The sequence below is a fragment of the Paenibacillus sp. 1_12 genome, from assembly GCF_900114475.1.
Taxonomy (GTDB): domain Bacteria; phylum Bacillota; class Bacilli; order Paenibacillales; family NBRC-103111; genus Paenibacillus_S.
Map to the genome: position 1 here is coordinate 1 of NZ_FOTE01000003.1, position 230686 is coordinate 230686.

Sequence of the window (230686 nt, forward strand, 5' to 3'; positions counted from 1 at the left end):
ACCTCCCTTTCACGGAGGTAACAGGGGTTCGAGTCCCCTACGGGTCACCAAAGCAAGGGCGCTTAGCTCAGCTGGGAGAGCATCTGCCTTACAAGCAGAGGGTCGGCGGTTCGATCCCGTCAGCGCCCACCATATTTTTTATAGAATGACGCGGGGTGGAGCAGCCCGGTAGCTCGTCGGGCTCATAACCCGAAGGCCGCAGGTTCAAATCCTGCCCCCGCAACTTAAATTTTTCGAAGAGTACTTGCCTTCGAAACAATGTGGAGCCGTGGTGTAGTGGCCCAACATGCCTGCCTGTCACGCAGGAGATCGCGGGTTCGAATCCCGTCGGCTCCGCCACTAATCATTTCCTGTAAGGGAACATGATAACTGCAATAAAAGGCTCGGTAGCTCAGTCGGTAGAGCAGAGGACTGAAAATCCTCGTGTCGGCGGTTCGATTCCGTCCCGAGCCACCATTTTTACTTCTTGCCGTTGTAGCTCAACTGGTAGAGCAACTGACTTGTAATCAGTAGGTTGGGGGTTCAAGTCCTCTCGACGGCACCAGTACTTTTATATTAAAGCATGATCATTGCTTTAAGGATGTACTGACAATTGAATATGGAGGATTAGTGAAGTGGCTAAACACGGCAGACTGTAAATCTGCTCTCTCTGAGTTCGGTGGTTCGAATCCATCATCCTCCACCATTTTTATAGGGGCATAGTTTAAAGGTAGAACAAAGGTCTCCAAAACCTTTGGTGTGGGTTCAATTCCTGCTGCCCCTGCCAATCTTACAACTGTGGCGGTCGTGGCGAAGGGGTTAACGCACTGGTCTGTGGCTCCAGCATTCGTGGGTTCAAGTCCCATCGATCGCCCCATTATTTTTTTGTAATGGGGATTAGCCAAGCGGTAAGGCAACGGACTTTGACTCCGTCATCCCTAGGTTCGAATCCTAGATCCCCAGTATTATTAATTATGCGGAAGTGGCTCAGCGGTAGAGCATCGCCTTGCCAAGGCGAGGGTCGCGGGTTCGATTCCCGTCTTCCGCTCCATAATGCATTATTGGCGCCATAGCCAAGTGGTAAGGCAGAGCTCTGCAAAAGCTCTACCCCCAGTTCGAGTCTGGGTGGCGCCTCCATTTTTGAAACACTCGCCGGAGTGGCGGAATCGGCAGACGCACAGGACTTAAAATCCTGCGGTAGGTGACTACCGTACCAGTTCAAGTCTGGTCTTCGGCATACTAGTCTTATCAAGGGTTGTAAGCTAAGCCTTTGGTAAGACAAACCTTCAAATTAGGAAATCCTGTGTGTTTAAATTAGGTACACAGGATTCACGTATAAACCTCTTTACATTATCTGATTTAGTCGGATACTGTAAGGAGGTTTTTTCATTGGTTATGCATTTAATAAAGGTAATAGCTAGCTGCACTAGCAACCAAGGAAAAAGCATTTTAAACCAGCGACTTATAGCAATCGCCTGGTATATTTACGTGTCTTTTGAAGAGGGCGTATTTTCCGATAATTCATTGAATGGCATAGAGAAATTGGAGTGGGAGAAATCTTGCTCTTATGTTTTATATATAAAGGATTTACCAATAAAATGTTGAATTTTGTAAGAAGATAAAAGTCTGATTTTATAAGAAAAGTGGATTAATCATGAGATATAGCAATATCCTTGAAACAATTAGAAAAAATCCATCCAAACATAATTTTGAAGGATTATCAGAGGCCGGACTAAAAAGAGAAATAGTAGAAGGTATTCCTGAAGATTATATTGATTTTTTAAAAGAAGTTGGATATGGAACTGTTAACGACACATATTTTAGTTTCTACGGCGGTTTAGTTGAAGTAGAGAAAACTATGGCGATCTCTATGAAGAGGATTCACATCTTGAACTAAAGGATATTTTATTGTTTGGTGATAATTGTAGTGGAGATGCACTTGGATTTTTAACCACAGATAATTGGTCTATTGTTGAAATATGGCATGATGATGATTTATCAATAAATCTGAGGGATGAAAAAACTTTTGAAGAATTTGTTATCAGCATGTTTGAAAAATTTCCATAAATCATAGAAAAGAGGAAATTTAAATGGAAAAATGGGAGTATACGATAATTAAATTTGGTACAGAAGGTTATATGGGTGGAATAGTTGATATTGCATATTTTGAAAATAAGCTGAACATAATGGGAGAAGATGGGTGGGAATTAGTATCAGTTGTTAGTGCAAATCAACACCATGGAGCCTCAAGGGAGATTGTGAGTGTGTTGAAGAGAAAGAAGCAAACTTAAGGTCAATTTTAAATGGAGATGGATTAGTGAAGTTAAATACGAAACAAAGATTACTGCTTGCTTTGTATACTGAATATCAAACCTTTGTGTACTTAAAGTAATAGCTGTAGTAGTATACAGAACTCAAAGCGATGAAAAAACTCCTTTTCAACACTTGTACTCAATAAGTGTGCAATGGGAGTTTTTTAATGGCCAGATTATGAAAATTAGGAGTGTTGCAACCGATTAGTCTATCCAAGTCAGTAGTATTGCACCTAAGAACAGCATAAAGAATCTCAAAATGGTGATATGCATTCTACCACATTGTCATGAGCATACTTATACCCTCTAAACAGAATAACTACATGTGCTAATTCAAATGAAAAATAAATAAACAATGATGATATTGCATTTTGACCCTCACAACTTTATAATTAGGGAACAAATGTTCTCATATAGGAGTGGTGAAATGAACGTGAACAACCTTATGCCCAATGCAAATGTCCTTCATGACTCAGCATACATGATCTTACCTGAACACCATATAACGTTGTCAGAGCACCATAATAATCTCATTAAGAGGATTCGGCCAGAAAATGATAAACATGCATTAGATTCACTTATACGAACTTTAGCAGTGGCAATGTTTACTGAGAGGGAAACCGTTGTTACTGTTTGGAGCGATTACGAAGATCAGATGTTCAGAGGTAAGATAACGAAGCTGGATAAAGTACATAAAACGATTAGAATAGAAAATGAAGAAGAATACGCTTGGGTTCCAATTGAAGATGTGACTAACATGGAGATTGTAATTGATGCACTTTAGGAGTTCGTGGTTGGTCAAAGTATAGTCATTGACTATTCGGCAAGGAGAGCAAGATTTTATAAAAGAGATTTACAAGGGAACATTTGTACGCTAATATTAAATTGGATTAATAATCCACTATTGGGAGATGATGAAATGTCTGATCAACATGAAGAATTCAATTCACAAGTTATTAATGGAAAAACAGTGCTTAAGGCTGGAAATGCTGACATTTCGGGTTCCCAATTCATTTGTATCAAATCAGAAAAACTTTATTTTGAAAATGTTACTCTAGCAGGTACAAAGATAACGGACGCTAACCTTAGTGATCTTGAAATTAATGGTGCACAAATTGGGGGTGCGTACATCCACAACATTGGTATGCCGCCGCAAGGTCACCCTGCTTTTATCCTAAATGAAAAACAACGGGCGGTTAGATTTGAAAATTGTGATCTAAACCATAGCACAATTACCAACTGTGATTTGTCTAATGTTGAGATAAATGATTGTAATATATCTGGATTAAAAATTAACGGTATCTTGGTTGAGCAGTTGTTAACTAAATATGCAGAAAGTATGTAATCATCTTAGCTATGGTTATCAAATAGAAGCACCACCAATCGTTACGAGCGTTTGGATAGGTGCTTTTGTTGTTATCCAATCTTTTTGAAAGAGCAATTCATTTAACCATTTAAAGGGGATATAGTATGTATAATGATACAGCCTTATTGATTATAGACGTTCAAGCTGGGATGTTCTCCGAATCTCCACCTGTTCATCAAGGTGAATTACTTATAAGTACAATAAATAAACTTATAAGAAAAGCAAGAGATGCTGATATTCAAATAGTTTATGTTCAGCATAATGAATCCAAAGGTAAACTACTCGAACATGGTGCAAAAGGGTGGGAAATTCATCCTGAAATTGCTCCATCCGAACAAGATGTTAAAATTCAAAAATACACACCTGATTCATTTCATAATACGAATCTTCAAGCTGAACTAGATTTACGAGAAATAAAAAAGCTATATATTACTGGAATCCAATCAGAAGTGTGTGTGGATACCACTTGTAGACGTGCATTTAGTTTGGGATATGAAGTAACGCTTATTAAAGATGCGCATAGTACATGGGATACCAATATTTTAAATGCAGTGCAAATAATTGAACACCATAATAGTGTTTTGACATGGTTTGCAAAATTAACAAATTCATCGGATATTCACTGGCTAGCTAAATAAAACAAGGATTGTATATAACAAACGAGCAGTTATCCAGAATATTAAGAAAAATAATGAGCGAAACAGGTCCTTGGAGAGATTGGGAAATGCTGGGGGTCAGGTTGAAGAAGGTGAAATCGCTTTGTTTAAATGAAGAGCATCATCCATTTTATATTGAGTTTTGACTATGTTATTCCGAAAATGGAGGACGAAAGTTTATACCGAGAAGGGCTACTAAGTGGCAGCCTTTCTCTCGGCAGGCAGCATAGATGAATAACATTCGAAAACAAACAAGTCCAGAATGTATGCGAATATTTCCAGAAAATAACGTCATTGTGTTTAACATAAAAGGAGGCTTTAAATTATTGAAAAAACTAGTATGGGTTGTTCCATTCGTCGGGTTGTATGTTGTTTATGAAGGAATTGTAGTCTTGTTAACCCAGGGTCGTGGGGAATCCATATATGAACTCGGAATGCTTATACCCGCCACGACTCCCTCACTTATGACACACGGTTCTATATTTGTTCTTGCAGGTATAGCTCTAATTTGTGCTCCTTTTATATTAAGAAAACTTGGATCAATATAGCGGCTTCATTGAACTAACAGAAAACGCTAGTCCAATACAATTGAGTAAAACCTCCCAGTAGTTGCAAACCTAGATTTATAGGATGAATGGGAGGTTTAAATATGAATTTGAATGAATTCAGATCGATTAAGCAAGCAGTCTAGGGTATCGTATACGATGTATACGTTCTCTGTTTCGCTTTGCATACGAAGAGTGGTAGATGCGTTTTCATGACCGATAAGTCACGTACTTCCCGATGACTTGGGATTACTGCCAATCTTTAGGATTAACGACCAATTGGACCGAAAATGGTGTGTTTGAGATTCAAAACCCAGGAACTGAAATGACAGAAATAAAACAGGACCTATCCGGTAATAACCTTAGCAGCGGTAGCTTCTCAGCTTTATTTCCTTCTTATCCCACTAAGGTAAACGGAGAAATCATAGACAACAGTGCTGAGGGCTGCCCCATATTGAATTTCAGGGACATTACTTACTTTCCGATGACATGGCGTTATGCCCATGATGCTTTTAACTTGACTATTAAATTTTCCACGGGGGGCGGTCTCGATATCCGAAAAGAGGGGGCTCCGATGACCCACCGACCTGGAAAATATTGAACTATATAAAATGAACAAAAGAAACACACAGCCCGAGCGGAGAAAGCGGACCCTTCTGGAGAAACGAAGTGTTCGCCTTTGCAGACGGATTCTTACCCCTATGGGGGCTAAGAATCGAAAGAATCTGGCTGCAACAGCGATTGGAAGAGGGGTCTGCTTTCGCAGCGCCTCTCTGCTGTCATGATGTTTAGTTCATCTTATATAGTAGTCTATCCTAAGCCATACCATATAAAAGCGGTAGTTTTAAAACTTAATTTTCTTGTTATAGGCTGCCGATGCATGCATAAAATTGCTTAGCCTACAGCTTATTTGGGATCAATAATTGCGGCCTAAAACTCATTATTATCTCTGTACAGCGACGCATCAAACGTTCCCAATGAGTCGTGAGTATAGGATGTAATCGACGGCAGCCGGTTCGAACCCGCCCGTACTGAGAGCGGCGTTGACCTGACCGCGGTGGTATTGGCCGTGTAGGGCGACATGCGTCAAGATGTCCCGCGCGGTCGTCTCGAACGGTATTCCTGCCTGGCTGCGATACGCGATAGGATCGTTCAGCCGATCTTCAGGAAGGGCGTCTAGCCAAGCCCGGAAGCCGCTTCCGTTTGCCTCGATCAGCTCGGCACAGGCGGCAGGATCCGCGTTATCTGCCCATAGTACGAGAGCCTCGCTGCTCTCGCCGTGCAGTCGGGTCAGCCAGATGCGTTCTGCTAGGAGCAAGTGCAGGAACAGTGCTGTTGCCTTGCCGGCTTCTTCCTCCGTAGCGGCCCGCAGCGCCTCCAGCAGCCGGCGGTTCGCCCAATCCATGTGCGCGAATAAGTTTTGAATCGTTTGCATAACGTTTCGACCTCCATCGTCCCAAGGATTCTTATCTCGTTCCATTCCATCGTATCACGCACGAGCTTGATGAAACAATTAGTATCCCAAGAAGCTCTTACGCACTGCAAAGCAGCAAGAATACAAGGGGTACTTCAGTACGTACTTATTCAAATTTTAGCGGTAGTCTCCATGGGCCTTTGATCAAGTAGTGGGGTTCGGCCAGTGAAAATCGAAGCAACGTTTCACCAGGCTTCGTTTCAAGCTGGAGCGTCTTCATCACGGCAGACGTCTTATTGACGTTCTCCCAACTGAACGAATTATTAAATTTCGAACCTGGATAACGAATCAAAAAGTATTGCAATCCCCTCGGCTTCGACGGATCAAATTGTATGTCGACGTCAAGGATGACGGTTGTGTCGCTAGTACGCTTGATGCGGGTAAAGCGGACAGGGAAGCCACTGACTTCAGCCGGAACCTCTATGGTACGTTCAACGCCAACATCCGGGAGAAGTATAGAGACTTCTTTGGAGATTGCTTCCCGGTCGGATACTTCGATGAAGGGAACGACAACCGTATATGGTAGCACCCCGCCTATGGGCGTTTCGTGAAATCGAAAATCGGACGGATACGTCAGTGTCTCGGACTTGACCAGTTCCGCTTTCGTGCCATCCGCGTCCTCGACGTACAAGCCAGTATCTTCCACAAGTGGGGATACACCGTAGGATTGAACGGTAAGGCTTTGTTGAGGAAGCTTAGAGATAAGTTGAACGCGGACGATTCCATCATCGACTCTAGTTGGGAATGCTGTAATCCTTACGTCCTGTTGTTCGGAGCTTGAGCCGAGATGCTCGAGGTCGTCAGCCGTTTTCGGCAGATCTAGCTTTAATGGACCAATGGTTGTACCGTTGATGTATAAAGTGATCGTATCGGAGACAGGCACATGTGTGCCTCTTGTAGGAATATAATTGCCGTACCAGTCTCCAGAAGAGGCTAGCGTAGAATAAGTGAATGTGTATTTCCGACCGCTAATTTCCGCTTTGAATTCCTTTACCGCTGCCGTCTGTTCGCCGCGCAGCGTAATCGTTGCGAAGTTCGACTCCAATGCGATGCCGTCGACGGTCAGCCTTCCGACACCGATCTCCTGCACGTAAGGCTTCTCCAGCACGTACGTCAGTTGTGTAAGATCGCCTTCACGTACCATGCCAAAGCCGGGGAGGAATCTTAGAACCTTGTTCAGTTCAGCCTGCACTGAAGGTGTGGAGCCTACCTCAACCGCAACAAGTAGAAAGGCGATTACGGCTGCCACGACGGCAATGCGTCGGCGTCGGGACGAATGGACAGTGGGCAATGGGGATGTATCAACCTTTTCAAGCTGTAACTTTGAGATCGTGCGAGCCTTAATACGTTGGATTGAGGCGGCTTCCCTCTCGGTTAAAGGTTGGGATGTGTACGCGGACGATCCAATCAGTTCCAATTCTGCTTTTTCCGCGTCGAGTTGGTCGATCAACTCAAAAATGATCTTTTCTTCATCTTCCATTATTTATCCCCCGTTTCTCAGCATCGGTCAGCCCAAGTGCCTGCTTAAGCGCTGTACGGCACCGATAGAGTCGGCTTTCAATCGCTTTCTTAGTGAGGCCGAACATCGCCGCCAGCTCGTCTAGGCTTTCGTAATAAAAATACCTGCGCCAAAACAAACTGCGGTCCGGCTCGCTCATCCTTCGAACAAAGGTGATTATCTCCCGAGTCGATTCTTGAGAAAGTGCATGCTGCTCGGTGGAACACTGACTTTGTATCGCTTCCACGTCTCGCAGCATTATTATTTCGTCACCGTGACGTAGAAGTTTACGTCGCAGGTCCAGTGCCTTGTACTTGGATAGCACGAGCAGCCAAGTCCGAAATGAGGCACGACTTTCCTCGTATTTTTCAATGTTGTGCCACGCCGCCAAAAAAACGTCGCTCACGCACTCTTCCGCATCCTCCGCGCTACCAGCACCGGATAGCACGCGTTTAACGAGCGTCTGAATGCTCGGACCAAAGGCATCGATTGCTTCCTCTAACGCCTGCTTGTCGCGACTTATGAATCGTTTTGCCCATGTGTGGTTCTCATTATTAAACATTATACGAACCTCCGGCGTTGTTCTACTGATTACTACGTCGTGTTGTAAGTGGTTCACTCACGGGGAGCGGATAATTTTTCGAAATTTCTTTGTAACCTTTCAGCCGCTCTACAAAATAAGTGAAATATGGTTTTAACGCATAGCAGTAAGTCTTTACTAATATATTAGATAATTTATACTAAACTTAAAAGCTTTAGCTTGTTTTTCTATTAAACAAAAAATAGAGAATATTAGATCATCTAATACGCAAAATCATACACTGGAGAACGAGAACAAAGAATTACGTGAAGATATGAAAAAGGCTTATGCGCAGATTTGCGAAAGATTGTAGTTGCACTCCCTTGAGCTTGCGGGTAGTTATGCGTAGTAAACATGATTTAAGGCTTTTATAAATATAACTCGCTTAAGCAAAAATATGGTAATATTGAGATAAATTTTAACTCTTTAAGATGAACCAAAGAAACACACAGCCCGAGTGGAGTAAGAGGACCCTTCTGGAGAAACGAAGTGTTCGCCTTTGCAGACGGATTCTTACCCCTATGGGGCTAAGAATCGAAAGAATCTGGCTGCACAGCGATTGGAAGAGGGGTCTGCTTTCGCAGCGACTCTTTGCTGGCATGATGTTTAGTGCATCTTATATAGGAAGAAATCAGATTCAAGAAAAGAGGTGCTGTGGTTGCTGCAAACGGTTTCAGGTCTAATTACTGCGCAGGAAGCGGGACGAATTTTGGAACATGAGCATGTGCTCGTAGGGTTTGTGGAAGACGGGAAACTTGAGCCGGGGATGTATAATCGTGACGAGGTGGTCAAGTCCATCCTCCCGTTTCTGTTGAAGTTGGTGGAAGCCGGATGCGGCACCATGGTGGACTGTGCACCGGAGTACTTAGGCCGGGACCCTTACATCCTGCGGCGGTTATCGGAGCTTGCCGGAATCCATCTGATCACGAATACCGGATTTTACAAGAAGCCATATCTGCCTTCCTTCGTTTATGAGATTTCAGAACGAGACCTAGCAAATATATGGACGCGGGAAGCGCGGGATGGCATAGGGGAGAGCGGTGTGTATCCGGGTTTTATCAAAATCGCTCTTAACGACGGGACGGCAATCGATGATACGCAGATGAAGATCCTACTTGCTGCTATGCGAACCTCTCTGGAAACCGGTCTGCCGATTCAGTGTCATACGATAGGCCCTAACGTCGCCTTGCACGCTTACGAGGTCATGAAACGAGCGCATTTCGACCAGGATCGATTCATTTGGGTGCACGCGCAAACATTTAAAGACACTGAGGTTTACGTACGGCTGGCGGAGGCAGGCGGTTGGATTTCCGTCGACTCCATTCTGACGGGGACTTATGAGGAGCATGTGGATTTGTTGGGTCAGTTACTCGATTGTGGCGTGGGAGACCGCCTTCTGTTGTCTCAGGATACCGGTTGGTACAATGTAGGACAGCACCATGGTGGTAACTTGCGTCCTTATCATCACTTGTTCACAGACTTCTTCCCTGCCGCAGCGGCTGGTGGTCTTGATCCGCATTGGTTGGAGCAATGCGTTACGAGCCATGCCTTTCAAGCTATGAGCAAACGAGCCTAACACAAATAAAAGGTATCTACCACTTGCGCATGTTAGAGCATCAATCGTTTCTATTATCCTTTCAGGCTGGGGGAACGGTTCTCTTTCCGTTAAACCACCACTAAGGAAAACTTGATATCCATAGTAAAAACAAGCTCTTTGAATACCATCTCAAAGGGCTTGTTTTTTGTTAAGCGACATTCGGTGTGCGGCGGGTCAACGCCCAAAATAAAAGGGCCAAAGCACTGACGGCGGCACCAAACAGGCACACTCCATTCCAACCTGCGTATGAGTAGATATGGGTTGAAGCGACGGATCCGGTGGCACTGCCGATGGAATAAAATATCATGTAACCGGCAGTGAGGCGGCTTCGTGCCTCTGGTCGCACGTTAAAGATCAAACTCTGGTTCGTGACATGTACAGCCTGCACCGCCAGGTCAAGAAGGACAATGCCAATGATCAAAGCTGGCAGCGAGTGCTCGGTATAACTGATTGGCAACCAAGAGACCAACAATAGAGCCAGCGCAGTGCCGGTGGTCCGCTGTCCTAAACCTCGATCAGCGAGCCGCCCTGCCCGAGCTGCCGCTAACGCTCCAGCAACTCCAGCGAGACCAAACGCCCCAATAGCAGTATGCGAAAGAGACAGCGGAGGCGAGCTGAGAGGTAGTACCAATGAAGTCCATAATGTACTAAACGCAGTAAAAATCAACAGAGCTAGTACGGCGCGGATACGTAGGATTCTTTCTTGCGCAAATAAAGCGAGCACCGAACCAAGCAACTGAGGATAAGATAATGATGTTCTATCCTGTTCGTTATGTGGCAGTTCTCGGAACAATGCGCTAGCCATGATGAGCATTAACGCTGCAGAGACGAGATAGACCGAACGCCAACCAGCAAGATCGGTTAAGACACCAGCGACTGTTCTTGCAAGTAGAATGCCGATTACCACTCCGCTTGTGACCAAGCCGACTATACGTCCGCGTTCAGCTGGGGCAGCCAATGTAGATGCGAATGCTACGAGCACCTGCGTCACTACGGCAAGTAGTCCGACCATAGCTAAGCCCGCGAACAGCACAGTGATGGTGGGAGCGATGCCAACCACAATCAGAGCCACTACGGACAATAGCATCTGACCGACGATAAGCCAACGTCGATTCATCAGATCTCCGAGCGGTACCAGTAGAAATAGTCCTAACGCATAACAAATCTGAGTAATGGTAATGACAATCCCAACGGATGAATGGGTGATACCGAACTCACTCGCCAGAGCGTCGAGCAGCGGCTGCGCATAATAAATATTGGCGACAGCCAGCCCGCATGCAATTGCAAACAATAGTGGCATGTAGCGTGACATAGAAGATTTGGGTATAGATTCCAATGGGAGGAATGCTTCTTTTACCGTTTTCACGTCTGCTTCGCAATCATCGACAATGACTGCCGTGTTCCCTTTAAGTTTTTTCATTTTGGACACCCCCATATTCCTTTATATTAGATTCTTACCAAACAGCATATTGTACTGAACGGTATGAAATGATTTTAGATTAATTTAACTCGTTCAAACGTTAGTTGTCAAGATACGATAAATAAAAGATGTTCGTCGAGGTATAAGGGATGTGTACCATCAACTTTCCAGGAGAGGGGTCTTTGGTTTATAAAAAATATTCGATAATTGACAACAACTCCTCCAAATCATAAAATCATATTATACTGATCGATATGAAAAGAGGGGTAGTTATGGTTCGACTTCGGGAATTTGATGAGGAAAAGGCATTAGACGCAGCTATGCAATTATTTTGGGAGAAGGGATACGAAGCTACCTCTTTAAGTAATTTAACATCCAAAATGGGCATTCAGAGGCCAAGTATATACTCAGCCTTTGGAGATAAAAAACAACTGTTCGAAGCCGCACTGCGTAAATATACGGCATCCCACGCTTCCTATGTTCGAGCAAAGCTTCAAAACCATTCGTCTGTGAGAGAAGCGTTTCGTTCCTATTTTGAAGGTTTGGTGGAAGAGGAATATGAAGGAGGACCCAACCGGGGATGTTTTTGCATCAATACGATGGTAGAAGTTGCACCTCATGATGAGAAATTCGAAATCCTTACAAGGGAACATCAGATGTATCTTTCAGTAGTATTTCAAGAAACAATTGAACGAGGGATACAATCAGGTGAGCTTAAAAACAGTATAAGTGCAAAAGTTTTAGCACAGACATTAGTCGTGTCGTTAATCGGTCTTACCGTGGTGATGAAATCACGTCCTGAACGATCTTTTGTTGACAACTCTGTTTCGGTCATACTTTCATTGTTTAATACATCCAAACCAAGGGAGCAAAACGATGAATAAACACACATCGGGACTTCAACACAACCCTGCATTTGCTGAAAAGAAAGTTACCTGGCTGGAACTATTTTATGATCTGCTTTTTGTAGCTGCAGTTTCGAAAGCGAGTCATGTCTTGTTACATGTCGAATTGGGTTCAATTCCAATTGAATACTTATCCAAATTCATCCTTATCTTTGTTCCGATCTGGTGGGCATGGGTTGGGCAATCTCTCTTTGTAAATCGATTTGGACAAGACACTTTATCACATCGAATATTTTTGATTGTACAATTATTTTTTGTATTAATAATGACGGCCAGTCTATCGGTTAATTTTGATCAATATTATGTTCCATTCTTAATAGGCTATGTTGGTTTAAGAGCTATGACCGCCATTCAATATCTTTCGGTACATAAAGAAGAAGCTGATAGAAAGATAACTGCCCGTTATTTGGGGAGTCGTTTTTGGATTGGATTGGTGATATCTGCTTTATCACTTTTCTTTGACTCTTGGATTCGATATGCAGTTTTGTATGCGGGAATTGCTGTAGACATAGTGCTCCCATTAATCGGTCGGAAATACTTGATGAAAAGCCCTATAAATACTCATCATTTATTAGAACGCTTCTCGCTGTTTACACTCATTCTTCTTGGAGAATCAGTCGTCAGTATACTTGCAGTATTGCAGTCCAGCTACTGGACGTGGCAATCTATTTTATTTGCCTCAATAACTTTTTTATTAATTATTGCTATGTGGTGGCAATATTTTGATAATGTTGAAAAGAAAGTGGATAAGACCATAGAGACCGCTGGGCAAACAATCATTTATGGCCATTTATTCATTTATTTATCCTTGTGTATGATTGCAGCCTCGATTCAATTGCTATTTTTAGAACAATTAAATTATATATTCATGTTAAGCTTTATATTTGGATCTATACTGCTCTACTTCTTCTCAACTACATTGGTTTTCCATAAATATAGACACTTACATCAACGATTGGGGATATTTCATTTAGCGTTATTATTAGGTATATTAGGAATTTTTCTCACAATAGATTTGTTTTTCCTTGTACCCAATTATTTGATCATTGGAGAAATGATGTTGTTTTTTGTTGTATACGCTAAAATAACGACTTGAGCTGGGGGCTGAATATTTGACACAATGGAACGTACCCACATAACTCGATATTAACCTAGAGGCAGCCGGGTATTGTGGCTGTTTTTTTCATTAAAACTCTGGGCAGATTAGGGTAAACGGACGATCAACAAAATGAAGATTCGGCGTAATTGGCAAGTGGAATGTCGCCTTCTGCTAGTTACAGCACGACATTGGGGAGGTACTATAAGTGTAGTCCCATCAGTAAAAGCAGAACACCCAATCACAATCAATCTAATGAAAATGTAAGTAGCTAAAGGAGGCCCATATGTATGAAGTCTCATACCTCTGACCGTATTAAAATCTCGTCAGGATTTTGGGCAGGATTACGTCAAATAGGGATTGCCCCCCACGAGGTAGCTCGCAAAGCGCAACTGCCGCTCACCATTATTACTGAACCAGTGGTCACCAACGCCCAATACTTCGCGATCTGGCAGGCTTATTCCGATCTCATTGGTGACACTGCCCAAGGAATCATCAAGCTTGCGACCATCTTTGAAACAGCGAAGTACCCACCTACCGTCTTAGCGACTTACCATGCTCGTGACTACAGGGATGCTCTAAACCGAATGGCTCGGTACAAACAACTGTGTCCCCCCGAAAGCTTAAGTATCACCGAGGAAGGCGAGAACTGTACAATTGAACTGGAATGGCTGTATACCGAGCAACCCGGTCCGCCGATGCTGGTTGGTATCACACTGGCATGTCTTCTGGAGCTTGGGCGCCGGGGCACAGGTCAACCTTTAACGGCGCGGTTCGTTGAATTTACGGACTCAATGGGCGATATACAGACCCTTGAAGCATACTTCGGCTGCCGTATCCAGGTTGGTGCCAAATGTAACCGGTTGACGCTGCATCGAAGAGATCTGGACCGGCCCTTTATCTCGTACAACGAAGAGCTGCTGGAGATCCTGACTCCCGTTCTGGACCGATCGTTGGATGAACAGCAGCGCAGCTGCTCAATTACGGAGAAGGTGAAATGGATCATGAAACGTAGCCTCACAGGAGGTCGTCCCGACATTCAGGCTGTCGCGAAGGAGTTGGGTATGAGTGATCGTACCTTGCAGCGCCGGCTAACTGACGAAAATACGAGCTTCAAGCATCTATTGACACAAGCTAGACATGAGCAGGCACGAGAGTACTTGGCAGACCCCTCGCTCGATATTAAAGAAGTGGCTTTCTTGATAGGATATGAAGACCAGAACTCGTTCTACCGCGCCTTCCGTCTTTGGGAAGGTGATACTCCTTCAAATTGGCGTACTGAACATTTAGGTAAAGAGAGCTAGTATGTACTGAGTTTTATCATATGGCGTGTTAAACAAGAACTTTGGCGCAATATGCTAGTTACTTAACCATCCAGACAAGGTAATATAATCACTATCCGGAGCACAAGACTGATGTGAAAATGACTACTAATCAGCTTTCCGTGAATAACAAACGAATGAAAGGGGGGAGTTTAAAGAGAAGCTGATCCTGAAATCGTTTTGAAGAAAATTGAAATCATTAAGATGTTAAAGATGACAAATTGACTTTGTCTTGAAAGTAATTTAGAAGGAGAAATGTATTATGGATATGGGATTAAACAATAAAACAGCTTTAGTTACAGGATCAACGAAAGGTATAGGTAAGGCGATTGCTATTGAACTTGCTAAAGAAGGTGTTAATGTATTAATTAATGGGCGGAATTATGAAGAAGTAGAACGAATTGTAAATGAAATGAAGTCAGATTTCCCGGCTACCTCTCCTCAAAATGCTACAGCCGATATTGTGGATATTGGGCAAAGAGAAGCTTTATTTGAAAAATACCCGAATATTGATATTTTAGTTAACAATATGGGTATATATGAGATTATGCGATATGAGGACGTTGACGATGACATATGGGAAAAGTACTTCCGTACAAATGTTCTTGCTGCAAATGGATTATCTAAATTTTATTTACCTAAAATGTTGAAAAATGATTTTGGCCGTATTATCTTTATTGCAAGTGAAGAAGCAATTATGCCTTCAGGACAAATGCCTCAGTATTGTATGACAAAATCAATGCTATTATCATTATCAAAAAGCTTATCTAAATTAACCATAGGAACAGAAGTTACAGTCAATACAATCATGCCAGGACCAACACTCTCTGAAAATGTGTATCAAATAATTGATGGTATTTATCCTAATGAAGATATGACTTTTTCAGAAAAAGAGAAAGAATTTATGACTACAAACCTACCTCAATCCGAAATACAGCGATTTATCAAGCCAAGTGAAATAGGTAGATTAACTACATTTGTATGTAGTCCTTATGCATCCGCATTTAAAGGTTCTCCAATCCGTATGGATGGGGGAATGGTACCTACTATTTATTAAATATATTTTGAGTGCGAGGCTGCCGTGTAACAACGACGTCCTCGCTCTTCAACTTTTTACGCCTAATTTAGTGAAGCAGGCATGAGCACTGAAAGGAGAGTCATTACCTTGGAAATTGGGAACCTCGTAACGCTCGTAGTTTCGATTATTACGCTGAGTAATATCATTTTAGCAGGTGTCGTAGTGTTCTTTGAAAGAAGAGATATTGGATCGACTTGGGCTTGGCTAATGGTATTGTTTTTTATTCCGCTCCTTGGTTTCTTCGTTTACATATTTTTTGGTCGGCAATTAAAACAAGATAATTTTTATCATCTTACTTTCGAGGAACGTGCTTACCTCCAATCTACGGTTGACGAACAGATGATGAGTACTGAACAGCAATGGCATGTCATAACCAAATATTCAGATTTGCTGAAAATGAATCTAAGATCATCTAACGCACTCGTTTCGACAGACAATGATATTGTTATTTTTATAGATGGAAAAGTAAAGTTCGACTCCTTGTTTCAGGATATTCGGAATGCGAAAAAAGAAATTAACGTTCAATATTACATTTTTCAGCCGGATGCATTAGGAGGGCAATTCAGGGATGAGTTAATTAAAAAAGCGAAGGAAGGCGTAATAGTTCGGGTTCTTTATGATGACATCGGATCGAGACGAATTACGCGTTCATTTTTTAACGAACTCCTATCATATGGGGGAGAAGTAGAAGCATTTTATCCTTCCTTCTTTAGATTGGTTAATTTCCGCATCAATAATAGAAATCACAGGAAACTTTGCATTATTGACGGGGAGATTTCTTATATCGGAGGTTTTAATGTAGGAGATGAATATTTAGGATTGGATAAAAAAATGGGCTACTGGCGAGATACGCATTTACGAATCACGGGAGGAGCCGTCGATCAAATTCAATCCCGGTTTATTTTAGATTGGAATAAGGCCGCAAATCGAAAAAACATGAACCCAGATAAGTTTTTCTTCCGATCAGAAAAGCACAATGGAAATAGCGCTGTACAGATTATTACAAGCGGACCTAATTCGCGAACGGAACACCTTAAAAATATGTATCTGAGATTAATGATGACAGCCCAAAAAAGCATCTATATACAAACTCCTTATTTCATCCCGGATTCCAGTTTTATGGATGCATGCAAGATGGCTCTCTTATCTGGCGTGGATGTTCGGATCATGATTCCGAACAAGCCGGACCACCTGTTTGTTTATTCGGCTACCTTGGCCCATGTCGGTGAATTACTGCCTTATGGTGTCAAAATCCTGCAATATGAGAAAGGCTTTATGCATGCGAAGACGATTGTAGTCGATCAAGAGGTGGCGTCTGTAGGAACAGCGAATATCGACACGCGCAGTTTTCGCTTAAACTTCGAAGTGAATGCGCTCGTGTATGACGAGAATGTCGCGAAACAGCTTCATGATTTGTTTTTGCAAGACAGTGAGGTGTGTTCGGAACTGACGATCGAACGGTATGAATCACGCAAAAATATGTCCAAGCTTAAAGAAGCTGTGGCTAGACTGCTATCCCCTATTCTTTGAGTGTTGGATCTGCCGGCATGAGACGACTTGCACAGCAGCCGCAGTCTAAGGGATATAACGGCAGAGCAAACACGAACTAAACAATCTATTCTGACGAGTTGCTGGTCATCCCGTCTTCCTAAAAAATGCGTCAAAGGCCCGCTTTTGCGGGCTTTTGCTGTTGTAAACTTGTGCAAATCCTCATGAAAGAGTTTTAGGGCTCCACATTATTTTGGTATTAAATGGTTCACTGCGAAACATCAGAGGACGTTTGGTGACTGTCGTTTGCTCGCAGCCGCTTTTTTTTGTTTATGGAACAGTTTATTTACGGTGTGTATAACAGCATATAGTTAAATGAGAATGCAGATGAAACTTTGGGAAATAATACGTACGGGTTATGAAAATATATGTAAACGAAATGAGTGAGTGTTCATGAGCATGAAAGATATGAAGCCACCAAAAAAATCCGTTCTCTATTACTATGGAATCACCCTTTTGCTCATTTTACTGATTAACTCCTTCGTTATGCCCGCTATTTACAACTATTCCGTAAAGGAAGTTGATTATGGCACGTTCTTACGAATGGTGAAGGATGGTCAAGTTAAGAAAGTGGATATACAAAATAACGTAATCGTCTTTACTCCGATCAATACGACTGAGGCAAAGATGTATAAGACAGGAGCTATTGAGGACTCGAAGCTCGTAGACCGATTATACGAAGGGAACGTTGCCTTTTCTCGTGTTATCCCCAGAGAAACGTCGCCGATTTTAAACTTCTTTCTGACTTGGATTCTCCCGTTTCTCATCTTTCTTTTGGTAGGGCAATGGCTCATGAAGAAGCTGGCCAATCGGCTCCCGGGCGGAGGTAATCCCATGTCCTTCGGCAAGAGTAACGTCAAGGTGTACATGGAATCACTAACCGGGGTTACTTTCGCAAACGTTGCGGGGCAGGATGAGGCGAAGGAGGCGTTGCAGGAAATTGTCGACTTCTTGCATAACCCAAAGAAATACACGGAGATAGGCGCGAGTATTCCTAAAGGTGCTTTGCTAGTTGGCCCTCCAGGGACAGGGAAAACGCTGCTGGCCAAAGCGGTGGCAGGGGAATCGAAGGTTCCCTTTTTTTCCATATCAGGTTCCGAGTTTGTGGAAATGTTCGTCGGCATGGGTGCAGCGCGGGTGAGGGATTTGTTTAAACAAGCACAGGATAAAGCCCCTTGTATCGTCTTTATTGATGAAATTGATGCCATTGGGAAAAGCCGTAATTCCGGAATCGCAGGAGGAAATGATGAGAGAGAGCAAACCTTAAACCAGTTATTAACCGAGATGGATGGATTCGATGCCGATAAAGGTGTAGTTATTCTAGCGGCGAGCAACCGCCCGGAGACGCTGGATAAGGCACTGCTTAGGCCGGGAAGATTCGATCGTAGAGTACCGGTGGAGCTTCCGGATTTGGTCGGCAGAGAAGCTATCTTAAAGGTGCACGCCCAAAAGGTGAAATTGGAAAATGACATTGACTTTCATGTGATTGCCAGGGCAACTTCGGGGGCTTCTGGAGCCGATTTGGCCAATATCGTCAACGAGGCTGCTCTGCGGGCCGTTAAATTCGGCCGTACTCAGGTTACGCAGAACGATTTGGAAGAATGCGTAGAGGTTGTCATTGCCGGCTATCAGCGGAAGAATGCTCTCATTTCTATGAAGGATAAACTGACCATTGCTTATCATGAGGTGGGGCATGCATTGGTAGCAGCAATGCAACATCATTCCGCGCCCGTGCATAAGATCACGATTATTCCGAGAACTTCCGGCGCTCTTGGTTACACGATGCAGGTGGACGAGCAGGAGACTATCTTAATGTCCAAAGAGCAAGCTCTGGACAAAATCACAACCTTTATGGGGGGACGTGCCGCGGAAGAGATCATCTTCCAGCGAATTACATCGGGTGCTTCCAACGACATCGAGCAAGCCACAAAGATAGCCAGATCGATGGTGACCCGATTCGGCATGAGCGAAGCGTTCGATATGATGGCGCTGGAAACTGTCAACAATCCTTACTTGGGAGGCGACACTTCATTGTTGGTATCCATCGAGACTGCCTCCAAAATCGATGAAGAGGTATTGAAAATCATCAAAACTAGCCATAAGACTGCTCTGCGGATATTGGAGGAAAACAAAGAAAAGTTACATGAAATCACTAAATATTTAATGGAAAAGGAAACCATTTCAGGAGAGGAATTTATGGGGATTTTAAATCGGAAACAGCCGGTGGTCGATTAAGAATTCAATGATAAGCAACAAATGTGGAAAGGGGAAAGCATCTCAACAGGGGGAGGTAAGTACGGTATATCCCCCTATCAAAACCTGTAAACATTCAGGCAATATATGGAGGGAAACTTATCATGGTATACGATTTATTTCGGAAGTACTGGAGACCAGCGGTGGACGTTTGTGCACTTCTGTTCGTCATGTATCTATTTGTTTTAAGTTTTTCTTATCTCTACCACATCGCAACACCAGTCATTTTCAGTTTAATCATCTATTGGATGGTTCAGCCTGCCATACGTTTCTTAGAACGAAGGGGGCTAAACAGGCCAAGTTCTGTAGCCTTTTCCATGGTTGGATTTGTTTTAATCCTAGTAATCCTTCTTGGTATGATCGGTATCGTTTGCTCGGTGCAGCTGAGTCATCTCATCAGTAAATTGCCAACGTATGATGTAATGATTCGACACGAGGTGGTAGATAAGGTTCAGGTGAAAATTCAGGCACTATCACCGGAGGAATTGGTAAAAGTTAAGGAATACATAGCTACAGGTACGGAAAAAGCAATTGAAGTGGTAAAGGTTATTTTGCAACATCTTGTTACTTTTACAACGTCTATTTCAAAGTTTGTAATTCATATTATAGTTGCGATTATCCTTGCCTACTTCCTTGCATTAGAAAGTAAGATGTGGAGTGAGTTATATAAAAAGAAAACGCCTGATCAATTTAAAAATGTCCTGCAGTTTCTTAATGACAACGTAATTTCAGGTTTTGGTAAATACATTGTAGCGATGCTCCAAATCGCCGGATTCTCGTTTGTGATCATTTGGGTTTGTTTGTTGGTTCTGTCCTTGTTTTACCCATTACAAAATATATTCGTGCTGTCCCTCCTTGCTGGTTTCTCCAGTATCTTACCGATATTAGGAGCGGGGTTTGTTTTCCTTCCGTGGATCGCCATACTGTTGTTAAGCGGGCATATCACAATCGCTTTATGGATCGCGGGTGTGTTCTTATTGTCGGTGATACTTAAGCATGTTATTGAACCCAAAATATTGGGGGATACATTGGGTGTATCTGGATTTACAATGCTCGCTTCGCTTATTATAGCAATCGAAGCATTTGGTGTTGTTGGTGTTATTCTGGCACCTTTATTTATCATCCTGATTAAGGCACTTTACCAGAAGGGGATTCTTGGGAAACTTCTCAGACAACCTGCGGATTCGTAAAATTTTTTCTTAAACCATAAATTGAGCATCTGCAAGTTGTGTTGTAAAAATTAACGGTGCAGGTGAGTGCAGCAATCAGTGGATAGTTTAAATAAAAATGAATTATCCCTATTTCTATTCGGTCAGCCCTTTATAATGGGAGTTACATATTCCTAATTAAAGGGAGCTAAAGAATGAATCCTTTTTTAGAATTGAGTGACCGAAATTCTTGGGGGCCTGGTTCATTTGAAATGGCATTATCGCTTGTCGAAGCCTTAAAAATCTGTGCAGGTATGAGGGTGCTAGAGATCGGCGGCGGGTCAGGACAAATAGCTGCAACAATTGCAAAGTATTGGAATGTTAATGTTGTTACACTTGAACCTTGGACTGACGGCATAGAGATACAAAAAAACGCGATAGCCTTAGGAGTAAATCATCAGGTTCTCGGGATGAAGCTCAAAGCTCAAGAAATGCCCTTTGCAAGTGGTACATTCGATGCCGTAATAAGCATAGGTTCATTTGAAATGATCGGTGATGAACGACCCGCAGCCTTGAAGGAGATCATACGTGTCGCTAAACCAAATGCTTATATAGGCATAGCAGAACCGATGTGCCAGCCTGAACCCATGCCTATAGATATGGTTGTAATTGACGAACAGTACAACTTGGGCTTTCGACGTTGCTTTCGAAGTTTAGAATGGAATTGTGAACTCTTCCGCCAACAGGGACTATCTGTTGTCCAGTGCAGTTATTTCCCATCTGCACGAGATTGGTGGATCGTTTATCGAGACCAGAAACGTATATCAGAGGCTGAACAACAGTTAATTACATTAGATAAGCGCGGTTGGATTTCGTTAGGTATGGTAGTTGGTCAAAAACGATCTGACGAGGATGGTTAAAGTCTAGCTTTCCTGCTGAAGGGAACGTTTAGTGAAAAATAATTCGACAAAAATCTGCCAGTGGAAAGCGCGGCAGATTTTTTGTTGTGCAGAAGAGCTTCACAAATTTTATTAAATTCATAATTATTGTAAGAAAACCGATAAATAAACAATAACAATTTAAAGAAGGAGTATTTTTTAATGAATATGAAAAAACGATTATCTACAATGTTAGCTCTAGTTATTTTTATTAGCATGTTCCTAATTCATTCTCAATCCGTTTTAGCAGAACCATCAAATGAAACAATCAGATCAACAGACCAAGACGGACATGGGGCAGCTTCTGCAGTTAAAAACGTAGTTAAGGCAGGTTATGTTAGCAGTTATTCTGACGGCACTTTCGAGCCGGATGCCTTCATAACGGAAGAAGAGTTTTTATCCATGGTTGTACGAGCGGTTAATCTCCCGATCAGTACACAACCACCCGATGCGTCGAGGTTTCTTCCTTACTACGATGCAGCTAAGAAAAACGGAATCTATTATGATGATTACCGAAGCGATTGGTCAAGTCCCATTATTCGCGGAGATGCTGCCCAAACCTTGGTCAGAGCAACCCAAGCCGTTGAAAAAAACCGAATACTTGCCAGGGAACGATCTCAGCAGGAAGTTTTGAGGATGAAACCTGATGAGTTACAAACTCTTCAGAACCTTCCGCACTTTAGAGGTCAAGCTATTGGGAATATAAATGATGTTAAGGAGGTTCCCCAGTTAATAAAAGAACTGCAAATGTATTGGAATGATTTAATTGCGAAGTTCAAAGCCAATAAAACGGAAGGAACCTACTGCATTGTCAAGCTGGATAAGTCTCAAACCTGCTACTTACATTCCGATGCTGTTCACGGACAGGCTGTTGCGAAGTACATAGAGTTTTTACAAGCTATTGTTCTGGAAGTCGATGAAGCTGAAAAGAAGTACACTTACGATAAAATAGTGTTTGAAGCAACTAAGCGTGGCTTGCTTACCGGGGTAGATGAGGAAGGTGAGCTTGCCCTTAGCTCTCCTCTGACCCACGAACAAGCAGTGGTAGGTATTGATCGAATGCTCGCATTCAATCAAGGAGAAATTCTTCCTGCTGATAAGCATGCGATGTCGAGAGCTGAAGTCTTATGGCATGGGACAAATGTATTTACGATGTGGCCTAGATATTTTCCCGAAAAGTTTATAGACTCATTTGATATCCATAAAGGAAAGTGGGATGCGGCAGACGGAATATATCATGAACAATTATTGGAGTTTATCGTTGTAGATGTAGAGGACTCTCATGATCCATTCAGGTCTGAAACCGAAGGGATGCTGTTCGATCGGAAGGTTTACGATTCAAACGAGAATCGATATAAATTTCAAAAAATATCAGCTCCACTTCAATCTTATATTTCCTATTCAAGAGTAAAACAAGAACTAACGGATACTTATCCATGGATGTATAGCTCTGATGGAGGTAAGGCGCATATCAGTATCAGCCCCATTGATGAAAGTGGTAAAACGAATGAAGGTATCGTGTTTAACAAGTCGGATAGCTATATCCCACAGGAAAGCGATGATCACATCGTATATAGCAAAATTCAAAACGGACAAAATGAACAGGATCTTAATCTTAAAAGAGGTTATAACCCATCCAAAACGGTTCTTCAAACTGGAGAAACTTATTACTGGGTTGCCGGCCAATTGCATCCTAAGGGTGACATGAGCGCAGGCATTATATCCTATATTACCTATACTCCAAACGGCTACTATCGGCAACAAATCGATGGAAAGAACGGTGGGAATGCGAGTGTATCATTAATAAGTGCTAAACCTAACTTTGAGGTGCATAACGAGAGGTAAATTGAACTAGCCTTGCAAAATAAACACCAAGAAACGGCGGTCGGCTACTATCGACTGCCGTTTTCTTAACTAACGGTTACGGGGTGGCAAAAGTATCTTTTATAAGTTAATATCTTACTATGCTTTGAATAAAGGAGAATTTTCAACGTTGAGTACGCAAAACATAGCAACCGGTATCTTATCTGCGTTGATGGCCTGTACCGGCGGAGCCATACTTCTTATCAAATGTGCGGACATTGCGGGATTTAGCCGTGCTGAGCTTATTTCTTGGTTCTTCATTGTTTATTTTATAGGCGGCATTTTAAACATAGTGCTGTCAATGAAATTCAAAATCCCCTTTGCCGGAGCGCACTCGATAACAGCTGTTGCCTTCTTAAGCTCGGCTATAGCACATTTTTCATTTAACGAGTTGGCCGGAAGCTTCATTATGGCTGGTGTACTTATTACCGTATTCGGGCTATCGGGAGTATTCAATAAAGTACTTGAATTCATTCCCAAACCCATGATTGATGCCATGCTGGCGGGTCTCGTTCTCAATTATGTTGTTAACATCGTGCCTGCCTTTAAGAATGCTCCTCTTGTAGGGGGAATGGCAATCTTAGGATTTTTTATCGCACCCCGAATTTCTAAATCGATTCCTCCTTTATTGGGGGTACTTATTTTTGGGATCTTAGGACTTTTCATTGGATACGACTTTCCGGTTGTTCAAAAGGTTGACTTCAGCTTGCCCCAATTGATCATGCCATCATTCACATGGAACGGTTTAATATCCATAGCGGTACCTGTGGCCGTTTTAGTACTAAGCAATGATATAGCTGTCGCATTAGCTGCCTTGAAAAAAAACGGTTTTGATCCGCCAGTCAATAAAACGCTTGTTTATTCTGGGATAGGAACAGTATTTGTTGGTTTTTTTGGTGGACACGCAGTGAACATTGGTGGGATGATGACAGCGCTTTGCAGCAGCGAAGAAGCGGGGCCTAAGGAAAGCCGCATAGTAGCAGCTCTAGTTTCTGGCGGAATCGTGGCATTATTCGGGGTATTTGCGTGGAAAGTGATCGCGATTATTGAGCTGCTCCCGGCATCCTTTATTACGTTGTTATCTGGCTTTGCCCTTCTAGGCGTGCTGTTAAACAGTCTGCGTTCTGCATTTTCGGAACCGTCTTACCGATTCTCGATGCTGTTTGTTTTTGTTATCGCGATCGCTAACGTTAGTTTTCTAGGCATTTCAGCTCCTGTTTGGTCTTTGCTGGTAGGCGTCATTTCTGCAAAGTTGTTAGGAGAAAATAAGCAAATCGCCAAAATGTCGTAAGATGATCAGATTTGAACGAGTGGTCAAGCTGTGATTTGCAGAAAAATAAAAAGGAGCGTTGCCATGAAAATAAATGGCACGCCCCTTTGTTATTGGAGGTCAGGATACCTCGCAAGATGGTTGAATTAGTAAAAGGTTTTTATCGGTTCTCCCGCTTTAAGATAAATGGCATTTATGAGTTCCGTTGTCGTTCTAGCCGAATCTCCATCGATAAATGGTAGGTGATCCTCTTCGATCGCCTGAACAAAATCGGTTGCCAATTTTTCAAACAATGATTCGTTCAATGATTCGTTTTCTGCAAAAACAGGCAGATCGATACCCGGGACATCGAAAGCAAGGATTCCACTATAATTCGCTAATATTGTTCCGTTTGTACCGGAAATAATTTCAATCCATTCCTTTTTTAAGCCTGCACATGCGGTAGAGGCTTGGATCATGCCAATGGCGCCGTTCTGATACTGTACGATCGCGTAACCATGATCCTCAGTCTTAATCTCGTGGTAAACCTGGAACATTTTCGAATCAATGACGTCTTTGTAACCCCCGCAAAACCATAAAGCAAGGTCGATGATGTGACTTCCTTGCTGAATGAAGGATCCCCCTCCATCAAGCTCTTTTGTACCATGCCAAGAATCGTGATAGTATTCCTTAGGCCTAAAATACTTAAGTGACAAATCTACAACAGTGATCCGGCCCAACTTCCCGGAATCGATGATATCCTTGATAAACTGCAAGTGACTTGCGAATCTACGCATGTAGGAAACGGCTAGCTTTACACCGTGTTCTTTGCAGCTTGCAATCATTTCCTGTTGTTTCTCCGTTGAAATATGCAGCGGTTTTTCACAAAGACAGTGGAGCCCCAATCGAGAAGCCTCCATCACGTTCTCATAATGTACTCCGTTTGGGGTACAAATTATAGCAGCCGTTGCTTCCGCATCTTTCGCTACCTCGTTCAGCTGCGTGCCGAAAAAAGGGATACTGAACTCGCTGGCAAATGCTTCAACCTTCTCTGCATCGCGACCAACCACTCCGACAATTTTTGCGTTTTAGACTTTGGAGAACGCTTTGAGATACGATTTGCTAATCCCTCCATGACCGATTAAAATCATCCGTTGTTTTTGCATGTTATGTACCTCCATTAATTGGGCATTTTACGTTGTTAAGAATCAGTGGTTTGCCCCAGTACACCCTAATTTCTACTCATTCTAACTAAAGAGCGGGTGGAGAGTCAATCATTCTTAAACCTGTGAGACTCACACGACGGCTTCGCTACTTCTAATACCGCAACTAAAGGACGTCACATCCAAGGGGAGGATGACTTAAATGGTTATGTATTGTTTTTCGATTCTACATCTTGTATAATAAAAAACAAGTTGTAGAAACGAAAAAAGGAGGAGTGCTGCTATGCAAATTACCAAGGCGGAAATGGAGATTATGCAAGTCGTATGGGAGAGGGGAGAAAGGATGACGACCAAGGAAATTGCGGAAAAATTGCCTGACAAAAAAATCACTACGCTGCTCACCCTCGCTGGCAGACTGATTGACAAAGGCGCTCTGGATTCCATCAAGCTGGGGCGTTCCCACGCTCATGAATATTGGGCGGCCATAAGCGAAAAGGAATATCAAAAATTGCAGACGCAGAGCTTCGTACGCTCCATTCATAACGGCTCCGCCAAAAGCCTGATCAGTGCCTTATTCAAGGATGAGAATCTCACTAAAAGAGATATCGACGAGCTCCGTGAATTTATTAACCGGGAGGCCGATTCTCATGATTAAATGGCTGCTTATGACCTCCCTTACCGGCAGTATTGCAAGTCTATGTCTCATTCTGTTTAAAACAAAGCTTGCTGCAAAATGCGGCGGCCGTTGGTATTATTACGTCTGTCTGTCGGCCTTGTTACTGTTTATCGTGCCGCTCAGTATCAAGGTGCCTGCCCTTATTCCTCAGTCCCTGATTCCTGGCACAAGTGCAGTTTCATTTACCGGAAATACGGCAACAGCCATAGAAACGAAAGCCATGGAACTGCCTGTACGTTCCAGCGAAGGGGTCCCGACTGATCCTTTTAATTTTCCAGTTATATCCTCAGAAACTTGGATCCTGGGAATCTGGGTCAGCGGTTTTGTCATCATGCTGTGCTTGAACTTCTTCAATTACTTTCGATTTAAACGCAAGGCGCTTCAAGGTACCAGCATCGACAAAGTGGGAAGCCTGAATGTGCTGGCCAGCCCTAACGTGCATTCACCAATGTTAATCGGGTTTGTTAAGCCCCAAATTGTATTTCCCAATACGAATATGAGTACGGCGGATTACCAGCTGGCGTTAAGGCATGAATTGATTCACCACAAGCAAAAAGACGCCTGGCTTAAACTTTTTGCTGTGATCGTGAACTGCCTGCACTGGTTTAACCCAGTTTCTTATCTGGCCCTGGCCAATGTAAGCGAAGCCTGCGAATACGCTGTGGATGAAACCCTATCCAAAATGATGCAGCCCATGGACAAGAAGCGCTATAGCGAAATGATTTTGCATTTTGCTTCCCAAGCGTCTCCTGCCTTCAATAGTGGCCTGGCTCAACCTAAAAAGCAGTTATACAGAAGATTTAAGCTGATTATGAATCGGAGTAAAGGAAAAGGACAGGCATTCTCCGGGATCGTGATCGCCGTCATGATAGCAGCCGTATCCCTTTTCTCATCATCTGTGGTGTTTGCGACAGCGTCTCAACCGATTACGGAGTACAGCGGAGGCATTAAGACCTATTACAATGTAAACGATACGTTAGAAGGAAATGTACAATCCACGCTGGGAAAAACCAAAATGGGCATTTTTACAACAGATCTATATATCGATGAAAATGGTTTGAAGCTGGATTCCTTTAACCGCACAGAGCCTTACTATAAGGTAGGTGTCCTATGGAAGGACAAAGACGACTCATCCGTTGCCGAGATGACCACAAAAACATTTTACATACAGGATCGGACCGTAACTGTCGCTTTCGCTGACAAGGCAGCAGCCTATAAAGAGGATAGTGTCATTAAAAAAATGATTGCGAACCAAATTTCTTTTGAATTGAAGTACTCCAACAAGAGATACCAATATGATCATGCTGCATTTATTGACGAGGTTATCCAGCGCGGAGTCTATGTGATTTATGAAATCTTCACCCCAAAAGAATTTACATTCAATCTGTCCAAAACAAAAAACGGCGATATGACCGGCTACAAACAGCTAACCGCCTATGACAAGAAGGCTAAAAATACGGATATTTTCAATAATAGCTTGAAGTTACCGAGCTCTGTAAGTGACGAAAATGCTGACGGTACTCAGGGTGTTCAGCTCGGAAAAGCCTTTGTCATAAAAAGTGGAGAAACCTTAGCCCTCGATGTCAAAGAAACGACGGACATTTCGCCAACGATTAGCTTGGCTGTCATCGAAGATGCAACAGGTAATGTGGTGTACTGGAATCCTGCAGCTCGAAGCGGTATTCGATCTATCTTTACGCCAGGGGAAAGTAACGTGAACCGCTCTTTCAAAATAGTGGCAAGCGGAGAAGAGGAAGATAGGGTGAAAGTCGAAATTTTCACTTATACAGAGGCCCTCTAGAGCAGTCTGATGATACTAAATAAGGGTTAACGATCTAAATGAAACTGGAGCTGATACAATTGTTCAAATCAAAATGGAAGTATAGCGCGCTCAGTTTGCTTTGTGTGCTAGCGATCGGAAATACAGCTTATGCTGAAAGGGAATTCTTTTGGTCGGATGCAGTGCCTTTGCAATCATGTTTCCAAAACAGAGATGGCATTCCTAATAAAATGGGTATAGAGAAAGATGGCAAGAAGATTGAAATAGAACTTCCTTCGTGTGAGGAAGTGAAGAAGAACCAGGTCTTAGTCCTTGTGAACGGGAGATATCTGCATGTCGAAGACAGTGGAGGAGTACCATTTATCGAGAACGGGCGAACCATGGTTCCATTACGAGCCATTGCGGACGTTTTCCAGTTTGAAGTGGGTTGGGAACAAAGCCAAGAGAAGATTACGCTGACAAAGGATGGTAAGAGTATCATCATGCATATCGGTAAGCCTGATATTTTAGTTGATGGTGAAAAGGTGAAATTGGAGGAAGTGGTACCTATGATAAAAAACAATGTGACATTTTTACCCGTACGACAGCTTGCGGAAATACTGGGTATTCAAGTTGACTGGGATGGAAGTACAAGGACCGCAACGTTTAACTAAGGAATCGTTTCTCATACTAATTGTGTCAGTTACACCATATTCGGTCCAGTATTTCTCTAAACGTTTTTATAGCATAGCGTCAAGATTGTTGCCGTCCTCTTTCGCATCAGGTTCTGCCAACACAAAAGCCTCCCCTAAAGGTCCGCTTAATCCCCAGAACCTCCTCCCATGCCTAGCTCAGGCTGCCATTCTTTCTGGGAGTAACAGCGCCCTGCGTAATCTTTGGTTCCACCTGCAGTTTTCACGATATACAGTCGATGCAGGATGTTGAAGAAAGTGAGAGTGAAAATATGAATATTAGAGTAGCAAGTGAATTAGACTACCCGGATTTAAGACTTATATATCTAGAATCTCGTCGTAAAAGTTTTCATTGGGCAGATACAGAAGAAATGACTTTAGAAGACTTTGATAAGCATACTGTAGGAGAGTATATACTTTTAGCAGAGGAAGATACTCATATCCTTGGATTTGCTTCTTTGTACCTGCCAGATGATTTTATACATCATTTATTTGTTCACCCTGATTTCTCAGGTAAGGGTGTTGGTAGTCAATTGGTTAATGCCTCCATAGAAAAAATGAATAAACCAGTAAGATTGAAATGTGTATCCGAAAATCAAAAAGCGATGAAGTTTTATGAGAATAATGGTTGGAAGAAAGTTGTTGAAGAAGGTAAACCAGAAGAAAAATATTGGGTTATGGTATATGAATAAGGTTTTTTCTGAAAAACTATAAAAGATGAACCAAACATTCGGAAAGCAGGGAGACGCTGCGAAAGCAGACCCTTCTTCCAATCGCTGTTGCAGCCAGATTCTTTGGATTCTTAGCCCTAAAGGGGTAAGAATCCGTCTGCAAAGGCGAACACTTTGTTTCTCCAGAAGGGTCCGCTTTCTCCGCTCGGGCTGTGTGTTTCTTTGGTTCATCTTATATAGTAGTGTATATTCAGTTTAAAAAATTATTGTATTCTATGCATTGTAATCAGTATCCTAAAAATTCTTCCTTACCCTAGCGTGATAAAAAAGCTTATTTCTCTATCACGATCGCGGATAAGTCGTTGATCCGGGAGAATACAACACAGATGTACAATGAGCCGGGCAAGGCGGTCTTTCTGAACGCCTACAACAATAAAACCGATATCGTCCTCTGTTTTTTTTCGGAGAAGGAGATCCCTTACGACTACCGAAACGAAGAACAGCAGCGGAATATAATTTTGAATCAGTTTTCCGGACTAGGCTGGAGAACGCCGGAATTGCTGGGAGAAGTGAAGAACTCGAAAATTTTTTACTTTGACAAGCTGTGCCAAATGAAAATGCCGTCGTGGACAAAAGGCAGGGTAGCGCTAGTCGGTGATGCTGGATACTGCGCCTCTCCGGCTGCTGGCATGGGTGGATCACTGGCAATAGATTGGGCGGCCGCCTTGGCTGATGCTTTCCAAAAAAGCCATGGCAATTTTGAACTTGCGTTCCAAGAATGCAAACTAAAGTTAAGCTAACGGGAGACGAGAGAATATTTGTTTTATGAAAGGAGATATGCTTATGGGTATAGCATATAGGTTAGGATACGTAGCTATGGTGATATGGTTATTCTATGTGCTTTATGCCATACAACACGTGGATGCATGGAACGATGACGGTAGGGCTGCAATCGGTATTTTTATTGGTTTTGTCGGATTGATTGTATTCCCCGTCTATTTTGTTCTTGTTTATCTTTTTGGAAAAGTAGTACGGGCGGGGAAACATCGCTAAGCTAAAGGAACGCTAGCACAACAATAAGCAATAAAGATTAAACCCTCACAATTCTAGCAAAGCTAGAGATAACTTATAATTGGGAGGGTTTTTATTATTTTTATTATGACATTGAAGGATTTATGGATGCTGTATGAAGCTGCGAAGAGTTCTGTCTAACTATCGTTGCTGATGTATCAAAATAAATAATTAAGCTAAAATTAAGATACTGTTTTCTCTTGGGTAAGTTGAACATTTATTAATGCAGGGGAGCATCAGGAGCGTATCTGTTTACTTACAAGGAGAGTGTGATAGATGAAAAAAATGGTGTAAAAGATTATTGAAGACGGTTATTTTCGGATTGCTGGCTATTCTTGTACTTCTGGGATCAGGCGCGGTCTATGAAAAGGTGAGAGCCGGGAAGGATCTGAAATCTTACACCCCTAGCGGCAAGTTGTACAATGTGAATGGGGAAAACATGCATGTATACGTCGGAGGTCAAGGGGATGTAACAGTTGTATTCGCTTCTGGATGGGGCACGGCCAACCCGTATGTTGATTTTTTCCCGCTGTATGAGAAGCTCGCGCCACATGTTAAATTCACAGTTTATGACCGGTTCGGTTATGGGTACAGTGATACGACGGACAAGAAGCGTGACATCGATACAATAACGAACGAAATTCACGAAGTGTTGCAGGCGTCCGACCAAAAGCCGCCTTACCTGTTAGTGGCTCATTTCGCTAGGATCACTCGAAACACTCCGGTTTGCCCAGAAATACCCGGACGAGGTAAAGGGCATCGTGATGCTGGATAGTGGAAGTCCGGAATATTACTACGATTTTGCTGAGACGCCAGTAAGGGGTGGCTTAATGAATCAGTTGCTCATCAAAACATGCGTGCTTCGGATGCTTTTTCACTCTGAGAGTGTTATCGAAAGCTCACGCTCAATTCGCAATGGCTTGAAGTTCGTGCCGGATGAACTGAAGAAAACTGACCTGGTAGCCACACTGCTTAAACTTAAAAATGCCAATATAGATGACGAGCTCCGTCAATCCAAGACAAATGCGAAAATCGTTTTGGATGACAAAAAGCCCTTCCCTTTCCCGCTTACCGTGTTGACATCGGATTATTTAGGGATTAAAAATGACGTTTGGAACCAATAAGAAGAGGAATTTACTTCCTGGTCCTTGCAAGCGAAGCAATCGTTGGTTAAGGATACCGAGCATTATATTCATCAATATCGCCCTGATCTTGTTGCAGATGAAATATTGGCCTTGGCCAAACGGTAGACTTTCTGACCGTAACCATACATCAAAGAGCCTTATCGATAAAGAATATATTCTCAGACGTTCTTAGTCCCTACAGCGTAATACGCAAATAATGCTGCGTCAAAACAAGTTGTTGAAATGCTAGAAACAGAGATTGGAGAAGAAAAATCTAAGATTTGGTAGAGAGTGCTTATTAGAGGAAGTTCTAGCATCAAATATTTATTGACATATAGTTCTTTCCTTCAACAAAACCAAGACTTTCATACATCGGTTTAGCCATATCAGACGAATGTAGCAGGATTTTTCTAATTCCTTGTGTCTTCAAATCGTCAATTGCTTCACTAACAAGTTTGGAACCTATACCTTGACGACGGTAATTTGGGATTGTGAAAACATTAGTCATGTATGCAACCAATCCAGAAGGATTTTCAAATCGAGGTGCAAATCGACATAAGCAAAAACATACTGTTGATACAACTACTCCGTCATCATCAGCAACCCATACAACGAGTGACTTGTCTGATAGTGAGGAATCAAAGTAGTCTCTAAATGTTTCATCCATACTACTGTTGTCCTCATGACATAGTAATATCTTACGAAATATAATTAACTGCGGTATATCGGTTGTAATAGCTTTTCGAAACAGCACGATTGACTTCCTTCCTGTTCAAAAAATAAATTTCTAAATACTAACTACTAGCTGAATTATTGCTAGGGTCTTTATTCTTTTTAGTGAGGGCTTTTATAAACCTTTTGTTGTCCACGGCAATTACCCTCTGCTTAGAGAAAAGTATATATGCTTAATCGCTTACTTACCTTTCTTTACACTATACATATCGAACAGCTTTAATTGTACCATAAATTTACATCATTTGTTTTCGTATTGCTTTACATTTCATCCATAGTCGGTCGGTGGAAGTGCTTACGGCAAATGTGAATATGACATGCCCATAGATGATGTAACTCCGCCCCCACCCTAACTTTAGAACATCACCAGAACGCCTATAAAAGCCCTCTAAGCCGTGTTTCAATTCTACACGAATTTCGTAAGAATGATGTAGAGATCACATTCGGCTATATAACCAGTACCAATGATGGAATCATTATTATGAATGGCTTCAGCTTTGATTATGGAAACAGCTGCGGATGGAACGAGCGTTCAGAAGCTGGATCTCCCTGAGCACATTTTGGATCAAGCTGCGGAACAGCTGAAGGACTCCGCTAAGGCAATCATTATTATTAAAATGGCAGATACGAAACGGTCTGTGCAAGTACAGCTCTCCGGGGCATCCATCGCAGCTATAGCGAGCGCGCTCCCCAGCGCCGATATCGAAGTCGAGCTGAGCGGCTCCAGCTTGCAGCTGAAAGCGAGCGTAATTGACCTTGGAGGCATAGCCAAACGCCTCGGTGTGGCCGTTTCTGAAGATCGTTACGACTATGGAACGAGTAAGCGATTCTGTGCAAACGGAGCTGGAGCGGCTTGCCACAAGCGCGCGGTTCCGTGTGGCAGGCAGCGCCGTTGACTTTCATGTGAGAGTCGAGGCAGCGAGCGGCCAATTTGTTGACATACGAGATCTCGGCGGATCGGTTTGAGCCGACAGCGCGGATTACACGTGAGCAGATGGCGGTTATGATCGCCAGATCGTTTGCTTTTGTTTCCGTTAAATTAAATTTGCCGGGGAACAGCCAGTCACTTGCCGCGTTCGCCGATCGCGAATCGATCTCTTCCTGGGCGCAGTCTGCAGTCGCCGGATCGGTGGAGGCGGGAATTATCGCCGGTATGGACGGCGGACGTTTCGAGCCGCAGCAGTTTGCAACCCGGGCCCAAGCCGCAACGATACTGAAGAGATTGCTGCAAAAGGTAGATTTTATCGAGTAATCCGGCTTTGCAGAAGCTGCGCAAATGGAGAAGGCAGCAGGCTGAGGAGGAAGGCAAGTCGCCGGTCATCGTTGCTTTAAACAAGCTGCTGCGTTTGATCAGCGCTTTCGCTCCGCAGTCTGTCGGCGAAATGTCGATCAATTTGTATACAGATTGACAATTTAATAATGAATTAAAAATAAACACATCGCATCGTCAAAACAGACGACGCGATGTGTTTATTTTTGTCGGGAATAGGATAAGGTTCTTGTTGTCATTTATTTATATTAGATGTCGGACGACACAAATATTGTCCGTTTTTTAATGCATATGAAATAACTGCGTAGACTAAAAAGTGGTAAACGCTATTAAACTAACGTTCAGGATAATTACATATTGACCATAAAATGGAACCTGTTACAATTACATATATGATGCATTTGTAATATATTACGAACTAAAGATTAACTATATAGGAGGAATATTATGGAGGATTTAGTCGTAAAAAAGGGCAATATATTATTAAATTCAAGAAAAAACACTCTTGATAATGAAGGGGTTTTAGAACAAAATAAAAAGTTTTGGGATAATACTGCTGACAAATGGGTCGGTGTAACTGCACTCCCAAAACTCGGATGCTTGATACCATCCGAAGAAGATTTACATTTGTTTAGTGATGTGTCTGGTAAAAAAGTTCTTGAAATTGGTTGTGGAAGTGGGCACTCTCTTAAATATCATGGTGACCATAATGCATCAGAACTTTGGGGACTTGATATGTCAACACAGCAAATTGAAAATGCAACCAGTTATTTAAAAGATTGTGGATATGAAGCACATTTATTCAATAGTCCCATGGAAGAGAATCCAGGTTTACCAAAAGGGTTATTTTGATATTGTTTATTCAATATATGCAATTGGCTGGACTACCGATTTACAAAAAACATTTAATTTAATCGCATCCTATTTAAAAAAAGATGGTATCTTTATATTTAGCTGGGATCACCCTGTTATGAGATGTATGGAAATTGAAGAAGATAATCTTGTAGTTAAAAGCTCTTATTACGATGAAAATCTTTTTACGTTTGAAAAATACGGCTTTGATGTTTCACTCAGCAAAAGGAAAATTTCAACGTATATTAACGCTTTATCTAAAGCTGGATTTTTTATTGAGGAAATGATAGAAGAAACTGATAAACAAACTCTTGAAAGTGAGAGTAAAGTTGAACAGAAATATCATTCTGCTTTCATTGCGAAAATGTTTCCTCTGTCCTTCGTGTTTAAAGCAAGAAAACTTTAATTGGTAATTAATGAGTAATTTGCGGTTATATAAACTGCAATCTTTATATTATACGCAGCAGTGGCTTTTAAAGGATTGCCTGTGGGTTGAGAAAATTGAAGTAAAACTGCGTCAATGACATTCTACGGTAGATTGGACAAGCTCTCTGTAAATAATGTGACATAGAATGCTGTTGGAAACCCTATTCGAAACAAAGAAACAAATTCAAAGTTTAAATCATGCTCATCAAAATGCAGATATTATGTTGGGACAACCTAAAGCTACGTTTCCTGATTTCAGAATAATAGGCATTGCTAATGAGGGTAAGCAGTCCTTCTCCGTAACTGTTTGGAATGGAGGGATGATTGAAATTAACATTACGTATTATACTCTGACTGAAGAAGGAAAAAACATTATTATGACGCTATTAAAGCATGCGGGAGCGAGTTAATTTGTAAAAAAGCTAAACTAACGAAGAACGCTAGCACAACAATAAGCAATAAAGATTAAACCCTCATAGTTCTAGCAATGCTAGAGATAACTTATACTTGAGAGGGTTTTTATTATGACATTGAAGGATTTATGGATGCTGTATGAAGCTGACAAACGTATTCTGGGATTCAGCACGCATACAATGAAAGCATACTTTCTACAACTAAAGATGTTGGTTGAGGAGGATGCTATTCATCTTAAGATTACCTGTCGATCTCACCGTGAGCATGCTCTGTTGGTATTTCTATACTGCACGGGCCGCCGCGTTGGAGAAGTGCAGAAAATAAACATTGAAGACGAACTGGGTATACTTGGGCATGAAAAAGCTGCACTACACAGATTTATGTGCAGCTGCGCGAAGAGCGTAGGAGAGAATTATATCGCCGTTATTTTTAGGGAAATTCATTTGTTACTTCTCAAGTAATGGGCAGTTATGTGTGAAACTGATCACATACAGAAAGGTATAATGGTTAGTGTGGATTGTGTAAGAATGGGGGATAACATATTGAAGGACTCGTATGAATGCCTCACCGAAAAATTGAAGCTTCCTGAATTGAAATCTCAAGACTAAATTAACGAACCTCTTGCACCTTACGTAACGTCATGTTTTATACTAAATACACCGGTAAATAGCTAGCGCCAAAGAAAGGAGTGGGTCATGCAGCAGCATTGGAAAGTGGGGGCTCTTGCCAATATGACCGGACTTACAGTCCGCACCCTGCGGTTTTACGATCAGATCGGCTTATTTTCACCGTCAGGGCATTCCGATACCGGTCATCGGTTGTATAACGAAGCCGACATCAAACGGCTGCAACAAATCTTGTCTCTAAAAGATTTGGGCTTATCTCTTGAAGAAATGAAGTCGGTACTTAAAGGGCATACGTATAGCCCGTCTGATATCGTGGATATTCAGATTGAAAGGGTCCGGAAAAATATAAAAACCCAACAGAAGCTTTTGGCTGAACTCGAACGCGTGGCCGAGCGAATGAGCCATCAGGATCCGCTTTCAATTGACGCATTTATTTCATTACTGGAAACGATGAAGGTAAGCCACGAAAAGTATATCATTGAACATCGCTTGAATTGGGAACTTCGTTTCGATATGCTTGGCGATTTTCTAAACGATAATTTGACATGAGATCTCAATGGGGAGGATTTACTTATGAAACAGCGATATACGACTCATTCTACATTCCAAATTGAGCGCATTTACCGTGCCGCTCCGGAACGCGTATTTGCCGCATGGTCGGACCGAAGCGCCAAAGCTCGCTGGTTCCAGCCTGCCGATGAATTCGATTTTCGCATTGGCGGACGTGAATTGAGCCGGGGGGGCCCTCCAGGCGGACCTGTCTATACATTTGAGGCCTATTACCAGGAAATCGTGCCCAATGAACGTTTAGTATACACGTATAGTCTGGACCAAGGAGAAATCCGGATATCGGTTTCCATCGCAACTATTGAATTTATGCCGACTAGCGATGGCGTCAAATTGATATTTACAGAGCAAGGAACATTTTTCGACGGTTACGATACGCCGGAACAACGCGAGCATGGAACTAAGGAAATGCTGGACCTTCTCGCAAAATCTCTTGGAGAAAGCAACGCAGCTACCTTCGAACTTGTGTCTCGTCGGAAGTTCGGTGCTCCTCGGAATTTGGTATACCGGGCTTGGACGGAGCCGGAACTTCTCGCGCAGTGGTGGGGACCTAACGGTTTCACGAATACTTTCCACACTTTCGATTTAAGACCCGGAGGCTTCTGGGAATTTACGATGCATAGCCCTGACGGAGCCGACTTTCCGAACCGAAATGTATTCCTTGAAGTCGGGCCCGAGAGTATTGTGCTGCGACACGAATCCAGACCTCACTTTATCCTGACTTTCACATTCGAGGACGTTGATGGTGGGACAGAGATTACTTTCAAGCAGACTTTCGAAACAGAGGAAGAATACAACAAGCTCAAGCCCATTTGCGAAGAAGCGAATGAACAGAATTTAGACAGGCTCGGATCGCTCTTGAACAGGCTTTAACGAATAGGTTTGACAAACGTCAAATAATTCAGTTGCTCATACCCATATGCAGCTCAAACGTTAATTAGAATAATGCGTGAAAAAGCTACGTGGAAACGATAGTGTGATGAAGATGATAGGAGCTGTCGCCGTAGCGATTTGCTCCTATTTTTGTAGTAACGGGGAGGATAGTGTAATCATTTCACGAATAACTATTTAAGTATAAATTACTAAATTAGTAAAAAAAGGTATATTAAATTATTGCAATTCTCGCTTTACGACGAATTTATGGATAGGCAAACTACATTATTAAAGTAAGATGATGGATTATGATGATGAAGAAAAATAAATTTTACGCATATTGAAGGGTGGAAATAATGATGGGTTACATTCAAAATATAAGGAAAAAGATTGGTCATGATAGGCTGATTGCCGTTGGGGCTGGAGTTTTTGTTTACAAAGACGGTAAGGTCCTATTGCAAAAACGAAGAGACAATTTATGTTGGGCATTGCATGGCGGTGTGGTCGAAATAGGCGAGGTTGTTGAAAATGCTGCAAAACGCGAATTACTTGAGGAAACCGGACTGATTGCCGGTAAACTTGAACTTTTAGGTGTTTTCTCGGGTGATAATAGGATGTATACATATCCAAACGGTGATGAAGTATATATAATCGGTATCATTTATATATGTCGAGACTTTGCAGGAGAATTATTACCTAAAACAGACGAAACGGTAGAACTTAAATGGTTCGATATTGACGATTTACCAAAAGAAATAAGCCCACTCAACGTAGTGCCCATGCAAGCTTTTGTAGATTATATAAAGCGTACAAACCCTTAAGGTAAAAAATATTTTCAAAAAAAAGACATCCCAATAAACCAGGGAATTATGAAACATAGCAGGCTAAATACGCTATACATCATAACAAAAGGTAGGTACAAAATGAGAAAATTAATTATAGGATTTATAATCGGATTAATTGTGTCTTTAAGTACTGTAGCTTATGGTTCAAGTCCCATTCAAGATTTCTTGTCTTCAGCAAATTTTAATTTTAACGGTAAACCTACAACACTCAGTAATGAATACTCTGTAATAAACTATAACGGCCATGTGTATGTTCCAATTCGTTTTGTTGCTGAAAATTTAGCGGCTATAGAAATTAATTACGATGATGAAACGAAGACAATCAGTGTTGAACAATCTAGTATAAAGTTTGATGAATATATTAATGCACCTATTCCGTTTGTTGCCTATGAAAAAAAATCAATGGAAATGTATGGATGCAAGATATTCCATTACTTCAAGGTAGTGCTTGCTGGAAAAAATGCATTGAATCAATTAAACCAGTACCTGAATTTGTGAAACAAATAGAATATCCCCCTGTCATTGTTAATCAGGAATCAACTGTTATAGTTAAATATCCAAATGGCTTAGAACCTTCAAAGATTGAAAGCTCAATAGTCACAGGTGAAGGGTACAAGATGGTTGATTTCAAAAGCATTAATATTGAGAATAATCGCCTATCATTACCACAAGAACCTGGAAAGTATTCTATACTAATGCAATCGGCATGGAAAACGGGTACGACTTCCTACATTTTTGTGGTAGAAGTTAAATAATTATCAAAGTGTGTGGAAATTCGACGAAACTGTTTAATCTTGTTTAAAAAGCATTTCACACCATGATGCTGGACTCAACGGGATTTGTTAATCATTAAGCTAACGAGCAGTTATGGTCAATTCATACAACTTTATTAAATCCATATCCTCCATATTTATTAACCATACCAATGTATATAGCCTATCACCTTTAATACCTATGATTCTGGTATTGCTTTGTATTGGAAATGTATAATCGGCTTTTTCAAATGGCTTATTCAATGAATCATCTTTACCTTTATAGGGAACGTAATAAATTTTATAACCATTAATTGTATCTAAATATTTTATTTGTAAAGAAAATAATTCTAATTTTGAGTATTCATGATGAGATCTGAAATCTTTGATTAATCGTTCATCATGATCGTCTATATTGTTATATCTATCTACATAATCAAAATTAACATCAGTAATAGGTAAAGAAAACAGGGTTATAACTAATAATTGTAGTGCGATCTCTTTGATCATGATAAACCTCCTATACATATTTTTAATTATAAACCAATATATGTAATGATATTAAACTATTTTATGCTGACAATATAGTATTCGTGAAGAAGAGATTGGGGCTACGTGGCTATATGTTGGAGGAACTACAAGGTTAGGATTATGGCTTCCACGAGAGTGTAATCAGAACCAATTCATTGAAAATAGTAAGGTTGGAGTTGAACATTAGGAAACCTATCCCATTAATTTTCCCTAATATCTTCTAATTATAGGTCTTTTATAGTATAATGTTTTTTTGTTGTCGAATTAGTCATACACGTGGAGTAGGACTAAGGTTGGCAAAACATCATACATAGAGATAAGGAGACCTACTTATGCAACAAAGATCAATAAGCAGTAAGATCAGTACGATGCTAGTCTTTGCATTACTGTTATACGCTTTTATGCCCGTTTTAGCTTTTGGAGCGGCAGCAGCACAGTTTAAGGACATTGCAGGTTCGTATGCACAGAAAGAGATTCAAGAATTGGTTGATGCAGGCATCATTTCCGGCTACGAGGATAATACGTTCCAGCCACAAAGTGCGATGACTCGCGCCGAGCTTGCCAAAATCATCGTATTGTCAATGGGCTTACAGGAGAGTCCTGAAAAGGCATCGACATTCCTAGATGTTGATACGAAAAGCTGGTACCGTGGTTATGTTGGAGCATTAGTGAATTCTGGCATTACCCAAGGGACTTCCGATACGGCATTTTCGCCAAACGCAAAAGTGACTCGCGAAGAGCTGGTTGTCTTTTTTGTGCGTGCTTTTGGTTTGGAAGAAGCGGCCAAAAAACTTGCTCCAACTACGAAGCTGACGGATATGTCGATCGTTTCTGATTGGGCAAAAGCGCATGTTTCGTTGGCATTCCAAATGGGCTTTGTCCAAGGCATCGAGGGGAATGACGGAACGCTGAGGTTCAGCCCGAAGGAAAACGCTGAGCGTCAAGCGTTGGCACGTCTGGCTTACGAATTTAAAACTGAAAAGTCCAAGTACCTAGATAAGGCGAAGGAGCTTGCCGGAGCAGTGGACAAACAGTCCGAACAAACTCCTGACACGGAAGATGCTGCCCCTAAAACGGATGCGGGTTCCAACGGAGGTAGTTCCGGAACATCTTCATCGCAGAAGCAAGACACCAGCCAATATTTCGCAGTTAGTTCGGTTCGCTCATTGGATAATACCACGGTACAAGTGACTTTGGACAAAATGGTCATTAATCCCGTTTTTGTCCGTACGTTTAGTGCAGATGGTGATTTAACCGTTTCAAAACAAGAGGTTAAGATTGGAACATCGGAGGTCATACTGACGACAAGTGCTCAAAAAGCCGGTCAGTTGTACAATTTGAGTTACAATGGCGCAGTTACTGACAAGACCTTTGAAGGTACTGCAACTACATTGACGAAAGTGGAAGCAAAGGAATATGTGGAGGACTACCAACTGGTGCAAGAAGGTACATATGGCACCGAGAACGTTGCGGGTATTCCAGATGGGGCCCAACCCAAAACAGCTACATTTAAGGGGAATCTGCTTATTGCTGGCCCTGGGATTACGCTGAAAAATACAACGATTGAGGGAGATCTGATTATCGGGGCTGCTGTCGGCGAGGGAGACGTTACTCTTCAAAACGTCGAAATCAAGGGAGCAACCATTGTTCGCGGTGGGGGATTAAACAGTATCCACTTGAACGACACAATTATGGTTAGCATCATCGTGGACAAGCGCAGCGGTGCGGTCCGTTTGGTGGCTCAAGGAAACACGGTTGTAAGTGGGGAAGTGACTCTGCAATCTTCTGTAAGTTTGCAATCTCCAACTACAGGAAACGCTGTGTTCGGCAGAATTAACATTGCTTCCAGTATGCCTAGCAATTCCACAGTGCGATTAGAAGGCGTATTTGAAACGGTTGATGTTATCGCAACGAATATTGCTATTTCCATTCCATCCGGAAGCGTGCAGAACTTGACACTTAGACAGGAAGCATTCGGAACGGCACTAGATTTAGGGAATTCGACAGTGGGTTATTTGGATGTTCAATCCATGCCTTCTCTTATTTCCGGTTTTGGCATCATTTTAAATGCAAATTATGGATTGCAAAATGTACCATCGGAAATTGTTGCCGTGAATACAACTGGTTTCGAGCCAACGATTGTACCCCCAACAGGAACGCCGAGACTATATTTTGGAAACTTGACGAATGGTTCACTGCAACTGAGATTTAACCAAGAGGTAACCAATTTAACGTCCGAGGATTTTGTTGTCAGCGCCACGCTTAATAATCAACCGTTTACGTTAGAACAGCTGATATTCAACAGCGCCGAAAACACATTTGCGTTCACACCCCTAGATGCAGGGCAACATCACGGTAAGGAATTAATGGTGAATGTTGAACCGGCGGCATCTACAAGCAAATTTGAACGAACCACCTCAGCTAAAGTGGTTATCACAGGTTTTGAAGGTAACATTATTGATGTGAATAATAATCCGGTTGCTGGAGTTACGATTCAATTCAGACGTGGCATCGGAAGCACGATTGGCACAATATTGAAAACAGTTGTTACCGACAATAATGGTCATTACCAGGTAACCCTGCCATCGGGTACGTATACCGGTGAAATTACTGCGCCTGGTTTCATTACGACTTATCTGGTAGGAGTTGCTGCTGATAATACGTATAACAGGAATGAAAATGCAACAGCTATTCGTATTCCTGGAGAAAACGAGACCCGTATTGTATTAGTATGGGGAGCCAGCCCACGAGATTTGGACTCTCACTTGGTAGGACCGCAGCCAGATGGGGTAGGCCAGTTCCATACTTGGTATGGTGGAAAGACTTATTACTATAATAACACCCTTTTTGATGACCTGGATCTTGATGATGTATCTTCTTATGGACCTGAGACAACAACAATTCGCCAAGATGTATATGGCACTTATCGCTTTTATGTTCATAATTTTTCAGGCGACAGCGCACTTAGTCAATCCGGTGCGGTTGTAAAAGTATTCCGTGGAAGCAACCCGGAGCCAGTTCGCACGTACAATTTGCCGGCAGGAAATGGATCCGAGAGATACTGGGCTACTTTTGAAATGACAATTTCACCAGATGGCACAACTTATCAAGAAATAGGACAACTAGTTAACACCGAAGCACAAGCAAGGGGCGACGAAAGCCTGAATACTGCCACGCTTAGCTCAAGTGTATATAATGTTAACAATGCGAATAACCTTATCTCCAACGTTCCGGAAGGTACTCCGGTAGCTGACTTTAAGTCAAAGCTAAGTGCTCCTTCCAGAGTTACATTTAATGTATATGAAATCGATGGCTTGACTATTAAGGAAGGCAACGTTACAAATACAGATAAGGTCATAGTTACTGCAGCGAACGGAATTACCAAGAAACGTTATTCCATTTCGACAGTGGGCTCATCAGAGAACATCCCTGCAACAGTGACTGGCTTGACGTATGATTCCATTAAGGCAACAGGCATTCAATTGAAATGGAACGCTAATACTGGAAACAATACCGTCGGTTATGCCGTATACCGCAACGGAAGTGAAGTGGGAAGGTCGATCGATGCATCTTATACCGATACGGGACTGATTGCCGGAACTTCCTATATCTACACCGTTAAAGCTTATGACGCTGCTAACCGTTATTCCCAAGAGTCAGCTGAGCTGCGGGTAACTACACCAATCCAACTGATTGTAAAAGAATTGCGTGCTTCAGCTGACGCCAACGTATCTGCTAACGTGTATGGTCCATTTGTTAGAGAAAACGCTACTCAAAAATTCATAGTAACAGGCGATGTTCCAAGTACGGATTATCTTGTTGTGAAATTTAGCAATGAATTGGGTCAGAATCTAAATGGATTGTTAACACTCAATAATGGTTTGACTATCGATGGTTTTGCAGGTGGAACGGTACAAGCATCGGTATATCAGAATGTGTACGTCGTTTTTAAATTCTCCGCGGGCTTGCCATCTGCAGGAACCGAGCTTTCGCTTTACCTTAAAGGACTGCAGTATACTGAATCAAATCATATAGTTGATGTTGAACCTGTGCTTCTTCTAGTTAGACGAGAAGAGGAAATTCAATAGAAGCTTTGGAGCCAATCTATAGATTGGCTCCATTTTTATCACACACAGGCTCACTGCTCATTAAGTTCATGATTTGGCTTAATCCCTGTCATTCCCGTTATAAAGATAAAATAGCGGTTTCAATTTCTCCTTCAGTATCTGCAAGTAACTCCAGTGTTTCGGCTAAATAGTTCCATTTTTTACCAACAGCCAAAGATTGACATTTACCAAATAATTGAGCTTGGTTATTTTTTAATGTGGTTAGTTGTGTATGTCTGCCATTAAAGAAGGTTGAAAAATCAAGTGCTCGTCTCGCCCCTACGGGAAAGGCAAAGTGTATTAAATGCCCGATTTCTCCATTGTCAATAATTCCATTTCTGATGCGTTCAGCCTTTAACCGAATTGCATTTCTCCCCACAGGTTTATCTTCCTTAAAGGCATATTTCTTCTGTTCCTCATAATTCACTTTGAATAGTTCAACCGCATTATTATATAATTCATCTTTTGTTGGATTCGATATTCGTTGAGGCGATACCCAAGACCGGTAAGAACCACTACTCCAAGTTATTTTCTCTGCTTTCCACGCTAATTCTAACTGTTCTAGAGAGAGCCAGACATAAGGAAATCCTGCTGGATCATGCAACAGTATTTCCTTCTCGTTAATATCTAATGCTAATATATAATGGTCACAACCACCCAAATTACGATAATTTGGATTGTAATTCAGATGCCCCATATCCAAGGGTCCCAACATGACTGGAGAAATTAAAAGGTCTGTTTTTAACTCCTCTATTGGAATTTGTTCCGATTCCTTACTTACTTTCTCTATGACATTAAACCCTAAAATCTCAAACGCATGACAAACGCCTCGATCTGGACTGCTTGTACAAGTATCGAAAAAGATCATGTTATTTCGCTCAAGGAAAGCACCTAACGCAAATCCAGTAATAACTTCAATTAAAGAAGGAGAAATATACTCCCCGATTGTTGAAAGCAGCATTGATGCGGAATTTGCATAGCAATACGCGCCATTCCCATGGTATATAGTCATTCAATCACTCCCTTTTCATTACGACTAATACTGGTCCAACCAGTTTTTATAAAGTAGTTATTGAAGCGTGAGGCCAATGGACAAAGTGCTTCTGTAAAACTATATAAGATGAACCAAACATCCGGACAGCAGGTAGATGCTGCAAAAGCGAACACTTTGTTTCTCCAGAAGGGTCCGCTTTCTCCGCTTGGGCTGTATGTTTCTTTGGTTCATCTTATATAGAGTTTAACAATGTTAGCATTTGTTGAAGAATGCCCTTGCTAATGGTCATAATATTTTTACGGGAATATACAAATCGATTTGTGTTTTTTCATTGTCAATGCCTAAAAATCGTTCATCGTACCTTTCGAAGTCGATTCCTTGTATGGGCTCAAGACCATGAATGGGCAACCACCTGCTGTAGATAAGTTCCATTGTTTCCCCGATCCGGTTTAGATTGCCGAAGTGTGTGAACACGGCATAATGTTGTGATGGTAGAGTGAATGCGATCATCCCCTGCGGAACGAATGTCCCGTCCGTTCTAAAACCAGCGATATAAGTGAAATCTCCATTCAAATCTGGATTACAAATACCGTAAGAAACTTCGGGTTGCAAACTGATGCATTGAACCTCGTGCTCCCGCCTTATGAATCGGTCCCACATTTGTGGAATGCCACCGTCACTACTTTTGCTATTCCATTCCATTCCTACAACAATAAAAGAGTCCTTTTTTTCTATCTTTGGTTCGATGATCAATCCTCCCGTATTAGAAATATGCTCAACCATATGTTGAACCGCAGCCAGGTGTTTCTGTTGGCGTGTAATTTCATCCTGAATGCTCTCTGCATGCTCTAAGAGTATAATCTTCACTTTCTCAGCATCATTGAGTGTGCCGTTCAATTTGAGCTGACGTATTACCTCAATGCCGAGCCCCATTGAGCGAAGTAACAGAATTCGACGCAGTTCAGGTAGTTGCGCAGATGCGTAGTAACGATAAAGGTTATCGTCATCTACTCTTTCCGGCGTAAATAAGCCAACGGCGTCATAGTGCCGTATCGTTTTAGCGGACACGTTAAAAATACGTGCCAGTTGTCCAACAGTTAACATTGTGGATACCCCCTTTACTTGGATCTGATTTCATCTTATAAGATTACCGTAAGGGAAAGGTCAAGACCTACCGTAATCTTTTTCAACGGTTTCTGTTAAGCTGAGGTTGAGTGGGAATAAAGTATTAGACTAGCGATTGATTACTCAACTTGTATGAATTCCCACTCCACGAACCAAAATAAAGCGGAAAAATATAGAAGTGCTCAGGAGGCTATGTGTTTGTATTTCTACAAAGAAGACTTAATCAACATAATAGTTCCCGATAAGCCTGACCCTGCGGCAGCGAGAGTGATTCAGGAGATACTTGGCGGACATTACGGCGAAATGCATACCATGATGTAATACTTTTTTCAGAGTAATAATTTTCGCTGAAAAGAAACGCAGTTTCGTGATTTAATCCGCGGCGTGTTCCTTGAAGAGCTTGCACACGTGGAACTTGTTCAACGCACGATCAATCAACTACTGACAGGTTCCGGTGAAGAACATGCTGGCAACGCAGGAACCGATACCGCCCCGCTCGATGAAGCGGTAAAGCATGCGAATCCACACCACTTCATTATTGGCGCCCAGAGCTCACTCCCAGTGGATGCTGCGGGTAGCCCGCGGATGGGTAACTATGTATACAATCATGGCAACTTAATAAGCGATTTGCTCGATAATCTTGTGCTGGAATCCACCGGTGTACTTCAGAAGTCCCGGATATATGAGATGAGTTCCAACAAAACGTTCCGTGAAACACTCGGGTTCCTAATCGTTCGCGATAACGCTCATCAGAACGCATTTGCGAAGGCGCTGGAAACGCTCGGTGTTAATTGGGGCAAGCTGTTCCCTGTACCGAATTACGATATTAACAAGTACCCCGAATGCCGCAAATATGCGGAGAAGGGCTTCCACAATGCCCAATTTAATTTCCGTTTGGACAACACGCGGATCGGAGAGATCTACAGTGGACAATCACCGAGCAGAAACGGAGGCAGTTTGGAGGTCGTTCAATCGCCTGAAGGATTCCCTCTCCCGTATCTTGCCGGAATTGCCTAATGAGCATAGCCCCGGATTATATGATCTGAATGCTTAAGCTGCTCCCCCTAACCGAAGTTTGTCCAGGTCAGGGGGGATGTTTTAGTCAGATGTGGTTCTAAGCAGCAGCTAATAAACGTGATGGTCATTCCGCTAACTCCACAACATTATGATATAGTCAAAAATTTCAGTATTTGCGGATTTGTATTGTGTGATTTTATTCTTGATCGTTTCAAACCCCTTCGTATGGATATCTTTGCAAATAATAAGGAGTTTTATAATTTTCAAGTGAGCCTATTCATAATGTTCAGAGCTACCTGCCAAGTATACGACGATATAAGAACACCCTACCATAGCTGTCGGCAAGCGTGAAGGAGTTTCCTATTTAATCCAATTAATGCCTTCATTCCCATAAGGTTTGAGGGCTTTGTTGTGTCAATGGTGCTGTGTATATGCATTAACCTCGGATGTAACAATCTTGTTGAAAGTGACATATATAACTGTATAGCAGTATCTTAGGGGGATTGTTATGATATATCATTGCCCTATATGTGGTAAATGGTGTGAAAATTACAGTCAGGATTACAGGAATCAGATGGAAATGTATAGAGTAAAGGAACTGACAATTATCGACGAATGGAATGCAGTCCCCATCCCTCCCGCACCTGAGCTAAAATCAGTCACGATTGACCCGGAAACCAGTGCGCTACTAATCTTAGACATGGAGACCACAATATGTAAAAACCCTCGTTGTACAGCCTCCATCTCTAAAATTAGTAAGATATTGAATAAGGCCCGAGAAATGGGCATGCTTGTGATCTATAGCCTTACACATGCGGGAAGTCCCTCTGATATTGCCTTGCAGATAGCCCCATCACCAAGTGATCCTGTTGTGAAATCAAACGTTGATAAGTTCTACAGAACCAATTTAGAAAAAATATTGCAAGAACATGGGATTAAAACTGTTCTTATTACTGGCTATGCCGCCAATGGCGCAGTCCTTCACACAGCCACTAGCGCTGCTTTCCGGGGATATGATGTTATTATTCCAGTTGACGGCATGTCCGCTGTTGTTCCTTATGCCGAACAGTACACAGCGTGGCATATGATTAACAGTCCAGGAACCCGAAACCGGGCAACTCTTACAAAAGTAGACCTGATAAACTTTTTACCATTAGAAACTTCCTACCGGCACGGAATTATGAACATACACCGCAACAAACAACATAAGAAAGTACAAGGGCTGTCTCAAAAGGTCAATAGATCTTGAGGGATCAGCCTCTCTTTTTATATGGATTTTATTGTAAAATAGATAAGAACCCGTTAACTTCTTTCTTAAGTTGATGAACGGAGGGGTCTATTGAGCCCTATGATACCCTTCACAAGGTTTTAATATTCCTTTACAGGAATATTCTTTGTATGGTATATTGTTTTCATCAGGTAAGTATAAACTCCAATTACTAACGAAGGACGCGTACAATTACAGCAAGAGAACGGATGATGACCATGAATGCTAACGTCATGAGTGCTTTGGCAGAAACTAACCGCATGCAGATTGTTGAGCTTTTACGCGAACGTCCGCTCACAGTAGGGGAGATCGCCGAACGGTTGCAACTGCGCCAGCCTCAAGCATCCAAGCATTTGCGTGTTTTAAGTGAGGCTGGGATTGTGGAGGCCCAGGTGGACGCGAATCGTCGGATCTACAGGCTACGGCCGGAACCTTTCCAGGAGCTGGATGATTGGTTGGAGAGCTACCGCTTTATCTGGGAGGAGCGGTTCGACCGCCTGGATGACTATTTGCAGAAGCTGCAGAGCAAGGAAATTCGGAAAGAGCAGCAGGACTAAGCTTGGGATAATGGATGAGTTGTATGAACGCTGTGACAGGACTATTTTGATCAAGTGATGAAATTGAGGAGGAAGTTAAAAATGACAAATCAAATGGTATCCAAGGTAGGGGAAAAGGTGCTTATTCTGGAGCGTGAATTCAATGCTCCTCGCGAGCTAGTGTTTCAGGCGTTCTCTCAGGCGGAGCATCTAAAGCATTGGTGGGGTCCGAGAGGCTGGACGCTTCCGGTATGTAACGTTGATTTCCGTGTCGGTGGTGTTTGGCATTATTGCATGAAATGCGAGGACAGGAATCAGGGCGAGTTCTACGGCATGGAAGCGTGGGGAAAGGGGATATACAGCGAGATCCAGGTGCCGGAGAAAATTGTGTATACGGACTATTTCTCCGATTCGGAGGGCAATATTGCGGAAACGATGCCGGTCACGATCTGCACGCTGACGTTCATCGAGGTCGAAGGCGGAACCAAAGTCATCAACACCGCCGAATATGCAACCGCTGAAGGCTTGAAGCAGGTGCTGGATATGGGCATGCTGCAGGGCATCACAGATACCTGGAACAGACTGGTTGAGCATCTGGAGTCGATCCAGAAGAGCAGTTAAAGGGAGAGAATCTGGCGGAAACGCGAAGCTGCATGCATTAAGAACAGTGAATAAGGTCATTCCTCTTAGTGGGATTGATCTTTTTTTGATTATTTCCTAGGTGAGTGTGTTTTCCACTTTCTTAGACCCACAATTTTCATCCTCGATAATTTTATTCCAAGAGCATAAAAAAGCGATAGGGCAGAATACTTCAGTTCCAATAGAAAAGGGAGGTCTCTATTGAACTCCCTAATTCAATTTTACCACAATGATGAAAAAACTATAAGGCTTGATTTACCAATAATTTCCTATATGATTTAGTTATTAACTTATGGGAGATGATCCATTGCAGTCTCTAGAATCTAAGGTTCATAATTACTTCTCTTTTTTGGAAATGAACGATGAATACAGTGGAAGTGTATTGATCGCTAAGGAAGGAAAAATTATTATTAACCGTGGATATGGATTTGCGAATCGAGAGCACCAAGTAGCCAATACAACGGAGACCAAGTACAGAATTGGTTCGATAACAAAACAGTTTACAGCAATGGCAATCACAATACTTCAGGAACAAGGGATACTGAAGGTGGAAGACAATATCTCAAAGTTTATACCCTCATTTCCCAAAGGTGCACAGATTTCTTTACACGAATTGTTGACTCATTCGTCGGGCATTCCGAATATTACCCGACTCCCGAACATTAAAGAGATAATGAGGCATCCAACGACGATAGAAATTACAGTAAGTTTAATAATGGACTTCGAACTTGAATTTGATCCAGGTTCTAAATTCCAATATAGTAATTCAGGTTACATTCTATTGGCCTTCATTATTGAAAAAACAACAGGGCTATCTTTCGAGGACTTTTTAAATCGACATATTTTTGAACCATTAGGTATGACTAATTCTGGTTGTGATAACTTCAAAGAAATAATATTTAACAGGGCACAAGGTTATGAATATGATAATAAAATTGTTAATGCGGACTATGTTGATATGAGCTTTCCGACAGGAGGTGGAAATCTTTATTCTACAACCGGTGATTTATTTAAGTGGGACCAGTCGTTATATACGGAGAAACTAGTAACTAATAAAAGCCTTCAAGCAATTTTTACTCCACATGGTTTTGGCTATGGTTACGGTTGGTTTATAAGTAGCGATAATAATCGCAATAGAATTCATCATGGTGGTGGTATCGTTGGTTTTAAAAACGAGATAAACCGGTACATTGATGAAGGAGTTACAATAATAATCTTGAACAACTTATCAACTACAAATGTAGATAAGATAAGTAACGATCTGGCATCGATGGTCTTCCAGTAAGTAATAATTCTCATTAGCTATGACTAACGGGAAACTTTAGCTCAATAAACATCAGGAGAAGGCTGCTGGCATAGATCGGCAACTGCGTTGTGCTAATGGGCATTTTATCTCAATTTACTAAAAGAGGAAAGATGAGGAAATCTAAGATTTGTAGAGATAAACAGAGTTATTATTTTCTGAAAATCCTGAATTTAGGCATTGTAATGAGGATGTGTAAATCTATGCAAAATAGCGAACAGGTGTTTTTGAGGTTTGTAAAATAAGATATTATATTTTACGATAGGTAACATTCGAAACCAAGAAATAAGGAGGATGTTTAAGAGTGGTGAGTTTATGACAAAAAGGCAATGGGTCACAAAATTTATGTTGATGAACAAGTGGGTATTTTTATGTGGGTTCATCGTCACTACATTAATGACGTTGATCAATTTGATTTATCCGTTCCTCAACGCGAAAATTATCAATATCGCTTTTTATGATAAAGACATGACCGCCTTTTTGAATTTGTGCTTTATCTATGCCGGCATACTCTTTTTCAATCAGTTTGTCGTTGCGACGTTAAACAATCTCATTCAGTCACAGTTGATGACGGGTTTTGTCTTTGATATACGGCGGGCTCTTTTTAAAAAGATATTACATAAAAAAGGGAAAGACCTCTCTGAGATGTACAGCGGTGATATGATCAGCCGAATGAACAAAGACACCACGGATATTATGAAACTCATATTCACGAGCGGCCTTTGGGGATATTCCAACTTTTTGCATATAATATTCGCTGTCTGCTTCATGTTTTACTATAATATACTTTTGGGAGCGTTTACAGTCGTTCTGGTTCCCGTCGTGTTCTTTACCTCGAAACATTTCAAGAAAAAATCGCAAATTGTCAACAAAGATATTTCAAAGGAACAGGGCAAACTATCATCTTACTTGTTTGAAATCGCGAAAAATTTGCAGGAGATAAAAATCCTTAACGCATGTAAAAAAGTAACGAGGTTTTATTTAAGAAAAACGACATCCATCAATAAAATGAACGTGGAAAGCGGAAGAATCGACGTGACGACAGAAAGGGTTAATTCGTTCATCACTCTTATCGCGCAACTGGTGATATTTATGACCTGCGCCTATTTCATTGTTAAAGGCCAAATGCAGCTCGGCGTTTTTGTAGCCGCAGTAAGCTATTTCAATATGGCTGTGAACTACTTTAGCGTCATAAACGGCAAAATTGTTGATGTCGGGAAGCAAAACGTCTCATTACAACGTGTAGTGGATATTTTAAATGAAAATGAAGAAGATTACAAAGAAAGCCACCCTCCGAAACATATAAAGGAGGGTACGATTGAATTTAACAATGTCACATTTGGGTACACCGAAGATAAGCATGTTCTGAACGGATTCAATCTCCGTGTTGATGCAGGAAGCACAATTGGCATTGTCGGAAAGAGCGGCGCAGGTAAAACATCGATGGCGAACCTACTCTACAATTTATATAACGTTGACGGCGGCGAGCTTCTGATCGATGGAATGAATGTCAATGAATATAACCTACATAGCTTGCGGAGCCAAGTGGGTATTGTCCATCAGGAGACAATCCTTTACGATCATACCCTACGTTACAATCTTTCATTTACGAACAATAAGGATCATGATGACGCATTGATGGAAGCGCTTAAGAAAGCCGCTCTTTATGATGTTTTCCTGACACTTCCTAACGGACTGGACACGCTGCTTGGAACTGACGGGCAAGAATTATCCGGCGGGCAGAAGCAGCGTCTGGCTATCGCCAGGATACTAGTCAAGAATCCCAAGATTTTGATCTTCGACGAAGCCACATCATTCCTTGACAGCCAGAACGAAGCGCTTATTCGGAACATGATGAGGGATATGTCGAAAGATCGGACGCTTCTTATAATCGCCCACCGTTTTTCCACCATCAAAAACTGTGATAAAATCGCGGTTTTAGCGGACGGCGTTGTCGCAGGTTTTGATACTCACGACGTACTGATTACAAGCAATGAAACGTATATAGATTTATTCCACGAACAGTACATAGGAGATGAAGCGTATGAACCGGTTGGAAACCTTTAAGGCATTAACTCGGGATATAGATGGCATTAACAAGCCGTTGATTGCGCTTTGCTTTTTCAAGGTGTGGAACTTAATATTCGGGCTTATCCCTTTGTTCTTGTACTCGTTTTTGGTGAATCGAGTTTTAGTAGATAAAAATATGAACGAGCTTTGGCCTGTCATTATCGGTTATCTGGCTGTTTTCCTGTTCGCGACAATAGGGATCACAGTCAGTAAGAGGTTTTCAAACCGGTTAATACTGAAATATGACCTGAGAATAAAGAATAAATTGCTGAAAAAGTATACCAGCCTTGATCATGATGTATATAGCAAATATAGCATTGGCGACGTTAAGAGTCGGATTGAAAGCGATTCCACTGTTGCCGAGAATTTTTTTACGACCCATATATTAGATTTTATTTATGGCGTCGTTTACGCTGTTGCGCTGGCAGTTATTTTGCTATGTTACGACTGGCGGATCGCGCTTCTCAGTTTTATTTTTGTTCCGATATCTTTTTTAACGGTTAATTTTGTGGGAGGAAAATCGAAGAAAGCCAAAGAGGAACTATGGAAACTGCAAACCAAATATGAAACCTTTTTACACTCGAATATTCAAAACTGGAAAGATGTCAAGATCAACAACCTTGAGGACGCGCAACTGGATGAATTAAACGGACACTATAAGAAGATAAGGCCTATTTGGTTTCGTAGCCAGCTCTATTGGCATCTAGGGATTAGCTATTCGTTCTTCACGAAAAACTTCATTACCCAGTTGTTTATCTATTTTATTGGCGGATTATTCGTAATTAATGGTTACTCGCAAGTCGGTGTGCTGCTCGTTTTTATCAGCTTTTACGGGCAGTTTTTTGGGAATATAGAAAACATTAGTAATTCCATAATAAACTTCAAGAATGATTCGGTGAATATCGAAAAAATTGTCGAGATACTGAATTTAGAAGTAGTTAAGAGACCCTATAAAAAAATTGACGGAACAGATATTCATGTTGAAAATTTGAAATTTACATATGAGGGAAACGATTCATTTGCTCTTGACGGTATTTCGTTCTCCGTGAGTAAGGGTGAACATCTGGCAATCGTCGGAAAAAGCGGCAGCGGCAAGTCTACCATCGCTAGACTGTTGACAGGGCAGATTAAACCCCAAGGTGGTACTGTACGCATTGGGGGCATTGATATATACACTGTGAACAGCGTAAGTGTGTCAGAAAAAGTTAGTATAGTTGTGCAGGAACCCGTTCTTTTCAATATGACGATCAGAGAAAACCTATTGCTGGCAAAGGCCGATGCAACCGATGCGGAATTGATAGAGTGCTGCCACAGAGCGAGTATTTATGACTTCATTGAAACATTGCAGAATAAATTGGATACGATAATAGGAGAAAAAGGTGTAAAACTTTCAGGAGGTCAGAAACAGCGCTTATCTATTGCCCGTGCTTTTTTACAGGACAGGGACATCATCATTTTTGACGAAAGTACAAGCGCTCTTGACAACGAAAATGAGAATGACATAATTTCAGAACTCAAGAGCCTTTCATCGGGGAAAACCATGATTTCCATCGCTCACCGTTTATCTACTATTTTGAACTGCGACAAGGTGATGGTTTTAAAAGATGGCGTGATGGTAGCTTTTGATACCCATGAAAACCTGCGTAACAGAAACGAAACCTATCATTTGCTTTTCCAAAATCAGTATATAGCAGGTGGAAATGTTGTTGTAAAAAATACGGAGGATTTAGAACCTTTAGTCGTGGGCAGTTGATAAAGCATGTACAATACTTTGCCAATGAGATGTGAAGTGAACCGATACCAGCTAATAGGCTGTCAATTTTCTCCGATTTCGGCTAAAATTGTTGCCGCAAGTTTAGTGCGAATGCCGGGGATCGATTGGATCAAATCATACTCCAATAATTCTTGAGCCAAATCCTCTATGAACTGATCAAGTTTCGATAGATGGTCTTGGTATTGAAGAAGTAAATTAATAAGTAGTTCCAGAGAGATTAAATGACTTGGGAAAGCTGTCTCCTTAAAGGGATTACGCTCTGCTGCAGCCATTAACTTTTGTGCCTTTTCTATCGTCCAGCAGTTGGGATTAACATATCCCGCAAGATTCTGAATGTGCGTCATAACGTCTTTCTCGGATATCGCTAGACGTTGGATATAGAGCCAGGAAACGAGGGGAAAAAACACGCCATGATACTCCGGGAACACTTGATCTAACACCGCTTGGAATTGTAACTTTGCTTGAACGCACATATGGGTTAGAGACTCGTGTTGCCTTGTCAGGTAACGCAAATTCATTAGATATTGACCTCGTTTTTTGTAAGGCTCCAGTTCTTCTTTCTAGAACATTTCCCCCAACTGGTATGCATCAGCGGCATCCATTTTTACCTTGCGTAAATTAGCCTTTTTCGCTTGGTGTGAAAGTAAGGGATTAATGACGATATGCACAAACTGATGCTCATCCAAGAATTGAACAACTGGACTATGATAATGACCCGTTGCCTCTAATACGACTGCCGCACGTTTCCCAGTAAAAGATTCTAAATCTTGGGCATAACGAAGAAAAGACGCAAGTCCATCAAGATCATGATTAAAACGAAAAATCTTTCCATAGGGCGTTCCTCTGTCTGCAAAAGCTTGCGCGTGACTTTCCCCTTTGGACACATCCAAACCAATGACAGGGTTCACATCATCACTCCCATTATACTTTTCACCGGCAACCCCTAACCTTCTTGTCGTCCACATGTTCGCTTGTGATTCGGGATCATGGTCCCAACCAGCCTAATCATGGTTTAACAAGTAGGGGGGATGAACTGTATAGCTCTCGGGATCCACCTCCCACGGGCAGAAACGTTCGATCCCCGGCTACCGCTATCTTACGTCCACACAAAAATAAGGTCTACCAGAAAGATCTGGTGACCTCATAATACGAACGGGGAGTTTGTCGGAACAATACAGAAAGGAAATTTCTCCGATATATCGAATCAATAACAATCATGGTTCAGGAGCAGTTAAAATCAAAATTAAATTGCTTATGAGTTGATTTGTCACGGTGAATTATTTCAACTTCTTGATGAATTCATCAAGATCGATAGTTAAAGTGGTTGGTCTGTAAGGAAGCTGCTGAAGGACCAGATTACCGGAATAAATTGCTTTCCTATCCGCTTGATATAACGACATGGTATAAGTGTCATATTCCGCCGGATACTGATCGGCTGCTTGCAGACGGATGTGTTGCATTCGTTCGGAAATAGCCTGAATGATGTCAAGTTCTTGAATAATGATAGGCTTCCCCTCTTTAAGCTTTAATTCGATTTTATCGATGTGGGTCAAATCAAGATCTAGTATTATACTTAAAGGGATACCTTCTTCGCCTGGTTTTGCATCTTCAACGATTGTGATTTCATAGGCGATGGTTTGTCCGGGATAGCTCAATAAAGTGAATTTCGCTTTCCAAACCTCTACGGTCTGGCCAATCCTAAGGTCATCCATGCTCAGTTGAAGTTCCTGCCCATATCTATGGATATTGGAATCGTCGGGGAGACTGATCCAATATGCTTTAGGAGTAGGATGTTCTTTACCGGACCATTTATCATAATTGACAAAAAGCGCGCGTTTACCTGTATTATCGATAGACATGATTTTTCCGACAAGATCAGCCTTGTCAGAAAGGGTAAACGTCGTAATCGAAAGGGGAAAATAACCTCCAAGTGATTGGAATACAGCGTTTTTAAGGGCTTCGACCTCTTCGTCGTTTAATTTCTCGCGGTGCCGGTAAAGTCTTCGGACTTCAAGCCTGGCGACATCGTTTTCGGTATGCATCGAAACAGGTTCGATAGAGAATCTGGATAAGAGAGGCTCTAGCTCACGGCTGGAACGAAATTTTTCTTGGTAGAATGCAGCTGAAGGGGTAAGGGCTGCCGTTGAGTGTTGATTCTCGTAATGCTCAATTGTTTTAGTCGGGGCAATCCATTTTTCCCCTAAATAGGTTAATATACGATACCATGATTGGCAGTGATCTGATTCCGGCTGGGTACCCTCAGGGACTCCTTCGTTGCAAATGAAGAGCTGGCCAAGCGTCGTTACCGTCTGGGGGGAAAGTTGGCCTCCGTTACTTTCATCATCCGCAGGAAAATCGTATAGGTCCTCCATACCCATAAACGTGACTTCCATATGGACTGGGTAATATTTCTCTTTTACGACCGCAGATCCGCTTCGCAACCATTTATCGCCATACCACGTCTTTACGAGATACCAGGACCCATCTGATGGATTCGTTGAATCCTGCTCACTTCCGCCTGTTTCAGTTACTTGAAGCGATTGGAATGCTGATATGACACCAGCTGGCTTGCTGTCAGTGGACTGTTCGTCATAAACAGGTGTATCGACTAGCAATGTAAGCTTTCCCGGCTGTTCATTCCATCTCCCGCTTGCTTGAGCCTCTGAAGTGTACAACGTGTATATGGTTAAAGCAGCAATAAACATTCCCCAAATAACTGAGTATGAACGCTTGAATGCTTTTGTTGTTGGCATAATTACCACCCCTTTCCATATGTTAGACACAAAATAGAGCAAAAAGTTGTTCGTAAGGAAAAGATTAGAGACGGATGCCTCAGCCGTCGTTGGGGCACTGGTAGTCAGCGTATCTGTATAGCAAAATGATTTAAGGAAGCATCCGAATGAGAAGTTATCTGGCGATATAACTAAACTGACGTGGAACGCTAGTACAACAATACATAATTAAGATTAAACCTTCCCGATTCTAGCAATGCTAGAGTTAACTTAAAATTAGGAGGGTTTTTATTTATGACATTGAAGGATTTATGGATACTCTATGAAGCTGACAAACGCATTTTGGGATTCAGCACGCATACCAATGAAAGCATACTCTCTGCAACTAAAGATGTTAGTTCGTGAACTGGGTGATCTGGAGTTTGAGGCAGTCACTTTAAACTTGCTTAAAGACTACTTGGCTAGGGTATCGGAGCGGTTAAAACCTAACAGTTTAGGCCATAGAATTCGATTTGTACGCTACCTTTTTCGTTTTGCATTTGAAGAAGGGCATATAACAAGGAATCCTTCTCTCAAGCTGAGGGAGCCAAAGATGGACAAACGTATTCCGAAGTTTCTAATTGAGGAGGATGTTATTCATCTTAAGATTACCTGTCGATCTCACCGTGATCACACTCTATTGGAATTTCTATACTGCGCGGGCTGCCGCGTTGGAGAAGTTCAGAAAATAAATATTGAAGACATCAACTGGGAGAACTGTTCAGCTATTGTGAATGGTAAGGGTTCTAAACAAAGGGAGGTTTATTTTACTACTGAGTGTAGGGTTTGGTTAAAGAGATATTAAAGATACCTGTAAGGCATTGTTTGTCACAGAAACGAATCCTATCCGACGATTGATGATTCCAACGATACGTTGGTCTTTAAAAAAGCTAGCACAACGAGGGAAAATTACTGCCAATGTATATCCTCATCGATTCCGTCACACCTATGCTTGTCAATTGCTAGATAACGGTGCTCCACTAGAATTTATTCAGGGTATGCTTGGACATGAAAAAGCATCTACTACACAGATATATGCGCAGCTGCGAGGAGAGCGTAGGAGAGAATTATACGGTCGATATTTTTAGTGATATTACTACTCAAGTAGAGGGCAGGATAGGTAAAGGTAAAATTATACAAATACCAAACTGAAAATGTATAATTAGAGAAAAATGGAGGATAAAACATGGCACTTATATTTGAAACAAATCGTTTATTGCTTCGTACTTTTGAGTTATCTGATTCAAAAATGGTTCAACAATTAGCTGGCAACGAAGAAGTAGCTAGCACAACATTATCAATTCCTCATCCATACCCAGATGGGGCAGCGGAACAATGGATTGAGAATGTACGTCAATCCTTCGAAAAAGGGGATAGTTATGCTTTTGCGATGATTAAAAAGGAAGATGGATCATTGATTGGTAATATGAGCATGGGAGTATCTCAAAAGCATAAACGTGCTGAACTTGCTTATTGGGTAGGTCAATCATTTTGGGGGCAAGGATTTGCATCAGAAGCTGCTCGTAGGATCGTTCAATTTGGGTTTGAAGATTTAGATTTAAATCGCATTTTTGCCGCTGCAATGACAAAAAATCCTGGGTCATATAAAGTAATGAGAAAAATCGGTATGAAAGAAGAAGGGACTTTCTCTCAGCATGTTTTGAAGTGGGGAATCTATGAAGATTTAGTATTTTACGGAATGGTTAAATCAGATTATTTAAAAGGTGGCTCATTGATCTAACGGGTTACTTTAGCTCAATAAACATCAGGAGAAGGCTGCCGACAGCAATGGATCGGTATGTATGATATTCCTAATAATCGGACTGATTAAGCCAAAAGCAGTTATTTATTAATGGTTACTTTCTTCATCTCGCCGTTTACGCTCGTTACAGCAAGCTTCAGCTCCTGCACTTGCCCGCCAGCGGGCCTATTGGATATAATGCAAATTAATAGGTTCTACCTACCAAACTACCAGATGAATTAAGTATTTCAAAGCTTCAATTTTCCATTGACTATAATGGATTATATGTTAATATAATATGAAAACGCTTTCTAAAAGGAGGTTGTCATATGAAACTAAAAAGAAGTCTGGCACTAATATTAGTACTGGTGCTGATCGTATCGCTTATACAAGTTCCCGTATTTGCTGGTACGGACGCACTAAGCGGACATCCGCAACCGAATATCACCATTTCTGGTGGCAACACCTTTGTCAAAGGAGGCTCCTTCTCCTTTGGCGTAACCAGTGATATGGGTGGTTCTTTGACCGTATCAGTCAGCGGTTTAGCCGGCATGGCGGTGGAATCACAGCCGATAACGGCTAATTCCGAATTCACAGTCAATGTCCCAGCAATGCCGAATGTTTCCACGTCTGAAATCGCAGTAATAGTTCGGCCGGACAATCCATTGGATGTTGACCTAGAAAAGGCTGCTGTTACAGGCATGAAGATATTTACTGTGACTGCAAGAAGTGGTGGAGTGGCAAGTAGATTATTCAGCCTTGCTGCTACTCAAACGGTGGCTTCACCAGTAAAATGGACAAGTAAGGTTTTTGGCCAAGGTGTTGAGAATTCTGGTGAAAATGCAGGTAGTGTTACTAACTCTGTTTACAATCCCAATAATACTCTTACAACTGATCAAAATACTGGTAATATTACACTTTCCTCATTGATTGACAAAGGCAAGATTCAAGGAGCATCGGATGGTATTAATTATTACTATACGACGGTAGACAGCTCTAAAAATTTCCGTATCTCAGCAATTATGAACGTTAGCGCAATAAGCTTGCATGCTCAGAGTGCAGCAGGCTTAATGATACGTGACGCATTTGGGGCTAGTGCTACACCACCTTATGATGGTGCATCAAAGATGTTGATGGGTGGATGGCTCCAATCCAGTACTACAGGTTCAGAATCCGGAGATGCGAATTTAGCTAATCCGACTGTTTACAGGGCTAATAATAATACCTCACTTACAAAACCGTCAAACCCACAAACCATTAATATGAAAACAGGGGTAGATTATAGGGTTGAGATTGTTAAGGTTGGCAATAGCTATACTGTTTATGTTTCTTCCGGAAATAAAAAGGATTCAGTAACAATGGTTTCTACTTCTACTATAGGCCTCCCAAATAGTTCAGGAAAGGACCTATATGTGGGAGCATTTACTTCTCGTACTGCAACAGCAACATTTAAAGGCCTTACATTTGAGGAACTGACCGATTCAACAACTCCTGCGAGTCTTACTATTACACCTCCTGCAGCAGCATCTTTCTTTCAGAATACAACACCTGACTGGTCAGATATGGTGGTTAATTACAACACGGTTTCAGGTGCAACAAACTTGCAAGCACCTTCTACTGACTACTTTATCTCCGGATATGATAATCTTGCTGTAGGCACAGTAAGTGCAACAGTTTATTATCGTGGGGTATCTGCAATATTACCTTATACAGTTAAATATGACTATAGTGTCAACATGTATGTTTCCATTCCACCTCTGAAAAATACTTATGCTGTTGGAGAGGCATTTGATAGAACCGGACTTGAAATAAGGTCCAATAATGCCTCAGGTATGCAGCCAGTAATGAACGAAGGTACGGCGCAAGGAAATTACACTTTAAACGTACCTGCCTTCGATACACCTGGAAAGAAAACAATCACTGCTACAAGAAGTGGGGTTAATACCGGTGGTGTTAATCCGTTGACGGTAACCTTTGATGTGGAAGTTAAGGATATTACCGTAAATAGTCTAGAGATTTCTCAACCACCATTAAAAACTTCTTATTATGTAGGTGATACATCATTTGACGCTTCAGGCACTGCAGCTGCAACTAAAAAGCTCCTCTCAGGTATTATTGTCAAAGCGGTTTTATCTGATGGTACAAAGAAAATAATGCCTATGGATAATGGAAATGGGGCTGGCTATACTGTCAATTATACTACCCTAAGTACAGACTTTGTAAAGAATGCCGGCACAAGCAAAGTAACTATATACTATGCAGGAAAGAGCATTGATATAGGCTTCGATATAATCAAAGTTGCTAATTCAAAGCTTGTTGCTACTACATATCCTAAAACAACCTACAAAATTGGTGATACTATAGATCTCACCGGCATGGTTGTTAAAGCGCAAAATAACGATGGCACCTACGGCTCGGTGCTTGCAGCCGGAACCGACTACACTACTGTTACAACGGCGGTAGATATGAGTAAAGCAGGCCTGTACAATATCACTCTTCAGGGAATTGGTTCAAATGAAGGGTTAACTGGTACTGTACCGGTTTCTGTGAGGGTGGTGCAGGATTATACAACCGGCTGGAAGCAGGTTACATTCGGTCAGTCCGCTAGTAAGGGACCTAATAACGTGTATACTGTAACTCCGGCAGCTAGTTACGGAACCGTTTCACCTGGTACTACTATAGATCTTGAAACTAAAAACGGCGCAGGTAAGGTCGCTGACGGACATGACGGTATAAATTATTATTATCAAAGACTAAGTAAGGATGATAATTTTAAGCTGACCGCGGATGTAAAAGTTATAACCTTCAGTAATCCGGACGGAGTAACTGCCATTTATGGTCAGGAAGCCTTTGGACTTATGGCACGTGACCGAATTGCAACAGATGGCGATACAAGCGTTTGGTCGTCTTCCATGTTTATGGGCGGTGCGAGGGGCAATACTTCCTGGAATGCTTTCTACCGTGACAATCGGACGGAATATATCGAAGGAGCTACTGCTACTAACCAGAGCATGCCTAATACATCCACTACCGGCACTATTAGTCCGTTTGATAGATTAGGGAAGACAGGTACTGGTATAATTAATACATCTACTATTACTATTGAGCGTAAGAATAATAACTGGTCTGCAACCATTAAACAAGGTACGAATGTGAAGACCTACTCAATTAACAACGACATCCCGCTGGACTATTATGATTCGGATTACATTTATGTTGGATTCTTTACAGCACGTAACGCTCATATACAGTTCTCCAACACAGAATTATCAGTAACATCATCAGCAGCTGATATACCAGGTCCGATTATCGCTCAGGCAGCTGTTACTCCTGCGATAACAGTTCGCTCGGCTGCCAGTACTACATCCTCAGACTATAACTTGGTTTATACCTCCACTGCGGAAGGTACAGCTAATATTTATTTGAACAGTAACCTCGTTGCGTCACAGGAAGTTAAGACTAATGTTCCAATGACTCAGCCGGTGAAACTAGGTGGTGTAGGTTCTACAAATGGTATTATTGTAGAGTTCTTCCCAAGTACTTCTAAACAATATTCTAGTTATGACAGAATCGTTTCACCAATTCCGGTATCTGTAGTACAGGGCTTTGACACGCTTTATGTCTCACCTGCAGGGGGAGGAAATGGGCAGACCTCAGCAGCGCCTACTACTTTTACAGATGCGGTATCAAAGCTGGCCCCAGGCGGGACAATTTACCTTTTGTCGGGTAATTACGGTGGGTTAACTCTCCCGCGTTACAATGACGGTACAGCGAAGGCCTATAAAAAGGTTATAGGACAGGCTGGAGTTAAAGCTACATCTCTCGCTGTCCAGGCAAACTTCTGGCACGTGAAAAACTTTGAAGTCGCAGGTGGAAGTGTATCTATCAGCGGTAATGACAATATTATTGAAATGATTAGTCAGCACGGCTCAACAAATGCAGGTATACAGATTTCACGTGGAGATGCAGCCACACAGCCTTCACTGGCATATTGGCCTTCACGCAATGTTATTTTAAACTGTGAAGCATATGACAACAGGGATGCAGCCGAAAACGATGCTGACGGGTTTGCTGCCAAGCTGACCAGCGGAATCAATAACAGATTTATTGGAGATGTAGCGCATCATAATATTGACGACGGATGGGACTTATATGCTAAGAGTGTTCCCATAGGTCCCTCTATTTTGGACTACTGTATTGCCTATGCTAACGGGCATACCTTATCGTACCCAAATACAGTCGGGGGAGATGGAAACGGATTCAAGCTTGGTGGTGAAGGCGTTCCGGTCGCACACTCTATTTCTAACTCAATAGCTTTTGGAAATAAAAGTGCGGGCTTCACATCCAACTCAAATCCGACGTTGATTGCAACAAATAACGTATCCTTCGACAATATGGGAGCTAATATTAACTTTGTAAGCTATAGTAATGTCCCAGTACGCGGATATGTCGTAAATGGTTTCTACTCATATCGCAAGGACACTGCTTCTACTGTAACTACGAATGATGTTATTGAGTCAATGAAAGATTCTGCTATTGTAAAAACCGATGGCAGAAAGCAGTATACAAACAATCCCCATTCAATATATTTATGGGATGGAACTACGAAAACATCAACAAACGATATAGGCCGTAAAGTTACAGATAATTTCTTTGTTAACTTAACAATGCCAGTTGGTTATCAGACAGCGGCACCGTTAGTGTTTGAAAGAGATAAAAAAGTGACGAATGAGGTTCCGTCGGGAACTTATTCATCAAATCTACTATTTGGGGATTTCTTAAAGCTTACTTCTCTTGCTAAAGACCATACACACGTAGGTGATGTCACATTTGATGCCAATGGTGGTGCCTTTGACGATAGTACAATAGAAGGCAAATCCCTTCCGGCGTATTATGATGAAGCTAGGGGTAATGCTTTTGTAACCCAGACATTGCCTGTTGTGAGTAGACCTGGTTATGCTCTTGCAGGATGGTCTACAAGTCCAGATGGATTAGGAACTCAGTTTACAAGTAGTACACCAGTTAGCAGCAGTGGTCTGGTGGCTTATGCGAACTGGAAAGATACAACTGCACCGGTTGTACCACCACAAGGTCAAGCTCCTACAGCTCCATCGGGACTTACCGCAACTGCAACCCCAGGGATTAATCAGGCTAGCTTAACGTGGAATGCAGTAACTGGAGCGACTGGATATAATGTATATCGAACCGCAAGAAGTGACGGGAATTTCGAATTAATCGCTTCTAAAATCAGTAATTTAAATTTCTTGGATACAGGCGTTTTTAACGGGTTGATCTATTATTATGCTGTTACTGCTGATAATGCGTATGGAGAGAGTGCGAAATCCGTTCAGGTAAGTGTAACGCTTCTATACAACAATAAGTCGAGTGGAAGCACTGGGGGGGGCACGACGACAACACCTGCGACGCCTACAGTACCAACGCCACCGACAGAAACGACGCCAACAGAAGCAGCACCATCGAAACCATCGACGAATCCTAGCACACAGCCGTCTTCTGAAGGTAAAAAATTCACCGATGTGAGCACAAATTATTCATGGGCAAAAGAAGCGATTGAGTTACTGGCTTCAAAGGGGATCATTCAAGGCACATCTGACACCACCTTTGATCCGGATAAAAAAATAACAAGAGGTGATTTTATCACCCTGTTGGTTAGAGCGCTTGATATGAAAGCTGAGTTTAGCTCTAATTTCACCGATGTGAGCAGTAGTGATTATTATTACCAGCCTCTAGGTATTGCTAAACAACTTGGTATTACCACTGGAGTAGGGGATAACCTCTTTAATCCAAAACAAGAAATCTCCAGGCAAGACATGATGGTACTGTGTGCAAGAGCGCTTCAATTATTAGAGAAGCTCAAGCTTACAGGAAATATCTCGGATCTTGCCAGCTATAGCGATAAAGGATCGGTTGCTTCTTACGCTGAAGAAGGTGTGGCTTCCATGGTGCATCAAGGGATTGTAGAAGGAAATGGAGCTGGCCTCAATCCTCTCGGAAATGCTACAAGAGCGGAAACAGCGGTAATCATCTTTAGAATCCTTAAGAAATTGTAAAAAATAAAGTTATAAAATGTAATATTTGTTATGAATAGGTGTTTCAATGGTTTTGGAGGCTGTCCCGCAAGGTTGGAAGGACCTGGTGCAGCCTCTTTGTCTATTTATATATGGGTATGCCCAGTGATTAAAATGAATATCAAGATAGTTAACTTCTTTTTGTTTCGTTAATTTTAAGCCACGAACCAACATCGCCGCTGCCTCTGCTCTCGTAATGGATTTATCCGGCATGAAGCTGTAATTGTTATAACCGTCAATCACCTTTTGTTGGGTTGCGAGACAAATGCTACGCAAAAGGCCTCATGGCTTTAAACTCACGTTTATTAAACCATTTCGTTAAGATCCAGACGGCTATCAGCAGGAATGAAAACGATTAAAAAGGATGGTATGGAACTTTTTCACTTGAGACAGACGTCGGAGATGTATGGCTACAGCATAGAATGGAACAGCAAGGAAAGTTCAGTAACCTTGGTTTACATGGGTAAAATGGATGGAAATATGATGAAAGATGACATGATGATGAAAGACGACGAGATGATGGAAGACAACATGATGGAAAGTGGCATGAAGCCAGCGGGAGAAACGATTAAATTATGGATTGGATCGAAAAAAATTATGGTAAACGGAAAGCAAGTTAACCTGAATATCGCTCCTATTATTGACGATGGTAGCACTTATGTGGTTGAGACGTTGATCACTCAATATATGAAGCCGGCTTGGGCGATGAAATGATTTGGGCTGAGTAGGGCAATTATCTTTAAAGTATGATTGAGTCAATTGTATTTTTCGGGATTTGGGGTGGGTCTGATTGAATGAACGAGTACTGGTCGCTGATGCCGATACGAATATTACAGATGTTTGTCGCAGGTATCTGGAACGAGAAGGCTACCCTCGTATGACCACTAGAGACGGCTTGGAGGCATTAGAGCTATGGCGCAGTCAAACTTCGAATTTGATTTGCTAGACCTGATGATGCCGCATATGGATGGTTGGCAAGTGTGCAACGAGAATCGTCAATCCGAGGACATCCAGATTATCATGCTGACTGCGCGCGGTGAGGAGCAAGATCGTCTGATCGGACTGATGATGGGCGCATATGATTATTTGATTAAGTCCTTCAGTCCAAGAAGCGTGCCGCGGCGCAGCGTATCGCTTGTGAAATTGGGTATCACACCTTAATCACCCTACACGCGGCTGCCGGCATGGATCGGCGGCCGCGTTGTGCTAGCTGGCAGGATAGTTCAGTTATAAGCGTACTCAACTGAAGGGTGCGTAAGCCTTTTAGCGGCAGGCGCAGGAGCTGTTATAGGGTATAACTGGCCGGTATATTTTGGGTTTAAAGGAGGCAAGGGAGCACTTACAGCAGTGGCTGTGCTGTTTATGGTTGACTGGGTTATGGCCCTTTTATGCCTTGGCTTTTTTGTGATAATAGTAGTTTTACCCGATATGTTTCTTTAGGCACAATATGTGCTACAATGCTTTTTGCGGCTATTTCATTTATTCCTTTTTTTGGTAATACCTTATATGTTTATACATTTGTGTGCCTAATGGCGTTTATGGTTACTTTCAGGCATATGGAAAATATACAAAGACTGCTTTCAGGAACAGAAAATAAACTTATTTTTTCATTTTTTGGCGGAGTTGAGTATGTCGTCAAAATATAAAAATTTGGAATTAGTTAACTAAGAAAACATGAGCATTTAAGAGAAAAGTGATTCTCCATAGAGGCAGATTAATGGAATTAGTCCGTAAAGTTATTTGCTGCTAATGAAATGAGGGAAAACAGCGTAACCTTTGAACATAATAATTAAAAGTTGGGGAATAAGCTTTCTAATTGCAATCGTTGCATCGTTGACTATTAGAACATTTGTCGCAGAAGCTATGATTGTTCCGACTGGTTCGATGCTTCCAACCATTCAAATTAATGACCGATTAATTGTTGAGAAAATAATATGGATGGATGATTATCAGTTTGGTGATATTGTTGTATTTTATCCACCTATAACCGAGAAGGTTAATGAAAGGTATGTAAAAAGACTCATAGGAACTCCTGGTGATGTGATTGAAATTAAGAACGGGGCACTGATTCGTAATGGTGTAAAAGTATCCGAAACTTACTTAAACGAGCCAATTCGGTATGAATTTGGTCCGATTACTGTCCCCGAAAACAAATACTTTTTTTTAGGCGACAACCGTAATGATAGTTTCGACTCTCATTCGTGGACTACCCCTTTCGTGGATAAAGAAAGGTTGATAGGGAAGGTAGTTTTAAAAATTCCAACTCATTTAATTGATAAGAGGGATTTAAGGTAAGCTTTTTACTATCTTAGCTTCGCTCCGCTAACTGGGAACTATATTGTAGGAACTTGCTACGTGGCAGCTCCTCTTGTCCATCGAAGTATCGGACAGGATAATGTATAAGTAAAGCAAATACACAAATGTTTACCAATAAGAACTAACGTTCTATAATGTATGTATCTTAAATTACAATTATAGAAGGGGGAAAACTAAATGATAAAAAGAATTCCAACTAAATTTAGCTATTCCAAAGCAGTAGTAGCAGGAGATTATGTGTTTATTGGTTTACATTGAGGTTTTGGAGAAAGTTTCACGCAACAAATACATAGTACCTTTTTAGGATTAAAAGAAACTCTTCTGAAATGCGATATTTCATTAGATAAGCTCGTTAAGGTGAATGTGTACCTTAAATACATTGCGGACTTACCAGAAATGGAAAAAGTGTTTTTAGATTACTTTGATGAAGATAAATGTCCGGCTAGAATGACCACAACAACAGAGTTTATCGACTCCGATTGCCTTATTATGATTGATGGTATAGCATATAGCGCTTGAACTATCGGGTAAGGAGAGTTCAATGAAAATACATGAGAGGGCTGCCGACGATTATTGTTTGGCAGCCTTCTCAGCGAACGGGCAGGATTGTTCCAATATGTGTTGAAAAACATGTAATAATACATTTATAGAAGAGGTGCCTCGATTAAAATATATCGAAGTAGGTATAAGTAATACCTGTTGACGAACAAATGATTCGTTTGTTACAATGTCCCCATCAAAAGGGAAAAGGATGAGTACGATGGTTCGTCGTTTGAAACGGTTTAAGAATGTTGCTACTGCATCAAGCTTCTAAGTAAAAAAAGACTTATCTTACTTAGAAGCGAGGGAAAAGAATGAAACAACATCGGTTCAACCACTGGTCTGAAATTAAGTATCTAAAGGATATTGTCACCAACCCAATGATTGAAGTAGGGGAATACTCCTACTACTCTGGTTATTACGATAGTCATGATTTTGAAGATGGGTGCGTTAGATACCTTTGGGGAGATGAAAAATCAAGAAAGTTATTTAACCCCATCGAAGACCATGGTTGGCTTTTAGATAAATTGATTATAGGAAATTACGTATGCATTGCAAGTGGTGTAATTATTTTAATGGGTGGAAATCACAATCATCATCCTGAATGGATTACCGTGTATCCGTTTTTGGAGCAAATTGAAACTTCTTACGAACCAAAAGGAGATACAATCATCGAAAGTGATGCCTGGATTGGTATGAATGCAATGATTATGCCCGGTGTGAAAATAGGTGAAGGTGCCATTGTTGCGGCTGGATCGGTTGTCGTAAAAGATGTCCCACCATATACGATAGTAGGCGGCAACCCTGCTAAAGAGATAAAGAAACGCTTTCCAGACAAAGAAATCGAAAAGCTAAAGGAAATGCGTTGGTTCGATTGGGAACGTGAGAAAATTGAACGAGCCAGTCATATCTTCTCAAGTTCTTCTATTAATCAATTATATGACTTTTATCAAAGGGAAATAAAACCATATGACCACTTCTTTTAATAAAAACGACTCGAATGCACGGATGACACGGAACAAGTGAAGTAATAAAAACAATTTAAGCTTTTAATGACTATGCTGATCTTATTCCTCTTCGCACAGAATGATTGATGTACAGCTTGGCGTTCAATAAGTGAATTATGGATTAATCTAATCACAATATTATTCAACTAACGAAGAACGATAGTTCAATAAAAGAGAAGTCAAAAGAAGCCACTCCATTTTTCGGAGTGGCTTTGTGTTTATTTGTTGAAGTAAATCTTATGTTTAAATTGTACTTTGTGCTTAAATACTATACGGTGAACCGTATCACAAATAGTGGAAAAGCGGAAAGCAGAGGTCTTGATCAGATTACTTTAATCTTATAATAACCTTCCCTTTAGCCCTTCCTGTTTCTAAATATTCAACGGCTTTTTGTGTGTCTTCAAAATCATAAATTTTATCAATTACAGGCTTTATTTTATTAAGTTCAATAAGTTGTTTAATATATTCTAATTGGGTTCCGCTGGGTTTCATAAAAAGAAAATGATAGTCTACGTTATGCTTTTTCTCTAGTGCAGTAATCTTTCTGCTCACAATGGATAATATCATTGTTTTTAATATTCCAAAATTTTCTTCTCTACCAAATTTGGCGTTGGGTAAAGCCGAAATTGATACAATTTTGCCGTGTGGTTTGAGTATTTTAAAGGATTTCTCTAATGCTTCTCCGCCCAGAGTATCATAAACCGCATCATAGTCCTTTAATATTTCCTCAAAGTTCTGTTTTTTGTAATTTATGATCAGGTCGGCCCCTAAGGACTTAACTAACTGATACCCGTTGTCACTTGCTGTAGTGGCAACATAGGCGCCCATTACCTTTGCAAGTTGAATGGCGAAGGTTCCTACTCCCCCTGCCCCTGCGTGTATCAGTATCTTCTGGTCTTTCTTGAGATCCAAAATATCGGCGAATGCTTGTAGGGTGGTAAGTCCGATCAATGGAATGGAAGCAGCTTCTTCGAAGCTTAGATTTTGTGGTTTTAGCGAAATATCTTCTTCGTTAATGGCTATATATTCCGCAAAAGTCCCGATGCGACTTTTTCTCGGTCTGCCATAAACTTCATCTCCAACTTTAAATGCTGTAACTTTTGAACCCAATTTTGTTATTTTTCCAGAAAAATCATTGCCAAGTATTAAAGGGAAATTGTATTTGAGAAGGAATTTCGTTTTTCCATCTCTTATTTTAAAATCGATTGGATTCAAGCTGGCTGCATGAATTTCAACAAGAACATCTTGCTCTCCAGCTTCGGGCACCGGCAATTCTGCTAGTCTTAAAGGCATATTTTTTCCGTATCCATCAATCACCATTGCTTTCATATCCATCACTCCCTTAAATGTTTATGCGTTCAAACCTTTAAACTAAAATGTTAAAAATTTTTGTTTCATACTCGACTGTACAATGATTGTTTTTATATTTTTTATGTTAGGAGTTGCACTGTTTTTCAATGGCTAATATGAGTTGTTTAAGTTGATCAATGGGCTTTTTTACTGTAAGGAAATAATAATTTTCAGTCCCTTTTTTTTCAGAACTAATAAAACCAGATTGCTTTAACACTTTTAAATGATGCGAGATTGCCGGTCTTGAAAGGTTTATATGATCCGTTATCGAGTTGACATTAAGCCCTTTTTTATCAGCGGCCAGCAACATAATTATTTTTTGCCTATTCTCATCCGTTAATACATCCAAAAGAGGTATACAGTCCTTAAACTGCTGAAGAACATGTTCGGTGTTTATGCTCAAGTTATCCCTCCTTATTGGTTTAAATGTTTAAACTAACAATACAAGGACACTTCTCTTATGTCAACTGAAAGAAAAAGGTATGCCGAACGAAATAACACTGAAGAGCGATCCGTATCATAAAAAAGCAAGCACGAACATGAAGGCTTATAGCAGTCCTCCCATATAAAATTTTATATTTTCGATACGATAAGATACAATATAGCCATATCAAATGGATAGAAGAAGGGAAATGAGAATGGATTTTGCAAAAAAGTTAAGAGATTTGAACATCCAACATGCGATAAAAGGTGAAGTTTCAACAAAGCTGAAGGATAATCTTCAAGTCCTTACAAAGGAGCGATTAAGTTTACTGGCTTCCAGTTACGAGCTTCCAGGTCGATCTAAGATGAAGAAGCAGGACCTTGCAGATGCACTTTACAAGCACATTACGAATGTCAATGTAGTGAGAGATACCTTGTTAGTTGCGGAAACTGAGGAGTGGGAATTAATAAATACGCTTCTAAAGGCTCCTTATGTTCAGGATGACACGCTGTATCCAGGGATGTATTTGTTTTTGAGAGAGAAAGGTCTGCTATATTCGTTTTATAAAGAGGAGAAGATGTATTTCTTAATTCCTGAGGAGATCAAGGAAGCCTATCGTAGCATACCTCTGAAGGCTTTCCTTGAAGACCGTGACCGCTTACAGTTAATTTTACAGTATATCCATGCATCGGCTAATTTATATGGGACCTGTCCACAAGGCAAGGTCATCGAAATTTTCAATTCACAAAATAAATGTCAATTGACTGAGAACGAGCTTGTTGATGTTTATGTAAAGATTTCAAGCAGGACTCAAACGTGGTACTTAAAACGCGGCGATGTAATTCATGAGCATTTTGACTACGATAACAAAGATGATAAAGATGCACTTCTTGAGGGAGTTAAGGATAAACCTTACTATATTCCAGACAAGCAGGAGTTTCTAAAGTACGCAGAGTCGGATTATTTCGAAAAGACTCCTCAGTTGGCCATTTTGCATAAATATATTTCACAGCACCTATGCAAGGATAAATGGCTTGTAGACTCCCTCGTGGAATATATTCAACTTGTTTGCTCCATGGAAGAGCCGTTAGCCGCAATCATGAGTGAGTTTGAGCGAAGAGATATTCGTTTCAACAAAAGGGAGCAATTGCAGGTGATTATGCCATTGATTGTAGATGTCTATAATCACACTAGGATTTGGTCCAATCGTGGGCACACACTTGCCGAGCTAGGTTCAAGCTCCAGCCAGAAAACAAATAATAACAATGTTATATATCTTGACCAGCAAGCAGCGTCTGTTAAAGTGGGGAGAAATGAGCCCTGCCCATGCGGGAGCGGGAAGAAGTATAAGAAATGCTGCGGCCAGTGAGGTATCAAAATATTTATAATTCAGAGCCCAGAAGAGATACAAACACACGAGAACTAATTGATACAATTCGGTAAGAATGTAAGAGCAAATGAGAAGGTAGAGTCATAATAAACGGAGGGTTACTCTGAAGGCGGTTGTAATAAACTGCCTAGGAGTAACCCTCGTTTTGTTCTAAAGTAGATGTAATTTCATTCAGTAGCGGAAGAGCTCATGCTGGCTTTTATGGCACATTGGTTGGACGCAGGAAGAGTCAACGTTACTATTCAGAATGATGATTTGGCAGCTGGATTACGAACACAGTCTTTTCAAAAGGGACACTTGTCAAGGTAATCGATCCATCATGGAGGGCAATGATTTCTTTGACAATGGATAGTCCAATGCCGAGTCCTTCGCCTTTTCTGCTGGCATCAACACGGTAGAACCGTTCAAAAACATGCTCTTGATCCTGTAAGGGAATGCCGCGTCCTTTATCGATAACCGTCATGAATAGGGAATCATCCTTTTCTGTAAGCCCGATCTCAAGATAATGGCCTTCTGATCCGTAACGGATCGCGTTGTCCAATAGGTTTCGCAGCGCACGTTCGATTAGAGAGGCATCAAACCAGGCTTGGATATCCTCGTCCGGGATATTTACTTCAACCGTGAAGTTTTGCCCCTCAATAAACATCAGGTAGTCTACAGCAACTTTTCGAATCAACTCAGATAAATTATGCACCTCAACATGCAGCTCTAAATTTCCCTCATCTTGCCGAGTAATATCTAACAATTGATCTAATAGCTTATCGATATAACGAGAGCGATGCAGCAAAACTTTGGCACTCGCTTGCAGTTCCTTCTCATCCTTATACAATCCGGCGCGAATCGTTTCTGCGTAGCCTAAAATCATCGTTAGTGGGGTGCGAAGATCATGGGAAAGATTAGACAGCAGCAGATTTCGTCTGGTGTCAAATTGCTTGATTTGTTCGCCCTGATTTTGAATACGACGAGCCATGGCATTATAATGCGTAGTGAGCTGGCCAATTTCATCCTTTTTCGTGTCCTCTAGTACAGTGATTTTACTTTGGAGGTTAAGCTGCCCTATAGCATGGTTGAGCTTATTGATGCGTTTGTTCATGGAAGAGAAAAACCATAGAGATAGCAGATAGGGAATTAATAAAGCAACAACTAACGGTAGCATAAGATTAAACATGACTTTATAACCACGCATATAAATATAAATTTGCCCATCTTTCATATCGTTACTGGATAAGCTTATGAGCAAATAATAGGGGTGATCCTCTTGGCTAATGGAAAAAGTAAGCGTAACTAGCTCATCAACCCCCCATAGGTTCTGGGGCATATAAAGCATTCGATTTGCAAGCTGCCCAAAGTCATAGGTTTTCTTTTCTCCGAAGGTATCATAAATCGTCGATCCATCTGCTGAAATCCATTCAAAACGAATATCAGGATGGTTGCTATGAGCATTATCCAGTATTGGTGTTATGTCTTCGACATGAAAAGCTTGACGCGCTGTTATCGTATCAAGGACTTCTTGCGAGATGGCATTCAGGCTATTCAGACCATAACCTCTATCTCCTTCACCTATATAAAGACTAAGTGAAGTAAACAAAAGAATACTGATGATTGCACTAATGAGCATAAGTAGCCAAAGCTTTGTTCGACTTTTCATTGTCCATCTCCTGAGAATCTGTAACCGATTCCACGTATGGTGTGAAAGTAATGAGGCGAACCCTCCGTGGGTTCAAGAATGTTTCGCAGTCTGCTAATAAAAACACTTAAATTGTTATCGTCAAAGTTTTCATGATTCCACACTTGCTTGTAAATTTCTCTTTTGGTTAAAACGCGGTCTGGATTTTGCATGAACATTTCTAAAAGTCGGCACTCTACCGGGGTTACAGAAAATAATTTCCCATCATTTCGAAAAAGAAAGTTATCGATGTCTAGCACTAATTTATTTAAACGTAGAATCTTGGCAGGATAAGAAGAATGAGGGCGATGTCTTCTTAACTGTGCTTGCACACGAGCAACCAATTCCACTGGACTAAAAGGCTTTGTGACATAATCATCTGCACCTAATCCGAGCGTCGTGATTTTGTCTTGTACTTTACGTCTTGCACTAAGCGCAATGACTAACGGTGCAACATTTGCATCTCGCAAATATTGCAACACCTCAAATCCGTTGCCATCATCCATCATGAGGTCCAGTATCAATAATTCTATGGCATATTCCTGTAGGTATTGAATAGCTTGTCGTCCTGAGTTGGCTTCTATGACTTGAAGTTCTGCTTGTTCCAAATGCATCCGAATTAACTGACGAATTTCAGGTTCATCATCTACAATTAAAATTTGATTGATGGTGAATCATTCCTCCCTCTCCAAGACATGGAGCCAATCTTGATCACACCCAAATCATAACAAGAATAAATAGAGAAATACACATTTGAATGCTATTCATTAAGAATCTATTAAGAAAAGTAATTCATTATCTACAAATCTCTTAAGATTTCATTAAGAATAATGGACTATTTTATCTATTATAATGATTACAGAAGTATAGCAGATAACGTTGATCATTTTAGAAAAACGTGCTATCGAAACTGATGATAGAATTGTACCGGCTCGTGAGGATGAATCCATAGTGGGAAATTGGAAGAGTAACTGGTTTAGTGCATTCATGGCCGCAGTCTTGCTGTTCGGCGGATTATGGCCGGGGTTGGGCATACATAAGGCGAAGGCGGCAGGACCGACGATTTTTTATGTGAAAATGGCGACAACCGCTTCGTTCTAATGGGAGAGGCGACACGGGGGGAAGCAGCAGTTAAGCAGCAGTTCTGTACTTCCGGCTATGTATCCCGAGTGGTTGGGCGATCGCTCCTTTTTAAACGTTCATCGCGTTCGGTTTGCTTACATCGCCGGGGAGATGGCGAATGGAATCGCGACAACTCAAATGGTCATTGCTATGGCCAGAAACGGAATGCTAGGTTTCTTCGGGGCGGGTGGGCTTTCTCCTGAACGCATAGAACAAGCAATAATCGAAATCCAATCTGCCTTAGATCCGGAAGGGATGTCTTGGGGGATCAATTTAATCCACAGTCCGAACGAACCGCTGATGGAAGAAAAGACCGTGGATCTATTTCTCCGTCGGGGCGTTGTCAGAGTGTCGGCTTCCGCTTTTATGGGTTTAACACCCGCAGTCGTACGATACGCCTGCAGCGGGCTTCATCTGGATGCCGCCGGAACCATTCGCCGCAAGCATTATTTGTTTGCCAAAGTTTCCCGCCCGGAGGTAGCGAAGCATTTCATGTCACCACCGCCAGCTCGCATGCTGGAGGCGCTGCTGGCCAAAGGGCAGCTCAGCGAGGAAGAAGTCAGACTTGCTGCCCATCTGCCACTTGCGGAGGACATTACTGTCGAGTCCGATTCCGGCGGGCATACCGATAATCGTCCATTGGCGGCCTTGTTTCCGACGATCTTGGGGCTTCGTAATGAATTGATGCGCAACTTTGCATACACGAAGCCGATCCGAATCGGTGCTTCCGGAGGTATCGGAAATCCTGCAGCAGCAGCAGCTGCTTTTGCCCTTGGAGCTGCTTACATTATGACGGGTTCTGTCAATCAATCGGCGATCGAGTCCGGATTGTCAACGGAAGGAAAGAAGATGCTGGCGGCAGCGGATTTGGCCGATGTCATCATGGCACCCGCAGGAGATATGTTCGAGCAAGGAGTAAAGGTACAGGTTCTTAAGCGGGGAACGTTATTTAGTTCCAGAGGCTTCAAATTGCAGGAATTGTACCGAACTTACCGCTCGCTTGAGGATATACCGCGTGAAGAAATCTTGAAGTTGGAAAAGGAAGTGTTCCAAGAGAAGCTGGAGAATATTTGGCAGGATACACAGCAGTTTTTCCAAAATCGTGACCCCGGTCAAATTACCAAGGCCTTGGAAGATCCCAAGCGTAAGATGGCACTTATTTTTCGCTGGTATCTTGGCAAGGCCAGCCGCTGGGCGATCGAGGGGACAGAGCATCGCAGACTCGATTATCAGATTTGGTGCGGTCCGGCTATGGGTGCATTCAACGCCTGGGTCAAAGGAACCTTCCTGGAGCTGCCCGATAGGCGAACAGTCGTGCAAATTGCACTCAATTTACTTGAAGGTGCGGCCGTTATTACAAGAGCGCAGCAAGTAAGAAGTCACGGACTCAATGTCCCACAGGAAGCATTTGCATTTATTCCACGACCGCTGGGTTAAGATATTACTAAATAAAATGGAGAAAATGACGGACTTCTCGATGTGTTGCCAGAAAGAAGCTAGTAAGAGGATTCATGCTGAAGAACATATTATTTCATAAGCCACGCAGACGCAGGATGAATAATAATGGATTTGTCATATAAGTTGAAAAATCGGCTGAAAAAAGTTGTTCTGCCCAATTTCCCTTGATTTTTATCAAAAGCGATCCGATTTTTAGGTCGTAATATTATTACTAAAAATAAGGACAACCATCAAACCTGGTTGTCTTTTCTTGTATCTAAAAACGATCATGGAATTCACACGATAATTTGATGTTTCTTTTTGGAATATCGGTTGGCGTATGCTGATGCTACATAAGAATCCGGTTTAATAATCGGAACCATGCCTAACGATTCTACACGCAATACCATTTCCTCTACATACAAAGACGTTTTATTTTTCACGTGATCTGAACCTGCATCAATGTGAATATACGATTCCAATGAAGCTCCATTATACACAAAGGGTAGAATGATATCCTCCATTTCCCGACGTTTATCATCACAAAAAAACAACGCAATCTCCTCGCTTAATGCGGTTTCAGTGGAGAGCTTTTCTTTGATCGAAACCATGGACCGCGGAACGATAACCTGTCGATAGCAGGCCCAAGCTCCGTTACCAGGTCGCTGGATTACCACGCCTGTAATAAATTGTGTATAACCATTATGGACCTGACAATCGGTACCTATAATAAATTTATAGACTGCTTTGGGATCAAGCTTTATAAAACCGATAATTCGCTGATGAACCTGCTCAAGACTTAAGCCTTGCTCCGAGGTATTGCGAAATGTTAACGCATGGGTTAGCTCATAATCTTGATTTTTCATGAAATTCACCTGTACCCAAGGGTCGGTATAGTTCCTCTCTTCTTATTATTCTGGCAGGAGAAGGTGGAATCATGCCACCACTCACGCGTTGATTTAACTACATAGCTGCTGTTCCCTATATATTATGATCGTACCAACAGGATTTGAACCTGTGATCCTATGTACCAATCGTAAGTGTGTTCCAATCTGATCGGCAGCATGAACTGGAGGCTCAAGAAGTAGAGGAGGAACAGGGTGATTGTTCATGATTCATGGTCAACTGTAGTCATCAATCATTATTTTTAATAAGACTGATTATTTTTTATTTTCAATTGACAAATATTGGCCATAGGTTATGATAAATATATGGAAATTTAGGAAAGGAGGCCGATGCAAATGAGCTATAAAGATCATAGTTATCTGATAGTTAATTCTGAATTATTATTATTTCAATCGGCCTCACCGGACGACATGTTTGCCAGATTATAGGATTAAACAAACCTATTGGTACATAATTGTCAATTCATTTAAATTCAATGATCCGGCCACAGGCGAATGACGCTTGTGGTTTTTTTCTGGCGTACGGAATGACTGTAACTGTAGAAAGAGGTTATACGTGAGATGAGGACCTTATATCGTCCAGTCGGACTATATGAAATGCAATTAATATTAAATAGGGGGTTGAAGGGTTTTCCTCCAAGATTGCCAGAGCAGCCGAACTTTTATTCGGTTTTGAGCAAGCATTATGCCGAGCAAATGGCAATGAATTGGAATACGGATGATGCACAATCTGGCTTTTCCGGCTTTGTCACGGAATGGGATATGAACGAATCATATATCAATAAATTGGATAGACAAATCGTAGGCACCGCTCTGCATGAAGAATTGTGGGTTCCTGCAGAGCAGTTGCCTCGTTTCAATACCCAAATCCAAGGCGCAATCAGGCTTATCGATGTGTATTATGGTTCTCAATATAAATGTGAGATTTCCGGAGATTTTGTTTCTGCCGGAACCAATGTGGTTGAACAATTTTTGTTTTTCAAGGTGATGCTCGATTGCAATGCTTTGGATTTGAGACGTGAGGTTGAGAGAAATTGGCAGCTGGTGTTGTTGAACTTCAAATTCTGGGTGCTTGCCGATCCTTTTCAGCTAGGGGTTTCGCGGAAAGAAAAGCAGAGGCTGTTGGGTGAAATGACAAATGCATGGCAGTTTATTAGACCGGAACTAAGGTTGTTAGGTAAGGAAATGATAATTAACGGAAAAAAACATGCAGAATAAACGGATAGAGGGCACGAGATTTTTGGGAATTTTGGGAATGATGAAGTAGTAATCAGCCATATGCTGGATATTAATGGAAGGTATAGGAAGCAGGCTCGGAATCAGAAAATAACGCATAGGCTGATCAAATTTGGTTTCAGTCAGGCACAACGAAGTAATTTTTCCCAAATAGCTCAACACTTGAATTTCCCTCTGTACATTCTTTTTGACGTTCGGCCAAGGAATGGATGAATTCATAAGCAGCGCGCTGATCATTTTCATTTAAGCCTTCCAACATACGAAATAGTTTTTCTTTATGGACCATGGTAAAATCCTCCTATCGAGTATTTTGAAAAACAAAAAAACACAAGGCTAGACCTTGTGTCAAATGAACACATCTATCCTCCTCACTTTCGCTTCCGAAGTTAGCTGACGGATTCGGACTGTGAGAATTAGCCCTACAACATGCATCTGAATGCATATTGATTCACCCCAATTACTTGGTTCCCCCGGTTTTCTATACAGAAAACTCAGCGATTATTGTTAAATATGAAATTGTAATGTTAAAGTGCATGCTCTAATTATAACCCCTATTTCCTAAAAGTGAAACCCTAATCTTTTTTTCTACATAAATCGACTCACGGATATACTAATCGGGTGAAAATTGGTATGATGTATATATAGTAAGATTGGTATGGAAGGTAGCTCATCGAACAGCTGACTTTTTATGGGATAGAATAGGGGTATGGTCAAATGTCTCGGATCTTGGCTCATCTATTTTTATTTTGCGATACGAATAAGGACAGCTCGAAGATGCTAAGAATCACCCGATATGGTTATGGTGAGGAAGTCAGCGAACATGCCTGTGATCTGATCAATTTTGAAATGTCGTCTTACGATAGTTTGAACATTATTGAAAATCAAGGAGAACGCGTATTGTCGTTCATGCTTGAAGGCTGTATTGCAAATTTTGAAGAGAAACACGTCCAATTGTATCACTCGAAAGAACTGTATCTGCTGTTTGAATTTATGGATTAGAAGTAAAAAAATGGTTGTCAAGAAAAGGGGAACACCGAGAGTGCTGATCAAGTTGAATTTCACTATTAAAGGAAAAGTAGCCATCGAAAATTTTACCAACGATGAATTGCTTGAAATTTTTGCGCGGTATATCAATACGTTAACCAAAAAATATGCGGTTGATGCTGTCGTACCCGTTGAAGGAAATCAGAGCATTGTTGCGGATGGTGCTTTAAAAGTGACACTGGAAAATGTAAACTGTGACGTGGATACCTTCTTCAAAGAGTTGGGCAGAGATATTAAAATTCCTTTAAAGAAAAGACTCGAAGGCAAGCTGGATAACGTATTTAAAACAGAGGTTGTTAAATAATTGGTTTGTTTATGAAAATAGAAATAACAGCATCTGTTGCTTGAGACAGATGCTGTTATAGTTTACACGGAAGCAGACCGATGGAATGAGGGAGGGCTCGTTGTGAGTGAACGTATGCCTCATAATCGATCTAGTAGTAAGACAACTACCATACATGCGAGCTCTCCCACCGCTGAGTCGGGGACTCTGAATGCAATGGATTCACAGCAGCTGACGCCTGCGCGTATTCTGCAGCTGCAAAGGACGCTTGGCAATCGCGCTGTTCAAGGTATGGTGCAAAGAATGCGTGACGGGGCTTCCGTCGTGCAGCGGGCAGGTGGGGGCGGCACAGCGGCCCCATCTAGTGGTGTTCCAGTCACACCTGCACCACCTGTATTAACGCCAGCAGAGCAGCGGAAGTCGGATTTGGAAGCAGAGCGAGATAGTGTGGCACCGACCTTGGCGGTTCAAGCTCTTGGGGAAGTCAGAGCGCAGGTCAAGCACGAAGCGACTGCTTATTTGAAAACGGATTCTAAGGCAAAGGGTATACGCGAGAGTGTCACGGAAAAGGCAATAGCAGGTGTAAAAAACAATATAGATGCGGATGCGACGGCATCGGCCAAGGAGAAAGAAGATGCCAAAAGGTTTGCGGCACAGCAGGCAGAAGCAAGTGGTGCCGTAGGTACGGCTTTAGCTGCTTATGCCGAGGAATTGGCTACGGCACAGGTTGTAGAAGATAACAAGACGGAGCTGGAGAAGAAAGCTCGTGAGGGCTATGACCTTGTTGCGCCCAAGACCAAGGTTGCCCTGGATATTCAAAAGAGCAAGGCTGCTGACGAGGCAAAAAAGAAAACGAATACATATGCCAAAACATTAATCAAGACCTATATCGGTACATCCAAATTGGAGATTGTGAGAAACGCAGAGCTGGACAACACGTTTATCAATGCCAAGGTCAATGTGGGTACAGCCGGCAGTGAAGAGATCCAAAAGAGGCACAGTCTGGACGGGGATCTGGCTCTAGCGGCAGATATGGAGAGAGTGTACACGGATGTGCTGGCAGCGCCGATGAAGAAAGCTGCTTTATTAAAACTGGGTGTGGGGCGCAGAGAATTCCGAAGATCTGCTGAGTTGAACGAATTCCGCCAAAAGCTCAAGGACAGCGCACGTGAACAGGCACGGGCAGATATAGATTCGGATGTAGGAACGAATGCGTTGACAGCGTCCAAGGGAGAAATGACGCAGCAATACTATGCGATGATAGCCAAAACCAAGGCTCATGCAAGCTCGAAGGTTTCAGTTGATGCGGTGATGGAGACAGAAGCCGATGCCATTGTGGAAAGGATTACTCCCAAAGTAACCACCACGGAAGATTTGCAGCACGCTGGTAAAACATCGGCGTACGATATAGCAAGAGATCATGCACAAGCAAAGGACAAAATTAAGGAAGCCTCAATTTCTGGGGCCAAGCTGAAGGCAACGGCGTTATTGAATGAAAATAAAAGTAAAGCGGTCAATGAAGCCAGAAAGCTGACTAAGGGCGATAAAACAGTTGCAGGGTCAACTCCCGATGCAGCCAAGACGACTGCAATTACTGCAGATGTCAAAACCAAAGTAACCGATCAGGAAATCGGAAAAAAAGCGATCAAGGAATCGGTTGAAGCTGATAATTTAAATAGCGGATTTATGAAGCTTGGCAAGCTGATTGATCTTTCTACTCCAAATCCAGGCGATGCAAGCTCCTTCGAGATTGAATTAAAAATTCCTTTTGTATCTGCTCACGGCGGAGCCCAGGCTTACTTTTTATTCGGCTTCGGAGGCGAGGCTGAAAGGGAAAGTGACGAATTATCGGTAAACACCCAGATTACATTAGGTGCCGGCTTTCAAACCTTTGGATTTGATGCTAACTTCCGTTTAGGTCTGTTTCTCGAAGCAAAGGGTAAAGACACAACCAATGTAATGAATCTGCTTTCTTACGGTCTGTACAGGCAGGTTCCTCAAAGCGCGGCCGAATACTTCTGGGGCCAAGGCGGTAAATCAGGGGAATCCACGCTAATTGAAGCCGAGAAATGGGCTATGATGATAGAAGAGCAGGATATGAGTGAGAAAGGTTCTGTGGATGTAGGTTTACTAACGAAGCTGGCGATGGAAGCAAATGCGGGAGTTGCTGAATTTTCCGCTGAGCTGGCTTACAAGAGGCTAAGCCGTTACAACAAAGAAGTGATAGCAGAGAAGGGCAAAGATGCAACTGGCGTTAAGCTTCCCGCCAATTTGCGTGGAGCCAGTATCGGCAAGGGCGAGGTGCGTAATGTTGTTGATGCCGCAACCGAGGTTGAGATTAAATTCGGCAAGGACAGCGTTGCCTTTGGGCTTGAGGGCTCCATGGTTGTCATACATGACGGCACCAGATCCAGAATAAGAGAGTTGAGCCTTGAAGCTTCCGGCACTGTACCTTCCCAATTCGGGGAGGAGAGCGGTGATTTTACACGGATTGCATCCAAGATTGCTTCAGCCTGCGTAGGCAGCGGCAAGAACCTGATTGCCTTACTGAAAAAGATTAGTAGTCAGGAGGCGGATAAAGGAACGCGTGCCGTTGGAACTGCTCTTGACGCCGGCAGCGATGCCTTGTTCATGGGTGATCATTTTGACGAGGTGGGAGCAAGCCTGGCAGAGAAAATCCAGGGTGACGAGACTGTAAATGACACACTGCGAAGCTGGATCACAGGCGATGAAATGCGTTCAAGCGCTACTGAAACAGCAAATAAGATTGCTTTGTCCAACTCACTTAAGTTTGCCCTATCCTTTAATAAAGAATGGGATGCCGCAGGTGTCGGCGGCGATTGGGAAGTTGCTTTGGAGGCCAGTCAGGTGAAGTCGATGGAAGTCGACGCCGAAATTGTCAAGGTCGCTATAGAAAAGTCCAAGCGTTTGGGTAAAATTGGACTCGCCAGTAAAGACGGCGTTAAAGGCGTTACGGCTGAGGCTCTGGGTCATGAAATAGCATGAGGTAAGAGATCATAATCTCTCATATTAAGCGGTCGCGAGGCGGAGGAGGAAGCAGGTGGAGAACAATGAGACAAATGCGGGCACAGTGTCAAGAGTGGAGTTGGATCACCCACTGGTATTCACTGCGATAACAGGTGACCCCATTCAGGTTCGAATAAAGGGATTGAAGCTGATTAGAGATAGTGAGCTGGTGACATGCTCAATGGTCTTTGAAGTTGACTGGCCTACTTATCAGTTCATACTTGCAGGCGAATGGTTTGGCATGCTTCCAGCAGCAAGAGAAGGTGCGTCAGGAGTGAGTCTGGACGAAGATCGACCTGTCGAGCTCAGCGCCTCCTTAAGACAAAGTTTCGTAAAAGCTGTATTGTCGAATCAGGCTGATGTCGAGGAGGTTTTGCAGACGTTGCTCCAGACTGCAACCAGTGAAACGCTGCCGCTCAGAATGAGCGAAAGTTGGCTGATTGAAGAGGTGAAGCAGCAGGTGGAGCTCCCAGATGAGTTGGTTGGCGGTACGTTGAAGCAGGGTTACCGTACGCTGTGGGCAGAGCCAACTTCGGCAAAACCGGCTGCAGCACAAGCAAAGACTGCGTTGAATGAGATTGTGGAGGGCTACCTCAGCTCAATGGAATGGAGCTACGTACGTATTGACGATACGATTCTTCGTTTGTCCTTTCACGGAGAACAAGGACAATGGACCGTTCTGGTTCGAACGGATGAAGAGAAGCAGCTATGTATCGTGTATTCGATTTATCCGGAGCTGGTAGCAGAGCAGCATCGCCTGGGAATGGCGTTATTTCTCATAGAGGAAAACTATGATTTGCCTATTGGTAATTTCGAGATGGATGCGACTGATGGGGAATTACGTTACCGCACGGGAATAGATGTTGAGCATGACCGATTGTCAATACCATTGTTTGGCCAGCTCTTCACAACGAATATCGCAATAATGGATACGTATTTTAAGCTAATTGCGGAAAAAATGGGCTGAAAGGTCAAGCGGACAAATCTTATTAGTTGTAGCAGTACCTCCAGGAAGCCGTTACCGGATCATAAGGCTAACGGCTTTTTAAGCTGTACAGCAAGATGAAACCATCGATTAGGAAGCAGCTTTATTTTATCTAGACCCATGCTCAAGCAGACTACGCAAATCATCATTTAATAAAAAATCAACACATGACTTGGTTATCGTTCGAAATAAAGGTAAAATAGAAGTATTCATAATGAAATTGATGGAGGAACGAAAGATGAAGTATATTAGTACCAGAGGCAATGTGGAAGCAAGAGGTTTTATAGAAACAGTTCTAATGGGACTTGCTGATGATGGCGGCTTAATGATCCCTGCGGAAATCCCTGTAATTTCTGCTGCGACCTTGAAAGAATGGGAAGCTTTAAGTTACCAGGAGCTGTTTTTGAAAATTTTCTCTTATTATACGAATGATGAAATTCCTTACGAGGATTTGAAGGATATGGTAGCTAAAAGCTACTCCAGCTTCCGTAGTCCCGAAGTTACACCAGTAAAAACGATTTCCGACAAACTCCATATCTTGGAGCTGTTCCACGGACCGACGTTTGCTTTCAAAGACGTTGCATTGCAATTTATGGGTGAGCTCTACTCTTATATTTCCAAGAAGCAAGGCGAGATCATTCATATTCTGGGAGCGACGTCGGGAGATACAGGTGCGGCGGCTATCCAAGGGGTGCGCGGCAAAGAAGGCATACGTATTTGTGTACTGCATCCTCATCAAAAGGTAAGTAAGGTGCAGGAACTTCAAATGACAACTGTCAACGACGCGAATGTGTTGAATTTAGCGGTTAAGGGTAACTTTGACGATTGTCAGGGAGTCATCAAGGAGCTGTTTGGTGATCTGAATTTTAAAGGCAAGCATCATTTGCGGGCGATCAATTCGATCAACTTTGTGCGTATCTTGGCGCAAACAGTTTATTATTTCTATGCATACCTGCAGGTTGCCAAACAGCAAAAGCTGGAAACAATCAATTTCAGCATTCCGTCAGGTAACTTTGGCAATGTATTCTCGGGTTATTTGGCCAAAAAAATGGGACTGCCGATCAACAAGCTCATTATTGCCACAAATGAGAACAATATTTTGGAGCGGTTTATTAAAACAGGTGTATACAAAAGCGGTGATTTCCTGAGCACGCACAGCCCGTCCATGGACATTCAGATCGCCAGCAACTTTGAACGGTACTTGTATTATTTATTGGATGAGAATTCAGAGCAAGTATCCGAGTATATGAAGAAGTTCCAACAAGAAGGGCAAATTGTAATCGATGAGGAAGACCTGAAAAAGGTACAAGCAGAGTTTGCTGCTCATGGCGTAAAAAACAGTGAATGCCTGGATATCATTGGAAAATACAAGGCGGATCACAATTATTTGTTAGACCCGCATACGGCTTGCGGCATCGCCGCGTATGAGACATTTGGTGGCGATAACGAGGTGTGTGTATCATTCGCAACAGCACATCCTGCGAAATTTGATGAAGCTATTCGTCTGCTTGATATTAAGCAGGAGTTTCCATCTGAGATCGAACGGCTGCTTACCCTGCCTCAGTATCAGACTATCGTAAACAATAGCAAGGAAGAGATTGTTGGACAGCTTGAAGCCTTCTACAGCCGTTCTGCAGATTAAACAAGCTCATGCATCAGCTATAAACCAGGCGAACGTTGGGATTCGGTGTAAGACCGTGTTCTGCGTTCGCCTTTTTCATAACCTGCCAGGCGTGACGAGGTAGCCGCAGGGTGAATACAAATACAAACACAAACAGGCAGATAGATAGGAGAGCGGTTATGAACACTGATAAAGCTATTGTCGTCTTCAGCGGCGGGCAGGACAGCACAACATGCTTGTTTTGGGCCAGGGAACGTTACAGTGAGGTAGAGGCAGTTACGTTCAATTATGGACAGCGCCATCAGTTGGAGCTGGAATGCGCAGCTGATATTGCCAAGGAGCTCGGGATTAGGCACCATGTTCTCGATATGAGCTTATTAAACCAACTGGCTCCCAACGCTTTAACAAGAGCTGATATTGAGATTAAAGAAGAAGAGGGCAAGCTGCCGACTACGTTTGTGGATGGCAGAAACCTGCTGTTTCTATCGTTTGCCGCAGTTCTGGTCAAGCAGCTGGGAGGGCGTCATATTGTAACGGGTGTGTGTGAAACCGATTTTAGCGGTTACCCGGACTGTCGGGATGTGTTTATTAAATCGCTGAATGTGACCTTGAATTTATCAATGGACTATCCCTTTGTTATTGAGACACCTTTAATGTGGTTAAATAAAGCACAGACCTGGGCATTGGCTGATCAGCTCGGTGCATTTGAATTTGTCCGTGAAAAAACATTAACCTGTTACAATGGCATTATTGCTGATGGGTGCGGGGACTGTCCGGCATGCCGTTTAAGACAAAAGGGCTTGCAGGAATACATGAGCACTCGAAGTAAGAGTGAGTCCAGGTAAAGGCTAACATTTTACGAGATATGCTTCAAAAAAATTGATCTTGACCAAACATGGAGGGATCTTCATTATGAATGAGTTATTTCGTAAAAGAATTGGTTTTCCAGAGCACGAAAAACTTACATTTGAAGCCTTGGATAATCTCCTTGAAAAAACGGCAACAACGATTCCTTTTGAAAATTTAAGTATCCTTTCAAATCAAATAAGAGCTATAACCAAAGAGAGTTTGATTGACAAAATTCTTGTAAAAAATGAAGGTGGCCTATGTTATCAATTAAACCCGCTGCTTTATTTATTCTTGGTTGAAAATGGGTTTAATGCAGCATTAGTTCGCGGTGTTGTATACAATGAAGCAACGAAGGACTGGTCTAAGACTGGGAGAACGCATGTCGTGATTCTTTTGCAATATGAGGATCAGACGCACCTGGTGGATACCCGATTTGGTGGAAATCTGCCATTAAAACCTGTGCCGCTAAACGGGGAAACGATCTCCTCTATAAATGGAGAATTTCGAGTCAAAGCGCTAGAGAGCGATCATGGAGACCACATCTTTGAAATGAAGCTAAAATACAAAGATACGGATTGGAAAATAGGCTATGCTTTTAATACCAAAAGACCATTAAAAAGCTTATATGAATTGAATGAAGTTCAAGGCATCATCGTTGAGCACAATGAATCACGATTTAACAAAATTCGACTGATTACCAAACTTAAATGCGATGGAAGTGTAACGTTAACCGATACTTCCTTCACGCAATGGATTGATGGAAAGATGACAAAGGAACAGATTGACAACGATACATTCAAAGAACTAGCTAAACAGCATTTTGGACTTCAAGAACGATGAGCCGAGCGGAACCATTACTTAAGAAAGGGCTGGATTAAAGCCATCATGTCTGCAAAAACCAATGCTTGTCGAATATTAGATTCTCTTCACATTTCATACACTTTGCATGAATACGATTGGGACGAAAGCCAGCTGGACGCGTCTACTGTAGCTGATAAGGTTGGGCTGCCGGTGAATCAAATTTACAAAACGCTTGTATTGCGCGGAGATAAATCGGGAATTCTGATGGCCTGTATTCCAGGCGATGCCGAGCTTAACTTAAAAAGCCTAGCACAAGCAAGCGGAAATAAGAAGGTTGAGATGGTTGCCGTCAAAGACATTCAAGCTCTAACCGGTTATATTCGTGGAGGAGTGTCCCCTCTGGGTACGAAGAAAAAGCACCCATTTTATTTAGCGCCAGCTGCTACCGAAGTAAATCCTGTCAGTATTAGTGCAGGTCGCCGCGGCTTGCAAATCTTTTTGCGAGGACTGGACTTAGCTGCCGCCTCTGAAGCGATTCTAGTAGACATCACGAGCCATTCATAATACGCTTATATAAGCACATGAAGTATTTCTTAATCCTATTATTAAGGAGTGGTTGTCTTGGATTATGTAGCCTTGGGAAGAACTGGTTTACAGGTAAGTGTGATGAGTCTGGGGGCTGGCGGAAGCAGCAGGTTAGGTATGCAAACGATCAAAAGCGAACAGGAAGCTGCGACAATTGTTAAAAAAGCAATCGAGCTTGGTATCAATCTCATCGACACGGCCGAAGCCTATGGCACCGAAAATGTGGTTGGAGCAGGTTTGCAGCATGTACCTAGAGAGGCCGTATACATATCCACCAAGTATTCACTTCAACATAATAAGGTATTAAAAAATCCGAAGGATTTTGAAAAGAGCGTAGATCAAAGTCTGTCCAACCTAAAAACCGACTATATCGATATTTATCATCTGCACGGTGTATCCGCTGCCGATTACGGATATGCAGCCGAGCATCTGGTGCCCGAAATGATCAAAATGCAGGAAAAAGGTAAAATTCGTTTTCTCGGCATCACTGAAGCTTTTGGATCAGACCCCGCTCATCAAATGCTGAAGAAAGCTATTCAGGATGATTACTGGGATGTGATGATGGTCGGGTTTAATCTGTTAAATCAGAGTGCGAGGACCCAAATCTTTGAAACTACGATAGCCAAAAATATCGGAGTTCTCGATATGTTCGCTGTAAGGAGAGCTTTATCGCGTCCAGACGCATTGGCTGAGATTATTGGAAACCTGATTGCCGAAGGAAAGCTGGATTCAAGTAAGGTTGATCCGGCCAACACCCTAGATTTTCTCGTACACCAGCATGGAGCCGAAAGCATCATGGATGCGGCATACCGTTTTTGCAGATATGAGCCAGGTATTCATTCCGTTTTGATGGGAACAGGCAATGTGCTGCATCTTGCAGACAATATTGCATCGGCGAACAGACCTCCACTGCCTGAGGCTGATATTCAGAGACTTAAGGATATGTTCGGCGCGATTGATAGTGTGACAGGGAATTGATAGGGTGAATACTTCAACGAAGTCCTCTCCAGCTGTCTGAAGGGGATTTATTACAAGTAGTGCATGAATAGCGTTATCTTCATTTATGTATGGACGCGAGGAAACCTTCATTTCCCTTTAGTTATCAGGGGAGTGAAGGTTTTATTGGTTTACATACAAGCTATTTTATATGAGCAGTTGACTGGAAAACGGTATGTAGAAGGAGGCATCAATTACGGTCTCCTTTTTTTGTCGTTTTGGCAGGTAAATGGTTAGAGTTGTCGAATTATTGTCGAATATGATTTTAGCATGCGAAGGTCCTGTCTAAAGCTTTTAAATAGGGGTGTACAGATGTCGAATGTATTAAAACCAGAGACAATCATGAAAACTAAACCTGCTTTCGATTCGGGAGTAGCTAAGGTCATCATATTAGCGAGTGTGCTGATCGTATTTTCCATCGTTCTGATCGGTACGTTTGTCTATTTCTTTACGGAAAACGAAGTTGTAAAAAAATTGAAAAGCCGTGATCTTGTGACGATTGCCGAGTCTATCTCGTCTAAAGTAGACGCACGGATCGATAAGGAAATCGAAACCTCTTTGGTATTTGCCAATGATCCCACACTTCTGAAATGGCTGCAGGGCGGAGAAAGCGATACGATGCTTGAGGCCATGGTTCATCAAAAAACGAATTATTTGCACCAAACTCTGGGCTACAGCACGACATTTATAGCAAGTACGAAAACAAGGCATTACTGGGATGAAAATGGCAAGATCATCGAAACGTTGAGTAAACAAGATCCGGATGACAGCTGGTTCTTTGAATCCATCGCACTCAAGAAACCGGCCTCCGTCAACTTTGATTACAATAACCAGCTTAAAGATACATTTGCATTCGTTAACGCTTTAGCGGGTCCTGTTGAAGCTCCATTGGCAGTTGTCGGTGTGGGAATCAATCTGCATGAGCTGTCCGATAATTTTGCTTCCTACAAGGACGGCAAGGGTATTAATTTATGGTTGATCGACGGCAAAGGATCGATTTATTTGTCCGATGTGTATGAGCATAATGGCAAAAATATACGTGATGTGCTGATAGATTCAGCTTCCAGCGACGTCCTCAAGCAGTTTGATAAATCCACACGTATTTTTGAATATGATTCCAAATCAGGTGATCGCATGGATCTGATCAGCTATCCGTTGAAATCAACGGATCTTCACCTGCTGGTCGAAGTCGAACGCAATGAGACGGTCTCATTCCTGCGGACCATTAAATGGAATACGATTCTGGCTGTAGCCATTTCTATAGTTTCAATTGTGTTCTTCTTCTATTATATATCGCGCAAGCTGGCTAATCCGTATAAACGTGCGATTCTGCTGAACCAGGAGCTGGAGAAGCAGGTAATGGAAAGGACGAAAGAATTATACGAGCGCAATCAGGAAATGCTGGACAGTATTAATTACGCGAAGCTGCTGCAGGAGTCTGTCTTACCCAAGGAGCAGCAGTTAAAAGTGTTGTTTAATGAGCATTTTGTCATTTGGCGGCCGCGGGATGTCGTAGGCGGTGACTTTTACTGGTCTAAGCAGTTCGGAGAACGTACTCTTGTAGCCGTTGGCGATTGCACGGGACATGGTGTTCCAGGGGCCTTTATGACACTTCTTGCTGTATCCGCGCTCAATCGTATTGCAGACAGTGGAGAAGTAGGAGACCCGGCAGTGATTTTAAGTCAATTGAATCGTTTGTTGAAGGAAACACTGGGCCAGGATGTACATGAAGGTGTGACCGACGATGGGCTGGATATCGGGATTTGTTCCATTGAACCGAATTGTGTTGTATTCGCAGGCGCCTCCTGCACTTTGCATCGCGTGGACGAGGATGGAGTATTAGAGTCCTGGAAGGGCAACCGAAGAAGCGTTGGCTATCGTAAAACTCCTATCGATTATGCGTATACGAACCATCTGATGCCAGTTGGCGAAGCTCGTTATTATATGACCACGGACGGCTTCACCGATCAAAACGGGGGTGAACGCGATTATTCGTTCGGTAAAAAACGATTTGCCGATATGATCGTTCGCTATGGAAATTTGTCCCTGATGGAACAGAAGGAATTGTTCCTTCATGAGCTGGAAACGTATATGGGTGAAGAAAGACAGCGTGACGATATTACTGTGCTGTCCTTTCGAGCCGCGGATCAAATAGCTGCGGGTGCGGCAGAAGAAAGTACAGAAGAGGGAATGTAGTTTTTGTGGATAGACTTCGTGTTTACCAATGGATAGTTGGTGATAGATCTGTCCTCTGTCCCCAACCTGTGCTATATTTATAGTGATATAAAGTCTGCTTGAGCATACTTGTGACTCTATGCAGGCTTTTTTGTATGCAGCGGTGTGCTTATGAATAGAGCCGTTAATAGAAATGGAGCGATACCCATGAAAACATTTAAAAAAACATATATCGAGATTACTAGCGTATGCAATCTGGCTTGTACATTTTGCCCACAAACAAAGCGACAATCCAATTTTATTAAAATAGATGCTTTTACCAAAACACTCGATGAGATTAAACCGCATACGGATTATATTTATTTTCATGTAAAAGGAGAGCCGCTGCTTCATCCCAAGATCGATGAGCTGCTGGATCTCAGCCATGAGCGAGGTTTTAAGGTTAACATCACGACCAATGGCACCTTAATTACGAAAAACAAACATAAAATATTGGCGAAACCGGCACTTAGACAGATGAATTTTTCGCTTCACAGCTTTGACGGGCATGAAGGATCGACGAATAAGGAAGCCTATATTATGAATATTTTGGATTTCGTAAAGGAAGCAGTCGCTACAACTCCTTTATTGGTATCGCTCAGGCTGTGGAATTTGGATACGGACAACACGACTAACGCTGAAAGAAGCCGAAATCGCGAAATTCTGGCCATGATTGAAAATGCGTTTGATCTCGATTTCAAAATCGAAGAAAAGTTTGAACGCGGCAGCGGACTGAAAATTGCCAAGCAGATTTATTTGAATCAAGATCATGAGTTTCAATGGCCGGATTTAAAGGAGGCGGAGGATGAAGGTAAGGGCTTCTGCCATGCGCTGCGCAATCAGGCGGCGATTCTTGTAGATGGAACGGTCGTGCCGTGCTGTCTCGACGGGGAGGGTGTCATCAATTTGGGCAATATTCATCAGACCCCTTTCTCCGAGATTGTGGAGGGTGAACGTGCGAACAATTTGTATAATGGTTTTTCCAGAAGAGAAGTCGTGGAAGAGCTGTGCAGAAAGTGCGGTTACAGGCAAAGATTTAGTATGTAGTGAAAGGAAGAGAGTCCATGTTCGCACGTAGAGAAAGTTTAAAGGAATACTTCAGATTGTACCCGGTCACGGCCCTATTGATCATCGTTAATATTGTGGTATGGGGCGTTATGGAAGTGTACAGCTTTGGGCAGGACCCAAGCATCACACGTCTTCAATTTGGTGCAATCTTTGATCTGCCGAACATGAAGGCGGAGACATGGCGTTATGTCACAGCGATGTTTATTCATATCGGGTTTGAGCATCTGTTCTTCAATAGCTTTGCTCTTTATGTATTTGCGCCCCCGCTGGAGCGTATGCTTGGTAAATGGAGGTACCTTCTTACGTATATCGTGAGTGGTATTACAGGAAATATATTTAGCATGTGGCTGCACAAAGATTATTTCGTTTCGGCAGGAGCTTCGGGAGCGATTTATGGGATTTACGCTGCATTTTTATTTTTGGCGATATTTCGCAAGGACATTATCGACCAGTACACGAAGAAAACCATTCTCGTTATTGTAGGGGTAGGCTTCGCCAGTTCCCTGATTATTCCACGGATCGATATTTATGCACATTTGGGCGGCTTTGTTGGTGGTATAGTGACCATGGCGCTGATTGTACTATCCATTAAAAGAAGACATCGCAGACAATAAATAGTAGGGCTTACGTAGGGTCTTATCCTCTAACAGTCAAATGAGCGGCTGAGAGGATAGCCCTGTTTTTCTTTATCCATACACTTGATCGACAAGGCTTACTCAGTCATATGCAAAAAAGGCGGCTTGGGATGACCTTGGGTATGACAAGATAAGTTAATTCCGAGCGGCGGACAATATTGGCGAAGATAGTTTAAGCAGGGATATATATAATGAAGAGGTATTCATGCAGGACTAATTTATTGCCAAAGGGGAATGTGTAATATGGGTGTCACTTTAACAGATGAACAATGGCAAACGTATGAAGAGCAAGGTTATCTAAAACTAGGCAAGGTACTTTCGGATCTTGAGCTGGCCGCACTTTCTCAACAGATCGATTATATTATGCTGGGTAAGGCTGACTGCGATTACGATCGGTTAATGATGCAGCGTGAAGCTGGTGAAGGGCTTGAGCAATCCAGTCAGACGCTGGGCTTTAAAGGATCTACATTGAACTATCGGAAGATAGAAAACCTGGAGTTCGATTCTATGTTTTTATTATATTTGCAAAAACCTTTGTTTCGTGAAATATGCGATAAGGTATATGGGGAAAACATGCGAATTTCCTGCTTTCGCGCTATGTTCATGAATAAGCCCGCGTTTCACGGCTCAGTTTTGGCCTATCATCAAGATCGTTGGACCGACCTGGATCGTGATCCGCAAGTTACCGTATGGACCGCTTTGGATCCGGCAACCATTGAGAATGGATGTGTGAAAATTTTCCCTACAACCCATCGTCAATTAATTAACCCAGAGAACCCATCAGGCTTCATCACGCCGGATCAAGTCGACCAGTTGGTCGAAAACGGGGAACCCGTCCATTTGGAGCTTGAACCCGGCGAAGCCGTTCTCCTGAATAACTGGACCGTTCACGGCTCTGAAGGAAATCAAAGTGAACATTCTCGTCGCGCCTTTAGTGTCTGCTATATGGATGCGAATACAGTTTCGTCCGCGGGGAAGCAGTTTACGGTTGTTTTTGATGAGGGTACTTTACAAGCTGAATGAACGGAAACGGTTATTTATTTTCCTTACGGTATGCTGCGGGTGTTTGCTTAGATATTTTTTTGAAAACTCTGTAAAAATGCTGCAGACTTTGAAAACCACATTCCAAGCCAATGTCTATGATGGGGATGTCGGTTTGGAGCAGCTTTTTTTGGGCCTCAATGACTCTGCGATACTGTAAGTATTCTACGAACGTAAATCGAGTTACCTGTTGGAAAGAATGACTGATGTAATATTTGCTTTTACCAAATTGGACCGACAGATCATTCAGCTGTAAAGTCTCACTATAATGCTCATCGATATACTGGATGATCTGATGGACCTGATTTTCTATAGGATTGAATTTACGGGGACTGCGCCGCAAGTCGCTTAATTTGTGATATTCCAACAGAAGCAATAGCAAGTGGACCTTTAGAGCCGGCTCGAGGGTGGGATCGTCAAGGCAAACCTGTTTCTTTTTGTGTAGATTCAGTATATTTCGAAATGTTTCTTCCAATTTGACTCGTTGTTTAATGGTGAGGCTAATCTTCTTATTTTGTTTTTGCTGAAGCTTTTGAACTAACTGTTCTAACTGAAGTGTCCTCAAAAGCTCGTAAATAAAGCTTTCTTTGAACTGAATCACATAGCGGGTATATTCATGGTTTGGGTTGTAAAAAATCCGGTGCAAATCAAATGCATTGATCAGCAGCAGGTCCCCATCTTGAACGCGATATTTCGTATCTTTGACAAAAATATCGATATCTGCCCGAATGAAAAATGCGAGCTCGTAGGAATCATGAAAATGTCCAATCGGCTTGCGGCTTTCCTTTCCACTGTTAGTGTAATCAATGGAAAAGACTTCTGTCATCGTGAAAGCATCAGACTGCTCCATAGCATCGAACCTTCCGAGAAATACGATTTGATAAAATAAGTTTATTACAAATATTAGAATTATGGTATGATTTTATAGAATGTATAGAGGAATAAAGGAGAGATTCGTCCATGTTTGAACATATCGTTGCTTTTAAATTTAATGAGAAATACAACCCGCAGCATGAAAGACAGCTGTTGGAAAGCTTGTTGTCTTTTAAAGGTCGGATTCCTGGTATTGTCGATATGTCAGCCGGAGTGAATGTGACTGAAGAAACAGATAATATTCGTGGTTACACATTGGGGCTTCGCGTCACGTTTGAAGATCAGCAGTCTCTACAGCAATATGGGCCGCACGCTGTTCACCAGCAGTTCGTACAATTATTGGATGGTATTATTGAAAGCGTTATCGTCATTGACTATCCTATTGCTAAATAAGCAGCTATTAATCATAAAAATAAGCTTAGTCATTCGGTCTAATGGGTTGTCTGACTTAAGGAGTGAATTCATTGTCAATTGAAATCAAGCTACCCCGCAGCAAGCCTGAGAGTCAAGGTGTTAACTCTTCAGGTATCGAGAGATTTTTAAAGGCAGTTGAGGACAAGCTGTTGGATCTTCACAGCTTCATGCTGCTGCGTAACGGCAATGTACTGGCAGAGCAGTGGTGGCCGCCGACTACTCCTGAAAGCCCTAATGTGTTATTTTCGATAAGCAAAAGTTTCACATCAACTGCCATCGGATTTGCCGCAGCCGAAGGTTTATTATCAATCGAGGATCAAGTGCTCTCCTTTTTCCCAGAAGAAGTGACGCCAAATATAGAGAGCAACATGAGTGAGCTCCGAGTAAGGCATCTTCTAACGATGACAACGGGTCATGCACAGGATCCTACAGCAAGTATGAGAGATGAGGCCGACGGTAACTGGATCAAAGGTTTTCTGGAAATACCGCTTGAGGAACCGCCAGGTACCCGATTTGTCTATAACAGCGGAGCAAGCTATTTGTTGTCTGCAATCGTACATAGGGTAACTGGACAAACACTGTTAAATTATTTGCAGCCCCGTCTCTTTAAGCCGCTTGGGATCATGGACATCACTTGGGATACGTGCCCCAAAGGAATCGAATGCGGAGGTTGGGGGCTGCATGCACGAACGGAGGATATAGCGAAATTCGGTCAACTGTATTTGCAAAAAGGGAGCTGGAATGGCAAACAGCTGCTGTCGGAGTCTTGGGTAGAAGACGCAACCATGTCCCATATTACAACTGAGAGAGAAAACGGAATTGATAAGCAGCAAGGATATGGATATCAATTCTACCGATGCCGTTATGATGCGTATTGTGCAAGGGGAGCAAATGGGCAATTTTGTATCGTTGTACCTGAGCGGAATGCAGTTATTGTGATTACTTCTCGGGTGACAAATATGCAGGAGGTATTGGATTTGGTGTGGGACAATTTGGTATCGGAGATGGAGTAAGCAATGAGCTCGAATCGTTTTTTTGATTGACAACCCCATTAAAAACACGTAATATTTTTGATAATGATTGTCATTATCATTACCGTAAATAGAGGGGGAGAGTTTCATTGTTTTTCACTAATTTTCAAATGTTTAAAAAGTCATCCACAGTATTGGTAGCTAGCTTGTTAAGCGCAGCACTCGTTTTATCAGGATGCGGTCAAACAGCAAGCAAGGAAGCGGCAGCGGGAAGTGGCGCAGCACAGCCTTCAACACCAGCACCCAAGCCTGCTGCAGAGTATACCGTCAAGCATGCGATGGGTGAAACCAAGATTACGGGCAACCCAACGAAGATCGTTGTACTGACAAACGAGGGGACTGAAGTACTGCTTTCCTTAGGTATTAAGCCTGTTGGAGCTGTTAAATCATGGTCGGGTACTCCATTCTATGATCATATTAAGAAGGATTTAGAGGGTGTAACGGTTGTAGGTGACGAGAACCAACCCAATCTGGAATTGATCGCAACCTTGAAGCCGGATCTCATTATCGGTAACAAGCTGCGTCAGGAGAAGGTGTATAGCCAGCTATCAGCAATAGCCCCGACTGTATTTTCCGAGAAAATTAATGCCGATTGGCAGAAAAATTTTAAATTATATGCCGAAGCTTTGAACAAGAAGGATCAAGGCGATCAGCTCCTTGGCAAGTTGGATCAACGAATTGCAGATTTCAAAACCAAAGCTGGAGACAGCTTGAAGATGAAAGTGTCACTGGTCCGTTTTATACCGGGCAAAACACGGATTTATTATAAAGATACATTCGCCGGGTTCATGCTGCAGAAGATTGGATTCCAGCGTCCGACCATCCAGGATCAGGATAAATTCTCCGATGACGTAAACAAGGAACGGATTCCAGATATGGATGGTGATATCTTGTTCTACTACACTTGGGATAACGATAAGAAGGAAGCCAACTCGGTTGAGCAGGAATGGATCCAGGATCCGCTATGGAAAAATTTGAACGTTGTCAAAAAGGGCAGCGCATATAAAGTGAACGACGATATTTGGAATTCATCCGGCAGCATTATTTCTGCTAATGCGCTGCTTTCCGATTTGGAAAAAATCGTTTTGAAGAAATAATATAGCGAGTATTGAAGAGCTAGAAGAAGAGCGAGCTTAATGAAGAGCTTGTGATAGTGAATCTAAGGGGAGGCCTTGTGCCTTCCTTTTTTTGTGTAATATAACGCAAGTAACATTTTATTTTAAAAAGTAGGAAGCTTTCAAGTTATACCAGAAGGATCTGGGATAGCACATGTAGATCCTCCGACCAGGGTTTACATCAATTTTGAAACTTCAAATCCAAGCTACAGCTCTTTAGCTTTGGACCCCTCCGCGTCAACTAATCCAATCAAGGATATAAATTTTGATGTGTCAGGTAAGGTTACGGTTCTGGTAATCCGTTCTCTGCAACTTTGAAAATAAATGGATTATCATGGCCTGCTTCGATTTCATCAGGAAAATGGGTAGCTGCTTCCTTTGACGGGGCTAGAACGGATGTTTAAGGTAGGTTGACACGGACCCTGTGGTTGTCATAATTAGATCAGCGATGCTGTATAGAGATAGTCCTCATCCTATTATAGGGCGTGGACTTTTTTGGCATTTACGGCCATTCGAATTTGCATTACAAGTGTAGAAAAAGGTGTCAATCTTTATACACAATATCCGTCATGAGCTAGACAATAATTGTTATTCGCCTTATCGGTCTGCTCTGAATGCCTGCTCTATCCCCGTTCTGCAAGCGTTTACGCGGAAAAAGCGGCTTAGACAAATATTGTCCTGCTGGGATTCATATGAATTGTCAGTTTTATGCTGTACAGATCTGCCCCTATAATCAAATCAGCCCAGCAGAACAGGTTAACCACGGATGAAAGTTTAAGTCTGAGGGGCAGCATCATAAAACCAAATTATGGAGGCTAATGATTCATGGACAAATCATGCTTGCAGTACGGACTGACGGAAGAAGAACGTAAGACTTTTGATGAAACTGGTTATTTGATTATCGAGAACGTCCTTTCGGAGGAACACGTTGCCAAGTTGACGGAGATCGTCGATGGAATATATGAAGAAAATGTAAGCAACGGTCACGATCCAACGAAAGCGTTGTTCCATCCGAATTTTATTCCTGACCATCCCGAGTTTTTGAAATTGGTCGATTATGAAAAGGTTCTTCCTAAGGTTTGGGGCATACTGGGCTGGAATATCTACTTATATCATTGCCATTTGATTGTAACACCGCCAACAGGCCAACCTAAAAATTACGATAAACCATTCCCTTGGCATCAAGACAGTGGACGCGTGAATCAAGAGATCGAGTCTCACCCACGTCCGCGTCTTTCCTTAAAAGTAGCTTACTTCCTATCAGATATTTCCGAGCCAGACCGTGGTAATTTCTACATTGTACCGAACAGCCACTTGACGGATGATATCGATATTCCGACAGTGGGCCAAATCCCGGGTGCGATTCCGGTATGCGTGAAGCCGGGAACGGCTGTATTCTTTGACCGCAGACTATGGCATGCAGCCAGCACGAACTGGTCCGATATTACACGTAAAGTGTTGTTCTATGGCTACGGCTATCGCTGGATCAAAACCAAGGATGATATGACCGTGCAAAGCCTGTGGGATCAATGTACGCCGATCCAACGCCAGCTTTTGGGTGATTGCGTTAACGCAAATGGTTACTACACGCCTACGGATGCCGATGTGCCGCTGCGCGTTTGGTTAAGAGAGCATGCACCTGAGCAGTCAAAAGGCGCTGCAACGATCGATTCGTAGGAATTGGGAGAACAAATGCTGCTGCATGGCTCAGAAATACAGTAGCACTGCAGACTCTTGAAAGACTCTGAGCAATTGGTCTTTAAAGTTAATCAAGGACAAACGCGCATCCGTCTTTTTGCAGCTCCTGACGAAAAGACGGTGCAGCGGTTTGTCAGTCATTCAAAGATTGGGATGTGTTTAAGTTGGAAGATTATACAGCAGTATTGGAACAACTGTTAGAGGAAGAGCAACAACTGCAATTTAAGACTTTCACGAATCAGATGGCTTTTGAAATCGGCTGTAGGATCGTAGCCAAGGCTGCATCCGAGCATAAATCGATTTTAGTTGATATTTCCAAGAACGGCTTATCCATCTTCCACTGTGCCATGGAAGGCAAGACCTTAAATAATGCGCAGTGGGTTAAACGTAAAAACAATGTGGTAAAGCAGTTCGGCCGCAGCTCTTATTATATGAATGTTTTGCTAAAATCCAAACAGACCACGATGCTGGAATGGGGCTTCGTTGACCCCAATGAATATGCAGCGGTTGGAGGGGCTTTTCCCATCGTCATTAAAGGCGTTGGCGTTGTAGGTACAGTTACCGTGTCAGGGCTGCCGCAAGAACAGGATCATCAACTAGTCACTTCGGTACTGAAGGAATTCGTGAATACAGCTAAATAGAGGTGGACTTATGGCGCAATCCAATGTTTTAATCAAGCGGAGCAAAAGTGCAGCCACGCGTTCCCGGCTGTGGATCAGCATCGTACAATACAAATATATGTACTTGCTCGCTTTGCCTGGCATTTTATACTTTATCTTGTTTAAATTCGTTCCAATGTGGGGCCTGCTCCTCGCATTCTTTGAATACAACCCCTATACAGGCTTTGCTGGCGCCGAATGGGTGGGAGTCAAGCATTTCAAGGAATTGTTCGTCGACGAGAACTTTTACCTCATGCTCAGGAATACGTTTGCTATCAACATATTTGGCCTTGTTTTAATGTTCCCGCTGCCGATTTTTCTTTCTCTGATGTTGAACGAAGTGAGAAGTGAAATTTTTAAAAAATTGAACCAATCCATCGTATATTTACCCCACTTTTTATCCTGGGTTGTTGTCGTCAGTATGACGTTTTTTATTTTCTCCTCAGAAATAGGCATTATCAATAAACTCCTAAGTGATGCAGGTTATGAGCGTATTTTGTTTTTATCCAATCCTAACTATTTTTGGGGTCTTTTAACTGTGCAAAATATGTGGAAAGAAGCGGGATGGGGAACCATTATTTTTCTAGCAGCCATGGCAGGCGTTGATCCTCAACGTTATGAAGCCGCTGTTGTGGATGGAGCCAGCCGGTTTCGGCAAATCTGGCATATCACGCTTCCAGCGATCCGTCCAACCATTATTATTTTACTGATTCTGAGATTGGGTCATATGGCGGATGTCGGCTTTGAACAAGTGCTGCTGATGTTAAATCCACTGGTCATGTCTGTGGCTGAAGTGTTCGATACGTATGCATACACACATGGTATCCTTAAAGGACAAATTAGTGTAGGGGTTACGGTCGGGATGTTTAAAGGCTTGGTTGGTTTGGTACTGGTACTGGCATCCAACTATACCGTTAAGAAGATGGGCCAAGACGGTATCTATTAGATGTTGTTCAAAAAGTTCTCTTTTGATCACGAAGTCACACAGGAAGCTTACTCGGCATCGAATCTTGCATTCAGGCTCGAAGTGCGGTGCTCATTTAGGCATTTCCTAAACTCCGCTCCTCCTTTTTCACCTTCTTGCAACCTTCTCGGTGCTGAAAAGTAGACTTTTTGAACACGCACTATAAGAAAGGAGACGCAGCATGAGTTTTGTGGCAAGCAAGAAAATGACTACCTTTGATTGGGTTAATTATACGATTCTCGCGATCATTTCATTCGCCTGTGTGTTCCCGTTCATTTATGTATTCAGTGTTTCCTTCACCGATCCCGATGTGTATGTGCCGCTTAAGTTTTATTTGTTTCCCGATCAATGGTCACTGGCCGCATACAAATATTTGTTGTCGACCAACAGCTTTTTGAACTCGCTGAGAAACACGATATTTATTACCGTTATCGGTACAGCGCTCAGTATTGTTTGTTCGTTTACACTCGCGTATACGCTTACAAAAAAAGCAATGCCTGGTCGGAATTTTATGCTGAGCGCGGTTATTTTTACACTCGTATTCAATGCGGGAATTGTTCCCAGCTATATCCTGGTTAAAGAATTAGGATTAATTAACTCACTTTGGAGCTTAATTTGGCCGAGCTTAACAAGCGCGTGGAGCTTAATTGTTATCAAAAGCTTTTTTGAATCTCTGCCTGCTGAATTGGAAGACTCCGCACGGATCGATGGATGCACCGATATTGGCGTATTCTTAAGAATTGTTATTCCCTTATCCATGCCGGCGATTGCAGCTTTTACGCTATTTTTCGCCGTATCCTATTGGAACACTTATTTCAATGCCCTGATTTACTTGTCTGATTCCAAGAAGTGGACACTGCAGGTCCTTATTAAAACGTTGGTTATTGATTCCGATTCCAATGGTGTAGGGCAGGCAGGTGCAGGGGGAGATTCCCGTGCCGTACCACAGGAAACGATCCGGATGGCCTCCATTATGCTTGCGATGGCACCAATCCTGCTCGTGTACCCGTTTTTACAGAAGCATTTTGCCAAGGGTGTTATGTTAGGCTCAGTCAAAGGTTAACACAAATCATGAGGGGGATTTAACCAATGAAACCATTGCACGTAAAAAGATTATCCATGAGCTTGTCCTGTTTATTAGCGATTTCGATGCTTGCCGCTTGTTCAGATGGTGGCGGAGGAACGAAAACTGCAGCGCCTGCACCTGCAGCAGATCCTAAGGCGGCACCTAAAGCTGCTGAAGCAGAAAAGCCGCTAACCGTCAAAATCTTCGCCGGATTGTATAACGATGCTCCTGATATGAATAATGTCTATTGGACAGAGTGGCAAAAACGCACGAATTCTAAATTGGAAATGGAATGGGTACCATCCGGTGATATCGATACGAAGATGGATTTAGTGCTCGCATCCGGTGATCTTCCGGAAATTCTCTCCTCTCCTAATGCGAATAGACCTTCATTGATTAATGCAGCCAAGAACGGTGCATTCTGGGATTTGACTCCTTTTCTCGGTGACTTTAAAGACTTTCCGAACTTGAAAAACAATCTGGCTAAGGACGCACTTAAATATTTATCGGTTGACGGCAAAATTTATGCGCTGCCACGTTCCCGCTCCCGGGTGGATCTGGGGCTGAAGATTCGTAAGGATTGGCTGGATAAGCTGAACATTCCAGTTCCGACGACTTTGGATGAATATGCGGCTGCTATCAAAAAGATTGTGGATTCCGATCCTGACGGCAATGGTAAAAAGGATACGTTGGGTCTCACGGGTCACGGTGTCGTCATTGATGACGGTAACGGCTTGTTCGCCGCTGGCTTCGGTGCATACAACCCTACCTTTAATGAAGAAGGCGGTATGATTGAAACGAGATTGACACCTCAATGGGACGATATGATTGCCTACTTCAGACAAATGTATGCGGACGGCGGATTACCGAAGGAATTTTCCGTTATGAAGACAACGCAGCAGGAGGAATTGTTCAGAACCGGTAAAAATGCTTCTCTCGTATACAGTATATGGTGGGATGATGAGTGGGAGAAGGAGAACAAAAAGACGCAGCCGGATGCTAAGATTCTTAACTTGCTGTTAAAAGGACCTAAAGGTGATGTAGCTCTGGATCTGCAAACAGGCGTTTCCGGAGGTTACTATATTTCCAAGAAAGTACCTGAAGCCAGGGTTAAAGAATTGCTTAAATATTTGGAAAAAACAGCGTCCCAAGAGATTACAGACTTTGCCTACTATGGTATTGAAGGTGTGCATCATAAGGTCGTTGACGGACAAAAGGTGTTAACCGAACAAGGCGTGAAGGAAGTCAATGTTACAAGTAAAGGCGCGGGTGTTCTGGCTTATTCCAAGTGGGGCAAGGTTATTAGCGCGGCAGGAACCAAAGCATTCAATGATGCCAAAATGAAAGAAGTAGAAAAATTTGATGAGCTTGGTAAAGTGGATCCGTTCAGAGGCATTATTTCTGCTTCTTGGTTGAACACTTGGCCAAAATACGAAAGTGAATGGAAAACGATGGAGGCTAAGGCAGTCGTAGGCCAAATCACGATGGATGAATATAAAGCGTATACAGCGAAGCTGAGAAATCTACCAGAGATGAAAAAAGCCTTCAAAGAATTTAATGACGCTTATAAAGTATTTACGGGTAATCAATAACATGTATAATATTTGACCGCTATTGTGGTCACTGGAACGATTGATTTCCAGTGGCCGCAATATTGCTGTTTTATCGTCATTAATGGAATAGTTTGTTATACTTGTGGAAATCGGATAGTTATTCACCGGTTAAGGGAGCACATCAATGAGGAGATTTCTGGGTTTCGTACAAAAAACTTTTTTCTCACTATTACCGCGAACCAATTATTTAAAGAGGTTAATTTGGTTCGGCTGTCTAACCGTCTCCATTCCGATCATTTTAGCTGGAAGCGCTTACTATCATTTTTCTATTGTTAAGCTGACTGAACAATTTAAAGAAGACAATAAAGCGACGGTAACACTGATTAAAGACCGTATGGAAAATCTGTTGACGAATATTGAACATGACTCATTGAAAATGTCGGTTAATCCTTTTGTGAAAGATAATATAGGAAAACCGGGGTTTCTAAGCGATTGGTATCAGCAGATGATGATTGTGGATTTGCTGCAGCTGCACCAAAATTCCAATAATGTTATCGCTGATATTGTTTTTTATGAAGCGCTATCCGGAGTTGTAATTACCCAGAATTATGGTTTCGTTACGTTTGATAAATACAAGAACCGCAAGGATTTGGAAAGCGCACTGGCGTTGAATGTCCCGGCAGCTTGGGTTACTCTGCCTGATTCAGCTGCGAACGGTTATATTACGTATTTCAGGCGGCTGCCTATCCTGCCTTCGGTACAGCCTCAAGGTGCATTGCTTGTTCATGTTAAGCAAGAATTGCTTAGGCACAACCTGATGAATTATTCAACCTATTCGAAAAATCAATCATTTATCGTACTCGATTCCAACAATAAAATTATTTTAAAATCCTCCGATGATCGATTGTGGAGTCATCAGGATGGGGAAACAACAGGCTTGGACGTGATACTGAATGACGAGACGAGTTCAGGTCAATATGTGATCAAAGCCCAGGATGGTGATTCCTATATTGCCGTGTTTCAGAAAACTTTGCTGGGAAGAACATACATTTCCTTGCTTCCGGAGAGCGAATTGCTGCGGCAGGTCAGCTGGATTCGCTGGTTGATCGTGTTTTCGGTAGTCGTGTTCTTGATTGTGGGTCTGCTGCTGACGTTTTTCGCTTCCAGAAGGATTTACAATCCGATCGAGAATTTAATCAAATACGGGGCGAACCTGCAGGGCGGGCGTTCGATCAAGCAGCAGGGCAATGAAATTGAGTTTTTGAAATCGTGTCTTGGACATTTGAACGAACAAGCGTTGGCGCTTGAAACGTACATGCAAAAAACACAGCCTAACCTTAGAGATCAACTGTTAAAAAAGTTTCTCAAAGGCTTCACGGGAAACGGAGACATGCTGCTGCGAGATTGTGCTGATTTTCAAATCCCGACAAAGGGCTCGTTTGTTGTTATGATCACAATTGTTGAAAATTTATTCAAGGAAAAGCGTTTTTTGCCCAATGAAGGTGCAATTGTTTTGTTTGCAGTCATGAATGTCATTAAGGAGCTGCTGAGCAAATCCCAGGTGAATGGCTATGTCGTAGAAAATAATGAACGGGAGAGCATTACGATTCTTCACTTTGATGAAAGCGTACCGAGAGAGCGGATTATGCAGATGACTCGGACTTTTGCCGAGGAGATCAAGGAAGCCTTAAACCAATATTTATCTTTCTCGGTATCCAATGGAGTCGGCGGTATTTATTTGGACATTACCCGAATATCAGATTGCTATCATGAGGCTCAAGCGGCTCTGCAAAACCGGATTTTCAGTGACTCACAAGCCATTTTATTTTTTGACGAGCTGGAGCCTTCGGAGAAACAATCGTTATTTTTCTATCCTCGTGAGCAAGAGAAAGTCATCGTAGATGCGTTATCGAGAGGCGAACTTGTATATGCGGAGAAAGGCTTGAATGAGTTTGCCAAAACCTTGCGCGACTCCGGTTCCTATAATACGATCTATCAGTGCTATCATGTGCTGCTTTCTTCGATTATTCAATCATTGGAGGAGCAGGGGCCGGGCGTGATCGATTCGTTGGAAGGCAACTGGTTTGATCAGTTGAAGGCAAGGCAAACTGCACGTGAAATTTATGAATGGTACATTGAGATTATTTTCCCTTTGTATCAGCAGCTTACCGAAGAATTTCGCAAAAAAAGTGTCAGAATTGCCATCCAAAAAGTTTGCAAGCATATCCGCGAAAATCCCGGCGCCAATCACTCCCTGATCGAAAGTGCAGAGATGATCGGTATGAGTCCCTCCTATTTGAGCCGTATGTTCAAGAAGGAGGTTGGCGTTGCGTTTATTGAATATTTGACCGAATATAAGGTTGAGAAGGCGAAGCAATCGCTGCAGGATACCGACCTGAGTGTAATGGAGATCGCGGAGGTTGTAGGTTATTCGGAGCGTAATTTGAACCGGGCCTTTCAGCGTTACGTGGGCATGTCGCCGAAGCAGTACCGAATGTCGAATCGTTAATTTAAAGTCGTTCAGGATGAACGGCTTTTTTGTTATATCCTTTCCCTGGAAATTTGGTCATTTTAGGTGTGGCTGCGACATTGTGGACCTGTTCAAGACTGGACAAAAAATGTCCTATGATGATGAGATCGTTAAAAAGCATAGCTGCGGCCCTTTACGCCAAGCTAATTGCAGCTTGCCTCAATTGACAAATATTGTTCAATCCCGATTCATATGAATTGTCAGTTTAATGCTGTATGGAAGTGACCCTATAATGAAAAGACAAAAGTGGAGAGCTGATAAATTGGCTTTTCTGCAAGAAATCAATGGGAGGCTAACATTCAACCATGAAGAAGCTAATCAATGCACCTAACTCGGTTGTTGATGAAATGATGGAGGGCTATGCCGCTGCCTATCCTCAGTATGTGAGAATCCTGCCGCATAACAAGCGGTCGATCGTTAGCGTCAATACGGCTCGTCCCGGGAAAGTGGGGATCGTTATTGGTGGAGGCTCAGGTCATGAGCCTGCTTCGTTGGGACTGATCGGCAAAGGAATGGCAGATGGTGTTGCGGTTGGGAACGTATTTGCTTCCCCACCACCCGCTCCTATTTTGGAGGTAACCAAGGAGATAAACGGAGGCGCAGGTGTCGTTTATTTATATGGAAATTATGCAGGTGACTGTATGAACTTTGACATGGCGGTCGAATTGGCAGGCTATGAGGATATCCGTGTGGAGACGGTTCGGGTAACGGATGATGCAGCTTCAGCCGTAGAACCAGAACAGCGTCGTGGAATCGCTGGCTGTTTTTTGGTTTATAAAGCAGCAGGTGCAGCAGCTAATAAAGGCTTGCCACTAGACGAGGTTGTAAGACTTGCGGCGCTTGCGAATGCGAATGTACGAACCATGGGTGTCGGCCTATCTCCCTGTTATTTGCCGCAAACCGGAGAGCCAAGCTTTACATTAGGCGATGATGAAATGGAAATTGGTTTGGGAATCCATGGTGAGCCCGGAGTTATGCGGGGCCCGCTTCTATCAGCCGATGAAGTTGCTCAAATTTTGTTTGACCGCATTATAGAGGATATGCCTATACATACCGGTGACCGTGCTGCTGTGCTTGTCAATGGACTTGGCTCTACTCCGCAAATGCAGTTATTCATTATATATAGAAGTATTGCCAAGCTGCTCAAGGAAAAAGGCGTTCAGGTTCACCGTACCTATGTGGGCGAGTATGTGACGTCTTTGGAAATGGGAGGCTGCTCCGTATCCATTATGAAGCTGGATGACGAGCTCGCTGAACTAATCGACGAGCCAGCCGACTGCGCCATGTTTGTTCAGGCATAAACGTGCTAATAAGCAAAATGCTAGTAGTCCAGTGAAAGACACAAAACTCTCAGGAGGGAAATTCATGGACATATCGATTCACGAATTCAAAAACATGCTGCTGACCATTCAAGCTAGAATCGAAGAAGAAAAAGATTATTTGTCCGAGATGGACCGGGCTCTAGGCGATGGCGACCATGGTGTGACAATGTCACTCGGTTGGCAGGCGATAGCTGATACGGTGCAGGCTTTTGAAGTGGAAGATTGCGGCTTATTGAGCAGGGAAGTAGCCATGAGCTTTCTTAATGCTGTGGGTTCCTCTGTGGGTCCGTTGTATGCTACGGCTTTTATACGGGGGGCAGCTGTGCTGCAAGGCAAATCGGTTATTAGCCAAGCCGATATGATCGGCTTTTGGACAGCAATGGTACAAGGCATTCAAGAGCGTGGGAAAGCCGAGCGCGGGAATAAAACGATGCTGGATACGTGGATACCTGCTATTGAAAGCTTACAGCAAGCGTATCGAGAGGACAAGGATCTGGCAGCTTGCTTCCATGAAGCTGTTCAGGCTGGCAAGTCAGGGATGGAATCGACGAAAAATATGCTGTCCAAAACAGGACGGTCCAACAAATTGGGTGATCGCGCTTTGGGGCATCAGGATCCGGGAGCAACCTCTGCATATGTGATTCTATCTACTTTTTATGAACAAATCAAAGAGCTGCAGCGCATGAATGTGCAAAAATCGCTATTTAAATAAAAGTTGTCCAACAAATACAGATCCATGGAGGAAAAATAATGAATTATCGTACGCTGGGTAAAACAGGAATACAGGTATCCAATATTTGCTTTGGAGCGATGTCATTTGGCGGTATCGCCGATGAAGAGACATCACTGGCTATGTTTAATAGCTGCCGTGAGGTTGGCATCAATTTTTTCGACTGTGCCGATGTGTATGCAGGTGGTCGTTCGGAGGAAATTTTGGGGAAATGTATCGCCGACTGCCGGGATGAAGTTGTCATTACTTCGAAGTTTTGTTTGCCTATGGGAAGCGGAATCAACTCGAGAGGCATGTCCCGCAGGCATATGATGCTTTCGGTTGAGAAGAGCTTGAAGCGTCTACATACAGACCGTTTGGATGTATATTTTGTACATCATTTCGATCCTACTACAGATATGGAAGAAACGCTGCGAGGCTTGGATGATTTGCAAAAGCAAGGTAAAATTTTGTATCCGGCGGTCAGTAATTGGGCGGCTTGGCAAATTGCCAAAGCATTGGGTATTTCGAATCACAGAGCTTTGGCACGCTTTGAGTGTATCCAGCCCATGTACAATCTGGTGAAGCGTCAAGCCGAAGTGGAGATATTGCCTTTAGCTGAGTCGGAGAAGATAGGGGTTATCTCTTACAGCCCACTCGCAGCTGGCTTATTATCCGGAAAGTATAACCAAAGCGTTAAGCCACAGGAGGGCCGATTTATCGACCATAAAGGTACACAGGATCGTTACGCTGATCAGATGAACCATGAGGTGGCGAATCGTTTTATTAAATTTGCAGGAGAGCTCGGCACACATCCCGCAACGCTTGCTATTGCCTGGGTTATGGGCAATCCGGCAGTTACCGCTCCGATCATTGGCGCACGCAACATGGAGCAGCTGCAGCCTTTATTGGGTGCGCTCGATATTGATATGACTCCAGAATTGCGCAAGCAAATAACGGCGTTGTCCGTAACACCTCCTCCCGCAACAGATCGCGCAGAAGAAGTGTAATCAACAAACGATCTGCCGCATGGCCAAAAAAAGAATCTCCTACCCCACTAATAGAAGTGGATCAGGAGATTCTTTTTTCTTAATTTGGAACAAACCCAATCGTGTTTATGAGGCTCGGTGCTCCTGCAGAGTCATAAAAGAGCAGCCATCAAGCCAAAGCAAGCAACGGAAACACCTGTATATAGCCAGACCCACCTTCGACTATATGCTTTGTTTGTCCAAAGCCGAATTAAATACCATATTGTGAATACAGCCGACAGGATTGTAATCAGGCTAAGCGTATTCGTAAACCATGGCGTCATTGTGAATGGTACCATCGTGCCAGACAGCTCCTGATGCTGCGCATGGCTGTGTCCGCTGTTCAAGCTTGCACTGCCAGCCATAAGTAACGGCAGCAGCACATGAATGCTGTGCAGCACAATCGGCAGCAGCAATCCGCCTAACGGAAGTAACGAATATTTGCCAATAACTTTATCGGACAACGGTTTGAACCCTCCCCTCACTCCATTTCTGCAGCCTTTCTTCATATGTATGGAATGAGGAGATCAATTAGACCCGTTAGGTTGCTCTTGAGAGAAGCTGATCCCGGTAAGCGTGGAGGCAGGTTGAACATGCGCAAAGTGATTACGAAACTGTTTGGGGCTTCGTCCGGTTTCCCGCTTGAACATGCTGCAAAACTGGGCATCGTTAAAAAAGCCTGCCTCAAAAGCGATCTCTGTGACACTATGGTTACCATGGATCAGCATATGACGAGCGTATGCCAGCCTTTTGCGGAATATATATTGCAGCGGAGCAATGCCATATTTTTCTTTGAAAAGATGGCGAAATCTGTCGTAGCTGTATCCAGACATGGCCGCCAAGGCTTCGACTTGTATCTTTTGCCGGTAATGTTCATCCATATAATTACGTGTATAAACCAAGTGATCCTTCTGCTGTAAAGGCTGGCTTTGTTTCCACAGACGTCTAAGATAAATCATGAGCTCTCCGGTCAGGAGATTGAGCATCTCATCGTAATCCTGCTTTTGTTGAGTAAATTCGCTTTTTAAGCGCAGCAGCAGGTCCAGCATACTATGCTGTGTATCATCAGGGTAGATGGCATTTTTTTCGATGGAAATCGCAGCATTTGCTGTAAACCCGATGAATAATACCTCAGTCGTATCCTGATGCCATTCGTCATGAATCATTCCGGGTGTAATAAATGAATAAGAGTGGGAAACATACGCCGAGGTGTTAGTGCCTATGCAGGTTCGACCGCTTCCTTGTATATAATAAACCAGCTCACAGCAGTAATGCTGATGGTGCTGAACATAGCTATCCTGTGGGTGAGTAAGATGGGAAAGAAATTCAAAACGGTACAAGGTGATCACCTCACTTTCATCAAATAGCCGAATCGTATAAAAACTTGACCGAAACATGATAAGGCTTTCAATGGGTTTTTGTTACTATAATAGCACCGGGATTTACATATCGTAAATAGTGAGGAGAATGATATATGGCACTGACCACAGAGCAATTAATAAAAAGACTGGAGGTTCCCACGAGCCGGGTACGCGCGGTTCTGGACACGGATACCTACAATGAGATCGATGATCAATTTGCCGTTGTTTACAGCTTGTTGTCCAGCGAAAAGCTGCAGATGGAGGCGTTCTACGCAGCACCATTTCATAATGAATTATCGGATGGACCGAAGGACGGCATGGAAAAAAGCTTCGATGAGCTGCGGCGAATATTAGAGATTATGGGTGTGCAGGAATCGATTCCATCTTATCGTGGATCGGATGCTTATATGCCTGATCCGACAACGCCAGTGGAGAGCGAGGGAGCGCGTGATCTGGTAAAGAGGGCAATGGCTTCGTCGGCGGATGATCCACTGTATGTAGTTTCGATTGGAGCGATAACGAACATAGCCTCGGCCATATTAATGGAGCCTGCAATTATTCATAAGATCGTAGTGGTTTGGCTGGGCGGTCATGCGCTGCATTGGAAAGATACCAAGGAATTCAATCTGAAGCAGGATCTGCATGCTTCTCGTCTTGTGTTGGACAGTGGGGTACCGCTGGTGTTAATCCCCTGCAAGGGTGTGGCTTCGCACCTCAGCACGAGCCTGTCGGAAATTCGGGACTACGTCAAAGAAAGCGGGCCCATTGGCGAATATTTGTATGAAACCTATAAAAATTGCAAAGCGGACCACTATGCTTACTCACGTGTCATCTGGGATATATCGGCAATTGCCTATCTTGTACAGTCGGACTGGCTGCCCAGCACACTGGTGCACAGCCCACTGATCTCAGAAGATTTTCGCTGGAGCTCTGATTCCAATCGGCACTTTATTCGATACGTGCATGATGTTAAGCGAGACGATATTTTCAGGGATCTATTTACTAAAATGAAGCTTGCTGCCGATAAATAAACGGATTCATTTGAAAAGCTGCAATCGGTGAAGGTGAACCGGCTGCTGCTTTTTTTGTTTTGCTTATAGCTAAAGCCGGTGGAAACTACAACCTTATATTCCGTAAAATGGATACTTCCTACATAGAGCTATATTCAACAAGGATGATACGTTATATAATAATGGCATCATCATTGCGCTGAAGGATGGGGTTTACATCATAAAAGATTTGATTATCAATGCAGGCATTATGATCTCCTATTTCTTTTTGGTCAGTATCATCGTCAAAGAGCCCTTCAGGCCTGATTTAAGCAGGAGTGAGCAAATCAAGGCGGCTCTTAGTGCCAGTTTGCTGGGTATCCTGATGATGTATTTCTCCTTTGAAGTTACGAATAACATTCGACTCGATTTGCGAAACATACCGATTATCATTATTGCGGCATTTAGCGGCCCGATTCCGGCGCTACTGGCAGGTGGATTAATTGCGGCAGCGCGTTATTTATTTTTTGGCTTCAATGAGTCATCATTGATTGCGGCGCTGTCCATCGTCATCCTTACCTTGGGTGCCGCTGCTGCGACATGGGCTGGTCGGATATGGCGGGTATGGTCGCTGGCTACCGTCTGGAGCCTTATCTGTACAGTGGGATTATTGGTTGTGGGGTTATGGGGAACCGATAAATTTTGGAGCATCGCCATCTCTTATTCACTGATAAGCATCTTCGGTGGAGCTGGCGTCACCTATCTGGTCATGCTGCTGCAGAATTCTGCCGTTTTGGCTAGACAGAACCAGAAATATTTACAGCAATCACTGCTGCAGAATGAGGAATTAGAAGCGCAGAACGAGGAAATCGCGGCCCAACAGGAAGAATTGGAAACGATGTTACATAAAATCGAATCGCAGTATGGGATGATCGAGCGGATATTGCAAGCCAGCTCAGACGGAGTGATTTTATGTGATGCATCAGGGCATATCCGTTATTCCAACGAGCAAATGAAGCGCCTCGGGCTTGGGTGTGCGAATTGGGATAATATTATGGATTGGCTGCATTCATGGCAGCGGCTTGTACAACCATCGGATTTGAAGCTTCGAGAGCATGCGGAAGAGGTGCTGGCCGGACGGGAAAACTCTTACAGGGTACGCTTCTCAATGCCGCTTGAAAAAGTCAGGTATTATATTGAAATGCGTGTCGAGCCCATATCTACGGATCAAGCACAAGGTGAATTTCTACTCTTATTCCGTGATCGGACTGAGGAGGAAAAGGCTGACGAAATTAAAAATGAATTTATCTCCGTTGTCTCTCACGAGCTGCGAACTCCGCTATCTTCAGTGCAAGGTTTTCTGGAAATTTTGCTGCATCGCGATCTAAGTGAAGAGAAGCAGAAACGGTATTTACAAACGGTTTATGACGAATCTTTGCGTTTAAGCCATCTGATCAATGATTTTCTGGATATTCAACGTCTGGAAGCGGGAAGAGAGGAGTACCATTTTGAGTTGATGGAGCTTTGTTCCTTTACCGAGCAAATGATTGAAGAATGGAAGCAGAGCAAGCAGAAGCATCGATTGTTTTTGCAGGTGGCGGATGAGGAGCTGTCTGTGCTTGCAGATCGGGATAAGCTGAAACAGGTATATTTGAATTTGCTTAGCAACGCCGTTAAATATTCACCGGAAGCAGAACGGATCGATGTACGGATATTCCGCTGCGGGTCGGATGTTCAGGTCGAGTTTGTTGATTACGGACTAGGTATTCCTGATGATGCAAAATCAAGTGTTTTTCAGCAATTTTACCGTGTGGATAATTCGGATCGACGCAAGATTGGCGGCTCAGGGTTGGGTTTGACCATTGTCAAAAAAATTGTGGAAGCTCATGGAGGCGCTGTCTCCTTTGAATCGGTATTTGGAGAAGGGACGACGTTCAGTGTGAAGCTGCCAATCAGCAATCGCATCGCAGCTGAACAAGCATGAATAGATGAAAGTGGGGGTGTATAGATGAGTAGCAATAAAGCCCTGCAGCGAATTTTGCAGCAATCAGGAAATGAGGATTTATTAGAGGTATGGAGCAAGGAAGCTTCTCTGTCTGATATTAATACGTTTTTGCTTGAGCTATTCAGAAACAAGACGAACACTGCATCCCCAAGCGATTTACTGAATAAATATGCAGCAAATACCTTCGTTCAGCCTGCCGCGGTGAATCCTATTGCACTCAAGCAATTGGAACTTACTTTACTGCAAATCGCGGAAGCGTCCTTATTTCCCCCTATCCAGCTGTCGCCGGTCGCACCCTTGGGCTCATGCTCGGTAGTGGCAACAGCCGATCAGAACAAAATCATATCAGCGCTCAGAGGGACAGAGGTTGTGGCCGATGCGACCAATTTGCTTGCACTGCATATGTGCACACTGCTTAAGACCCGCAAGGCATACAATGAGGAAGAGCCGTTGCAATTCAGTACCACTCACCGGCATGTGAGGGCACAGGCTTTTAACAGACCCGGTGCCTTGACGCATTTCAGTTTGTTTTGCATGGTAACCTCAGGTCGGGACAAAGGCTCTTATTCTTTTGAAAAAAAAGCACTGCTGGCACATCTTAACGTGTATCGGCAAATTTTCAAAGCTGTATTTCATGTCGATATACAAGTCCAATTCAATCAACGTGTCGGATATACGGATAGTGACGGTCTTATTCAAAGATTAAGCGAGTATATTCGTGAGATGATGCCGGAAATCGTCGTTACCGAGAACACGAATAAGACCGATAATCTGTATTATAAGGGTCTGCAGTTCACAATTATTGTCAACCTACATGGGCAGGAAGTACGAATAGGTGATGGCGGTTTTGTCGATTGGTCGCAGCAATTATTGGGAAATCATAAAGAAAGAATGATGATTAGTGCAATAGGCCTGGATCGAATGCTGTGATCGGCAGTCTATAGCATTTTTGGTTCTATGTTGAATATAGCCAGTTGGTTACAGCTTGCACTGTAATTTCCAGATTGGTGCTGCCCTGCTTGTTCAAGTAGGAGCTGCCTGCACGAAAATAATCCGGATGTCCGCCAACAAGCGGCAAGCGGAGCTGTGCCAAGTTTGCAGCCGGTACCGATTGACGCCAAATAGGCAAACCGCCTGAGCTTCGCTGCCAGACCCTCTGGTTTCCAAGCCAGGTCACCGGATCAGATGAACGTCCATTGTCACGGATAGCCTCAGCATACATCCATGAGTTATGCAGCCATGAGGGAATAGGACATTTGGGTGAGCCGATTTGCACAACGCGAATCGGCTTTTCCGCGTGATCTGCAGCATTTGCCGCAAGGATGCTGGCAGCCTGAACGGCAGCAACTCCGCCTCCGCTGTGACCGATCAAGAGCGGCCAGCCCTTATCTCCGCAAGCTTTAATCATATCGGCTGCTCGGTTTCCGCCAATAGAGCGCAAGGGACGAGAGCGTGCAGTCCATAGATCGTGGCGCAGTTCATGCAGCTGCCGGAGCAGTCTGCGACTCCAATCTCCATAAGGATAGAGCAGCTCGGAGACGGACACGGTATAGCCTGCTTGCGTTAAATTTGTAATCATAGCCAGCCGAAAGTCTTCCATGAAGAGCGGAGCTGTCGCCACTCCGGCCAGCAGAAACAGATTCACATGAGTACCCGGCAAGCCCATCCGCTAAACCTCCACTTAACTTTTATAATCCTATCATTATAGCAGAATCTTATCGGCGACCCAATTCGACCTTACTCGATAAATAAATACAGGAAAATACAAAAAAATAGCAACGGATATTGGGTTCAAACGTATAGATTAGACACAGGGTTGCATCATTAATATAAGCACCCCAGATAATAAAAAACTAAAAATTTATATGAGATTGCGCCGCAAATCCCTATGTAGCACATTGAGTTAGCGTCGTAAACATGGTAGACTTTTATAGTAATAAAGTCACGGTTATCTCATGAAAAGTTTGAGGAGTGTGTTTTCGTTAATGGAGTTTCTAAAAAAACTTTTTGCAAATGTAACCGTAAAAAGATTCTCGATTCTTGTCTTAATTTCGTTACTCTTAATCAGTCTGGGGGGCATGCTGAATCTCGTCTTGCTAACATTTTTATTGGCTTATATCATCAACAGTCTCCAGGTCTATATCTCAAGGAAAATAAATCGATACGTTCGAATCAATGATAAAATCGTTGTGATCACTATCTATATAGTGCTGATTATTTTGCTGGTCTCAGGCATATCCAATGTGCTGCCTAAAATCATCTCACAGTATAAAGCGATTTCAGACGGATTGATTCATCGCTATAACACTCCTGCTAATGATTGGCTTTCCGAGTATGTGATGAATACGATCATAGGTCTTGACTTTCAATCCTATACAAGACAAGGTCTTGGTTATGTATTTAAAGTGGGAGATTGGGGTAAAACGTTCTTTTTGTCTGTATTGCTGAGCTTGTTCTTCCTGTTAGAAAAAACTCGGATTAAAAATTTTACTGGGAAGTTTAAGACGAGTAAAATCGGATGGTTCTATGACGAAATGGAGTATTTTAGCCAGAAATTCATCGTTTCCTTCGGTAAGGTAATAGAAGCGCAGATCCTAATTGCGATTTTTAATACGATTTTCACTACAATTGGGCTGTGGATTCTTGGATTTCATTACTTGGTTGCCTTATCAATTGTCGTTTTTCTGCTAAGTTTGATTCCTGTTGCGGGTGTTATCATTTCGTTAATCCCGCTCAGTATTATTGGCCTTCAGCTTGGCGGAATCATGATGGTTGTCTATCTCATTGTGATGATTATGGTTATTCATGCCTTTGAAAGCTATTTCCTGAATCCAAGATTAATGTCATCCAAGACGAAGCTTCCCATGTTTTACACGTTTGTGATCCTTATATTCTCGGAGCATTTCTTCGGTATTTGGGGTTTAATTATTGGTGTTCCGGTGTTTGTCTTCCTATTGGATATTCTGGATGTGAACTATAGAGAAGAGATCGCGGATAAACAAAAATCAAAGTACGAATCTATAAAATAAATCAGTTGTCAGGGACGTAGCGCGACGGTATGTTATCGTCGACGGCGTCCCTTATTTCATCAACCCCAATATAGAGTCGCAGTTGGATGATGATTTCAAGGACCGGCTGAAGGCGATGTGTTCAAAGCAAAGGGTGAGGCCGAAGGACAGACGGAGATTTATTCGCAAGAGGCTGACGCAATTAGAGTGACCTGGGCAGCAACCGCCGATGGTCACTTTTTTTGCTTCCATTTATGGTAAATCAGGAATGTTATCAGCAGGAACAATACGTACACAGATATTGACAGAAGCAGACTGTGCGTATCCGAGGTTAAGCTGCTCCCAATAAAAGCAAACAAAAGCATCGCAGGCATTTTTCCGATGGCAGAAGCTGCAGCAAAAGGAAGCAGCCGGATGGAGAGAACGGCCGGATAAATATTGACGACCGCTTGTGGAATAAAAGGCATTAACCGAGCGAATAAAATCGTCATGAACGGGTTGCGTTCTATCCTTTCATGCAGCTTCTCCAGACGATTAAATTTGGACAAAAAAGCTCTGGCCTGATTTTGAAAGAACGTTCGTGCCAGTAAAAAGATGAACACTGAAGCAACCGAAGCAGCAGTCCAACTGATCAACGCTCCTGCCCATGGACCATACACAAAACCAAGCAGTCCGATGATGACTTTATATGGAACGACGGGGATGAAAATAAAACCCATAGCTATGAGAAACACAACATATAGAGGAGCATCCCCATTTTGCATCCAAAACAGAATTTCATCCTGATACAGGAAAAAGATCACAAGCATGGCCGCATAGGTAAGACCGGTATACCATTTTTTCATGAGCTCTCCTTATGAACAACACGGAAGCATTTAATCTAAGTCCAACCCCAAAAGAAACCGTCCCGATCCCAGGCTACACGGCCCTTGTGCAGTTTTTTGAAAATCTTTTTGACTTCCTTCGATATGGACGGGTTGCCATTGTCATTCACATAAATAAATGATTCGCCAAAGTTGTCAGTAATATAAGTAACGGCTTGTGCTTGATATAAAATTCCGGCAAATCTTACTTCCTTCAACATCCATTCAGCTACTTCTTCTGCTGTAATTTCCATATGAATCGCTCCCTAGCTGTAATATGATTATTTATTAATATACCATATAATAGACAGAAGTTTGAAAAAAGGAGAAATTGTACGTGCGAAGCTATTTGATATTGGGAATGTGTGGGTTATTTCTTATTCAATATTTTGCCCGCCTGCAGTGGCTGGAGCCTATTATTGTTGTGATGACGCTGATCGCTTTTGCGGGAAGTGCCACGAAGGCTAACCCTACAGCGCGTTGGTATGGCATTGTTATGCTCGTTGTAGGTGTTACATTGGAATGGGGAAAGGGAACCGGATTTCAAGGGATCAGTGATGGCATCTCGATGAATCTTCCTTTATTGACTTTGGTCATACTGGTACCGCTGTTGTCCTTGCCTTTAAAGTTGGGTGGATATTTTAGCGCAATTCATCTGTTCTTGCAGGGTTTACGGCATCATCCGCGCAGTTTGTTTTCAGGCATCACGAGTGTTTTGTTTATTTTAGGCCCGATTTTGAACCTGGGGTCGGTTCGTATCGTGGATGAGCTGCTGAAGGATCTGAAGCTTCCTCCGGCATTGTTAGCCAAAAGCTATCTGGTCGGATTCTCGACGACGATGCTGTGGTCACCTTATTATGCAGCGGTGGGACTGGTGCTGTACTATTTGCAAATTCCGGTCACTGGCTATATGGCCTATGGGATTGGACTAGCTTTGCTGTTTCTTCTTACAGGAAACATTTTATTTGCAATTTCACTCAGTCGGCATCCTCTAAATATGGACTCTACCGAAACTGTTATCACAGAGGATACTGTGAAGGGGCATCGTCAAAAGCTGGTACAGTTAGGCATCATTATCGTGGCTTTGATGACGACTACGTTTTTATTGGAATCATTGACGCATTGGTCGATGCTGGTGATTGTGAGCCTGATTGCCATTGCTTTTCCGTTAGGGTGGGGGTTAGTGACAAAGGGCTGGAGTCGGCTAATGCCGCATTGGGTCGATTTCAGGGATCAATCCGTACCGCTTATGAATAATGAGATTGTACTGTATACAAGTGCAGGTCTTTTGGGAAGAGCCATGCAGGGTACCGACTTCGGCAGTGGCATTGGATGGGCCCTCACTACGCTTGCGAATCAATCGTTTATGCTTTTTGCTGTTTGTGTGGTCGTAACGATTGTCGCCGTCACTTTTATAGGCATCCATCCGATGGTCATTGTTACAGCGTTAGTGACACAGATGGACGCCGAGCAACTGGGTACCACGAATCCGATTTTGGCAATGCTGCTGATGCTGGCTTGGTCGATTTCATCCGTGTTAAGTCCTGTGAATCCGCTGAATTTGATGGTCAGCCGTTTAACGGGCCTTTCCGGGCTTCAGGTCGGACTTCGTTATAATGGCTGGCATCTGCTGCTCGTAGCTATGCTTGGTGTTGGGATCATAACCATCATTCATTGACGCGTTAATTTCCGTGAGCATGATGGTCAGCAAACCGATAAGTCAAAGGGATCTCAGATAAGAATGGATTTGCTTGCCGATATTACTTATACTACAGGTATGATTCAGAACGATAAACAATGGAGTGGTGAAATGAGCAAGGGAAGAGTATGGAATAAAGGAAAACGCAACGGGGGAGGCGGGCCGCCGGAAGGAAAAAGCAGCAAGGCTATTGCGGCAGCTAACAAAAGCAGTATTGCCCCACTACAAGAAGAGTCAACTGAACAAGCAGTTGTAAAAGAAGTAACCCGGGTCGATCAGATTAAACCGATGAATCGCGCCAATTGGGTATCAAGGCCAGCGAGAATTACGCCGGAGAAGCAGGGCGCTAAGAATACGGATACGCAGCTATAACGCCGCTCCATAACAAACGAACTTCCTAATCAGGGGGTTCGTTTTTTTAATGTACGGGTAAAAATAAAGGAAACTTAAGGAAAATGTAGAAATGATTCTGTACTTTATCAAAAAACTAACGTCATATTCTGTACATGAAAGGAACGACGATGATCTCAATAACAGAAGCTTATGTGGATTCATTGGCGATTAACGCCAGCGCTATGAAAAATGGCCGCGATTTGGCCAAGAAGAAAAGCTTTCCAATGCTGGGTAAGTCAGCTGACGAATCGCTCATATTTGGCGAATGCAAGGGCAGCGGCAAGGAACCGTATCGCTGTTCAGTAGACTTTGTGAAGCCGGAGGAACCGGTTTTTCGCTGCTCCTGCCCGAGTCGGCAGTTTCCCTGCAAGCATATACTTGGACTCATGTACGCTTATGCACTGGGTAGTTCTTTTGTGACTGCTGATATTCCAGCTGATATTGTGGGAAAAAGAGAGAAGGCGGAGAAGCGCGAAGAGAAGCGGGAGGAGAAGAAAAACGAACCTCAAGGTGAAGTCTCCCCCAAGAAGAAAAAGACAAATCAAGCGGCCTTGCTCAAAAAAATAGCTGCACAGCTTGAAGGTATTTCACTTTTGGAAAAGCTGATTCATCAGCTGACGCAGGCAGGACTCGGCAGTCTGGATAAAAAAACGTTAAAAACATTAGAGGATCAATCGAAGCAATTGGGCAATTATTACATACCGGGACTGCAGATTGCTTTTCGTGGTCTACTGCTTGAGATCGGTTCTGCGAATGACTTGAAGGATAAAGAATCCATATATTCGGCAATCGTCGAGAACCTGGGAACTTTACATACGTTAGTTAAGAAAAGCCGCGATTATTTATCCGCACGACTGGATAATCCCGATTCCCCTATCGATATCGAAACGACGCTGGAGGAGCGGATTGGTCATGCCTGGCAGCTTGCTGAGCTTAAGGAGCATGGGCGTGTGCGGTCTGGCGCGGAGCTGGTTCAATTGGCATTTCTGTCCTACACGGATCATGCGCGCGGCGAATTTGTCGATGAGGGGTATTGGGTTGACCTGAACTCCGGACGGATCGATATAACGCGCTCCTACCGCCCATTTCGAGCAGCCAAGCATATGCGTGAGGAAGACTCAGTTTATCAGGTGGTCATGCCACAGGAGCTGTTCATGTATCCGGGTGAGATTAATGCTAGGGTACGCTATGAGGAGGCCGCGCTCCGTGATGCTGTTACGGGTGACTATGTCAAAATTCGCGATGCAGCCCATAGGATATTTCCGGATGCAATCAAACAGGTGAAAAATCAGATCAAAAACCCGTTATCGGAGAAGCATCCGGCTTTACTGCTGTCTTATGCTGAAATTAGGCGGATGGATAATGAATTTGTGATAATGGACGAACAAGGGAAAGCGATAATACTGTCGGATGTTGCCTTTCCAGATCGTGCCACCACGCCGTTAATTCCTTTGTTGAATAAAGAGGTTGTACATCATCAAGCGATGCTCGTTATATTTGGACACGATATGGAAACCAACCGACTGCGGGTCCAGCCGATAAGCATTGTGACATCTAATGAAATTATTCAATTGCTGTATTGAAACATCAGATTGAGGCATCAGATTCGGATCATAAGGATGACTGAGAAGGTTAGGAGAAAATGTGATGAGTATAGCTATTTTATCTGATTTACAGCAAGAGATCCGGCGTCTTTTTATTGCGGGCAGCGGGCTGTCGGAAGGCGATCTTCGTTTGAAAAAAATATTGCCGCAGCTGCAAAAGCTTGGCGAAGCCGCGCCTATTTTCAATAGAGTGGCTCAATCACTCGCGCAGGTTGTGGAGCCGCAAAAAGGTGAGCAGGCGGCTGTAAGGCTGCTTGACCTTAGTATACTGGTGAATTCGATTTTATACACTCAAGGAACAACGGAGCCTGTAGGAAGCGGTACAGATAGCGTGGAGATTGAAGGGACGAACATTGCATTATCAACGACAATTTCCCACCGGAAGCTTCATCCGGCTGTCGAGGCATTGACGTCTAAGGGACAGGGGAGAATGGAACAGCTTCGTCTGTCTTACGAGGAAGAATGCCTACAGGACTTCCGGATCATTCCCCTTGCTGTAGCTGCGCTTGATGATGGCTATGCGGAAGTTGCCGAATTCGTCTATGAGAAGGTTATTCCAGCTTATGGGAACGATGCGCTTCCAACGCTTCGACAGCAATATAATCCGCAGGGTGGCAAATCCGATGGGCGGAGGCTCAGGCTGCTGCACCGTTTGCTTGATGCTTCCGGTATGGACCTCTATCTTCAGGCTGCACAGGAGGGTTCTGTAGACGTCCGCTCGGCTGCAATCGAGTTATTAGGCCATTATCCCGAACAGGAAAGCCTTATTCTGGAGCAAGCTGATGATAAGAAAAAGGAGATTCGCAGCGCGGCATTTGCCGGTTTGGCGAAACTCGGAACGACCAAGGCGGTAGATCGTCTGTATCAGGCGTTAACCTCGACCAAGGATCGGGAGCTTGCCCTGGAGCCTGTTTCACATTGCCGCGCTGCTTCGCTTACAAGCAAGATTATTGCCAATGCTGAGGACAATTTGCAGAGAATCGTCAGCGGTCCGAATACAGCCGGAGCCAAGGATGCCACTGAAAATAAAGTAAGAGATGAAGCGATCAAGCAGCTGCTTGCCGATGTGCAGGCATTGGATGAAAAGCAGCCGGAGGAAGTTCTGGTATTTCTGGAAAAACTGCTCTCGACGTCCGCTTTTATGATTCCAGAAACAGAAGCGATTCAGCAGCAGGCTGCCAATCAGCTATTGTGGATGCATACACCGGAAGCCTATGAATTTGCTATCAGTTTACAGCATGAGCATAGCGGTAGATTTATTGCCCACAGCTTCCGTGCAGCCTATAAAGCATTATCACCTGAAGAGGTGTATAAGCGGTTTGCACCAGAGCTGGCAAATCCCAAAAAAACGACTGCCAAAGAGCTGCTGGGTGCGATACATAGGGTCACGCCTTCATTGTCCAAACAATTATCGGCATTGAATTGGGATACTGAGGGCTTCTCTGCTGGCTCTTCCTCTGAAGGCGAGTCTGCGTCTAAGCTGGACCCAAGATGGATTTATGTATTCGCCGAAATTGACGAGGAAGAGTTGGTATGGTGTCTGGCAGATCGTCCAGATCCGAAAATTGCCGCTTATATGGTAGGAAAGCTTCAATTGAAACCAAGCTTCAGAACTCACCGCACTTCATCGCTCCTGCTGTCGTTATTCCGAATTGGCTATAAGGAGGCACCCGAGCTGTTAATGGGCATTTTGGAGCAGGAAACAGTCAAAAATTTGTATTATTTAGACACCGGGCAGCGTGCGCTGCTGAATTTACTGCCGCGTTCCTATGCTGACAGATTACACCAATTTGCTGAGACGCTTACGTATGAAAATATAAAAAATCAGATCGTTGAAATCGCTGAGACTGTCGCGATAAAGCCGGAAGAGTCCGCAGCGAATGAATCGAATATCGAAAAGGGGAAGGGATTATGGGGATGGATCAAAAACAAGATGTCTTAAGGCAGCCAGCCGAGCGATTATACGAACGAGAGCTAGAGGCTTTGAAGCAAGCGGATAAGGATGTCTTACCATCAGGGTGGAAGCTTTCTCCCAAATCTGTCCTGACGTTCATTACTGGAGGTACAGCAGGCGGAGTGGACATAACGCCCAAATATATCGGGAACCGTCGTCTGGTAGAGATGGCGATTGCCACGCTGCTGACCGACCGGGCATTGATGCTGATTGGCGAGCCGGGAACAGCCAAGTCTTGGCTTTCCGAGAATTTGACCGCTGCGATCCATGGGGATTCCTCCAAAGTCATTCAGGGAACGGCGGGCACAAGCGAGGAGCATATCCGCTATTCTTGGAACTATGCGATGCTGCTGGCGCAAGGACCATCGGATCAGGCGCTGATCAAAAGCCCAATTTTCCGAGCTATGGAGAGTGGTGGCATTACAAGATTTGAAGAAATTTCACGCTGCGCTTCAGAAGTTCAGGATGCATTAATATCGATTTTATCAGAAAAAACGATGTCGATTCCCGAGCTGGACAGGGAACTGTCGGCGGCACGTGGATTTTCGGTGATTGCAACGGCGAACACTAGGGATCGTGGTGTTAACGAAATGTCGGCAGCTTTGAAACGGCGTTTTAATATTATTGTGCTTCCTGCGCCATCGGATATTGAAACCGAGGTAGGCATTGTCCGTAAACGAGTCGGCGAAATCTCCGCCAACTATGAGCTGAACGCTTCCCCTCCGGACGATGAGGCAGTGCGTAAGGTCGTAACGATTTTCCGTGAATTAAGAAGTGGGATGACAATAGACAGCAAGAACAAGATCAAGCCGCCAAGCGGTGTTATTTCTACTGCAGAAGCGATCTCCTTACTAACAGGAAGTATGGCGCTGGCAGCAAGCTTCGGTAACGGTACGATTACGGATGAAGATGTAGCGGCAGGACTTCAGGGTGCGATTGTTAAGGATGAAGAAAAAGATAGTTTAGTCTGGAAGGAATATTTGGAAAATGTGATGAAGAAGCGGGGATCATCATGGAGAAGTCTATACAACGCTTGCTCGGAGATGAACAATTGAATAGGAACGCGGCTCACAACGGCATGCCTGCAGAAGAACAGGGCAATGGCTTTCACGTATTCGGGATTCGACATTTATCCCCTGCAGGTGCCCATCATTTGCTGTCTTTTCTCGACAAGATCAAGCCGACCGCGATTCTGGTCGAAGGGCCGAGCGATGCGAGCGGCATGATTCAGCAGCTAACCTCCCGTGGTGTTGTGCCGCCGATTGCCATTCTCGCTTATACGGAGCAGCTTCCGGTACGGACGCTGCTCTACCCGCTCGCTGAATATTCACCGGAATATCAGGCTTTCGTATGGGCATGCCGTCATGGTGTGCATACCGAATTCATGGATCTGCCGTCGAACACAGCGCTGGCGCTTTATGAGCAGCGGCGGAACCAACGCAATGCCGCGTCTGCCGTCCAGGATGAGCAGGGTGATGGACGACAAGTATTGTCCAAAGGCAAGCAACCGCAAGATGAACGACAAGACGAGCAACTGCAGGATGAACAGCCGAGCGATGACGCTCAGCCTAATGTACAGCATGCCGCAGGTGGATCTCAGGAAAACGCGCTGCAGGCTTATCTTCGTCAGCAGCATGAACGATATGAGCGCATAGCAGAGCTTGCGGGTGAGCCGAATTATGATGCTTACTGGGAGCGTCACTTTGAACACAATACACAAAAGGATGCTTATCAGCGTTCCATCTACGAGTTTTCTTTCCAGATGCGAGCCTTGTCCGAGCAGGGTGAACGGGAGCATGACGCCGCGGAGACTGCCTATAATGAAATTCGTGAGGCGTATATGAGGCGACGTATCCGTGATCTGCTGGAGGCAGGACATTCATCGGAACGGGTTGTTGTCGTTACAGGTGCTCACCATGCCTCGGCTCTTGATCTACGGCTACCGGTTATGAGCGATAAGCAGTTGGCGAGCTTGCCAAAAGCTCCAACCAAACTAACACTGATGCCGTATTCGTTCTATAAGCTGTCCACGCATTCGGGTTACGGGGCTGGGAATCAGGCTCCTGCTTACTTCACCTTATTTTGGCAATGTTTGCAAAAGGGCGACTTGAGTCAGCTGCCCTCCTTATACTTTTCCCATGTAGCCGCTTATCTTCGCGAGCAGGGTACCTATCGCTCGACAGCAGCGATTATTGAAGCGGTACGGTTGGCTGAAGCACTAGCTTCTTTACAGGGTGGCAGTCAGCCGACCTGGAAAGATTTACGCGATGCGGCAGTCGTTTGTCTGGGATATGGGGAGCTGTCACCGATCGCGGAGGCATTAGCCAGAACTGATGTGGGCACAGCGATTGGCAGCTTGCCGGATGGCGTCAGTCAAACGCCGATTCAGGATGATATGAACCGTGAGCTGAAACGGTTGAAGCTGGAGAAATACAAATCGACAGTCGCGAGTACGCTTCAGTTAGACTTAAGAGAAAACCGCCGGGTTAAGACGGAGGATGCAGCTTTTATCGATTTAACAAGATCTGTTCTTCTCCATCGGCTGGAGCTGCTTGGCATCAACTTTGCCCGCAAGCAGCGGGTTCATCAGGATGCGGCTTCTTGGGCTGAGCATTGGGTGCTGCAATGGACGCCAGAAGCGGAGATTCAAACCGTGGAATCCACTTTAAAAGGGGAGACCATAGAGCTGGCGGCTGCCTTTGTGCTGAATGAAAGATTGGAGTCTTGCGTGGATATTGCTGAAGCCTCTCGCCTCATTCGGATTTCATGCGACTGCGGTTTGCCGAAGCTGATGGAGCAAGCAAGAGCTGCCCTGCAGCAGCTTGCTGTAGAGGCAGGAAACTTAAACGAGATTGCCACAGCGGCTTACGAGCTATCTGTATTGATCCAATATGGTTCACTGCGCAGGCTTGAGACCAACTCCTTAATACCTTTGCTGCAGCAGTTGTTTTTGCGAGGCGCGCTGCAGGTGGTGGATGCCGCAAACTGTAATGATGATGCAGCCAAAAGCATCGTAGCCGCAATTCAGACGCTGCATGGAATCGCTCGGGAGCATTATGAAATCGTCGATGACAGGATATGGCTGAACAAGCTGCATGAGCTATCCTCACGGGATGACCGGAATGCCAAGTGCTCGGGATTTGCCTTCGCCATCCTGCTCGAGCGTAATGAAATCTCCGATGAGCAAAGCGCTCAGGAAGTATCAAGGCGTCTTTCACCCGGTATCCCTGCGGATCTCGGAGCGGGTTGGTTTGAAGGATTATCGATGCGCAACCGCTATGCACTGCTCTCCCGATTATCGTTATGGAAGCAGCTGGACGCTTATATGGAATCACTGGAGGAGGAGCAGTTTCACCGTTCGCTCGTTTTTTTGCGCCGAGCCTTTGGGTCGTTTGAGCCGAGGGAAAAAGCAGCGATTGCCGAGATGATGGGTGATATCTGGGGAGTTGATGCAGGTCAGACAGGTGAAATGCTGCAGCGTCCGCTCAGTGAGGAAGAAAAGGGGAAACTCGATGAGCTTAATGACTTTGATTTCGGGGATTTGTAAACCATGACAACCATCAATCAGGAACAGGTAAAGCGTTGGAGATTGGTTCTGGGCGCAGCTTCCGAGGAGAAGCTTCAGGCATTAGGCGGCGGTTCTGGCAGGCTGCTGGACGGAGATGATGTATTGATGGATGAGGCACTGGCTGCTATTTATGATGATACATTCGAAGCATCGGGAATGGATGCCGGCGGTTCGGGCAAATCAAGGGCGGCCGGACTGGGTCCATCCTCACCAAAGCTCGCCAAATGGCTGGGAGATATTCGATCCTTTTTTCCGCAGGACGTTGTATCGGTTATTCAAGCAGATGCAATAGAACGCAAGGGATTAACACAGCTATTGTTCGAGCCTGAGCTGCTGTCACAGGTGAAGCCGGATATTCAAATGGTCGCGACCTTAATGGCACTCAAAGGCAAAATTCCCGAGAAAACCAAGGAGACTGCCAGACAGTTGGTCAAAGCCGTGGTCGAGGAAATTGTCAAACGGCTCTCGTCTAACATTCAGCGAGCGGTAACGGGGGCGCTGAATCGAAGGCAGCATTCACCGCTGCCATCCTTTACCGGTCTTGATTGGAATCGTACGATCAGGGCCAACCTGAAACACTATGATCAGGAACGGCAGCTGCTGATTCCACAGAAGGTTTATTTTTTCGATCGGGCGCGCAAAAGCAAGGAGTGGACCGTTATCCTTGATATCGATCAAAGCGGCTCGATGGCGAATTCGGTTATCTATGCCTCAATTATTGGATCAATCTTTGCCAGTATGCCGGCACTTGATACACGTGTGGTCGCATTTGATACCGAGGTTGTCGATCTCAGTGAGCAATGTGCGGAAGACCCAGTAGATATGCTGTTCGGTATTCAGCTGGGCGGTGGCACAGATATTAATAAATCAGTTGCCTACTGTGAGCAATTCATTACAGAACCGAAAAAAACATTATTCATTCTCGTCACGGACCTGTATGAGGGTGGCAATCGTTCAGAGCTGCTGCGCAGATTGGACGATTTGCAGCAGGCGGGTGTAAAAACGATTTGTTTGCTGGCATTATCCGATGAAGGAAAACCTTCCTATGATGAGACGGTAGCCAAAAAACTGGCTCAGTTTGGGATTCCCTGCTTCGGCTGCTCTCCTGACCGTCTGCCTGAGCTGATCGAAGGTGCTTTGAAGGGGCAGGACCTGCTGATGCTGGCTAGTCGGGTACAGTCCGGTCCAAATGTGTAAAGGATACTGCAAACGCAATTGGAAGGAGGCCTGCTTTCACAGCGTCGAATGTAGGGTGAATTGGTTATCGTGAGTAATTCCAGGAACAGAGGCCGATGAAGCTGATCATTAAGATCATTTCATCAGTCTCTAATCTCAGGTTCACTAAATATTTACTTGAATTTTACAAAAAAGAGGTTGAAAGTTACCGAAACGCTTTGTATAATAATGACATGATCAAAGGTAAACCGGTTTAATGAACCGGTTTTTATTAGGAAAATCATTAAACCGGTTTAATGATTTTCCGCCATTCTTTTAAAGGGGGGATCAAATGGCAACCATCGATGACGTAGCAAAAGCTGCGGGTGTTTCCAAGGGAACGGTATCTAGTGTATTCAGCAAAAAAAGACCCATCAGCCGTCCTGTAACTGAACGAGTTCTGGAGGTTGCCAAGGGTTTAGGGTATTACCCGAGCCATGTAGCGCGAAGTCTCGCTATTAAGAAAACAATGATAGCCGGTTTGAAAATGCCGATTTCCAAAGACAGCGTGATGTCGGGTTTCGAGATCCAAATGATCAATGGCGTTATAAGAGAATTTTCCAAGCAGGGCTACAGACTTTTGTTAGATACGCTTCCTGAACATGATGATCAGACCCAATTTTCCATCGATCCCGTGGATGGTGTCATTATGCTGAACCCGAGAAAGCAGGATCCTCGTATTGAAAGGTACAATCAAATGGGCATCCCGTTAGTATTGATTGGTCGTCCTGATCCAATTGAAGAGAAAATCAGTTACGTAGACAATGATAACAGGCATTTGAGCTTGCAGGTAGGTCAATATTTAATTAACCATGGACACACAGCCATTTTATTCCTTAATTCAAGCGCGGATATGACGGTTGCTATTGACCGAGAGCACGGTTTGGCGGAAGCTTTCAAACAAAGCGGTCGATCCTATGATCGGGTACACGTTATGAACTATTCGAGAAGGAAGCATTCAAATCCAACTGATTATGGCTATGTTTCGCTTAAGAGCATCTATGAGCCTAATCGATTCACTGCCATTATTACCGATACGGACCGCGTAGCACTGGGAGTGATGAGAGCAGCAAGAGAGCTTGGCCTCGATATTCCAGGCGAGCTTTCGCTAATAGCCTTAAGCAATGACGCTACTCTGGCTCAGGAAATGACGCCTGCGTTAACATCCGTTGAACTGTCCGCAGAAATGCTGGGAACGGAAGCTGCCAAAATTTTAGTGGAGAAAATGAAAGATGTGGACATCGTCGAACAAAAAATAATTGAAGCCAAACTGGTAATTCGCGATTCGTGCAGGTTACTTTAGTAAGCCGCCAACAGGCGGAGCAAAAATGTAAACGCTTTATTAAGATTGTGTAAAGGCATTATATAACCTGGGAGGTATACAATGATGACAAAAACGAAAGTTATGAGCTCAACGATGGCAATCGCACTGTTGGGAACTGTATTAGCAGGATGTACCGGAAGCGATACTGCAGCACCCCCAACAGGAAACGCTCCAGCTACAAACGCGCCTTCAGCCAATGATAAAAAAGAAGACAGAACTCTCCGTATGATGTCAGGGGTTATTGGTGGTAAAACTCCTGAAGAGAACACCTTATTCGAGAAAGAGATTGAACGATTGACCGGTATTAAAGTGAAGATGGATAAACCGGCATCTGATTATGATCAGAAATTGCTGGCTGCCATCGCATCCGGCGAGAAGTTCGATCTGCTTCAGATCAGTAAGGAAAAAATGAACCTGTTCATCAGTCAAGGCATTTTGACACCTCTTACGGATCAAGTAAAAGCATCCAAAGTATTGTCCGATCCCGATGTTCTGCCTGCAGGTGAATGGGATCAGGTCAAGACGAAAGACGGCAAGATCTACGGTGTGTTCTCGAAGTTTCAAGGCGGAACGATGCCGATTGTTCGAAATGACTGGCTAAAAAAGCTGAATCTGCAGGAACCCAAAACATTGGATGATTATTACAAGGTATTAAAAGCTTTTACAGAGCAAGATCCGGACGGTAACGGTAAAAAGGACACGTATGGCTTGAGTACAGCGGGCATGTATGAGCTGCAAGGTATTTTCAGCGCAGCGGGCTTGAAGCAGCGTTATGTGGAGAAGGACGGCAAACTGGATGTGCCCTACTCAACGGATGCGGCTATTCCGATTTATGAGTGGCTGAATAAGCTTTATAAGGAAGGCATATTGGATCCTAACTTTGCTACTAACGATACAGGTAAAATGCGTAATCTGTTTCTAACGGATCGGGTAGGCATGATCACTTATTGGGACGCTTGGGTAGGGATGCTCAACAATACGAGAAAAGAGCAGGATGCGAATACAGCATTTGAAGCAAAAGGACTTCCTGGAGCAGCGGATCCGAGCGGCAAACATATGATTCGTCGCGGTGACCCGGATGTGTGGGTCATTCCGGTCAATGCGGAACATCCGAAAACAGCATTTGAATTTATTGAATGGTGGCATACCAAAGACGGCATTATGCTCGGAAGCCTGGGTATTAAAGATAACGATTATACGGAGAGCGGCGGTAAATACGAGCTTACTAAAGCAGGTAAAGAGCATGCAATGGATCACGGAGTTCCTTTTTGGTACAACAAAAAAGTTCAACCTCCTTTTGGTCTGCTGCCAGGGGTAAAAGAAGCACAGGAATTGGTTGTGAAATATGCAACGCTTGAGCTGACGCCAGCCAAATGGGCAGATGCCGAGAAGATCATCAATGAAAATTCATTTAAAGCGATCTTGGGTGAAATGCCTGCCGCCGATGCGGTTAAAAAGATGCGTGAGCAGCTAAAAGCAAATAAACTAATTGACTAATCTAAGATGAAGTTTCAGCAGATCGAAGGGAGTATATCGCTTGCAAGCTCCCTTCGATATGGCTGGAATTACCAAGCGGATAAGGTGGTGGCTGTCTTTTGAAAGCCGTCTTGAAGTATAAAACGCTTTATGTCATGATGGTACCTATTTTGGCTTACTTTTTTCTTTTTTCGTATTATCCGTTAGTACGCGGCTTCATCATCAGCTTTCAAAATTTTCGCTTAATCGGCAACCGGCCTTTTGTAGGATTTGATAATTATTTGTTTGTCCTGAAAGACTCCACATTCTGGACCGCTTTTCAAAATACGTTGGTTATCGGCGGATTTACGCTAATCATCGGATTCATTATGCCAATTATCCTTGCTTTGTCATTAAACGAGGTACTATCCATCTGGTTTAAAAAATTAACGCAAATGATCGTGTACTTACCTCATTTGTTTTCATGGGTAGTCGTGGGCGGTATGTGGATCATGCTGCTGTCTCCCGATACAGGGATCGTGAATCAAATCCTCCAATTGCTTGGAAGTGCCAAGCCGATCAGTTTTATGTCGAGTACGATTTATGCCCGTTCCATTATGGTATTTACTGCCGTCTGGAAAGACATGGGGTTCATTGTTATTTTATATTTGGCATCCATCGTTTCCATCAATCCATCTCTCTATGAAGCGGCCAGAATGGATGGAGCGAACCGTTGGCAGTTAGTTCGTTTCGTGACACTTCCATCGCTTGCTTCCACAATGAAGGTTGTTATTATGCTCAATGTGCTGAGTGCACTGCGTATGTTTGATCAAATCATTGTCATGAGAAATGGAGCGATAGCCAGCAAAGTCGATGTCATCATGATGTATACGTTCCAAAAGGGTATTTTGGAATTCAATATAGGTACAGCGACCGCCGCAGGGTTTATCGTGATATTGGCTACGTTGATTCTTACTTTCGTGACCCGATTGATCATTCGCTATGATGACGGAGGAGACAAATAATATGAAACTTGAATCCAAAGGATGGTCGGGACGTCTCTTCGATGTAGTAAATGTCGTTTTTTTGCTTCTTCTTGTAGCGACTATGGTCATTCCTTTTCTGAATACGTTCGCCTTGGCCTTCTCAACCAACTTTGCTTCCATGCAGCCGGCTATTGTGCTGTGGCCAAGAGAGTTCAGTCTGGAAGGCTTTAATACGGTTTGGAATCGGCTGCAGCTTTACCAGCCATTCAGCAATAATGTCATTGTCACCGTTATCGGCACCATTGGGCATGTATTTCTGTGTGCAATGGCAGGTTATGTACTTGTCCAACCGCGTTTACCTGGTAAAAAGCTGATGGTATCGTTGATCCTGATCACCATGATGGTGCCAAGTGAATCGATTATGATCCCGCTGTATGTCGTCAACAAGGAGCTTGGTCTGCTCAACACGTTGTCTGCGCTTATTTTTTCAGGGCTGATCTCCGGCTTTGGCGTGTTATTGATGAGAAATTTCTTCTTAACCGTTCCTTTGGAAATGTCAGAATCGGCTCGTATGGATGGGGCCGGAGATGCCCGTATTTTTATGACGATGTATTTACCGCTGGCCAAAGCAGGTCTTGCGACTGTAGCCTTGTTCGAGTTCGTCAGCCGTTGGAATCAGTTTACGCCGGCACTTCTCTACATTAACAATCATGCCAAATACACGCTGCAAATTGCTTTGAAATCGCTCATTATCGACACGGACGCGACCTCCAGCAATTTCATCATTACGACGAATGTCAGGATGGCGGGAATTGTGATCGCACTGCTTCCATTGGTCATTATTTATCCGTTTGTTCAAAAATATTTCGTCAAAGGCATTATGGTCGGTGCTAATAAAGAGTAGAGTCCAGACAAACTATGAAAGACGGTGGAACCCTATATGAATCAAACGGACAGACATAGCCAAACAGCCACATTTACCAGAGAAGTTAAACATTCGGAACAGAGCTCCTATATAGAGGTTCCTTTTGAGGTGCCGCAGCATGTGGAAGAGATTCAGGTCAGCTATGAGGTGGAGTCCTCCGGCAGTCATATCGCGGTTATCGATTTAGGAATCCGAGATCCGTATCGGATCCGAGGGTGGAGCGGTGGAGCACGGAAATTTTTCAATATAGGGTTGGAAAAAGCAACACCGGGCTATTTGCCCGGACCTCTCGATGCCGGTGGATGGGCAGTTGTGCACAATGCCTACAAGATACCACAAGAAGGCTGTAAGGTTACGATAACGATTATCTTTTTCCTGATGACTCCGCGTTGGCTTAAGGGTGACCTGCATATGCATAGCCTTCACAGCGACGGTACTTATACGCTGGAAGAGAATGCAGCAATCATGGAGGAGCTGGGCTGCGATTTCATGACGATGACGGATCATAATGCCATCAGTCAAAATTTCGCCTACCCCCGCAGCACCAGTCTTGTAATGATACCAGGGATGGAGTTTACAACCAATTTTGGCCACAGCAATTTTCTGGGTGTTGCTGATCCTCTGGATGATTTTCGGGTTAGCACTCAGGCTGATGTGAATGAAAGATTGGCAACCGCACGCGAACGGGGAGCACGAATCGTGTTGAACCATCCTCACTGCGATTTTTGTCCGTGGGAATGGGACTTTGACGTCGATTTTGACTGGGTGGAGATATGGAATGGCCCCTGGACTGAACGAAACGAACGCACTTTGGCGTGGTGGCAGCAGCAGCTTCTTGCTGGAAAACGATTGAATGTAATAGGCGGCAGCGATGTTCACCGCCCTGATCCTTATGTCAAGCATGCGATGCCGTGTACCTGGGTGTATGCTTCCTCAAAAACAGTAAAAGGGATACTGGCTGGAATCGAAAAGGGCAACGTATCGATCAGCTTTGCACCTCAGGGACCTTTTGTTCAATTAGGGTTTGGAAACTATAAGATGGGGGATTCGGTACCTGCGGGGGAAGCCGGAATCGTATGTCTGCAAGCTGAGCATCTCTTGGCAGGTGATGAAGTGAAGCTCATTAGCAGCAGCGGGCTGGAACAAAATATAATCGTGGACAGCGACGGTACTTTGGAGCTTACTATAGATTCGGTAGGCAGGCGGTTTGTCCGCGCTGAGGTGTGGCGAACGTTTCCTGAGGTAGACAACAAGCTGATGGCTGCTCTGACGAACCCGATCTATTTTGATGAAAATAAAGGGTAGGAGGTGAATCCTGCATGAACATGACGGTGATGACTTTTAATTTAAGATACGATACACCTGATGATGGAGAATCGGCTTGGCCTCATCGGGTGAACGGTGCGGCTCAGATGATTCAGGACCACAATCCGCTGTTAGTGGGAACCCAGGAAGGTTTTTATCCAATGCTGATGGAACTTCAGGAGCAAATACCTGAATATGCCTGGGTCGGTCACGGTCGTATGGGTGAGCATGAGAATGAGCATTGTGCTGTGTTTTATAAAGCCTCTGAGCTTGAGGTGCAGCATCAAGGCCAGTTTTGGCTATCCGAGACACCCTTCGAACCAGCTTCTAAAAGCTGGGATAGTCATCTTCCGCGAATTTGCACGTGGATCAGCTTTCTTCACAAAACATCACAAAAGCAGTTTGTTGTATATAATACGCATTTAGACCATTTGGGAGAGCAGGCTCGTAAGCTTGGGACTGCTTTAATATGGGAAAATATTAGCTCACACCGGATTGAATTTGGTTTGCCTGTTGTATTAATGGGGGATATGAATAGTCATCCCAGCGACTGGCCGATTCGTTTTTTACGTGGGGAATTGGAGCATATGGGCAAACAAACGTGGCTCAAAGATGCTTACACAGCACTATCCGGCTCTATTGGGCTAACTGCCCACTCGTTTCAGGGCGGAGATGAAGGCGAGCCTATCGACTATATTTTTGTTTCTCCTGAAATTGAAGTATTGAAAACAGAGGTAGATCGGCGCAAGCTGCGGGGAGTGTATCCTTCTGATCATTATCCGATTGTCTCGCAGCTGAGGCTGAGCGACCCTGTTCGGGTGCAAGGTATGTAATTTGTACCAAAAGCAGTCACCTATAGATGATATCGGAGTAGAGGAGACAGAGGCAATGCATACCAATCTTGAAAAAATCTATGTGGTTTTCAAAACGCATTTTGATATCGGTTTCACCGGGCTCGTGTCGGAGGTGGTCCACAGATACCGGACGGAGATGCTGGAAGAAGTGATCCAGATCTGCGAGGAGACGAACCGCAATGAGAATCATGAAAAATATGTATGGACCATGTCGGCTTGGCCTTTATTGCAATCCTTGGAGGGCAGCGGGGAGCAGGACCGGAGTAAAGCATTGCAATTTCTGGACAATCGCCAGTTAATTTGGCATATGCTCCCGTATACGACACATACGGAATTTTGCGGGCTGGAGGAATGGATACGGGGGATGTACGTTTCGCGCGGTCTGAGCGAGAAATACGGGTATCGCCCCAAAGATGCCAAAATGACCGATGTTCCGGGTCATACCTGGATCGTTCCTTCTTTGTTGAAAAAAGCAGGCGTAGAGGTGCTGCATTTGGGCTGCAACCCCGCTACGACACCTCCTGACGTCCCACCTGTATTTTATTGGGAAGGGCCGGATGGGGAGCGGCTGCTTACCTTTTACTCCAAAGGGGCCTATGGTACAGGCATATTGCCTCCCGAGGATTGGGAGCATCCGATCTGGCTGGCTATGATCCAAACTAGCGATAATCATGGTCCGCATGAAGCTTCCTACATACAGGAAATGAAAGCTTCCATCGAGGCGCGCGGGTCCAAGGCCGAGCTTCATATCGGAAGCCTGACGGATTTTGCCGAAGATTTTCTAGCGCGGAATCCCGATCTGCCAGTTATTCGCGGAGACATGGCAGATTCATGGATTCATGGTGTGGGAACAGCTCCAAGGGAGGTCTCACGAGTACGGGAGCTGAGAGGGCGGATCACTGCTGTAGAGAGTGCGCTGTCTATGAATTCGCTCGAAAGCCAAGCGTGGAACGTAGAGGAGCAGCAGCGAATTAAGCAAGCTATTGATACTGCTTACGAATATACGCTTCATTTTGGGGAACATACGTGGGGTCTGGATTGCAAATCATTTTTATTCCCGAGAAGATATGAAAAAGCTGAATTTATTGCAGACAAAAGCAGCGAGCGTTATATGTTGATGGAGCGATCCTGGCAGGAGCAAATCGACTACTTGAATAAAGCCGAAAGCTCCATAGAGGAAGCGGAGAAATGGCTGCGGGTTCAACCTCAGTGGAATCAAACCAGCATATCGGCGGCTGGTACAGGCTCGGAAAGAAAGCAACGTGTGTACAATAACCTTGGCTGGCAGCGTGATGCCTGGGTTCGTATTGCTGCGGATTCGGAGTATGTACCCAATGAACATGACCAATGGATCGATTGTACCAACAATGAGCTGCTAAAAGTAATTCACGATCCACAAGGTGTGTTGGTGGAAGTAAAGGGCTTGCCGGCACTCGGATATAAGACGATAGTGTGTGTACAAAGTAGTGGAAGTAATCATCCTGGATCTGCCGAAAGCTCCGAGAAACCTCTTGCTTTTGGAAGCTTAAGCGAGACACAAGCCGTAATCGAGAACCCCTTTGTTGTCGTCAAACTAGATAGAAAAACCGGTTGGATCATCAGCCTGTTCGATAAGCGTCTGAATAAAGAATGGGTAGATGCGGAGTCTGCGCAGGGCTTTGGACAATACGAATATAACATCTATTCAAACCGGGAAATAACAAGCTATATTAAAAAATATGCGTACCGTTTTTATGACTGGGGCGTACATGACTTTGGAAAAACGGACTATCCCGAGCAGCAGAAGCGGGTTTCTTTTCATACCGAATTGCGGCATATTCGCCTTATACAAGGCGTTCATTCTGTCCAAGTGGAATGTGTAGCTGGCAATAGCCAGGAATCAGTTATGAATTACGGGAATGCAAGGGAAGTCATCTGGACGGTAACGCTGACGGAGGATTCTCCTTTTGTTGATATGGAATGGCAAATTAGTGGAAAAGAGGAGACGCCTTTAGCGGAATCTGGTCATATCGTGTTTCCTTTGCAATTAACGAATCCGAGCTACCGCATCAATAAAATGGGCAGTGTTATGGATCCGCTCGCCGATATTGTGCCTTCCTCCAGCACTCTGTTGAATTGCTGCGAAAATTTTGTCGATGTATCGGATGGTAAGGTGGGAATGGCGATCGTTCCTCTTGATTCACCGTTATTTTTTATCGGTCGCAATGGAATGTGGGATTTTGAGCATAATTATGTACCGGAGAAACCGGAAATGAATTTTAACATTTTTAATAACTGGTGGGGGACTAACTTCCCACAATGGACTGGCGGCAGCTTCATATATCGGTATCGGCTTATCCCGCACGCAGGGGATTGGGTCGAAGGTTCTGTGTGGAAAACCGCTCAGGAAACGATGACCTCTGCACTTACGGTTCCCGCTCCCGCTGCAGCTACGGCTGAACGATCGGATTTAAACAATAGTAACGACCAGCTCGAATTGCTCCCCCTCGGCTTGGAAGGAATGGCGGTGACCTGCTTTAAACCGGCAGAAGATGGAGATGGTTATATTCTGAGAATTCGAGACTGGATTGGCAAACCAAGGCTCGTTACAATCGAATTGCTGAATCAAGTAAGCCAGGTTTGTTTGACTGACCTGCTCGAATATGACCTTGAAGTGTTAACTTTGTTGGAAAACCCCAACACGAACAAACAAGAGCTGTGCTTGCCAATGCAAGCCTTTGAAGTGCATACACTCCGTTTGCGGTTTCATGAATAGGTTGGTAACGGTAAAGAGTAATGAGTGACACCAGTGAAGAGGCCGCATTGTTGCTGCCTCTTTTACTTTGTTTGTAACACCATGTTCAACCTGTGCTAAAATACGGATAGAACTTTCAGTTCCTGAATGGGTACCGGACAGACCCGAAGGACATCGACATAGCATTCGACGCGTGCTTTGGTGGTGATTCCGACACGATAGGCGCCATTGCTGGTGGGTTGGCTGGCGTACACTGCGGCTTCGAGCCAATTCCCGATTCCTACAATAGTATCATATTAATCAAGGATCGTTTGAATGAGCTGATAGGGAAAATTTATGATTTAAAGGAAGCAAGAACCTAATGACTCGAAAGGAGAAGGGTGCCTCTATGCAAAAGCAATACCCGATTGGGGTTTTAAAGCAGGAGATTATCAAGATTTATAATTCGATCAATCAGGAGATCTTTGGAACGGGAATCAAATCGCAAAAAATTGAGATTTCCGGTGATAAAGTGTTGATTTTCGCCACACACAAACGTATTCCTGCTTTGAAAATCCTTGATGAGTCGAATCGGAGCTTAACCGCCAGTGTGGATACACTGCTAATGGAGGCTAACAAAAAAATGCTTAAGGAGCAGTTAGAGCAATCGCTCGGTCTAAAGGTGAAATTGGTGCTCAAGGATTATGATCCCATTACAGAATATTCAGGAACGGTCATTGTGTTTGAACATCATTTGGAATAAACGGTATACCAAATACAAAAAAAGCTTATCTTTTTCTAAGAAGTATGTTATCATAAAATATGAAAACGTTTGCAAAAACTTTAAATCATTTGTCGGTAATTAAATGTTAGATAATATTACATTAAATTAGGTTTTTTCAAAAGAATTAATTAATTTCATATGTTTTTGTTGATTCATTGTCATTTATATGTTATGTTACATAACAAGAAAGAAATGCTTCATTTTACCGACATCATGCGTATCAGCTTGAATATGATGTTTGAACCTATTAAGGAATCGAATCCTTTTGTATCAAAAGAGATCGGATTTCATTGTAACGTTCAAGCAACAACCATACATATAGCAGGTCATAAGGAACTCCGAGTGGAGAGCTTTACAACCGCTATTGTGACATATCCGGGGCTTCCGTGTCCTAGTATGCTCATAGTAGCGGTTTTTTTGTATATGCATTTGATCCAAAACAGAAAGGAAGAAGTCTATGAAAGCATCCAAAACCCGAACAGAAGCAAGGCATGTCGTCGAAGCGCTGAATACCATTTCCAAAGGGAGAATGGTGATGGATTGGAATGAAATTACTGCCGGAGCTAATCCTTATGTAGTGATGAAAACGTCCAATATTCCAGGTAAAAGCGTACTTGAAATCCCTGGACTGATTTTTGGAGACAAACATAAGCCGGTGTCACGTATTGGTGTTGGTATGACATTGACCGAATCGGTGATTGAGCTGGCATCCGCAATGAAGCTCGACCTCATCATCGTCCATCATCCGGTAGCTGATGCAGCCAGCTCGGGCGGGGTACCCTTTGCTGATTATTTACCCCTATATGGCTTGGCGCTTATCGAAATGCACGAGGCTTTTCACGGGCTGCATCCCGGACTGACGCTGCTGCATGGACATCATAAGCTGAAAACGGACATTTCATTTGGTGGTATTCCAGGAAATGTGCTTCACAAAGGCATCGCGCTGGAAGAAGTAAAGACCACGGGTGACATTTTGGCAAGAATTGATGGTTTGATGGGACGTGACATTGATCTCGATTTGTTGGAAGCGGAGCGGGCGATTCGTGGTGAAGCTACGATTGAGGAAGCTACGCTGGCTAATCCGGCCCAACTGCTCAGCGGTAAATTGGATAGTGCGGTCAAGCATATTCTTCATTTTTTCCCGCATACCGGATTTTCGTTGGAGCATTTGGAGCTGGCACTGCAGATGTACCCGGAAACCGATACGATCATTGTCAGTATTAGCAGGGTGCGTGAGGATCATGCTTTTGTGAAATACGCGAAGGAAAAGGAACTTAATTTTATCGTAGGCAATCCGCATTCTGTTGAAATTTTGGAAAATGGTCTCCCGCTTGCTTACGCCTTGGAAATGCTGCTTCCCGAAGTCGAAATCTTTTTACTTAGAGAACGGATAACGGCTGTGCCGCTAAAAGAGGTTGGTCACCAAAAAATGGTTGAATACGGCAGAGAGATGGCAGAAACGCATTTGGTTTCAGGACAACCACTCGCTGTTCAAATAAATTAGCACCTAAATAAGGGAGGATGAACAAACCATGATCAAGTTGAACAAACTCGGTTGTCTGCTGCTTTCCACTGTGCTATTCACGATTACCACGGGCTGTGGAACCGCTTCTGTAGCTGAAATGAGTGCCAAACCGGCTGCAGAAGCGAAGATGGAAGTTAAAACAGAAGTAAAGAAAAGCGAGGAAATCAAGACCGTTAAATTTTCCGAGGTCATCCGTTCGATTTTTTATGCACCCCATTATATCGCGATGCAAAAAGGTTTTTTCAAGGAAGAGGGTCTCAACGTCGATATGAACACGGCGCAGGGCTCGGATAAGGGAGCAGCGGCTTTAATTGCGGGAGTGGCCGATATTTCTTTGGTTGGACCGGAAACCGCCATTTATATTTATAATCAAAAGGGAGATAAAACACTGAAAATTTTCCACCAGCTGACGATCAAGGATGGCTCTTTCCTACTGTCACGGACCAAGCTTAACGGCTTTAAGTGGAGTGATTTAGAGGGGAAAAGCGTGGTCGGATGGCGCCCGGGCAGTGCTCCGCAAATGGTATTGAATTCGAAGCTGCAGCAGGAAAAGGTAAAGGCTGACGTGATTACGAATATCGCTTCCCCGGCGATGGCGGGTGCTTTTACAAGCGGCAAGGGTGACTTTATCCAAGTGTTCGAGCCCATAGCCTCAACTTTGGAAAAGGAAGGCAAAGCGTTCTATGCAGCAGCTGTCGGACAAGCGTTTGGTCCTTTCCCTGAAACCTCCTATGTGGCAACGTCGGATTATATCAAGAAAAATCCCGAGACGATTCAGAAATTCGTTAATGCGGTAGCCAAAGGAACCAAATGGTTGAACACAGCTTCACAGGATGAAATTGCTGATGCGCTAATGCCTTTTTTTGAGGGAACGCCGAAAGACATCATCATACAATCCATCGACCGCTACAAGAAGCAGGATACCTGGTCGGCTGTTCCTGAATTGACTGCGGAGCAATTTGAAACGCTGCAAAAAATGTTGATCGAGAATGATGTGCTGAAGCCGGAGCAAAAATTAACTGATATGGGAGCCGTTGTGGATATGAGCTTTGTTAAAAATATCGGAAAGGCAGGGAAATAGGCCTATGTCACAAATTGAATTAAACGATATTTGCTTAAGCTATTTCACGATCAAGCAGGAAACCGAGGCTTTGAGGGATATCAACGCATCCATTGAGCAGGGTGAATTCATCTCCATTGTGGGACCGAGCGGCTGTGGGAAAAGTACGCTGCTCTCCCTGATTTCGGGAATGGTGAAGCCAACGAGTGGTAAGGTGCTGATTGACGGTCAGGAGGTATCGGGCACCTCTCCCAAGGTAGGATATATGCTGCAGCATGACCATTTGTTCGAATGGCGAAATATATTGAGTAACCTGTTGGTGGGCGCCGAAATTCGCAAGATGGATTTAAAGAAAGCAGAGCATAAGGCACTTGATTTGATGGAGCGCTATGGACTGGGCGGTTTTGCCCATCACAGTCCCTCGCAGCTATCCGGCGGTATGCGTCAGCGGGTGGCATTAATTCGCACATTGGTGACCGAGCCGGATATTTTGCTGCTGGATGAGCCGTTTTCTGCGCTTGATTATCAGACCCGACTGACGCTTGCCGATGAAATTTACGGAATTATTAAGGACCAGGGCAAGACAGCGATTTTGGTTACTCATGATATATCGGAAGCGATCAGTATGGCAGACCGAGTCATGGTCATGTCCAAGAGACCCAGTACAATTTCCACCGTTTATTCGATTCAGCTTGGCGAAGGTGACGATGTCACTCCTTGGAAAAAACGGGAAGCACTCCGATACAAAGAATACTTCAATGTCATATGGAAGGAGTTGGAAGGACATGTCGTCGCTACCGGCTAGTGAACCCTCAGTCACCACGGAAGCCCGGATTGAGCAAGTTCCGACTTTGATCAATTCTAAAGATAAGGCCAGATCGCCGCAATACAATCAATATTTGAAGACGCAAAAGCGCAGGTTGTGGATGATTCGATTGGCGCAGCTGCTGGTGTTTACGGTATTTATTATATTATGGGAGCTGGCTGCACAGTGGAAATGGGTGGATTCCATGCTGACCAGCAGACCTTCGCAGTTAATTACTTCTTTTCAAGAGCTGGCGATCAAAGGGAATCTATTTAAGCATACATGGACGACCAGCTTGGAGACATTGATTGGCATTGTCGTTTCAATGGTACTTGGAATTGGAATCGCGATCGTTTTCTGGTGGTCGACCTTTGCCTCCAAGGTGCTGGAGCCGTACATTGTTGTGCTGAATGCTCTGCCTAAGGTCGCGCTCGGTCCGATATTTTATATTTGGCTGGGTGATCGTTACTCGGTTTACGGTATGGCCATCGCGATTTCGATTATTGTGACGATCATTATGATTGAGAGCGGGTTTAAGGAAATCAGTAAAACGAAGCTCAAACTGATGGAATCGTTTGGTGCTACGCATTGGCAAATGCTGCGAATGGTGCTGCTGCCCGCAAGTATACCGAATGTGATCGCAACGTTAAAAGTGAATGTAGGCTTGACGCTGGTTGGTGTCATTATGGGAGAATTTTTATCGTCGAAGGCGGGTCTTGGTTATATGATCATCTACGGCGGTCAAGTTTTTCAGATGAATATGGTTATGGTCAGTATTGCGATGCTGGCTATGTTATCAGTGGTCCTGTATGGATTGGTTAATGTTGTTGGACGTATTGCGATGAAGAAATATCATATGGATAACTAGGCATAGGTTGGGGAGATGCTGCTGCGAATGCGAGGCTCAATCTTTATCCCAGTTAAGGTTGCTTGAGAAGCATATCCTGCTGTTGACTCTACGGGTACAGCTTTGAGGGATTATAGTAGGTTACGAGAATGAAGGAAGGCCGCAGTTCCTTGGGTTGAGGGGAGCGTGGCCTATGCTGAAAGGAGGCTAAAGTGTGGCTGCTTCTTACTGTTTAACACAAATGACATGGCCGGAAATTGAACAAGCGCTTACGACAGTGAAAATAGCAATAATACCGCTCGGAGCCCATGAGCAGCACGGCCCGCATATGATTGAAAGCTGTGATGCTGTTCTTGCTGAGGAAATGGGCAAACGATTAACCGAGCGATTATATCCGAATGCCATTCTGACACCTACTATTAATATGGGCGTGTCGCCGCATCATATGCATTTTCCAGGTACGATCTCTTTAGAGCCCACAACGTTAATTGCGATTCTCCGGGATATGATCAAATCTTTGCAGCATCACGGTATTGAGAAGTTTCTCATACTCAATGCACATGGTGGCAATCAGGCTACGTTGGGTGTAGCTGTAGAGATGCTCACAAGGGAGCTAGCTACTCAGATTTACTATGCCAAAACGACGGCATCAGCCAAGGATGTGATGGATAGAAGGCTTGAATCCAAGCTGTATGGGCACAGCTGCGACCGCGAGGTTTCCGAGGCGCTGTATTTGGCTCCGCAGCTGGTACGGCCGGATAGACTGGAAAAAGGCGATTTGACGGAGGGCCGATGGAAAAAGCTGCGTCCGGGTCAAGTGCTGCAAGGCTTTTACTATTATGAGGAAATGACGCGCAACGGATGCCTCGGTGATGCGACCAAGGCAAGCCGGGAGATTGGAGAGGAAATTGTCGAGACAGCTCTGGAACGCTTAACCCAAGCTGTCCAAGACATGCTCTAAGTATGAAACAAGCTATTTTCATTGGAGCTATAGCTGCTTATCTGATTTCGATTGTTTATCCTAGCGACATCCTGAAATGGACCATTTCAATAGTAAGCTTATGTATTGTTGTCATGGTGTTCAGCACCGTCAAGCGGTTTGTCCAAGGATTAGGCATCCTATTTCTGGTGACAGGATTTAGTATGTTGATCGTACACAAAGCACATTGGAGCAGCTATATTCTTGGCTTTGGCAACATGCTCAATATATTAAGCTTATTCGCTCTGATCCCGTTAATTGCTCTTCCTATTCAATTAGGGCAATATGCTGTTCGGGTGCAGCATAAGATTCAAAGTAAAATCAAGCATTCCGGGATGCTCTACGCGATTACATCGCTTATGTCTTATATACTGAGCTCCTTTATGAATCTGGCCACCTTGCCTATGGTATACCAAACGATTCGTCCTGCACTTGATTTGTATCCGATCGAGAAGAAAGAAAGATTTATAAGCCGAGCGATCACACACGGCTACAGTATGCCGATTGTGTGGACGCCTGTAGCTCCCATTGTCGGGGTTATCGTGGAAATGACGGGTGTACGCTGGAGCTCTATTTTGCTGATTATGATCCCGTTTAGTTTACTTGGTCTTGTTCTGGATTGGTTTATGGGACAATGGATCGCTAACCGCCGGGCAAGACTTATCGGTCAAGTGGCTATTGAGGAAACATCTGCTGTCCGTGAAAGTGCAGTGGAGTCGGGTTTGCAGCAATTAGAGCAGAATAAGAAAAATCATCCTATACACATTATTGTTGCCATAATCGTATTTAATGGTTTGCTTCTGGTGCTGGAAACCTATACGTCGTTCAGCTTTTTGCTGCTGGTGTCCTTAATCGTAATTCCTTTTGCTTTTTTGTGGTCTTGGCTGATTGGTAAAGGCAGAGCGTTTATAGTAGAAGGCAAAGTGATGCTGTCCGGGCATTTGCTGAAGATGAGAGAGCAATTTTTCGTCTTTTTGAGCGCGGGCTTCCTGATTGCTTCTATTCAAGCTACGGGTGCTGGTCATGAGATTAATCTTTGGATTATCGCTATAAAAGATTTTATTGGTGCTGATATCTTTCTGTTGTGTATTCCTTTGATTCCGCTTGGTCTCGCCTTTATCGGCTTGCATCCTGCAGTAGGCTTGGCATTAACGGCAGAATCGCTGAATCCACAATCTTTGGGGATTTCTGTCGAGCTGACGGCTATCGCGATGCTGACCGGCGCGGCAACTGCCTTTTTGATGGGGCCCTATAACGCAACCGCCGGGCTGATGTCCAGTCTGACAAAAGAAAGCTCTTATAAAATATCCAATTGGAATTTGCCGTTTACGACAGCTTATATCCTTCTGTCGATGACGCTGCTGCTGGTTTTGAAAAATATGGGTTGACAGATAAGCCCAGACAGTCAATAATAAGCTCATAACGTATTTGGTATACAATATACCAAAATAACAATCAACCATCTTACAATTTGAGAGGAGAATTACCCATGACACAAACCGCAACGAAGTCCCGCTTAATGAACAAAGAGGAATTCCGCACTGCTTTGGAGCAAGCCATTGAAGGCAATGCTGTTGCAAAGGCTCCTTTTACAATCATGTGGGCGAATGGTGAGTTGAAGAAAGAACATTTTGCTAGATGGGTTGAACAGCACTACGCTTACGTGGGTCCATTTGCCGAATATCTGGCTTATATATTTGCTAATTGTCCACATCAGGATGCAAGAGACTTTTTGCTGCAAAACATGTGGGAAGAGGAGCTGGGCGGTGACCGTCATACCGATTTGTTGATCCGCTTCGGCGAAGCGTGCGGTACGACAAGGGAACGTGTAGAGTCGATGGAGCATGTGCTTCCAGAAACGATTGGCTTGCAATCCTGGTGTTACCGAATGGCTTTCAAGGAAAACTTTTTATTCGCAACAGCTGCATTGGTAGTTGGATTGGAATCACAGGTTCCTGCCATTTACCGCCGACAAACACCGACGCTTCGTGAAAAGTACGGGTTTACCGATGAGGAAGTGGAATTCTTCGATCTTCATATTGTGTCTGATGAAATTCATGGTGAGCGTGGTTATCAAATTGTGTTGGAATATGCAAAAACTCCTGAGGATCAACAGCGCTGCATAGCGATAGTAGAAGAAGCGACAAAGATGCGCAGAATGTATATTGCAGCTATATCCCGTGAATTTGGATTAGGATAAGCACAAATTCCAAAAGTATTTCAGTACTGTGAAGTAAAAGCAAGGAAGGAGATTGTTATGGCGATTGAGACGGCAGTACAAACCTTCAAAAATTTAATTGATGGGCAGTGGGTGGACTCGGTAAGCGGTAACACCTTTATGAGTACAAATCCTGCTCAGGTCACAGATATAGTAGGACGGTTTCAAGCCTCTGGTGAGGAGGATGTACGGATAGCCATGGAGGCGGCAGCACGCGCATTCCTAACATGGCGTTACACGGCTCCAAGCAAACGGGCGGAAATTTTATATAAAGCGGCCGATTTGTTGGAAAAAAATCTGGAGTCGTATGCAGAGGAATTGACTCGCGAAGAAGGCAAGACTCTGGCCAGCAGCCGGATGGAGGTTAAACGCTCCGCCCAGACCTTACGGTATTATGCATCGGAGGGCTTGAATACTGCTGGCAGCACGCTGCCTTCGGATGATCCAACCACTTCCGTATATACAAGAAAAGAGCCTTTGGGTGTAGTTACGGTAATTACTCCATGGAACTTTCCGATATCCATTCCCGTACGCAAGATTGCTCCGGCCTTAGCCACTGGCAACACCGTAGTATTCAAGCCTGCATCAGACACACCGCTTATTGCTTTCCGTCTGGTAGAGGTGCTGCATGAAGCGGGATTACCAGCAGGTGTACTTAACTTTATAACCGGATCAGCTTCTCAAACGGGCAAACTCTTGGTTACACATCCAGCAGTCAAGGCAGTGACCTTTACAGGCTCCACAGGTGCCGGGGAGAAAATCAATCAATCGGTTCGTTTATCGACTCGTGTACAGCTGGAACTGGGTGGGAAAAATCCGCTGGTCGTTCTTGAGGATGCTGACATGGATCAGGCAGTTGAATTAGCTATTAAAGGCGGCTTCGAATTAACCGGTCAGGCTTGCACGGGCACCAGTAGAGTCATTGTGATGGATGCTGTGCATGAGCTGTTTGTAGAACGATTGATAGCCAAGACAGCATTGCTGACCATAGGGAATGGATTAAACAAAGGGATTGAAATCGGACCTTTGGCAAACCAGAGTCAATTGGACACTGTGTTGGATTACGTAAATATCGGTAAGTCAGAAGGGGCCGAGCTGATGTATGGTGGCGAGCATCTGACTGAAGGCGAGTATGCTACCGGTTACTTTGTAAAACCGGCAATCTTCACTAATGTCACCCCAAAGATGAGAATTGCGCAGGAGGAAATATTCGGACCGGTCATTTCGGTTATTCGTGTTCAAAGCTTTAAAGAAGCAATCGAAGTGGCGAATGATATCGAATTTGGACTGTCTGCAGCGATCTGCACAACTGATCCGAATCGGGCTCAATACTTCACTCAGCATATTGAAGCAGGCGTTGTCAAAATTAACCGGCCGACAACCGGTGTTGCTTATAATGCTCCGTTCGGCGGCATGAAAATGTCGAGTACGGCAACCTATCGAGAAGCGGGACGTTCCGCGGTTGATTTTTATCTGCAGGAAAAAACGATCTATCACGGCACTCTTAATATCGAATAAACCGTAACACGAACTGAAGACAGATGAGTATGGAGGAATCGGATGAAATCAGTGTTGAAGCTGGAGCTGGAAGAAGCGAAGGTGATGATGGAAGCGGCTAAGCAGGCAGCGTCCGCTGCCAAAGCTTTGGAAACGATATGTATTGTTGACGATGGCGGGTACGTCATTGCGCTGGAGCGAATGAACGGTGGACGTATTACCGGTCCGGAAATTGCTATAGCCAAAGCATTCACCGCAAGTGGACACAAGCGTTCTACCCATTTATTTAATCAACCGGGCGGTCCGGCTACGACTACTGGGGAAGCATTCGGCATCCATGCGATGCTTCCCGGCAAGTTCGCGATTTTCGTCGGAGGCTTCCCGATTGTTGTGAATGGAGAGGTTGTGGGTGGCGTGGGCATCAGTGGCGGCAACGGAGAGCAGGATACAGCCGTTGGCGTGGCCGCACTTAAGGCGCTGCAGGGCTACTTGGGCAGTGAATATGAAGTGATTACCGCAGCAGATATTAAGAAATAAGCGGCAGCAGAGGCCAGACCGTCTTGGAGCTGGTGAAGGGAAGACAACAGCTTTGGCCTGGAATCGGCTGCAAATGGAGGTGCCTTCTATGCCCATTGTGAAATTACATCAAAACGGTCAAGTGTACCAGCAGGAAGTAAGCGTGAACAGCAATCTGGTCGTTTTAGCCGGAATCAAAAAGTTTCCCTATCTGAAATATGGCTGCGGGATGGGGAAATGCACCAAATGCACAGTCAAGGTTCTAGCAGGTGGAGAAGGGCTTCCCGAACCGAACTGGAAGGAAAAGAAAATGCTGGATACCAAGCTGGAGGAAGGCTTCCGCCTGTGCTGTCAATTGTATATTCATGAAGATGTGGAAATTACTCAGGAATGAGCTAAACTATAAGCTGGCTGCGACGCGAAAAATAGGGATGCGTGACTCCTATAAGCTCAATAACAACAGCCTGAGGGGGCTAGTACTTGCTGCAACCTAAAGGACGAATCGAAACTAAGCTGGGCGAGTTGAACATCCAATTGGAAGCTGCCCCTAAGCCAAGTGGCAATTATGTGCCGTATATCATGGTGCCCCCGTTGATTTACTTAAGCGGAGTGACACCCAAAGAAAATGGCGTTCTGAAATATAAAGGAAAAATCGGTCAAGATTTAATGAAGGAAGAGGGCTATCAGGCTGCCCGTCAATGTATCATTAATCAGCTGGGCACGCTGCGCTCGGCGCTTGGAGATTTGGATAGGATCGTCAGCATAGTGAAGCTGGAAGGCTTCATCAATGCTGCATCAGATTTTCACGAGCTTCCTTATGTATTAAATGGCGCTTCCGACCTGTTGGTCGAGGTATTCGGCAGTGCAGGTGTTCATGCTCGCTCGGCCATAGGGGCTGCTTCCTTACCTGGCGGTGCTGCTGTGGAAGTGGAACTGATTGTTCGTTATGAATGAGATCATGTGGAGGTAATGACAATGAGTGAATATATATTAGTATCCACGACAGAACGTTATCGTACGGTAACAGACAATCCGAATTTGGAGAAAGTTGCCGACTACGAATACTATTTTTTTGGTAAAAAGAGGACGACCTTCTCGATCTGTCGGATTCTTAGCCAGGATGCAAGAATATTGATTCAAGGTATATCCGAAGTATTTGACGACAACAGTATTCCAATCAAGGTATTTCCTAAGTTCGAGACAACCGAGGAAATTGAAAAGGAAATTTATGAGCTGGATATGGATGAGGAAAGTAAGATTCTAAAGGTATAAACCAGACGATACGGTAAAAGCAATGAAGGTGCGCAGGTGGAGACAAGCCTGTCCTTTTGTTGCTTTTTTTGATATTGGAAATCTAACCGTATATCGATTAAACTTGAGGAAACAACCACATGGAGGTATACCAGATGCCAGACACACCAGTCATATGGAAAGATGAAGAGCTAAGCCCTATAAGGGATAAGGTTTACCAATATGTCAAACAAGCCATTGTACAAGGCATATATAAATCTGGAGAACGAATCATTGAGCGTGAGCTTGCGGATCAATTAAATGTAAGCCGTACACCAATCCGTGAAGCTTTATTTCGACTCGAATCACAAGGATTTGTTAAAACACTGCCTCGCAAGGGTGTCGTCGTGTCCAAGCTTTCTCCAGAAGAAATTATAGAAATCTTTACGATATTGGCGGCGTTGGAAAGCTTGGCCATGAAGATGGCTGCACAAAAGGCGGAGCCCTCTCATCGAGAAGAGCTGAAGCAGATCATTGAAGAGATTGATCAAGCGCTGACGAAATCAAACTTTGATCAAGTGGATTGGAAGTTTCATTTTAAAATCAACGATGTCATTTGTCGTGCAGCACAAAGCCCAAGATTAACACAAATGCTTGACGGGCTGTCCGATTATATCCGAGCTTTTGTCCATTTAGGTTATGAGCTTCCCGGTCGGCTGCGTAAAGCTATGGATGAGCATAGGGATTTGGCAAAGGCAGTTTACAATGGCGAGGGAGAGCTTGCCGAGAGCTTGACCAAAATCCATTTGGAAAATTCCAAAAAAGCGTATATGGAAGCATTGGAAAGAGAGTAGATAGATCGATACAAACAAGAGCAGCAGAGTCCAATTGACCCTGCTGCTCTTGTTTGTAAATTTAAAGCGGGATGATTTATGTAGAGGAGTTGGCGATCCTTTGTGCAATTTTGTTTCTGCGTTCGAGATCTTCCTCATCCCAGGCAGCTGTAACGTCACCGACGATAAACGTTTGGCAAGCTAAGCGGTAACCTTGACTGATGGCATCATGACCTAATCGGTCCAGCTCTTTTTTCATGACTTTACTGAGATTCTCCTGCCCATCCACAATTCGAACGCGACAGGTTCCGCATAAGCCGCCGCCGCATTTAAAAGGAACTGAGCCTTCGTATCGGATGGATGTTCTTAACAAATTGGCGTCCGGCTGCACTTCAATGGTTTTACCTGATGTAAGAAAATGAATAGATGGCATAAGGTATCCCTCCTTCTAAGTATAGCTTTATTTTAACATACTATTTTGGTTTATGGTATACCAAATAAGCAGGCGTATGAAAATAAAAGGATAACCTTTATCTGCTTTGAATGCATGAAAAAGGAGACGAGAACGGCACACAAATCATGCTGGGCGATCCCTTCAAATTGGATGCCAAAAACATAGCTGAATGGAAGTAAGTATACTGATCCTGAGATGATCAGCTAAAAAAGCCCCCAAACCACTATTCAGTGGGATGGAGGCCTCGTTGTAGAGGGGAGATCTATTACAGGCTGACAGGTCCTTCAAATACAACGTCTTTCAGAGGGCGACGGGTATTTGGCAATTCGCGTTCTCTTAAACCTTCCGAAAGTGTAAGCTTATCGCCCTGATAGCCAAGTGCGATAACGGCATGAAGCTCCCAAGTGCTTGGAATATTTAAAGCCGTACGTGCTTGATCTCTGCTGAAGCCGCCAATGGCATGAGTGGCCAATCCCAGGATCTTGGCTTGCAAAGCCAAGGAGCCCCAAGCTGTTCCACTATCGAAAGCGTGAGCACCGTTAGGATCACCATTTTCTCTTTTGGTATCGGATGCGACAAGGATCAGGACTGGAGCCTTCGAAGCCCAAGTACGATTGAATTCAGAAAGGAAGTCATGGAATACGGCAAGTTGTTCGTCTGTTTTGGCAACAATGAAGCGCCAAGGCTGATCATTGAAAGATGAAGGAGCCCAATGAGCAGCTTCCAATATGGAATATAAATCCTGCTCAGAAACTGGTTGATCCGAGTAAGCACGTGGAGACCAGCGGTTTAGAAATAAAGGTGTAACGGAATACTCGGGCTTGCGATGTGCCTGGACTTCTTCTGTTGGTTGTTCGAATACGGTACGCTGATCACTCATGAATAAATACCACCTTTTTCATCGGAATTAACTTATTTAATATATCATGCTTACAAAAAGTATGCAATAGACATTTTTTTTGATACTTCACGGTCCGAAATAACCTAAGTCATTAGGATTACAAACAAAGGAAGCACAATTTTCAGTCATAATAGCTGATGAGTTGTGCTTCCTCTATATTCGCCACAGTACATATAATATGGAATGCGACACTATTCGATTCATTAGCTTGAGTTGATCACAACATGAAACATGTGTGGATCCATTTTTTAATGCACAGGTCTTTGGGAAATCATCAACATTAGCATATCTTTCAAGTTGTGCTTCAACTGCAGAATTTCGTCGAATTTCATCCGTTCGATGCCATACAATAATTCTTTGGAGGCATCGCTTCCTATATATTCAGATAAATCGTCGATCATGGCTGAGTATGATGTAAGATTGCTTTTGATTAGAGACACCTGATCACCTCTTAAAAGTTATAAACAACAAAAAACCACAGCATTAGATGATGAGGGTTCACGTTTCGACCCTTTGGAGGCTTGGCGATCCTAGTTCAATAGTGAACCTTAGACCCATAGCTTTGCGTCCTTATTTTTCAATAAGTTTGCCATTATCAGTTCTTGTCGATTATTCTGTTATATTTAAAAGAATATCAGGTAATGGGTATGCAGTCAATATATAGTGGGTTGGTATATAGAAATAGCTTAGGTATATAGGACTATATGAATCGTGTCTTGTTTTGGCAGGAATACAGGTAAATGAGGACGAACAAATAGTTAGAAACTATGACCAAAGTATACTATACTGTAAGCGGCAAATTAAATGGGGGGGTTCATATATATGTTAATTCAAAGTAAGGCTTGGACATCTGATATGGGGGACGGAACTTTCCAAAATCCGGTGCTATACGCTGATTATTCGGATCTGGATGTGATTCGCGTAGCTGATGATTTTTTTATGGTCGCCTCTAGCTTTGCCCATACACCGGGACTTCCTATCCTGCATTCGAAGGATATGGTGAATTGGACGATTGTTAATCATGTAATTGCAAAGGTAGATCTGCCGGGCTACGATATTCCGCAGCATGGCAAAGGCATCTGGGCGCCAAGTATCCGATTCCACGACAATAAATTTTGGGTGTTCGTCAGCACTCCAGACGAAGGTATATTCATGAGTACAGCCGAAGATCCATTTGGCAGCTGGTCGCCTTTACATATGATTAAAGAGGTTAAAGGCTGGATTGATCCATGCCCATTCTGGGATGAGGACGGCCAAGCCTATTTGGTGCATGCTTTCGCACATAGCCGCTGTGGAATTAAAAATAAACTTAACCTATGCCGCATGTCTCCGGATGGTAAGCAGCTGCTTGATGACGGTGTCATCGTATTTGACGGAACCGAGCATCATCCTGTAATGGAAGGGCCCAAGATGCACAAACGGAATGGCTACTATTATTTGTTTGCTCCTGCTGGAGGCGTTTCTACAGGCTGGCAGACGGTCCTCAGATCGAAGCATATTTGGGGTCCTTATGAGGATGCAATTGTACTGCATCAAGGGGATACAACAGTTAACGGCCCGCATCAAGGGGCATGGGTAGAGCTGGAGTCGGGAGAATCGTGGTTTTTTCATTTTCAGGATCGTGCCGCTTATGGAAGGATCGTCCATCTTCAGCCCATGGAATGGGTCGAGGATTGGCCGCTGATGGGGATCGATACGAACGGCGATGGCATTGGCGAGCCTGTGCTGCGTTGCCGAAAACCGAATGTTGGTCATGAATTCCCGATAGCCGTGCCCCAAACCTCGGATGATTTCAATAAGGATCAGTTAGGATTACAGTGGCAATGGCAGGCCAATCCAAATCCTGAATGGTTTTCATTAACCGAAGTACCTGGAAACCTACGATTAAATTGTGAGCCGCTTCCCGACAATATCGAGACCTTGTACAACGCACCACAGCTCTTGATGCAAAAGCTTCCCGCACCAACATTCAGTGCTTCTGTGAAAATGAATTTCCGTCCACAGCAATCTGGCGATATATCCGGTCTGATCCTATTTGGCTATAGCTATCAGTATTTGGCACTGACCCGATCCGATATGGGTAGACCCAATAGGCTAGTGCTCGTACAGGGCGATGGCAGGGGTGGAGAAAGTACAGAACAGGAGAAAGCAGCTGTCGATTTCCCTGGTGAAGTGGTTTATATGAAAGTAGATGTTATTTATGATGCGGAATGCAGCTTTAGCTATAGTGCAGACGGCGTACATTTTGAGCCGATAGGTCAAGTTTTCCAAGCCACTGAGGGGCGTTGGGTTGGCGCGAAGGTTGGCATATTTGCAGTTAACAAGGAAGCTGCAGCGAGTCAGGGACATGCCGATTACAGCTCGTTTATAATCAATTCACTATAAGAGGTTGTTCAAAAGACGATTTCCGATCATAAAATCAAACTTGTGGAAACGTCGACTTTTGAACTAGAACTATAAGAAAATGTGTGACATTTTACTTAGATTATTTAGTGGAAATCTGGTATGGTATAGGTATCATTTAAAAATCAGGCTAGTCTGTCAATAGGAACGTTGAACTATTCAGGTAGGACTCAAGTTTACTTTGATTGATTACCGTTATTATTAAATCCGACGAATCGCGGGGCGATACCAATTGCAGAATATCCTTCATGAGAATGATTTGTTCCTTAATGCTTTTAAGTATGCCCCTATAGGGATCGCTTTGGTTGATTTGGACGGGAAATGGTTAAAGGTGAATCCTTCCTTATGCAAGCTGCTTGGCTATACGGAGCAAGAATTTGAAGCGAGAAGCTTTCAGGATATTACGAATCCTGAGGATTTACAAATTGATTTGAACTACGTTCAATCTATGCTGGCAGGCAAGATGACAAGCTATCAGATTGAAAAAAGATACATTCATAAACAAGGCCATGTGGTTTGGACGCTGCTGAGTGTATCGCTTGTTCACCATCAGGATGGGACACCTAAATATTTTATTTCACAAATTGTCGATATATCCAAGATAAAGCTGGCGGAAAAAGAAATCAGCGATCTAAATGATAAAAACAAAAATATATTGGACAATATCTCGGATGCTTTCTATTCACTGGACGAGGAATGGCGCTTTGTTTATATGAATAAAGAAGCGGAAAAGCATCTTGGCAAAAAAAATGAGGAATTAAAGGGAAAACTTCTGTGGCAGGAGGTCCCGAAGCTGGATAAGACGGTATATGGCAGTTATTTTCGGAATTCTCTCAATCAGAAAACCAAAGTTCAGTTTGAGGAATATATGCCGGCTAGTGAGGAATCTGATGAAAAGTGGATCGAAACCCATATTTATCCAACCAAGGAAGGGCTGTCCGTCTACTTTCATGATGTGACAATGCGCAAATTAACGGAGGAGAAGCTAAAGGGAAGTGAAGCCTGGTTTCGAATGCTTGCTGATTACTCAACAGATATGATTACCCGGTATACACCAAAAGGCAAATGCACGTATGCTTCTCCTGTATGTCGTACCCTGCTGGGCTTTCAGCCTGAAGAGCTGATCGGATCCTGGGGGGATTCTTTGCTTCATCCGGATGACTCCCCGAGGATAAGCTCTATATATAAGGACATTGTGAGCTCGCAGCAGATCAATACCTTTAGCTTTCGGGTTCGCAAAAAAGACGGCTCTTATATTTGGTTTGAAACTACCTGTCAAACGATCCTCGATAAAAGAGGAAGAATTAGTGAAATTATAGCTGTATCCAGAGATATTACAGAACGCAAGGTATCTGAGCTCAAGATGCAAGAGGCGAACGATTTATTGATGCGGCTTTCGATGACAGATGGATTAACTGGTATTGCCAACCGACGATGCTTCGACGAAACGCTGGAACGTGAATGGGGAGTTGCGGCCAGATATGGTCAGCCGATATCGCTGCTATTATGTGATATTGATTTTTTTAAATCATACAACGATACCTATGGTCATCAAGGAGGCGACGCTTGTCTGCAGCTGGTAGCCCATTCATTAAAAAGATCTCTGAAACGGCCCAATGATTTGGCGGCGCGATATGGCGGTGAGGAGTTTTCCATTGTTTTACCCAATACCAACAAGAATGGGGCCAGCAAGGTAGCGGAAACGATCAAGCAGTGGGTTCAGGATTTACAGATTCCTCATCTTACATCCAAAGTGAGTTCATTTGTAACGATCAGCATTGGTACAGCAACCTTGGTTCCTTCTGCACAGTCCTCGATCAACAAGCTGATTGAGTGTACGGATAAATCACTATATTTGGCCAAGCAGGGCGGAAGAAACAAGGTAGTGTCGTATGAATAAGTATTGAAGTGTAATAATGAATTACGATTGTGCAGGTATTCGCTAAACAGCGTATACCTCTTTTTATTTAGAGGGTATTCAACAGCTGGTAAGGGTAAACTTTAAAAACAAACACAACACGACTATAAAAAAACACATATCGCAACCTGTGCAGGAAGGGTAAGATGGGGTAGCCAAGCAGATTGGTCAATAACATAAGAATAGGATGAATGGAATGAAAAAGATAATTGGCACCACTTTGGTTTGCATCATGGCCGCCAGTGCTGTTACAGGCTGCAGTACAGATCAAGCAGCTACGAAGTCCGGCAATGGCGCGAAAACCAATGAAATACCGAAATTTACGATGTCAATGGCGACCAGCGGTAATAAATATGCTGAAAAGTCAGCAGATATTAATAAGGAAAAGTGGTTCAATAAGCTCGAGGAGCTAGCCAAAGTGGATATCGATATTCGCATGCTTCCACTGAAGGATTTTGACCAAAAGATGTCACTGATGTTCGCTTCCAATGATATCCCGGATGTGGTGCAAAATGTTGGCGGCGCAACGACGAAGGGAATGTCGGGCTCTGTGGAAGCCGGTATTTTCATGCCTCTTGACGATTTGTTGAAACAATATGCACCAACCATAATGAAAGCGGTGCCAAAAGAGGCGTGGCAGGAAACAAGTTTCAATGGTAAAATTTATGGTATTCCATCCTGGTTATCCAATCCTTCGCGAAGAGCGTTGTTCGTAAGGGCGGATTTGCTTGCCAAAACTGGGCTGCCAGCTCCGAAAACGGTCGATGATTTTTTGAATGTCATGAGGGCGCTTAAAAAGGTGGGAGTCGAAAACCCTTATCAATTGCGGGAAAACTTCAAATACGCAGATACGATCCTCGGAGCTTATGATGTGCTTCCTTCACAATTCGAAGTGCAGGGCGAGCAGGTAGTGCCGAAGTTTTTTGATGTGGAGAATATGACTAAAGCCCTGCAAGCTTACAAGACGATGTTTGATGAAGGTCTCATTCCGAAGGATTTTGCATCCATCAGCTCGACCGAATACAGTAAAAATATCGAAGCCGGCAAAGTAGGGATGTGGTCGGCCAATGCTCAGGGCTTAACCACTTATCGCAACAAGGCTGCCTCTTCGTTACCGGATGCCAAGATCGAAATTATCCCTTCACCTCGTGGACCTGAAAACCGTGGTGGACATGTGCTCTATTCCAGTATTAACACCTCCTATTACATCAACAGTAAAGTTTCCAAGGAGAAGGCGATTGAAATTATTCGTTTCTTTGAATGGATGACGACGCCTGAAGCTGAGAAGTATTTCTCATTTGGGATAGAAGGCGAAACGTATACGATGGACAATGGCAAGGTTAATTTCAAACAGCCAACTACCCCTGAGGCAATTGATGAAGATGGTTTCCGCAGTATGTTCTGGTTTGTACACGATACGATTTATAACAAAGCAAGAGAAGAGCTGACGCAGGACGGTCGTGACATGATGAAGTACATGGATACGGTGATTTCCAAAGAAGGATTAGGTTCCCTGCGGTTTGTTCCATCGCTGGAGTCGTACTCACGTTATCCGGATGTCGCACCATTGGGTGATGATACAGGTCCGAAATTAGTTATCGATCATATGGTTAAAATGATTTATGGCAAGGAACCGATTTCGGACTGGCCGAAGGTTATTGAAGAATACAAGACTAAAGGCGGCAACGAAATTCTGAAAGAAGCAACTGAGCGTTACAAGAAAAAAAATGGCGTAATCACTTCGGAGAACAGAGGCTAATCTTGGAAAAAGAATGGCTTTGATCATGGAGCCGATTAGGCGAAACGAAGGAAGGATTATAAATGGAAGCAAGCCTTACAGCAAGCCAGTTAAAGCTTTGGTACGATAAGGCGGCAAGCAGTTGGACAGAAGCACTCCCAATCGGTAATGGACGTTTGGGAGGCATGATTTTCGGAACGACAGCACAAGAAAAAATCCAGCTCAACGAGGATTCGATCTGGTATGGTGGACCCAAGCAAGCGGATAATCAGGATGCACAAACCTATCTGCCGGAAATTCGCGAGATGCTCATGGATGGCAGACAGCCGGAAGCTGAGCATTTGAGCCGAATGGCGTTAATGTCAGGGCCAAAGTATTATCATCCGTATGTGCCAGCAGGGGATTTGTGCCTGTGGTTTCTCGATCATAACCGACCAACAGAAGGATACAGTCGTGAGCTGGACCTGAAGACAGCTATTGTACAAGTGAGCTACAAAATGGATGGAGCCGACTACAGTCGGAAGTATTTCAGCAGTGCTGTCGATCATGTTATCGTTGTTCGATTGGAAAGCGGACTCCCGAGTGGGCTTACCTTCAGCGCCAATCTGATGAGACGTCCCTATGACGCAGGAAGCCGTGCATTAGGTGAAGATACGGTTGTTATGCAGGGTGAATGCGGGAAGGATGGAATTGCTTTTTCCTGTGTGGTCAAGGCGATCCCAGAGGGAGGAAGCGTAAGAACCATTGGTGATTTCGTATCGGTTGAGCAGGCTGATGCCGTAACGCTGCTGATTGCGGTTGAATCGACCTTTCGATCGGCAAATACGGAGGAAGTTTGTTTGCAGCGTATAGAAGCCGCTGCTTCTAAGGGTTACAAGGAATTGAAACGCGCACATATCGCGGAATACGCCGACAAGTTTGATCGGGTGTCGATCCGTTTGAAGGCTGACGAGCTGGATGCAGCGCAAAAGCAGACGCAGCAGCTGCCAACGGATATTAGGCTCGAACGTGTCAAAAAGGGTGGTGTAGATCAAGGACTTATTGAGATATTTTTTCAATACGGTCGTTATTTACTTTTATCCTGCTCGCGTCCGGACAGTTTGGCTGCCAATTTGCAAGGAATTTGGAACGACAGCTACAGCCCTCCTTGGGAATCGAAGTACACGATCAATATTAATACGGAAATGAATTATTGGCCTGCCGAGATTTGCGGTCTACCCGAATGCCATCAGCCGCTCTTCGATCTGATCGAGCGGATGCGGCCGAACGGAAGGAAGACAGCCAAGGAGCTTTATGGCTGCCGCGGATTCGTCGCTCATCATAATACCAACCTCTGGGGAGAGACACGACTGGAGGGCATTCTCGTTTCTTCTTCGATCTGGCCGCTTGGAGCCGCCTGGCTCTCACTGCACCTATGGGAACATTACCGCTATGGGCTGGATGAGGTGTTCCTTGCTGAGCAAGCTTATCCTGTTATGAGAGAGGCGGCTGAATTTCTGCTCGACTATATGGTAGAGGATGCACAGGGCCGACTCATTACAGGGCCGTCCATTTCACCAGAAAATAAATTTATTTTGCCGAGTGGCGTGCAAGGGAATCTGTGCATGGGTCCGGCTATGGATATGCAGCTGGTATACACGCTGTTTACCGCATGTATGGAAGCAGGGAAGCAAGTCGGCGAAAGCGACGAAACGTTCCGTCTTCAGCTGGAGGAAGCCATTGCCAAGCTGCCACGCCCGCAAATCGGCAAACACGGTCAAATCATGGAGTGGCTGGAGGATTACGATGAAGCAGAGCCAGGGCATCGCCACATTTCACAGCTGTTTGCTTTGCATCCGGGAGAAATGATTGACAAGCATCGAACACCCGAGCTTGCTGCAGGAGCCAGACGGACGCTTGAAAGACGCTTGGCAAGCGGCGGCGGACATACAGGCTGGAGTCGTGCCTGGATCATCAACTTCTGGGCGAGGCTTGGAGATGGCAATAGCGCTTATGAGCATATTTCCAAGCTGCTAGCGACGTCAACGTATCCAAATTTGTTTGATTGCCACCCGCCATTTCAAATTGACGGGAACTTTGGCGGAACTGCCGGGATCGCAGAGCTGCTGCTGCAATCCCATGGCGGCGTTCTTGAACTGCTGCCTGCTCTGCCTGAGACTTGGCCAGAGGGAGAAGTAAAAGGTCTGCGAGCAAGAGGAGCTTTTGGGATTGATATTCGTTGGCAGGGAGGGCAAATCCAGCATGCAGTCATCAGAGCTGGTCGAGCCGGTTTATGTCGTATTCGAATGGAACGAGACTATATAATCTGTCACGAAAATGGAACGGATGTTGAATACGTGATGGACAGTGGAATTGCGGAGTTTGCCTGCGAGGCTGGAGCTGTATATTGCTTGCTGCCAATGTAAGGCGGCAGGGGGCTGGCAGTTGAAGCCGGTTTAGCTCAGCAGGTGCTAACGAAGTCAGTTGTGGCCAGTTTGCTTTGTGAAATCTAGAAGTGCGGTGAATAAAGCGCGGAGGGGCCGAAAGTGTTCTGGAGAAGCGGAGCGTTCGCCTTTGTTCAACGATTTCCACCGCTAATTCCCTTATATAATGGAGAAATCTTTGAACGACAGCGATAGGAAGAACACTTCGGCACTGTAGCGGCACTTATTCACCGCACTTATAGCAATTGCTTACGAAGCCAGTTTTGCTTCGCAAAACTCAGTGAATGCTTACGAAGCCAGTTTTACTTCGCAAAACTTTAAGGAGGGGACCCCATGTACAAACAATCATTAGATCATTTATCGGAACGGCTTTTGCCAGCTCCCAGAAATGGCGGCTTCCGAATGGAGGATTATTGGGTATGGTGCGGATCGGCAGTAAAAGGCGAGGACGGCAGGTTTCATCTGTTCGCCTCTCGTTGGCCAAAGTGGCTGCCCATGCATCCGGGCTGGTTGGTTGCATCAGAGATTGTCAGAGCTTCTGCAGATCAGCCCGAAGGACCTTATCAATTTGAGGAGGTTGTGCTGCCAGCCCGCGGAGCGGAATATTGGGACGGCAGGAGTACGCACAACCCCCATATTGTGAAACATGGAGAACTGTACATTTTGTATTACATGGGGTCTACTCATCCGCTTTCGGATCCGCTCGCTGAAGAGGAGATTACCCTCGAAGACCCTCGCGTCATTGTAGCACGCGCTAACAAACGGGTAGGCATTGCCGTGTCCAAGAGTGTTTTCGGTCCTTGGGAGCGGAGGGATGAACCTATTTTGCATACGAGACCTGGCAGGTTTGACAGCTTCCTAACCTCCAATCCTGCCCCATGCGTCGATGAAGATGGCTCTGTGATGCTCATCTATAAGGCACGCAGGTATGAAGGTAATGTACATGGACAGATGACTATTGGCTGCGCTCGCGCTGAGCATGTGCTGGGTCCATATCGGGTGCTGAGCGACGAGCCGGTTTTTCCGCCGGAGCGGTTTCATGTGGAAGATCCTTTCGTTTGGAGAACGGAGCAAGGGTACGAGCTGATCGCCAAGGACATGGAAGGCACGCTCTGCGGTGAAAAACATGGCGGTATACATGCCTTTTCCAAGGACGGAACGGACTGGCAATTGTTTGATTCCCCCAAGTCGTATTCGCGGACTGTACTTTGGGATGATGGGGAGCGGCAAACGATGGGCAACCTGGAAAGGCCATTCATCTTGTTTCAGGATGGCAAGCCGACCCACTTATTTGCAGCCATGGCCGATGGTCCTGGAGGTTTTCGTCACGCCACGCGTACATGGAATCAAGTGATCCCCATCGGTGAGAAAAGCTTTGACGACAAAAATAAAGATTAGTAAATGATGGAAACCATTTTATGTTCATCGAGTTGAGATCGTAAAAAAACACAAAACGGATGCAAGTTTCTCCATAGCTTGCCTCTTTGGCTTGCAGTATGCTGAGGTCATGTCAGTTAGGGCTCTATTGTACCTGCCGTCTGTACGTAGTAAACTCGAATGGAGTTTTTACGAAGTCATAAGCATGAAAAGTGGAGGCTTACAAGATGAGATTGCTAATTGTAGACGATGAACCTATCATTCGCAGCGGATTGGTGAAGATGGCACAGATCTACACACACAAATTCGTTGAAATCGAAACAGCTGAAAATGGTCAGGATGCGCTGCAACGTATTGCTTGCTCAGAGCCTGATCTGCTGCTTACCGATATCCGTATGCCCAAAATGGACGGTCTGGAGCTTTGCCGACAGGTGAACGAAGCTTATCCGCATATCCTGAAGGTAGTCGTATCGGGTTATAGTGATTTTGATTATGCACAAAAATGTTTGTCCTACGGTGTTAAGCATTATTTGTTAAAACCGGTGACGCCTCCTGATTTACATGAGGTGTTCGATATCATTATGAAAAATCGCACACAAGGCCATATGGTCGTTTCCCGCTATGTGGATTGGATCGAACGGGTCGAGCAAAGTATATGGTCCTTGCAGGAGGACGAAATCGCCAAGCTGATGGCAGAGTGGAGAGAGCACTGCTCACATTTGTCCGCACAACAGCTGAAGGAACAATTACACGATGTGGCTGTTTTACTGCACAAATATTTTCAGGAGAAAAACCGCCCGCTGAGCTCCAATTTATTAGGGGAATATGGTGCAGCTTCCAAAGCTGATCTGTTTCTTGAATTTGAGGGACGCTTGCAAGCGGTCATGAACGATCTGCTGACTGCGCGTCGCGGCAACTACAAGGACCCGATGGAGGAAGCAAAGGCTTATATTGACAACCATTTGTCTTTGGAAATTTCTTTAAAAGAAGTGGCGGATATGGTGGGCATTACGCCAACCTATTTCAGCTCTCTGTTCAAAAAAGTGAGCGGTGAAACGTTCGTCAGCTACCGGATTCATAAAAGAATGGAAAAAGCGCGCGAACTGCTGTCCATCCCCCATATGCGTACGGTCGATATCGCCGCGGAGGTTGGGTATGAGGATTATCCTCATTTTACTAAAACTTTTAAGAAAATTTCCGGTGTTTCGCCTTCGGAGTATCGCAGCTCGTTGGGAATCAAATGAAAAATCTCAACCTGTACCAGAAGCTGTTTATCTCGTATCTGATTGTCATTCTTATATCCCTAACAAGTGTCGGGGTTTTTACCTACCGAACCTCCTCCAATGAGCTGGATCAACTGGTAGAGAATCAATTATCCCAGGTGGTAGGCAATGCGGTCCATCATACCGATCTGTATATACGTAATTACGAACGTTCAATGGTGTCGCTGCTCAATAGCAACGACGTGAAGCGCTTTATCGATCTCCCCACGGGAGAAAAGGGTTTTCCTTACTATGAAATTCGCAAGCTGATCAAAGAGCTGTTGATAGAGCCGGTTTTTATTCGCAACCCGGAGATCGCCAATATTTTTATGATCAGCTTTCATGATAATGCGATGTATTTTTATAACGATTCTAATGGAGAAACGTTTGATAGTAAGCAAATCAAGCAGCAGCTTGAATTTTTTAAACAGAATACTGAGGAAGGCAGCTTGAGTGTGCTGAATCACAGTATATTATCGGATCAGAAAAATATGATGCTTACGCTTGTTCGGCGTATTCGCGGCCTTACGGCTACCGAGCCTAAAGGCATTCTTGCGATCGAATTGCGGGCGGCAGAGCTTTCCGAGCTGTGGAAAGGTATTGATCTGGGGAATCATGGGTATTTTTTTATTGCTGACGAGAACGGTAATTATGTATATCACCCCGATAAAAACCGAATCGGCACTGAACTGCCTGTGGAAATACGGGACGAGGTTTTTCATGCTGGCGATAAGGCATTTACGGCAGTCATCGATAATCAAGCACAAATGTTCATGAGCCGCCGTTCCAATTATGGGAATTGGCGGCTGGTCGTATCCATGTCAGTGGAGGAGCTGCGCAAGCCGACGGACACGATTCGCACCACCACTATTGTCGTTGGCTGCTTTACGCTGATGATCGCGTTGTGGCTGGCTTTTCGGTTCGGAAAATCAATTACCGGCCCTATACGCACTCTAAAGTCAGCGATGCGCCAAACAGAGAAAGGGAACTGGGTGACCATCCCTCTCCCTGAGCACCGTGATGAGATTGTGGAGCTGATGAGCCGTTACAATCTGATGGTCAATCGGCTCTCTGAGCTGGTGGATAAGGTATATCAAGCTGAACTCAGCGACCGTGAGAGTCGGATAGAGAGACAAAAGGCAGAGCTGCAATCGTTGCAACTGCAGATCAATCCACACTTTTTGTATAATACGCTGGAAACGATTGTTTGTTATGCGGTGATTCGGGACTCCAAGGAAATATCCGAAATCGTAAAGGCTCTTGCCTATATGCTGCGTTATTCGGTGCAAACCAATTTGGAGGAAATTACGGTTGCTAATGAACTCAAGCATGTTCTTTATTTTCTCATGGTGCTCAGGCATCGGATCGGTCGTGAATTTGAGGTAGACGTGTCGATTCATCCAGACTATTTACTTCGCAGTATGGTGCGATTAACGCTTCAGCCCCTTGTGGAAAATGCGTTTCAGCATGCATTCCCTGATGGTGTGGAGGATTATCATTATATTCGGATCGATGCCGGTGAAGATGACGATATTTTCTGGGTCAGCGTGGAGGACAATGGTGCTGGCATTAAGGAAGAGCGTCTCGCGGAGGTGCGAGAGAAGCTGGGCGCTAATCGGCTTGCAGATCATGAAGAGGGTTCTTCCCAAGGCATCGGGGGCATTGGCATTGTGAACGTTCACCGTCGTATTCAAATGGTGTTCGGCGAACAATATGGATTAAAAATCGAGAGTGAGATCGATCAAGGAACGAAACTGCTCATGATCATGCCTGCCAGCAAACCAGGCAAATAAGCAGAAAGCAAATCCTGATGGAATCTCACGAACAAGCGCGGAATGCATCTTATTGAAATAAGCTTGTTGGTATTCGGCATGCTGTGAGCGTACTTCGGACCTTCCATAGAAAAGAGGAGAACATAGAATGTCTACACAAGAGGATTTGATGGATAACGCCGAAGGGGAGGAGCAGCCAGGCATAGAGCAGTTGGAAGCCGTTGACGCTGACCATGAGGCAAGAATGGCATGGTGGCGGGAGGCAAGGGTTGGGCTATTTATTCATTGGGGCTTGTACTCACTTCCGGCCGGAGTCTGGAATGGGCAGGAAATACCTGCTTCCTATGCCGAGCACTTGATGCTTAGGGCACGTATTCCAGTGAGCGAATATGAACAAATCGCGGAACAGTTTTACGCCGATCGCTTTGATGCGCAGGAATGGGTCCGTGCGGCTAAGCTTGCTGGCTTGGAGTATTTGATCTTTACGGCCAAGCATCATGAAGGCTTTGCGATGTACGAATCGGACGTATCCGATTATAACATTGTCAAGAAGACGCCTTTTGCCCGTGATCCGCTCCGTGAGCTGGCTGATGCCTGCCGCGTGGAGGGAATCAAGCTGTGCATCTATTATTCACATTCCATGGATTGGTATCATCCGGATTCCCAGGGGAATACATGGGATTATCCTCATAATATTGGCGCCTATGATGATGTAGCCTCGTGGATAGATGATGAAGATAAACGTTCCCGCTACGAGCATTATTTGCAAACCTCAGCGCTGCCTCAGGTTAAGGAGCTGCTGGAGAAGTATGGTCCTGTTGGCCTGCTCTGGTTCGACTGCGGCCATAAGCTGACAGCTGAGCAGGGGGCTGCTTTTGTTAAGCAGGTGCGTGAGGTACAACCGGATTGTCTCATCAATCGACGGGTTTGGATGGATCCATACGGGGATTACGGCAATACCTCGGATAACCAGCCGCATGTAAGGGTTCCGCGCAAGGATTGGGAATCGATAGCCACGTTGAATGATTCCTGGGGATATAAAATTGCCGATCATAACTGGAAAACGGCAGATGTTGTTTTGCGGCAAATGATAGATGTGCTCAGCCTAAACGGTAATTTTGTTATCAATGTTGGACCGATGGGGAACGGAGCATTTGATCCCAAGTCTATGGAGCTGCTGGAGCAGATCGGTCATTGGATGCAAACGAACGGCGAAGCTGTACATGGTATCAGTCAAAGCCCAATCGGCAAGCCACCTTGGGGCAGATGCACCATGAAGGATGGTATTCTTTACCTTCATATATTCGAATGGCCGACAAATGGGAAGCTGCTTGTTCCCGGTCTGCGCAATCCTGTCCTCAAAGCCTACGCACTGGCTGATGAAGATCGCAAGGCTTTGCCAGTCAGTCGCATTAATGATGAGGATATCGTTATTCAGGTGCCCATTAATCCGACAGCATCGACAATTCCTGTATTGGCTGTAGAATTTACGGGTGAGTGTGACACGAATCCGGTACGTTTGCTATATACGTCTGATTATCCGAACCAATTCGGTGCGTTCGATGCGGATATTAAGGGACCTACTGTACGCTATGATACAGGCAAAAAGGATCACGATAATTTGATCAATTGGCATAGTCTAGACGACGTGGCATCGTGGACCTTCCGGGCTAATGGACCTGATCGTTTGCAGGCTATTATGGAATACGGGGCAGCTGCAGAGGCGGAAGGGGGAAGCTTTGAGCTTTCTGTGATCTCAAAGCTTTCGGGAGAAGTCGTATCTCAGATATCGCAGACTGTGAAGGCTACCGGTGATTGGTATGAATTCGCCGCCTTCCATATCGGCAGTCTTAACCTGCCTGAGGCAGGAGATTATGTATTAAGGCTTAAAGCTTCGAGTCTGTCGAACGGAGTTTTCATATGTTTGAAAAAAATGGTTTTAGAACGCGATTAAACTTGCAAAATAGATGAGCTATTGTTAATCAGAAATTTAAAGTTTTAAGCTGAAGCAGTCGTAATAGGGCTGCTCCAGCTTTTTTGTTTTACCTCATCGTACAACCGTAAAAAATAATCGTAAAAAAACACATATATGCTTTAAGTTACTCCATGGCTGCGTATACAGGGCCATAGTATGATAAATTCATCAAACAACATAGAAGTCAGGTAAGTATCAAGTGATGCCGCCCAACGGATCTGAGAGAAGAAACGGCATTCATGATCGGTACTTATTTTACTGCACTTCAAGAGAAAGGAGAGATCATATGGCTTCAAAAACGGATACTTCCGGACAAACCCTATATACGTTCCCTTCGAAAAAGGCGAAGCGCGCGTTTGTTGCTAAGCATTGGCCTTTGTATGTCATTTCGATTCCAGGATTAGTGTACTTTATCCTCTTTAAGTATGTTCCACTGTTTGGCTCGGCGATCGCTTTTCAAGATTACAATATTTTCAAGGGAATCTCCAAAAGTCCATGGGTTGGACTGGCTCACTTCGAGCGAATGTTTGCTTATGACGAATTTCTGATTATCCTGAAAAACACGCTGCTAATTGGCTTGTACGATCTTGTGTTTGCTTTTCCGATTCCTATTATTTTGGCAGTTCTGCTGAATGAAATTCGATTTAACGGATATAAGCGAGTGCTGCAAACGGTTATTTACATGCCGCATTTTCTTTCCTGGGTTATCGTTGGAGGCATTCTGATCGGGCTTCTATCCCCAACAACAGGTGTGGTTAATCATATTATGGGGATTTTCAACATCGAACCGATTTATTTCTTGGGAGAAAACAGCTACATTCGCAGTATTTTGATCGGATCTGGTATTTGGAAGGACAGTGGCTGGGGAACGATTATTTATCTAGCAGCGATTGCCGGCATTAATCCCGACTTATATGAAGCGGCTGAAATCGACGGCGCAGGCAGATTCCGCCAGGTTATGTCCATTACGATCCCTTCGATTTTACCTACGATCGTAATTTTGTTCCTGCTGCACATCGGTAGGTTCATGGACTTTGGCTTTGAGCGTGTATTCGTATTTTTGAACCCGCTTAACAGTGAAAATGGCGAGATTCTGGACACGTATGTGTATCGCGCAGGTCTGGTAGATCGACAATACAGCTATACAACGGCCATTGGTATATTTAAATCATTAATCGGCCTGCTTCTTATCATGCTGGGTAACACACTAAGCAAAAAAACGACCGGAGACGGCTTGTACTAACTTTTTAATTAACTTAATTTCGGTCAAAAGGAGTGAGAGGCGTGATTCTGACAAAAGGACAGCGTTCGTTCCAGCTGTTCAACATGATCCTGCTGTTTGTGATTGGGCTCGCCATGGTACTTCCGATTTTGCATGTGATTGCACAGTCGTTCAGTAATAGCGCAGCGATCAACAGCGGGGACGTTGGATTGTGGCCTATTGGCTTTACATTGGAGAACTACCATATGATTATTAAGGATGCTTCCATCTGGGTAGCCTTCCGCAACAGCGTCATCGTTACTGTATTCGGTACATTAATCAATCTGGCAGCAACGGCAAGCCTAGCCTATCCGTTATCCCGTCCAGAATACATTTATAGAAAATCGGCACTGCTTATTGTACTTATCACGATGATTTTTCATGCACCGCTAATTCCTAATTACTTACTGCTCAAAAATTTAAACATGCTGAATACACTGTGGGTATTAATGATCCCGGCGGCGATTAGCGCTTATAATTTGTTTGTTATGCGAGCTTTCTTCGTGAATCTGCCTGGTGAGCTGCTGGAATCGGCAAAAATTGACGGCTGTGGTGAATTCCGCATGATCTGGAGTATCGTACTTCCTTTGTCCAAGCCGGTAATGGCCACCATGGGGATTATGTATGCAGTATCGAACTGGAATATGTATTCGCAAGCTATCTATTATATTGACAAACGTTCATTAATTCTTCTCCAGGTACGGCTGAGAGAGATCGTGATCACCGACAATATGGGAGCATCGGATGTTACTTCGGAAATGATGCAGTTCGTGTCTCCGGAAGGGCTGAAAATGGCGGTTATCGTCATTGCGACTATCCCAATTATGCTCGTATATCCTTTCCTACAGAAGCATTTTATTAAAGGGATGCTGGTTGGATCGATTAAATCTTAAATGATATAAAGCGCCGAATCCGTATCAGGTTTCGAATAGGATCTCGTTCCTTTAAGGAGCGGGATTTTTGTGTGTTTGCTGGTTTATCTACCGAGGAAGCTGCAGATGATTAAATTGCAAATAATCGTACGATAATGATAGAGAGTAATACTCTGGGCTGTCAGATTTTATACATGTATGAAGAATCCTATCGAAACTTGCAAAACCTTGGTGATATGTATAAAGTTAATAGTAGGGAAATGGTGGAAAGTCAAGAAAGCGTCACCTGAATTAGATATGTTGAAGACTGGGTAAACTAACCTTATTAAAATTGGAGGAAGCAAACATGAGTGCACTGAACTCGTTTCAAAATTGGTTAAACAAGGGTAAATCCAGTTTACAGGATTCCGTCAAGAAGTATAAGAACAAGGACCTGCTTGAAGCTATAGTGGCAGGATGTGCTGTTGTTGCTTCTGCAGATGGTAATATTTCAGCAGCCGAGAAGCAAAAAATGGCTGGCTACTTGAATCATAGTGAAGAGCTGAAAGTATACAACATGAGCGATGTCATCGATCGATTCAACCATTATGCTGCCAACATGGATTTCGATGTAACCATTGGTAAGCAGGAAGCTCTGCGAGTTATTGCACCCTTCAGTTCCAAGCCGGAAGTTGGGCGCGTAATCGTTGGGGTTTGCTGCGCGATTGGTGCGGCAGATGGAGATTTTGACGAAACAGAGAAAAATGCAGTCCGCGATATTTGTAAGGCACTTGGACTTAGCCCCGGAGAATTTGGTTTATAAAATCTTGAAACCACATACGGGCAAATGCCGTATTACAGGTGAAAGATCGAGATCAAGCGAAGGAGGTATAAATACATGACGATTTCATTAGTTAAAGGTCAGAAGATTGATTTAACAAAAGGGAATGCAGGATTGTCCAAAGTCGTAGTCGGTCTCGGATGGGATGCAATCGAACAGAAGAGAAGCTTCTTCGGCGGTAAAAAGCCTGCTATTGACTGTGATGCTTCTGCCCTATTGCTGAACGCGAACAATAAGCTGGAGAAGAAAGAGGATCTGGTGTGCTTCTATAACAAAACAAGCGCATGCGGTTCGGTTGCTCACTCCGGAGATAATACGACAGGTGAAGGTGATGGCGACGATGAGCAAATCGTTGTTGATCTGGTCAGAGTACCTGCTCATGTACAAAAAATTCTTATGGTCGTCAATATTTACGACTGCGAAGCCCGTAAGCAGGACTTTGGCATGATTAAGTCCGCTTATATTCGTGTATTTAACCATTCCAATGACCAGGAACTGGTACGATTTAATTTAACCGATAGCTATGCTGGCAAAACAGCCTTGATTGTTGGTGAAATTTATCGTAATAACGGCGAATGGAAATTTAATGCAATCGGCGAAGGTGATCAAGCCGCTCATATCGACTTGTTAGCCAGACGCTACACTTAAGTTTCATACAAGAACACCTAACCTAAATTATAGAAAAGTGAGGCGACTTTTATTATGGCAATCAGTTTAACTAAAGGACAGAAGATTGATCTTACAAAAACCAACCCAGGTATGACAAAGGTGCTTATCGGCTTAGGATGGGACACTAACAAATATGATGGAGGCACTGCGTTTGACTTGGATGCTTCCGTATTTTCCTTGAATGCTTCAGGTAAAGCCGGTTCAGAGAAAGATTTTATTTTCTACAATAACCCTAAGAATGAAAATGGCTCCATCATACATACTGGCGATAACAGAACAGGCGAGGGCGACGGAGACGATGAGCAAATCAAAGTAGATTTGGCTGCGGTTCCTGCTAACGTTGAGAAAATTTCGATCTGCATTACAATTCACGAAGCACAGGAGCGCAGCCAAAACTTTGGACAAGTCTCCAATGCTTACGCTCGTATTGTGAACGAAGAGAGCAATGCAGAATTGATTCGTTACGATTTGGGAGAAGATTTCTCCGTCGAAACGGCTATCGTAGTTGCTGAATTGTACCGCAACAATGGCGAATGGAAATTCAGCGCAGTCGGCAGCGGCTACAAAGACGGTTTGAATGGATTGGTTCGTGACTTCGGGCTTGCATAAACAATAATCCTATTCATGCATGAACTCATGAAAATGGACAATAAGCCGCCTTTACAAGGCGGCTTATTATAAATAACATCGACTTTTATATTCGAAGGGAGTTTTTCACATGACAATTAGCTTATCCAAAGGACAACGAATTGATCTGACAAAAACGAATCCAGGCCTGACCAAGGTTATTGTTGGTTTAGGATGGGACACGAATAAATATAACGGTGGTAGTGATTTTGACCTTGATGCTTCAGCATTTATGCTCTATCAGGATGGTAAAGCCAAAGGCGTAGATGATTTTGTATTTTATAACAATCCGAAGACACCTAATGGCTCTGTTGTGCATACGGGCGATAACCGGACTGGCGAAGGTGAAGGCGATGATGAGCAAATCATTATGGATTTCTCACTGGTGCCTGCAGCTGTAGAAAGAGTTGGGATCACGGTAACGATTCATGATGCACAAGCTCGCGCTCAAAACTTTGGACAAGTTTCCAATGCGTTTGTTCGTATTGTAGATGAAGCCAATGGCAGAGAAGTGCTGCGTTATGATCTTGGAGAAGATTTCTCGGTGGAAACCGCAGTTGTCATTTGTGAGCTGTATCGTCAGGGATCGGATTGGAAGTTCCAAGCAATCGGCTCCGGTTTCTCAGGTGGTCTTGCTGCGCTCTGCAAAAACTACGGCCTTGACGCCAACTAAGCATTATACTTACTACGTAAGAAAGGTGGAGAATCATGGCGATCTCTGTAGTTAAAGGTCAGAAAGCGGATCTGACTAAGAACAACCCTTCGTTGACCCAAGTTTTGATTGGAATGGGCTGGCGTAATGCAGATGGTGTGGATCTTGATTTTTCCGCATTTGTGTTAGGGGCTGATGGGAAGGTTTCACGTGATGAAGACCTTATTTTCTACGGAAATCCTGTGGGAGCAAACCATGCGGTTTCCTTGACAACAGATAACAAACGGAATATAGCGGGAATAACGGATCGGGAGCAGGTCACCATTCAATTGGGCGATGTACCTGGGCAATATGCCAAAATTGCCTTTGCCTTGACTGTCTATGAGGGAGAGAAAAGAAAGCAAAATTTCGCTCAAGTCGACGATGCTTATATCCGTATCGTGGATCCTGCGTCTGGCAATGAGCTGATTCGCTACAACCTGGGGAAAGACTTCTCCGTCGAAACAGCCGTTGTTGTAGGTGAATTGTACAGATACAACACTGAATGGAAGTTCAATGCGATTGGTTCCGGTTATTCTGGCGGCTTGGGAGCCTTATGCAATAGCTTTGGCATAGAGGTGAAGGAAGAAGAGATCAAGGCACCGACACCTCCGACACCCCAACCACCGCCAATTGTTCAAGCGGATAAGCCGGTTAATAACGCGCCGCTGAACCTGAACAGACCGAGCCAGCAGTCTAATAACCCGCCACAGCCGCCGCTCAATTTGAATCGGCCTACTAAAGAGCCAGCCTCGGCACCATCAGAACCACCCGCGGCCAATCCGATTAATTTACACAAAATCGAGTTGAAAAAACGCGGAGATACGATTAATCTTCAAAAAAATTCAGGTTCGCTTGGTGAGATTCTCATCAATCTGAACTGGGATCAGAAGAAAAAATCAGGTTGGTTTGGCGGGAGCAGCAATCTCGATTTAGACTTGGCCTGTTTGTATGAATTAAAGAATGGCAGCAAAGGCGTAGTACAGGCATTAGGCAATTCCTTTGGTTCACTTTCGCGGGCTCCCTTTATTTCTCTTGATGGTGATGATCGGACGGGAACAGTGAAAACAGGTGAGAATCTGCGGATTAATGGAAATATGCTGAAGGAATTTAAACGGATTCTGGTATTTGCCTTTATTTATGAAGGAGCAGCCAACTGGGCGGAAGCTAATGGTATCGTCACGATCAAGCAAAGCGGCGGTCCAGATATTGAAGTCCGGATGGATGAACATGAGAAGAACAAGGGAATGTGTGCCATTGCATTGATTCAGAATGTAAATGACCAAACCTTGAGCATAGAAAAGCTGGTCTCCTATTATTCAGGTCATGCTAAAATGGATGAAGCGTATAAATGGGGCTTGAGATGGGTTGCTGGTTCCAAATAAAGAGTTGTTAGTTAAAAGGGGGGATAGGGTTTGTCAGATTTTATAAGTAGCTTTATAGCCAACTTCAGTACCTTCTTTAGCTGGTCTGCCGTTGTCTCCACACTATCAGATCCAGTGAACTGGGGGATTATTGGGACCCTGATTCTTCTGGAAGGATTGTTATCCGCGGATAATGCACTTGTGCTCGCTGTCATGGTAAGGCATTTACCGAAAGAGCAGCAAAAGAAAGCATTATTTTACGGAATTATTGGGGCCTATGTATTCCGATTCTTGGCCATTGGTATCGGGACATTCCTGGTTAAAATTACTTGGGTTAAGGTTGCGGGTGGTGTTTACTTGCTATGGATCGCGGTAAGCAATCTGTTCAATCTCGAATTTAAAATGTATGGGATTCTTCCTTATATCGGTAAAAAAGCTGAGCTGGAAGAAGGAGAAGTTGAAAATAAAGGAATGGGCTTCTGGAAAACAGTGTTTGCTGTAGAGATGATGGATATCGCATTCAGTATCGATAGCGTACTTGCTGCTTTCGGTGTCAGTGAGAAGATATGGGTATTGTTCCTTGGTGGTATACTGGGCGTTCTGATGATGCGTGGTGTTGCACAAGTATTCCTTAAGCTCATTGAAAAGTATCCGGAGCTCGAAAAAGCGGCATTTGTTTTGATTATCGTGATCGGTCTCAAAATGATCGCAGCTGCTTTCGGATTTGAAGTATCGCACGTATACTTCTTCTCTCTGATCATTGCCATTTTTGTAGGTACGATAATTTACAGCGCAGTTAAGAACAAAGGAAATAATGAGGTTAAATCCAGCTAATGGATGTATAGTAAGCAAATATCCTTCCAATTTCGGGAGGATATTTTAAATTAAGTGTAATAGAAACGGAGGAGCGATTGCATGCGTTATTTTAATTACCTCTCTGAAGAAGAGGAACAGCTCCTCTTTTATGAATCACCCGTCTCTTTTGATAATACGTCCGATAAAGAACTGCTTTCTATTGCTATCGGGGCTGCCTTATATACACCTGCCACCAGGCAAACGATCGCAGATGATATCGTGTCTGGTAAACATGAAGGACTGACCTCCCTTGTATTGGATCTAGAAGATGCTGTAGGAGATCACCAGTTAGAGCTTGCCGAGGAATGCCTGATACAACAATTACGAAGATTGTCAGCATGGATTCGTCTTGGCACGATGACAGTCCAAAGCCTGCCCTTGCTGTTCATCCGTGTTCGCTCACCGGAGCAGATGCACAAGATGCTGACCCTGCTGAAAGAAGATGCCGCATTGCTTACCGGGTTTGTATTTCCTAAATTTACTGTAGACAATGCACATCAATACCTTCAACTCCTCATGGATTACAATCGGTTTAAATCTCCGTCTGCAGCAGTCTTATATGGAATGCCGATACTAGAAACCGCGGCTGTGATTTATCGGGAGAGCAGGCTGGATACATTACTGACGATCAAAAAGCTGCTGAAGCCCTACAAGGAATATATCCTTAATATTCGAATCGGTGCGACAGATTTCTCCAGCCTTTTCGGCATTAGGAGAAGCTCAGACATGACGATCTATGATCTGGGAGTCATCAGGGATTGTGTGATGGATATTATTAATGTTTTTGGACGCGTTGAGGATGGTTATGTGATTTCCGGTCCGGTGTGGGAATATTTCAACAGCGACCGATCACCAAAGCAGACGGTTCTGCAGAATCCTTTTGAGGATGCATTGGGTCGCAAGGGTAGAAGAGTTAGAATGCAGGTTGTCAACCGCCAGACAGATGGATTGCTTCGTGAAATCGCTTTGGATAAAGAAAATGGCCTTATTGGTAAAACGATCATTCATCCCACGCATATTTCAATGGTTCAAGCACTTCTGGTAGTCAGCTACGAAGAATATCTCGATGCCACCTCAATCATTGCCAATAATAATGGATATCTCGGTGTAATGAAAAGCCAGTATGCGAATAAAATGAACGAGATTAAACCCCATTTGAATTGGGCGCAGCGGATTATGAACAGATCAAAAGTATATGGGGTGTTTCATGAAAATCAAAACTTCAATTCCCTGCTCGTCCGACTTGGTCAAGAGCAAGCATACGTACAAAATTAAAGACCAATTAGAGGTTATTGTTCATGTCACGAGCAATCCTCTGAATCTACCGATGGACGAGCTGTTTTTGATGGCAGCCAGAATTAATAAGAAAAGAAGCTTTTTGTTCGTCAGCAAAGTATTGGGCAAGCACATTCCTGTTCATCCGCATGTTTCCTTGCTTGGAGGAGCTGCTCTTGCCGTTCTGCTGCAGCAGGACAATGGAAATCCGGTGTCCGTGGATCTTCCGGAAATGGTTCAAGCAATTCGTAACCCTGACGTTTATGCAGCAGATTTATATGCCAGATTAAAGCAAAGTCCATTGCTTATCGATCAGCCGCACCTCTTCATAGGCTTTGCAGAGACGGCAACAGCATTGGGTCATAGTATGTATGAAGTATTTCGTGGATCTACCCGATATTTGCACACAACACGAGAATCAATCAGAGAGCTGCATTCCATCCTTAGCTTTGAGGAAGAGCATTCACACGCAACAGCGCATCGCTGTTATGCGCTTGACGAACGCTTTTTCCAAGGAACACAGCCTGTCGTCCTGGTAGACGATGAGATTACGACGGGTAAAACCGCGCTGAATATGATTCGCGATTTACATATGAAATTTCCGCGTTCCAAATACATCGTTGCCAGTCTCTTGGATTGGAGATCGGATGCAGATCGCGAACAATTTACGAAACTCGAAGCAGAGCTGGAGATTGAGATTGTATGCCTGTCGTTGATTGAAGGAACGCTCGAGGTCATAGGCAGCTCGATTGAATATAAGGATGAAGCCGTACCTTCTGTTCTTGCGGATGACGAGCCTTCAACATTGACGACCCACTACGTGTACAATGAATTTGACCATATTGAGGTAACCTCAAGCAATACCATAGGTGACTTGAATTTGAATCCGTATGTAAGCTTAACAGGCAGGTTCGGGCTCCAATATGAGGACAATCAACTGCTGGATAAGCAGGTCGAGCAGGCTGCGGCCTTCCTGAAATCTCAAAGAACAGGCTCCAATACCTTATGCATCGGTACTGGTGAGTTTATGTATGTGCCAATGCGTATTGCAGCTGAGATGGGGGATGGAATCCTGTATCAGTCTACTACACGCAGTCCAATTCACCCCAGCCATGAAGATGGTTATGCGATCGGGTATCGGGATGCCTATACCTGTCCGGAAGATCCGGCTGTGATGAATTTCCTATACAATATTCCTCCTGGTCATTATGATGAGCTGTTTGTTTTTATGGAAAGGGAAGCATCCTCAGAAGCAAGCCTACCTTTTCTGGAGGCTTTACAGCGCACATATACACCGCATATTCATCTTGTTTATTTTAGCCCGCCTAAGAACGATGTAAAGAAGGAGCGGAACTCATGAAAACAGAGCTATTTTCCAAGGAGATTCAAGCTCCCCCAGCAGTTGGCAGCTACAGCCCAGCAGATGTGCAGTTTCTGTTAAAGGATTTAAGCGATATCAAGCTGGAGAGAGGGACAGAGGATCGTGAAGAGGCGATTCAGTCTGGTGTGCATTACTCGGAAATGCTTCCTGTGGAATACCAGCCTACAGATGATTACATCCAGCTGTTTCATGATACGCTCGAAGAGTCAGCTGAAAAAGTAGCCGCCGCGGCTGGCGTTGTCGCTGAATTGATTCTAAGTAAACGCGGCGAACATACGGTGCTTGCTTCATTGGCCCGTGCCGGCACACCGATCGGGATTTTAATAAAACGGTATATACAAGAGGTGCATCACATCGATCTGCCTCATTACAGTATCTCGATTATTCGCGGTAAAGGTATTGATGAGAATGCGATTCGATATATGCTGCATCAACATCCTGACCATGAGATACAGTTTGTCGATGGATGGACGGGTAAAGGTGCTATTCGCAAGGTGTTGGTCGAGGCTTGTGCGCATATGAAGGAAAAGTATGGCGTGAGCTTGAATGATGATCTCGCTGTGCTGGCAGATCCCGGTTATTGCTCGGAAACCTTTGGTACCCGTGAGGATTTCCTCATACCGAGTGCCTGCCTGAATTCAACCGTGTCCGGCTTAATGAGCAGAACAGTGCTGAGGGACGATCTGATTGGTCCGAATGATTTTCATGGTGCCAAGTTCTATAAGGAATGGCTGTCCAAGGATCTTTCCAATCTGTTTATTGATAAGGTAGCGAGCTATTTTAAGCGCATTGAGGCGGCTGCCAAAGAAACAGCTTCCTTATTCCTGCAGCAGCCGGAGCAAACCGAGGCGACATGGAAAGGTATACAGGACATTAAGCGGATTCAACAGGATTATGGTATTGCAGATGTGAATCTGGTTAAACCCGGCGTCGGTGAGACGACCCGTGTCCTGCTGCGCAGAGTGCCTTGGAAAATTCTCGTAGACCGCTTGGACAACCCGAATCTGCGGCATATTTTGCTGCTGGCTGAGGATCGTCATGTATCGGTTGAAGTGTATCCGAATCTTACTTATTCATGCTGTGGGATTATAAAGCCATTAGCCAAAGGGGAGGCCGAAGCGTGATATTTGCCAGTGATTTGGATCAAACCTTGATTTACTCGGAAGCTTCCATGGGACAGCTGAAGCCGCAGGAGCAGACCGTTCCAATTGAATTGTATGAGGAAAGACATATTTCCTTTATGACAAAACGTGCGATCCATTTGCTAGCCGAAGTGACAGCTCGTATGGATTTTATTCCGGTTACGACGCGGACTGTCGTGCAGTATGAACGCATTTTTGTATTCAAGGATACGGTAAAGCCGAACTATGCGATAACGAGCAACGGCGGGACGATTCTTGTGAATGGACAAGCTGATGAGCATTGGAAGCAAGCCGTGACGGCGGCTGTTGCCCATTCTAGTGCGCCGGCTGCAGATATTAAACGATATTGGGATGAGATTGCAACGCCAGAGTGGGTACTGACGGAAAAGTACGCGGATGATCTATTTTATTCGTTGGTCGTCTTGCGTGATAAGATTCCACAGCCGGGGCTTGATGATTTTCGTGCGAGAATCGCGGAGCTGGGCTGGAACTTGTCGATCCAAGGCAGAAAAATATATCTGGTACCCGCAGCTTTAAGCAAGGGTGCCGCTATGCTTCATCTCAAGGAGCGACTTGGAGCCTCTAATGTTATAGCCGCGGGAGACTCTTTATTGGATGAGAGTCTGCTGCTAGCTGCGGATGAAGCTATCGCACCCAGACATGGAGAGCTATTCAAGCATTATCCCGAGCATCCACATATTACTTTCACGCAGCATTCAGGTATTTATGCATCCGAGGAGCTTTTGGAACAAGTATTGGAACGAAATACATACAGGAACGGAACGATCTGTGAGAAGAAAGAAGGCGTAGTATGAAGCGGATTTGGTTTAATCGCTGGTTTTCAGTAGCTTATCATTATATGAATATGATCCGCAACAATCCTTATGGAGAACAATTTGAATTGTACGGAACTCATCCCAATATACAACATATGTCCTTGCAGGCTAGCGATCATGCAGAAACAGAGCCGGAGCTGGATGGCTTTGAATATGTGGAATTTTGCTTGGAATTTTGCAAGCGCCATCGAATTGATGTTTTCATTCCGCGATTGAAGATGCTGGAAATCTCCAAGTATGTGAATCTATTTGAGGAGATCGGCACCAAGGTTATGATTTGCCGCGATACGGATTTGATGGAAAATCTGATGGAGAAGGATTTATTTTATGAATCCGTACGCGGCAAACAGATCGTGGAGATTCCCGAGTATTATGTTGTTAATACGGCGGCTGCCTTCAAGAAAGCTTACGAAAGCTTAACGGCCAAAGGGCTGAAGGTATGCTTCAAACCAACAAATGCAGAAGGCGGTATGGGCTTTCGGATTATAGTGGAGTCGCAGAATCGGCTTGAGGAGCTGTATGGCTGGGTTAACCTGAATATAACCTTCGAACAGGCTTATGAAGCTTTTTCCTCTCAGGAGACGTTTGAAGATATTATGGTTATGGAGCTTTTGGAGGGCAATGAATACAGCATTGATTGTCTGGCTTCAGCTGACGGTGAACTGCAAGCCGCTATTCCACGTCGCAAGGAGGCAGGACGGCTCTATTTATTGGAGGATGTGCCGGAGCTGCTTGAAATTTCAAGACGGTTTGCTACAGAATATCGGATACCTTACGTATATAATATTCAGGTGAAATACAATAAAGGCGTTCCCAAGTTACTGGAGATTAACCCAAGAATGTCTGGTGGACTGTATATTACGTGCTTGTCCGGAGTGAATATTCCTTATTTGGCTGTAAAAGCGGTATTAGGTGAGGCTGTTGCGATACCCGTCCCGCAGCTGGAGCTTACAGCCAGTTATGTTGAGCAGCCGATTGTGTTAACTACAGGTAATGGTTGACGGAACTAGAAAAATCTATTTAAAAATTGGAACAGCTCCCTGCTAAAGGGGGCTGTTTTGGCATGGACATATTTGGACAGTCTGTAAAAAGAGGATAACACGTTTAACGGATTTAGCCTGGAGCGATTTTGTGATATGATGGTTATATATAAGACAAGCTGACGAAGTATGCCTTGAGGTCTGCTAATGTGTGTTGAATTATGAGCGCACCGGCCAAATGATACCTGGAAAAGCGTCAGCGTTCGCCTTTGTTTCCGTGCTTTACCACTGGCAAAACTCTTAGGAGGTGAAAGAAGCGTATGTCACGTCTCAAGCTTTTTACCGTATTCGTTGTTGCAGGTTACTTGATCGGCTTGCTTGCTACATTATTTGTACCCGTTTATGTCGCGTTTCTGCTTCCAGCTGGACTGTCGTTTCTGGCACTTATTTTCTTCAAACCGAAGCATCCGATGCAAGGTGCAAAACCTTTTGCCGAGCCAATAGCTCCATCCCAAGCTTCAACACCTTTGCCATCCAGTCCGCAGGATTCTCTGACTAAAGACCCAATATGGGGACCAGTTCTTGAGTATATTGGTGTACTGGAAGATATGATGATATCTGAAGGGCAAAAAGACAATCTCGATAATGAAATTGTGGAGAAAACACTCTCCTTGTTAACTCGGCTTCAGCGGGTGATTCCGCAGCTTCAGGAGCTGAATGATGGGAATATTAATCATAATATTCATCGGCTGGTGTTCAAGGATTTGAACGGAGCGGTTAATCCTTTTCTGAAATTGAGCGGAGAAGCCAAACGTCAAAACCGTCGACTTTTGCTGTCAGGACTTAAAGATATTAATTCTAAAATCTCCTTTTATGTCGAGTCTATCGAACATAGAGATTTGATAGATCTGCAAACCAAAATCGATCTAATTCATGAACGCTACAACGTACAAAACTAACCTTTAAGGGGCTGAGATTATTGTCAACACAACCATTGACGGAGCTTGTATTGCTTAAACAAGAGGATGTACAAAAGGTAGAGCAGGAAGCACAGCAGCTGATTCAAAAAGTATCGACGACCGATACCTTAAACCTGGATAGCCTCATGGATGAGATCGGGAATATGGGTCAACGAACGATGGAAAAGGCAGGACAGTCGCTGTCGATGCTTGAACGTCCTGTGAATGAGTTGATGTCCGGCAAGCGGGCCGAGGTGTCCAATAATATACTTAAGCTCCGCGGCGAGGTGGATGCGCTTAATAAAAGCAAGCAGGTTGGTTTTTTTGATAAGCTGCTGAAAAAAACGCCTATGAAAAATTTTGTCTATAAATATCAATCTGTGAATACGAATGTAGCGGCTATTGTCCAATCGCTGCGAAACGGCAAGGATACCTTGCAGGAAAATATCGTATATATGAAAAATTTGAAGCGTACAGCGATTCAAGAGGTTTACAATGTTCAAGCACGAATTGCGATGGGCAATAAACTGAAAGAGTTGTTTGAGCAAGAGATCAGCAAGCCGGAGAATGCGAATCGCAAAACCCATCTGGAACGTGGACTGCGCAAGGTGGTTACTCGTATCCAATCGTTTACCGAAATGATTTTACTGTATCAGCAGGCAATTGCAGGCACTGATATTATTAACGACAATAATGATAAGCTGATTGATGCGGTAGACAGTACGATTCACAAAACCCAGCACTTGATCACTGTATCTGCGATGATTTCCATGGCACTTCAGGATCAGCTGGATACGATTGATGCGGTCAATTCCGCCAACCGGACATTGGAGACCATGTTTGCCGAAAATTCGAGGCAGCTGAAGGAAACGACACAGAAAACGAATGATTTACTCGGCAAGCCTGCTTTATCAATGGATGTTATTAATCAAGCGATTGGCGATCTGTTCACAGCGATGGATTTATATGAGCAATCGAACCGCAGCATTATTCAAACTGCAACGGAGCATACGTCCAAAATGACGGAGATCAACAAAACATTGAATCAGCGTCTCGGTATTACCTCAGGAGCAAATGCATCGATCCAAAATCAACAACAAAACCAGTCTTTGTCGAGCTTTTTGGAGTAGGATAAACAGCATAAGTGAGCATTACAAAGAAACCGGGAGCGTTTAGCTCTCGGTTTTTGTCGTTGTACGTATACCTTTGTAGGGGGAGTACTAATTATTCCCTGTCTTAAGAAAGCTTCATCTCGGTTCATTCGACCTGCTTGTGTAACAAACGGGTTTCATACGCATACAATGAATGGAATATGGGCAAGTCGGTTACGCATAAGGTTAGGTATGATCAGGAATCACACTAATTGAAATTGAGGTGTTCCTATGCTTGATATGTTGACGGCACTGGGTACAATTATCACACTGATTGTGCTGGCCAGCATGGAGAGGGCACGGTATATAGCGTCATTGAACGATGAGGAATGAAGACATATGATGATAATTGTCAGTGAAGGTCATGTTTTCCAACGCCTATGAATCTGGTACTATGTAAGTAGTATCTATAGATCGGAGGCTGCCAATGCTAGAGTTTGAATTCGAAATTATGAACGGATCATCCATTAATCTACGTTATTTGTTTGGTGGCGAATGGTTTACTTTTAACCTCTATTTGAGTGATGAGGTCTGGATTCTTCATCCTTTTGAAGGGATACTGCTGGGCAATAAGGAAATGAGCCGACTCGTCATCGCAGATATGTTTACCAATAAAACCTTTTTGGTCATGCTGGCGAAGGAAAGAATTTTATTGTCAAATATCCATTCCTCGATGGATCTGGGGCAGCAGTCAGAAGAGCAAATTTCGTACCGCGGCAAAATTGAGGATCAACCGGAGCCTGCAAATGATAAGGACAACATGGATGACATGGATGCATTTATTCAAGCGAATTCGATTGAAGAGGTCATTGAGCAGGAGAAAAAACTCGTATTAAGTCGTGTCAATTATTTTCGTGAGATCTTAAAACGTATGTTCATGGACGGTCTCGGTCCAAATGATGAAGAGTTTGATAAAGTACGCGAAATTGTGAAAATTTATGAGGAGGCTGCACATAAATTAGGAAACCGGGATGACCTGTTTAATGGGAACAATCACAAACGGTTTTAGTGGATGTTCAAAAAGTCCTCTTTTGATCACGAAGTCTGACAGGAAGCTAATTCGGCATCGAATCTTGCATTCAGACTCGAAGTGCGGTGCTCATTTAGGTTTGCCTAATTGAGCACCGCACTTCTTACAACCTTCTCGGTGCTGAAAAGTCGACTTTTTGAACTCGTTTTTAATAAAATCTGTGCATCTCCTCGGGAATGCCATGGCGCGTGCAAAACTGTTCAATCGTTTCTTCCTGATGAATTTCGCTGTTGAATACGAGTAATTTAACGGCGAAGCGATTAGCCTGCATTTCAAATTTACCCGGATTAAAGAAGGAATGCTCCTCCAGAAAAAAACGGCTGATCCCTTGATGAAGTCGATCATGTCCAAGTTCGTGGGCACAAACGAATCGCTGCCATTCCGAAGAAAGCTGGTTATGGATCACAATAAACCGTCTTTTGAGCTTGCGATAATAGATGCCTCTCGTATTCGTCCCCAGGTCATGGAATCTAACTTGGATCCCCATCGCACGGGCAATCGTATAGGGGCAGTTGGTTTTATGTCGTTGTATAAGCTTGGATACGGTATTTTCCATTATCATCACCCGGCTAATTCAATTAGTAAGGCAGTTACGACCTGTGATGTTCACGGCTTGGGCGGAGTATCGGAGTTCTGTGGTTTGGTGCGTTTGTTCATCTGCTTGGCTTCCCAGAAAAAACCGGTCAAAACGTCCATAATCCTCTGCCTGTCAGCATCGTTGATCGGCATACCGTCAAACATGACCTCGCCATCTTCCTCTAACATTTTTTTGAAATCGCGCTTGTCTCTGTACGTAGCCCATTCGGGAATTTCATGCAGCCGTTCCTCCGGCATATGGCCGGCCTGACTCATCATTTCCTCATAGGATACTTTCAAGGCATCGGCTAGCTTGCGAATCGTTTCCGGTTTGGGGATACCTCTCAGACCATTTTCGATGCGTGAGATCTGAGCATTACTAATTCCAGAATCCAGTGCCAGCTGATTAATGCTGATTTTTTTGCGTTCACGGACGGATTTCAGATAGCTGCCAAACTGCGTTTCGCTCATAGTAAGAACCTACCCTTCATTACCTCTTGGTAATAATATACCGAAAATATTCCAAAAGGTAAAGAGAAATAACGAAAAAGTGTTACCAAAAGGTTAAAAAGATAGATAACTGTATGTTGCAGGGGTTATTTGCCTGTTTTTCCAGCTTTACCAAAGCGTGTTGTTTGATTAGTATTATAGCACAAGCCGATGAGGAGAGGTGGAAAATTGGATTTCGAGTAAAAGTAGTAAAGGGATTGCACTCGTAAAAGGGATAGGAAAGCTAGGATGATTTTTTTGTTGAGCAAGTGTTACCAAAAGGTATTTATTTTATATAAACCAAAATCAGGAGGTTATGCAAATGAATCCAGAAAGTCCAAATCAACCATGGCTCACCAATATAGCCGAGCTGAAGCAAGCTTACCGCAGCACCCATCATATTCTGATCAAGGCTAAAGAAGCTGCCCACCCTCCCGAGGAGCAGCAATTAATCGCGGAGATGATTGCCGATGTCAATTATGCCATTGAATGGATGCATACCGGCAAATGTCCGGGTAACCGCAGAGGTATTGAACGGAGGGCCGCTTATCAACGGGAAAAGCTCGTAGATCCGTTCCAAATGCAAATTTATATGCAGCAGTACAGTCCAGTAACGGACAAGCCTGCCGCGGTTACAGAGTTGCAAAGAATACAGATTGAACAGGCATTGGCCGGACTGAGCACCCGCGAACGGGAATGCTATGAGCTTCATCATGGGATGAGTTATTCCTTAAGCGAGATCGCAGAATTGCTGGGCGTGAAAAAAGGAACCGTACAAGGTTATGTGCAGACAGCGAGTAAAAAAGTAGTGCAAGCGAAGCAAGGTGAACATAAGGAGCATCAGAGTTAAGGAGACACGAGGGCTAGTGTAGACTGCCGCCAGGCGATGTACTGCAAACCATTGGCAAGCTTGAACGAACAGCCCCTTACGACTGCCACCTAATAATGAGAACAGAATACGAACAAGTGTTCTTGTTTTGAAACAAAAGCTTGATCATGCAGGACGCAGCAGGAGCCCAAGCAGGAAAGGAGCAACCCAAGTTGACGAGTAAGAAGAAGAGTTGCCGACAGCAGTCGCGTTCGCCCGCTTTCAACCAAACAAGGCTTGCCAGTCATCTTCGTCCAGTGGAAGGCAGGTGTGCCCATGATTGATCTGGAGCTGATTCAATCGGTAATCGTGGGTGGCTTGACTGCTCATCTGGGTATTCCGGTCGTGAAGGTGGATGCAGCAAGGCCAGAGCAATATCCGTATATCATGTACAGCTATTCCGGGCCTATTACATTTCCAGATAGTACACCAGCCATGACACTTGTTGCAGCTGGCGCTGAAGAAGTGATGGAGCGTTACACGGAGCAGCCTACTTGCCGTATCAGCTTGAATTCCTGCTCGAACCAACAGCTGGAAAGCTGGACGAATGCGATTCGGATGCACGACTGGTTCCGTGTCGTCGGGCACGATGTTTTAAAGCAGGGGGCCGATCTGGTCGTGGTGCAGGCTGGAAAGATTAAAAACCGCGATACGGCTATTGAAGGTGTATGGGAGCGAAGAAGTCAATTGTATGTGACCTTTCGAACCGCAAGTGTAGTGGATATGAATCAAGGGACCATTCAAACAGTAAATTGGAAATAGGGAGGAATTAACATGGCCAACACAACAAAAGACGTAACGGTTGTCATCGATATTCAAAAGCCCGTAGGGCGTTTAGGATTTGGTAAGGTACTTATTCTCGGAGCAAAAGCAGGCGGCTCCGTTTATAAAGAATACACCGATTTGGCGGGTGTTAAAACGGATTTTATCGAAACCACAGAGGAATATAAAGCGGCACAGGCGATTTTTGCCCAAGGCGATCAAGCACCTTCCGTGATTGCTATCACTTGCCACAATTCAACAACAGGCGAGTCCGAAGAAACACTGGTTCAACGATTGCAGGCTGTTCTGGATAAAGACTGGTATTTCCTGGTCAGTACCTCCGCTGCCAAGGTTGATGTGCTTGCTGTTGCCGATGAGATTGAAGCCGATGGGACTCATCAATTCTTCACCCGTTCGTCAAGCTTGACGGATTTGGCGGCAATCAAAGCTAAGGATTACACCCGTACGACCGTTCTCTATCATACGACGACCGCAAATTATCCCGAAGCGGCATGGGTTGGAGCAGCAGGCTCGGCACCTGTAGGCAGCATCACTTGGAAATTCAAGAAGTTGAACGGTATTCAACCATTGGAGCTGTCCAGCAGCGAGTTGTTGGCGATTCATAATCTGGGCGCGAACACTTATATCACCAAAGCCGGTGATGCGGTAACGACAGAAGGCCGGGTTGTCGATGCGGAATATATCGATATTATCCACGCCAGAGATTACGTGAAGTTTTCCATCGAATATGGGATTCAAAAGCTATTGAACAGCACGCCAAAGGTTCCTTACACCACAGCGGGTATTGCCCAAATCGAGGGTGTAGTCAAAACGGTGCTTCAGCGTGCCCATAATCAAGGCATTATCGCAAGCGATGAGGATGGTATCGGTTTGTATGGAACCACATTCAAATCACGTGATGAGGTTGACCCGGCTGACCGTGCAGCGCGCAGCTACAATGATGGCTCTTTTTACTTCGAGCTTGCTGGTGCCGTGCATGATGCAACGATCCATGGGGTTATCCAATTTTAAGAAATAGACACTTTTATGATGTAATCCAATTCTAAGGAGGAATAACAATGGCTACAACAACTTACGATCCAAAGAACGTTTCAATTACCGTAGACGGTGTGTTTATGACCGGGCTCGGCGAAAGCATGGTGGAAGTATCCAAGGATGAAAATAATTATGATACCAAGGTAGGCGCTTTGGGTGACGCGATACGTACCAAGATTAATAACAGCTTGGGCACGATCAAAATCACGCTGCAGCAAACGAGTCCGCAGACGACATTTCTCGACAATTTGGCTAATACCGGTAAATTGGTTCCGATCAGCATTATTTCGTACAACGAGCCGAAGCAAACGACCACGGTAACGCAGGCTTTTCTAAAAAAGCAGGCTGACCGCAAGTATGGCAAGGATGCCGCAGAGCGTGAATATGAATTCCAGGCCATGGATCTTAATTTGGCGTAAGCCATAGCAGTTGCACATCCATAACAATTTGAAGGAGTGATTGCTCGATGAGCAACTTTAAGCAAAAGAACTACACTTCCCGCAGTGGGAAATCGTATATGTTTCAGTTTCCGGGTGTACGTGCGGCTGCGCAAATCAGCGACCGCGTAAAGAACAAGTTCGGCGTCCCGCAGGAAGAAAAGCTTGCTGAGGAAATGATGAAGAACGTCATCGTCGAGCCGAAGATTTCGTGGGATTACTTTGGCAGCGACAAAAAGGAATTCAACGATGTGATTGCGGCCTCCTTCCGTTTCCTTGAAGGCGAAGACGAGGAAGCATCGGATGACCATAACCAGGAATGAAGCGCGTCAGCGGGCTGAGCGTAACTGGGCGATGTGGCGATTGCTGCTGAGTGATATGAATATCACCTACAGCGAGCTGAACCAGATGGACCAGGACGATCTGGCCGAAGCCAATGCGGCGCTCGATATGTACATCGAGATGATGGAGAAAAATATGGAGAAATCGAAGAAGCGCTGATAGGCGCTTCTTTGTTTCTTTTGAGGGGAAAGGTGGTGGAGGGGTATGGCAGCTTCAATAACATTCAAAGAAAGTTTGGAGAAATTAGGGAAAAGTACATCTGCAGGAATAGGTATTGCTTTTGATAATATTAGCACATCTATTTGGAAAGCAGCCACTGAATCGGAAAGATCACTTAATATTATTAAAAAAGGAACCGGAGCAACCAGCACAATATTAGGGGATTTAATGACAAGTTATAAAAAAGTGGGCTCAGAGGTACCTGATGAAATGAATGCTGTGGCTACGGTTATAGCAGCGATTCATAAGAAAACGGGTGCAACTGGAACGAGCCTAGAGGAAATGTCAGGAAAAATATTAAGGTTAGGATCTCTAACAGGAACTAGCACGAGTATCATGTCTACTTCTATGACGAGCGCAATGAAGGATTGGGATTTAGGCGCTGATCAAGGTGGCGCTATGTTTGACAAACTCTATTTTTTATCTCAGAAAACGGGTATGGGTGTTAACGTGCTTGCTGATAAAATGGTCAAATTCGGTGATCCAATGCGAAGATTAGGTTATGACTTTGATACCAGCGCAGCAATGATAGGGCAATGGACGGATAAAGGATTAGATGCAGACATGGTTCTAGCATCTTTCTCAACAGCTCTTGGGAAGATGTCCTCACAAGATATTCCTGACCCTGGCAAGGGGCTAGAGTCATCAATTCAAAAAATAAAAGAAGCTTCAACAATGGCTGAAGCCTCAGGCTTGGCTATGAAAGTTTTTGGTGAAGCAAGTGGTCCTACAATGGCTTCAGCTATCCGTGAAGGTAAGTTGGAATTGGGCAATCTATTAAATGAAATGAAAAATTCCAAAGGCATTATCGATAATGTTTCCAAGGATACTGAAACGTTAGGAGATAAGTTCACTGTTTTAAAGAAAAATACAATCAATTCACTATCACCTCTAGGTGATAAACTGATGGAATTGGCAAATAAGAACTTTCCTCTCCTTACAAAAGCTATTGAAAGCTTGTCTGCTTGTTTTGATAATATGAGCCCATACATTAACAAATTCCTTGACGGTCTTGGTGAAAACATACCAGGTGTTATAGATGGAATAATTGAATCGATAAACTTTTTAAAGAGTCACCTTGAAATACTCGGTCCTGTGGTAGGTGTAGTTGCCATAGTGTTTGGTACGGCTTTGACTGCCTCCTTATGGAGCGTTGCTGTGGCTGAATGGGCAGCGATTTCTCCATTGTTGCCTTTTATAGCTGCTGTTGTCGGTCTTGGTGCTCAAATAGCCTTGTTGGGTTACATGTGGAAAACGAATATGTTCGGCCTTCGAGATACGGCAAGTAATGTATTGGGTTTTGTGACAGGCATATTTAATAAATATAGTAATTATATGAGTTCAATAATGCCTTATATACTCCAGATTGTTGCTGTTGTTTGGCCCATGATTAAGACCTTAATCGTTACGGACTGCATGGTTATTTGGGGTATTATCAAGCTAGTTTTCACCCATGCTTATAATATGATTTCATGGTTTCTGACAGCTTTATTTAATATTATGGGAATCATCTGGAATTACAGTACAGGTATGTTTAAAGTATTTCTACAGCTCTTAACTTTGGATTTTTCGGGGGCTTTGCAAACATGGCTGGATACATTTAAAAATGTTGGAATGGGAATAGCACAATTTGTTACTGACTTTATTTCTGTTTATATTTCAGCTTTTTCCCTTGGTGTGGATATTATTACTAATAATCTAAGAACTTTCTTAGATACTGTTATTTTTGTGTTTACTACTATAGGTGGGTTAGTAGGTTTAATTTTTGACATCTTCACTAGCTTCCTCACAGTAATATGGCAATTACTAACAGGTAATGGTGATGAAGCAAAGCTTACTGTACAACGCACTTTTGAAGAAATTGTTGACTTTCTTAATGGAATTCTCAATGGAGTTACTACTATTGGCAGTAATTTTGTTGAAGGAATTATAACTGGCATAGTGAATGCATTCCCAAACTTATCAAATACAATTGTATCAATTGGACAAGCGATGCGAGATGGAATCAGGTCATTTCTTGGAATCAAATCACCTTCTAAAGTTATGATGGAAGTTGGGTATTGGACAACTGAAGGGCTCGTATCTGGGCTAGAAAATGGTGAAAACAGCGTAATCGGGTCATCAGAAAAGATAGCCGAAGCTGTTGTGAATCCTTTTGAAAATGGGATTTCTCATTACGGCTTTAACTCTGATCAAACAATTGACCTGACTTACGATACAGCAAAAATTCCTGCAAGCTCTCCAGCTATACCGCCAGCGGCTTACTATAACAGTCCTACCGCATTTAATAATGCCGCAAATACAGAAATAAATCCCGTTATCAATATTACGCTCAACGGAGACAGCAATGAGTCAACTGCTAAGGATATCGCTGAAAAAGTTAAACTTGCCATTCAAGAAGTATTCGAGAGCGCATCACGCAGGCAAGGAATTGCGGGGGGATAATCATGGCAACTATTAACGATTATAAAGTGATGGTCGAAACCGAAGATCCATCTTACGACATTGAGGTCACTGAGCAGCCCATTGAGGATGGACTGGATTTGGTGGATCATGTACGCACAAAAGCAAGAACGATGAACATCAGCGGTTTCATTGTCGGTGAGGATGCTGCTCAAACCAGAGAAGGACTTTTGAACCTAATGCAGTATGGCTCTATTGTAAACTACCAGGGACGTAATTCATTTGTCGGCATTTTGACCAGCTTTCGCAGTTCGCATACGCATCAGATTGAGAATGGAATGTCGTTCACAGCGAGCTTGAAGGAAGTGCGTACAGCAACAGCTTCTGTAATTCGTGAAGTATCGCTTGAAGACGGAGCAGAGATTAATCCGGTAAGTAATATGGGAAGACAGGATTCGACTGAATTGTAAAGCTTCGATTTTACGCGGGGATCGACTTGTGGAAGTGAAAGTTCTATTTTGAATATAAGCGTGAATTTGATGTATGGGCTGGAGCCTGAGATGAGCTTTAAGTCCTGGGAGGTGTTTGAACTGGCACTCATTATTAATATTGACAAGAAAAAAATTCCTTATCGTTTTGAAATATTGCTTGCAGGCTCGCTTTTTGAAATGGAGTTTCACTATAATCCTGATTTCAATTATTTTACTGTCGATCTTTTTAAAAATAAAGAGCTTATCGTTTTCGGAGAAAAGCTTGTATACGGGTTACCATTATTCCATGACATCGTTGATTCGAGACTTCCTGATGTAGGTTTGATTCCGCTTGATGCATCAGGTCAGACTGTGGAAGTTAACGCACAGACTTTGGGAGAGACTGTATTTCTTACTGTCGTGGAATGGGAGATGGCATATGGTTAATTTCGGCAGGAAAGTGGAGATTCAATCTGGTTCGAGATCCTTAACCAATCAGGATTTTACTATAGAGTTTACAGTTCCCTTTGATAATGACCTGCTGCCTAACGAAAGCGAGATTAAAATTTATAATCTTACAGATGATACGATAAAAGAATTTGAAGTCGGCAAGAAGCTGATTATTAACGCAGGTTATACGGGCAATGTAGGCATGATTCTGCAAGGCGTTATTTCCAATAAGGTTACTCAGTACAGTGGAGTAGACAAAACAACCACAATTCATGTATTGGACGCTGAGAATAAGGACAAAAGTGAAGTAAAAGATATTGCCTTTGCCAAGGGAACGCCCGCAAGCAAAATTCTTGACCAAATGACATCAGAGCTTGGGATTCATGTGGCTCAATTCTTTTTGAACGAGGATTTCGTTTATGAGGAAGGTTATACGGCGACAGGCAGGATTACGGATATTATCAAAAAAATTGCCGCCGACTGTGGCACCAGCGCATACGTGAACAAAGGACAGCTTTACATTCGAAATTTGCGCCATGGTAACGATGCAGCGATAGCGCTTTCAGCTGAGTCAGGCTTGATTGGGCAGCCGGAATCTTTTGATGAAGGAGAATATGGATTTGAAGGACTTAGGCTCAAATCACAGCTGCAGCACCGCATTACTACGGCTACGGTCATTAAGCTGAATTCTAAGCGCTACCAAGATACAACTTTGCATATCCGAAAAGGGTCACACAGATGCACCGGCTCAGATTTTGTCACGGAAATGGAGGGGATTTATCCTTGAGTATCGTTGATCCGGGAAGTGCTGTGAATGCGTTCGTGGTTGGGATGCTGGAGAAAGCATTTGATGATTTGTATGTATGTTTTCCATGCAGGGTCATTTCCTTCCACCCTGGAAGCTGTAGAGCCGTTGTTCAACCTTTAGTAAAAGCGGGTAGTACAAGCCCAGCACTCATTCAAAATGTATCGGTGCTTGGACAGAAATTCAAGATCAAGGAATATGAACAAACGATTATTGATGAAGGTGTTGAACGCACAATTACTATGAAGGAGCATGAGGCGGTTTGTATTCCGAATGTGAGTGCGGGAGATACGGTTGTTGTGGTTTGTGCTGATGTGGAAATTAAAAACACGCTGTCAGGTCAAGTTGCTTCGCCAGACAGCAAGCGTAGACATAGTAAAAATGATGCTGTAATCGTGGGGGTACTGCCATGGAGTCTTTTAAGCTAATTAATGGTGATCTGGTTATGGAGCTGGGGGAGCTTGTGTTGGTGGATGGGCGAGAAGAGCTTGCCCAATGCGTGAAAAACGTGCTCGGTACAAATAAGGCTGAATGGTTTTTAAATCGAGGTATGGGAATCAAATTCAACGCCTTTCTGGAGAAAAACTTAAATGAAGAGGAAATGCGCGAGCAGATTCGGCAAGGCTTGTTTCAGGAACCGCGTATTAAGACGGTCGATAAAATTACTTTCGATTATGATACCAAAAACCGGACGATGGATGTACGATTCGCCGCTACAGCCGTTGATGGTCAAAAAGTAGAAGGCGAGGTGATTCAGAATGTTGGATAGTCAGGGCTTTAAACGAAAACGGTATGCTGACCTGATTGGGGAAATGGAAGCGAAAGCGCGGGAAGCCTATGGTGAAACCGTCAATACCTCCGAGAGATCGCCTTTGGGCATTTTGCTGCGCATCTTTGCCTGGTTTCTGAGTAAACCGTGGGAAAAGGCAGAGGATGTGTATTTTTCCGCATATATCAACACGGCGCAGGGTGTCCAGCAGGATCGTCTCGGACCTCATGTTGGGATCACAAGAATTGCTGAGCAGTACGCTTCGGGTCGTGTCGATTTTGTCGGAACAGCAGGGTATACGATCCCATCCGGATTTTCCGTCCGTACCCCAACGGGGATATATTTTACAACAGTAAGCAGTGTGACTCTCGATGGGACAGGTATGGGGACAGGAGCTATCCGTGCTTCCGTCGCAGGAGCTCGCGGTAATGTAGCAGCAGGGACAATCATTGAAATTGTGAATCCGAATCCCAATGTCACTTCAGTATCGAATGCTATGTCTGCTGCGGGTGGCAGGGAAAAAGAGACCGATCCCGAATTCCGCGAACGGTTCACACTATCTGTATCTGGCGGTGGGGCGGGTACTCTGGATTCCATTCGCGGTGCATTGCTGCGTGTTTCCGGTGTACGTGCTGCGACGATCATCGAAAATACTTCATTGCTCACAGACGCAGACGGGCGGCCAGGCAAAAGCTTTGAGGCTTATGTGTTGGGAGGCGATTCAGATGCGATTGCACAAAGTATTTTGGATACGAAGGCTGTCGGCATTGAGTCCTATGGGGCTGTGTCGCGGATTGTGACCGATCTGTCAGGCTCTCCTCATACGATCAAATTCAGCTATGCCGAGGAGGTTGCCATTCATGTGCGTGCGAACATCAGAAGCAACGCTCAATATCCTGCAGATGGCAATGCTCAAATACGCTCGGCTGTCATTCGGTACATTGGTGGAGAGGACAGCGATGGATCATTATACAGCGGCCTGGCTATGGGAAATGACGTGATTTATACGAAGCTGATCAGTGCGCTCTACAAAGTTGAGGGTGTTGAAGACGTGAGTCTGCAAATTGCAGCAGCTGGCGGCTATGAATCGGACAATATTGCAATTTCCAGCAACCAGGTGGCTCAGGTGATTCATAGTGATATTGAGGTGGTCAGTCATGCTTAATGTCCGCGACATGCTGAGGCTATTAACGGATAACTATAATAAAAGTCCACGGGGCAATATCGGCAAGCTTCTATCCATTGTGAATGATCAGCTGAACGACTTGCTGCAAACTCTGGATACAATGGAGAAGTGGCGGGATATTGATTTGGCAGAGGGCACGACTCTGGATGGTATTGGCCAAAATGTTGGGCAACCGCGGGGAGCGGCATCGGATCAGGTATACCGAATTTTGATCAAAACCAAAATCGCTCGTAACCTATCGCGTGGAGATATGAATACGGTAATCCGGGTTATAGCAATGGCTGTCAAAGCTGATTACTCTGAGATTGAAATTCAGGAAAAATATACAGATGCCTTCGACCCCGAGCCTGCTGCCATCTCGCTGCTGAGGCTCCCATTAAGTCGGATTAGTGATTCGGAAATCGATTTGAGACAATTTGCCCGTATTATTCAGAGAACCGTTGCTGCGGGTGTAAGGGTCGATGCGGTTGAACTGCAAGGGACTTTTTCGTTTGCAAGCGGTGATGATGTAGAACTGGATACGGCTGTCGGTTTTGCTGGTGTCGATCAGACTACAGGTGGCACGTTAGGCGCGGTTTTCACCCCTTCTGTAGAAACGGATTTACCTATATAAATAAGGAGCGTGGATAGCATGGCTTTTGAAAAAGAACTACCCGAATGGAAAGCAGCCGGCATCGAGCCGCCACTGACGAAACGCAATGAAGGCTGGAAACCTGGTGAGAAACCGCCGGCTGACTGGTTGAACTGGACACAGAACAAGACGTATGAAGCTTTGAAGGAGTTGCAGGAGAAGGCAGTTCCTTCAGATTCTCCAACATTCACAGGTCCTCTAACTGTACCACGACTGATTTCAACGGTAGCGACAGGTACAGCACCTCTTACTGTAAACAGTGAGACTCAAGTTGATAATTTAAATGCGGATATGGTGAATGGCTTCCGATTGAATCAAGGCGTGAGAACAACGGATTCGCCAACGTTTGCAGGGCTGAAAACAAACAAATTCGTGCTTCCTGTGAGAACTTCTGACCCCGTATCACCAGAAGTTGGGGAAACTTGGTTTAGAAGTGATCTGTAGCTACAAACACCTTGCTGTTTGGAAAGGAGACGAAATAATTGGCGACTATAACACTTAACCCAATTGCGGATACTTATACAGCTCAAGCAAGTCCTACCACTAGCTACGGATCTAGCATAGAGCTAGTTGCTGGAATAATTAATTCTAAATATCTAGATGCTTATATGAATTTTAATGTACCAGCGCATATTCCTGCGGGTTCTGTAATAAACAGTGCGATACTAAAGATCTTTGTAACTGGTTATTCTGGTACTAAAGGATTTTCTGTTGGAGCACTAAGCAGTGCTATGACAGAATCAATGACCTATAACAATGCAATAGGTTCATCCGAATCAGGAAGAGTAAATTTTATACCTTCAACTAGCTATGGAACGATTAGTATAAATATAACCAGTGTTATAAATTGGAATATGAATTATGGTGTGGAAATTTACGGGAATTATGGTCCAAGCGTTGACTATCGTATTTCGTTTTACTCAAGAGAATCTGGTGTGCCTCCTCAACTTGTGATTGATTTCACTCCGCCTAATTCCCCTCCTTATGCACCAAATCTTAATTCACCAGTTCATGGAGGATGGAACAATATAGGAAGTCCTACAGTCAGTTGGGGATTTAATGATCCTGATGCTGGAAATTATCAAGGAGCTTGGGTAGTTCATATTTTAGAGCACTATTCGAATTCAGTTGTGAGGGATACAGGCTGGGTAGATGGACAAGCCCAATCCTGGGTTATATCACCAGCTTTGCCTGATGGTACGTATCGATATAGAGTCCTAACTAAAGATCAAAGTGGAGCAATTGGTCCTTGGTCCTGGGAGCCTTACTTTTATGTTGACACCACTCCACCAACAGCATCTGGTTTAGATGGAACTAAGTATGGTGCAGGTGGTGTTAGATATCACCTTAGTGATGTAGGCGACATTATGGGTGTAAATAAAGTTCTTGCCTATATGTTACGAAATGATGGTTCTAATTGGATGGTGTATGAAGGAGCAGCAGTCAATAATGGTGGTGGATTATGGTATTATGACTTTCCAACTCCCTCTGATGGGGTACAAGGATACCATCTTGTCAGATTTCATGTAATTGATAACGCGGGAAACTATAGCGCAGGATACGATGCAGCGTATTATTATGATACTGTAGCACCTGTAGCGACCCTATATGCACCACTAGATGGGACTGCTACATCTGGCAGATTAGAATTTGCATGGAACTATAGTGATGCCACACCACAAAGCAGTTATCAAGTCCAAATAATTAATGGTTCATATACGGCAGTGATATGGGATTCCGGGATATTATCAGGGGCTGCAACATCATACTTATTACCGGATATTGGAGAAGGTATATTTTATGCACGCCTATATGTAACAGATTCCGCTGGTAATGTTAATTACCCGACTATGGAAGCTACAAGGCGATTATATATAGTGGATCGTACAGCGCCAACGATAGGTACATTAAGCCCACAACAATATACAAATGGGACAACAGCTACAGTTTATGTAGATGGTGTATCCGATAGTTTATCGGGAATTAGTTATGTACAAGTATATCAGGTTCGTCCCGACGGTACTTATTATGATATTGGAAATGCATCTCTCGTTAGTTCCGGTAAATATGCTATTGATGCAACTGGGATTGATAGTGAAGGCAACTGGAGATTTGATTTTCGCATATATGATAAAGCCGGAAATACAGCTGGAGGACCAGGATGGTATTATTCTGCTTACGTAATGCGCGATACAAGCAATCCAGTAGTCGGCAGCGGAGATGGTGACCGATATTCCAATCAAGCTACAGGAACAATAAGACATACCATTTCTAACGTTTCAGACGCTACTTCAGGAGTCATATCAGCTACGTTCCAGTTTAGAAAAAGCCTTGATAATGGATTGACTTGGGGAGCTTGGGGAACAGTCTTTAATGGCACTCTAAACGGCACAAGTTGGTACTATGATGTACCCATTAGTGGTGATGGTTACTATGAAATAGCCGCTATGGTATTTGATAGAGCCAATAATCAAAGTGGGTATTACTACATGCATACAACGGTGGACTCTGTTTTGGCGAATGATCCCAATCCTAAAGTAAAATATGGAACAACAACCGCCACCTTTACATGGGATGCGTTTTCTGATCCTAATCCTTCTTCAGGCAGAAATAGCACCGATTTTTATCTGTATGAATGGGACGGTACATCTATGGGAACAGTCATTCATGGAGGCGACGACATAGGGAATGTGACTACGTACACGCAAACAGGTCTAAAGGCAGGACAGAGGTATCGCTACACGGTTGCGTACCATGATAAGGCAGGAAATGAGAGTTCCTACACTTACAAAGAATTTATTACCAAAAAACAAATTGGCTCAAGGAAGATTCACAACGCTGGTGTAGATATCATGCTTCCTGTTTATGCTCTTGATTCTGGGGTGTTGGGATCAAAATCATATCGCGTAGCTTGTGGAGGCGGTGTTGTAGGGTGTTATGAGCTTGTTGATCCTTCAGACCCGAATGCATCATCGGAACGCATAAATACACCGCAGGGTGTTAAAGCATTAGCCAAATAAGAGGTTGAGTCTAGCCCTGCCCCCAAGCAGGGCTATTTTTTTCACAAGAAAGTTGGTGGAGGAGGAGAAAGTAATGGAAGAAGCCCAGAAGATTCAGGATCAGCTAACAAACGTGAGAATCGACCTGCGAGAGCTTTCTACGAAGATGGATACGCTGAAGGATTTGTCCAAAAAACTGGACGAAGTCGAGACCATTGCCAAGAAAGCGATGGAGTCAACGAAATCAGCGCATCGGCGGCTGGATAAGATTGATAAGCTGACAAGCTGGCTGGTCACTACCGTAATTGGAGCGATCATTCTGGCTGTGATCGGTTTTATTATCAAAGGAGGACTCAACACCAAACTATGATGGCTGTATGGAACGGATCTTAAAGAAGATAGTTAGGGGGAAAGGAGTGACAGGATGGAAGGGCAATTTTTTACATGGGAGGCGCTATCTGCGATGGGTGGGGCCTCTTTGCTGACTTTTTTTATTGTGCAATATACGAAAAACCAGATTGATCGGTGGCTGAAGGTGCCTACAGATATTTACGCAGTGATGGTTGCCTACGGGGTACTGCTGGCTTCGCAGTTGGCTATGGGTGCGAACGGCGGTGACTGGCGGCTGTATATGCTTAATTTTGCTAACTCTTTTTTGGTGGCAGCGGCGGCGGGGCATCTGCACAATAAATCTATTCACCCTCCAGAGCTTACGGAAATTAACGAAAAGGGAGAGCATAAAGCATGAACCCACAAGAATTTATTGAAAAGCTTGCACCCTGGGCCGTCCAGGAAATGAAGCGAACCGGCATCTTGGCCAGCATTACGATTGCTCAGGGCGCATTGGAAAGCGGTTGGGGAGCAGCTGCGCCAGGTAACAATCTGTTCGGTATTAAAGGTTCAGGACAGCTGCTGGAAACGCAGGAGTTTATTAACGATCATTGGCTGAAGGTAACGGATGGTTTCCGCGTTTATAAAGATTGGCTTGGTAGCGTATGGGATCATTCGCAGTTTTTAATCGAAAATGAGCGTTATGCGAGGGCTGGTTTTTTTGAGCGATGTACGGAACAAGATTATATAGGTGCTGCCAAAGCACTGCAAACCGCTGGTTATGCGACTGATCCGAGCTACGCCGATAAGCTGATTGCGATTATTCATATATGGGATTTACATGTCTGGGATGCAAGCAAGGATATGGAAAATGAGGTGGAGATCGATATGATGCTTCCCGAGGATGCCAATAAAGTGATTGCTTTTCTAAAAGCGGCTTATGCTGCTGTGGATGATGCGCAAGCCCAGCAGGAATTCCACCGTCTGGCCAACGAGCTGCGCAAGGTATCAGGACAGCCTGAGGAATGAATAGCAAAGCCTCCCCACAGATATATCGATAGTGTCAGCAATTTTTGACTGTCTGCCTATCAAACAAATTGCCTTTATATTATGGTAATAAATGGAATGACATTACCGTTTTGCATAGATGACAATTTCCAGCTGGAAATCGAATCTTCCCTTGTATATAGCGGATTATCGCACCTCTTGTCACATTCTGTTGGTAAATTTGCGGAATATATCCTTCAAAAAGAGGAAAGAAGCTGCTAGACGGCGAATAAGCTTAGTGTAGGGCACTAATGAACGATAATTAGGTAAGGCAAGAGGGGTGGCGTATACAATGGAACTATGGTCGATCTGGCTCATTATTGGCGGGGTACTGCTGGTTGCAGAGATGCTGACATTCACATTTTACTTACTGTGGCTTGGACTTGGTGCGGTCGTGGCTGCTGCTGTGGCCTGGTTTGCTCCCGATGCATTTGTGCTGCAAATATTGGCAGGCTGCGTGACAGCTCTCGTTCTCACCTTTTTTACGAAACCGCTCACACAGCGCTTCCGTACATCCAGAGGGTTCAAGGACGTTATTGACGAGATGATAGGCAAGCAGGGAATCGTGCTGGAAGCTATCGAGCCAGGCAAGCATGGGATCGTGAAAGTAGGCAATGAAACATGGAGTGCCTCTTCCAACGAACATTTGCTGAAGGATGAGATTGTCATTGTTGTTGAACGTGGTAATACAATAATAGAGGTTCAAAAATGGGGAGGTATTTCATAATGGGTGCTACAGTTGCTATTATTATTCTAATTCTTGTCATTGTATTCGTTGCATTAACGGTCAAAATCGTACCGCAGCAGCGCGTTGCAGTTGTGGAGAGACTTGGGAAATACAATCGTCTATTGACGCCGGGACTGAATATCTTGATTCCTATAGTCGATCAGGTACGTGTTCATCATGATTTGCGTGTCCAACAGGCGAATGTTCCTCCGCAAACGGTGATTACCAAGGATAATGTTCAGGTAAAAATCGATACGATCATCTTCTATCAGGTGGTGGGCCCAGAGCAGGCTACTTATGGAATTTCGGATTACGTTTATGGGGTTCGTAACATTAGTACAGCGACGATGAGGCAGATTATCGGTAAGCTGGAGCTGGATGAAACCTTATCCGGTCGTGAGAAAATATCCAGTGAAATTCGGATCGCGCTTGATGAAGCAACGGAAAAATGGGGCGTTCGTATAGAGCGAGTCGAAGTCATCGACATTCAACCACCGCTCGATATTCAAGAGTCCATGGACAAACAGATGAAGGCAGAACGTAGCAAACGTGCGATTGTTCTGGAAGCGGAAGCTGCCAAGCAGGATATGATTTTGCGGGCAGAAGGCGACAAGCAAGGTAAGATCCTCAAGGCTGAGGGGGATAAAGAAGCAAGAATTCGTCAGGCAGAAGGATTACGCCAAGCTCAGGAGCTTGAGGCTTTAGGTCAAGCCAAGGCGATTCAGGCGATTGCCGAAGCGGAGAAAAATCGGATTGAGCTGCTGCGTTCCGCGGGACTTGACGAGAATGTGCTTGCTTATCGTTCTTTAGAGACTTTGAGTGAAATCTCCAAGGGACCTGCCAATAAAATATTCATTCCTACCAAAGCTATTGAAACACTTGGTAGCATTGGGGCAATTGGGGAAATATTCAAAGCCAAAGAGTCTTGATTTACTGCACTCATCAAGCATGTGTAGATAGAATCTGAAGCATATGTAACTGGCCAGAGCATCGCAACTAAGAAGGGGCTGTATCTTATCCGAGATACGGCCCTTTTGTGAAGAGTAATCGTGTATCCAAAAATCTGGATGATTAACATTTGTACTGACATCAGCTTAGTATTAAATAACGGATCAGCGACTCGGAACCAGTATGAACTACTATTTTTGAACTGTTTTAATCATTTTGGGTTTGGTTGATAAGTAAGAACTGTGACCCCTGAACTGAACGTCTTCGTATCTACAAGCTGCAGAACCTTTTTTTCCTTGCCATCCTTAAAGATTCGCTTTCCGCTCCCCACAACTACTGGGAAAATCATGAGACGATATTCATCAATGAGATCATTGTGATGAAGCTCATTTACTAGATCGCAGCTGCCACACACTAAAATATCTCTGCCAGGTAGCTGCTTCAGCTTGTTAACTTCTTCAGTGATAGTCCCCTTTATTAGCTGGCAATTGTTCCAATCCACATGATCCAAAGTTTGAGAAACAACGTACTTGGTGTAGTCGTTCATCATCTGTCCGTATTCCCCTGTCTGCTCGATCATATTAGGCCAAGCCGCTGCGAAGCCCTCATAGGTCACTCGTCCCAGCAGGAGAGAGTCGCTCGCTTTAAGTTCATTGAACTTATACTGTTCCTGTTCACTGCTTTGGAATTGCCAAGTCCAGTCCGGATTCTCCATGACCCCATCTAAAGCCACAAATTCAGATACAACAACTTTTCTCATTGTAATTCGCCTCTTATTTCATCGAGATTGGCCTTCCATTAAATGCTAAGATTCTTTGTTATCTTACACTTATATATGAACGCATATACTTCAATGAATCGATCTGCTCAAACAGATATGTTGGATCATATAATGAAGCTGTTCCGGACTGAAATGTTGGAGGTACATACTATGGTCAATAATAGGGACTTCAATTTGAGACGAAATGGGGCATGCTGTCCATGAGAGTCGGGTATGCACGAACTGCTGCAGCTGAGTGGGTTATGCAGCACGCCAGCCGTGAGGAAGGGTTCCAAGGAGCGTATTTTAGTGGTTCAACGATAGGATTGCCAGATGACTCGGAGATGTCAGCGGCCTCGGATATCGATGTTATGATTGTCACCGCACAAGCTGAGCCTCCACTTAAGCTCGGAAAGTTCGTTTACCGCGGCACGCTGTTGGAGGCCACATATATGTCCTGGAATCAACTGGCATCGGTCGAGGAGGTCCTGACGTCCTATCACTTGGCAGGCAGCTTTCGCGTGGATACAATCATCGCTGATCCCACCGGACATCTACGCAGATTGCAAACAGAGGTATCTCGTCACTTTGCGGATCGGGTGTGGGTACGTCGCCGATGCGATAATGTGCGGCAGAAGATCGAGAACGGGCTGCGAGCTATCGACACCGCTGCACCGCTGCATGACCAGGTGACGTCTTGGCTGTTCCCGACTGGCGTGACTACACACGTCCTCCTGGTAGCCGCGCTTCGCAATCCCACTGTGCGGCTTCGTTACCTTGCCGCACGCGAAGTGCTGATGCAATACGGCCATGGCGATCTCTACCTTGATCTGCTGAATTTGCTCGGCTGCGCTCATCTGACCCCCGAACGTGTTGAGCACCATCTCACTGAACTTGAACAAACCTTTGACGTCGCTGCGGCTGTGGCCACAACACCATTCTTTTTCAGCACCGACATCAAAGCTACAACGCGATCGGTCGCAATCGACGGAAGCCGTGAACTTATTCGGGCAGGCTATCATCAGGAAGCGGTCTTCTGGATCGTCGCAACCTTTGCACGCTGTCATAAGATTTTAGCCGCAGATGCTCCACAAGACTTGCAAGATACACTCCTTCCAGCCTTTAAAGCAATTATCAACGACCTTGGCATCACTTCTACCAATACGATCATCCGCCGCGCCGATGAGGTTGTACAGTTCCTGCCCAGACTCTGGGAGACCACAGAGGCAATCCTGCTAGCCAACCCAGACATCGTGATGGAATAATAGTGATGTCCAACAGCATTCTGCTGCGTGATTATGACTACGCTATCGGAGACCGTTAGCGTAGTGTCTTGTCTACTTGACCCATTATGGGTTAAGTCTTTTCCCCAAAATGACTAAATCTCTTTCAATTCCATCCAAATTAGCAATCCGCGGCAAATAGCCCCATTCTTCAAACTGGAATTTTTGGAGAAGCGCCAGACTGGCCTCGTTATGTGCAAACACAAAGCCGACTAAAGTGCTTAATTTCAGTCTGGGAGCCTCCTCGATGGCTTTTGCGATCAACAGGCTTCCGAGTCCCTTAGACCTGTAAGACTCTGCTATGTATACACTGATCTCCGCTGTTGCGTTATAGGCAGGCCTGCCGTAAAACGATTGATAGCTCAGCCATGCGACAATTTGATCTTCATGCTTCACGATCCATAAAGGTCTGAAATCGGGAGAATGCTCCTCAAACCATTTATGTCTGCTTTCCACTGTCACAGGCTCCAAATCTGCGGTTACCTTTCGTCCGGCTACGGTTGAGTTGTAAATTTCGATAATTTTATTCAAATCCTCAAGCTTTGCGTCCACGATCTTATATTCATTGTGCATGTGTAGACCTCCGTATAATTTATATTATTTCTATATCAGATGAACTCAAGAAACACATAGCCCGAGCGGAGAAAGCGGACCCGTCTGGAGAAACGAAGTGTTCGCCTTTGCAGACTGATTCTTACCCCTTTGGGGCTTAGAATAGAAAGAATCCGGCTGCAACAGCGATTGGAAGAAGGGTCTGCTTTCGCAGAGCCTCCCTACTGTCCAGATGTTGGCTTCATCTTATTTAGTGTTTCCAAGGTTGATTCTGTTAAGCGGGGTCAATCGAATAATCCCATCGTTCTATACGTACCGAGCATAGTAAGTCGTGTAAGCTGTAAGGCCATGTATTGCGGGGTGTACATCGTTGGATCATTAATCCAATTTAGGATAACTCCCATTACGGATGAGCTTGAATAATTAAGTAAAATATCCAACGGAACCGACAACTTCTGCTCCATTTTCATATTGGAAATTTTGGCATAAAAGCTTTCCCTAATCACCTCGTATAATTTAAGGGTGAAATGCTCCGGCTCCAGTTTGGTCAGCATGGCCTGGTAAAACCTTTTGTTATCCGTTAAATGAGTAAACAGTACCATGAAGAACGGATCGGGCTCGTCAAAGCTCCCCGTGTAGGTTAGGGCGCTTGGGTGATCGGGACGGATGAGATGGGACAAGTCCTCCAGCTTTTCCTTAATCAGCTTGTCGAGTAGATCATATTTATCCTGATAATGAGCGTAAAAGGTAGACCTGTTCACATCGGCTCCGGTAGTGATGTCTTTTACGGAAATTGCGGAGAAGCCCTTTTCAAAAATTAAAGAAACGAAGGCGTCAACAATGGTGGTACGCGTTCTAAGGATTCGACGATCGGGATAGCGGGAATCCAGAATCATGATACACCTCCAATCTTAAAATTTAAAGTGGGTAAGTTCAACATAAATGAATAAAGTGTTGTAAAAGCAACAAAACAGAAAAATGTGTTGTTGTGATTGTCAGCCTCATCCCATATGGTTTTGACCGAAAAGGAAAAAACATTTATTAGCGCTAGACTCCTATCCTTACGTTTTCTTTCATTTTCTGTAGTTAGGGACACTTGCTGTATAAATGTTGAATAATCCCGCTATAACCAACATATGAAAAGTAAACTGTTGGATAATAAACATTTAAAGGGAAAATGGCGGTTGTACATTACCAATGGATTAGTATAATAATAAACATATTAAACCAACTTTATCAATGGGGATTATACGATTAATGAAGGAGACATAGTATGCCAACAAGAGGAGATCGTTTCATTTCTAGTTTGGCTGATGGGCGGAATGTGTGGCTGGACGGGAGTCGGGTCAACCATTTATCGGATCATGCCGCATTCCAAGGAACGCTCGGCACGATAAAAAGATTATTTAATCAGCTTGATGATCCGGCAGTCCGCGACCATGTAGGTTTTGCACCCCCAGAAAGGGAAGCCTACGCACACAGCTCTTTCCTGGTGCCGTATTCCGCAGCAGATCTTGCTAAGCGAAGCCAAGCCTTTCGTTATTGGTCTGATGAAACCCACGGGATGATGAGTCGATTATCCGACTATGGACGTTCGATGATTACAGGCTGGTATGCAGCGAGAAAACAATTAAACCAACTCGACCCGGACTTTGAATCGAAGATCACGTCCTATTATACGGAAGCCCGTGACCGGGATTTATTTTTGACAACCGCGATTCTGGATCCGCAGATTGACCGATCTGTGAGTTTGGATGATAGCCGTATTGCTGAACGATTTCTGCATGTTGTCAAGAAGACGAGTGAGGGAATTACGGTTCGGGGAGCGAAGATGATTGCTACTGGAGCTCCGTATACCCACGACTTTATCATATTTTCCTTCCTGCAATTTGATCAAAAGGATCGTGAGCATGCCCATATTTTGATTGTTCCGGCGAACTCTGCAGGACTGCACATTGTGTGTCGGGAGTCATTTGCGGATAGCAGAGAGCAGAATCACATCTTGAGCTCACGGTATGAGGAAATGGACGCGGTATTATTTTTCGATGATGTGTTTATACCGTGGGAGAGAGTGCTGTTGTATGGGGATTCGGAGGCGGTTTTGAAGCTGAGGGCTAATAAGACGGCTAACTCGCTTGCCTTTCATCAAACCATAGTCCGCTACGTATCGAAGCTGGAGTTCGTGACAGGAGTTGCTTTTGCCATAGCCGAAGCGATTGGTGTCAACGGATATTTACATATCCAGGAGAAGTTAGGTGAGCTGATCACCCAGATAGATACGATGAAGGCTCTTGTGATCGCCAGTGAGACGATGGCTAAGCATGACGAGTCAGGAGTGCTGGTGCCGGAAATTTCCTATATCGATACGGCCCGAAATATAGGTACGAAGTTTTATCCGCGTGCGATTGAAATTCTGCAGCAAATCGGAGGTGGTGGATTCGTACAAACGCCATCGGGGATGGAGGACTTTTACGGCCCTATATCCAAGCTGATGCATCTATACTTCGAGGGAGCTTCGATCAGTGCCGAGAAAAAAATACATTTGTTCAAGCTCGCCTGGGATTTGATCGGCAGTCCGCTGGGTGCAAGACATGAGCTCTATGAACGCTTCTACGCCGGGGATCCGGTTCGGGCTTACGCCAATCAATATGTGAAATCTGATAAAAACAGCTTTACGGATCCCGTATGGAAGCTATTAAAAGAAGCAGGCAAGCATGGGACCAAAAGGAACTATACCTATATATAAGAGAGGATGGATGGAGATGGAGGTTTTCTGGTTTATTCCGACTCACGGAGATGGTCGTTATTTAGGAACAAAAGAAGGGGCGAGGGCCGTCAGCTACGCTTATTGCAAACAAATTGCTCAGGCTGTTGATGAATTAGGGTTTAGTGGTGTTTTGCTGCCGACAGGCAAATCGTGTGAGGATGCTTGGATCGTTGCTTCAACGTTGGTTCCGGTCACGGAAAGGTTGAAATTTTTAGTGGCTGTTCGTCCCGGATTAATGTCCCCTACGCTTGCAGCACGAATGACGGCTACCCTTGATCGTTTCTCCAAAGGAAGATTGCTGATCAATGTAGTTACAGGCGGGGACCCTGTTGAATTAGCTGGGGACGGGGTGTTTTTAAACCATGATGACCGTTATGGATTGACGGATGATTTTCTGACCATTTGGCGTAAAGAATTAGAAGGCGAAGAGGTGAACTACGAAGGCGATCATCTGCAGGTAACTGGAGGCAAGGTGCTTTATCCACCTGTTCAAAAACCGTATCCTCCGCTTTACTTTGGCGGCTCCTCGGATGCGGGATCAGATGTTGCAGCCGAGCACGTTGACGTGTATCTGACTTGGGGAGAGCCGCCAGCACAGGTAGAGCAAAAAATAAACAGCATGCGTAAGCTGGCGGAGGCCAAAGGTAGAACGCTTCGCTTCGGAATCCGACTGCATATCATTGTCCGCCCGACTGAAGAAGAGGCTTGGCAGGCAGCAGACGAATTGATTCAGCATCTGGACGAGGATACGATAGCAGCAGCCCAGCAAATTTTTGCGAGAATGGACTCTGAGGGACAGAAAAGAATGTCTGAGCTGCATAAAGGCGACCGTTCCAAGCTTGAAATCAGCCCAAACCTGTGGGCAGGGATCGGTCTGGTACGTGGAGGAGCGGGTACGGCGTTGGTCGGCAGCCCGGACAGTATAGCAGCCAGAATGAAAGAATATACGGAGCTGGGCATTGAGACGTTTATTCTCTCGGGTTATCCTCATTTGGAGGAAGCTTACCGTACTGCAGAGCTGCTGTTTCCAAAACTGAATCTGGGTCCCACAGGAAACACGGATGATCCGTCTTTCATCAGTCCGTTTGGTGAAATGATTGCCAATAACGAGCTGCCTGGGAAGACAAAGCTTGCCGATGCCGATAAATCACCAGTAAGCAGCTCCAAATAAGAGGTAATCCATTCGGAAACCGACGCCGACAATTTGCATCTGAGAGCTTTTGTGTATCTCCTTTTATCGGTTAACTTTATTAAAACGGAGGATAGTTATGCCTTTCAAATGGAAAACAATTCGGTATGATTGCTTACAGATTCCAAGTGTATGGGGATTAGCCCTGCAATTGGGTGAACTGCAAAAAGATTTAATGGGCTTGGGCTTTCGCTTGGAGTCAGTAACCGATCGGCGGAATTCGGGAAATTCATCTACGGGCAGTGATGAAGCCGAAATTTACTATACCGACAGTTTACGGGCGCTTCATACTTTAAGTCGGAGCAATCCAATCACGATTGCCGGTTTAAACCTCCTGAAATCTAAGTCATTTATTCTGGTCCAGCCGAATTCATTGATTGACTCGCTTTCTAATCTTAAGGGAGCGGTCATCGGCATTTCTTATGACAGCGAAAACCGAGCGGATCTTCGCAGAATTGAAGCCGTTCAACGTTTTAACGCCATTATAGAGCAAGCAGGGCTGCAGCCATCGAACGTTCATTGGGTACATCTCCCTCTGGGTACTACGACTCCTACGCAGCGTGAGACATTGGCTTTGCTTCAAGGAGAAGTCGATGCGATCATTGCCTTTGGTTCGGATGCTTACGATGTGGAGCGGATCACTGGGGCGCGTGTGCTGGAAGGGGAACAGCAGATCGTGGATTCGGTTAGCGTAGCTGTTCAACATACAGATCGGGGGATGAATATAGGCAGGAATACGGATACAGCTTGGGATTCCGCTTCCGACTCCGACTTGGCGCAATCCGGGCTGTTCGCTTTTGCGTTATCGACTGCATGGCTGCAAGCTTATCCAGAGGCAGCCGAGCGGATACTGGCTCATCTTCAATTGGCTGCTGCTTGGGCGCAAAAGCATCAGGAGGATGCATTCCGTTACGCTGCCAAAGCTGCGGGTATCCCTGAGAGTCGGATGGAAACTGTTTATGGTTTGTCTTTTCTTAATCATCTGTCCCTCTCTCTGGATCAAGAGCATCTTGACCTGTTGGTCAAATATAAAAGCAATTACCTGGAGCAGGAGCTGTTAGTATCTGACTTCAAACTCGACGACTTTGTTGATAGGAAGCTCCTGGCAAGCGCACAAGTATTAATAGCTGAGGGCCATGTGCAAGTCCCGCTCTCCAACCGTGTATCGTCCTTTACGCTAGAAGATGTTCCCGTCCGTTATTTTGAGGAGCGCACGGAGGCACGACTTATTGGATCGGATGAAGAAGCTCTGCGTATTGCGCATGAGTTTGCGGATGAAATCCGTGCTGGCGCATCGGATCGGGATCGGTACCGCCGTCTGCCCTTTGACGAGATTAGAAAGCTCGCGGAAAGCGGTCTGTTGGGTATAGTGGTGCCCAAGGAATATGGAGGTCCGGGTGTATCGACCGCAACCTTGGCTGAGGTGTTCAAGATTATTTCCGCAGCAGATGGAGCTATTGGCCAGATCCCGCAAAACCATCATTTCTTTGTAAAGGTGTTGGAGCTAAACGGGACGGTGGCGCAGAAAAGGTATTTTTTCGCGGAAGTGCTGAAAGGGGCACAGTTCGGCAATGGATTGGCCGAGCGCGGTTCCCGAAATGGAAAGCTGATGTCCACTCGCGTGACGAGGAGCGGGGAAGGAACCTGGAAGGTGAACGGGAGGAAATATTATTGTACCGGATCGTTGTTCTCTCCATGGATTCCTGTATTCGCCGACGATGATGACGGCAAGCGGGTAGCGGTATTCATTCCCCGGCAAACGGAGGGCTTGACGCTAATTGATGATTGGTCGGGAATTGGTCAGCGTACAACAGCAAGTGGAAGTGTCATTCTCGGTGATATCGAAGTGCCTGATGCATACGTTGTACCACATTGGAAAACGTTCGAGGCACCTCAATATTTTGGCGCATTTGCTCAGATTATGCATGCAGCGGTAGATGTAGGGATCGCTGTAGCAGCAATGGCGGATGCATCCTGGTTCGTACGCGAGAAATCAAGACCTTCCATACAAAGCGGTGTTGCCCGGGCTTCCGAGGAGCCATATTTGATTAAACGTTTTGGAGAGCTGGGAGTACGGCTTCAGGCTGCCGAAGCCCTATTGGAAAAGGCGGCAGCAGCTATTGATACAGCTCGCCATGATTTAAATGAGGAGACAGTAGGGCAATCCTCACTGCTGGTCGCATCCGCGAAAGCTGTTGCAACAGATGTGGTAATAGAGGTCACCAACGCCTTGTTTGAAGTAGCTGGAACCTCATCCATGGATGAGAAATACAATTTGGACCGGCATTGGCGAAACGGAAGAATTCATACGCTCCATGATCCGGTACGCTGGAAGCTGCATCATGTGGGCAATTGGTATTTGAACGGCGTGCTGCCGCCTAATCAGGCGGGTCTATAGAAAGGAAGTGACGAAATGGCAAAAAAGAACAAGCTGCTGCTCAATTTATTTGATATGAACTGCGTGGGACATAACTCCCACGGCTTGTGGAAACATCCTGACAATGAACGAAGACGGTATAACGATCTCGGCTACTGGACCGATTTGGCGCAGCTTTTGGAGAAAGGGAAATTTGATGCTTTATTCCTGGCGGATGTGATTGGTGTCTATGATGTATATAAGGATACACGCGATATTTCCGTGAAAAACGCGGTTCAGGTGCCTGCCAACGATCCATCGCTAATTGTTCCTGTAATGGCTCATGCGACCAAACATCTGGGATTTGCTGTTACCGTCTCTACGTCTTATGAGCATCCTTTTGCTTTGTCCCGCCGAATGTCGACCTTGGACCACCTTACCAAAGGGCGTATTGCGTGGAATATTGTGACCTCGTATTTGCCGAACGCAGCAAGGAACTTTGGTCTGGATGAGATGATCAAGCATGACGACCGGTATGAAATCGCCGAGGAGTTTTTGGAGGTTTGCTACAAGCTGTGGGAGGGAAGCTGGGAGGAAGGCGCTGTTGTATTTGATCAGCTTAACGATATGTATGCCGATCCAAGCAAAGTACATGAAATTGGGCATAAAGGCAAGCATTTTCAAGTCGCTGGTCCGCATTTATGCGAGCCTTCTCCACAGCGTACTCCTGTCATTTACCAGGCTGGCAGCTCGGTAAGAGGCAGAACGTTTGCAGCCAAGCATGCGGAGTGTGTATTTGTCGGCGGACAGACACCGGAGGCGCTCCGCTTTTATGTGGAGGATATACGCTCCCAGGCAAAAGCTTATGGACGGAATCCCGAGAACATATTGATGTTTAAGGGGTTTTCGGCGATTGTTGCGGAAACCTCGGCGGAAGCCCGCGATAAATTTCATGATTATGAACAGCATCGCAGCAGTGAGGCAGCATTAGCCCAATACTGCGGGTCCAGCGGATATGACTTGTCAAAACTTGATCCTGACCAAATTTTTGAGTATATGTCCACGGAAGGTAACCAAACCAGAGCAGCACAATATACGCAGTTTACGAAGAAGCGGACAGTTAGGGAAGTGAAGGAATCGATTGGAAAATTCGGAGGAGGCTGGATGCAGGTCGGCACACCGATCGAAATTGTCGATGAAATCGAGCGTTGGGTCGAAGAAGCAGGCATTGATGGCTTGAACTTTGCTCAGGTCGTAACACCGGGAACCGTTCGGGACTTTATCGAGTTGGTTGTGCCGGAGTTGCAAAACCGCGGACTGGTCAAGGAGGAGTACGAGGAAGGGACATACCGCCAGAAGCTGTTCGGCAGTGATACGTCCCTTATCCCGAATGCTCATCCGGCGGCTTCCTACCGTCAAATTGCGGAATCAGCTGTCAGACGCTGACAAAACTGTTCCAGGTAATGTTGGTCCGTCTCCGTAAAACGGGCTTCTACAGGACTGTCGATATCGAGCACACCTATAAGGGTGTTCTGGTGGAACAAGGGGATGACCAGCTCTGATCGGGAAGCTGCATCACATGCGATATGACCTGGAAACAGATGGACATCATCCACACGCTGGGTGCGTCTTTGAGCAACGGCGGTTCCACATACTCCCTTGCCGTAGGCAATGCGGGTGCAGGCAGGCAAGCCTTGAAAGGGTCCGAGAACAAGTATGTTATCTTCATTCAGCAAGTAGAAACCTACCCAGTTGATGGTTTCCAGAAATTGCCCGAGAAGAGCGGAGGCGTTAGCGAGATTGGCTATGCGGTCCGGCTCGTCTTCAATTAAAGAGTCCAATTGGCGCAGCAGCAGGGTGTACCGGTCCTCCGGACTCCCTTCGTAATGCTTGGGTTGAAACATACAATCGACCTCCTAAATGATTTCATAATTATAACAAAAAAAGCATTGACTAACAAAATGATTTCATGCATTATGAATAATACATACTAATCCTATTGGAATAATAATACAATGTCAACCGGACAACTGGAGACACACCATCAGCTTGATGGCCGTGTCTCTTTTTCTTGAAATCTGATCTGTGAGGTGGAGAACTGATGGGCAAGCAAATCCGATTGAATGCATTTGATATGAATTGTGCCATGCATAACTCACATGGTTTGTGGAAGCACCCGGATAATGAGCGGCATCGGTACAAGGAGCTGGATTATTGGGTGGAGCTGGCCCAACTGCTGGAAAGAGGGAAATTTGATGCACTGTTCCTGGCGGATGTGGTAGGCGTTTATGATGTGTACCAACAAAGCCGTGATCCGGCCGTACGTGATGCGGTTCAGGTGCCGGTGAATGACCCGGCATTGATCATCCCCGCGATGGCTTATGCCACCAAGCATCTAAGCTTTGCGGTTACAGTCACTACAACGTATGAGCATCCCTATGCACATGCCAGACGGATGTCCACGCTTGATCATTTAACGAAAGGCAGACTGGCATGGAATATCGTCACCTCCTATTTGCCGAGTGCCGCCAAAAATTTTGGCTTGGATGAGATGATCGAGCACGATGAACGCTATGAAAGAGCAGATGAATTTCTGGAAGTTGTCTACAAGCTGTGGGAAGCCAGCTGGGATGATGATGCAGTGGTCAGGGACGTAACTAACAAAATTTATACGGATCCGAGCAAGGTCCACGAAATTAACCATGAAGGCAAGTTTTACCGGGTACCCGGACCGCATCTAAGCGAACCCTCACCACAGCGAACACCTGTTGTATATCAGGCGGGAAGCTCGGAGAAGGGAAGGGACTTCGCCGCCAAGCATGCGGAATGTGTATTTCTCGGAGCGCCGAATACGGAGACATTGAAGTTTTATGTACACGATATTCGCAAGAAGGCAGCCGCAGCTGGCAGAAATCCAGATACGATCAAGATGTTTATGGGCTTGAACGTGGTCGTAGGCCGTACCGGACAGGAGGCAAAGGAGAAGTTCGAGGAATATTCAAGGTTGTGGAGCACGGATGCTGCTCTGGCCCAATATGGTGGCTCCAGCGGCTATGATCTGGATGCTTACGATCCATTGGAGCCTTTGGAATATAAGCAAACCAACCATGGACAAACGACAGCCGCCCATTTTACCAAGTATGCCGAAAAGAAGCTTACCGTTGGAGAGGTGAAACAAAAAATCGGTACCATTGGAGGAAGAGGAACCGTATTGGTCGGAGCTCCTGAGGAAATTGCTGATCAAATGCAGCATTGGATGGAGGAGACTGGTATTGACGGTTTCAATCTTGCACACCTAATAACCCCCGGGAGCTTGAAGGAGTTTATCGATTTGGTAATCCCTGAGCTTCAAAGCCGGGGAATTTATAAAACCGAATACGAAGAAGGTACGCTCCGGGAAAAGCTGTTTGGCCAAGGGCAGAGCAAGCTCCCGAATGATCATCCCGGAGCCAAAGTAAGACGACAGCCTGCAAATCAAATTTAACAAGGTAAGCCGTACTGGAGCTTGAACGTGATCAATACCCATAAACCATAATGGAAAGAGGTTGTTACCATGGCAAATGAAAGACAATTAGGACTGGAAACCTTAGCCGTACACGCGGGACAACAAATTGATCCGACGACCCTCTCACGGGCAGTGCCTATCTATCAGACGACATCTTACGGCTTCCGTGATACCGAGCATGCGGCTAACTTGTTTGCGCTGAAGGAGTTCGGCAACATCTATACGCGGGTTATGAACCCGACTACGGATGTATTCGAGCAGCGGGTGGCAGCGCTGGAAGGTGGGGTTGGGGCTTTGGGTGTAGCTTCTGGGCAAGCGGCGATCACCTACTCCATCCTGAACATTGCCGGTGCGGGTGATGAGATCGTTTCAGCAGCAAGCTTGTACGGCGGTACCTATAATTTGTTCTCCAACACGCTTAGAAAATTGGGGATTAAAGTTACATTTGTAGATCCAAGCGATCCCGAAAATTTCCGCGCCGCGATTACGGATAAAACCAAAGCCCTTTACGCAGAAACAATTGGCAACCCAAAAGGTGATGTTCTGGATATTGAGGCAGTAGCGACCATAGCACATGAGAATGGAATTCCACTTATTGTAGACAACACGTTCCCGAGCCCTTATCTGCTGAGGCCAATTGAGCATGGAGCTGATATCGTAGTGCATTCGGCTACCAAATTCATCGGGGGCCACGGTACTTCCATTGGTGGCGTGATTGTAGATGGAGGCAAGTTTGACTGGACCGCGAACGATAAGTTCCCTGGATTAACCGAGCCGGACCCGAGCTATAATGGAGTCGTGTATACCGAGGCCGTCGGCCCGATCGCTTATATCATCAAGGCTAGAGTACAGCTGTTAAGAGATCTCGGCGGCGCGTTGTCTCCATTTAATTCCTTCTTATTATTGCAGGGATTGGAAACCTTACATTTGCGACTGGAGCGGCATAGCTCGAATGCATTAAAAGTGGCTCAATATCTCGAACAGCATGACGATGTTGAATGGGTAAGCTATGCGGGGCTGGAAAGCCATCCTTCTTACGAGCTGGCACAGAAATACTTGCCTAAGGGGCAGGGAGCTATCCTTACCTTTGGCATCAAGGGCGGTATAGAAGCGGGAAAAAGGTTGATCCATTCCGTTCAGCTGTTCTCGCATCTGGCGAATGTAGGAGATTCCAAGTCGTTGATTATTCACCCGGCTAGCACGACACATCAGCAATTGAACGAGAAGGAGCAAGCGGCTGCAGGGGTAACATCTGGTTTAATCCGGCTTTCTATTGGAACAGAGGCAATCGACGATATTCTTTATGATTTGGAGCAGGCTATCGCGATAAGCCAACAAACAACAAAAGAATAGTCAAGCTGGACTCAATAGCCGTGGTTTCATATTCATGCTGTAATACCAAGAAAACCGATATGATCAATTAATTATTGAAGGGGCGAAATCAGAATCATGAAGAAATCTTTGGGGCTATTCTTATTAACTTTTATTTTATTGCTAACCGCTTGCGGCACACAACAAGCATCAGGCGGACCAGCAGCAAGCGGAGCTGGCACTTCGGCAGCAGGTGGCGGAGCGAAAGAGGTCAAGAAAGAGGATAAGGTCATCAAGCACATTATGAGCGATAGCGGATTTAACGGGGATATCGCAAAGATCTTGAAAGAGGAAGTCGACAAACAAGGCTATACGTTGGAGATCGTGACTGTCAACGACATCGTTCAACCGAACAAGATTTTGAATGATGGTCAGGTGGATTCGAATTCTTTTCAGCATGAGGCTTATTTTGACCAGTTTGTAACGGATCATGGTTTGAAAAATATCGTTCGCGGCTTCTATACGATCTTCACACCATCAGGCCTTTATTCCCAAAAATACAAAAAGATTGAGGATGTACCGGACGGAGCCACCTTCGGAATTCCAGTAGACCCGGCTAATAACGGACGTGCGTTGTTCATGCTTCGTGATCTGGGACGCTTAAAGCTGAAAGACGGAGTTACGGTAACCCATGCAACAACCAGAGATATCACGGATAATCCGCATAAATACAAGTTTAAAGAAGTAGACCAGTTGATGCTGCAGCGTACGCTCGAGGATGTGGATGTAGGCTTCTTGTTTGCCGGAACAGCTGTACAAATCGGTCTCAAGCCTAGGACCGACGCATTAGCTCTCGAAAAGGGTGAAGGTCTGCCTTACAAAAGTATTGTCGCCATCCGTAAAGATTTAGTAGGGTCGGATAAAGTGAAGGTATTGCAAAAGGCATATGAAAGTGAACGGATCAAAGAATTTTATCGGAGCAAATATGGAGACGCGATTGAATTTATCGATCATTTAAATAAAAAGTAAGCTCTGCTTACAAATAATGAAGGAGCGATGTGTTGTGATTACGCTTCAGAATGTGAATAAAGTATTCCAGATTCCCGATGGAGAGCCGCTGAATGCGGTCTCCTCGGCTTCCCTGCAAATTGACGAAGGCGACATTTACGGAATCATCGGGTTCAGCGGCGCAGGTAAATCAACGCTTATGCGGACAATTAATTTACTGGAACGCCCGGATAGCGGTAAAATCATCGTCAACGGACAGGATATGCTGGCCTTAAACGAAAAGGAGCTGCGCAAAGCACGGATGTCGATAGGCATGATCTTTCAGCATTTCAATCTGCTTAATAACCGGACAGTATTTGAAAATGTCTCTTTTCCTCTGGAAATCGCGGGAGTTCCCAAAAGTGAAAGAAAGCAGCGGATTGAGGAATGCTTGCGAATCGTAGGGCTGGAGGATAAGACCAAAGCTTATCCAGCCAAGCTGAGTGGAGGGCAGAAGCAGCGTGTGGCTATTGCCCGCGCTTTGGCCAACAAGCCCAAGGTGCTTTTATGCGATGAACCGACTTCCTCCGTAGATCCCTCAACAACCGGAAGCATCCTTGCTTTTTTGAAGGAGATCAATGAACGCTTGGGGATCACCATCGTGATCGTCACCCATGAGATGAATGTCATTAAATCCATATGCAATAAGGTTGCGGTAATGGAGCAAGGCGTGGTCGTCGAGAAGTTTGAGATGAATGATTCGAAATTTGTGCCTAAGTCCAACATAGCCCAATTTTTGTTTAAGAATGAGATTGTATTGGATAAAAGAGAGGTGGCTTATGTTTGACAATATTATTCATGCTGGACCGGAGATTGTAGAAGCGCTGGGCGAAACCTTTTACATGCTGATTATTACGATACCGCTGGCTGTACTTTTAGGTACGCCGCTGGGTACGCTGCTGTATTTGACACGTCCGGGATCTTTCGTCAAGGCACCGAAGTTTTATTTTATGTTAAACGGCCTGGTTAATCTGGTACGATCGTTTCCGTTTCTAATTCTGATGATTGCGATTATTCCCGTCACCCGAATGCTGGTAGGAACAGCACTCGGAACTACAGCGGCTACGGTCCCTATGGTAATTAATGCAGTGCCTTACTTCGCACGTTTCGTGGAGCAAACCTTGCTGGAAGTAAACCGTGGTGTTGTAGAGGCGGCAGAGTCAATGGGGGCGAACCGTTTTCAAATCATTTGGAAAGTGCTTTACACGGAGGCTCGTTCCGGTTTGGCCAACTGCATTACGATCATTACTGTCAGCTTTCTGTCCTATTCCACGGTAGCGGGATTGGTTGGGGGCGGGGGCATCGGCGATTTTGCAATCCGTTACGGCTATTACCGCTATCAGACGGATGTGATGTTTTTTACGGTTATTTTGATGGTCATTTTCGTTCAAGCGTTTCAATTTACCGGTAATTTCGTCGTCCGTAGGCTGGATAAGAGGCTTTAATGTATAAACCGGAGTGGAGGCAAGGAGTCATGCCGAAAAAGATACATTTGAATGCATTCGAAATGAACTGCGTGGGTCATTTATCCCATGGAATGTGGGTGCATCCGGACAATAACCGTCATCGGTATACTGAGATTTCTTATTGGACGGAGCTTGCCCAACTGCTGGAGCAGGGGAAATTCGATGCCTTGTTTTTGGCTGATGTAGTAGGCGCTTATGATACGTACAAGGGCGGGATTGAAACTTCGCTAAGAGAAGCCGTTCAGGTTCCTTGCAATGACCCGCTTCTGATTGTGCCGCCTATGGCTTTGGTTACAGAGCATTTGGGCTTCGCGGTGACATTCTCCACCTCTTATGAGCATCCTTATATGCATGCCCGGCGTATGACGACACTGGATCATCTGACACAAGGACGGCTCGGCTGGAATGTGGTCACCTCTTATCTACCCAGCGCAGCACGCAATTATGGTCTGGATCGTATGATCCCGCATGACGAGCGCTATGAAATGGCGGATGAGTATTTAGAGGTTTGCTATAAGCTGTGGGAGAGCAGCTGGGAAGAAGATGCCGTTATTCGTGATGTGGAAACAGGGACGTATACCGATCCCTCCAAAGTGCATGAAATCAACCATGAAGGCAAATATTTCAGGCTCCCCGGCCCCCATCTCAGTGAGCCTTCTTTGCAGAGAACTCCTGTTATTTATCAGGCTGGAAGCTCGGTAAAAGGAAGGGCATTTGCCGCAAAACATGCGGAATGCGTATTTCTTGGAGCGCCGACTCTGGAGGTATTGAAGCAGCATATCGCGGATATCCGTGCCCAAGCGCAAGCAAATGGCCGCTTGCCTGAGCACATCAAGATGTTTACCGGCTTGTCAGTGATCGTCGGTCGAACAGAAGAAGAGGTCGATCAAAAGGTGGAGGAATTCAGCAGACTCCGTAGTGTTGAGGGAGTGCTCGCCCATTACGGAGGTTCCAGTGGTTATGATTTATCCCGCTACGCTGCTGATGATTACCTGGAATATGTTGAAACCGATCATGGTCAGACGGCTGCTTCAAGATTCACCAAGCACAACAAAAAAACAGTAGGACAAATTATCGAAACGTTCAGAACGCTAGGCGGACAGTCACCATTCTTTATAGCAGGGACACCGGAGCAGGTTGCGGATAAAATCCAATACTGGGTAGAGGAAACGGGTATCGACGGCTTTAACCTGACGCAGTTTCTTTCACCGGGATCGTTTCGGGACTTTATCGAGCTGGTCATACCAGAGCTGCAAAAGAGAGGCTTGTACCGTACAGAATACGAAGCGGGTACCTTCCGTGAGCGATTGTTCGGGCAGGGTACTCCTTTAACCCCGCAAGGCCATCCTTCGGCTTTAATCCGTGAACAAGCTTTTAAGACGCCTGTTGTTCTATAGAACAATGGAACATCGCTATAAGGTTTGGTGTTGGCAGATGGCAGCAATCCATAATCCCCACAGATTCGATGCATTATCGAGTTCAAAAATAACCTCCAGTTCCACTTTTCGGAGTGGATTTGGAGGTTACTTCGTTCTTAGTTTGGGAAAATATCATTGTCCAGTTCTGTTTGTGTGGACAGATGTTTTTTAGTTACTGCCGTATTTCTGTTTCCAATATGCAGTCCATTCTATATAAGTCATGCCGGTTACTTCCTCGAGAGTTTTTCCGTCTAATGAATAAGGGGCGCCAACCCGTATCATTTTTCCATTATTCTCAGGAAATGAATTCCCGCCAATCACTTTGCCTTCACAAAGCATGATTGAAACGTTCGTTTTAGAGGGGTATATCTGTTCCAAAGGATGGTTTGCCACTGTGAACCCGTATACGGTTACTTCTTTTCCGAAATACGGGTCGGGCTCATGCTTTTGAACACTCCAAGATTGTTGATAAGGATTCGATTCCAATGTCTTTTTTTCCAACGTGTATGCAGTAATTTGACCTTTATGTTTCAAAACTTTATAACCCTGTGCTTGAACGTAGGCTTCGGCTGTTTGTTCATCCATCGTAACCTCTCTATTACATCCGGTCACAATTAGAATCAGGAGCCCAACCAGCATCACGATCATACGAAATTTCAACATTCGCCTCTCACCCCATTGTGGTCAACGACGCATGAGCATCTTTGTTGAACGAGTATCAATTCTCGCTGTCTTCATCCTTTCGATCATCCTGATTCGCGTCACCGCTTCGGCTAATCGATTTCTTCAGCTCAGGTTCACCCAGATTCTTCGCAGCTTCCTTGGATGGAGCAGCTTCGTTGAAGGCATAGATGGTTTGAATGGACTGTAAATCCTTATTTGAGACCGTTGTGGCAATGACTTCGCGATCACCGAGATATCGTCGGATTTTGCCTACAAGATGGTCCAGCAGATCGTCGGCTTTATGCATACTGGTTACAAATCGCGGACCTGCCAGATTGCCCGAACCGGAGCTTGCCTGTGTGCTCGTTACTAACCGGGTGACCAGCAGCCACGGACTGAAGGAGGTGCGGACGATCGAGTTCTCGCTTCGTGTGGAATCTGTAATCGCCATGCCTACGGAAAGCTTCGATTCGGTGTAGGTGCCTTCGCCTTGAAAATGGATCAGATAGCTCGTAAAATGCATTTCAGCCCCATACAGATGAGCAAGGTACTGAGCGGCGCTGCCGAATATCCAGAGCAATACTGGGAAGTACACGACATCAAACATATGGCTTAAAGTCAGACCATCGATGTACTGACGATTGAGAAAGAACAATAGCAGAGCAGATAGCACTACCAGCAAATGCCCTGCTACCGATATGTACAGCCGCAGCTGTTGAAATAGAGGCGGATAGGCAAATTCTTCATAGACAGGCTGTGTTTCCTGAATGGTGTCGCCAACAAAGCTGCCTTTATCCATACTGCCTTCCATGTTCAGATTCGGGCTGAGTTCACGGTAAATCCGATTAGGAAATTCTTTGTACCGCAGATTGGCGAGTTCCATATCCAGCGATCTGAAAAAATCCTTGGGATGCACATTTTCCTGCCAATGCTCGCGGAACTCCGAAACCTCTGTCAGCGGCTCATACAGCTCAGAGCGAAATTTGGCCAAAACGATGCTTGCTGCTGTAAGAAGCGGGATGATCAAATAAAGGGCAATTAAATGCAAGGTAGGGTGAAAAGGCGCTTCTGGAAATTCGACACCCTGCCTAATAGCCAGCTCGCCTGCAGCGGGTACCAGAATACTCAGCGCAATCACCCATACGATGCGTCCTTTACTTCCTAATAAACGGAAGCTGTTTGTATGTTTGGCAGAGAGCCTGTTGAACAGCCACAATAATAGTAAACAAATAGACAGCGCAATGCCCAGCCAACTGCTAAAGGAGGACTTAGACAGTTGGGTCAGACCCAGTGAGCCTGACAGCAGCGCAAGCCAATAAATGAGTAAAGCGATCACGGAAAAGCCGGCATTTTGAACAAGCACATGCATGAAATTGCGCATTGAGTAGGGCAGAAAAATCATTTTCGGGATAATACTGTAGATCAATCGATCCAGCAGTGTCGAAGGCTCGCGAAACGTAATATTTTTCCTTCCGGTCAGCATTTGATCCAGCTCTTGAGACTGGTAAACCAAATTGGCTTCAAACACATGCTTTTCACTTCGCGCTTCGTTGCGGCTTATGCTCGACGGAATGCCGCGGCCCACATAAAAGCGGAAAATTTGCAGCAAACCTTTAGTTACATAAGAAACACCACCAGCTAATAAAATCAGGCAGACGACCAGATTAAGCCAACCAGCAGCCTGACCTGTCTCAACCATTTGATTACGCAGAGCAAACAGCGATAGGACGCCTAATAGGATGATACAAGCGCCACTTGCCAGATAAAGAATGCCTTCTCGTTTAAACGGATTTTTAATTTGCGGATCGTTTGAACCGTATTGAAATGTCATAGATTTTCCTCGCTTTTCCACATTGTACCTGATTAGGAATCACTCACAATATACCGTTAATACCCTTGGGTTGTCTACACGAATCAGCTTTTTTGCTCATGATAACTACAACCACTTAACGCAATATTCTTGGCATGGTACAATGGTTTAAAGGACAGGTGAGACCGATGAGCGACAAAAAAGCGAAGATGAAAATATCAGAGCTAAAAAGCAAGCTGAATCAACTGTCAAAACAGGAAATGATGAAGCTTTTAGTGGAAAGCTATAAAAGAAGTGAAGAAGTTCAGGAGTATTTGGGCTCCAAGCTGAAGGAAGGCCCGGTTATTCTGACGATTTTTCCAAATGAGGATCATAAAGAAAGTACAAGCGTTATTCAACTGACAGTTTGGAAAAAGTGGATGGAGCTGCCTGCAGCGACCCGTGAGGCCATCGTCGAAAATGTCTGGTGCGGTAAGTGCGCGAAGGCTGTCCTCATTCGCGACTTTACGATATATAGTGAACGGTCTGGTCTGGTTCTCAAGGGGGCATGCGCGGAATGCGGAGGACAGGTTGCACGCGTAGTCGAATAATGAAGGGACGGAAGCAAGAGCTAATGCGAAGATGTACCTTTATAAATGGGTCAGGCGTTGCCATGGCTACAAACAAAAAAACGCCCCTGGAACTGGGCGTTTGAGCTTTACTCGATGAGTGGATTGCTGCGGATGGGTAAAGCTCCTGAAGCTGACAAGGGACTGAGAGGATAAAAGGTTAATCCTTGGCACTTGGTACAGGTGTTACTGTAACAATCGGCCATTTCTTCCATCGTCTCGCTGCACGTATTACAACGCTTTGCGGGTAAAGATTCATAAAACTCGGTTGTACGCATTAACATGCGGTTCACTCCCTTTGTTCATGATACTATTACTATAACATGAACGATAGAATATATGTAAGCGCTTCAAAAACTATTTTTCGATTTGTCGAATAAGATGAACCAATGATATACTATCGCTGTTGAATACTCGCTGATGATGTCATAAAACCATATTCCTGCAGCCGTATTAGAGGAGAGCCTGATGAAACTAACCATTTTTATCATTCTGATGCTGATGTATCCGTTATTTTTGCGATTGATTCATATTTCCGATTTAAGGGTTATTCCTTTAATTGCTCCCTACGCTTTGGGTGTTTTGTCAATCGTGGTGATGATCTCGGGAATCATCGAATTTATTTCCAAGAAATTACGGGAGAAGCAGCAGGAGGAGGTTATGAGCACGAACAATAATAGGTCAAAAGATGGACACTTGAGTATTAGCAATTACCATTCTTCTTATTATCAACGGGTAGCGGCAGTTACGACAGCAATTGTGCTGATTATCATAGTAGCGGTAACGTTTCCTTATGCACAGGAACCAGGCACTGCTGTACAGCCCTTTTTACCTGCCTTTATCGCTGCCGTTGTATTCTGTGAATTGATTACAGCTTATTTGATGCTGAGCGAGTTCCAGGTTACAAGGTCGCCTGCATTGCTCGTTCTAGCCACAGCCTATCTGTATACGGGCTTGATTACGATCCCGCACATCCTTACGTTCCCGGGCGTGTTCTCCGAGACAGGTCTGCTGAATGCAGGAACCCAGACAGCCACATGGTTGTGGGTGTTTTGGCATGGAGGATATCCGTTCCTGGTTACGCTCTACGTTGTGACCGAGGTCAAGTTCGGCAAAATACGACTGACCTTGAGGCAAGCCAAGCTTGGTTTAGGGATAGCATTGGGTACGATTGTTGTGCTTATAGCCGGTCTGACTTTATTAGCGATTGCTGCGGATCAACTGCTGCCAAAAATTATACAGAAAGACAATTTTAATATTTTGATTACCTCCGGTATAGGTCCAGTGGTGTGGCTTTTGAATTTTGTTGCCCTTGCCAGTCTGCTCTGGTTTGCAAGAGGGAGAACGGTCGTCCAGCTGTGGCTGACAGTTGCCATATTGGCTTCTCTCCTTGATGTCACGTTGACACTGTTCTCTGGAAGCCGTTACAGTGTAGGCTGGTATGTAGCTCGATTAAACAGTATTTTATCGGCAACTCTCGTATTAGGCACCCTTTTATATGAAATTCGGATTCTCTATTACCGGATTGTTCAACAGGAGCGGATTTTTCGGACGATCTTTGAGTTTGCAGCGGTAGGGATAGCGCGGATCGACCTGAATCAGAAGCCGTTGGAGGCAAATGAAGCGTTCCAGCAAATGCTCGGACGGGGAGAAGAGGAGCTTCACGCCCAGAGCTTAACCGCTATTACGCATCCCGATGATATAAAAAAGGACTCGAGAGCCCTGAATGAGCTGCTGAATGGGAAGCGGAATAATTATCAGGTAGAAAAACGTTATATTCATAAGGATGGCAGTATGGTTTGGGGGAATTCCATCGTATCCTTAGTACGAGGATTGGAGGACGAGCCTGAGTTTTTCATTGGCATGGTGGAGGATATAACGAAACGTAAGGAATATGAGGAGCGGATTCGGTTCCAGGCTTATCATGATGCCTTGACGCAGCTGCCTAACCGTATGGCTTTTTCGGAAAAGCTGAATGCGGCAGCGTTGTCAGCAAAACAGACGAACGGGAAATTCGCCGTTCTGTTCATTGATCTGGACGGGTTCAAAAAGGTGAATGACACCTTGGGGCACGACGCTGGCGACATGCTGCTGCAGGGAGTAGCTGCAAGGCTGTTGGAATGTGTCAAGCCAGATGATATCCTCGCACGGATGGGCGGTGACGAGTTTACGATGATTCTCCCCGATCTGAGCGTTGACCGTGATGCTAACAAAACTGCCAATATGATATTAATGACGCTTAATCAGCCTTTTGTATTGAACGGTCACGAGGTTTCGATAGGGGCGAGCATTGGAATTAGCCTTTACCCTATTCACGGGGAAGATGCGCAAAGCTTGATGAAGCATGCCGACAATGCGATGTATAAAGCTAAGGAAAGCGGTAAGAATCAATACGTTCTTTATGAACAGGGTGAATAAGTTTCGATACCACCACAATTTCTTTATTAATGTGAATTCACGTATTCCAAGCTTGCGTTTTGGGACAGGCCATTTCAATGATAACTACTTAGAAAATGCCAGCAGCTTATCGTATCTAGCAGTAATCATCTATAAGAGCAGACCAGTGCAGGTTAGCGGGGGTCTGCTCTTTTTGATATTAATTCGCGAGACGAGTACATGATCCTCATTAGTTATTCAAGATATCCACAAAGCTATCCACATCATAAACAGGTATATGGACCTTAATATGTATGATTTATAAAGTTATTGTGCACATATCCACAGGTTTAGTTATCCACAACTGAATATGAGTTTGGCAGACTGTAGAAGATGAAGATTGCTGCTTGCGATTTCTAAGATAAAAATTACTGCCGCTGACAATTCCGAAGCCTGGTGCTCTGTTGTATTTGATAGAGAGGTGCTGATTGATTCGAAAAAGCTTGACAAAACATCCATTATTGTCATAATGAATATATCGAATTGAAAATAAGGGGAGAGCGATTTGACAGAAGAGAATGCTGCAAACTATACACATGGAAAATATCGCACACCGGATGGAGCGCCTGCGGATATTGTTATTTTCACGATAACGGCTGAGCATACGAACCGAACGACCAAATCACTTCCCAAAAGGGAGCTGGAGGTGCTGTTAATCAAACGCAAGCTTTGGCCCTGCAAGGGGATGTGGGCACTGCCAGGGGGGTTCTCCAACGATACGGAATCGATGTATGAAACGGCAAGACGGGAGCTGGAGGAGGAGACGGGTGTAAAGGATGTCCATATGGAATATTTTAATGTGTACAGCAAGCCAGGGCGTGATCCCCGAGGATGGATCCTTTCCCATGCTTTTTTTGCCCTCGTGCATGAGGACTATCTAGCTGAACGCAAAGCGGCCGATGATGCGGCAGATGTAGGGTTGTTTTCTGTCAATGAGCTGGGTCGTCCCGGACTTGAGCTTGCTTTTGATCATCTGCAGATCATTCAGGACGCAATGGAGCAAATTCGCAGCAAAATGCTGCTGACGTCGATAGCCAAAGAGTTTCTTCCCGACGAGTTCACGCTCAGTGAGCTGTATCAGGTAATTCAAACGGTTGTGCCTGATTTTGAGGAAGCCAATTTTATACGTAAAATGAAATCGACCCAAAGCCGCAGCGGCGTATTGGAGCCGGTGCTGGATACTAAGGGAGAGCCTAAGAAGTCGAATGAGTATTCACAGCGAGCTGCACAGCTGTATCGATTCACGGGAAGCATGCCAAGGCTTTCCTTGTACAGCTAGCCCCCTGCGATCAACAAATAGTAGTATCGTTTTGACAAATAATCGGCTGATGGCTGCGGCCTGGGCTAATAAGGATGGAAATAAGCTCTATGAAAGATCATTGGCTTGACCTTGACCTTGATTACGAAATCACCAGCATGGCATCAAGCTATGTCTATATGTACACCTGTCACGAAGAAGAAGCGCAGCTCTGTCAATTGGAGCTGCGCTCTTTGTTCGGCATGGAGTCGAGCAGTAGCCGTGAACATCGCATACACCTTACGGAGTCGAACCTTGGTGCCAACTATGTGATCAGCCCTATTCGCATAGACCCGAGCCGAAGCCCTTTTATTAAGCTGCGGCTCGCAGTTAGTCTCGCAGCCGACACGGTGCAGGTACTTGCATCCGCCGTGAATGCTATAGAGCTTCAGGATGCAAGCTTCAAAGTCGTTTATGCAGACATCGACAAGTCGATCAATTACAACGAGCAGAGGCTGATAGAGCGAGAAGTGGGAGCGTGTATTCGCGGGAAGGCCGAGATGCGTTACCCAGACAGACTGTTCGGAATCACTCGTCTGGATGGACGTTGGCTGTTCGGTGAATGTGTGACCAATGAAGCAGTATGGCTTAAGCACAATACGAAGCCGCAGCATTATTCCACGGCACTTAGTACGCGAATGGCACGCGCGGTTGCCAACATTGCAGTACCCTTCCCTGAGGGGATGACGGCTATAGATCCATGCTGCGGCATCGGGACCGTACTGATCGAGGCGCTGTCTATGGGTATCCATATGATCGGAACGGATATTAATCCACTTGCTGTGCGGGGAGCTCGGGTGAATCTAGCCCATTTTGGTTTTCCGGATGCTGTTGCTATTCAGGATATGCGCACATTAACCGGAAGCTACGATGCGGCTGTGCTGGATATGCCTTATAATTTATGCTCAGTCATCTCTCCTGCTGAACAGCTGTCTATGTTAGAAAGCTTGCGAGGTCTCACGACTAAAGCGGTTATTGTCACGACGGAGACAATCGATGAGCTTGTTATTCAAGCTGGGTTTACGATTTCTGATCGTTGTGTGGTAAGGAAGGGCAGCTTTTCCAGACAAGTGCTGGTCTGTAAGTAGTTCTTTCTCGACAGCTTTGTGCTTAATAATTGTGGATACTGCTTGTACGCTTAAATAGGGAGGAAACAGGATGACCGTATTTGATGTTATCATTATCGGAGCGGGAACCATGGGAGCAAGCGCGGGGTATTATTTATCCCGTTCGGGTGCTTCCGTGCTGCTGTTGGATGCGTATAATCCTCCTCATAAGGAGGGCAGCCATCATGGGGAAACCCGGCTCTTTCGTCACGCCTACAGTGGTGAGGATGCGTATCTTCATTTAGCTCTCCATGCGGAACGAGAATGGGAAATGCTTGAGCAAGCAGCCAGTCGGAAGCTGTTCCATCGCACAGGTGTTTTGAGCCTGGATCCGGAAGACTCGCCTTTGACTCAGGGAAAAGAGAACAAGGCAAGGAAATTTGAATTGCCCATTGAAGTGCTGATGCCGGAGGAAATTGAAGGCCGTTGGCCTGGACTTATCGTGCCAAGGGGGTATAGGGGGCTGTATGAATCGCGTGGAGGTGTACTGAGCTGCGAAGCAATTATCGAATCGTTCCAGCAGTTGTCTGTTCAAAACGGTGCCAAGCTGCAGGTGAACAGTCCTGTTGAACGAGTATCTTATAAGCCTACGCATGTAGAAGTATCGACTCGAACCGATCGTTATATAGGTCGGCAGCTATTGCTGACGGCTGGCGCTCGCTCAGGCACCATACTTCCTGACTTGAAGCTTCCTGTTGAAGCGGTGAGGAAACCGATAGCTTGGTTTGAACCGAAAACGGAGCATAAATTATTCGATAGCCGTTGTTTTCCGGGCTTTATTATCAATACGGAATTTGGAGAGTTTTACGGATTTCCCAGTTTTACCGGCTCCGGTTTGAAAATGGGCAGACACGATGGTGGTGAGATCTTGGACTGGGGACAGCCAACAGCTCCATTTGGAAGCTACCCCGCTGATGAGATTGAATTCCGTCAGCTGCTGCAGCAATTTATGCCCAAGGCGGAGGGACGATTGCTTAGAGGCGATGTATGCCTATATGAAAGGACACCGGATGAGCATGGCATTATCGACCAACATCCAGATTATTCCCACGTGTATATCGCCACAGGCTTTTCTGGACATGGCTTTAAATTTGCCAGTAGTATAGGCCAGACTGTTAGTGATTGGATGATACATAACGTGTATAATGAACAACTCAAGTTTTTTGCTCTTTCCAGGTTTTAATTAGACTTTAAGGCAGCTATATAAGATGAACCAAACATTCGGACAGCAGGGAGACGCTGCGAAAGCAGACCCCTTCTTCCAATCGCTGCAAAGGCGAACACTTTGTTTCTCCAGAAGGGTCTGCTTTCTCCGCTTGGGCTGTATGTTTCTTTGGTTCATCTTATATGGTCTAAGCTGATCATTGTTGGCTCTCTTTACATGGCTTACAACAGACACACTAACCCGCTTTATGCTGCTTCTTTTGCGGCATGAAGCGGGTTTTGTTATGTTCATTAATGAAGAAGATCGATTAGAGAACGGCCGAAATGGTTATTAAATTGTATAGGAAAAAAACATGTGCTCTCAGTATGTCTGCTGTCATAAGGACATATACTGCTAGCAGTAGCTGTGCGACAAGCTTTGCAGCTCGATTTTCCTGAGTAGTCAGGATCTTCAGGCCGTGTACAAAGCACGACAAGGAGGATTTGCTATGACAAATGTGGCTCTGAGATGGCTGAACGTGATTTCTTTAGTTGCTGTGCTTTATGTGAACTACCTTGCGAATGCGCTTCCCATTAACGGTTTGACAACAGGACAGGTTTCCGCGATGTTTCCTGTTCAGATTACACCGGCTCCGTATGCTTTTATAATTTGGGGTCTGATCTATGCATTTCTGGTGGGTTTTGCGATTCTTCAATTCTTACTGTCTAAACGGGAACATGAAGAGATCAAACGGATAGGTCCATGGTTTATCATCAGCTGCTTGTTCAACATGGCTTGGATTGTTGTATGGCAATATCTGTATACGACCGCTTCCATCTTTGTAATGATTGGACTGTTAATCTCATTGATTGCAATCTACACCATGACACGGCCTAATGGCTGGTCCTCGGACAATTCGATTCGTTGGTTTGTACAAGTTCCATTCAGTATTTATCTTGGCTGGATATCCATTGCTACCATCGTGAATGCCGCAGCCGTATTGTACAATCTGAAATGGAATGGGCTGGGGCTCTCCGGCACGACATGGACCGTCATTCTCGTAGTGTTAGCGGTTGTATTGAATCTTATCATAGGTTCAAGCTACCGTGACCCTGCGTTTACTGCAGTTGCTGTTTGGGCATTAATCGCTATCGGGGTTGCCAATAAAACGGATAGTGTGATTATGTACAGTGCATGGGGAGGCGCGGCGCTTTTGTTGATATTGACACTTTGGCTAATTGCAGGGAAGGCTGGATTTATCCGTCATCATGAGCGTGTTCGCATATAGAGGTAATAGTATAAAGGGAGGGAATGAAGGATGACCACATTTGTACTTCGCTGGCTTCAAGTATGTGCACTATTCGCTGTGCTTTTGTATAATTGGGTTGCCAATGCACGACCGTTAAATGGACTAAATGCAAGTGATCTTACAGCGATGTTTCCCGTTGCCATGAATCCAGCTCCTTATGCACTCGCACTTTGGGGAGCAGTTTACATGTTTCTTGCAGGCTTCGTGATCGTACAACTTCTTTCCGGTATGTACAAGCAAGAAGAGATTAGACAAATTGGACCTTGGTTTGCTATCAGCTGCCTGTTCAATATCGCATCACTTGTGCTGTGGCACTACTTATTCGTCGTGCCGTCGTTAGTAGCGATGATGCTCCTGTTGTTATCTTTAATAGTGATATACACCAGTACAAGGCCTAACGGGTGGTCATCCGATCCCCTAGTTCTTTGGCTGGTGCAGGTGCCCTTTAGCGTCTATTTGAGCTGGGTATTCGTCATGACAATGGTTCGGATATCGGCAACTTTACAAGAGTTCAATCGCGGTGATTTTGACTTTTCCGGTACGGTGTGGACGGTTCTAATGCTGTTCATCATAGTGATGGTGGCCGTAGTAACAGGAATGAAATTTCGTGATTCTGCTTTTATTTTAACTGCTATGTGGGGTGTAACAGCGATTGGGATTGCGAATTCATACAACGATACGATCTTTTACACAGCTTGGAGTGCAGCAGGTGTACTGCTTCTGTTAACGATCATACTGCTGTTAGGTCAGAGCAAACTCGAACACCGCAAACCATTTACAAAAGCATTATAAAAGCATGATCAAAGCCTTATTCCAATATGGTCAAAACCTTGCAGTTTAAACCCTTTCAATCACTACACAAGTGAGGTTGAAGGGTTTTTGGTTGTGTTTCGATTAAAGGATATCGATTGTGCAAAGTTGAATGTATAAGGACTATGAATGTCTTGGGGTGAAACATATGCCGGATTGGTCCTATAAAACGATATTTCGTCCCATGTTATTTCAGCTTCCGTCCCGGCTTGCCAGAGATTTTACGCTGCGGGCGATGGGAACCTTGAGCAGGGTGCCGGGAGGCAGCTTCATCATCCGTACGATGGGTCATATGGAGGCGTCGCCTATATTGGCAAGCCAGCTTGCAGGTATACCGCTGAAGTATCCTGTGGGATTGTCAGGAGGACTGGACCCGGATGGAACTGCCCATCAAGCGCTGGCGCAATTTGGGTTCGGCTTTATAGAGATCGGGCCTGTAACCATCGAAGCAAATATAAATAAGGAATGTCCCATACAGCGTGACCCTGTGAACGAGTCAATTATATATACGGATGCGGGCAGCAGCGAAGGCTTGAATGAGCTCATGAAGAGGCTAGAGCGAAACCAGGGACATACGCTGCCGCTTATGCTTCGTGTAAAAAGCACAACGGGCCGCACGCCTGTGGAAGCACGCAGCGAGTTGCTGACCATGCTGGAATCACTTTCTTATTATGCGGCAGGCTTTTATATCGAATCGCTCGATGAAAGCTGGTCGATTGAAGCAGCAATAGCCCATTTGCAGGATTTGCAGCAAGCGGTACGCGCACTGCCTACAGTAAAACCGATGTTCCTGTATATTCCGGTGGACTATCCGCGCGAATCTCTCAAGCTTCTGTTGGCAGGCTTGTCACCAGGCTGGAGCGGTGTTGTAATTGGCGATATGCAGCGAACGTCAGAGGGGGACTTAACGGGAATTGTCCTCAAGCCGCTCAGTATCGACAAAGTCCGCTGCATCCGCGAGCAGAACATGTCCGCTTCATTAAGTATTATTGCATCCGGTGGAATTCATCAACCTCTAGACGCGCTGGAGCTTATGGATGCTGGTGCTGATTACGTCCAGCTGCACAGCGGACTTGTATACTCGGGACCGGGGCTGCCCAAGCGCATTAACGAAGCGATCATTTACGAAAAGCTGAGGACAGTGGAGCAACCACCAGCACCTTCTTTTTGGCTGAACTGGGGCTGGATGTGTCTGCTTGGCATCGGAATGATCATTGGCGGAGCGCTCGCCTGGATGATTGCAGCTACATCGGTTGTGCTTCCTTATGATATTTCTTTTCTAGGTATGTTGCCGTCTGTGCTGGATGAGGCCAATCCGTTTGTGCTGCAATTTATGTCGCATGATCGCGTTACGCTGGCAGGAACGATGATCTCGATTGGCGTGATCTATTATCAGCTTGCCCGATATGGATTGCGCAAAGGGCTGCATTGGACGAGAACCGCTTTGTTCACGTCCGCCGCTGTAGGCTTCAGCAGTTTTTTCCTTTACCTGGGTCATGGCTATTTCGATCCGCTTCATGCGTTGGCTGCACTCATCCTGTTCCCGATGTTTATTATGTCCATGCGCCGTCACAGGGAGCTTCCCTCCTGGGAACGGCCGAATTTGATCAACGACCGGACATGGAGGCTCGCCCAATGGGGACAGCTAATGATGGTGACTCTAGGATTTGCGTTAGCGGCTGGCGGCATTGTGATCTCGACGGTAGGCATTACTGCGGTTTTTGTGCCTCAGGATCTGGAGTACCTCTGCGCTACACCCACCATGCTCAATGAAATTAATGAAAAGCTGCTGCCCTTGATTGCGCATGATCGTGCAGGATTCGGAGGCGCTTTATTTTCAGATGCGATTGGAATTCTGACGATTGCGCTGTGGGGGATTAATCAGGGTCAGCGCTGGCTGTGGTGGACCTTCCTGCTGGGAGGCTTGCCTGGATTCGTCGCCGGACTCAGTGTGCATTTGACGATAGGTTACACCGATTTTGTACATTTACTGCCTGCTTATTTTGCGCTGATGTTGTATGTGTTTGGACTTGTCTTTCTTTATCCCTATTTAATGCAGGGACAGAAGGACCCACGAGCCGCCACTCCAGAACATGCGAAGGTTTAAATATGGGAAACCTAAGAAATCTCAGTTGAAAATGCATTGGATGTTAGAAGTGTGGAATATGACAACAAGCCGGTCTCCTGAACAGGAAACTGGCTTGTATGCGTAATGAGTATACGTAGAGGCTGGCATTGAGGTTTATCGGGTATACGATTTAAGGAGAGAGCGGGTTTGAAGAATCAGAACGGGCAGGAATCGTATCCTTTTGACGATAAATGCTTAAAATGAAACCAATCGAACCCATCTGAACCAAAGTAAGCATCCCGCCGTTGCTCATAAAAGGGATACTTACACCCGCAATTGGCATCATGCCGAATGACATGAGAATGCTCCATATAAATTCAATCGTGAACATAGCAAGAATACCTTTAACAGCCAGGCTTCCGTACGGATCAGTTACCTTGCCTGCTATACCTGCCAATCGCATAAGGAATATGAGCGCCAGAGCCGCAATGCCGATTCCAGTTATCCATCCCAGACTATAAATCAAATAGGTATACAGCATCTCGCTCTCAATAGTGGGCAAATTGCGATCGAAAGCAACAAATCCTTGCCCCCACCAGCCTGCCGATTGTATGGCATCTATCGATTGTACAGCCAAATATCCCATTCCCAGTGGGTCCTTATATGGATTAATAAATGTAAAAAAACGACTGATCTGATAAGGGGTAGTTCCTGCCAACAGAATGGCCATGATCAGAGGTGGAACCATATAACAGAGCAGCTTGCCTATATGCCTTCGTAATGAAAAGTACATGAAACCAAAACCTGTC

General features: G+C 44.3%; 217 protein-coding genes, 12 tRNA genes, 3 pseudogenes and 2 riboswitches (1 of these 234 cut by a window edge). Of the genes and pseudogenes, 194 read left to right on the forward strand and 38 right to left on the reverse strand.

Annotation, left to right across the window (positions count from 1 at the left end; genetic code table 11):
• Positions 1 to 56 precede the first annotated feature (56 nt).
• From BM210_RS07515 to BM210_RS07605, 19 genes are all read left to right on the forward strand, one after another.
• Positions 57 to 132 (forward strand) — tRNA-Val (locus BM210_RS07515).
• Between the two features lie 17 nt (positions 133 to 149).
• Positions 150 to 223 (forward strand) — tRNA-Met (locus BM210_RS07520).
• Positions 224 to 262: 39 nt separating this feature from the next.
• Positions 263 to 339, forward strand: a tRNA-Asp gene (locus BM210_RS07525).
• A gap of 41 nt (positions 340 to 380) precedes the next feature.
• Positions 381 to 456, forward strand: a tRNA-Phe gene (locus tag BM210_RS07530).
• A 12-nt stretch (positions 457 to 468) separates the two neighbouring features.
• Positions 469 to 544: transfer RNA gene (locus tag BM210_RS07535), tRNA-Thr, on the forward strand.
• Positions 545 to 600: 56 nt separating this feature from the next.
• Positions 601 to 685, forward strand: a tRNA-Tyr gene (locus tag BM210_RS07540).
• A gap of 7 nt (positions 686 to 692) precedes the next feature.
• Positions 693 to 766 (forward strand) — tRNA-Trp (locus tag BM210_RS07545).
• Between the two features lie 14 nt (positions 767 to 780).
• Positions 781 to 856: transfer RNA gene (locus BM210_RS07550), tRNA-His, on the forward strand.
• A 14-nt stretch (positions 857 to 870) separates the two neighbouring features.
• Positions 871 to 942 (forward strand) — tRNA-Gln (locus BM210_RS07555).
• A 13-nt stretch (positions 943 to 955) separates the two neighbouring features.
• A tRNA-Gly gene (locus BM210_RS07560) sits at positions 956 to 1030 on the forward strand.
• 12 nt (positions 1031 to 1042) lie between these two features.
• Positions 1043 to 1116, forward strand: a tRNA-Cys gene (locus BM210_RS07565).
• A gap of 14 nt (positions 1117 to 1130) precedes the next feature.
• A tRNA-Leu gene (locus BM210_RS07570) sits at positions 1131 to 1216 on the forward strand.
• Between the two features lie 417 nt (positions 1217 to 1633).
• On the forward strand, positions 1634 to 1876 hold the full coding sequence (locus tag BM210_RS35570) for a hypothetical protein (protein WP_256223334.1): 243 nt from the start codon (positions 1634 to 1636) through the stop codon (positions 1874 to 1876).
• Between the two features lie 11 nt (positions 1877 to 1887).
• Positions 1888 to 2046, forward strand: coding sequence for a hypothetical protein (locus BM210_RS35575; RefSeq protein WP_256223335.1), 159 nt, complete (start codon positions 1888 to 1890; stop codon positions 2044 to 2046).
• Between the two features lie 23 nt (positions 2047 to 2069).
• Entirely contained in the window at positions 2070 to 2270 is a 201-nt protein-coding gene (locus tag BM210_RS07585; protein WP_091166197.1) for a DUF4177 domain-containing protein, read from the forward strand.
• A gap of 448 nt (positions 2271 to 2718) precedes the next feature.
• Complete coding sequence (locus BM210_RS07590; protein WP_177237694.1) at positions 2719 to 3075, forward strand: YolD-like family protein; 357 nt, start codon at positions 2719 to 2721, stop codon at positions 3073 to 3075.
• A gap of 135 nt (positions 3076 to 3210) precedes the next feature.
• Complete coding sequence (locus BM210_RS07595) at positions 3211 to 3636, forward strand: pentapeptide repeat-containing protein (RefSeq protein WP_091166201.1); 426 nt, start codon at positions 3211 to 3213, stop codon at positions 3634 to 3636.
• 125 nt (positions 3637 to 3761) lie between these two features.
• Positions 3762 to 4295 (forward strand): cysteine hydrolase family protein, encoded by a 534-nt coding sequence (locus BM210_RS07600; RefSeq protein ID WP_091166202.1) that lies wholly within the window; start codon positions 3762 to 3764, stop codon positions 4293 to 4295.
• Between the two features lie 248 nt (positions 4296 to 4543).
• Complete coding sequence (locus tag BM210_RS07605) at positions 4544 to 4861, forward strand: hypothetical protein (RefSeq protein ID WP_256223337.1); 318 nt, start codon at positions 4544 to 4546, stop codon at positions 4859 to 4861.
• A 961-nt stretch (positions 4862 to 5822) separates the two neighbouring features.
• Here the strand turns inward: BM210_RS07605 and BM210_RS07615 are convergent.
• The 3 genes from BM210_RS07615 to BM210_RS07625 form a co-directional block, all read right to left on the reverse strand.
• The gene (locus BM210_RS07615; protein WP_091166205.1) at positions 5823 to 6293 is read right to left on the reverse strand and encodes a DinB family protein; all 471 of its coding nucleotides are present in this window, start codon (positions 6291 to 6293) and stop codon (positions 5823 to 5825) included.
• A 145-nt stretch (positions 6294 to 6438) separates the two neighbouring features.
• Positions 6439 to 7812 (reverse strand): DUF4179 domain-containing protein, encoded by a 1374-nt coding sequence (locus BM210_RS07620; protein WP_091166207.1) that lies wholly within the window; start codon positions 7810 to 7812, stop codon positions 6439 to 6441.
• Complete coding sequence (locus tag BM210_RS07625) at positions 7802 to 8392, reverse strand: sigma-70 family RNA polymerase sigma factor (protein WP_091166209.1); 591 nt, start codon at positions 8390 to 8392, stop codon at positions 7802 to 7804. The genes BM210_RS07620 and BM210_RS07625 overlap by 11 nt, the downstream gene beginning before the upstream one ends.
• Before the next feature lie 676 nt (positions 8393 to 9068).
• On the opposite strand from BM210_RS07625, the gene BM210_RS07630 reads away from it, so the two are divergent.
• Entirely contained in the window at positions 9069 to 9986 is a 918-nt protein-coding gene (locus BM210_RS07630) for a phosphotriesterase family protein (protein ID WP_177237696.1), read from the forward strand.
• 169 nt (positions 9987 to 10155) lie between these two features.
• Here BM210_RS07630 and BM210_RS07635 read toward each other — a convergent pair whose 3' ends face one another.
• A complete protein-coding gene (locus BM210_RS07635) occupies positions 10156 to 11319 on the reverse strand; it encodes an MFS transporter (RefSeq protein ID WP_371263451.1) in 1164 nt (387 codons plus the stop codon).
• Between the two features lie 380 nt (positions 11320 to 11699).
• On the opposite strand from BM210_RS07635, the gene BM210_RS07640 reads away from it, so the two are divergent.
• The 10 genes from BM210_RS07640 to BM210_RS07685 all read left to right on the forward strand — a co-directional run bounded on the left by BM210_RS07640 (position 11700) and on the right by BM210_RS07685 (position 24869).
• Entirely contained in the window at positions 11700 to 12311 is a 612-nt protein-coding gene (locus tag BM210_RS07640; protein ID WP_091166212.1) for a TetR/AcrR family transcriptional regulator, read from the forward strand.
• Positions 12304 to 13428 (forward strand): low temperature requirement protein A, encoded by a 1125-nt coding sequence (locus BM210_RS07645; protein WP_091166214.1) that lies wholly within the window; start codon positions 12304 to 12306, stop codon positions 13426 to 13428. The genes BM210_RS07640 and BM210_RS07645 overlap by 8 nt, the downstream gene beginning before the upstream one ends.
• A 290-nt stretch (positions 13429 to 13718) precedes the next feature.
• Positions 13719 to 14732, forward strand: coding sequence for an AraC family transcriptional regulator (locus tag BM210_RS07650; RefSeq protein WP_091166215.1), 1014 nt, complete (start codon positions 13719 to 13721; stop codon positions 14730 to 14732).
• A 280-nt stretch (positions 14733 to 15012) separates the two neighbouring features.
• Complete coding sequence (locus BM210_RS07655) at positions 15013 to 15807, forward strand: SDR family NAD(P)-dependent oxidoreductase (protein WP_091166217.1); 795 nt, start codon at positions 15013 to 15015, stop codon at positions 15805 to 15807.
• 108 nt (positions 15808 to 15915) lie between these two features.
• A complete protein-coding gene (gene cls, locus BM210_RS07660) occupies positions 15916 to 17358 on the forward strand; it encodes a cardiolipin synthase (protein ID WP_091166218.1) in 1443 nt (480 codons plus the stop codon).
• Between the two features lie 417 nt (positions 17359 to 17775).
• Complete coding sequence (ftsH, locus tag BM210_RS07665; protein WP_091167633.1) at positions 17776 to 19611, forward strand: ATP-dependent zinc metalloprotease FtsH; 1836 nt, start codon at positions 17776 to 17778, stop codon at positions 19609 to 19611.
• A gap of 122 nt (positions 19612 to 19733) precedes the next feature.
• Positions 19734 to 20819, forward strand: coding sequence for an AI-2E family transporter (locus BM210_RS07670; protein WP_091166220.1), 1086 nt, complete (start codon positions 19734 to 19736; stop codon positions 20817 to 20819).
• 173 nt (positions 20820 to 20992) lie between these two features.
• The gene (locus BM210_RS07675; RefSeq protein ID WP_091166222.1) at positions 20993 to 21697 is read left to right on the forward strand and encodes a class I SAM-dependent methyltransferase; all 705 of its coding nucleotides are present in this window, start codon (positions 20993 to 20995) and stop codon (positions 21695 to 21697) included.
• A 180-nt stretch (positions 21698 to 21877) separates the two neighbouring features.
• Positions 21878 to 23560: an S-layer homology domain-containing protein gene (locus tag BM210_RS07680; RefSeq protein WP_091166224.1), complete on the forward strand. Its 1683-nt coding sequence runs from the start codon at positions 21878 to 21880 to the stop codon at positions 23558 to 23560.
• Positions 23561 to 23708: 148 nt separating this feature from the next.
• On the forward strand, positions 23709 to 24869 hold the full coding sequence (locus BM210_RS07685) for a benzoate/H(+) symporter BenE family transporter (RefSeq protein WP_256223339.1): 1161 nt from the start codon (positions 23709 to 23711) through the stop codon (positions 24867 to 24869).
• Between the two features lie 125 nt (positions 24870 to 24994).
• Here the strand turns inward: BM210_RS07685 and BM210_RS07690 are convergent, their stop codons facing one another.
• Complete coding sequence (locus BM210_RS07690) at positions 24995 to 25906, reverse strand: Gfo/Idh/MocA family protein (RefSeq protein WP_305728463.1); 912 nt, start codon at positions 25904 to 25906, stop codon at positions 24995 to 24997.
• A gap of 367 nt (positions 25907 to 26273) precedes the next feature.
• On the opposite strand from BM210_RS07690, the gene BM210_RS07695 reads away from it, so the two are divergent.
• The 8 genes from BM210_RS07695 to BM210_RS35585 all read left to right on the forward strand — a co-directional run bounded on the left by BM210_RS07695 (position 26274) and on the right by BM210_RS35585 (position 31983).
• Positions 26274 to 26645, forward strand: coding sequence for a BlaI/MecI/CopY family transcriptional regulator (locus tag BM210_RS07695; RefSeq protein ID WP_091166225.1), 372 nt, complete (start codon positions 26274 to 26276; stop codon positions 26643 to 26645).
• Positions 26638 to 28467: a M56 family metallopeptidase gene (locus tag BM210_RS07700; protein ID WP_177237698.1), complete on the forward strand. Its 1830-nt coding sequence runs from the start codon at positions 26638 to 26640 to the stop codon at positions 28465 to 28467. Before BM210_RS07695 ends, BM210_RS07700 begins: the two co-directional genes overlap by 8 nt.
• Before the next feature lie 38 nt (positions 28468 to 28505).
• The gene (locus tag BM210_RS07705; protein WP_091166229.1) at positions 28506 to 29099 is read left to right on the forward strand and encodes a stalk domain-containing protein; all 594 of its coding nucleotides are present in this window, start codon (positions 28506 to 28508) and stop codon (positions 29097 to 29099) included.
• Between the two features lie 290 nt (positions 29100 to 29389).
• The gene (locus BM210_RS07710) at positions 29390 to 29809 is read left to right on the forward strand and encodes a GNAT family N-acetyltransferase (RefSeq protein ID WP_091166230.1); all 420 of its coding nucleotides are present in this window, start codon (positions 29390 to 29392) and stop codon (positions 29807 to 29809) included.
• 365 nt (positions 29810 to 30174) lie between these two features.
• On the forward strand, positions 30175 to 30588 hold the full coding sequence (locus BM210_RS07715) for an FAD-dependent monooxygenase (RefSeq protein ID WP_143101010.1): 414 nt from the start codon (positions 30175 to 30177) through the stop codon (positions 30586 to 30588).
• A 76-nt stretch (positions 30589 to 30664) separates the two neighbouring features.
• The gene (locus BM210_RS07720; protein ID WP_256223342.1) at positions 30665 to 30841 is read left to right on the forward strand and encodes a hypothetical protein; all 177 of its coding nucleotides are present in this window, start codon (positions 30665 to 30667) and stop codon (positions 30839 to 30841) included.
• A gap of 319 nt (positions 30842 to 31160) precedes the next feature.
• The gene (locus BM210_RS35580) at positions 31161 to 31634 is read left to right on the forward strand and encodes an alpha/beta fold hydrolase (RefSeq protein WP_256223343.1); all 474 of its coding nucleotides are present in this window, start codon (positions 31161 to 31163) and stop codon (positions 31632 to 31634) included.
• A complete protein-coding gene (locus BM210_RS35585) occupies positions 31621 to 31983 on the forward strand; it encodes a hypothetical protein (protein ID WP_256223344.1) in 363 nt (120 codons plus the stop codon). Before BM210_RS35580 ends, BM210_RS35585 begins: the two co-directional genes overlap by 14 nt.
• 316 nt (positions 31984 to 32299) lie before the next feature.
• Here the strand turns inward: BM210_RS35585 and BM210_RS07730 are convergent, their stop codons facing one another.
• Positions 32300 to 32737, reverse strand: coding sequence for a GNAT family N-acetyltransferase (locus tag BM210_RS07730; RefSeq protein ID WP_091166232.1), 438 nt, complete (start codon positions 32735 to 32737; stop codon positions 32300 to 32302).
• 463 nt (positions 32738 to 33200) lie between these two features.
• Here BM210_RS07730 and BM210_RS07735 point away from each other — a divergent pair, with 463 nt between their 5' ends.
• The 11 genes from BM210_RS07735 (at position 33201) to BM210_RS07780 (ending at position 39086) form a co-directional block, all read left to right on the forward strand.
• Positions 33201 to 33611 carry a hypothetical protein gene (locus BM210_RS07735; RefSeq protein WP_091166233.1) on the forward strand — a complete coding sequence of 137 codons (411 nt, stop codon included), beginning with the start codon at positions 33201 to 33203 and terminating at the stop codon, positions 33609 to 33611.
• A gap of 38 nt (positions 33612 to 33649) precedes the next feature.
• Positions 33650 to 33967 carry an S-layer homology domain-containing protein gene (locus BM210_RS07740; RefSeq protein ID WP_091166235.1) on the forward strand — a complete coding sequence of 106 codons (318 nt, stop codon included), beginning with the start codon at positions 33650 to 33652 and terminating at the stop codon, positions 33965 to 33967.
• A 7-nt stretch (positions 33968 to 33974) separates the two neighbouring features.
• Positions 33975 to 34124 carry an HRDC domain-containing protein gene (locus BM210_RS07745; RefSeq protein ID WP_177237699.1) on the forward strand — a complete coding sequence of 50 codons (150 nt, stop codon included), beginning with the start codon at positions 33975 to 33977 and terminating at the stop codon, positions 34122 to 34124.
• 308 nt (positions 34125 to 34432) lie between these two features.
• Entirely contained in the window at positions 34433 to 34837 is a 405-nt protein-coding gene (locus tag BM210_RS35590) for a class I SAM-dependent methyltransferase (protein ID WP_256223345.1), read from the forward strand.
• Entirely contained in the window at positions 34773 to 35243 is a 471-nt protein-coding gene (locus tag BM210_RS35595; protein WP_256223346.1) for a class I SAM-dependent methyltransferase, read from the forward strand. The genes BM210_RS35590 and BM210_RS35595 overlap by 65 nt, the downstream gene beginning before the upstream one ends.
• 166 nt (positions 35244 to 35409) lie before the next feature.
• Positions 35410 to 35673 carry a hypothetical protein gene (locus BM210_RS07755; RefSeq protein WP_091166239.1) on the forward strand — a complete coding sequence of 88 codons (264 nt, stop codon included), beginning with the start codon at positions 35410 to 35412 and terminating at the stop codon, positions 35671 to 35673.
• 114 nt (positions 35674 to 35787) lie between these two features.
• Positions 35788 to 36138 carry a hypothetical protein gene (locus BM210_RS07760; protein WP_256223348.1) on the forward strand — a complete coding sequence of 117 codons (351 nt, stop codon included), beginning with the start codon at positions 35788 to 35790 and terminating at the stop codon, positions 36136 to 36138.
• Between the two features lie 234 nt (positions 36139 to 36372).
• Positions 36373 to 36852, forward strand: a complete 480-nt coding sequence (locus BM210_RS07765) for a MerR family transcriptional regulator (protein ID WP_091166240.1) — start codon at positions 36373 to 36375, stop codon at positions 36850 to 36852.
• A gap of 24 nt (positions 36853 to 36876) precedes the next feature.
• Entirely contained in the window at positions 36877 to 37743 is an 867-nt protein-coding gene (locus BM210_RS36185; RefSeq protein ID WP_091166242.1) for an SRPBCC family protein, read from the forward strand.
• A 356-nt stretch (positions 37744 to 38099) separates the two neighbouring features.
• The gene (locus BM210_RS07775) at positions 38100 to 38564 is read left to right on the forward strand and encodes an NUDIX hydrolase (protein WP_256223350.1); all 465 of its coding nucleotides are present in this window, start codon (positions 38100 to 38102) and stop codon (positions 38562 to 38564) included.
• 102 nt (positions 38565 to 38666) lie between these two features.
• Complete coding sequence (locus tag BM210_RS07780) at positions 38667 to 39086, forward strand: stalk domain-containing protein (protein WP_177237700.1); 420 nt, start codon at positions 38667 to 38669, stop codon at positions 39084 to 39086.
• Positions 39087 to 39442: 356 nt separating this feature from the next.
• Here the strand turns inward: BM210_RS07780 and BM210_RS07785 are convergent, their stop codons facing one another.
• Entirely contained in the window at positions 39443 to 39850 is a 408-nt protein-coding gene (locus tag BM210_RS07785) for a hypothetical protein (protein ID WP_091166246.1), read from the reverse strand.
• A 353-nt stretch (positions 39851 to 40203) separates the two neighbouring features.
• On the opposite strand from BM210_RS07785, the gene BM210_RS07790 reads away from it, so the two are divergent.
• Positions 40204 to 43959, forward strand: coding sequence for an S-layer homology domain-containing protein (locus tag BM210_RS07790; RefSeq protein WP_091166247.1), 3756 nt, complete (start codon positions 40204 to 40206; stop codon positions 43957 to 43959).
• 97 nt (positions 43960 to 44056) lie between these two features.
• On the opposite strand, the gene BM210_RS07795 is transcribed toward BM210_RS07790, so the two are convergent.
• Entirely contained in the window at positions 44057 to 44989 is a 933-nt protein-coding gene (locus BM210_RS07795; RefSeq protein ID WP_091166249.1) for a hypothetical protein, read from the reverse strand.
• A gap of 267 nt (positions 44990 to 45256) precedes the next feature.
• A complete protein-coding gene (locus BM210_RS07800) occupies positions 45257 to 46075 on the reverse strand; it encodes an effector binding domain-containing protein (protein ID WP_091166250.1) in 819 nt (272 codons plus the stop codon).
• Between the two features lie 219 nt (positions 46076 to 46294).
• Between BM210_RS07800 and BM210_RS07805 the strand changes: the two are divergent.
• The 7 genes and pseudogenes from BM210_RS07805 (at position 46295) to BM210_RS07835 (ending at position 54681) form a co-directional block, all read left to right on the forward strand.
• Positions 46295 to 47150 (forward strand): annotated as a pseudogene (locus tag BM210_RS07805) (manganese catalase family protein).
• A 471-nt stretch (positions 47151 to 47621) separates the two neighbouring features.
• On the forward strand, positions 47622 to 48362 hold the full coding sequence (locus BM210_RS07810; RefSeq protein WP_091166252.1) for a cysteine hydrolase family protein: 741 nt from the start codon (positions 47622 to 47624) through the stop codon (positions 48360 to 48362).
• A gap of 236 nt (positions 48363 to 48598) precedes the next feature.
• Positions 48599 to 48937 carry an ArsR/SmtB family transcription factor gene (locus tag BM210_RS07815; protein WP_091167638.1) on the forward strand — a complete coding sequence of 113 codons (339 nt, stop codon included), beginning with the start codon at positions 48599 to 48601 and terminating at the stop codon, positions 48935 to 48937.
• An 81-nt stretch (positions 48938 to 49018) separates the two neighbouring features.
• The gene (locus BM210_RS07820) at positions 49019 to 49537 is read left to right on the forward strand and encodes an SRPBCC domain-containing protein (RefSeq protein WP_091166253.1); all 519 of its coding nucleotides are present in this window, start codon (positions 49019 to 49021) and stop codon (positions 49535 to 49537) included.
• A gap of 325 nt (positions 49538 to 49862) precedes the next feature.
• Positions 49863 to 50840, forward strand: a complete 978-nt coding sequence (locus BM210_RS07825; protein WP_177237704.1) for a serine hydrolase domain-containing protein — start codon at positions 49863 to 49865, stop codon at positions 50838 to 50840.
• Positions 50841 to 51173: 333 nt separating this feature from the next.
• Positions 51174 to 52925, forward strand: a complete 1752-nt coding sequence (locus BM210_RS07830) for an ABC transporter ATP-binding protein (RefSeq protein ID WP_177237705.1) — start codon at positions 51174 to 51176, stop codon at positions 52923 to 52925.
• Entirely contained in the window at positions 52903 to 54681 is a 1779-nt protein-coding gene (locus tag BM210_RS07835) for an ABC transporter ATP-binding protein (protein WP_177237706.1), read from the forward strand. The genes BM210_RS07830 and BM210_RS07835 overlap by 23 nt, the downstream gene beginning before the upstream one ends.
• A gap of 62 nt (positions 54682 to 54743) precedes the next feature.
• Here the strand turns inward: BM210_RS07835 and BM210_RS36190 are convergent, their stop codons facing one another.
• From BM210_RS36190 to BM210_RS07845, 3 genes are all read right to left on the reverse strand, one after another.
• On the reverse strand, positions 54744 to 55220 hold the full coding sequence (locus tag BM210_RS36190; RefSeq protein ID WP_371263439.1) for a hypothetical protein: 477 nt from the start codon (positions 55218 to 55220) through the stop codon (positions 54744 to 54746).
• 42 nt (positions 55221 to 55262) lie between these two features.
• Positions 55263 to 55610 (reverse strand): IS110 family transposase, encoded by a 348-nt coding sequence (locus BM210_RS36195; protein WP_371263440.1) that lies wholly within the window; start codon positions 55608 to 55610, stop codon positions 55263 to 55265.
• Between the two features lie 369 nt (positions 55611 to 55979).
• Positions 55980 to 57455, reverse strand: a complete 1476-nt coding sequence (locus BM210_RS07845; protein ID WP_091166259.1) for a hypothetical protein — start codon at positions 57453 to 57455, stop codon at positions 55980 to 55982.
• Positions 57456 to 57756: 301 nt separating this feature from the next.
• On the opposite strand from BM210_RS07845, the gene BM210_RS35610 reads away from it, so the two are divergent.
• The 4 genes from BM210_RS35610 (at position 57757) to BM210_RS07860 (ending at position 65285) form a co-directional block, all read left to right on the forward strand.
• Positions 57757 to 58278, forward strand: a complete 522-nt coding sequence (locus tag BM210_RS35610) for a tyrosine-type recombinase/integrase (RefSeq protein ID WP_256223354.1) — start codon at positions 57757 to 57759, stop codon at positions 58276 to 58278.
• A 52-nt stretch (positions 58279 to 58330) separates the two neighbouring features.
• Entirely contained in the window at positions 58331 to 58561 is a 231-nt protein-coding gene (locus tag BM210_RS35615; protein WP_256223470.1) for a tyrosine-type recombinase/integrase, read from the forward strand.
• Positions 58562 to 58659: 98 nt separating this feature from the next.
• Complete coding sequence (locus BM210_RS07855) at positions 58660 to 59214, forward strand: GNAT family N-acetyltransferase (protein ID WP_091166260.1); 555 nt, start codon at positions 58660 to 58662, stop codon at positions 59212 to 59214.
• Between the two features lie 329 nt (positions 59215 to 59543).
• Complete coding sequence (locus BM210_RS07860; RefSeq protein WP_091166262.1) at positions 59544 to 65285, forward strand: S-layer homology domain-containing protein; 5742 nt, start codon at positions 59544 to 59546, stop codon at positions 65283 to 65285.
• Positions 65286 to 65294: 9 nt separating this feature from the next.
• Here the strand turns inward: BM210_RS07860 and BM210_RS07865 are convergent, their stop codons facing one another.
• On the reverse strand, positions 65295 to 65579 hold the full coding sequence (locus BM210_RS07865; RefSeq protein ID WP_091166263.1) for an S-layer homology domain-containing protein: 285 nt from the start codon (positions 65577 to 65579) through the stop codon (positions 65295 to 65297).
• A gap of 69 nt (positions 65580 to 65648) precedes the next feature.
• Between BM210_RS07865 and BM210_RS07870 the strand changes: the two genes are divergently transcribed.
• From BM210_RS07870 to BM210_RS07895, 7 genes and pseudogenes are all read left to right on the forward strand, one after another.
• Positions 65649 to 66017 (forward strand): stalk domain-containing protein, encoded by a 369-nt coding sequence (locus BM210_RS07870; RefSeq protein ID WP_091166265.1) that lies wholly within the window; start codon positions 65649 to 65651, stop codon positions 66015 to 66017.
• 76 nt (positions 66018 to 66093) lie between these two features.
• Positions 66094 to 66249, forward strand: coding sequence for a response regulator (locus BM210_RS34245; protein ID WP_143101014.1), 156 nt, complete (start codon positions 66094 to 66096; stop codon positions 66247 to 66249).
• The gene (locus tag BM210_RS07875) at positions 66216 to 66464 is read left to right on the forward strand and encodes a response regulator (RefSeq protein WP_091166266.1); all 249 of its coding nucleotides are present in this window, start codon (positions 66216 to 66218) and stop codon (positions 66462 to 66464) included. The genes BM210_RS34245 and BM210_RS07875 overlap by 34 nt, the downstream gene beginning before the upstream one ends.
• A 111-nt stretch (positions 66465 to 66575) precedes the next feature.
• Positions 66576 to 66949, forward strand: a pseudogene (locus BM210_RS07880) (glycerol-3-phosphate acyltransferase); the annotation flags it as partial.
• Between the two features lie 130 nt (positions 66950 to 67079).
• On the forward strand, positions 67080 to 67598 hold the full coding sequence (gene lepB, locus BM210_RS07885) for a signal peptidase I (protein ID WP_091166268.1): 519 nt from the start codon (positions 67080 to 67082) through the stop codon (positions 67596 to 67598).
• Between the two features lie 300 nt (positions 67599 to 67898).
• A pseudogene (locus tag BM210_RS07890) lies at positions 67899 to 68138 on the forward strand (RidA family protein); the annotation flags it as partial.
• A gap of 335 nt (positions 68139 to 68473) precedes the next feature.
• On the forward strand, positions 68474 to 69145 hold the full coding sequence (locus BM210_RS07895; protein ID WP_091166269.1) for a CatB-related O-acetyltransferase: 672 nt from the start codon (positions 68474 to 68476) through the stop codon (positions 69143 to 69145).
• 348 nt (positions 69146 to 69493) lie between these two features.
• Here BM210_RS07895 and BM210_RS07900 read toward each other — a convergent pair whose 3' ends face one another.
• Both BM210_RS07900 and BM210_RS07905 read right to left on the reverse strand, forming a co-directional pair.
• Positions 69494 to 70495 carry an NADP-dependent oxidoreductase gene (locus BM210_RS07900; RefSeq protein ID WP_091166271.1) on the reverse strand — a complete coding sequence of 334 codons (1002 nt, stop codon included), beginning with the start codon at positions 70493 to 70495 and terminating at the stop codon, positions 69494 to 69496.
• Between the two features lie 106 nt (positions 70496 to 70601).
• A complete protein-coding gene (locus tag BM210_RS07905) occupies positions 70602 to 70919 on the reverse strand; it encodes an ArsR/SmtB family transcription factor (protein ID WP_091166273.1) in 318 nt (105 codons plus the stop codon).
• Between the two features lie 235 nt (positions 70920 to 71154).
• On the opposite strand from BM210_RS07905, the gene BM210_RS07910 reads away from it, so the two are divergent.
• Positions 71155 to 72309: a YecA family protein gene (locus BM210_RS07910; RefSeq protein WP_177237707.1), complete on the forward strand. Its 1155-nt coding sequence runs from the start codon at positions 71155 to 71157 to the stop codon at positions 72307 to 72309.
• A gap of 259 nt (positions 72310 to 72568) precedes the next feature.
• Here BM210_RS07910 and BM210_RS07915 read toward each other — a convergent pair whose 3' ends face one another.
• Together BM210_RS07915 and BM210_RS07920 are read right to left on the reverse strand one after the other, a co-directional pair.
• A complete protein-coding gene (locus BM210_RS07915) occupies positions 72569 to 73978 on the reverse strand; it encodes a sensor histidine kinase (protein ID WP_091166277.1) in 1410 nt (469 codons plus the stop codon).
• Positions 73975 to 74664 carry a response regulator transcription factor gene (locus BM210_RS07920; protein ID WP_371263452.1) on the reverse strand — a complete coding sequence of 230 codons (690 nt, stop codon included), beginning with the start codon at positions 74662 to 74664 and terminating at the stop codon, positions 73975 to 73977. Before BM210_RS07920 ends, BM210_RS07915 begins: the two co-directional genes overlap by 4 nt.
• A gap of 283 nt (positions 74665 to 74947) precedes the next feature.
• Between BM210_RS07920 and BM210_RS34695 the strand changes: the two genes are divergently transcribed.
• Positions 74948 to 75097, forward strand: coding sequence for a hypothetical protein (locus BM210_RS34695; protein WP_177237708.1), 150 nt, complete (start codon positions 74948 to 74950; stop codon positions 75095 to 75097).
• A 57-nt stretch (positions 75098 to 75154) separates the two neighbouring features.
• Positions 75155 to 76555: a PfaD family polyunsaturated fatty acid/polyketide biosynthesis protein gene (locus BM210_RS07930; protein WP_091166284.1), complete on the forward strand. Its 1401-nt coding sequence runs from the start codon at positions 75155 to 75157 to the stop codon at positions 76553 to 76555.
• Between the two features lie 296 nt (positions 76556 to 76851).
• On the opposite strand, the gene BM210_RS07935 is transcribed toward BM210_RS07930, so the two are convergent.
• Positions 76852 to 77421: a ribonuclease H-like YkuK family protein gene (locus tag BM210_RS07935; protein WP_091166285.1), complete on the reverse strand. Its 570-nt coding sequence runs from the start codon at positions 77419 to 77421 to the stop codon at positions 76852 to 76854.
• 600 nt (positions 77422 to 78021) lie between these two features.
• Here BM210_RS07935 and BM210_RS34700 point away from each other — a divergent pair.
• On the forward strand, positions 78022 to 78678 hold the full coding sequence (locus BM210_RS34700) for a hypothetical protein (RefSeq protein ID WP_218184903.1): 657 nt from the start codon (positions 78022 to 78024) through the stop codon (positions 78676 to 78678).
• A gap of 136 nt (positions 78679 to 78814) precedes the next feature.
• On the opposite strand, the gene BM210_RS34705 is transcribed toward BM210_RS34700, so the two are convergent.
• Positions 78815 to 78982: a hypothetical protein gene (locus BM210_RS34705; RefSeq protein ID WP_177237710.1), complete on the reverse strand. Its 168-nt coding sequence runs from the start codon at positions 78980 to 78982 to the stop codon at positions 78815 to 78817.
• Between the two features lie 74 nt (positions 78983 to 79056).
• A riboswitch (cyclic di-AMP (ydaO/yuaA leader) is annotated at positions 79057 to 79203 on the reverse strand.
• Positions 79204 to 79410: 207 nt separating this feature from the next.
• Here BM210_RS34705 and BM210_RS07945 point away from each other — a divergent pair.
• From BM210_RS07945 to BM210_RS08005, 13 genes are all read left to right on the forward strand, one after another.
• The gene (locus tag BM210_RS07945; protein WP_091166287.1) at positions 79411 to 79695 is read left to right on the forward strand and encodes a hypothetical protein; all 285 of its coding nucleotides are present in this window, start codon (positions 79411 to 79413) and stop codon (positions 79693 to 79695) included.
• 40 nt (positions 79696 to 79735) lie between these two features.
• Positions 79736 to 80044, forward strand: a complete 309-nt coding sequence (locus BM210_RS07950) for a hypothetical protein (RefSeq protein WP_091167640.1) — start codon at positions 79736 to 79738, stop codon at positions 80042 to 80044.
• A gap of 102 nt (positions 80045 to 80146) precedes the next feature.
• Positions 80147 to 83029 carry a hypothetical protein gene (locus BM210_RS07955; protein WP_143101015.1) on the forward strand — a complete coding sequence of 961 codons (2883 nt, stop codon included), beginning with the start codon at positions 80147 to 80149 and terminating at the stop codon, positions 83027 to 83029.
• A gap of 55 nt (positions 83030 to 83084) precedes the next feature.
• On the forward strand, positions 83085 to 84017 hold the full coding sequence (locus BM210_RS07960) for a YbjN domain-containing protein (protein ID WP_091166290.1): 933 nt from the start codon (positions 83085 to 83087) through the stop codon (positions 84015 to 84017).
• A gap of 256 nt (positions 84018 to 84273) precedes the next feature.
• A complete protein-coding gene (gene thrC / locus BM210_RS07965) occupies positions 84274 to 85677 on the forward strand; it encodes a threonine synthase (RefSeq protein WP_091166292.1) in 1404 nt (467 codons plus the stop codon).
• A gap of 158 nt (positions 85678 to 85835) precedes the next feature.
• The gene (queC, locus tag BM210_RS07970) at positions 85836 to 86501 is read left to right on the forward strand and encodes a 7-cyano-7-deazaguanine synthase QueC (RefSeq protein ID WP_091166293.1); all 666 of its coding nucleotides are present in this window, start codon (positions 85836 to 85838) and stop codon (positions 86499 to 86501) included.
• Positions 86502 to 86568: 67 nt separating this feature from the next.
• On the forward strand, positions 86569 to 87345 hold the full coding sequence (locus BM210_RS07975) for an arylamine N-acetyltransferase family protein (RefSeq protein WP_371263441.1): 777 nt from the start codon (positions 86569 to 86571) through the stop codon (positions 87343 to 87345).
• A 45-nt stretch (positions 87346 to 87390) separates the two neighbouring features.
• Positions 87391 to 87870: a Cys-tRNA(Pro) deacylase gene (gene ybaK / locus BM210_RS07980; protein WP_091166295.1), complete on the forward strand. Its 480-nt coding sequence runs from the start codon at positions 87391 to 87393 to the stop codon at positions 87868 to 87870.
• Between the two features lie 57 nt (positions 87871 to 87927).
• Entirely contained in the window at positions 87928 to 88869 is a 942-nt protein-coding gene (locus BM210_RS07985; protein WP_091166296.1) for an aldo/keto reductase, read from the forward strand.
• 330 nt (positions 88870 to 89199) lie between these two features.
• Positions 89200 to 91083, forward strand: a complete 1884-nt coding sequence (locus BM210_RS07990; protein ID WP_091166298.1) for a SpoIIE family protein phosphatase — start codon at positions 89200 to 89202, stop codon at positions 91081 to 91083.
• A gap of 186 nt (positions 91084 to 91269) precedes the next feature.
• Entirely contained in the window at positions 91270 to 92148 is an 879-nt protein-coding gene (locus BM210_RS07995) for a radical SAM/SPASM domain-containing protein (protein ID WP_091166300.1), read from the forward strand.
• 17 nt (positions 92149 to 92165) lie between these two features.
• Positions 92166 to 92783: a rhomboid family intramembrane serine protease gene (locus tag BM210_RS08000; protein ID WP_091166301.1), complete on the forward strand. Its 618-nt coding sequence runs from the start codon at positions 92166 to 92168 to the stop codon at positions 92781 to 92783.
• Positions 92784 to 93047: 264 nt separating this feature from the next.
• Complete coding sequence (locus BM210_RS08005; protein WP_177237711.1) at positions 93048 to 93827, forward strand: phytanoyl-CoA dioxygenase family protein; 780 nt, start codon at positions 93048 to 93050, stop codon at positions 93825 to 93827.
• 10 nt (positions 93828 to 93837) lie between these two features.
• On the opposite strand, the gene BM210_RS08010 is transcribed toward BM210_RS08005, so the two are convergent.
• Entirely contained in the window at positions 93838 to 94695 is an 858-nt protein-coding gene (locus tag BM210_RS08010; protein WP_091166304.1) for an AraC family transcriptional regulator, read from the reverse strand.
• A gap of 110 nt (positions 94696 to 94805) precedes the next feature.
• On the opposite strand from BM210_RS08010, the gene BM210_RS08015 reads away from it, so the two are divergent.
• The 12 genes from BM210_RS08015 (at position 94806) to BM210_RS08070 (ending at position 108789) form a co-directional block, all read left to right on the forward strand.
• Entirely contained in the window at positions 94806 to 95111 is a 306-nt protein-coding gene (locus tag BM210_RS08015; RefSeq protein ID WP_091166306.1) for a Dabb family protein, read from the forward strand.
• Between the two features lie 71 nt (positions 95112 to 95182).
• Positions 95183 to 96145: a serine hydrolase domain-containing protein gene (locus tag BM210_RS08020; protein ID WP_091166308.1), complete on the forward strand. Its 963-nt coding sequence runs from the start codon at positions 95183 to 95185 to the stop codon at positions 96143 to 96145.
• A 128-nt stretch (positions 96146 to 96273) separates the two neighbouring features.
• Positions 96274 to 97260 carry an ABC transporter substrate-binding protein gene (locus BM210_RS08025; protein ID WP_091167644.1) on the forward strand — a complete coding sequence of 329 codons (987 nt, stop codon included), beginning with the start codon at positions 96274 to 96276 and terminating at the stop codon, positions 97258 to 97260.
• Between the two features lie 843 nt (positions 97261 to 98103).
• Positions 98104 to 98955: a phytanoyl-CoA dioxygenase family protein gene (locus BM210_RS08030; RefSeq protein WP_091166309.1), complete on the forward strand. Its 852-nt coding sequence runs from the start codon at positions 98104 to 98106 to the stop codon at positions 98953 to 98955.
• Positions 98956 to 99140: 185 nt separating this feature from the next.
• Entirely contained in the window at positions 99141 to 99617 is a 477-nt protein-coding gene (locus BM210_RS08035) for a heme-degrading domain-containing protein (protein WP_177237712.1), read from the forward strand.
• A 10-nt stretch (positions 99618 to 99627) separates the two neighbouring features.
• On the forward strand, positions 99628 to 100581 hold the full coding sequence (locus BM210_RS08040) for an ABC transporter permease (protein ID WP_091166312.1): 954 nt from the start codon (positions 99628 to 99630) through the stop codon (positions 100579 to 100581).
• A gap of 199 nt (positions 100582 to 100780) precedes the next feature.
• A complete protein-coding gene (locus BM210_RS08045; protein ID WP_091166313.1) occupies positions 100781 to 101662 on the forward strand; it encodes a carbohydrate ABC transporter permease in 882 nt (293 codons plus the stop codon).
• Between the two features lie 26 nt (positions 101663 to 101688).
• The gene (locus tag BM210_RS08050) at positions 101689 to 103257 is read left to right on the forward strand and encodes a type 2 periplasmic-binding domain-containing protein (RefSeq protein WP_256223363.1); all 1569 of its coding nucleotides are present in this window, start codon (positions 101689 to 101691) and stop codon (positions 103255 to 103257) included.
• Between the two features lie 145 nt (positions 103258 to 103402).
• Positions 103403 to 105727 carry a helix-turn-helix domain-containing protein gene (locus BM210_RS08055; protein ID WP_091166898.1) on the forward strand — a complete coding sequence of 775 codons (2325 nt, stop codon included), beginning with the start codon at positions 103403 to 103405 and terminating at the stop codon, positions 105725 to 105727.
• A gap of 326 nt (positions 105728 to 106053) precedes the next feature.
• Entirely contained in the window at positions 106054 to 107049 is a 996-nt protein-coding gene (locus BM210_RS08060; protein WP_091166900.1) for a dihydroxyacetone kinase subunit DhaK, read from the forward strand.
• Between the two features lie 64 nt (positions 107050 to 107113).
• Entirely contained in the window at positions 107114 to 107782 is a 669-nt protein-coding gene (gene dhaL, locus BM210_RS08065; protein WP_091166902.1) for a dihydroxyacetone kinase subunit DhaL, read from the forward strand.
• A 38-nt stretch (positions 107783 to 107820) separates the two neighbouring features.
• A complete protein-coding gene (locus tag BM210_RS08070) occupies positions 107821 to 108789 on the forward strand; it encodes an aldo/keto reductase (protein WP_091166904.1) in 969 nt (322 codons plus the stop codon).
• Positions 108790 to 108920: 131 nt separating this feature from the next.
• On the opposite strand, the gene BM210_RS08075 is transcribed toward BM210_RS08070, so the two are convergent.
• Together BM210_RS08075 and BM210_RS08080 are read right to left on the reverse strand one after the other, a co-directional pair.
• Positions 108921 to 109271, reverse strand: a complete 351-nt coding sequence (locus BM210_RS08075) for a hypothetical protein (protein ID WP_091166906.1) — start codon at positions 109269 to 109271, stop codon at positions 108921 to 108923.
• A gap of 63 nt (positions 109272 to 109334) precedes the next feature.
• Positions 109335 to 110204: an AraC family transcriptional regulator gene (locus BM210_RS08080; RefSeq protein WP_091166908.1), complete on the reverse strand. Its 870-nt coding sequence runs from the start codon at positions 110202 to 110204 to the stop codon at positions 109335 to 109337.
• Positions 110205 to 110281: 77 nt separating this feature from the next.
• On the opposite strand from BM210_RS08080, the gene BM210_RS08085 reads away from it, so the two are divergent.
• From BM210_RS08085 to BM210_RS08095, 3 genes are all read left to right on the forward strand, one after another.
• Positions 110282 to 111199 carry a nucleoside hydrolase gene (locus BM210_RS08085; RefSeq protein ID WP_091166910.1) on the forward strand — a complete coding sequence of 306 codons (918 nt, stop codon included), beginning with the start codon at positions 110282 to 110284 and terminating at the stop codon, positions 111197 to 111199.
• Positions 111200 to 111428: 229 nt separating this feature from the next.
• A complete protein-coding gene (locus tag BM210_RS08090) occupies positions 111429 to 113141 on the forward strand; it encodes an ATP-binding protein (protein ID WP_218184904.1) in 1713 nt (570 codons plus the stop codon).
• 24 nt (positions 113142 to 113165) lie between these two features.
• Positions 113166 to 114092 (forward strand): hypothetical protein, encoded by a 927-nt coding sequence (locus BM210_RS08095; RefSeq protein ID WP_091166915.1) that lies wholly within the window; start codon positions 113166 to 113168, stop codon positions 114090 to 114092.
• A 25-nt stretch (positions 114093 to 114117) separates the two neighbouring features.
• On the opposite strand, the gene BM210_RS08100 is transcribed toward BM210_RS08095, so the two are convergent.
• Positions 114118 to 114828 carry a hypothetical protein gene (locus tag BM210_RS08100; RefSeq protein WP_091166918.1) on the reverse strand — a complete coding sequence of 237 codons (711 nt, stop codon included), beginning with the start codon at positions 114826 to 114828 and terminating at the stop codon, positions 114118 to 114120.
• Between the two features lie 319 nt (positions 114829 to 115147).
• On the opposite strand from BM210_RS08100, the gene BM210_RS08105 reads away from it, so the two are divergent.
• Positions 115148 to 116191 carry an AI-2E family transporter gene (locus tag BM210_RS08105; RefSeq protein WP_091166960.1) on the forward strand — a complete coding sequence of 348 codons (1044 nt, stop codon included), beginning with the start codon at positions 115148 to 115150 and terminating at the stop codon, positions 116189 to 116191.
• Positions 116192 to 116403: 212 nt separating this feature from the next.
• On the opposite strand, the gene BM210_RS08110 is transcribed toward BM210_RS08105, so the two are convergent.
• Together BM210_RS08110 and BM210_RS08115 are read right to left on the reverse strand one after the other, a co-directional pair.
• Positions 116404 to 117015: a TVP38/TMEM64 family protein gene (locus tag BM210_RS08110; protein WP_091166961.1), complete on the reverse strand. Its 612-nt coding sequence runs from the start codon at positions 117013 to 117015 to the stop codon at positions 116404 to 116406.
• Between the two features lie 35 nt (positions 117016 to 117050).
• Positions 117051 to 117287 (reverse strand): DUF6953 family protein, encoded by a 237-nt coding sequence (locus tag BM210_RS08115; RefSeq protein ID WP_091166962.1) that lies wholly within the window; start codon positions 117285 to 117287, stop codon positions 117051 to 117053.
• A gap of 83 nt (positions 117288 to 117370) precedes the next feature.
• Between BM210_RS08115 and BM210_RS08120 the strand changes: the two genes are divergently transcribed.
• The 29 genes from BM210_RS08120 (at position 117371) to BM210_RS08255 (ending at position 149343) form a co-directional block, all read left to right on the forward strand.
• Positions 117371 to 118711 carry a hypothetical protein gene (locus tag BM210_RS08120; protein ID WP_091166964.1) on the forward strand — a complete coding sequence of 447 codons (1341 nt, stop codon included), beginning with the start codon at positions 117371 to 117373 and terminating at the stop codon, positions 118709 to 118711.
• Positions 118712 to 118774: 63 nt separating this feature from the next.
• Positions 118775 to 119104 carry a hypothetical protein gene (locus tag BM210_RS08125; RefSeq protein WP_091166966.1) on the forward strand — a complete coding sequence of 110 codons (330 nt, stop codon included), beginning with the start codon at positions 118775 to 118777 and terminating at the stop codon, positions 119102 to 119104.
• 149 nt (positions 119105 to 119253) lie between these two features.
• The gene (locus BM210_RS08130; RefSeq protein WP_091166968.1) at positions 119254 to 120708 is read left to right on the forward strand and encodes an SWIM zinc finger family protein; all 1455 of its coding nucleotides are present in this window, start codon (positions 119254 to 119256) and stop codon (positions 120706 to 120708) included.
• A 64-nt stretch (positions 120709 to 120772) separates the two neighbouring features.
• Entirely contained in the window at positions 120773 to 122671 is a 1899-nt protein-coding gene (locus tag BM210_RS08135) for a HEAT repeat domain-containing protein (RefSeq protein WP_091166969.1), read from the forward strand.
• Entirely contained in the window at positions 122647 to 123738 is a 1092-nt protein-coding gene (locus tag BM210_RS08140; protein ID WP_091167647.1) for an ATP-binding protein, read from the forward strand. The genes BM210_RS08135 and BM210_RS08140 overlap by 25 nt, the downstream gene beginning before the upstream one ends.
• Before the next feature lie 23 nt (positions 123739 to 123761).
• Positions 123762 to 126230: a DUF5682 family protein gene (locus BM210_RS08145; protein WP_091167649.1), complete on the forward strand. Its 2469-nt coding sequence runs from the start codon at positions 123762 to 123764 to the stop codon at positions 126228 to 126230.
• Between the two features lie 3 nt (positions 126231 to 126233).
• Positions 126234 to 127448, forward strand: coding sequence for a VWA domain-containing protein (locus BM210_RS08150; RefSeq protein ID WP_091166971.1), 1215 nt, complete (start codon positions 126234 to 126236; stop codon positions 127446 to 127448).
• Positions 127449 to 127758: 310 nt separating this feature from the next.
• Positions 127759 to 128769 carry a LacI family DNA-binding transcriptional regulator gene (locus BM210_RS08155; protein ID WP_091166972.1) on the forward strand — a complete coding sequence of 337 codons (1011 nt, stop codon included), beginning with the start codon at positions 127759 to 127761 and terminating at the stop codon, positions 128767 to 128769.
• 81 nt (positions 128770 to 128850) lie between these two features.
• On the forward strand, positions 128851 to 130287 hold the full coding sequence (locus BM210_RS08160) for an extracellular solute-binding protein (RefSeq protein WP_091166973.1): 1437 nt from the start codon (positions 128851 to 128853) through the stop codon (positions 130285 to 130287).
• A gap of 98 nt (positions 130288 to 130385) precedes the next feature.
• Complete coding sequence (locus BM210_RS08165) at positions 130386 to 131270, forward strand: ABC transporter permease subunit (protein ID WP_091166974.1); 885 nt, start codon at positions 130386 to 130388, stop codon at positions 131268 to 131270.
• A 1-nt stretch (position 131271) separates the two neighbouring features.
• Complete coding sequence (locus BM210_RS08170; protein WP_091166975.1) at positions 131272 to 132135, forward strand: carbohydrate ABC transporter permease; 864 nt, start codon at positions 131272 to 131274, stop codon at positions 132133 to 132135.
• A gap of 36 nt (positions 132136 to 132171) precedes the next feature.
• Positions 132172 to 133461, forward strand: coding sequence for a CehA/McbA family metallohydrolase (locus BM210_RS08175; protein ID WP_091166977.1), 1290 nt, complete (start codon positions 132172 to 132174; stop codon positions 133459 to 133461).
• Between the two features lie 14 nt (positions 133462 to 133475).
• Positions 133476 to 134294, forward strand: coding sequence for an endonuclease/exonuclease/phosphatase family protein (locus BM210_RS08180; protein WP_091166979.1), 819 nt, complete (start codon positions 133476 to 133478; stop codon positions 134292 to 134294).
• 55 nt (positions 134295 to 134349) lie between these two features.
• On the forward strand, positions 134350 to 137070 hold the full coding sequence (locus BM210_RS08185) for a DUF5054 domain-containing protein (protein WP_091166981.1): 2721 nt from the start codon (positions 134350 to 134352) through the stop codon (positions 137068 to 137070).
• 158 nt (positions 137071 to 137228) lie between these two features.
• Positions 137229 to 137411 (forward strand): ADP-ribosylglycohydrolase family protein, encoded by a 183-nt coding sequence (locus BM210_RS34250; protein ID WP_256223474.1) that lies wholly within the window; start codon positions 137229 to 137231, stop codon positions 137409 to 137411.
• Positions 137412 to 137437: 26 nt separating this feature from the next.
• Positions 137438 to 137791 carry a Na-translocating system protein MpsC family protein gene (locus BM210_RS08190; protein ID WP_091166982.1) on the forward strand — a complete coding sequence of 118 codons (354 nt, stop codon included), beginning with the start codon at positions 137438 to 137440 and terminating at the stop codon, positions 137789 to 137791.
• A gap of 478 nt (positions 137792 to 138269) precedes the next feature.
• The gene (locus BM210_RS08195) at positions 138270 to 139316 is read left to right on the forward strand and encodes a Nif3-like dinuclear metal center hexameric protein (protein WP_091166984.1); all 1047 of its coding nucleotides are present in this window, start codon (positions 138270 to 138272) and stop codon (positions 139314 to 139316) included.
• A 28-nt stretch (positions 139317 to 139344) separates the two neighbouring features.
• Positions 139345 to 140418 (forward strand): ABC transporter substrate-binding protein, encoded by a 1074-nt coding sequence (locus tag BM210_RS08200; RefSeq protein ID WP_091166985.1) that lies wholly within the window; start codon positions 139345 to 139347, stop codon positions 140416 to 140418.
• Positions 140419 to 140422: 4 nt separating this feature from the next.
• Positions 140423 to 141202: an ABC transporter ATP-binding protein gene (locus tag BM210_RS08205; RefSeq protein WP_091166987.1), complete on the forward strand. Its 780-nt coding sequence runs from the start codon at positions 140423 to 140425 to the stop codon at positions 141200 to 141202.
• The gene (locus tag BM210_RS08210; protein ID WP_091166988.1) at positions 141183 to 142070 is read left to right on the forward strand and encodes an ABC transporter permease; all 888 of its coding nucleotides are present in this window, start codon (positions 141183 to 141185) and stop codon (positions 142068 to 142070) included. Before BM210_RS08205 ends, BM210_RS08210 begins: the two co-directional genes overlap by 20 nt.
• A 193-nt stretch (positions 142071 to 142263) precedes the next feature.
• Positions 142264 to 143010: a creatininase family protein gene (locus tag BM210_RS08215; protein ID WP_256223387.1), complete on the forward strand. Its 747-nt coding sequence runs from the start codon at positions 142264 to 142266 to the stop codon at positions 143008 to 143010.
• Positions 143011 to 143012: 2 nt separating this feature from the next.
• Positions 143013 to 144416: a hypothetical protein gene (locus tag BM210_RS08220; protein ID WP_091166989.1), complete on the forward strand. Its 1404-nt coding sequence runs from the start codon at positions 143013 to 143015 to the stop codon at positions 144414 to 144416.
• A 101-nt stretch (positions 144417 to 144517) separates the two neighbouring features.
• A complete protein-coding gene (locus BM210_RS08225) occupies positions 144518 to 145228 on the forward strand; it encodes an iron-containing redox enzyme family protein (protein WP_091166991.1) in 711 nt (236 codons plus the stop codon).
• Between the two features lie 57 nt (positions 145229 to 145285).
• Positions 145286 to 146764 carry an aldehyde dehydrogenase family protein gene (locus BM210_RS08230; RefSeq protein WP_091166993.1) on the forward strand — a complete coding sequence of 493 codons (1479 nt, stop codon included), beginning with the start codon at positions 145286 to 145288 and terminating at the stop codon, positions 146762 to 146764.
• Between the two features lie 42 nt (positions 146765 to 146806).
• Complete coding sequence (locus BM210_RS08235) at positions 146807 to 147280, forward strand: GlcG/HbpS family heme-binding protein (RefSeq protein WP_091166994.1); 474 nt, start codon at positions 146807 to 146809, stop codon at positions 147278 to 147280.
• Between the two features lie 88 nt (positions 147281 to 147368).
• Positions 147369 to 147653 carry a 2Fe-2S iron-sulfur cluster-binding protein gene (locus BM210_RS08240; protein WP_091166996.1) on the forward strand — a complete coding sequence of 95 codons (285 nt, stop codon included), beginning with the start codon at positions 147369 to 147371 and terminating at the stop codon, positions 147651 to 147653.
• An 86-nt stretch (positions 147654 to 147739) separates the two neighbouring features.
• Positions 147740 to 148213, forward strand: coding sequence for a RidA family protein (locus BM210_RS08245; RefSeq protein ID WP_256223388.1), 474 nt, complete (start codon positions 147740 to 147742; stop codon positions 148211 to 148213).
• 21 nt (positions 148214 to 148234) lie between these two features.
• Entirely contained in the window at positions 148235 to 148531 is a 297-nt protein-coding gene (locus BM210_RS08250; protein ID WP_091166998.1) for a hypothetical protein, read from the forward strand.
• A gap of 134 nt (positions 148532 to 148665) precedes the next feature.
• Positions 148666 to 149343 carry a GntR family transcriptional regulator gene (locus BM210_RS08255; RefSeq protein ID WP_091166999.1) on the forward strand — a complete coding sequence of 226 codons (678 nt, stop codon included), beginning with the start codon at positions 148666 to 148668 and terminating at the stop codon, positions 149341 to 149343.
• Positions 149344 to 149419: 76 nt separating this feature from the next.
• Here the strand turns inward: BM210_RS08255 and BM210_RS08260 are convergent, their stop codons facing one another.
• The 3 genes from BM210_RS08260 to BM210_RS08270 all read right to left on the reverse strand — a co-directional run bounded on the left by BM210_RS08260 (position 149420) and on the right by BM210_RS08270 (position 151117).
• Positions 149420 to 149755 carry a 2Fe-2S iron-sulfur cluster-binding protein gene (locus tag BM210_RS08260; protein ID WP_091167001.1) on the reverse strand — a complete coding sequence of 112 codons (336 nt, stop codon included), beginning with the start codon at positions 149753 to 149755 and terminating at the stop codon, positions 149420 to 149422.
• Positions 149756 to 150041: 286 nt separating this feature from the next.
• Positions 150042 to 150656, reverse strand: a complete 615-nt coding sequence (locus tag BM210_RS08265; RefSeq protein WP_091167003.1) for a nitroreductase family protein — start codon at positions 150654 to 150656, stop codon at positions 150042 to 150044.
• A gap of 269 nt (positions 150657 to 150925) precedes the next feature.
• Complete coding sequence (locus tag BM210_RS08270; protein ID WP_091167005.1) at positions 150926 to 151117, reverse strand: hypothetical protein; 192 nt, start codon at positions 151115 to 151117, stop codon at positions 150926 to 150928.
• 72 nt (positions 151118 to 151189) lie between these two features.
• Positions 151190 to 151278: riboswitch (cyclic di-GMP riboswitch) on the reverse strand.
• A gap of 221 nt (positions 151279 to 151499) precedes the next feature.
• On the opposite strand from BM210_RS08270, the gene BM210_RS08275 reads away from it, so the two are divergent.
• The 24 genes from BM210_RS08275 to BM210_RS08390 all read left to right on the forward strand — a co-directional run bounded on the left by BM210_RS08275 (position 151500) and on the right by BM210_RS08390 (position 181437).
• Positions 151500 to 153062, forward strand: coding sequence for a glycoside hydrolase family 43 protein (locus BM210_RS08275; RefSeq protein ID WP_091167006.1), 1563 nt, complete (start codon positions 151500 to 151502; stop codon positions 153060 to 153062).
• 250 nt (positions 153063 to 153312) lie between these two features.
• Positions 153313 to 154980 carry a PAS domain S-box protein gene (locus BM210_RS08280; RefSeq protein WP_091167008.1) on the forward strand — a complete coding sequence of 556 codons (1668 nt, stop codon included), beginning with the start codon at positions 153313 to 153315 and terminating at the stop codon, positions 154978 to 154980.
• Between the two features lie 214 nt (positions 154981 to 155194).
• Positions 155195 to 156757, forward strand: a complete 1563-nt coding sequence (locus BM210_RS08285; RefSeq protein ID WP_091167010.1) for a type 2 periplasmic-binding domain-containing protein — start codon at positions 155195 to 155197, stop codon at positions 156755 to 156757.
• Between the two features lie 62 nt (positions 156758 to 156819).
• On the forward strand, positions 156820 to 159141 hold the full coding sequence (locus BM210_RS08290; RefSeq protein WP_091167011.1) for a glycoside hydrolase family 95 protein: 2322 nt from the start codon (positions 156820 to 156822) through the stop codon (positions 159139 to 159141).
• 351 nt (positions 159142 to 159492) lie between these two features.
• Positions 159493 to 160557, forward strand: coding sequence for a glycoside hydrolase family protein (locus tag BM210_RS08295; protein ID WP_091167013.1), 1065 nt, complete (start codon positions 159493 to 159495; stop codon positions 160555 to 160557).
• 206 nt (positions 160558 to 160763) lie between these two features.
• On the forward strand, positions 160764 to 161780 hold the full coding sequence (locus tag BM210_RS08300) for a response regulator (protein WP_091167014.1): 1017 nt from the start codon (positions 160764 to 160766) through the stop codon (positions 161778 to 161780).
• Positions 161777 to 163591, forward strand: a complete 1815-nt coding sequence (locus tag BM210_RS08305) for a sensor histidine kinase (RefSeq protein ID WP_091167016.1) — start codon at positions 161777 to 161779, stop codon at positions 163589 to 163591. Before BM210_RS08300 ends, BM210_RS08305 begins: the two co-directional genes overlap by 4 nt.
• 127 nt (positions 163592 to 163718) lie before the next feature.
• Positions 163719 to 165524 (forward strand): alpha-L-fucosidase, encoded by a 1806-nt coding sequence (locus BM210_RS08310; RefSeq protein WP_091167017.1) that lies wholly within the window; start codon positions 163719 to 163721, stop codon positions 165522 to 165524.
• Between the two features lie 307 nt (positions 165525 to 165831).
• Complete coding sequence (locus tag BM210_RS08315) at positions 165832 to 166788, forward strand: ABC transporter permease (protein WP_091167019.1); 957 nt, start codon at positions 165832 to 165834, stop codon at positions 166786 to 166788.
• Between the two features lie 83 nt (positions 166789 to 166871).
• Positions 166872 to 167699 carry a carbohydrate ABC transporter permease gene (locus BM210_RS08320; RefSeq protein WP_091167653.1) on the forward strand — a complete coding sequence of 276 codons (828 nt, stop codon included), beginning with the start codon at positions 166872 to 166874 and terminating at the stop codon, positions 167697 to 167699.
• Positions 167700 to 168033: 334 nt separating this feature from the next.
• Complete coding sequence (locus BM210_RS08325) at positions 168034 to 168480, forward strand: tellurite resistance TerB family protein (RefSeq protein ID WP_091167655.1); 447 nt, start codon at positions 168034 to 168036, stop codon at positions 168478 to 168480.
• Positions 168481 to 168555: 75 nt separating this feature from the next.
• On the forward strand, positions 168556 to 169146 hold the full coding sequence (locus tag BM210_RS08330) for a TerD family protein (RefSeq protein ID WP_091167021.1): 591 nt from the start codon (positions 168556 to 168558) through the stop codon (positions 169144 to 169146).
• A 54-nt stretch (positions 169147 to 169200) separates the two neighbouring features.
• Positions 169201 to 169776, forward strand: coding sequence for a TerD family protein (locus BM210_RS08335; RefSeq protein WP_091167022.1), 576 nt, complete (start codon positions 169201 to 169203; stop codon positions 169774 to 169776).
• A gap of 109 nt (positions 169777 to 169885) precedes the next feature.
• Positions 169886 to 170467, forward strand: a complete 582-nt coding sequence (locus BM210_RS08340) for a TerD family protein (protein WP_091167023.1) — start codon at positions 169886 to 169888, stop codon at positions 170465 to 170467.
• Positions 170468 to 170502: 35 nt separating this feature from the next.
• The gene (locus tag BM210_RS08345) at positions 170503 to 171870 is read left to right on the forward strand and encodes a TerD family protein (RefSeq protein WP_091167024.1); all 1368 of its coding nucleotides are present in this window, start codon (positions 170503 to 170505) and stop codon (positions 171868 to 171870) included.
• Positions 171871 to 171900: 30 nt separating this feature from the next.
• Entirely contained in the window at positions 171901 to 172683 is a 783-nt protein-coding gene (locus BM210_RS08350) for a TerC family protein (protein ID WP_091167025.1), read from the forward strand.
• An 81-nt stretch (positions 172684 to 172764) separates the two neighbouring features.
• Complete coding sequence (locus tag BM210_RS08355) at positions 172765 to 173979, forward strand: HpcH/HpaI aldolase/citrate lyase family protein (RefSeq protein WP_091167027.1); 1215 nt, start codon at positions 172765 to 172767, stop codon at positions 173977 to 173979.
• The gene (locus tag BM210_RS08360) at positions 173912 to 175339 is read left to right on the forward strand and encodes a phosphoribosyltransferase family protein (RefSeq protein ID WP_091167028.1); all 1428 of its coding nucleotides are present in this window, start codon (positions 173912 to 173914) and stop codon (positions 175337 to 175339) included. The genes BM210_RS08355 and BM210_RS08360 overlap by 68 nt, the downstream gene beginning before the upstream one ends.
• The gene (locus BM210_RS08365) at positions 175336 to 176484 is read left to right on the forward strand and encodes a cysteine protease StiP family protein (protein WP_091167030.1); all 1149 of its coding nucleotides are present in this window, start codon (positions 175336 to 175338) and stop codon (positions 176482 to 176484) included. Before BM210_RS08360 ends, BM210_RS08365 begins: the two co-directional genes overlap by 4 nt.
• Complete coding sequence (locus BM210_RS08370; RefSeq protein ID WP_091167031.1) at positions 176481 to 177317, forward strand: hypothetical protein; 837 nt, start codon at positions 176481 to 176483, stop codon at positions 177315 to 177317. Before BM210_RS08365 ends, BM210_RS08370 begins: the two co-directional genes overlap by 4 nt.
• Positions 177314 to 178339: an ATP-grasp domain-containing protein gene (locus BM210_RS08375; RefSeq protein WP_091167033.1), complete on the forward strand. Its 1026-nt coding sequence runs from the start codon at positions 177314 to 177316 to the stop codon at positions 178337 to 178339. The genes BM210_RS08370 and BM210_RS08375 overlap by 4 nt, the downstream gene beginning before the upstream one ends.
• A gap of 299 nt (positions 178340 to 178638) precedes the next feature.
• Positions 178639 to 179277 (forward strand): hypothetical protein, encoded by a 639-nt coding sequence (locus BM210_RS08380; RefSeq protein WP_091167034.1) that lies wholly within the window; start codon positions 178639 to 178641, stop codon positions 179275 to 179277.
• Between the two features lie 20 nt (positions 179278 to 179297).
• Positions 179298 to 180407, forward strand: a complete 1110-nt coding sequence (locus BM210_RS08385) for a toxic anion resistance protein (RefSeq protein WP_091167036.1) — start codon at positions 179298 to 179300, stop codon at positions 180405 to 180407.
• A 448-nt stretch (positions 180408 to 180855) separates the two neighbouring features.
• On the forward strand, positions 180856 to 181437 hold the full coding sequence (locus tag BM210_RS08390; RefSeq protein ID WP_091167038.1) for a hypothetical protein: 582 nt from the start codon (positions 180856 to 180858) through the stop codon (positions 181435 to 181437).
• A 169-nt stretch (positions 181438 to 181606) separates the two neighbouring features.
• On the opposite strand, the gene BM210_RS08395 is transcribed toward BM210_RS08390, so the two are convergent.
• Positions 181607 to 182014, reverse strand: coding sequence for an ImmA/IrrE family metallo-endopeptidase (locus tag BM210_RS08395; protein ID WP_091167040.1), 408 nt, complete (start codon positions 182012 to 182014; stop codon positions 181607 to 181609).
• A 50-nt stretch (positions 182015 to 182064) separates the two neighbouring features.
• Positions 182065 to 182505, reverse strand: coding sequence for a helix-turn-helix domain-containing protein (locus BM210_RS08400; RefSeq protein WP_091167041.1), 441 nt, complete (start codon positions 182503 to 182505; stop codon positions 182065 to 182067).
• A 340-nt stretch (positions 182506 to 182845) separates the two neighbouring features.
• On the opposite strand from BM210_RS08400, the gene BM210_RS08405 reads away from it, so the two are divergent.
• From BM210_RS08405 to BM210_RS08505, 21 genes are all read left to right on the forward strand, one after another.
• On the forward strand, positions 182846 to 183373 hold the full coding sequence (locus BM210_RS08405; RefSeq protein WP_177237714.1) for a sigma-70 family RNA polymerase sigma factor: 528 nt from the start codon (positions 182846 to 182848) through the stop codon (positions 183371 to 183373).
• A gap of 294 nt (positions 183374 to 183667) precedes the next feature.
• Positions 183668 to 184153: a phage neck terminator protein gene (locus tag BM210_RS08410; RefSeq protein ID WP_091167045.1), complete on the forward strand. Its 486-nt coding sequence runs from the start codon at positions 183668 to 183670 to the stop codon at positions 184151 to 184153.
• Between the two features lie 12 nt (positions 184154 to 184165).
• The gene (locus BM210_RS08415) at positions 184166 to 185185 is read left to right on the forward strand and encodes a DUF3383 family protein (RefSeq protein ID WP_091167046.1); all 1020 of its coding nucleotides are present in this window, start codon (positions 184166 to 184168) and stop codon (positions 185183 to 185185) included.
• 47 nt (positions 185186 to 185232) lie between these two features.
• Positions 185233 to 185628, forward strand: a complete 396-nt coding sequence (locus tag BM210_RS08420) for a phage structural protein (protein ID WP_091167048.1) — start codon at positions 185233 to 185235, stop codon at positions 185626 to 185628.
• 47 nt (positions 185629 to 185675) lie between these two features.
• Positions 185676 to 185969, forward strand: a complete 294-nt coding sequence (locus BM210_RS08425) for a hypothetical protein (protein ID WP_091167050.1) — start codon at positions 185676 to 185678, stop codon at positions 185967 to 185969.
• Positions 185950 to 186147, forward strand: a complete 198-nt coding sequence (locus BM210_RS08430; protein WP_091167051.1) for a hypothetical protein — start codon at positions 185950 to 185952, stop codon at positions 186145 to 186147. Before BM210_RS08425 ends, BM210_RS08430 begins: the two co-directional genes overlap by 20 nt.
• Positions 186148 to 186192: 45 nt before the next feature.
• Positions 186193 to 188652, forward strand: a complete 2460-nt coding sequence (locus BM210_RS08435; protein WP_091167053.1) for a phage tail tape measure protein — start codon at positions 186193 to 186195, stop codon at positions 188650 to 188652.
• A 2-nt stretch (positions 188653 to 188654) separates the two neighbouring features.
• Positions 188655 to 189080, forward strand: a complete 426-nt coding sequence (locus tag BM210_RS08440; protein WP_091167055.1) for a phage baseplate protein — start codon at positions 188655 to 188657, stop codon at positions 189078 to 189080.
• Between the two features lie 90 nt (positions 189081 to 189170).
• Entirely contained in the window at positions 189171 to 189527 is a 357-nt protein-coding gene (locus BM210_RS08445; RefSeq protein ID WP_091167656.1) for a phage baseplate plug family protein, read from the forward strand.
• Positions 189520 to 190317, forward strand: coding sequence for a phage protein (locus BM210_RS08450; RefSeq protein WP_091167057.1), 798 nt, complete (start codon positions 189520 to 189522; stop codon positions 190315 to 190317). The genes BM210_RS08445 and BM210_RS08450 overlap by 8 nt, the downstream gene beginning before the upstream one ends.
• Positions 190314 to 190763: a Gp138 family membrane-puncturing spike protein gene (locus BM210_RS08455; RefSeq protein WP_091167058.1), complete on the forward strand. Its 450-nt coding sequence runs from the start codon at positions 190314 to 190316 to the stop codon at positions 190761 to 190763. Before BM210_RS08450 ends, BM210_RS08455 begins: the two co-directional genes overlap by 4 nt.
• A complete protein-coding gene (locus BM210_RS08460) occupies positions 190745 to 191104 on the forward strand; it encodes a DUF2634 domain-containing protein (RefSeq protein ID WP_091167060.1) in 360 nt (119 codons plus the stop codon). Before BM210_RS08455 ends, BM210_RS08460 begins: the two co-directional genes overlap by 19 nt.
• Positions 191094 to 192269, forward strand: coding sequence for a baseplate J/gp47 family protein (locus BM210_RS08465; protein ID WP_091167062.1), 1176 nt, complete (start codon positions 191094 to 191096; stop codon positions 192267 to 192269). The genes BM210_RS08460 and BM210_RS08465 overlap by 11 nt, the downstream gene beginning before the upstream one ends.
• On the forward strand, positions 192262 to 192903 hold the full coding sequence (locus BM210_RS08470) for a hypothetical protein (protein WP_091167063.1): 642 nt from the start codon (positions 192262 to 192264) through the stop codon (positions 192901 to 192903). The genes BM210_RS08465 and BM210_RS08470 overlap by 8 nt, the downstream gene beginning before the upstream one ends.
• An 18-nt stretch (positions 192904 to 192921) precedes the next feature.
• The gene (locus BM210_RS08475; protein WP_091167065.1) at positions 192922 to 193365 is read left to right on the forward strand and encodes a hypothetical protein; all 444 of its coding nucleotides are present in this window, start codon (positions 192922 to 192924) and stop codon (positions 193363 to 193365) included.
• Between the two features lie 38 nt (positions 193366 to 193403).
• Complete coding sequence (locus tag BM210_RS08480; protein ID WP_091167066.1) at positions 193404 to 195941, forward strand: DNRLRE domain-containing protein; 2538 nt, start codon at positions 193404 to 193406, stop codon at positions 195939 to 195941.
• A gap of 73 nt (positions 195942 to 196014) precedes the next feature.
• Complete coding sequence (locus tag BM210_RS08485; protein ID WP_091167068.1) at positions 196015 to 196290, forward strand: hemolysin XhlA family protein; 276 nt, start codon at positions 196015 to 196017, stop codon at positions 196288 to 196290.
• Positions 196291 to 196344: 54 nt separating this feature from the next.
• Positions 196345 to 196668 carry a hypothetical protein gene (locus BM210_RS08490; protein WP_091167069.1) on the forward strand — a complete coding sequence of 108 codons (324 nt, stop codon included), beginning with the start codon at positions 196345 to 196347 and terminating at the stop codon, positions 196666 to 196668.
• Positions 196665 to 197279, forward strand: a complete 615-nt coding sequence (locus tag BM210_RS08495) for a glycoside hydrolase family 73 protein (RefSeq protein WP_091167071.1) — start codon at positions 196665 to 196667, stop codon at positions 197277 to 197279. Before BM210_RS08490 ends, BM210_RS08495 begins: the two co-directional genes overlap by 4 nt.
• Positions 197280 to 197589: 310 nt before the next feature.
• On the forward strand, positions 197590 to 198024 hold the full coding sequence (locus BM210_RS08500) for an NfeD family protein (RefSeq protein ID WP_091167072.1): 435 nt from the start codon (positions 197590 to 197592) through the stop codon (positions 198022 to 198024).
• Entirely contained in the window at positions 198024 to 198953 is a 930-nt protein-coding gene (locus BM210_RS08505; protein WP_371263442.1) for an SPFH domain-containing protein, read from the forward strand. Before BM210_RS08500 ends, BM210_RS08505 begins: the two co-directional genes overlap by 1 nt.
• A gap of 230 nt (positions 198954 to 199183) precedes the next feature.
• Here the strand turns inward: BM210_RS08505 and BM210_RS08510 are convergent, their stop codons facing one another.
• Positions 199184 to 199732, reverse strand: coding sequence for a dihydrofolate reductase family protein (locus BM210_RS08510; protein WP_091167074.1), 549 nt, complete (start codon positions 199730 to 199732; stop codon positions 199184 to 199186).
• Positions 199733 to 200184: 452 nt separating this feature from the next.
• Here BM210_RS08510 and BM210_RS08515 point away from each other — a divergent pair, with 452 nt between their 5' ends.
• Positions 200185 to 200997, forward strand: coding sequence for a hypothetical protein (locus BM210_RS08515; protein ID WP_256223391.1), 813 nt, complete (start codon positions 200185 to 200187; stop codon positions 200995 to 200997).
• Positions 200998 to 201081: 84 nt separating this feature from the next.
• Here the strand turns inward: BM210_RS08515 and BM210_RS08520 are convergent, their stop codons facing one another.
• On the reverse strand, positions 201082 to 201588 hold the full coding sequence (locus BM210_RS08520; RefSeq protein ID WP_091167077.1) for a GNAT family N-acetyltransferase: 507 nt from the start codon (positions 201586 to 201588) through the stop codon (positions 201082 to 201084).
• A gap of 263 nt (positions 201589 to 201851) precedes the next feature.
• Complete coding sequence (locus BM210_RS08525) at positions 201852 to 202463, reverse strand: TetR/AcrR family transcriptional regulator (protein ID WP_091167079.1); 612 nt, start codon at positions 202461 to 202463, stop codon at positions 201852 to 201854.
• A 377-nt stretch (positions 202464 to 202840) separates the two neighbouring features.
• On the opposite strand from BM210_RS08525, the gene BM210_RS08530 reads away from it, so the two are divergent.
• From BM210_RS08530 to BM210_RS08545, 4 genes are all read left to right on the forward strand, one after another.
• Positions 202841 to 204313, forward strand: coding sequence for a 4-hydroxyphenylacetate 3-hydroxylase family protein (locus BM210_RS08530; RefSeq protein WP_091167080.1), 1473 nt, complete (start codon positions 202841 to 202843; stop codon positions 204311 to 204313).
• A gap of 16 nt (positions 204314 to 204329) precedes the next feature.
• Positions 204330 to 205505, forward strand: a complete 1176-nt coding sequence (ssuD, locus tag BM210_RS08535) for an FMNH2-dependent alkanesulfonate monooxygenase (protein ID WP_091167659.1) — start codon at positions 204330 to 204332, stop codon at positions 205503 to 205505.
• Between the two features lie 97 nt (positions 205506 to 205602).
• Entirely contained in the window at positions 205603 to 207921 is a 2319-nt protein-coding gene (locus tag BM210_RS34255) for an SfnB family sulfur acquisition oxidoreductase (protein ID WP_143101016.1), read from the forward strand.
• A gap of 15 nt (positions 207922 to 207936) precedes the next feature.
• A complete protein-coding gene (locus tag BM210_RS08545) occupies positions 207937 to 209325 on the forward strand; it encodes an LLM class flavin-dependent oxidoreductase (RefSeq protein ID WP_091167081.1) in 1389 nt (462 codons plus the stop codon).
• Here BM210_RS08545 and BM210_RS08550 read toward each other — a convergent pair.
• On the reverse strand, positions 209295 to 209783 hold the full coding sequence (locus tag BM210_RS08550) for a GAF domain-containing protein (RefSeq protein ID WP_091167083.1): 489 nt from the start codon (positions 209781 to 209783) through the stop codon (positions 209295 to 209297). The genes BM210_RS08545 and BM210_RS08550 overlap by 31 nt on opposite strands.
• Positions 209784 to 209980: 197 nt before the next feature.
• Here BM210_RS08550 and BM210_RS08555 point away from each other — a divergent pair, with 197 nt between their 5' ends.
• The 6 genes from BM210_RS08555 (at position 209981) to BM210_RS08580 (ending at position 216605) form a co-directional block, all read left to right on the forward strand.
• Positions 209981 to 211363, forward strand: a complete 1383-nt coding sequence (locus BM210_RS08555; RefSeq protein WP_091167085.1) for an LLM class flavin-dependent oxidoreductase — start codon at positions 209981 to 209983, stop codon at positions 211361 to 211363.
• 69 nt (positions 211364 to 211432) lie between these two features.
• Positions 211433 to 212737, forward strand: coding sequence for a homocysteine synthase (locus tag BM210_RS08560; protein WP_091167086.1), 1305 nt, complete (start codon positions 211433 to 211435; stop codon positions 212735 to 212737).
• A 96-nt stretch (positions 212738 to 212833) separates the two neighbouring features.
• Positions 212834 to 213724, forward strand: coding sequence for a MetQ/NlpA family ABC transporter substrate-binding protein (locus BM210_RS08565; RefSeq protein WP_091167087.1), 891 nt, complete (start codon positions 212834 to 212836; stop codon positions 213722 to 213724).
• A 34-nt stretch (positions 213725 to 213758) separates the two neighbouring features.
• Positions 213759 to 214529 (forward strand): methionine ABC transporter ATP-binding protein, encoded by a 771-nt coding sequence (locus BM210_RS08570; RefSeq protein WP_091167089.1) that lies wholly within the window; start codon positions 213759 to 213761, stop codon positions 214527 to 214529.
• Positions 214522 to 215187: a methionine ABC transporter permease gene (locus BM210_RS08575; protein ID WP_091167090.1), complete on the forward strand. Its 666-nt coding sequence runs from the start codon at positions 214522 to 214524 to the stop codon at positions 215185 to 215187. Before BM210_RS08570 ends, BM210_RS08575 begins: the two co-directional genes overlap by 8 nt.
• Before the next feature lie 29 nt (positions 215188 to 215216).
• Entirely contained in the window at positions 215217 to 216605 is a 1389-nt protein-coding gene (locus BM210_RS08580; protein ID WP_091167092.1) for an LLM class flavin-dependent oxidoreductase, read from the forward strand.
• A gap of 189 nt (positions 216606 to 216794) precedes the next feature.
• On the opposite strand, the gene BM210_RS08585 is transcribed toward BM210_RS08580, so the two are convergent.
• Both BM210_RS08585 and BM210_RS08590 read right to left on the reverse strand, forming a co-directional pair.
• Positions 216795 to 217289: a DUF4830 domain-containing protein gene (locus BM210_RS08585; RefSeq protein ID WP_256223392.1), complete on the reverse strand. Its 495-nt coding sequence runs from the start codon at positions 217287 to 217289 to the stop codon at positions 216795 to 216797.
• A gap of 55 nt (positions 217290 to 217344) precedes the next feature.
• Positions 217345 to 219120: a hypothetical protein gene (locus tag BM210_RS08590; RefSeq protein WP_091167093.1), complete on the reverse strand. Its 1776-nt coding sequence runs from the start codon at positions 219118 to 219120 to the stop codon at positions 217345 to 217347.
• Positions 219121 to 219287: 167 nt separating this feature from the next.
• Between BM210_RS08590 and BM210_RS08595 the strand changes: the two genes are divergently transcribed.
• On the forward strand, positions 219288 to 219689 hold the full coding sequence (locus tag BM210_RS08595; protein ID WP_091167095.1) for a hypothetical protein: 402 nt from the start codon (positions 219288 to 219290) through the stop codon (positions 219687 to 219689).
• 107 nt (positions 219690 to 219796) lie between these two features.
• Here the strand turns inward: BM210_RS08595 and yhfH are convergent, their stop codons facing one another.
• Positions 219797 to 219991, reverse strand: coding sequence for a protein YhfH (yhfH, locus tag BM210_RS08600; RefSeq protein ID WP_091167096.1), 195 nt, complete (start codon positions 219989 to 219991; stop codon positions 219797 to 219799).
• 184 nt (positions 219992 to 220175) lie between these two features.
• Between yhfH and BM210_RS08605 the strand changes: the two genes are divergently transcribed.
• The 7 genes from BM210_RS08605 to BM210_RS08640 all read left to right on the forward strand — a co-directional run bounded on the left by BM210_RS08605 (position 220176) and on the right by BM210_RS08640 (position 229916).
• Positions 220176 to 222125: a sensor domain-containing diguanylate cyclase gene (locus tag BM210_RS08605; RefSeq protein WP_091167098.1), complete on the forward strand. Its 1950-nt coding sequence runs from the start codon at positions 220176 to 220178 to the stop codon at positions 222123 to 222125.
• 523 nt (positions 222126 to 222648) lie between these two features.
• On the forward strand, positions 222649 to 223422 hold the full coding sequence (locus BM210_RS08615; RefSeq protein WP_091167101.1) for an NUDIX domain-containing protein: 774 nt from the start codon (positions 222649 to 222651) through the stop codon (positions 223420 to 223422).
• A gap of 137 nt (positions 223423 to 223559) precedes the next feature.
• Positions 223560 to 224528 (forward strand): TRM11 family SAM-dependent methyltransferase, encoded by a 969-nt coding sequence (locus tag BM210_RS08620; RefSeq protein WP_256223476.1) that lies wholly within the window; start codon positions 223560 to 223562, stop codon positions 224526 to 224528.
• Positions 224529 to 224598: 70 nt separating this feature from the next.
• Positions 224599 to 225729 (forward strand): N-methyl-L-tryptophan oxidase, encoded by a 1131-nt coding sequence (solA, locus tag BM210_RS08625; protein WP_091167105.1) that lies wholly within the window; start codon positions 224599 to 224601, stop codon positions 225727 to 225729.
• 469 nt (positions 225730 to 226198) lie between these two features.
• Positions 226199 to 226978, forward strand: a complete 780-nt coding sequence (locus BM210_RS08630) for a tryptophan-rich sensory protein (RefSeq protein ID WP_091167107.1) — start codon at positions 226199 to 226201, stop codon at positions 226976 to 226978.
• 30 nt (positions 226979 to 227008) lie between these two features.
• Positions 227009 to 227791 (forward strand): hypothetical protein, encoded by a 783-nt coding sequence (locus tag BM210_RS08635; RefSeq protein ID WP_091167109.1) that lies wholly within the window; start codon positions 227009 to 227011, stop codon positions 227789 to 227791.
• Between the two features lie 166 nt (positions 227792 to 227957).
• Positions 227958 to 229916 carry a dihydroorotate dehydrogenase gene (locus BM210_RS08640; RefSeq protein WP_091167110.1) on the forward strand — a complete coding sequence of 653 codons (1959 nt, stop codon included), beginning with the start codon at positions 227958 to 227960 and terminating at the stop codon, positions 229914 to 229916.
• 151 nt (positions 229917 to 230067) lie between these two features.
• Here BM210_RS08640 and BM210_RS08645 read toward each other — a convergent pair whose 3' ends face one another.
• On the reverse strand, positions 230068 to 230686 hold the end of the coding sequence (locus tag BM210_RS08645; protein ID WP_091167112.1) for an FtsW/RodA/SpoVE family cell cycle protein. 689 nt of this gene lie beyond the right edge of the window; 619 of the gene's 1308 nt are visible here — the last part of the coding sequence; the start codon falls outside the window, past its right edge; it ends in the stop codon at positions 230068 to 230070.

Coding starts and splice junctions, on each gene's coding strand:
- BM210_RS08135 (WP_091166969.1), top strand. CDS start 120,773: ATGAGTATAGCTATTTTATCTGATTTACAGCAAGAGATCCGGCGTCTT.
- BM210_RS35595 (WP_256223346.1), top strand. CDS start 34,773: ATGAAGCACATTTATTCAATAGTCCCATGGAAGAGAATCCAGGTTTAC.
- BM210_RS08475 (WP_091167065.1), top strand. CDS start 192,922: ATGGCTTTTGAAAAAGAACTACCCGAATGGAAAGCAGCCGGCATCGAG.
- BM210_RS08190 (WP_091166982.1), top strand. CDS start 137,438: ATGCAAAAGCAATACCCGATTGGGGTTTTAAAGCAGGAGATTATCAAG.
- BM210_RS08315 (WP_091167019.1), top strand. CDS start 165,832: ATGGCTTCAAAAACGGATACTTCCGGACAAACCCTATATACGTTCCCT.
- BM210_RS08140 (WP_091167647.1), top strand. CDS start 122,647: ATGGATCAAAAACAAGATGTCTTAAGGCAGCCAGCCGAGCGATTATAC.
- BM210_RS08630 (WP_091167107.1), top strand. CDS start 226,199: ATGACAAATGTGGCTCTGAGATGGCTGAACGTGATTTCTTTAGTTGCT.
- BM210_RS07800 (WP_091166250.1), bottom strand. CDS start 46,075: ATGTTAACTGTTGGACAACTGGCACGTATTTTTAACGTGTCCGCTAAA.
- BM210_RS07645 (WP_091166214.1), top strand. CDS start 12,304: ATGAATAAACACACATCGGGACTTCAACACAACCCTGCATTTGCTGAA.
- BM210_RS08640 (WP_091167110.1), top strand. CDS start 227,958: ATGCCGGATTGGTCCTATAAAACGATATTTCGTCCCATGTTATTTCAG.
- BM210_RS07625 (WP_091166209.1), bottom strand. CDS start 8,392: ATGTTTAATAATGAGAACCACACATGGGCAAAACGATTCATAAGTCGC.
- BM210_RS08595 (WP_091167095.1), top strand. CDS start 219,288: ATGAGCGACAAAAAAGCGAAGATGAAAATATCAGAGCTAAAAAGCAAG.
- BM210_RS08305 (WP_091167016.1), top strand. CDS start 161,777: ATGAAAAATCTCAACCTGTACCAGAAGCTGTTTATCTCGTATCTGATT.
- BM210_RS08565 (WP_091167087.1), top strand. CDS start 212,834: ATGAAGAAATCTTTGGGGCTATTCTTATTAACTTTTATTTTATTGCTA.
- BM210_RS08210 (WP_091166988.1), top strand. CDS start 141,183: ATGTCGTCGCTACCGGCTAGTGAACCCTCAGTCACCACGGAAGCCCGG.
- BM210_RS08465 (WP_091167062.1), top strand. CDS start 191,094: ATGTTGGATAGTCAGGGCTTTAAACGAAAACGGTATGCTGACCTGATT.
- yhfH (WP_091167096.1), bottom strand. CDS start 219,991: ATGTTAATGCGTACAACCGAGTTTTATGAATCTTTACCCGCAAAGCGT.
- BM210_RS08295 (WP_091167013.1), top strand. CDS start 159,493: ATGTACAAACAATCATTAGATCATTTATCGGAACGGCTTTTGCCAGCT.
- BM210_RS07670 (WP_091166220.1), top strand. CDS start 19,734: ATGGTATACGATTTATTTCGGAAGTACTGGAGACCAGCGGTGGACGTT.
- BM210_RS08230 (WP_091166993.1), top strand. CDS start 145,286: ATGGCGATTGAGACGGCAGTACAAACCTTCAAAAATTTAATTGATGGG.
- BM210_RS08530 (WP_091167080.1), top strand. CDS start 202,841: ATGCCAACAAGAGGAGATCGTTTCATTTCTAGTTTGGCTGATGGGCGG.
- BM210_RS08415 (WP_091167046.1), top strand. CDS start 184,166: ATGGCCAACACAACAAAAGACGTAACGGTTGTCATCGATATTCAAAAG.
- BM210_RS35570 (WP_256223334.1), top strand. CDS start 1,634: ATGAGATATAGCAATATCCTTGAAACAATTAGAAAAAATCCATCCAAA.
- BM210_RS08090 (WP_218184904.1), top strand. CDS start 111,429: ATGATCTCCTATTTCTTTTTGGTCAGTATCATCGTCAAAGAGCCCTTC.
- BM210_RS08160 (WP_091166973.1), top strand. CDS start 128,851: ATGATGACAAAAACGAAAGTTATGAGCTCAACGATGGCAATCGCACTG.
- BM210_RS08150 (WP_091166971.1), top strand. CDS start 126,234: ATGACAACCATCAATCAGGAACAGGTAAAGCGTTGGAGATTGGTTCTG.
- BM210_RS08255 (WP_091166999.1), top strand. CDS start 148,666: ATGCCAGACACACCAGTCATATGGAAAGATGAAGAGCTAAGCCCTATA.
- BM210_RS36190 (WP_371263439.1), bottom strand. CDS start 55,220: ATGAATTTGCGTTACCTGACAAGGCAACACGAGTCTCTAACCCATATG.
- BM210_RS08490 (WP_091167069.1), top strand. CDS start 196,345: ATGGAAGGGCAATTTTTTACATGGGAGGCGCTATCTGCGATGGGTGGG.
- BM210_RS34705 (WP_177237710.1), bottom strand. CDS start 78,982: ATGGTCCATAAAGAAAAACTATTTCGTATGTTGGAAGGCTTAAATGAA.
- BM210_RS08545 (WP_091167081.1), top strand. CDS start 207,937: ATGGCAAAAAAGAACAAGCTGCTGCTCAATTTATTTGATATGAACTGC.
- BM210_RS08590 (WP_091167093.1), bottom strand. CDS start 219,120: ATGACATTTCAATACGGTTCAAACGATCCGCAAATTAAAAATCCGTTT.
- BM210_RS07870 (WP_091166265.1), top strand. CDS start 65,649: ATGAAAACGATTAAAAAGGATGGTATGGAACTTTTTCACTTGAGACAG.
- BM210_RS08380 (WP_091167034.1), top strand. CDS start 178,639: ATGTCACGTCTCAAGCTTTTTACCGTATTCGTTGTTGCAGGTTACTTG.
- BM210_RS08055 (WP_091166898.1), top strand. CDS start 103,403: ATGAGGAGATTTCTGGGTTTCGTACAAAAAACTTTTTTCTCACTATTA.
- BM210_RS07650 (WP_091166215.1), top strand. CDS start 13,719: ATGAAGTCTCATACCTCTGACCGTATTAAAATCTCGTCAGGATTTTGG.
- BM210_RS08030 (WP_091166309.1), top strand. CDS start 98,104: ATGGACAAATCATGCTTGCAGTACGGACTGACGGAAGAAGAACGTAAG.
- ssuD (WP_091167659.1), top strand. CDS start 204,330: ATGGAGGTTTTCTGGTTTATTCCGACTCACGGAGATGGTCGTTATTTA.
- BM210_RS08470 (WP_091167063.1), top strand. CDS start 192,262: ATGCTTAATGTCCGCGACATGCTGAGGCTATTAACGGATAACTATAAT.
- BM210_RS08100 (WP_091166918.1), bottom strand. CDS start 114,828: ATGGGCTTGCCGGGTACTCATGTGAATCTGTTTCTGCTGGCCGGAGTG.
- BM210_RS08445 (WP_091167656.1), top strand. CDS start 189,171: ATGAGCTTTAAGTCCTGGGAGGTGTTTGAACTGGCACTCATTATTAAT.
- BM210_RS08560 (WP_091167086.1), top strand. CDS start 211,433: ATGGCAAATGAAAGACAATTAGGACTGGAAACCTTAGCCGTACACGCG.
- BM210_RS08105 (WP_091166960.1), top strand. CDS start 115,148: ATGGAGTTTCTAAAAAAACTTTTTGCAAATGTAACCGTAAAAAGATTC.
- BM210_RS07595 (WP_091166201.1), top strand. CDS start 3,211: ATGTCTGATCAACATGAAGAATTCAATTCACAAGTTATTAATGGAAAA.
- BM210_RS07995 (WP_091166300.1), top strand. CDS start 91,270: ATGAAAACATTTAAAAAAACATATATCGAGATTACTAGCGTATGCAAT.
- BM210_RS08220 (WP_091166989.1), top strand. CDS start 143,013: ATGAAACAAGCTATTTTCATTGGAGCTATAGCTGCTTATCTGATTTCG.
- BM210_RS07695 (WP_091166225.1), top strand. CDS start 26,274: ATGCAAATTACCAAGGCGGAAATGGAGATTATGCAAGTCGTATGGGAG.
- BM210_RS35590 (WP_256223345.1), top strand. CDS start 34,433: ATGGAGGATTTAGTCGTAAAAAAGGGCAATATATTATTAAATTCAAGA.
- BM210_RS08425 (WP_091167050.1), top strand. CDS start 185,676: ATGAGCAACTTTAAGCAAAAGAACTACACTTCCCGCAGTGGGAAATCG.
- BM210_RS07895 (WP_091166269.1), top strand. CDS start 68,474: ATGAAACAACATCGGTTCAACCACTGGTCTGAAATTAAGTATCTAAAG.
- BM210_RS08085 (WP_091166910.1), top strand. CDS start 110,282: ATGGCACTGACCACAGAGCAATTAATAAAAAGACTGGAGGTTCCCACG.
- BM210_RS07720 (WP_256223342.1), top strand. CDS start 30,665: ATGGTGATATGGTTATTCTATGTGCTTTATGCCATACAACACGTGGAT.
- BM210_RS08330 (WP_091167021.1), top strand. CDS start 168,556: ATGACGATTTCATTAGTTAAAGGTCAGAAGATTGATTTAACAAAAGGG.
- BM210_RS08440 (WP_091167055.1), top strand. CDS start 188,655: ATGGCAACTATTAACGATTATAAAGTGATGGTCGAAACCGAAGATCCA.
- BM210_RS08575 (WP_091167090.1), top strand. CDS start 214,522: ATGTTTGACAATATTATTCATGCTGGACCGGAGATTGTAGAAGCGCTG.
- BM210_RS08225 (WP_091166991.1), top strand. CDS start 144,518: ATGACACAAACCGCAACGAAGTCCCGCTTAATGAACAAAGAGGAATTC.
- BM210_RS07845 (WP_091166259.1), bottom strand. CDS start 57,455: ATGCCAACAACAAAAGCATTCAAGCGTTCATACTCAGTTATTTGGGGA.
- BM210_RS07815 (WP_091167638.1), top strand. CDS start 48,599: ATGAATGCTAACGTCATGAGTGCTTTGGCAGAAACTAACCGCATGCAG.
- BM210_RS07755 (WP_091166239.1), top strand. CDS start 35,410: ATGCTGTTGGAAACCCTATTCGAAACAAAGAAACAAATTCAAAGTTTA.
- BM210_RS08505 (WP_371263442.1), top strand. CDS start 198,024: ATGGGTGCTACAGTTGCTATTATTATTCTAATTCTTGTCATTGTATTC.
- BM210_RS08265 (WP_091167003.1), bottom strand. CDS start 150,656: ATGAGTGATCAGCGTACCGTATTCGAACAACCAACAGAAGAAGTCCAG.
- BM210_RS07855 (WP_091166260.1), top strand. CDS start 58,660: ATGGCACTTATATTTGAAACAAATCGTTTATTGCTTCGTACTTTTGAG.
- BM210_RS08635 (WP_091167109.1), top strand. CDS start 227,009: ATGACCACATTTGTACTTCGCTGGCTTCAAGTATGTGCACTATTCGCT.
- BM210_RS08430 (WP_091167051.1), top strand. CDS start 185,950: ATGACCATAACCAGGAATGAAGCGCGTCAGCGGGCTGAGCGTAACTGG.
- BM210_RS08205 (WP_091166987.1), top strand. CDS start 140,423: ATGTCACAAATTGAATTAAACGATATTTGCTTAAGCTATTTCACGATC.
- BM210_RS07785 (WP_091166246.1), bottom strand. CDS start 39,850: ATGATCAAAGAGATCGCACTACAATTATTAGTTATAACCCTGTTTTCT.
- BM210_RS08045 (WP_091166313.1), top strand. CDS start 100,781: ATGAGTTTTGTGGCAAGCAAGAAAATGACTACCTTTGATTGGGTTAAT.
- BM210_RS07590 (WP_177237694.1), top strand. CDS start 2,719: ATGAACGTGAACAACCTTATGCCCAATGCAAATGTCCTTCATGACTCA.
- BM210_RS07930 (WP_091166284.1), top strand. CDS start 75,155: ATGTATCCCGAGTGGTTGGGCGATCGCTCCTTTTTAAACGTTCATCGC.
- BM210_RS08580 (WP_091167092.1), top strand. CDS start 215,217: ATGCCGAAAAAGATACATTTGAATGCATTCGAAATGAACTGCGTGGGT.
- BM210_RS08460 (WP_091167060.1), top strand. CDS start 190,745: ATGGAGTCTTTTAAGCTAATTAATGGTGATCTGGTTATGGAGCTGGGG.
- BM210_RS35615 (WP_256223470.1), top strand. CDS start 58,331: ATGATTCCAACGATACGTTGGTCTTTAAAAAAGCTAGCACAACGAGGG.
- BM210_RS07705 (WP_091166229.1), top strand. CDS start 28,506: ATGAAACTGGAGCTGATACAATTGTTCAAATCAAAATGGAAGTATAGC.
- BM210_RS08145 (WP_091167649.1), top strand. CDS start 123,762: ATGCCTGCAGAAGAACAGGGCAATGGCTTTCACGTATTCGGGATTCGA.
- BM210_RS07615 (WP_091166205.1), bottom strand. CDS start 6,293: ATGCAAACGATTCAAAACTTATTCGCGCACATGGATTGGGCGAACCGC.
- BM210_RS07680 (WP_091166224.1), top strand. CDS start 21,878: ATGAATATGAAAAAACGATTATCTACAATGTTAGCTCTAGTTATTTTT.
- BM210_RS08510 (WP_091167074.1), bottom strand. CDS start 199,732: ATGAGAAAAGTTGTTGTATCTGAATTTGTGGCTTTAGATGGGGTCATG.
- BM210_RS07795 (WP_091166249.1), bottom strand. CDS start 44,989: ATGACTATATACCATGGGAATGGCGCGTATTGCTATGCAAATTCCGCA.
- BM210_RS08375 (WP_091167033.1), top strand. CDS start 177,314: ATGAAGCGGATTTGGTTTAATCGCTGGTTTTCAGTAGCTTATCATTAT.
- BM210_RS08585 (WP_256223392.1), bottom strand. CDS start 217,289: ATGTTGAAATTTCGTATGATCGTGATGCTGGTTGGGCTCCTGATTCTA.
- BM210_RS08365 (WP_091167030.1), top strand. CDS start 175,336: ATGAAAACAGAGCTATTTTCCAAGGAGATTCAAGCTCCCCCAGCAGTT.
- BM210_RS08335 (WP_091167022.1), top strand. CDS start 169,201: ATGGCAATCAGTTTAACTAAAGGACAGAAGATTGATCTTACAAAAACC.
- BM210_RS08175 (WP_091166977.1), top strand. CDS start 132,172: ATGAATCAAACGGACAGACATAGCCAAACAGCCACATTTACCAGAGAA.
- BM210_RS08515 (WP_256223391.1), top strand. CDS start 200,185: ATGTCCTGGAATCAACTGGCATCGGTCGAGGAGGTCCTGACGTCCTAT.
- BM210_RS36185 (WP_091166242.1), top strand. CDS start 36,877: ATGAAACAGCGATATACGACTCATTCTACATTCCAAATTGAGCGCATT.
- BM210_RS08170 (WP_091166975.1), top strand. CDS start 131,272: ATGAAACTTGAATCCAAAGGATGGTCGGGACGTCTCTTCGATGTAGTA.
- BM210_RS08040 (WP_091166312.1), top strand. CDS start 99,628: ATGGCGCAATCCAATGTTTTAATCAAGCGGAGCAAAAGTGCAGCCACG.
- BM210_RS08260 (WP_091167001.1), bottom strand. CDS start 149,755: ATGCCATCTATTCATTTTCTTACATCAGGTAAAACCATTGAAGTGCAG.
- BM210_RS08235 (WP_091166994.1), top strand. CDS start 146,807: ATGAAATCAGTGTTGAAGCTGGAGCTGGAAGAAGCGAAGGTGATGATG.
- BM210_RS08095 (WP_091166915.1), top strand. CDS start 113,166: ATGAGTAGCAATAAAGCCCTGCAGCGAATTTTGCAGCAATCAGGAAAT.
- BM210_RS08080 (WP_091166908.1), bottom strand. CDS start 110,204: ATGTTTCGGTCAAGTTTTTATACGATTCGGCTATTTGATGAAAGTGAG.
- BM210_RS07910 (WP_177237707.1), top strand. CDS start 71,155: ATGGATTTTGCAAAAAAGTTAAGAGATTTGAACATCCAACATGCGATA.
- BM210_RS08180 (WP_091166979.1), top strand. CDS start 133,476: ATGAACATGACGGTGATGACTTTTAATTTAAGATACGATACACCTGAT.
- BM210_RS08010 (WP_091166304.1), bottom strand. CDS start 94,695: ATGGAGCAGTCTGATGCTTTCACGATGACAGAAGTCTTTTCCATTGAT.
- BM210_RS08395 (WP_091167040.1), bottom strand. CDS start 182,014: ATGGAAAATACCGTATCCAAGCTTATACAACGACATAAAACCAACTGC.
- BM210_RS35610 (WP_256223354.1), top strand. CDS start 57,757: ATGAAGCTGACAAACGCATTTTGGGATTCAGCACGCATACCAATGAAA.
- BM210_RS08155 (WP_091166972.1), top strand. CDS start 127,759: ATGGCAACCATCGATGACGTAGCAAAAGCTGCGGGTGTTTCCAAGGGA.
- BM210_RS08525 (WP_091167079.1), bottom strand. CDS start 202,463: ATGATTCTGGATTCCCGCTATCCCGATCGTCGAATCCTTAGAACGCGT.
- BM210_RS08550 (WP_091167083.1), bottom strand. CDS start 209,783: ATGTTTCAACCCAAGCATTACGAAGGGAGTCCGGAGGACCGGTACACC.
- BM210_RS08450 (WP_091167057.1), top strand. CDS start 189,520: ATGGTTAATTTCGGCAGGAAAGTGGAGATTCAATCTGGTTCGAGATCC.
- BM210_RS07585 (WP_091166197.1), top strand. CDS start 2,070: ATGGAAAAATGGGAGTATACGATAATTAAATTTGGTACAGAAGGTTAT.
- BM210_RS07780 (WP_177237700.1), top strand. CDS start 38,667: ATGAGAAAATTAATTATAGGATTTATAATCGGATTAATTGTGTCTTTA.
- BM210_RS08320 (WP_091167653.1), top strand. CDS start 166,872: ATGATCCTGCTGTTTGTGATTGGGCTCGCCATGGTACTTCCGATTTTG.
- BM210_RS08340 (WP_091167023.1), top strand. CDS start 169,886: ATGACAATTAGCTTATCCAAAGGACAACGAATTGATCTGACAAAAACG.
- solA (WP_091167105.1), top strand. CDS start 224,599: ATGACCGTATTTGATGTTATCATTATCGGAGCGGGAACCATGGGAGCA.
- BM210_RS34255 (WP_143101016.1), top strand. CDS start 205,603: ATGCCTTTCAAATGGAAAACAATTCGGTATGATTGCTTACAGATTCCA.
- BM210_RS08185 (WP_091166981.1), top strand. CDS start 134,350: ATGCATACCAATCTTGAAAAAATCTATGTGGTTTTCAAAACGCATTTT.
- BM210_RS08300 (WP_091167014.1), top strand. CDS start 160,764: ATGAGATTGCTAATTGTAGACGATGAACCTATCATTCGCAGCGGATTG.
- BM210_RS08495 (WP_091167071.1), top strand. CDS start 196,665: ATGAACCCACAAGAATTTATTGAAAAGCTTGCACCCTGGGCCGTCCAG.
- BM210_RS08125 (WP_091166966.1), top strand. CDS start 118,775: ATGGATTTGCTTGCCGATATTACTTATACTACAGGTATGATTCAGAAC.
- BM210_RS07830 (WP_177237705.1), top strand. CDS start 51,174: ATGACAAAAAGGCAATGGGTCACAAAATTTATGTTGATGAACAAGTGG.
- BM210_RS07760 (WP_256223348.1), top strand. CDS start 35,788: ATGACATTGAAGGATTTATGGATGCTGTATGAAGCTGACAAACGTATT.
- BM210_RS07605 (WP_256223337.1), top strand. CDS start 4,544: ATGAATAACATTCGAAAACAAACAAGTCCAGAATGTATGCGAATATTT.
- BM210_RS07735 (WP_091166233.1), top strand. CDS start 33,201: ATGGCTTCAGCTTTGATTATGGAAACAGCTGCGGATGGAACGAGCGTT.
- BM210_RS08005 (WP_177237711.1), top strand. CDS start 93,048: ATGGGTGTCACTTTAACAGATGAACAATGGCAAACGTATGAAGAGCAA.
- BM210_RS07945 (WP_091166287.1), top strand. CDS start 79,411: ATGTCTCGGATCTTGGCTCATCTATTTTTATTTTGCGATACGAATAAG.
- BM210_RS08345 (WP_091167024.1), top strand. CDS start 170,503: ATGGCGATCTCTGTAGTTAAAGGTCAGAAAGCGGATCTGACTAAGAAC.
- BM210_RS08110 (WP_091166961.1), bottom strand. CDS start 117,015: ATGAAAAAATGGTATACCGGTCTTACCTATGCGGCCATGCTTGTGATC.
- BM210_RS08310 (WP_091167017.1), top strand. CDS start 163,719: ATGTCTACACAAGAGGATTTGATGGATAACGCCGAAGGGGAGGAGCAG.
- BM210_RS07620 (WP_091166207.1), bottom strand. CDS start 7,812: ATGGAAGATGAAGAAAAGATCATTTTTGAGTTGATCGACCAACTCGAC.
- BM210_RS08390 (WP_091167038.1), top strand. CDS start 180,856: ATGCTAGAGTTTGAATTCGAAATTATGAACGGATCATCCATTAATCTA.
- BM210_RS07835 (WP_177237706.1), top strand. CDS start 52,903: ATGAACCGGTTGGAAACCTTTAAGGCATTAACTCGGGATATAGATGGC.
- BM210_RS07700 (WP_177237698.1), top strand. CDS start 26,638: ATGATTAAATGGCTGCTTATGACCTCCCTTACCGGCAGTATTGCAAGT.
- BM210_RS07640 (WP_091166212.1), top strand. CDS start 11,700: ATGGTTCGACTTCGGGAATTTGATGAGGAAAAGGCATTAGACGCAGCT.
- BM210_RS07860 (WP_091166262.1), top strand. CDS start 59,544: ATGAAACTAAAAAGAAGTCTGGCACTAATATTAGTACTGGTGCTGATC.
- BM210_RS07655 (WP_091166217.1), top strand. CDS start 15,013: ATGGATATGGGATTAAACAATAAAACAGCTTTAGTTACAGGATCAACG.
- BM210_RS08025 (WP_091167644.1), top strand. CDS start 96,274: ATGTTTAAAAAGTCATCCACAGTATTGGTAGCTAGCTTGTTAAGCGCA.
- BM210_RS07775 (WP_256223350.1), top strand. CDS start 38,100: ATGATGGGTTACATTCAAAATATAAGGAAAAAGATTGGTCATGATAGG.
- BM210_RS08060 (WP_091166900.1), top strand. CDS start 106,054: ATGAAGAAGCTAATCAATGCACCTAACTCGGTTGTTGATGAAATGATG.
- BM210_RS07790 (WP_091166247.1), top strand. CDS start 40,204: ATGCAACAAAGATCAATAAGCAGTAAGATCAGTACGATGCTAGTCTTT.
- BM210_RS08115 (WP_091166962.1), bottom strand. CDS start 117,287: ATGGAAATTACAGCAGAAGAAGTAGCTGAATGGATGTTGAAGGAAGTA.
- BM210_RS08555 (WP_091167085.1), top strand. CDS start 209,981: ATGGGCAAGCAAATCCGATTGAATGCATTTGATATGAATTGTGCCATG.
- BM210_RS08405 (WP_177237714.1), top strand. CDS start 182,846: ATGAATCCAGAAAGTCCAAATCAACCATGGCTCACCAATATAGCCGAG.
- ybaK (WP_091166295.1), top strand. CDS start 87,391: ATGTCTGCAAAAACCAATGCTTGTCGAATATTAGATTCTCTTCACATT.
- ftsH (WP_091167633.1), top strand. CDS start 17,776: ATGAAAGATATGAAGCCACCAAAAAAATCCGTTCTCTATTACTATGGA.
- BM210_RS08200 (WP_091166985.1), top strand. CDS start 139,345: ATGATCAAGTTGAACAAACTCGGTTGTCTGCTGCTTTCCACTGTGCTA.
- BM210_RS07820 (WP_091166253.1), top strand. CDS start 49,019: ATGACAAATCAAATGGTATCCAAGGTAGGGGAAAAGGTGCTTATTCTG.
- BM210_RS08420 (WP_091167048.1), top strand. CDS start 185,233: ATGGCTACAACAACTTACGATCCAAAGAACGTTTCAATTACCGTAGAC.
- BM210_RS08130 (WP_091166968.1), top strand. CDS start 119,254: ATGATCTCAATAACAGAAGCTTATGTGGATTCATTGGCGATTAACGCC.
- thrC (WP_091166292.1), top strand. CDS start 84,274: ATGAAGTATATTAGTACCAGAGGCAATGTGGAAGCAAGAGGTTTTATA.
- BM210_RS08240 (WP_091166996.1), top strand. CDS start 147,369: ATGCCCATTGTGAAATTACATCAAAACGGTCAAGTGTACCAGCAGGAA.
- BM210_RS08195 (WP_091166984.1), top strand. CDS start 138,270: ATGAAAGCATCCAAAACCCGAACAGAAGCAAGGCATGTCGTCGAAGCG.
- BM210_RS08070 (WP_091166904.1), top strand. CDS start 107,821: ATGAATTATCGTACGCTGGGTAAAACAGGAATACAGGTATCCAATATT.
- BM210_RS08500 (WP_091167072.1), top strand. CDS start 197,590: ATGGAACTATGGTCGATCTGGCTCATTATTGGCGGGGTACTGCTGGTT.
- BM210_RS07990 (WP_091166298.1), top strand. CDS start 89,200: ATGTCGAATGTATTAAAACCAGAGACAATCATGAAAACTAAACCTGCT.
- BM210_RS07600 (WP_091166202.1), top strand. CDS start 3,762: ATGTATAATGATACAGCCTTATTGATTATAGACGTTCAAGCTGGGATG.
- BM210_RS08290 (WP_091167011.1), top strand. CDS start 156,820: ATGGAAGCAAGCCTTACAGCAAGCCAGTTAAAGCTTTGGTACGATAAG.
- BM210_RS08410 (WP_091167045.1), top strand. CDS start 183,668: ATGATTGATCTGGAGCTGATTCAATCGGTAATCGTGGGTGGCTTGACT.
- BM210_RS07810 (WP_091166252.1), top strand. CDS start 47,622: ATGATATATCATTGCCCTATATGTGGTAAATGGTGTGAAAATTACAGT.
- BM210_RS07635 (WP_371263451.1), bottom strand. CDS start 11,319: ATGTCACGCTACATGCCACTATTGTTTGCAATTGCATGCGGGCTGGCT.
- BM210_RS08285 (WP_091167010.1), top strand. CDS start 155,195: ATGAAAAAGATAATTGGCACCACTTTGGTTTGCATCATGGCCGCCAGT.
- BM210_RS07765 (WP_091166240.1), top strand. CDS start 36,373: ATGCAGCAGCATTGGAAAGTGGGGGCTCTTGCCAATATGACCGGACTT.
- BM210_RS08520 (WP_091167077.1), bottom strand. CDS start 201,588: ATGCACAATGAATATAAGATCGTGGACGCAAAGCTTGAGGATTTGAAT.
- BM210_RS08250 (WP_091166998.1), top strand. CDS start 148,235: ATGAGTGAATATATATTAGTATCCACGACAGAACGTTATCGTACGGTA.
- BM210_RS08275 (WP_091167006.1), top strand. CDS start 151,500: ATGTTAATTCAAAGTAAGGCTTGGACATCTGATATGGGGGACGGAACT.
- BM210_RS07975 (WP_371263441.1), top strand. CDS start 86,569: ATGAATGAGTTATTTCGTAAAAGAATTGGTTTTCCAGAGCACGAAAAA.
- BM210_RS07875 (WP_091166266.1), top strand. CDS start 66,216: ATGGCGCAGTCAAACTTCGAATTTGATTTGCTAGACCTGATGATGCCG.
- BM210_RS08620 (WP_256223476.1), top strand. CDS start 223,560: ATGGCATCAAGCTATGTCTATATGTACACCTGTCACGAAGAAGAAGCG.
- BM210_RS08605 (WP_091167098.1), top strand. CDS start 220,176: ATGAAACTAACCATTTTTATCATTCTGATGCTGATGTATCCGTTATTT.
- BM210_RS08485 (WP_091167068.1), top strand. CDS start 196,015: ATGGAAGAAGCCCAGAAGATTCAGGATCAGCTAACAAACGTGAGAATC.
- BM210_RS07710 (WP_091166230.1), top strand. CDS start 29,390: ATGAATATTAGAGTAGCAAGTGAATTAGACTACCCGGATTTAAGACTT.
- BM210_RS07675 (WP_091166222.1), top strand. CDS start 20,993: ATGAATCCTTTTTTAGAATTGAGTGACCGAAATTCTTGGGGGCCTGGT.
- dhaL (WP_091166902.1), top strand. CDS start 107,114: ATGGACATATCGATTCACGAATTCAAAAACATGCTGCTGACCATTCAA.
- queC (WP_091166293.1), top strand. CDS start 85,836: ATGAACACTGATAAAGCTATTGTCGTCTTCAGCGGCGGGCAGGACAGC.
- BM210_RS08435 (WP_091167053.1), top strand. CDS start 186,193: ATGGCAGCTTCAATAACATTCAAAGAAAGTTTGGAGAAATTAGGGAAA.
- BM210_RS07935 (WP_091166285.1), bottom strand. CDS start 77,421: ATGAAAAATCAAGATTATGAGCTAACCCATGCGTTAACATTTCGCAAT.
- BM210_RS07715 (WP_143101010.1), top strand. CDS start 30,175: ATGTACAATGAGCCGGGCAAGGCGGTCTTTCTGAACGCCTACAACAAT.
- BM210_RS08360 (WP_091167028.1), top strand. CDS start 173,912: ATGAAAATCAAAACTTCAATTCCCTGCTCGTCCGACTTGGTCAAGAGC.
- BM210_RS07900 (WP_091166271.1), bottom strand. CDS start 70,495: ATGAAAGCAATGGTGATTGATGGATACGGAAAAAATATGCCTTTAAGA.
- BM210_RS08015 (WP_091166306.1), top strand. CDS start 94,806: ATGTTTGAACATATCGTTGCTTTTAAATTTAATGAGAAATACAACCCG.
- BM210_RS08355 (WP_091167027.1), top strand. CDS start 172,765: ATGCGTTATTTTAATTACCTCTCTGAAGAAGAGGAACAGCTCCTCTTT.
- BM210_RS07915 (WP_091166277.1), bottom strand. CDS start 73,978: ATGAAAAGTCGAACAAAGCTTTGGCTACTTATGCTCATTAGTGCAATC.
- BM210_RS08050 (WP_256223363.1), top strand. CDS start 101,689: ATGAAACCATTGCACGTAAAAAGATTATCCATGAGCTTGTCCTGTTTA.
- BM210_RS34700 (WP_218184903.1), top strand. CDS start 78,022: ATGAGGACCTTATATCGTCCAGTCGGACTATATGAAATGCAATTAATA.
- BM210_RS08400 (WP_091167041.1), bottom strand. CDS start 182,505: ATGAGCGAAACGCAGTTTGGCAGCTATCTGAAATCCGTCCGTGAACGC.
- BM210_RS08000 (WP_091166301.1), top strand. CDS start 92,166: ATGTTCGCACGTAGAGAAAGTTTAAAGGAATACTTCAGATTGTACCCG.